Source organism: Streptomyces showdoensis, assembly GCF_039535475.1.
In the GTDB taxonomy this organism is placed as follows: Bacteria; Actinomycetota; Actinomycetes; order Streptomycetales; family Streptomycetaceae; genus Streptomyces; species Streptomyces showdoensis.
This window is the reverse complement of record NZ_BAAAXG010000026.1, coordinates 4,064,056-4,290,812: the sequence shown is the minus strand read 5'-3', so window position 1 is coordinate 4,290,812 and position 226,757 is coordinate 4,064,056. Positions and strand designations below refer to the sequence as shown.

Below are 226,757 nucleotides of genomic sequence, written 5' to 3'. Positions count from 1 at the left end.
GGGGGCCAGGGCTCAGATGCCCGCGGCCTTCTTCAGCGCGTCCACGCGGTCGGTGCGCTCCCAGGTGAAGTCCGGCAGCTCGCGGCCGAAGTGGCCGTAGGCGGCGGTCTGGGAGTAGATCGGGCGGAGCAGGTCGAGGTCGCGGATGATCGCGGCCGGGCGGAGGTCGAAGACCTCGGCGATGGCGTGCTCGATCTTCTCGGTCTCGATCGTGTTGGTGCCGAAGGTCTCGACGAAGAGGCCGACGGGCTCCGCCTTGCCGATCGCGTACGCGACCTGGACCTCGCAGCGGGAGGCGAGGCCCGCGGCGACGACGTTCTTGGCGACCCAGCGCATGGCGTAGGCGGCCGAGCGGTCGACCTTCGACGGGTCCTTGCCGGAGAAGGCGCCGCCACCGTGGCGGGCCATGCCGCCGTAGGTGTCGATGATGATCTTGCGACCGGTGAGGCCGGCGTCGCCCATCGGGCCGCCGATCTCGAAGCGGCCGGTCGGGTTGACCAGGAGGCGGTAGCCCTCGGTGTCCAGCTTGATGCCGTCCTCGACGAGCTGCTTCAGCACGTGCTCGACGACGAACTCGCGGATGTCGGGCGCGAGCAGCGACTCGAGGTCGATGTCGGAGGCGTGCTGCGAGGAGACGACCACGGTGTCGAGGCGGACGGCCTTGTCGCCGTCGTACTCGATGGTGACCTGGGTCTTGCCGTCGGGGCGCAGGTACGGGATGGTCCCGTTCTTGCGGACCTCGGTGAGGCGGCGGGAGAGCCGGTGCGCGACGTGGATCGGGAGCGGCATGAGCTCCGGGGTCTCGTCCGACGCGTAGCCGAACATCAGGCCCTGGTCGCCGGCGCCCTGCTTGTCGAGCTCGTCCTCGTCACCCTCGACGCGCGACTCGTAGGCGGTGTCGACGCCCTGCGCGATGTCGGGGGACTGCGACCCGATGGAGACCGAGACGCCGCAGGAGGCGCCGTCGAAGCCCTTCTTCGAGGAGTCGTACCCGATGTCGAGGATCTTGTTGCGGACGAGGGTGGGGATGTCCGCCCACGCCTTCGTGGTGACCTCGCCGGCCACGTGCACGAGGCCGGTGGTGATCAGGGTCTCGACGGCGACGCGGGAGGTGGGGTCCTCCTTGAGAAGCGCGTCGAGGATGGTGTCACTGATCTGGTCAGCGATCTTGTCGGGGTGACCCTCGGTGACGGACTCCGAGGTGAACAGACGACGGGACACAACGCTCCCTGGGGTTGCAGCGGCTGCTGGCTCAACGAATGCGGACCGGCAGGGGGCTGCGCCCCGCGACGTTCCGAGAACAGTCTATCGGTCACGATCGGGTATCTGGCCAGGACTCCTGGCACGTGATTCCCGGAGGAGAGTGGAAATCGCCCGTCACACGAGGGAAATTGTCCGGTATTGGTCGTTTTGGGTACGCCATCGCGACGAAAACCGGACGGTCAGTTCCCTTGACGGGTACCCCGCCCGGCCGCATCTGCCACCCACGTCACACCCGTGTCACGGCCGTCGCCCTCCCGACGCTGCCAGGAGGGCACCGAAGATGGCGAGAACACGGGAGGTCAGGACGGGTGCACGCGCAGTCGCGGCAGCACCAGGTCCCAGACCGTCTCCGCGAGCGCCTCCTTCGGCCCGTACGGGACCGGGGTCTCGGTGCCGTCGGCGGCGAGGACCACGGCCTCGTTCTCCTCGGAGCCGAAGGTCTTGCGCTCCCCCACCTCGTTGACGACGAGCAGGTCGCAGCCCTTGCGGCGCAGCTTCGTGCGGCCGTTGGCGAGGACGTCGTCGGTCTCGGCGGCGAAGCCGACGACGACCTGGCCGGGCAGGGCGCGCTCGGCGGACAGCTCGGCGAGGATGTCGGGGTTGCGGACCAGCTCGACGGTCGGGGAGCCTCCGTCGTCGGTCTTCTTGATCTTGCCGGTGGCGTAGGCGGCGGGCCGGAAGTCGGCGACCGCGGCCGCCATCACGACGGCGTCGGCGTCGGCGACGGCCTTGAGGACCGCCTCGCGCAGCTGGAGGGCGGTGCCGACGCGCACGACGTCGACGCCGGCCGGGTCGGGCAGGCCGGTGTTGGCCTCCACCAGGGTGACCCGGGCGCCGCGGGCGGCGGCGGCCTTGGCGAGGGCGTAGCCCTGCTTGCCGGAGGAGCGGTTGCCCAGGTAGCGGACCGGGTCGAGCGGCTCGCGGGTGCCGCCGGCGCTGACCACGACGTGGCGGCCGGCCAGGTCGGGGTCGGTGACCCCGCGGGCCAGCACGCTGCGGCAGATCTCGAAGATCTCGCCGGGATCGGGGAGGCGGCCCTTGCCTGTGTCGACGCCGGTCAGCCGGCCGACGGCGGGCTCGATGACGACGGCGCCGCGGCGGCGCAGCGTCGCCACGTTCTCCTGGGTGGCCGGGTGCTCCCACATCTCCGTGTGCATGGCCGGGGCGAAGACGACCGGGCAGCGCGCGGTGAGCAGCGTGTTGGTGAGCAGGTCGTCCGCGAGTCCGTGGGCGGCCTTGGCCAGCATGTCGGCGGTGGCAGGGGCGACGACGACCAGGTCGGCGCCCTGTCCGATGCGGACGTGCGGGACCTCGTGGACGGACTCCCACACCTCGGTGGAGACCGGGTGGCCGGACAGCGCGGACCAGGTGGCCGCGCCGACGAAGTGCAGGGCGGAGTCGGTGGGCACGACGCGGACGTCATGGCCGGACTCGGTCAGCCGCCGCAGCAGCTCGCACGCCTTGTACGCGGCGATTCCGCCGCTCACACCCAGGACGACCTTCGGCTTGGCCACGACTTCCCCTGCTCCCCGCACTCGGACGCGTACGACTCCATGAGACACCACAGGCCCGGCGGATGTTCCGCCGGGCCTGTGGTGACAACCGTTACAAGATCTGGTGCTCTACTGCGCCGGGTCCGCGATCTTCTCGGAGGTCAGCAGGCCCGCGTTGATCTCGCGCAGCGCGATCGAGAGCGGCTTCTCGTGGACGTGGGTGTCGACGAGCGGACCCACGTACTCGAGCAGGCCCTCGCCCAGCTGCGAGTAGTACGCGTTGATCTGGCGCGCACGCTTGGCCGCGTAGATCACGAGGCTGTACTTGGAGTCCGTCGCCTCGAGCAGCTCGTCGATCGGAGGGTTGATGATGCCCTCGGGCGCGGTGATGGAAGAGGACACGCTCTGCCTTCCGAAGATGGAAAAAAGATCAGACAACGTTCATCAACGTTAGCAGCTCGCGGGCGACGTCCTCGACGGAGGTGTTGACGAGCGTGGTGTCGAACTCCGACTCGGCGGCCAGCTCGACCTTCGCGGCCGCCAGCCGGCGCTCGATGACCTCGGGCGACTCGGTGCCGCGGCCGGTGAGCCGGCGGACCAGCTCGTCCCAGCTCGGCGGGGCGAGGAAGACCAGCTGGGAGTCGTCCATGGACTCCTTCACCTGGCGGGCGCCCTGGAGGTCGATCTCCAGGAGGACCGGCTCGCCGGCCTCCAGGCGGTCGAGGACCGCGCCGCGCGGGGTGCCGTAGCGGTTGCCCGCGAACTCGGCCCATTCGAGGAGCTCGCCGTTGGCGATCAGCTTGTCGAACTCGTCGTCCGTCACGAAGAAGTACTGGACGCCGTGCTTCTCGCCGGGGCGGGGCTTTCGTGTCGTGGCCGACACCGAGAGCCAGACCTCGGGGTGGACCTTGCGCATATGAGCGACGACCGTGCTCTTGCCCACCCCTGAGGGGCCGGAGAGCACGGTCAGCCGCGGACGTACCTCTGCTGCCATGCAGCGATTATTCCAGCTTTACCGGTGTGCCCGGGACGCGTGTCCCGGGCACGGGGTGCCGTCAGGCGCCGGTGCTGCCGAACTCGCGCTCCAGGGAGGCGATCTGGTTGGAGCCGAGGCCACGGACCCGGCGGCTCTCGGAGATGCCCAGGCGCTCCATGATCTGCTTGGCGCGGACCTTGCCCACGCCCGGGAGGGACTCGAGCAGGGCGGAGACCTTCATCTTGCCGATGACGTCGTTCTCCTGGCCCGACTTGATGACCTCGTGGAGGGAGGCGCCGGAGTGCTTGAGTCGATTCTTGACCTCGGCCCGCTCCCGGCGAGCCGCGGCGGCCTTCTCGAGCGCGGCTGCGCGCTGTTCAGGGGTAAGGGGCGGAAGAGCCACGCCTACGTCACCTCGGATGTCGAACTGTCGGATACGGACCGGTGGGAGGCTCACGCCCCACACCAGTGGAGCAGCGACCGACGTGGAGTACGTCGAACGCCGACTCTGCCCCGGAGACTAGCGGCCAAGGCCGCTCCAGTCAGCGAGAACAGACGAAAACTCCAGGTCAGCATCCATCGGATCGGTCTTTTAGGGCAAATCACCCCGGATTTCGGTAAGGATTCCGCCAAGGACTCCTCGACCGGCGTCCGGGATGTGTTCGGGAACACTCCCCTCGGGCGTCTGATCGGGCCCGGATCAGCGGTGGGCGTACCCCACCGCGTCCCGGAACGAGGCGAATCCCCGTTCCGCGAGCGCCTGGCGCAGTTCGCGCAGCACGTCGAGCGGCGCCGACGGGTTGGTGAAGATCGCGGTGCCGACCGCGACGCCCGAGGCACCCGCCAGGGCGAACTCCAGGGCGTCCGCGCCCGAGGTGATCCCGCCCATGCCGAGGATCGGCACGGTCCGGAGGCGGCCGTCCCGCATCGCCGCGTACACCTGGTGGACGCAGCGCACCGCGACCGGGCGGACGGCGGGTCCGGAGAGGCCGCCGGTGACGCCGGCGAGGGCGGGCCTGAGGGTGTCGAGGTCCATCGTCGCGCCGAGCAGCGTGTTGATCATCGACAGTCCGTCGGCACCGGCCTCGACGCAGGCCACCGCGACGTCGACGATCGAGGTCACGTCCGGCGTGAGCTTGGCGTAGACCGGCAGGGCCGGGTCGGTGGCCGCCCGTACCGCGGCCACCACCTCGTGGGCGGCCCCCGGGTCGGCGGCGAAGACCAGGCCGCGGTCGGCGACGTTGGGGCAGGAGATGTTGACCTCCACGCCGACCACCCCGGGCCGGCCGGTGAGCCGGGCCGCCGCCTCGGCGAACTCCTCGGGCCGCTCCCCCGCCACCGACACCAGCACGCGCGCCCCGCGCTCGGCGAGCCACGGCAGCTCGCGCGTCACGAGGTGGTCGACGCCCGCGCCCTGGAGGCCGACGGAGTTGAGCATGCCGCTGGGCGTCTCCGCCATGCGCGGGGTGGGGCGGCCCTGACGGGGCCGCACCATGACGGTCTTGGTGGTGAGGACGCCGAGCTCGGCCGGCGGGACGAAGGCGGCGAGTTCCCGGCCGTACCCCGCGCAGCCGGAGGCCGTGCCGACGGGGTTGGGGAGGGTGACGGACTCACCCAGCGGGGCCGACATGTCGACATCGGCGGGTTCGAGCGCGGTCATGAGCGGACTCCTTCCCGGACTTCCCGGACTTCCCAGACTTCCCGGACTTCCCGGACTTCCCGGGGCTCGACGGACGGGGAGGGCTCGGGCGGGCTCGCCTCCGGCCAGCGCACGGTCGTGCCGTCGAAGACCGGGCCCTCGGTGCAGGACCGGACCAGCCGGGTGGCCCCGTCCGCACCGGCCACCGGCAGCACGCAGCTCATGCAGACGCCGAAGCCGCAGGCCATCGCCTCCTCGACGGCGGTGTGGCTGCGGGCGCCCGCGGCGACGGCGACGTCGGTCACGGCGCGCAGCATGGGCATCGGCCCGCAGGAGTGCACGACCGTCGCGCCGACGGCCCGGATCATGGCGGCGAGCGGATCGGTCGCCCGGCCCCGCGCGCCGTACGAGCCGTCGTCGGTGACCACGGCGACGTGCGGGGTCAGGGCCCGGGCGGCCGCCACGCCGAAGAGCCGGTCGGCGGTCGCGGCGCCGAGGACGAAGCCGACCCGGCCGCCGCGGGCGAGGATCGCCTCGGCGAGGGAGAACATCGGCGCGCTGCCGTAGCCGCCGGCGACCAGCACGGCCGTCTCGGGCGCGTCGGCGACCGGGAAGGGGGTGCCGAGCGGCCCCACCAGGTCGACGGTGTCGCCGGGCCGGTGCCGGGCGAGCGCGCGGGTGCCCCTGCCGTGCTCGGCGAAGACCAGCTCGATCGTGTCGGCGACCGGGTCGGCGCGGTGGACGGAGAACGCGCGGCGCAGCGGCGTGGCGGAATCGCGGCCCCCGATGGCCAGCGTGACGAAGTGGCCGGGCAGGACGGCCTCGGCGACGCCCGGGGCTCTCAGCAGCAGCCGGTGGTAGGCCCCGGCCGGTTCGATGCCGAGGACCTCGGCAGGTGTCTGTACGGGCCGCGCCACAACCGCTCCGTTTCCGGTCCGCGCCCCGGGCGGGCGCCTCCGCCCCCCAAACTGCCTCCGCGCGGCCGACCCGGCCAGGGTCGAACGCCCTGTCCACGCAAGGCACTTCGGGCCGAGGGGCAGGGACGGGTGGGATGGCCGGGGCGGCTAGGACGGCCGAGGCGGGCAGGACCACCGGGGCAGGTCGGACGGCCGGGGCGGCCGGGCGGTGCCAGCGGCTTGCCGGCGGCTTGCCAGCGGCTTGCCGGCGGCTGTCGCCGGTCCGGGCGGAGCGGAGCGGCGGGCGCCAGGCGCACCGCCTACCGCCCGCCGCCCACCGCCCGCCGCTCCGGAAGGGAGGATCCGGGGACCCGGTCCTAGCCGCCGATCGCGGTCCGCACCTCGTCGGCGAAGCGGTCCGCCGCGGCGCGCAGCGCGGCCGCGTCCGGGCCCTCCTTCAGGACGCCCCGGCTGACGTTCGGGACCACGTTGCGGACCGCCGCGCCGAAGACGGCGGGCAGGTCCGCCGCGGTCGCGCCCTGCGCGCCGATGCCGGGGGCGAGCAGCGGGCCGTTGATGTCCAGGTCGAAGGCGGACAGGTCGCCGAGCGTGGCGCCGACGACCGCGCCGAAGGAGCCCATCGGGGTCTCCCCCGCGTTCTCCGCCGCCAGGTGGGCCAGCATGGTCGCGCCGACGGTCCGGCCGTCCTCACGCACCGCGCGCTGCACCTCCGCGCCCTCGGGGTTCGAGGTGAGGGCGAGCACGAAGAGGCCGGCGCCGGACTCGCGGGCCAGGTCGACGGCCGGCTTCAGGGAGCCGTAGCCGAGGTACGGGGAGACCGTGAGCGCGTCGGAGAAGAGCGGGGAGTCCTTGCGCAGGAAGGCCTCCGCGTAGGCGCCCATGGTGGAGCCGATGTCGCCGCGCTTGGCGTCCATGACCACCAGGCCGCCCGCCGCCCGCAGATCGGCGACGGCGCGCTCCAGGACGGCGACGCCGCGCGAACCGAAGCGCTCGAAGAAGGCCGCCTGGGGCTTGAAGACGGCCACGGTCTCGGCCAGGGCCTCCACCACGGTGTACGTGAAGCGCTCCAGGCCCGCGATGTCGTCGGCGAGGCCCCAGGAGCTCAGCAGGGCCGCGTGCGGGTCGACGCCGACGCACAGCGGGCCGCGCTCGTCCATGGCGGCGCGCAGGCGGGCGCCGAAGGGAGCCGGGTTCTCCAGGGTCGCTTCGGTCACTTCTCGGCCTTTCGGTGGTCGGCGCCGACGGCCTCGGCGAGGGTGGCGTACGGGGAGGCGGCCAGGCGCGCGGCCAGGCCCTTGTGGATCGCGCGGGCGTAGAAGGGCCCCTCGTAGATGAAGGCGCTGTAGCCCTGGATCAGGGTGGCGCCCGCGAGGATCCGCTGCCAGGCGTCCTCGGCGTTCTCGATGCCGCCGACGCCGATCAGGACGATCCGGTCGCCCACGCGCGTGTAGAGGCGGCTCAGGACCTCCAGGGAGCGCTGCTTGACGGGGGCGCCGGACAGGCCGCCGGTCTCCTTGACGAGCGCGGGGTCGGAGGTCAGGCCCAGGCCCTCGCGGGCGATGGTGGTGTTGGTGGCGATGATGCCGTCCAGGCCGAGCTCCAGGGCCAGGTCGGCGACGGCGTCCACGTCCTCGTCGGCGAGGTCGGGGGCGATCTTCACGAGGAGCGGGACGCGGCGGTCCGTGACGGCGCGGTCGGCGGCCTCGCGGACGGCGGTCAGCAGCGGCCGCAGCGACTCGGTCGCCTGGAGGTTGCGCAGGCCCGGGGTGTTCGGGGAGGAGACGTTGACGACCAGGTAGTCGGCGTGGCGGGCGAGCCGCTCGGTGGACTTCACGTAGTCGGCGGCGGCCTCGTCCTCGGGCACGACCTTGGTCTTGCCGATGTTGACGCCCACGACGGTCCGGAAGACCTCGGCACGGGCGGCCAGGCGGTCGGCGACGGCGGCGGAGCCCTCGTTGTTGAAGCCCATGCGGTTGATCAGCGCGCGGTCCGGGACGAGCCGGAAGAGGCGCTTCTTGGGGTTGCCGGGCTGGGCCTCGCCGGTGACGGTGCCGATCTCGACGTGGTCGAAGCCGAGCATGGCCATGCCGTCGATGGCGACGGCGTTCTTGTCGAAGCCGGCGGCGAGGCCGAAGGGGCCGTGCATGCGCAGGCCCAGGGCCTCGGTGCGCAGCTCCTTGTACCGGGGGGCGAGGACGGCCGCGACGAAGGTGCGCAGGACCGGGGTGCGGGCGGCCAGACGGATCCAGCGGAAGGCCAGGTAGTGGGCCTTCTCGGGGTCCATCCGCTTGAAGATCAGGTTGAAGAACAGCTTGTACATGGTCCGGAATATCCCTCGTGCGCTCATGAAGAGGGGGACACCGCGGGTGTTGCCGGTGTCCCCCTGCTTCGTTCGGGCTGCTAGTCGCGGGCCGCGGTCAGGTGCTCCGCGTGCTCCTGGAGCGAGCGGACGCCCACGTCTCCGTGGTTGAGGGCGTCGATGCCCTGGACCGCCGCCGCCAGCGCCTGGACCGTGGTCAGGCAGGGGACGGAGCGGGCCACCGCCGCCGTACGGATCTCGTAGCCGTCGAGGCGGCCGCCGGTGCCGTACGGGGTGTTGACGATCAGGTCGACCTGGCCGTCGTGGATGAGCTGGACGATGGTCTTCTCGCCGTTCGGCCCCTCGCCCTCGGACTGCTTGCGCACGATGGTGGCGTTGATGCCGTTGCGCTTGAGGACCTCGGCGGTGCCGGAGGTGGCCATCAGCTCGAAGCCGTGGGCGACGAGCTCGCGGGCCGGGAAGATCATCGAGCGCTTGTCGCGGTTGGCGACGGAGATGAACGCGCGGCCCTTGGTGGGCAGCGGGCCGTAGGCACCCGCCTGCGACTTGGCGTACGCCGTGCCGAAGACGTTGTCGATGCCCATGACCTCGCCGGTGGAGCGCATCTCCGGGCCGAGGACGGTGTCCACGCCGCGGCCGTGGATGTCGCGGAAGCGCGACCACGGCATCACGGCCTCCTTGACGGAGATCGGCGCGTCCAGCGGCAGGGTGCCGCCGTCGCCGGTCTTCGGCAGCAGGCCCTCGGCGCGCAGCTCGGCGATGGTGGCGCCCAGCGAGATGCGGGCGGCGGCCTTCGCGAGCGGCACGGCGGTCGCCTTCGAGGTGAAGGGGACCGTGCGGGAGGCGCGCGGGTTGGCCTCCAGGACGTACAGGATGTCGCCGGCCATCGCGAACTGGATGTTGATCAGACCGCGCACGCCGACGCCCTTGGCGATCGCCTCGGTGGAGGCGCGCAGGCGCTTGATGTCGAAGCCGCCGAGGGTGATCGGGGGCAGGGCGCAGGCCGAGTCGCCGGAGTGGATGCCGGCCTCCTCGATGTGCTCCATGACGCCGCCGAGGTAGAGCTCCTCGCCGTCGTAGAGCGCGTCGACGTCGATCTCGATGGCGTCGTCGAGGAAGCGGTCGACGAGGACCGGGCGGGTCGGGGAGATCTCGGTGGACTCGGCGATGTACGCCTCCAGGCGCGCCTCGTCGTAGACGATCTCCATGCCGCGGCCGCCGAGCACGTACGAGGGGCGTACGAGGACGGGGTAGCCGATCTCGTCGGCGATGGCCTTGGCGCCGGCGAAGGTGGTCGCGGTGCCGTGCTTCGGCGCGGGCAGCCCGGCCTCGGCGAGCACCTGGCCGAAGGCGCCGCGGTCCTCGGCGGCGTGGATGGCCTCCGGGGAGGTGCCGACGACCGGCACGCCGTTGTCCTTGAGCGCCTGGGCGAGGCCCAGCGGGGTCTGGCCGCCGAGCTGGACGACGACGCCGGCGATCGGGCCCGCGAGGGACTCGGCGTGGACGATCTCCAGCACGTCCTCGAGCGTCAGCGGCTCGAAGTACAGGCGGTCGGAGGTGTCGTAGTCCGTCGAGACGGTCTCGGGGTTGCAGTTGACCATCACGGTCTCGTAGCCCGCGTCGCTGAGCGCGAAGGAGGCGTGGACGCAGGAGTAGTCGAACTCGATGCCCTGGCCGATGCGGTTCGGGCCGGAGCCCAGGATGATCACCGCGGGCTTCTCGCGCGGCGCGACCTCGGTCTCCTCGTCGTACGAGGAGTAGAAGTACGGGGTCTTGGCGGCGAACTCGGCGGCGCAGGTGTCGACCGTCTTGTAGACCGGGCGGACGCCGAGGGCGTGCCGGACCTCGCGGACGACGTCCTCGCGCAGGCCGCGGATCTCGGCGATCTGGGCGTCGGAGAAGCCGTGGCGCTTGGCCTCGGCGAGGAGCTCGGGCTCCAGCTTCTCGGCGGCGGCCAGGTCGTCGGCGATCTCCTTGATGAGGAAGAGCTGGTCGACGAACCAGGGGTCGATCCTGGTGGCCTCGAAGACCTCCTCGGGGGTGGCGCCCGCGCGGATGGCCTGCATGACGGTGTTGATCCGGCCGTCGGTGGGGCGGACCGCCTCGCGGAGCAGCTCGGCCTTGTCGCCGGTCTCGCCGGTGAAGGCGAACTGCGAGCCCTTCTTCTCCAGCGAGCGCAGGGCCTTCTGGAGCGCCTCGGTGAAGTTGCGGCCGATCGCCATGGCCTCGCCGACCGACTTCATGGTCGTGGTCAGCGTGGAGTCGGCGGCCGGGAACTTCTCGAAGGCGAAGCGCGGGGCCTTGACGACGACGTAGTCGAGGGTCGGCTCGAAGGAGGCCGGCGTCTTCTCGGTGATGTCGTTCGGGATCTCGTCCAGCGTGTAGCCGACGGCCAGACGGGCCGCGATCTTGGCGATCGGGAAGCCGGTGGCCTTGGAGGCGAGCGCGGAGGAGCGGGAGACGCGCGGGTTCATCTCGATGACGATGATCCGGCCGTCGACCGGGTCGATCGCGAACTGGATGTTGCAGCCGCCGGTGTCGACGCCGACCTCGCGGATGATCGCGATGCCGATGTCGCGCAGCCGCTGGTACTCGCGGTCGGTGAGCGTCATCGCCGGGGCGACGGTGATCGAGTCACCGGTGTGGACGCCCATCGGGTCGAAGTTCTCGATGGAGCAGACGACCACGACGTTGTCGTTCTTGTCGCGCATCAGCTCCAGCTCGTACTCCTTCCAGCCGAGGATGGACTCCTCCAGGAGCACCTCGGTGGTCGGGGAGAGCGTCAGGCCCTGGCCGGCGATGCGGCGCAGCTCCTCCTCGTCGTGGGCGAAGCCGGAGCCGGCGCCGCCCATGGTGAAGGAGGGGCGCACGACGACGGGGTAGCCGCCGAGCGTCTCGACGCCCTTGAGGACGTCGTCCATGGAGTGGCAGATGACCGAGCGCGCGGACTCGCCATAGCCGATCTTGGCCTTGACGGCCTCGACGACGCCCTTGAAGAGGTCGCGGTCCTCGCCCTTGTGGATGGCCTCGACGTTGGCGCCGATGAGCTCGACGCCGTACTTCTCGAGGACGCCCTGCTCGTGCATGGAGATCGCGGTGTTGAGCGCGGTCTGGCCGCCGAGGGTGGGCAGGAGGGCGTCGGGGCGCTCCTTGGCGATGATCTTCTCGACGAACTCGGGGGTGATCGGCTCGACGTACGTGGCGTCGGCGATCTCCGGGTCGGTCATGATCGTGGCCGGGTTGGAGTTCACCAGGATGACCCGCAGGCCCTCGGCCTTGAGGATGCGGCACGCCTGGGTGCCGGAGTAGTCGAACTCGGCGGCCTGGCCGATGACGATCGGGCCGGAGCCGATGACCAGGACGGACTGGATATCGGTGCGCTTAGGCACGCTCGGCCTCCATCAGGGATACGAAGCGGTCGAAGAGGTACGCGGCGTCGTGCGGGCCCGCGGCCGCCTCGGGGTGGTACTGGACGGAGAAGGCCGGCTGGTCGAGCAGCTGCAGGCCCTCCACGACGTTGTCGTTCAGGCACACGTGGGAGACCTCGGCGCGCCCGAAGGGGGTCTCGGAGACCTTGTCGAGGGGCGCGTCGACGGCGAAGCCGTGGTTGTGCGCGGTGACCTCGACCTTGCCGGTGGTGCGGTCCTGGACGGGCTGGTTGATGCCCCGGTGGCCGTACTTCAGCTTGTAGGTGCCGAAGCCGAGCGCGCGGCCGAGGATCTGGTTGCCGAAGCAGATGCCGAAGAGCGGCGTCCTGCGCTCCAGGACGGCGCGCATGACGGCGACGGGGCCGTCGGCGGTGGCCGGGTCGCCCGGGCCGTTGGAGAAGAACACGCCGTCGGGGTTGACGGCGTAGACGTCCTCGACGGTGGCGGTGGCGGGCAGCACGTGGACCTCGATGCCGCGCTCGGCCATCCGGTGCGGGGTCATGCCCTTGATGCCGAGGTCGACGGCGGCGACGGTGAACTTCTTCTCGCCGATCGCGGGGACGACGTACGTCTCCTTGGTGGCGACCTCGGCGGAGAGGTCGGCGCCCTTCATCTCGGGCTGCTGGCGGACCTCGGCGAGCATGGTGCCCTCGTCGGGGAGCGCGCTGCCGGAGAAGATGCCGACGCGCATGGCGCCGCTCTCGCGCAGGTGGCGGGTGAGAGCGCGGGTGTCGATGCCCTGGATGCCGACGACGCCCTGCTGCCGCAGCTCCTCGTCGAGCGAACGCTGGGCGCGCCAGTTGGAGGAGACGCGTGCGGGGTCGCGGACGACGTAGCCGGCGACCCAGATGCGGGCCGACTCGGGGTCCTCGTCGTTGACGCCGGTGTTGCCCACGTGCGGGGCGGTCATCACGACGACCTGGCGGTGGTACGACGGGTCGGTGAGGGTCTCCTGGTAGCCGGTCATGCCGGTGGAGAACACGGCCTCGCCGAAGGTCTCCCCCACGGCCCCGTAGGCGCGGCCGCGGAAGATGCGGCCGTCCTCCAGGACGAGTACGGCGGGAACCTTGGCAGCTCCCCTTGTGGAGGTCGTCATCGTGCGGTGCCTTCCGTCGTGCTTGCGTGGTTCGTGGTGCTCATGGAGTTGATGGCCTCGACCCAGGCGGCGTGGTCGGCCGCGCGGTCGGAGCGGAAGCCGGAGTCGAGCAGCGTGTCGCCGTGCGTCCAGGTGACGACCAGCAGGCCGCCCTCGGTGAGGACCTTGCCGGCGATGCCCTTGTCCAGGCGGGCCTCGCGCAGGGCGTCGGCCGGGATGAGGAAGTCGTGCGCGCCGGGGCGGACCACCGCGACGCCCTGGTCCGTCAGGGTGAGCTCGGCGCGGCTGCGGACGCCCAGGCCGTGGGCGACGATCCGGTCGAGCCACTGCCCGGCGGTGGTGGAGCCGTGGTAGCGGCCGGCCAGCGTGAGCTTCGCCTCGCCCTGGGTCTCCGGCAGCTCGTGCAGGGCCGGGAGGCCGGACTGGAGGCTGCCGCGCCACTTCCATCCCTGGCGCATCAGCCAGTAGACGAAGACGACGAACAGCAGGAGTCCCGCGACCCAGCCGATGCGGCCGGCCCAGTCGGTGACCTCGGCCGACTTCTGCTCGGCCAGTTGAATGAGTGGTGTCACGCCAGCTTCCCGTCGACGAGCGTTGCCCGGCCCCGCAGGAACGTGTGGGTGACGCGCCCGGGCAGCTCGCGGCCCTCGTAGGGGGTGTTGCGGCTGCGGGAGGCGAAGTCGGCGGGGTCCACCACACCACGGTAAGCCGGATCGACCAGCGTCAGGTTGGCGGGCTCACCTGCCGAGACGGGGCGGCCGTGCTCAGTGGCCCGCCCGATGGCGGCGGGCTTGACGGACATCCGGTCGGCGACGCCGGCCCAGTCGAGGAGGCCGGTCTCGACCATCGTCTGCTGGACCACCGAGAGGGCGGTCTCCAGGCCGACCATGCCCATGGCGGCGGCGGCCCACTCGCAGTCCTTGTCCTCGTGCGGGTGCGGGGCGTGGTCGGTGGCGACGATGTCGATGGTGCCGTCGGCGAGGGCCTCGCGCAGCGCCATGACGTCCCGCTCGGTGCGCAGCGGCGGGTTCACCTTGTAGACCGGGTTGTACGACCGTACGAGCTCGTCCGTGAGGAGGAGGTGGTGCGGGGTGACCTCGGCGGTGACGTCGATGCCGCGGGACTTGGCCCAGCGGACGATCTCGACGGAGCCGGCCGTGGAGAGGTGGCAGATGTGGACGCGGGAGCCGACGTGCTCGGCGAGCAGGACGTCGCGGGCGATGATCGACTCCTCCGCGACGGCCGGCCAGCCGCCGAGGCCGAGCTCCGCGGAGACGACGCCCTCGTTCATCTGGGCGCCCTCGGTGAGGCGGGGCTCCTGGGCGTGCTGGGCGACGACGCCGCCGAAGGCCTTCACGTACTCCAGGGCGCGGCGCATGATCACGGCGTCGTCGACGCACTTGCCGTCGTCGGAGAAGACGGTGACGCCGGCGGCGGAGTCGTGCATGGCGCCGAGCTCGGCGAGCTTCTTGCCCTCCAGGCCGACGGTGACGGCGCCGATGGGCTGGACGTCGCAGTAGCCGTGCTCGCGGCCGAGGCGGTAGACCTGCTCGACGACACCGGCGGTGTCGGCGACCGGGTGGGTGTTGGCCATGGCGAAGACGGCCGTGTAGCCGCCGGAGGCGGCGGCCCGGGTGCCGGTGAGGACGGTCTCGGAGTCCTCGCGGCCCGGCTCGCGCAGGTGGGTGTGCAGGTCGACGAGACCGGGCAGCAGGATCTGCCCCTCGGCCTCGATCACCTGGGCGCCCTCGGCCGACAGGCCGGTGCCCACCTCGGCGATGGTCTCGCCGTCGATCAGGACGTCCTGGGCCTCGCCGCCGAGCACCTTCGCACCACGGATCAGGATCTTGCTCATGGGGTTCAGTTCTCCTCGGTGCGGGGGGTGGCGGGGGTGGCGGGCTCGTAGCCGCCCAGCAGCAGGTAGAGCACGGCCATCCGGATGGAGACGCCGTTGGCGACCTGCTCGACGACCGTGCAGCGGTCGGAGTCGGCGACCTCGGCGGTGATCTCCATGCCGCGGACCATGGGCCCGGGGTGCATGACGATGGCGTGCTCGGGCATCTTCGCCATCCGCTCGCCGTCCAGCCCGTACCGGCGCGAGTACTCGCGCTCGGTCGGGAAGAAGGCGGCGTTCATCCGCTCGCGCTGCACACGCAGCATCATCACCGCGTCGGACTTCGGCAGCACGCCGTCGAGGTCGTACGAGACCTCGCAGGGCCAGGTCTCGACGCCGACCGGGACCAGGGTGGGCGGGGCCACCAGGGTGACCTCGGCGCCGAGGGTGTGCAGCAGGTCGACGTTGGAGCGGGCGACCCGGCTGTGCAGGACGTCGCCGACGAGCGTGATGCGCTTGCCGGCCAGGTCCTTGCCGAGACCGGTGTCGCGGCCGATCAGGCGGCGGCGCATGGTGAAGGCGTCGAGCAGGGCCTGGGTGGGGTGCTGGTGGGTGCCGTCGCCGGCGTTGATGACCGGGGCGTCGATCCAGCCCGAGGTGGCCAGGCGGTACGGGGCGCCGGAGGCGCTGTGCCGGATGACGACGGCGTCGACGCCCATCGCCTCCAGGGTCTGCGCGGTGTCCTTGAGCGACTCGCCCTTGGAGACGCTGGAGCCCTTGGCCGCGAAGTTGATCACGTCGGCGGAGAGGCGCTTCTCGGCGGCCTCGAAGGAGATCCGGGTCCGGGTGGAGTCCTCGAAGAAGAGGTTGCAGATCGTGCGGCCGCGCAGGGTCGGCAGCTTCTTGATGGGCCGGTCGGCCACCCGGGCCATCTCCTCGGCGGTGTCGAGGATGAGGACGGCGTCGTCGCGGGTGAGGTCGGCGGCCGAGATGAGGTGACGCATCATCGGGTTTCTCTCCGTGGTGGGGAGGGCGAGGGCATGCGGGTGCGCAGGGCTGTGCCCCGGACCCGTCGGGGGCCGGTCCGGCTAGGAGGCGGGCTTGCTGCCGAGCAGCACGGTGTCGCGACCGTCCTCCTCGGCGAGCTGGACCTTGACCGTCTCCCGCAGCGACGTGGGGAGGTTCTTGCCGACGTAGTCGGCGCGGATCGGGAGCTCGCGGTGGCCGCGGTCGACGAGGACGGCGAGCTGGACCGCGCGGGGGCGGCCGATGTCGCCGAGGGCGTCGAGGGCGGCGCGGATGGTGCGGCCGGAGAAGAGCACGTCGTCGACGAGGACGACCAGGCGGCCGTCGATGCCGTCGCCGGGGATCTCGGTGCGGCCGATGGCGCGCGCCGGCTTCATCCGCAGGTCGTCGCGGTACATGGTGATGTCGAGGGAACCGACCGGGACCTTGGCGCCGGTGATCGATTCGAGCTTCTCGGCGAGACGGCGGGCGAGGAAGACACCGCGGGTCGGGATGCCGAGGAGGACCACGTCGTCGGCGCCCTTGGCGCGCTCGACGATCTCGTGGGCGATGCGGGTCAGGACCCGCGCGATGTCCGGGGCCTCGAGAACGGGCCGGGCATCGGTCTGCTGCTGTGCGTGCTGCTGTGCGTCCATATGAAAACGGACCTCCTTCTCCGCCTCACGGGACGGACCTTAAAGGACGTCGGAATTGCGCGGTCCAGCCTACCAGGGGCGGGCAGGTGCCCTGCTCACCACCCTCGCGCCACTCCGGGCGCCGTCCCCCGGGAGGGGGCGGTATGGACCATTCGGCTTGACGGGAGAGTGTCACGCTGCGTAACCTCACAGTGAGTTACCAGCCGCGCGGCACCGCCGCAATCGTCACAGCGTCCGGGAGCGTTATGTCCAGCGAATACGCAAAGCAGCTCGGGGCCAAACTCCGTGCGATCCGCACCCAGCAGGGCCTTTCCCTCCACGGTGTGGAGGAGAAGTCCCAGGGCCGCTGGAAGGCGGTCGTGGTCGGTTCGTACGAGCGCGGCGATCGCGCCGTGACCGTGCAGCGTCTGGCCGAGCTGGCGGACTTCTACGGGGTCCCGGTGCAGGAGCTGCTGCCGGGCACCACGCCGGGCGGGGCCGCCGAGCCGCCGCCGAAGCTGGTCCTGGACCTGGAGCGCCTCGCCCACGTCCCCGCCGAGAAGGCCGGCCCCCTGCAGCGCTACGCGGCGACGATCCAGTCGCAGCGCGGCGACTACAACGGCAAGGTGCTGTCGATCCGCCAGGACGACCTGCGCACCCTCGCCGTCATCTACGACCAGTCCCCCTCGGTCCTCACCGAGCAGCTGATCAGCTGGGGCGTCCTGGACGCCGACGCGCGCCGCGCCGTCGCCCACGAGGACAACTGACCCCCTCCGGGTCGGATGCCTCGTACCAGCGCAGAAACGTGCCGCCGGGCCCCCGGGAGTCTCTCCGACTCCCGGGGGCCCGGCGCTTTCGTGCCCGCCCTCCAGGGGGTCCTCCAGGGGTACGGCGAAGGGGCCCGCAGCACGAGTGCTGCGGGCCCCTTCGCATGCCGTACGAGCGGCGGCCGGACGGACTAGACGTCCGCGTCCCGGCGCAGGCGCGGCTTCAGGTCCTTGAAACGACCCAGCAGACCGTTGACGAAGGTCGGCGACTCGTCCGTGGAGAACTCCTTGGCGAGCTGCACCGCCTCGTCGATCGCCACGGCGTCGGGTGTGCCGTCCTCCCAGATCAGCTCGTACGCGCCGAGGCGCACGATGTTCCGGTCGGCGGCGGGCATCCGGTCGAGGTCCCAGTCCACCGCGTAGGTCGCGATGAGCTCGTCGATGCGCGCCACGTGGGACGCGTACCCCTCGACCAGCTGCATGGTGAACTCGTTGACCGGCGGCTGTCGCTCGTCCGAGCGGGCATGCCGGACCTGGTCCGCGAGGACCTCCTGGACCGAGGTGCCGCGCTGGTCGGCCTCGAACAGGATCTGGAAGGCCCGCCTGCGGGCCTTGCTCCGGGCGGCCACGGTTAGTCGTTCACCCGGCCGAGGTAGTCGCTGGTGCGCGTGTCGACCTTGACCTTCTCACCGGTGGTGACGAAGAGCGGGACCTGGATCTCGTGACCGGTCTCCAGCTTGGCCGGCTTGGTGCCACCGGTGGAGCGGTCGCCCTGGACGCCCGGGTCGGTGTGCTCGATCGTCAGGACGACGGCGGCCGGGAGCTCGACGTAGAGCACCGAGCCCTCGTGCTGCGCGACCGAGGCGGTGAAGCCCTCGATGAGGAAGTTGGCGGCGTCGCCGACGGCCTTGCGGTCGACCATGAGTTGGTCGTACGTGTCCATGTCCATGAAGACGAAGTACTCGCCGTCCATGTACGAGAACTGCATGTCGCGGCGGTCGATGGTGGCCGTCTCGACCTTCACACCGGCGTTGAAGGTCTTGTCGACGACCTTGCCGGAGAGCACGTTCTTGAGCTTGGTGCGCACGAAGGCCGGGCCCTTGCCGGGCTTGACGTGCTGGAACTCGACGACGGACCAGAGCTGGCCCCCGTCGAGCTTGAGCACCATGCCGTTCTTGAGGTCGTTCGTGGAAGCCACGGTTGCGGAATCTCCTGGACTGACGTGGACCGGGGAGGCGTACGCGCTCTACAGCGCGAGCAGCTCCTTGGTCGTGATGGTGAGTAGCTCGGGTCCGCCGTCCGCCTCCTGGCGTACGACGAGCGTGTCATCGATCCGGACCCCGCCCCGGCCCGGGAGGTGGACCCCCGGTTCGACGGTGACCGGCACACAAGCGTCCAGTTTACCCATGGCCGCGGGTGCGAGCTGCGGGTCCTCGTCGATTTCCAGGCCCACACCGTGCCCGGTGAGGGGTGCGCTGACGTCTCCGTGGCCCGCGGCGGCGAGAATCTGCCGGGCCGCGCGGTCGATGTCGCGGTACTCGGCGCCGGGGGCCAGCGCCTCCCGGCCGGCCCGCTGAGCGGCGAAGACGAGGTCGTACAGCTCGATCTGCCAGTCGGCGGGAGTGGTGCCGATCACGAAGGTCCGGCCGATCTCGCAGCGGTACCCGCGGTAGTTCGCGCCGAGGCAGACGGAGAGGAAGTCTCCCTCCTCGACCCGCCGGTCGGTGGGCTTGTGCCCGCCCCGCCCGGAGTGGGGGCCGGTGGCCACCGAGGTGGCGAACGCGGGGCCGTCGGCGCCGTGGTCCACCAGCCGCCGTTCCAGCTCCAGCGCCAGGTGCCGTTCGGTCCGGCCGACCAGGATCGACTCCAGGAGCTCGCCGAGGGCCTGGTCGGCGATCTCGGCCGCGATCCGCAGACAGGCGATCTCGTCCTCGTCCTTGACGATCCGCAGCTGCTCGACGGCGCTGGACAGGTCGGCGAGGCGCAGCCGGGGCGCGACCGAGCCCATGGCCCGGTGCCGGGCGACGGTCAGATGGTGCTCCTCGACGGCGAGGGCGTCCGCCCCGGCCTTCCGGGCGAAGTCGACGGCGGCGACCGCCGGATCACCGCCCCCGGCGGGCAGCAGCAGCTGGCGGAGCAGCTCGTCGACCCGGCCGTCGGCCGGATCGGCGCCCGGGACGGTCGGGCAGAGCAGCACGTCCTCCTCCGGGCCGAGCAGCAGCACGGCCCCGGCGGGTGAACCGCCGGTGAGATAGCGGACATTGGCGGGGCGGGAGACCAGGGCAGCCGGGCTGCCCGCGGCCGCGCAGCGGTCGCGCAGCCGCACCCGGCGGTCCGCATACACCTCTGACATGTTCCGAGCGTACGAGGGGCCGCGCGCCCTGGCCTGTTCAGCGGGTCCGACCGGGCGGGGCGGCAGGTCAGCCGGCCGGCGGGCCCGCGATCGCCCGGGCCAGGACCTCGTCCAGGACCCGGGCGGTGGTCTCCACGTCGTACGTGGAGTTGTCGATGATCGGCAGGCCGGAGCCGTACCAGCCGGCCATCCGGCCGTGGATCGCCGCGACCTCCTCGTCCGACAGGCGCCGGTTGCCGCTGCGCTCGGCGTTGCGCTCCAGGACCACGTCCAGTCCGGGCAGCAGGACGACGGGGAGCAGGCCGGGGCCGACGTGGCGCTTCCAGCCGCCGAGGCCCACGACGGGCCAGTCGGGGAAGACGGCGTCGTCGAGGATGCAGGAGATCCCGTTGGCGAGGTAGTTGCGGGCGGCGAAGCCGCAGGTGCGGCGGGCCAGGCGGTACTGGGCCTCGGAGTGCTCGTTCCAGCCTGCCTGCGGGTCGGCGAAGCCGGAGCAGACCCATTCGCGGACGTCGTCGAGGCTGACGTGGGCGGTGGGGACGGGCCGGCGCCGCGCCCAGTGGCGGGCGACGGTGGTCTTGCCCGCGCCGGCCGGGCCGATCAGCAGCACGGCGAGGGTGGCGGTCCCGGTGCCGGCCACCGCGGGGGGCATCGCCCTGGGGGCCGTGACGGGGGCGCCCGTCCAGCCGGGCGCGGGCTGCGGCGGTCCCTGGGGCGCGGGATAGGGGTGGTGCGGTGGGGCGGGCGGTACGGGAGGGGGCGCGCCCTGGGCGGCTCCGGGCGCGTGGGCCCCGGGGCCGTGCGCCCAGGCCGAGAGGTCGGCGGGTTCCTGTCGTGGCGACGGAGCCCCCATTCCGTGCTGCATCCCGGTGCCCACTCCGTCCCGTACGCCTTTTGCTTCCACTGTTGCCGGAACGTTACCGCCCCCGGCTTCCCGAGGGGAAACGGCCGGGGGCGGCGGGAGGTGCCCGGAGGGTTTCCGGGCTCCGCTCAGGCGGTCAGCTCCTCCGCGAGCGCGCGCAGGGCGAGCCGGTAGGAGCCGATGCCGAAGCCCGCGATGGTGCCGGTGGCCACGGCCGCGACGACCGAGGTGTGCCGGAACTCCTCGCGCGTGTACGGGTTGGAGATGTGCACCTCGATGAGCGGCGCGGTGCGCTGGGCGGCCGCGTCGCGCATCCCGTACGAGTAGTGCGTGAAGGCGCCGGGGTTGAGCACGACCGGGAGCGAGCCGTCCGCGGCCTCGTGCAGCCAGCGGATCATCTCGCCCTCGTCGTTGGTCTCGCGCACCTCGACGTCGAAGCCCAGCTCCTCGCCGAGGGTGCGGCAGGAGTCCACGAGCCCCTTGTAGGAGGTGGCGCCGTAGATGTCGGGCTCGCGGGAGCCGAGCCGGCCGAGGTTCGGGCCGTTGAGCACGAGGACCCGGCGCGGCTCGCTCACGCGGACACCTCGCCGTAGGCCGCGACCAGGACGGCCGGGTCGGGGCCTTCCAGGACCGTCGGCTTGCCGATGCCGTCGAGGACGATGAAGCGCAGCAGGTCGCCGCGGGACTTCTTGTCGACCTTCATGGTCTCCAGCAGCTTGGGCCACTGGTCGCCGCGGTAGGTCAGGGGCAGTCCGACCGACTCCAGGACGGCGCGGTGCCGGTCGGCGGTGGCGTCGTCGAGCCGGCCGGCGAGGCGGCCCAGCTCGGCGGCGAAGACCATGCCGACGGAGACGGCGGCGCCGTGGCGCCACTTGTACCGCTCGTTCTTCTCGATGGCGTGGGCGAGGGTGTGCCCGTAGTTGAGGATCTCGCGGCGGCCGGCCTCCTTGAGGTCGCCGGAGACGACCTCGGCCTTGACCTGGATCGACCGCACGATGAGCTCGGCGGTGTGCGGCCCGGCGGGGGTGCGGGCGGCCTCCGGGTCCCCCTCGATCAGGTCGAGGATGACCGGGTCGGCGATGAAGCCGGCCTTGATGATCTCGGCGAGTCCGCTGACGTAGTCGTTCACCGGCAGCGAGTCCAGCGCCGCGAGGTCGCACAGCACGCCGGCCGGCGGGTGGAAGGCGCCGACGAGGTTCTTGCCCTCGGCGGTGTTGATGCCGGTCTTGCCGCCGACGGCCGCGTCGACCATGGCGAGGACGGTGGTCGGCACGGCGATCCAGCGCACGCCCCGCAGCCAGGTCGCGGCGACGAAGCCGGCCAGGTCGGTGGTGGCACCGCCGCCGACGCCCACGATGATGTCGCTGCGGGTGAAGCCGGTCTGGCCGAGCGCCTTCCAGCAGTAGGCGGCGACCTCGGCGGTCTTGGCCTCCTCGGCGTTGGGCACCTGGATGGCGACCGCCTCGTAGCCCTGGTCCGCGAGGTCGGCGCGCAGCGCCTCGCCGGTCTCGGCGAGCGCCTCGGGGTGGATCACGGCCACCCGCTTGGCACCGGGGGCCGATGAGGGCGGGCAGCTCGCCGAGCAGCTGGCGGCCGACCAGCACCTCGTACGGGTCGGTGCCCGCCGAGCCGCCGACCTGGATCCGGGTCACTTCCTGGTGCGTCATGTCTCCTTCTTCAGGTCCAGAGCGTCGAGGACCGCGTCCGCGACCTCTTCGGGGGTGCGGTCGTCGGTGGCGACGACGACGCGGGCGACTTCGGTGTAGAGGTGGCGGCGGGCCTCCATCAGCTCGCGCCACTGGCGGCGCGGGTTGACGGCGAGCAGCGGCCGGGCGGCGCCGAGCCCGACCCGGCGGACCGCCTCCTCGACGTCCATCGAGAGGTACGCGACGGGCAGCCCGGCCAGCAGCGCGCGGGTGCCGTCGTCGAGCACGGCGCCGCCGCCGAGCGCGAGGACGCCCTCGTGCTCGGCGACGGCGGTGCGCACGGCCTCGCGTTCGAGGGCGCGGAAGCGCTCCTCGCCGTCCTCGACGAAGATGTCGGAGATCTCGCGTCCCTCGGCGGCGACGATGTCGGCGTCGGTGTCGCGGTAGGCGGCACCGAGCCGTCCGGCGAGGAGCGCGCCCACCGTGGACTTGCCGGAGCCCATCGGGCCGACGAGGACGACCAGGGGGCCGCCGGTCACCGGATGTGGAGGTTGTCGAGGTAGGACTGCACGTTGCGGCGGGTCTCGGGGACGCTGTCGCCGCCGAACTTCTCCACCACCGCGTCGGCCAGGACCAGCGCGACCATGGCCTCGGCCACGATGCCGGCGGCCGGGACGGCGCAGACGTCGGAGCGCTGGTGGTGCGCGGCGGCGGCCTCGCCGGTGGCGACGTCGACGGTGGCGAGCGCGCGGGGCACGGTCGCGATGGGCTTCATCGCGGCGCGGACGCGCAGCAGTTCGCCGGTGGTCAGGCCGCCCTCGGTGCCACCGGCGCGGCCGGTGGAGCGGGTGATGCCGTCGGGGCCCTTGACGATCTCGTCGTGGGCCTGGGAGCCGGGCACGCGGGCGAGGTCGAAGCCGTCGCCGACCTCGACGCCCTTGATGGCCTGGATGCCCATGAGCGCGGCCGCGAGCCGGGCGTCCAGGCGCCGGTCCCAGTGCACGTGGGAGCCGAGGCCGACGGGCACGCCGTAGGCCAGGACCTCGACGACGCCGCCGAGGGTGTCGCCGTCCTTGTGGGCCTGGTCGATCTCGGCGACCATCGCCTTCGACGCGTCGGCGTCGAGGCAGCGCACCGGGTCGGCGTCCAGCTTCTCGACGTCGGCGGGGGTCGGGTAGACGCCGTACGGCGCCTTGGCGGCGGCGAGCTCCACGACGTGGGAGACGATCTCGATGCCGGCCGCCTCCTTCAGGAAGGAGCGGGCGACGGCGCCGAGGGCGACGCGGGCCGCGGTCTCCCGGGCGCTGGCGCGCTCCAGGATCGGCCGGGCCTCGTCGAAGCCGTACTTCTGCATGCCGGCCAGGTCGGCGTGGCCGGGGCGGGGCCGGGTCAGGGGCGCGTTGCGGCCCGTCTCCTTGAGCTCCGCGGGGTCGACGGGGTCCGCCGACATGACCTTCTCCCACTTGGGCCACTCGGTGTTGCCGACCATGACGGCGACGGGCGAACCGAGCGAGAGGCCGTGGCGGACGCCGCCGAGGAAGGTGACCTCGTCCTGTTCGAACTTCATCCGGGCTCCGCGCCCGTAGCCGAGGCGCCGCCGCGCGAGGTGGTCGGCCACCAGTTCCGTGGTGACCGGCACGCCTGCGGGAAGTCCTTCGAGGGTTGCAACCAGCGCGGGTCCGTGGGACTCCCCCGCCGTCAGCCAACGCAGCCTGCTCAACGATGCTCCTCATGCTCGCGCCTGGGCTCTGCTCCGGCGCGACCTGGGTGCGCGGCCCTGGTCCGCCTCCCCTGATCCTCCCACGTCCCGACGGCTGATCGATCGCCGGTCCACAGGCCGGGACGCTTATGTCAGGTGTCGGGTGTGGTTTCGGCCATCTCCCGGGAGGCCGTCTCCGCCGGGGCGTTCCGCCGCTCGCGCCACCAGTCCCGGCAGCGGGTCGCGACGCAGTAGAGGACGACCGCACACCCCAGACCGACTACTGGATACCGGATCCAATCCGGCAGGGCACCGAAGGCGACCCGAAACAGCCCCACCGCCAGGCGGACGATGTCCTCGCCCGCCTCCCACCTGGACGCGAGCAGCACGCCTTCCCCCACCGTCTCCCCCGTTTCCCTTCCCGTCCCCGTGACCGCGTGGCTCAGCGCTCGGCGAGCGCCCTCTCCCCCGCCGCCCGCATCGCGGCCAGCGGCCCGGGAGCCCGCCCGGTCATCTGCTCGACCTGCAGCACCGCCTGGTGGACCAGCAGGTCCAGGCCGCCGACCACCTTGCCGCCGCGCGCCGACCAGGCGGACGCGATCCGGGTCGGCCACGGGTCGTACAGCACGTCGAAGAGGGTACCGGGGGCGTCGGGTACGGCCGCCGCCAGCGCGTCCGTCGTCCCGGCCGGGGTGGTGGCGACGACCAGCGGGGCCGCGAAGGCCTCGGCGGCGTCGTCCCAGGCGGCGGTGCGCACGTCGACGCCCAGGCGTTCGCCCCAGCCGCGCATCTCCTCCGCGCGCGCCTCGCTGCGCACGTACGCGGTGACGGGACCCGAACAGATCCGGGCCAGGGCGGCCAGCGCCGAGGAGGCGGTGGCGCCCGCGCCGAGGATCGCGGCCGAGTCGACCTTCTCGACCGCCCGCTCCCGCAGGGCGGCGACGATGCCGGGGATGTCGGTGTTGTCGCCGATCCGCCGGCCGTCCTCGGTGAGGACGACCGTGTTGACCGCCTCGACCGAGGCCGCCACGTCGGTGACCTCGTCGAGCAACGGGATGATCGCCCGCTTGAGCGGCATCGTGAGCGAGAGCCCCGCCCACGAGGAGTCGAGCTCGCCGACGAACCCGGGGAGCGCGGCCTCGTCCACCTCGAAGCGGTCGTACGACCAGTCGTCGAGGCCGAGCTCCCGGTACGCGGCCCGGTGGAGCACCGGGGAGAGCGAGTGGGCGATGGGCGAGCCGAGCACGGCCGCCCGTCGTCGGAAGGTCATCTCAGGTCCCCGCATTGAACTTCTGGACGAGCCTGTCGTGCTCGGCGAGCGTCTTGGCGAATTCGGTCTTGTTCATGCCGTCCGTGGCGACGAAGTACATCCAGCCGTCCTTCGTCGGGTTGAGGGCGGCGGTCACCGCCTCGACGCCCGGGTTGCCGATCGGTCCCGGCGTCAGACCCGCGTGCTTGTACGTGTTGTACGGGTCCGGGTTGGTGAGGACTTCCTTCCGGGTGATCTTGATCTTGCTCTGACCCATCAGGTAGTTGTACGACGAGTCGAACTGGAGCAGCTGGAAGGTCTCCTTGTTGTCCGGCTGGAGACGGTTGTAGATGACCTCGGCCATCTTCGTGAAGTCGTCGTGGGTCTTGCCCTCGGCCTGCACGAGGCTCGCGACCGTCAGCAGCTCCCACGGACCCTTCAGCCCGAGCTGCCGCGACTTCGCGTCGAGGTCCAGCTTCAGGTACTCCGCGTTGGCCCGTCCGACCATCTTCCGCAGCACGTCCTCGGGTTTGTTGCCCTTGGCGACCGGGTAGCTGGCCGGGAAGAGGAAGCCTTCCAGCGGGTCCTTGACGTCGGCGTGGTTCCTCGCCCAGTCGGGCAGGCCGAGCGAGCCGGCCTGCTTGAAGGCGGTCTCCTTGGTGGTGCCCGGTTTGAGCTCCAGGCGCTTGTCGATCTCGGCGTAGACCCAGGAGTTGCGCTTGCCCTCGGGAATGACGAAGTTGGCCTTGCTGAGCGGGCTCAGCATGAGGGTGACGGCGCTCTCGGCCGACATCCCCTTCTTCAGGGTGTAGGCGCCGGCCTGGATGGCGATGCCCTTGGGGTTCTTCTGCTGGGCCGAGACGAAGGCGTCGACGCTCTTGACGACCCCGGCCTTCTTGAGGATGTTGCCGATCTCGTAGCCGCCGGCCTGGTCCGGGATCACGACCTGGACGTCGCCGCTGCCCTCGCCGACGAAGTCGGGCGCCGCGCCGAACTGTCCCTGCCAGAACTGGTAGCCGAAGTAGCCGATGCCGCCGACGCCGCCCACCAGGACCAGCGCCACGACCATGCAGGCCATGCCGTTCTTGGCCTTGCGGCCCTTCTTCGCCTTGCCGCCCCGGCGATTGCCGCGACGCCCGGCGGGCTCGTCGTCGTACTCGTCGTGGTCGTCGCGCTCGTCGTACTCGTCGCGGCCGTCGCGCTCGTCGGCGTACGCGGTCCCGTCACCGTCACCGTCGCCGTCACGCTCACGGGCGTCGTCCACGCGCCCGCGGCGTCCGCGCCGCCCGGCCGGCTCGGGCCGGGCGTTCCGGTCGTCGGGGAGGCCGTCCTCGCCGGTGAAGAACGGGTGGTCCTCCTCCGGCTCCCGCTGCGCCTCCGCCTCCCAATCGGTCACCGGCTGGGGCGGCACCTGGCGCCGGCCCGGAGGCTGCGGCGGCGGGTAGGCCTCGGGGGTGCCGTAGAGGTCGGGCTGCTGGCCGCCGTACGGATCGGCCGGAGGGGCGTTGTACGGCATCGCCGCCTGGCCCGTCTCCCAGGTGCCGTCGTACTGCTGTGCGGGATACCCGGGCGTGTCGTACCCGCCCGGGTTCCCGTACTGCTGTTCTCCGTACCCCTGCGGGTACTGCTGCTGGTAAGGCTGCTGCCCCTGGTTCTGCTGGTGCTGCTGCGGCTGCTGGTGCTGCTGATACGCGCCGCCACCGTAGATCTGCCCGTACGGATCCTGCTGCCCCTGCTGTCCCTGGTACTCCTGCTGCCCCTGGTACTCCTGGTATCCCTGATGACCGGGATGGCCCTGGTGCTGCCCGTACTGCTGCGCCTGCTGCGGGTACTGCTGCTGGCCTTCCCACCCCTGGTCCCCGTACAGCGGGTCCGTGGGGTGCCACGGTTCGGAGCCCGGGCTCCGGCCATACTCAGTCATCGATCCCCAAACAGCCGCGAGGCTTCCGGACGATCCGCCTCTACGTAGTGCGGCAGCTGTTCGAACACCGCCGCATCGCGCGGAACGTTACCGTATCGCGATCAGATGACCACTTCGACGCCCTCGCCGGGCGGATTACCTGATACCCGTTCGGACTCAAGAGCGTTCTGCAGGATGATCACAGCGGCGGCCTGGTCGATGACGGACCGCCCCTTCTTGGACTTCACCCCGGAGGCCCGCAGCCCCTGGGTCGCCGTCACCGTCGTCATCCGCTCGTCGACCAGCCGGACCGGCACCGGGGCGATGCCCTTGGCCATCTCCCGGGCGAAGGCCCGGACCTTGGTCGCGGCCGGGCCCTCCCGCCCGCTGAGCGAGCGGGGCAGGCCCACGACGACCTCGATCGGCTCGTACTCCTCGACGATCTGGCGCAGCCGCCGGTGGGCGGCCGGGACGTCACGTCCCGGCACGGTCTCCACCGGCGTGGCGAGGACCCCGTCGGGGTCGCACGAGGCGACCCCGATCCGGGCGTCCCCGACGTCGACCGCGATACGGCGTCCGCGACGCATCGTCACGCGGTCTCCACCACGAGACGCTCGACGGCCTCGATGGCCTCGCCGACGGCCTGCGGGTTCTGACCGCCACCCTGGGCGACGTCGGGCTTGCCGCCACCGCCGCCGCCGAGGGTCTTGGCCGCGGTGCGGACCAGCTCGCCGGCCTTGAGACCGCGCTCACGGGCGGCCTCGTTGGTGGCGATCACCGTCAGCGGCTTGCCGTTGGCGGTGGTGAACAGGGCCACGACCGCCGGGCGGTCGGCGGGGATGCGGCCGCGGACGTCGAGGACCAGCCTGCGCAGGTCGTCGGCGCCGGTGCCGTCCGGGACCTGGCCGGTGACGAGGGCGACGCCGCGGATGTCCGTGGCGGAGTCGACCAGGCCGGCGGCGGCCTGCAGGACCTTCTCCGCGCGGAACTTCTCGATCTCCTTCTCGGCGTCCTTCAGCTTGCCGAGCATGGTGGAGATCTTCTCCGGCAGCTCCTCCGGGCGGCCCTTGACCAGCTCCTGGAGCTGGGCGACGACCGTGTGCTCACGGGCGAGGAAGTTGTACGCGTCGACGCCGACCAGGGCCTCGATGCGGCGCACGCCGGAGCCGATGGACGACTCGCCGAGCAGCTTCACCAGACCCAGCTGGGCGGTGTTGCCGACGTGCGTGCCGCCGCACAGCTCCTTGGAGAAGTCGCCGATGGTGACGACGCGCACCCGCTCGCCGTACTTCTCGCCGAACTCGGCGATGGCGCCCTGGCGCTTGGCCTCGTCGATCGGCATGACCTCGGCGTGGACCTCCAGCTCGCGCGAGAGGACCTCGTTGATCTTCTGCTCGACGTCGGTGAGGACGGTGCCGGGGACGGCGTTCGGCGAACCGAAGTCGAAGCGGAAGCGGCCGGGCTGGTTCTCGGAACCGGCCTGGGCGGCCGTCGGACCGAGGGCGTCGCGCAGCGCCTGGTGCGTGAGGTGGGTGGCCGAGTGGGCGCGGGCGATGGCCCGGCGGCGCTTCACGTCGATGGTCGCGTAGGCGGTGGCGCCGACGGTCACCTCGCCGACCTGCACGGAGCCCTTGTGCACGGAGACGCCCGGGACCGGCTGCTGGACGTCGCGGACCTCGATGACCGCGCCGCTGTGCAGCTTGATGCGGCCCTGGTCGGCGATCTGGCCGCCGCCCTCCGCGTAGAACGGGGTGCGGTCGAGGACGACCTCGACCTCGTCGCCCTCGGAGGCTGCCGGCGAGGAGACGCCGTTGACCAGGAGGCCGACGACCGTGGTCTCGCCCTCGGTGTTGGTGTAGCCGGTGAACTCGGTGGCGCCGTTGCCGTCGGCGATCTCCCGGTACGCCGTCATGTCGGCGTGGCCGGTCTTCTTGGCCTTGGCGTCGGCCTTGGCGCGGTCCCGCTGCTCCTTCATCAGGCGGCGGAAGCCGTCCTCGTCGACGGAGAGGCCCTGCTCGGCGGCCATCTCCAGGGTGAGGTCGATCGGGAAGCCCCAGGTGTCGTGGAGCAGGAACGCCTTGTCGCCCGACAGGATCGAGCCGCCGGCGGCCTTGGTCTCGGTGACCGCGGTGTCGAGGATGTTCGTGCCGCCCTTGAGGGCCTTGAGGAACGCGGCCTCCTCGGCGAGCGCGACGGTCTCGATGCGCTTGCGGTCGGTGACCAGCTCCGGGTACTGCTCGCCCATCGTCTCGATGACGGTGTCGACGAGGTCCTGCACGACCGGGCCGGTGGCGCCGAGCAGACGCATGTTGCGCACGGCGCGGCGCATGATGCGGCGCAGCACGTAGCCACGGCCCTCGTTGCCGGGGGGTGACGCCGTCGCCGATGAGCATCACGGAGGTGCGCATGTGGTCGGCGACCACGCGCAGCGAGACGTCGCTGTCGTGGGCCTTTCCGTAGGCGACGCCGGTGAGGGCGGTGGCCTTGTCGATGACGACCTGGAGGGTGTCCGTCTCGTACATGTTCTGGACGCCCTGGAGGATCATCGCCAGGCGCTCCAGGCCGAGGCCCGTGTCGATGTTCTTCGACGGCAGCTCGCCGAGGATCGGGAAGTCGTCCTTGCCCGTGCCCTCGCCGCGCTCGTACTGCATGAAGACCAGGTTCCAGATCTCCACGTACCGCTCGTCGTTGACGGCCGGGCCGCCCTCGACGCCGAACTCGGGACCGCGGTCGTAGTTGATCTCGGAGCACGGGCCGCAGGGACCGGGGACGCCCATGGACCAGTAGTTGTCCTTCTTGCCGAGGCGCTGGATGCGCTCGGCCGGGACGCCGACGACGTCGCGCCAGATCTGCTCGGCCTCGTCGTCCTCCTGGTAGACGGTGATCCAGAGCTTCTCCGGCTCCAGCCCGTAACCGCCGTGCTCCACCGGGGTGGTCAGCAGCTCCCAGGCGAGCTTGATGGCGCCTTCCTTGAAGTAGTCGCCGAAGGAGAAGTTGCCGCACATCTGGAAGAACGTGCCGTGCCGGGTGGTCTTGCCGACCTCCTCGATGTCCGGCGTGCGGACGCACTTCTGCACGCTGGAGGCGCGCGTGAAGGGCGGCTTGACCTCACCCAGGAAGTAGGGCTTGAACGGCACCATGCCTGCGGGGACGAGCAGCAGAGTCGGGTCGTCCGCGATGAGCGACGCCGAAGGGACGACGGTGTGACCGCGCTCCTCGAAGAAGCTCAGCCAGCGGCGGCGGATTTCAGCCGACTCCATCAGTGGTCCTCATTCCGGTTGTACGAAAACGAATACGGGGTGGTCGTGCCGGGGTCCGCGAGCGGCCCGAGCGCGGGCCTGCGGCGCGGTGCCGGGAGTTCACGGGGGTCCTGGTCCGCCGGGGCGTCCAGGCCGAGGGCCGAGCCGAGCTCGGCCTCCCGCTGCAGCATGCCCGCCCTCACGTCGAGGGCGAAGTCCTTGAGCCGGTGGCCGGTCTCGATCGCCTTGTCCGCGGCCTGGGCGGCGAGGCTCTCGGGGGTCAGCTGCTTGAGCTTGCGGTTGACCTTGGTGGTGGCCCAGACGCCGGCGGCCGCGCCGGCGGTGAACCAGAACGTACGGCGGAACATCCTGCTCAGCCCTTCTGCTTCCGGCGCCTCGCGGACGGCACGGTACGACCGACGATCACAGTACGCGGGTCCGTCGCGGGCGGCGCGTCCTGCCGGCCGCGGCCCAGCGCCCGGCGCACCCCGTAGCCGAAGGCCGCGACCTTGACCAGGGGGCCGCCGAAGGTGGAGGCGACGGTGGTGGACAGCGCGGAGGCGTTGGAGGTGACCTCCTGGACGTCCGAGGCGATGGCGTCGACCCGGTCGAGCTGGGTCTGCGCGGAGCGCACGGTCGCGGAGGCGTCGGCGAGCAGCGGGACGGCCTGTTCGGTCACGTCCGCCACCAGCTTGGTGGTGGCCTTGAGCGTCTGCGCCAGCCTCACCAGCACCACGGCGAGGAAGGAGACGAGGATCGCCCAGAACACGGCCACCAGGATCCCGGCAACCTCTCCACCGGTCACTCTGCACCGCTCTCTGCTGTCGCTCTTGCCGTCGGGCCTCCGACGGACGTCGGACCCTTGTACATCAGTCCTCCGACCCTATCGCGCCGGAGGTCTCCAGCCGTACCGCATTAGCGCTTGTGGGAGGGGAGTTGCGCCGGTCCGATTGTACGGAGCGCGCGCGGGTGAGTACGCTCCGTGTCCCATGCGACGGAGCAATCTCCCTGCGGAGCTCAACCGGTTCGTGGGCCGGGCCGCGGAGCAGGACGAACTGGCCCGCCTCCTCGAGGAGTTCCGCCTGGTCACGGTCGTCGGTGTGGGCGGGGTCGGCAAGACGCGACTGGCCCTGCGCGCCGCCTCGGCCGTGCAGAAACGCTACGCCGACGGGGTCCGGCTGGCCGAGCTCGCCGCCCTGCGCGACCCGGAGCTGGTGGCCCACGCCCTGGTCGAGGCCCTCGGGCTGACCGACCACACCCTGCGGAGCCCCCGGGAGGTGCTGACCGAGCACCTGGCGGAGCTGCGGCTGCTGCTCGTGGTGGACGGCTTCGAGCACCTGGTCGAGGAGTGCGCGCGGCTGCTGCGCGAGTTGCTGCGCGGCTGCCCCGGGCTCACGGTCCTGGCGGTGGGCCGCCGCCCGCTGCGGGTGGACGGCGAGGCCGTGCTCGCCCTGGCGCCGATGGGCGAGGCCGACGCGGTGGCGCTGCTCACCGAGCGGGCGGCGGAGACGGTGGGGCGGCACGCCCTGGGCAGCCCCGGGCCGGTGCGGGAGCTGTGCCGACGCCTGGACGGGATCCCGCTCGCGCTGGAGCTGGCGGCCGGGCGGCTGCCGCTGCTGTCGGTGGCGCAGGTGCTCCAGCGGCTCGACGACCGGTTCCGGCTGCTGGACGGCGGTCGGCGCGGGGCGCTGCCCCGGCACCGGACGCTGCGGACGGCGATCGGCTGGAGCCACGAGCTGTGCACCCCGGAGGAGCGGCTGCTGTGGGCGCGCCTCTCGGTGTTCGCGGGCCCCTTCGACCTGGAGGCGGTGGAGTACGTATGCTCCGGCCCCGAGCTGCCGGCGGACCGGGTGCTCGACGTGCTCGGGGAGCTGCTGGCGCAGTCGCTGGTGGCGCGGGAGGAGTCGGCGGCGGGGCCGCGCTACCGGATGCTCGACACCGTCGCCGCGTACGGGGCGGAGTGGCTGGCGGCGCTGGGCGACACGGAGCGGATGCGCCGGCGGCACCGCGACTGGTACATGGGGCTGGCCACCTGGTGCGAGCTGGAGTGGTTCAGCCCCCGGCAGGCGGAGGTGGCGGCGGCCACGGACGTGGCGCTGCCGAATCTGCGGGCGGCGCTGGAACTGTGCCTGGAGTCGGCCGAGGACGCCGCGCTCGCCCAGCACCTGGCGGGCACGCTCTGGTTCTACTGGGCGGGGTGCGGGCGCCTGTCGGAGGGGCGGCACTGGCTGGACCGGGCGCTCGGGGCCTTCCCGGTGGCCGCGGAGCACGAGGACGCGCGGCTGAAGGCGCTGTGGGTGCTGGGCTACGTGGCGATCCTGCAGGGGGACCCGACGGCGGCGGTGGCGGCGCTGCACGAGTGCCGGGAGCGGGCCCGGGCGGCGGGCAACGAGGTGGCCGGGGCGTACGCGACGCACCGGATGGGATGTCTGGCGCTGCTGTCGGACGACCTGCCGCGGGCCGAGGAGCTGATCGGGCGGGCCCTGGAGTCGTACCGGGAGCTCGGCGAGCTGAACAGCAACGTGCTGATGGGGCAGGTCGAGCTGGCGATGGTGCGGGCCTTCCGGGGCGACCTGGAGGGCGCGGTCGCGCTGTGCGCCGAGGTCCGGGAGGTCTGCGAGGAGCGGGGCGAGCGGTGGACCCGCGCGTACGCGCTCTACGTGCTGGCGTACGCGGCGCTGACCGAGGGGGAGTACGCGCGGGCGCGGGGACTGCTGGCCGAGTGCATCACCATCGACCACGCCTTCCACGACCTGGTGGGCCTGGTGCTGGCGATCGAGCTGCTGGCGCTGGTGAGGGCGGCCGAGGGGGACGTCCGGGAGGCGGCGGTGCTCCAGGGCGCGGTGACGCCGGTGTGGGACTCGGTGGGGCTGCAGCTGTTCGGCTCGGGTTACTTCAACGGGCCGCGCGCGCTGTGCGAGCGGCAGGCGGCCGAGGCGCTGGGCGAGGAGTGCTACCGGGCCGCGTACCGCGAGGGGCAGGCCCTCTCCCTGGACGCGGCGGTGGACCGGGCGCTCGCCGAGCGCCGGGATCCGGCCATCCACGGGAGCCCGGGCGGGCCGGCGGCGCCGCGGCCGTTCCGTACCGCCCGGACCTGCCGGACACCGGTCCCGGACACGCGGAAGCCCGCCGGCTCCCCCACCGGAAAGGGCGGGGAAGCGGCGGGCTGAACACCGCGGGGGCGGTACTACTGCCGTGCTGGGATCAGCGGGCGTAGTACTCGACGACCAGCTGCTCGTCGCAGATGACCGGGATTTCCTTGCGGTTCGGGTCGCGGTCGAGGCGGAAGGCCAGGGCCTTCAGGTTGACCTGCAGGTAGCGCGGGGTCTCACCGTCGGCGGCGAAGCCACCCTCACGGGCGACCTCGAACAGCGGCTTGGTGCGGCTGCGCTCGCGGACCATCACGACGTCGTCGGGACGGACGCGGAACGACGGCTTGTCGACCTTGGTGCCGTTGACCTGGATGTGGCCGTGGACGACCATCTGACGGGCCTGGTAGATGGTGCGGGCGATGCCCGAACGCAGGACCAGGGCGTCGAGGCGACGCTCGAGCTCGACGACCAGCGCCTCGCCCGTCTTGCCCTCGGCCTTCTTCGCGCGGTCGTAGGCGCGGGCCATCTGGCGCTCGCTGATGTCGTACTGGGCGCGCAGACGCTGCTTCTCGAGCAGACGGACCTTGTAGTCCGAGTTCTGCTTGCGGCCACGGCCGTGCTCGCCCGGCGGGTAGGGGCGGGCCTCGAAGTACTTGACGGCCTTCGGCGTCAGCGCAATGCCGAGCGCACGGGACTTCTTGACCTTGGGACGCGACTGGTTAGGCACGTTCTCCAGACCTCCGTTGTAGGTTAGGTTAGGCTCACCTTACTCAAGGAGATCGCATGTCTCGCCCGGGGAACACCACACGCATCACGGACGGCAGCACAAAGACCGATGCACTTTCATCCACGGAAGCCGTGGAGGGCATCGATGCGACGGAGGTCCGATCAGCTCATGGTCAGCCGCGTCCAAACGGGCTTGATCTCGCACGGATGCCGTCAGCAGCCGAGCGCACACGAACTCTCGTACAGAGTACATGCTCCGCGGTGCTGCTGATTCCGGGGGCCTCCGGGCACCGTCCCGAGCAGCTCTCCCCCGAGGCCCGCGCGGTCGGACCCGACGGCGAGGTCTTCCTGCTCTTCCCGGCGGACGCGCCGCCGGTACGGGCGGCCACCCACGCTCAGGACGACGAGCTGCCGGTCGTGCTGGAGCTCACGGACGTCGCCCCCGTCTCGGTCCCCCACCGTATCCGCGGCCGGGCCTGGATCTCCGGCTGGCTCACCTGCGTGCCCGGGATCGCGGAGCCCGGCCGGATGATGCTGCGCCTGGAGGTCGGCGCGGCCGACGTGGACGACCTGTGGGGCTGCGGCGAGGTCGACCCGGAGGAGTTCGCGGCGGCCGTCCCCGATCCGCTGCGGGTCCACGAGACCGAGCTCCTGCAGCACCTGCACGCGGCCCACGACGACCGGATGCGCGAGCTGACCGCGCTGCTCGGCGCGCACGCCGCCACTCTGGTCCCCACCCGTGACGTCGCCCCGCTCGCCCTGGACCGCTTCGGGCTGCGGGTCCGCTTCAGCGCCGGCCCCGACGCCTGCTTCGACGCGCGCTTCGACTTCCCCCGGCCGGTCCAGGACCTCTCCGGACTGCGCCGAGAGATCCACCGCCTCTTCGAGGCCGCCCGCTCCTGACCCCCGGTCACGGACAGGTGGCCAGCAGCTCCTCCACCGCCTTCTTCTCCGGCGGCGAGACCGTCAGACCGTACTTGGCCTTGATCCCGGTCCACCGCCGGCCGTACTCGCACCAGTACTCCCGGCGCGGCGGCCGCCACTTGTCGGGCGTCTTGGAGCTCTTGTCCAGGTTGGTCGGCTTGTCGGTGGCGAGCAGCACGTCCAGGTCGTTGGCGTACGCGAGCCGGCGCGCATCCGTCCACGCCCAGGCACCGGCCCGCCAGGCGGCAGCGAGGGCCACGACGTGGTCGGTCTGGATCTGGGAGGCCTTGCGGTACGCGTACGGCAGCCGCTTGCCGGTGTACGGGTCGACCAGGACGCCCGAGAGGACCACGCACGGGTCGCGGTCCCCCGTGCGGAGCTCGCCCAGGTCCCGGCGCAGCACGTCGTCGCGGGTGTCGCAGCCGTTGCGGCCGCCGGGGGCGTCGGTGTCGTCGGACCAGCTGCCGCCGAAGCGGACCCGCTCGTAGGTCTGCCAGTGTTCGCCCCAGGCCACCGGGAGCCGCGCCAGCTGCCGGCGGGCCTCCGCGGCGGCGGGCGGGAAGCCGGGCGAGCCGACGACCGGCACCGGCGACGCGCGGCCCGCGTCGGCCGGGGGGCCGCACCCGGTGAGCGCGGCGCCCGCCAGCACGAGCGCACAGACCGTACGGATCATGGTCCGAGCGTAGGAGCGCTCAGCCGCCCTCGCCCTTCAGGCGCTCCCGCACCTTCTCCACCACGTCCGCGTACCGCGCCTCCGCCCCGTAACGGGTCGGCTCGTAGTAGCGCTTGCCGTGGACCGGATCCGGGGCGTACTGCTGGGAGGCGATCGCGCCCGGGACGTCGTGGGGGTACACGTACCCCTGGGCGTGGCCCAGCTTGGCGGCGCCCTTGTAGTGGCCGTCGCGCAGATGCTGCGGGACCGGACCCGCGAGGCCGTTGCGGACGTCGGCCTGGGCGGCGAAGATCGCGTTCGTCGCCGCGTTCGACTTCGGGGCGAGGGCCAGGGCGATGGTGGCGTGGCTGAGGGTCAGCGCCGCCTCAGGGAAGCCGATCATCGCGACGGCCTGGGCGGCCGCCACCGCGAGCGGCAGCGCGTTCGGATCGGCGAGGCCGATGTCCTCGCTCGCCGAGATCATCAGCCGCCGGGCGATGAACCGGGGGTCCTCCCCCGCCTCGATCATCCGGGCCAGGTAGTGCAGCGCCGCGTCCACGTCCGAACCGCGGATCGACTTGATCAGGGCGCTGGCCACGTCGTAGTGCTGGTCGCCGTCCCGGTCGTACTTCACGGCGGCCCGGTCGACGGTCTCCTCGACCGTCTCCAGGGTGATCTCCGCCTCCTGCTTGGCCAGGGCGGCGCCCGCGGCCGCCTCCAGGGCCGTCAGGGCGCGCCGGGCGTCGCCGCCGGCGATCCGGAGCAGATGGGCCTCGGCGTCCTCGGGCAGGGTGACGGCCCCGCCGAGCCCGCGCTCCTCCTCCAGGGCCCGGCGCATGAGCCCGCTCAGGTCCTCGTCGGTGAGCGGCTCCAGGGTGAGCAGCAGCGAGCGGGAGAGCAGCGGGGAGATCACCGAGAAGTACGGGTTCTCCGTGGTGGCGGCGATGAGGGTGACCCAGCGGTTCTCCACGGCAGGCAGGAGGGAGTCCTGCTGGGCCTTGGAGAAGCGGTGGATCTCGTCGAGGAAGAGGACGGTCTCCTTGCCGTAGCCCCCGACGGCGCGCCGGGCGCCGTCGATGACCGCGCGGACCTCCTTGACGCCCGCGGTGATCGCGGAGAGCTCGACGAAGCGCTTGTTCGTCGCCTTCGAGACCACGTACGCGAGGGTGGTCTTCCCGATGCCGGGCGGGCCCCACAGGATCACGGAGGAGGCGCCGGCCGGGCCTCCGTCACCGTCGCCGACGAGTCGGCGCAGCGGCGAGCCCGGCTTGAGCAGGTGCCGCTGGCCCACGACCTCGTCGAGGGTGCGCGGGCGCATCCGGACGGCCAGCGGGCTGCTGGCCGGATCCTTCTCCTGGCGTTCTTCGGCGGCTGCGGTAAAGAGATCGGGCTCCACGGTCATGAAGCCTAGGTCACCGCACCGACAGCGCGGCCGGCGTCAGCTGGTCCAGAAGTCCCACCAGCGGGTCAGGATCAGCATGCCGATGATCCCGATGTGCAGCACCGGCAGCACCCAGGTGAACTCGTCGAAGAAGGTGCGCACGCCGCCCGGGGCGCGGATCACGCCCTGGCGCACGTTGTGCGAGGTGGTGTACCAGAACATGACGATGGTGGCGACCCAGGCCAGGCAGCACCACAGGCAGAGCGAGTTGATCTCGTACAGCGACTGGTACATCAGCCAGGTGCAGAAGCCGACCCCGAAGAGCGTGCCCGCGTTGAGGCCGAGCCAGTACCAGCGGCGGTAGCGGGCGCCGGCCAGCAGGCCCACGCCGATCGCGATCACCATGGCGTACGTGACGAGGCCGAGCATCGGGTTGGGGAAGCCGAAGACCGAGGCCTGCTCGCTCTTCATGATGTTGCCGCAGGAGACGATCGGGTTGAGGCTGCAGCCCGGGGTGAAGTTCGGGTCCTCCAGCAGTTTGATCTTGTCGATCGTGATGACCCACGCGGCGAGCAGGCCGGCCGCTCCGGTGACCACCAGGAGCCAGGCGAAGGCGCGGCTGGCGCCGATGGTGCGGGGTTCGTCCCGCACGGCGGTCTCGTTCGCGGCCGCTGCTTTCGTCATGTCGCTCTGCTCGCTCTTCTCGTGCGCTGGGCTCGTTCGGCTGACCGTGGCACGGTCATTGTGCCGCACAGGGTGTCACGGGCCGCGTTCGCGCCGGGTAAGCGAGCGGGCCCGTGACCGAGCGCGGAGAGGAACACGGAACGGAGACGAGCACACGGACGGAGACGAGCCGGGGCCCGGTCCGCGTGACGCGGACCGGGCCCCGGCTCGGCACGGTGGGCGGTCAGGCCAGCTTGGCCTTCACCGCGTCGACCAGAGCGTCGAGCGCGACCGGACCCTGCTCGCCGGACTCCATGTCCTTGAGCTGGACGACGCCCTCGGCCAGGTCCCGCTCGCCGGCGACGACCGCGAAGCGGGCGCCGGAGCGGTTGGCGTCCTTCATGGCGCCCTTCAGGCCCTTGCCGCCGAAGGCGAAGTCGGCCGCGACGCCGGCCTTGCGCAGCTCGGTGACCTTGCCGAAGAGGACCCGGCGGGCCTCCTCGCCGAGGGCCACCGCGAAGACGCTGGTGGCGGCCGGGAGGTCGAGCTCCACGCCCTCCGCCTCCAGGGCGAGGACGGTGCGGTCGACGCCGAGCGCCCAGCCCACGGAGGGGAGCACCGGGCCGCCGATCATCTCGGAGAGGCCGTCGTAGCGCCCGCCGCCGCCGACCGCCGACTGCGAGCCGAGACCGTCGTGCACGAACTCGAAGGTGGTGCGGGTGTAGTAGTCCAGGCCGCGCACCAGCTTGGTGTCGTCCTCGAAGACCACGCCCGCCGCGGTGATCAGGGCGCGCACCTCCTCGTGGTACGCCTTGCACGCGTCGCACAGGTAGTCGCGCAGCAGCGGGGCGTCGGCCAGCTGCTTCTGCACGGCCTCGCGCTTGTCGTCCAGGACGCGCAGCGGGTTGATCTCGGCCCGGCGCAGGGTCTCCTCGTCCAGGTCGAGGCCGCGCAGGAAGGACTGCAGGGCCTCGCGGTAGACGGGGCGGCACTCCTTGTCGCCGAGCGAGTTCAGCAGGATGCGGAAGTTCCGCAGGCCGAGCGAGCGGTAGGCCTGGTCGGCCAGGATGATCAGCTCGGCGTCGAGCGCCGGGTCCTCGGCGCCGATCGCCTCGGCGCCGACCTGGGAGAAGTGCCGGTAGCGGCCCTTCTGCGGGCGCTCGTAGCGGTAGTACGAGCCGGAGTACCAGAGCTTGACCGGCAGGTTGCCCTGCTTGTGCAGGCTGGCCTCCAGGGCCGCGCGCAGCACGGAGGCGGTGCCCTCGGGGCGCAGGGCGAGCTTGTCGCCGCCCTTGGTCTCGAAGGCGTACATCTCCTTGGTGACGATGTCGGTGGACTCGCCGACGCCGCGGGCGAAGAGGTTGACGTCCTCGAAGCCGGGGGTCTCGACGTAGCCGTAGCCGGCCGTGCGCAGCGGGCCGGAGATGGCCTCGCGGACCGCGAGGTACTTCGCCGAGTACGGCGGGATCAGGTCGTACGTGCCCTTGGGGGCCTTGAAGGTGCTCACGTGGATCTCGTCACATTCCTCGTCGGGGAGCTTCGGCACTCCCGAGGCCGGCCGCCACCTGCCGCAGATAGGGGTTGGTGGCGCGCTCTTGGCCGATGGTCGTCTGGGGACCGTGCCCCGACAGCACCACGGTCGAGTTGTCGAGCGGCAGGCACACGCGGGCCAGCGAACCGAGCATCTCGTCCATGTCACCGCCGGGCAGGTCGGTGCGTCCGATGGAGCCGGCGAACAGCAGGTCCCCGGAGAAGAACACGGAGGGGATCTCCGTGGTCTCGGGGGTCCGGAAGGTCACCGACCCCTTGGTATGACCGGGCGCGTGCGCGACGGAGAGCTCCAGTCCGGCCAGCTTCAGCAGGGCGCCGTCGGTGAGCTCGCGCACGTCGTCCGGCTCGCCCACGGTCAGCTCGCCCATGAGGGGCATCCCGATGGAGCGGCCGAGGGCCTTCTCCGGGTCGCTCATCATGTACCGGTCGTCGGGGTGGATCCACGCGGGCACGTCATGGGCGCCGCAGACCGGGACGACGGAGGCGACGTGGTCGATGTGGCCATGGGTGAGGACCACGGCGACGGGCTTGAGCCGATGCTTCCTGAGCGTCTCCTCGACTCCCTGGGCGGCCTGGTGGCCCGGGTCGATGATGACGCACTCCTCGCCTGCGGCGGGGGCGACCACGTAGCAGTTGGTGCCCCAGGCCCCGGCGGGGAACCCGGCAATCAGCACGATCGTCCTTATTTGTCGTCCGGCAGAAGGCTGCGGCGAAACGGAATGCAGCGGGTCAGAGCCTACCGGCGCTGCGTATTCCACAGCCAACCCGTATACGGTACGGGCACACCCGGCCAGGACAGAACAGACGATCGACAAGGAGCGGACCCGGTGGTCACCAGCGATCAGCGGCGGCGGCAGCTCGCCAGGGACAAGTACCAGCGTCAGCAGCAGCGGCGTGCGGACGCGCGGCGCAGGTCGCGCCGGAACAGCGTCATCGCCGCCTCGCTCGCGGTGGTGATCGCCGCGGGCGGTGCGGTCTACCTCTCGGTGGCGCTGTCCGGCGACGACAAGAAGAGCGACAACGCGGCGACCGAGCCCACCAACACCCCGAGCCCGGAGCAGAGCACGTCCTCGCAGCCCGAGCCGGCCATGTCGGTGGACAAGAAGGCCTCGTACACGATGGCCCTGAAGACCAACCAGGGCGACATCACGATCACGATGGACGCGGCCAAGGCCCCGCACACCGTGAACTCCTTCAAGCACCTCGCGGACAAGAAGTACTTCGACGGCACCAAGTGCCACCGCCTCACCACCTCGGGCATCTTCGTGCTCCAGTGCGGCGACCCGAAGGGCGACGGCACCGGCGGCCCGGGTTACGTGATCCCGGACGAGAACCTGAACGGGCTCGGCAAGGCGGGCGCGGACGGCTCCGTCACGTACCCGAAGGGCACGGTCGCCATGGCCAACGCGGGTGCGAACACCGGCGGCAGCCAGTTCTTCCTCGTCTACAAGGACACGAAGCTGCCGCCGAACTACACCCCGTTCGGCACCTTCGACGCGGCGGGCCTCAAGGTCGTCGAGGACGTGGCGAAGGCCGGCGTCCAGGGCGGCGCGGGCGACGGTGCGCCGCAGAAGGGCGTCACCATCGAGAAGGCCGTCGTCAGCAAGAAGTGACGCGACGGCGGCCCGGCGGCCGCACCCGCGCGTGACCGTTGAATTTCGGTCGTGCTGAGTGCGGACAGCCGGGCCGCCGTTCGCCTAGATTGGCGTTGTGCAGCGCCGGCCGTCGGCCGGGCTGTGGAGGGCGGGCGAGACCCGCCGGGAATCCGTGGACGATGCCAGGGGGCGGAGCCCCCGCGACGGCATCATGGTGAGGAGGCGCTGTGAGCAGCGACCCGTGGGGCCGCGTCGACGAGACGGGCACCGTGTACGTGCGTACGGCCGAGGGCGAGCAGGTCGTCGGATCGTGGCAGGCCGGCACCCCTGAGGAGGCGCTGGCCTACTTCGAGCGCAAGTACGAGGGCCTGGTGGTCGAGATCGGCCTCCTCGAGAAGCGGGTGAGGACCACCGACCTCTCGGCGAAGGACGCCCAGGCGGCGATCGAGCACATCCGCGAGCAGGTCCGGGAGCACCACGCGGTGGGCGACCTGGCCGCGCTGTCGACCCGGCTCGACAAGCTGACCGAGGCGGTCGAGTCCCGCCGCGAGGAGCGGAAGGTCCAGAAGGCGAAGCAGGCCGACGAGGCGCGCTCCGCCAAGGAGACCCTGGTCACCGAGGCCGAGGAGCTGGCGCAGAGCGAGCAGTGGCGCGCCGCGGGCGAGCGGCTCCGCGCGCTCGTGGACACCTGGAAGGGCCTGCCCCGCCTGGACCGCAAGTCGGACGACGAGCTGTGGCACCGCTTCTCGCACGCCCGCTCGGCCTTCTCCAAGCGCCGCAAGGCCCACTTCGCGGCGCTCGACGCGCAGCGCGAGGACGCCCGCAAGGCCAAGGAGAAGCTGGTCGCCGAGGCCGAGGCGCTCTCGAACTCGACCGACTGGGGGACGACGGCCGCCCGTTACCGCGAGCTGATGGCGGACTGGAAGGCGGCGGGCCGCGCCCAGCGCGAGCACGAGGACGAGCTGTGGAACCGCTTCCGCGGCGCCCAGGACGTCTTCTTCGCGGCCCGTGGCGAGGTCTTCGCCGAGCGGGACGCGGAGCAGACCGAGAACCTCAAGCTCAAGGAGGAGCTCGCCGTCGAGGCCGAGAAGCTGGTGCCGGTGTCGGACCTGAAGGCGGCCCGCGCGGCCTTCCGTTCCCTCAACGAGCGCTGGGAGGCCATCGGCCACGTGCCGCGGGACGCCCGCCCGAAGGTCGAGGGCCGGATGCACGCGGTGGAGCGGGCGATCCAGGAGGCCGAGGAGGCCGAGTGGCGCCGCACCAACCCGGAGGCGCGGGCCCGCGCCGCGGGTCTGACCGGCCAGCTCCAGGACGCGGTCGACAAGCTGCAGAAGCAGATCGACACGGCCCGTGCCGCCGGCAACGACGCCAAGGCCGACAAGCTCGCCCGCGAGCTGGAGGGCCGCCAGGCGCTGCTCGACCAGGCCCTGAAGGGTCTGCAGGAGTTCGGCGGCTGACGCCCGTGTGAAGCGGTACGAGGAAGGGCCCCCGGCCGGAGCCGGGGGCCCTTCCTCGTGCGCGTGGTGCCTGTGCGGCGCGTGGCGCCCCGTTCTCAGGGGCGCCGGGCGCTGGTGACACGGTAGACGTCGTAGACGCCCTCGACGCCCCGGACGGCCTTCAGGACGTGCCCCAGGTGCTTCGGGTCGCCCATCTCGAAGGTGAACCGCGAGGTGGCCACCCGGTCGCGGGAGGTCTGCACGGCCGCCGACAGGATGTTGACGTGCTGGTCGGACAGGACGCGGGTGACGTCCGAGAGCAGCCGGGAGCGGTCCAGCGCCTCGACCTGGATGGCGACGAGGAAGACCGAGGACTGGGTGGGGGCCCACTCGACCTCGAGGATCCGCTCGGGCTCCCGGGACAGCGAGTCCACGTTGACGCAGTCGCTGCGGTGCACCGAGACGCCGCTGCCACGGGTGACGAAGCCGATGATCGGGTCGCCGGGCACCGGGGTGCAGCAGCGGGCCAGCTTGACCCAGACGTCCTCGACGCCCTTGACGACGACACCGGGGTCGGCGTTCGAGCGGCGCTTGGAGCGGCCGCGGGCCGGCGGCGCCGCCTCCTCGATGTCCTCGGTGGCGGCCTCCTCGCCGCCGAGCGCCTGGACCAGCTTCTGCACGATGGACTGGGCCGTGACATGGCCCTCGCCGATCGCCGCGTACAGCGAGGAGATGTCGCTGTAGCGCAGCTCGTGGGCGAGGGTGACGAGCGAGTCGCCGGTGAGGATCCGCTGGATCGGCAGGTTCTGCTTGCGCATGGCCCGCGCGATGGCGTCCTTGCCCTGCTCGATGGCCTCGTCGCGGCGCTCCTTGGAGAACCAGGCGCGGATCTTGTTCCGGGCGCGCGGGGACTTGACGAAGCCGAGCCAGTCCCGGGAGGGTCCGGCGCCCGCGGCCTTGGAGGTGAAGACCTCGACGAGGTCGCCGTTGTCGAGGGTGGACTCCAGCGGCACGAGCCGGCCGTTGACCCGGGCCCCTATGGTGCGGTGGCCGACCTCGGTGTGGACGGCGTAGGAGAAGTCGACCGGGGTGGCGCCCGCGGGCAGCGCTATGACGTCGCCCTTGGGGGTGAAGACGAAGACCTCGTTGCGGGAGAGGTCGAAGCGCAGCGACTCCAGGAACTCCGAGGGGTCCTCGGTCTCCTTCTGCCAGTCGAGCAGCTGGCGCAGCCAGGCCATGTCGTTGAGGTGGTCGTCCTTGCCGGCCTTCTTGGGCACGTCGGCGCGGACCTTGGAGGCGCCGGCGACGGCCTCCTGCTTGTACTTCCAGTGCGCGGCGATGCCGTACTCGGCGCGCCGGTGCATGTCGAAGGTGCGGATCTGGAGCTCGACGGGCTTGCCGTTGGGTCCGATGACCGTCGTGTGCAGCGACTGGTACATGTTGAACTTCGGCATCGCGATGTAGTCCTTGAACCGGCCGGGGACCGGGTTCCATCGCGCGTGGACGGTGCCGAGGGCCGCGTAGCAGTCGCGGACGGTGTCCACGAGGACGCGGATGCCCACCAGGTCGTAGATCTCCGCGAAGTCACGGCCGCGGACGATCATCTTCTGGTAGACGCTGTAGTAGTGCTTGGGCCGGCCGGTGACGGTGGCCTTGATGCGGGCGGCGCGCAGGTCGGCCTGGACCTCGTCGGTCACTATGGCCAGGTACTCGTCGCGCTTGGGGGCGCGCTCGGCGACCAGCCGGACGATCTCGTCGTACATCTTGGGGTAGAGGATCGCGAAGGCGAGGTCCTCCAGCTCCCACTTGATGGTGTTCATGCCCAGCCGGTGCGCCAGCGGGGCGTAGATCTCCAGGGTCTCGCGGGCCTTCTTCTCCTGCTTCTCCCGCTTGAGGTAGCGCATGGTGCGCATGTTGTGCAGGCGGTCGGCCAGCTTGATGACCAGGACGCGCGGGTCCTTGGCCATGGCGACGACCATCTTGCGGACGGTCTCGGCCTGCGCGGCCTCGCCGAACTTGACCTTGTCCAGCTTGGTGACGCCGTCGACGAGCAGGGCGACCTGGTCGCCGAAGTCGCGGCGCAGGGTGTCCAGGCCGTACTCGGTGTCCTCGACGGTGTCGTGGAGCAGGCCGGCCATCAGCGTCGCCGGGTCCATGCCCAGCTCGGCGAGGATGGTGGTGACCGCGAGCGGGTGGGTGATGTACGGGTCGCCGCTCTTGCGCTTCTGGCCGCGGTGCCAGCGCTCGGCGACCTGGTAGGCCCGCTCGATCTGGCGCAATGTCGCCGTTTCGATCTTCGGGTCGTTGGAGCGGACGATCCGCAGCAGCGGTTCGAGGACCGGGTTGTACGGGGAGGAGCGCTGGACGCCCAGGCGGGCGAGCCGGGCCCGGACGCGGCTGGAGGAGCCGCCCGAGCGGCTCGGCGAGGCGGGGGTGGGCCGGACAGCAGGGGCAGGGGCCGCCGGCCGGATCTCCGCGGGCTGGTTCTGGGGCGCGGCTGTTCCCGACGCGGCCTGGTCGGCCTGCTGCTCGGGCTGCGCGGCGGAGAGTGGCTGGGCCTCGTCTGGCAAGAGCGCTCCTCTGGCGGTACCCCCGGACGGGTCTGGGGGATTTTCCGGGTCCCCCGGTCAGGCCCGGAAAGGCCATCGTATCGACCTGGCAGCGCCTGTGCGCACGCGCCTGCGGGCTGAGACGTCCGCACCGGCTCACCGGGACCCCGTTCCGGGGCGTGTCCGGAAAACGACGGGGGCGGCCCGGGGAATTCCCCGGGCCGCCCCCGTGTCCGTCGGACCTGGGTGTCAGACGGTGATGAGCGCGGTGAGCGGAGCGCCGGACAGGGCCGGCTCCAGGCGGGCCCGGCCGGGCAGGAAGCCCAGCTCCATCAGGACGGCGACCCCGGCGACCTCGGCCCCGGCACGCCGGATGAGCTCGATGGACGCCTCGGCGGTGCCGCCGGTGGCGAGGACGTCGTCGATGACCATGACCCGGTCGCCCGGGGCCAGGTCCTCGGCGTGCACCTCGATCTCGGCGGTGCCGTACTCCAGCTCGTACGCCTGCCGCAGGGTGGCCCCGGGCAGCTTCCCGGCCTTGCGGACCGGGATGAAGCCGAGACCGGCGCGGACGGCGACCGGGGCGGCCAGGATGAAGCCGCGGGCCTCCAGGCCGACGATCTTCGTGGCGCCCTGGGCCGCGCACAGCCCGGCGAGGGCGTCGGTGAGCGCGGTGAACGCCTCCGGGTCCGCGAGCAGCGGGGTGATGTCCTTGAACAGCACCCCGGGCTTCGGGTAGTCGGGGACGTCACGGATGCGGCTGAGCAGCAGCTCCGTGGTGTTCCCGTACTCCGCGGTCATCCGCGGTTCTCCGAGGAGCGGCCGCGGCGGCCCTGGCCGACGACGGCGGCCTCGCCCGCGAGGGCGCCCTCCGCGAGGTCGGTGCCCTCGTCGAGGGACTCGCCCTTGGCGGCCGCGGCGGCACGCTTGGCCAGGACGCGCTTCTTCAGGGCCTTCATCGCCGGCTCGCGCTCCTTGAGGTCGGCGACGAGCGGGGTGGCGATGAAGATCGAGGAGTACGCACCGGCGGCGAGACCCACGAACAGCGACAGCGAGATGTCGTTCAGCATGCCGGCGCCGAGGACGCCGCCACCGATGAAGAGCAGGCCGGCGACCGGCAGCAGCGCGACGACGGTGGTGTTGATCGAACGGACCAGGGTGCCGTTGATCGAGCGGTTGGCGATCTCGCTGTAGGTCCAGCGGGTCTGCTTGGTGATGCCCTTCGTCTGCTCCTTGAGCGAGTCGAAGACGACGACCGTGTCGTAGAGCGAGTAACCGAGGATGGTCAGCAGACCGATCACCGTGCCGACCGTGACCTCGAAGCCCACCAGCGAGTAGATGCCGACGGTGATGGTGAGGTCGTGGATCAGCGCGATGAGCGCCGCGACGGCCATTCTCCACTCGAAGGCGATGGCGAGGTAGATCACCACGAGGATCATGAAGACGGCGAGGCCGGTCCATGCCTTCGTGGCGATCTGCTCACCCCAGCTGGGGCCGACGAGCTCCGCCGCGATCTTGTTCTCGGGGACGTTCAGGTCCTTGGAGAGCTGCGCGCGGACCTGGTCGGACTTCTCGGTGTCGAGACCGCCGACCTGGATGCGCAGGGAGCCGCTGCCGAGCTCCTGGACGATCGCGTCGTGGCCGGAGGCCTCTTCCGCGTACTCCTGGGCCTGGGTGACCGAGACGTTCGTCTTCGGGGTGGTGAAGACGGCGCCGCCCTGGAACTCGATGCCCATGTTGAGGCCGCGCACCGCGAGGGCCACGATCGCCGTGATGGTGATCAGGATCGAGATGCCGTACCAGATCTTGCGGTTGCCGATGAAGTCATAGCCGACCTCACCGCGGTGGAGCCGGGCGCCGAGATCTCCGAGCTTCGACATCTCACGCCTCCTTCGGGTCGACAGGGCCAGCGGCGGAAACGGACTGACGGCGGGTGCGGCGCAGCGGCGGCTGGGCACCGAGGCGCTTCGGGTCCAGACCGGACCACTTGTGGCCGTTGCCGAAGAACTTGGTGCGCGCGAGGAGCGTCATCACCGGCTTGGTGAAGAGGAACACCACGACGATGTCGAGCAGCGTGGTCAGGCCGAGCGTGAACGCGAAGCCCTGGACCTTGCCGACGGTGACGACGAAGAGCACCGCGGCGGCGAGGAACGACACGAAGTCGGAGACCAGGATGGTGCGCCGGGCGCGCGGCCAGGCACGCTCGACGGCCGGGCGCATCGTGCGGCCTTCGCGGATCTCGTCGCGGATGCGTTCGAAGTACACGATGAACGAGTCCGCCGTGATGCCGATGGCCACGATGGCGCCGCAGACGGCCGGCAGGTTCAGCGCGAAGCCGATGGCCGGGCCGAGCAGGGCCATGATCACGTAGGTGAGCAGGGCCGAGACGCCGAGGCTGAGGATGGCGATCAGCGACAGGCCGCGGTAGTAGACCACCAGGTAGATGATGACCAGGCCGAGACCGATGGCGCCGGCGATCAGACCCGCCTCGAGCTGCTCGCCGCCGAGGGCGGCGGTCACCGTGTCGACGCTCTGCGTGTCGAAGGTGAGCGGCAGGGCGCCGTAGGACAGGATGTTGCCGAGGTCCTGGGCCGACTCCTGGTTGAAGCTGCCGGAGATCTCCGCGTTGGCGCTGAGCGTGGTGCGCACGGACGGGGCCGAGACGACCTCGCCGTCGAGCACGATCGCGAACTGGTTCTGCGGCTCCTGCTGCTGCGACAGCTTGCCGGTGATCTTCTGGAACTTCTTGGCGCCACCGCTCGTGAAGTCCATGGTGACGATCCACATGCCACGCTGCTGGTCGAAGACGCCCTTGGCGTCGTCGACGTCCTTGCCGTCCACCTCGGCCGGGCCGAGGAGGTACTTCTCCCACTGGCCGATGGCGTTCTTGCCACAGGCGACGGTGGTGTCGGTCGGCAGGACGCCCTTGCTCGCGGCCGTGCGCTGCTTCGGGTCGAGGCAGTTCAGGGTGGCGAACTTCTGCTGCAGGGCGGCGGTGGCCGGGTCGGCCGGCGTGTCCGTCTTCGGCGACCCCGTCGACTTCGGCGTGGTCGTCGAGGTCGGCGTCGGGCTCGGGGCCTTCAGCGCCTCGGTGACGGCGCGGCCCTGGGTGGACGCGGTGGCCGTCGGGGTGGCGGACTTGTCGGTCTTGCCCTTGTCCGCGGTGGCGCCGGAAGCCGAGGGCTTCGGCGTCGGCGAGGTGGTGGCGTTCGGCGTCGCCGGCTGCTCGGCGGCGGCGACGGCCAGGACCGGCCGGAAGTACAGCTGGGCGGTGGTGCCGACCTGCTCGCGGGCCTGCTTCTCGTTCGTCCCCTTGGGGATGTTCACGATGATGTTCTCGCGGCCCTGCGTCTGGACCTCGGCCTCCGAGACACCCAGACCGTTGACACGGCGCTCGATGATGCCGACCGCGGTGTTCATGTTGGTCTCGTTGACGGCGGACTCCTGTCCGGGCTCCGCCTTCGCCTTGAGCGTGATCGACGTACCGCCGGCGAGGTCGATGCCCAGGCGCGGGGTGGTGTGCCCCGACCAGAACATGCCGCCGGTGAGTGCGACCATGGCGATCAGAATGAGTGCCAGGGCGCGGCCCGGCCGGCTCTGTCCCCCCGCCGGCCTTCGGCCCTTCTTCGGTGCTGCCACCTGTCGTTTCTCCCTGTCCAAACCGCCCCGCGCCGGTTGGGCGCGAGACGGCCACGAAGTGTGTGGTGGGGACCTGCCCCCGCAGACGTGGAACCGTCGCCGGAGCCGCGCGCGCCGGGTGGGCGGACGCGCGGCTCCGGCCGCGAACTACTTCGCCTCGGTCCCGCCGTCGGCCTTGCCGTCCTTGTCGCCCTCGGCGGCGTCCGTCTTCTTGGTGAGGTCGGCCTTGACGTCCTCGGTCGACTCCTCGGCGGCCTCGGTCAGCGAGGAGGCGTCGTCGGGGACGACCTCGCCGGGCTCGTCGCCGTGGACGATCCGGTTGTACTCGGAGTCCTCCAGGACGGCGCCGATGGAGTTCTTCGCGTAGACCGCGTGGACGCCGGGCGCGACCTCGAGAAGGACGGTCTCGTCGCCGATCTCCTTGACGGTGGCGTACATCCCCCCGATCGTGCGAACGCCGGTACCGGGTGCCATCTGGTTGCGCATCTCCGCCGCCTGCGCCTGCTTCTTCTTGGCAGAGCGGGTCATGAGGAACATGGCCCCGATGAGCACGATGAACGGGAGGAGCATGCCGATGTTATTCACGGGACGGAATTTCCTTCGCAAGGCCGCCGAGAAGTCGCGGCCTGATTCGGGGGTGGGTGCGCCGACCGTAAGGAGCGGCACCGGCGGAGTCTAGGCGAGTCCGCATCGATGGAACAACGCCCAGCATCGCACCCCGGTTCCCATACGGGCGAGTCTCCGCGCCGTCACGCCCCGAAGAGCCCCTGTTGTCCGCTTCCTGCCGCCCCCGGGCCCGCTGCCTGCGGCGGAACCATTCCGAGGTGGCTCCACGCCGCCGGAGTGGCGACCCGGCCACGGGGCGTGCGCGCCAGCAGTCCCTCCCGTACGAGGAAGGGCTCGGCGACCTCCTCGACGGTCTCGCGCTCCTCCCCCACGGCGACCGCGAGGGTGGACAGGCCGACCGGGCCGCCGCCGAAGAGCTTGAGCAGCGCCTGGAGGACGGCGCGGTCGAGGCGGTCGAGACCGCGGCTGTCGACCTCGTACACCCCGAGGGCGGCGGCGGCGATCTCGCGGGTGATCACGCCGTCCGCCCTGACCTGGGCGTAGTCCCGCACCCGGCGCAGCAGCCGGTTGGCGATCCGGGGGGTGCCGCGGGAGCGGCCGGCGATCTCTGCGGCGCCGTCGGTGTCGATCTCGACGTCGAGGAGTCCGGCGGAGCGGCGCACGACCCGCTCCAGCTCGTGCGGCTCGTAGAACTCCATGTGCCCGGTGAACCCGAAGCGGTCGCGCAGCGGCGGCGGCAGCAGGCCGGCCCGGGTGGTGGCGCCGACCAGGGTGAAGGGCGGCAGCTCCAGGGGGATGGCGGTGGCGCCGGGGCCCTTGCCGACGATGACGTCGACGCGGAAGTCCTCCATCGCCATGTAGAGCATCTCCTCGGCGGGCCGGGACATCCGGTGGATCTCGTCGAGGAAGAGGATCTCGCCCTCCTGGAGGGAGGACAGGATGGCCGCGAGGTCGCCGGCGTGCTGGATGGCGGGGCCGCTGGTGATCCTGATCGGCGCGTTCATCTCCGCCGCGATGATCATCGACAGGGTGGTCTTGCCGAGGCCGGGGGCGCCGGAGAGCAGCACGTGGTCGGCGGTGGCGCCGCGCTGGCGGGCGGCCTTGAGGACCAGGTCGAGCTGCTGGCGGACCTTCTCCTGGCCGACGAACTCGCTCAGGTCCTTCGGCCGCAGCGCCGCCTCGACGGCCTGGTCGTCGCCCTCGGCGGAGGCGTCGACGATGCGCTCCTCGGCGGCCGGTGCCGTCTCGTCGTCCCAGTTCACGGTGGTTGGTTGCCTTCTCTTCGTACGGGAGGTCAGCGGGCGCGGTTGAGCGTCTGCAGGGCGGCGCGCAGCAGCTGCGGGACGGGCGCGGAGCCGGTCTCGGCGAGCGCGGCCTCGGCCTGCGGGGTGACGGCGGCGACGGCCTCCTCGGCCTCGCGGCTCGCGTAGCCGAGTCCGACGAGGGCGGCGGCGAGCTGCTCGGTCCAGGGGGCGGGGCCGGCGGCGACGGCGCGCTGGGCGCCGACCAGGCCGCTGCTGCCGAGCGGGCGGCCCAGCTTGTCCTTCAGTTCGAGGAGGAGCTTCTGGGCGCCCTTCTTGCCGATGCCGGGGACGGCGGTCAGCGCCTTCTCGTCGCCGGTGGAGACGGCGAGGCGCAGCGCGTCGGGCGAGTGCACGCCGAGCATCGCCTGGGCGAGCCGGGGGCCGACGCCGCTGGCGGTCTGGAGCAGCTCGAAGACCTGCCGCTCGTCGTCGTCGGCGAAGCCGTACAGGGTCAGCGAGTCCTCGCGGACGACCAGCGAGGTGGCGAGGCGGGCGTGCTCGCCGACGCGCAGTCCGGCGAGGGTGTCGGGCGTGCACTGGACGGCCATGCCGACCCCGCCGACCTCGACGACGGCGGTCGTGGGGGCGAGGGCGGCCACCGGGCCGCTGACGAAGGCGATCATCGGGTTCGGCCTTTCGAGGCGTGCAGGGCGACGGCCTGCTGGAGGCGGTTCTGGGCGGGGGCGCGCCAGATGTGGCAGATGGCGAGCGCGAGGGCGTCGGCGGCGTCGGCCGGCTTGGGCGGGGCGGAGAGCCGGAGCAGCCGGGTGACCATGGCGCCGACCTGTGCCTTGTCGGCGCGGCCGCTGCCGGTGACGGCGGCCTTGACCTCGCTGGGCGTGTGCAGGGCGACGGGCAGGCCGCGGCGGGCGGCGCAGAGCATGGCGACGGCGCTGGCCTGGGCGGTGCCCATCACCGTGCTCACGTTGTGCTGGCTGAACACCCGCTCCACGGCGACGAGTTCGGGCTGGAAGCGCTCGATCCACTCCTCTATGCCGCGCTCGATGCCGACGAGCCGGATGCCGATGTCGGCGTCCGCGGGGGTCCGTACGACACCGACCCCGAGCATGGTCAGCGGCCGCCCGGCGACCCCCTCGACCACCCCGACGCCGCACCGGGTCAGTCCGGGATCCACCCCCAGAACGCGCACCGCGCCCTCCCTGTTCGCTCACCTGTTTGTGCAGGCTATCTGCTGCCACCGACAACGCAGCGGGCCGACGGGGGTGTGTCCCCGTCGGCCCGCTGCGGTGAAGGACGCGCTCAGGCGTCGACCTTCTCCATGACCTCGTCGCTGACGTCGAAGTTGGCGAAGACGTTCTGCACGTCGTCGCTGTCCTCCAGGGCGTCGATCAGCTTGAACATCTTGCGCGCGCCCTCCTCGTCGAGCTCGACCTGCATGGTCGGGACGAAGCTGGACTCGGCCGAGTCGTAGTCGATGCCGGCCTCCTGGAGCGCGGTGCGGACCGCGACCAGGTCGGTGGCCTCGCTGATGACCTCGAAGCTCTCGCCGAGGTCGTTGACCTCCTCGGCGCCCGCGTCGAGCACGACCTCGAGGACGTCGTCCTCGGTCTGGTCACCCTTGGGGAGCACGACGACGCCCTTGCGGTTGAACAGGTACGAGACCGAACCCGGGTCGGCCATCGAGCCGCCGTTGCGGGTCATGGCGACGCGCACGTCGGAGGCGGCGCGGTTGCGGTTGTCGGTGAGGCACTCGATGAGCACCGCGACACCGTTCGGGCCGTAGCCCTCGTACATGATCGTCGCGTAGTCGACGCCGCCGGCCTCGAGGCCGCCGCCGCGCTTGACCGCGGAGTCGATGTTCTTGTTGGGAACGGACGACTTCTTGGCCTTCTGGATGGCGTCGTAGAGCGTCGGGTTGCCCTCGGGGTCGGCGCCGCCGGTGCGGGCCGCGACCTCGATGTTCTTGATCAGCTTCGCGAAGAGCTTGCCGCGCTTGGCGTCGATCACGGCCTTCTTGTGCTTCGTCGTAGCCCATTTAGAGTGGCCGGACATCTGCCTGTCTCCTTCGCGTAACCCATTACTGAACGAACCCCAGAGATCCTACAAGGATCAGGTCACCGCTCGGCGCGCACCATGTCCACGAACAGCTCGTGGATCCGGTGGTCACCGGTCAGCTCGGGGTGGAACGAGGTCGCGAGGGCGCGCCCCTGGCGGACGGCGACGATGTGGCCGTCGTGCTCGGCGAGCACCTCGACCTCGGCACCGACCGACTCCACCCACGGGGCACGGATGAAGACGCCCTCGACGGGGGTGTCGATCCCCGCCACGGTCACGCCCGCCTCGAAGGACTCGTTCTGCCGCCCGAAGGCGTTGCGGCGGACGATCATGTCGATGCCGCCGAAGGTCTCCTGGCCCGAGCGCGGGTCGAGGATCTTGTCGGCGAGCATGATCAGGCCGGCGCAGGTGCCGTACACGGGCATGCCGCCCGCGATCCGCTCCCGGAGCGGCTCCATCAGGCCGAACAGCACGGCCAGCTTGGAGATGGTGGTGGACTCACCGCCGGGGAGGACGAGACCGTCGACCTCGGCGAGCTCCTCGGGGCGCCTGACGGGCCTGGCCACGGCGTCGGCCGCGGCCAGGGCGATCAGGTGCTCCCGTACGTCGCCCTGGAGAGCCAGGACCCCGATGACAGGGCTGACGGGAGTGCTCATGGGTGCTTACCAGCCCCGGTTCGCGTAGCGCTCGGCCTCGGGCAGGGTGTCGCAGTTGATGCCGACCATGGCCTCGCCCAGGTTGCGGGAGGCGTCCGCGATGACCTTCGGGTCGTCGTAGAAGGTGGTGGCCTTCACGATGGCGGCGGCGCGCTTGGCCGGGTCGCCCGACTTGAAGATGCCGGAGCCGACGAAGACGCCCTCGGCACCGAGCTGGCGCATCAGCGCGGCGTCGGCCGGGGTGGCCACACCACCGGCGGAGAACAGCACCACCGGCAGCTTGCCGAGCTCGGCGACCTCCTTGACGAGCTCGTACGGGGCGCGCAGCTCCTTGGCGGCGGCGTACAGCTCGTTGTTGTCGAAGCCGCGCAGCTTGGCGATCTCGTTCTTGATCTGGCGCAGGTGGCGGACGGCCTCGACGACGTTGCCGGTGCCGGCCTCGCCCTTGGAGCGGATCATGGCCGCGCCCTCGGCGATGCGGCGCAGGGCCTCGCCCAGGTTGGTGGCGCCACAGACGAAGGGGGTGGTGAAGGCCCACTTGTCGGAGTGGTTGACCTCGTCGGCCGGGGTGAGGACCTCGGACTCGTCGATGTAGTCGACGCCGAGCGACTGGAGGACCTGGGCCTCGACGAAGTGGCCGATGCGGGACTTGGCCATGACCGGGATGGAGACCGCGCCGATGATCTCCTCGATCATGTTCGGGTCGGACATCCGCGCGACGCCGCCGTCCTTGCGGATGTCGGCCGGAACCCGCTCCAGGGCCATGACGGCCACGGCGCCGGCGTCCTCGGCGATCTTCGCCTGCTCGGCGTTGACCACGTCCATGATCACGCCGCCCTTGAGCTGCTCGGCCATGCCGCGCTTGACGCGGGAGGTGCCGATCGCGTCGGCGGACTGCGGGGTGCTGGACATGGGTACCTCACTCGATGACAACGGGGATTGTTGACGAGACGAGGAAACCGGCCACCAGGGGGCCACAGCAAGGGCCAATGTGTACCCGGTGGATCGTTTTCGCAGCTTACGAAGGCCACAGGCCTCAGGCAGGGCGATCCGCAAGGGCTACGGGCGGCTCGTCATCCATTTCGAAGGCGAGCGGGAACGGAGCGTGGCCGGCGAGGCGGAACCAGCGCACCTTGCGATGGCGTCGCAGCGCCCGCGCGGCCCGCACCGCGTCGTTGTGGAAGCGGCGCGCCATCGGCACCCGGCGCACGGCCGCGGCCAGCTCCCCCGCGGCCTCCTCGCCGCCGGGCGCCTCGCGGACCAGCTCGACCTGCTCGGTCTCCCCGAAGACGGCCCGGAGCGCCTGGCTGAGCTCGCTCTCGGCGACCTCCCGGTGGTCCTCCTCGGCCTGCCGGGCCGCGTGCGCCGCCTCGTAGAGCACGATCGAGGCGGCGGGATCGAGCACGCCCGAGGTGGCGAGCTCCTGGGCGACCGAGGCCCGCCGGAGCAACTGCGCGTCGAGCGCGGCCCGTGCCGCGTCGATGCGGGTGTGCAGCCGGTCGAGCCGGCCGGCGGTCCAGCTGAGGTAGACGCCGATGAGGATGAGCGCGGCGACGGTCCAGATCAGGGTTTCGGTCACGGGCGCACAGGCTACCGGGGCGGCGGCAGCACCCCTTCCCAAACCTCCCGGTCATGGGCGAACAGGACACGCGCCGGCCGCCCTCCGGCGAGCTCCCCGAGCCGCTCCAGCCAGGGCCGGTACGGCCTCCCGAACTCCCCCGCGAAGTCGTACGCCTGCCCCGCGAGCACCGTCACCCGGTCCCCGTGGTCGAGCACGAGCGACTGGTGCCCGTCGGTGTGCCCGGGCGTGGGCACGACCCGGACCCCCTCGGCGAGCTCGCGCTCCCCGTCGATCTCCTCGTACCGCACGCCGTCCAGCAGCGGGTCGATCGTGTACCCGCCGGCCCGCGCCGCGGCGAGCTCCTTCCGCTGCACCAGGACGGGGCGGCCCAGCGCCCGGTTGCCGCCGATGTGGTCGAAGTGCAGGTGGCAGTTGACGACGAGATCGACGTCGACGTCCAGGGCCCGCCGCACGGGCCGGTAGTGGGCGTCGGTCTCGGGCGACCCTTCCCCGAGCCCGCTGTCGAACAGCAGACTGCCACCGGGATACCGCACCACATAGGCCAGCACGGGCTCCTCCCGGTCGTGATCACCGCCCCACTCCTCCGCAGGCCGGACGAAGTATCCGAGGTCGAGCGTCTCCACAGAGATCATCGCCCCACGCTGCCACGACGGCGGGGCGGCCGACAACGGCGGGGAGGCGCCCGGTGCCGGAGCGTGGGGGGTGTCCGGACGTGGCGGCGCCCGTAACGAGCGGAGCGAAGTGAAGGTCGCAGTCCGGACACCCCCCACGCGGAGGTACCGGGCGCCGTCGGGTCCACGCACCGCCGTCGTGGGCACCGCACGAAAGGCAGCGGAGGCACCCGCAGGAGGCGCCGTCCCGTCGCACCCACCCTCCCCCGGCCCCGGCGGGACGAATGCCCACAACGGGACGCAGGGCCCACGACGAGCGGGCGGGGCACCCGCCGCCTCCTACAACCCCAGCCGAGCCCGCAGCCCCCCGCCGCCCGCGGCCCGCTCGTCCGTGGCGACCGAGGCCGCGCCGTCCGTCACCGTCTCGTAGACGGCCAGGATGTCCGCGCCCACCGTCGACCAGTCGAACCGCCGCACGTGCGCGGAGCCGCGCTCACGCAGCTCCTCCCGCCGGGCCTCGTCGCCGAGGAGCCGGATCGCCTGGTCGGCGAGGTCGTCGGCGTCCTCGTTGGCGAAGAGCTGGCCCGCCGCGCCCTGGTCGAGGACCTGCGCGAAGGCGTCGAGGTCCGCGGCGAGGACGGGCGCGCCCGCGGAGAGCGCCTCGACGAGGATGATGCCGAAGCTCTCGCCGCCGGTGTTGGGCGCCACGTAGACGTCCACGCTGCGCAGCAGCCGCGCCTTGTCCTCGTCGCTGACCATGCCCAGGAACTCGACCCGGGACCGCATCTCGCGGGGCAGCGAGGCCACGGCCTCCTCCTCGTCGCCGCGCCCGGCGACGAGGAGCCGCGTGTCGGGCCGCTCGGCGAGGATCTTGGGCAGGGCCCGCATCAGCACGGGGAGTCCCTTGCGGGGCTCGTCGATGCGCCCGATGAAGCCGAGCGTGCCGCCCTGCCACTCCTTCTTGGGCTCGGCGCGGGCGAAGAAGTCGACGTCGACCCCGTTGGGGATGACGACGGCGTCGCCGCCGAGGTGCTCGACGAGCGTGCGCCGGGCGTACTCGCTGACCGCGATGCGCGCGCTGATCTTCTCCAGGGCGGGCTGGAGGATCGGGTACGCGGCGATCATGGCGCGGGAGCGCGGGTTGGAGGTGTGGAAGGTGGCCACGATCGGCCCCTGCGCCGCCCAGCAGGTGAGCAGCCCGAGCGAGGGCGAGGTGGGCTCGTGGATGTGGACGACGTCGAAGGTGCCGTCGTGCAGCCAGCGCCGCACCCGGGCCGCCGAGAGGAAGCCGAAGTTGAGCCGCGCGACGGAGCCGTTGTACGGCACGGGGACCGCGCGGCCGGCGGAGACGACGTACGGCGGCAGCGGGGTCTCGTCGTCGGCGGGTGCGAGGACGGAGACGTGGTGGCCGAGCCGGATGAGGTGCTCGGCGAGGTCGCGGATGTGGAACTGGACGCCGCCCGGCACGTCCCAGGAGTACGGGCAGACGATGCCGATCCTCACGCCGTCCCGTCCTCCCGCCGCTCCTCCAGGTCAGCGAGCCACAGTCGCTGCAGCATGTGCCAGTCCTCCGGGTGGTCCGCGATGCCCCCGGCGAAGACGTCGGCGAGGGCCTGTGTCATGGAGGACGTCTTTTCGGCGCGGGTGCCTGACTCGGGCACCTCGAGGGGCGGGTGGATCTGTCCGCGCATGACGTCGCTGTCGTCGTACCAGAGGGTCACGGGCAGCAGCAGCGCCCCGGTCTGCTGGGCGAGGATCGCGGGCCCCGCGGGCATCCGGGCCGGTTCGCCGAAGAAGGAGACCTCGACGCCGGAGGAGGACAGGTCGCGGTCGGCGACGAGGCAGACGAGCCCGCCGGCCCGCAGCCGCCGCGCCAGGGTCCCGAAGGCGGAGCCGCCGGTGTGCGGCAGCACCTCCATGCCCAGGGACTCGCGGTAGGCGACGAACCGGTCGAAGAGCGATTCGGGCTTGAGCCGCTCGGCGACGGTGGTGAAGGGCACTCCGAGGGCGCGGGTGACCCAGACGCCGGCCAGGTCCCAGTTGCCCATGTGGGGCAGGGCGAGGACGACGCCGTGCTCGGAGGCGAGGGCGTCCTTGAGGTGGTGGACGCCCTTGGGGTCGAAGCTGGCGGCGGCGCGCTCCTTGCTCCAGGTGGGCAGCCGGAAGGACTCCATCCAGTAGCGCATGTACGAGCGCATGCCGGCCTGGGAGAGCTCCCGCAGGCGCTCCGGGGAGGCGTCGGGGACGACGCGCGCCAGGTTGGACTCCAGACGCAGGACGCTCTTGCCGCGCCGCTTCCAGGCGGTGTCGGCGACCTTGCGGCCGAGGGCCTTGGCGACCGGCTCGGGGAGCTTCTTCACGGTGGCCCAGCCGAGCCCGTACAGACCGTCGGTGACGGTGTCCTTGAGACTGTTCCCGCTCACGACGCGGCCTCGCTCCCCCTGGCGGCGGCGTCCGCCTCCGCCGATTCCCTGCGTACCGTCACGACCCGCTGCCCCAGGGTGACCGCCGAGCCGACGGCCACGATCCACAGGGCGATCGGCAGCAGGACCTGGACGCCGGGCACGCCGAAGGCGTGGAGTCCGGCGAGGCCGGCCGCGACCAGCGAGATCACCAGGCGTTCGGCGCGCTCGATCAGGCCGTTGACGGCCACCGGCAGGCCGATCGATTCGCCTCGGGCCTTGGTGTACGAGACGACCTGGCCGCTGGCGAGGCAGAAGATCGCGACCGCGCACAGGACGTTGTCGTCGCCCTTGCCGGCGTAGTAGAGCGCGAAACCGCCGAAGATCGCGCCGTCGGCCACCCGGTCGAGGGTGGAGTCGAGGAAGGCGCCCCAGCGGCTGGAGATGCCGGCCTGGCGGGCCATGTTGCCGTCGACGAGGTCCGAGAAGACGAACAGCGTGATGACGATCGTGCCCCAGAAGAACTCCCCGCGGGGGAAGAAGACCAGCGCGCCGGCCACCACCCCGGCGGTGCCGATGAGCGTGACGGCGTCGGGGCTGACGCCCCGGCGGAGCAGAAACGCGGCGAACGGTGTGAGGACACGCGTAAAAAAGGCACGCGCGTACTTGTTCAGCATGGCCTTCCCGAGGTTCGGTGGGCCGCGCGGCCCCTACGACCACCGGCTCACCCATCGTAGCCACGCGCGCCCCCGCGGGAGCGTCGGCACCCGCCCGCGGCGCCCGTGCCGCCGCATCCGGGTCGCCCGAAGGCCGCGTCCAGACCGCGTCCAGGCCGCGTCCGGCCCCCGTCCGGGCCCCGGCCGGGCCGCGTCCGGCCCGCGGAGCGCCCGCGCGGGTACGACGTATGGACGCACCGTGACGTCGGTGCAAAGCTCGAAGGACGACCGCGGGCACCGCCGGAGCCGTACGCGGCAGCGACACGCCGCACCACTCCCCCGCGCCCGCGCCCCACCTCACCGTACGAGCAGTCGGGAGGAAGACATCATGGGCGACAAGGCGAACGCGCACTCCGGGGCCGCCGGCAGGGCTCCAACGGCCGACCGGCCCTCGGCCGTGCGGAACGTGGTGCTGGTCGGCCACAGCGGATCGGGCAAGACGACCCTCGTCGAGGCCCTGGCCCAGACCGCGGGGGCGGTCAACCGGGCCGGGCGCGTCGAGGACGGCGGGACGATCTCGGACTACGACGAGATCGAGCACCGCCAGCAGCGTTCCGTACAGCTCTCCCTCGTCCCGGTGGAGTGGGGCGGGTACAAGATCAATCTCCTCGACACCCCCGGATACGCCGACTTCGTCGGTGAGCTGAGGGCCGGTCTGCGCGCGGCGGACGCGGCCCTCTTCGTCGTCTCCGCGGCGCAGGAGGCCGACGCCGTCGCCGCCTCGACCCGCGCGGTGTGGGAGGAGTGCGCCGCCGTCGGCATGCCCCGGGCGATCGTGGTGACCCACCTCGACACGGCGCGCACCGACTTCACCCCGCTCACCGAGCTGTGCGCCGGACTGTTCGGCGGCGACGACCCCGACGCCGTACTCCCCCTGTACCTGCCGGTGCGCGGCGCGGAGGGCGCCGACGGGCACGCCCCGGCCACGGGGCTCGTGGGACTGCTCACGGAGCGGATCTTCGACTACTCGACCGGGGTGCGGCGGGAGGACCCGCCCGACGAGGCGCAGCGGCCGCTGATCGCGGAGGCCCGTGCCCGGCTGATCGAGGGGATCATCGCCGAGAGCGAGGACGAGACCCTGATGGACCGCTATCTCGGCGGCGAGGAGATCGACCTCGGGACGCTCGTCGAGGACCTGGAGAAGGCGGTCGCGCGCGGCAGCTTCCACCCGGTGCTGGCCGCCGCCCCGGCGGCGGACGGCGGGAAGCAGGGGCTGGGCACGGTCGAGCTCCTGGAGCTGATCACCGGCGGCTTCCCCACCCCGCTGGAGCGCGCGGCCCCCGCCGTCACCAGCCCGGAGGGCGCGTCGCGCCCGGAGCTGGCCTGCGACCCGGAGGGGCCGCTGGTCGCCGAGGTGGTGAAGACCTCCTCGGACCCGTACGTGGGCCGGATCTCACTGGTGCGGGTCTTCTCGGGGACCCTGCGCCCGGACGAGACCGTGCACGTGTCGGGGCACGGGCTCACCGACCGCGGCCACGAGGACCACGACGTCGACGAGCGGGTCGGGGCGCTGAGCTCCCCGTTCGGCAAGCAGCAGCGGCCCCTGGCGCAGTGCGTGGCGGGCGACCTGGCCTGTGTGGGCAAGCTGGCCCGCGCGGAGACCGGCGACACGCTGTCCGCGAAGGACGCGCCGCTGCTGATGGAGCCGTGGGCGATGCCCCAGCCGCTGCTGCCGCTGGCGATCGAGGCGCACAGCAAGGCCGACGAGGACCGGCTGTCGCAGGGGCTGGCCCGGCTGGTGGCCGAGGACCCGACGATGCGGCTCGAACAGAACCAGGACACCCATCAGGTCGTCCTGTGGTGCCTGGGCGAGGCGCACGCGGACGTGGCCCTGGAGCGGCTGCGCGGCCGGTTCGGCGTGCAGGTCGACACGGTCCCGCACAAGGTGTCGCTGCGCGAGACCTTCGGCGGCGCGTCCGCGGGGCGCGGCCGGCACGTCAAGCAGTCCGGCGGGCACGGCCAGTACGCGATCTGCGAGATCGACGTGGAGCCGCTGCCGGCGGGCAGCGGCATCGAGTTCGTCGACAAGGTGGTCGGCGGCGCCGTGCCGCGCAACTTCATCCCCTCGGTGGAGAAGGGCATCCGGGCGCAGGCGGCCCGCGGGGTCGCGGCCGGCTATCCGCTGGTCGACATCCGGGTGACCCTGCGGGACGGCAAGGCGCACTCGGTGGACTCCTCCGACGCCGCCTTCCAGACGGCGGGCGCGCTGGCGCTGCGGGAGGCGGCGGCCGAGGTGCCGATCCACCTCCTGGAGCCGGTGGCGGAGGTGGCGGTGCTGGTCCCGGACGACTACGTGGGCCCGGTGATGAGCGATCTGTCGGGGCGCCGCGGCCGGGTGGTCGGCACCGAGCAGGCGGGGCCGGGGCGGACGCTGGTGCGGGCGGAGGTGCCCGAGATCGAGATCGGGCGGTACGCGGTCGACCTGCGGTCGGTCTCGCACGGCACGGGCAGCTTCGACCGCACCTACGCGCGGCACGAGGCGATGCCGCCGCAGCTGGCGGACCGGATGCGCGGACAGGAGCGCAGGGCCTCGTGACCGACGGCCCGCCGACGGGTGGTGACGGCCCGTCGGCCGGGTGATGCCGAGGGCCGCCCGCCCAACTCCCCTCCGGCGGGCGGCATTCGGACGCCTTCGTCCGGTCCGGTGACGCATCCGGCGTCCCCCGGTTACGCTGTGGTGCCCAGCTCAGAAGGTGTGCGGGGCGCGGCAGTTGGGAACAGCCCGCACAGGGACCGTGGTGATGGGGGCGGCAGTGACGATCGGCAGTTTCGGCATCGGGGCGCAGATTCCCCTGCAGGGCTCGGACGCGCAGACGGCGGCGACCCACGCCCTCGCCTCCGCCGCGTACCGCGACAGCCCGGTCGGGGCGATCCTGGACGCCAACAGCGAGTGGCACAAGTCGACGGTCAAGGAGGGCAAGTGGCACAAGCTGTTCCGCCCCGACCTCGGTGAGGCCTTCTCCCGCGCGGTGCAGGTGCGGATGCTGGGCGGTGCCCGCAAGCCGCTGATCCAGTCCTTCGGCGCCGACCCCCAGCCCGTGGTGGAGCACTGCCTGGCCGCCACCGGCATCCGCAAGCAGCGCGACGTGAAGCTGACCCTGGTGACGCTGGTCTTCGGGCTGCTGTTCCTGCCGGGCACGCTGCTGTGGCTGGGCGTGATCCAGCTGCGCAGGGTCGCGGCCGGCTCCGACAACCGGCGGACCAGTGCCGTCGGCACCGCCCTGCTGGTCGCCGCCGGCATCGTCGCGTTCCTGGTGCTGCTGAAGCTGCCCTTCGACGGCGTGCTGCCCAACTATCTGCGCGCCATGGCGGTGGCGCCGGTGGCCGGCTGGTACCTGGCCCGCCGGATCTGCGAGAACACCGCGCAGGACCTGCGCGAGCGCTGGACCGCGCTGCTCAGCGGCGGCGGCATCGGCGCCAAGATCCCCGAGGCCGTGCCGCAGGACCCGGGCGAGAAGACCGCCGAGGAGCTGCGGCAGAACCTGGAGAAGCTCGCCGCCGAGCAGCAGTCCAACGTCGTCTTCTACGCGGGCCCCAAGGGGATACTGGGCATGGGCACCCGCTGGGGCAGCTGGACCCTCGCCGAGGAGCTGATCCCCAAGAACGGCAAGGAGATCCACGACTTCCGCGCCTGGGACGTGGTCCGCGAGATCCACACCCAGCTGACGCTGCTGGAGCGCGGTTCGCTGAAGACGGGCTTCCCCAAACCGACGGTCAAGCACTGGGTCGTGTCGCCGGTCGGCGAGGGCGCCGACGAGGTGAGCCGCCCCGAGGGCGAGAACATCGTGGCCTTCCAGGTGAAGCCGCACGAGATACAGCGCATCTGCAACGACCAGCAGTTCGGCAGCGGCAACCGGCACTACCTGGGCGTCCAGTTCACGCTCTGGGACGGCCAGCTCGTGCTCACGATGATGGTGACGGTCACCTCGCTGCACCACACGCTGCGCGTCGAGGTCACCGGCCACGCGCTCGGCCCGGTGCACGGCCTGTTCACCAGCAAGCCGAAGGCGAAGACGAAGGAGGTCTCCAAGACCGTCAGGTTCTGGGAGACCCGGGAGATCAAGCTGCCGCTGACGGACACGGACGAGGTGGTGCGGCAGGCCGTGCGCGCACCGCTGACCTGGTTCCCGCCGGTCCTCGACTTCCTCGGCGGCAAGCTGGTCCTGCCGGAGCCCTTCGGTCTGCGGCACCCCTGGGCGAGCCCGCCGTGGAAGAACCGCTTCATGGCCGACGACGCCATCCGCGCCGCGACCCCCGTCCTGCGGGCGGTCCACGCCGCGACCATCAAGGTGCTCGACGATCACGGCGTGGACACGGAGCGCTTCACCAACCGCTCGCTGGTCCTCAGCGGCGGCGTCCAGGACCCGGGCCCGAAGAAGGCCGACCTCTACGACGCGTAGCGGACGCGCGGGGCGGGCGCCCGGCCGGGAGCGGGCTCAGACGCCGGCCGGCCAGGCGTCGGCCAGCATCTTCCGGGTGTCGGCGAGGAGCTGCGGCAGCACCTTCGTGTGGCCGACCACCGGCATGAAGTTGGTGTCCCCGCCCCAGCGGGGCACGACGTGCTGGTGCAGGTGGGCGGCGATGCCGGCACCGGCGACCGTGCCCTGGTTCATCCCGATGTTGAAGCCGTGGGCACCGGAGGCGGCGCGCAGCGCGACCATCGCCCGCTTGGTGAACTCGGCGAGCTCGGCGGTCTCGGCCGGGTCGAGGTCGGTGTAGTCGGCGACGTGACGGTACGGGACGACCATCAGGTGGCCGCCGTTGTACGGGTAGAGGTTGAGGACCGCGTACACGCTGCCGCCGCGTGCGATCACCAGACCGTCCTCGTCCGACTTCGAGGGGATCGTGCAGAAGGGACAGCCGTCGTCGGCGCCCGGCCCGGTCGGCTTGTTCTCGCCCTGGATGTAGGCCATCCGGTGAGGCGTCCACAGGCGCTGGAACGCGTCCTGCGTCCCCACTCCGATCTGCTGCTCCGGCTCAGTCGTCATGCTGTGCAGCATATTGCTTCGCCCGTTCGGATCGTGTCGCCGGGGCGGAAGATCCGTGCAGGGGCCATGCTGAACCGATGAGAGACAGGCCCTCGGTCCCGACCGCGCAGGAGCGCTGGGACAACGTCATGGAGACGCCGCTGACCGTGATGGCCCTGGTCTTCCTCGCCGGCTACGCGGTCCGGATCCTGGGGCACCACCTGCCGACGGCGCTGCTGGACCTCTGTCTCGCCCTGACGTTCGCCGCCTGGGCGGTCTTCCTCGTGGACTATGTCGTCCGGGTCAGGCTGAGCGGGATCGGCCTGCTGCGCTTCGTGCGCCACCACCTCCTCGACACGGTGGTGGTGGTCCTGCCGCTGCTGCGCCCGCTGCGGGTGGTGAGCGTCTACGACCGGGTGCAGCGCCGCCGCGACAAGCCCCGGCTCTCGCTCTACGCCCGGGTCATGGCGTACGGGGGGATGACGGCGGGGCTGCTCGGCTTCGCCGGGGCGCTGACCGTCTACCACTTCGAGTACACCGCCCCGGGCGCGACGATCCTCACCTTCGGCGACTCGGTGTGGTGGGCGTGCGCGACGCTGGCGACGGTGGGCTACGGGGACGTGACCCCGGTGACCCCGATGGGGCGCCTCACGGCGGTGGGGATGATGGGGGTCGGCCTGGCCCTGCTCGGCGCGGTGACGGGTTCCTTCTCGTCCTGGCTGATCCAGGCCTTCACCCGGGAGGACGAGAAGGGGCCCCCGGGGAACTCCCCGGGGGCCTCCTGACCGTTCCTCAGCGTCCTCAGACCTGGACGCGGTCCTCGACGATCTTGGCGATCTTGGCGATGGCCTCGTCGACGGGGATGCCGTTCTCCTGCGAACCGTCGCGGTAACGGAAGGAGACGGCGCCGTTGGCCATGTCCTCGTCACCCGCGATGATCATGAACGGGACCTTCTGCTTCTGCGCGTTGCGGATCTTCTTCTGCATCCGGTCCGCGGAGGCGTCGACCTCGACCCGCAGGCCCTGCTTCTTCGCCTTGGCGGCGAACTCCTGCAGGTACGGGATGTGCGCGTCGCCGATCGGGATGCCGGTCGCCTGCACCGGGGCCAGCCAGGCCGGGAAGGCGCCCGCGTAGTGCTCCAGGAGCACCGCGAAGAACCGCTCGATCGAACCGAACAGGGCACGGTGGATCATGACCGGGCGCTGCTTGGTGCCGTCCGGGGAGGTGTACTCCAGGTCGAAGCGCTCGGGCAGGTTGAAGTCGAGCTGCACGGTCGACATCTGCCAGGTGCGGCCGATGGCGTCCCGCGCCTGCACCGAAATCTTCGGGCCGTAGAAGGCGGCGCCGCCCGGGTCGGGGGTCAGCGGCAGGCCCTGCTTCTCGGCGACCTGCTGGAGGACCGAGGTGGCCTCCTCCCACACCTCGTCGGAGCCGACGTACTTCTCCGGGTCCTTGGTCGACAGCTCCAGGTAGAAGTCGGTCAGACCGTAGTCGCGGAGCAGGTTGAGGACGAAGGTGAGGGTCTTGTCGAGCTCGTCCGCCATCTGCTCGCGGGTGCAGTAGATGTGCGCGTCGTCCTGGGTGAAGCCGCGGGCCCGGGTCAGGCCGTGCACGACGCCGGACTTCTCGTACCGGTACACGGTGCCGAACTCGAACAGGCGCAGCGGCAGCTCACGGTAGGAGCGCCCGCGCGCGTCGAAGATCAGGTTGTGCATCGGGCAGTTCATGGGCTTGAGGTAGTAGTCCACGCCCTCGTCGAGCTGCATGGGCGGGTACATGCCCTCGGCGTACCAGTCGAGGTGGCCGGACTTCTCGAAGAGCTTGCCCTTGGTGGCGTGCGGCGAGTAGACGAACTCGTAGCCCTCCTCCTCGTGCCGCTTGCGCGAGTAGTCCTCCATGACCCGGCGGATGATGCCGCCCTTGGGGTGGAAGACGGCGAGGCCGGAGCCGATCTCGTCCGGGATGGAGAAGAGGTCCAGCTCGTTGCCCAGCTTGCGGTGGTCGCGCTTCTCGGCCTCGGCGAGGAAGTCCAGGTGGGCCTTCAGCTCGTCCTTCGACGGCCACGCGGTGCCGTAGATGCGCTGGAGCATCGGGTTCTTCTCGCTGCCGCGCCAGTAGGCGGCGGCGTTGCGCATGAGCTTGAACGCCGGGATGTTCCGGGTGGTGGGCAGGTGCGGACCGCGGCAGAGGTCCTTCCAGCACAGCTCGCCGGTCTTGGCGTCCAGGTTGTCGTAGATCGACAGCTCGCCGCCGCCGACCTCGACGTTGGCGCCGTCGTCGGTCGAGGCCGCGCCCTTGATGCCGATGAGCTCCAGCTTGTACGGCTCGGCCGCGAGCTCCTCGCGGGCCTCCTCGTCGGTGACGACGCGGCGGGAGAAGCGCTGGCCCCGCTTCTGGATCTCCTGCATCTTCTTCTCGATGGCCTTGAGATCCTCGGGGGTGAACGGCTTCTCGACGTCGAAGTCGTAGTAGAAGCCGTCCCGGACCGGCGGGCCGATGCCCAGCTTGGCCTCGGGGAAGAGCTCCTGCACGGCCTGGGCCATGACGTGCGCGGTGGAGTGGCGCAGGATGTCGAGACCGTCCGGCGAGGAGATCTCCACCCCCTCGACGACATCGCCCTCGGCGAGCTCGTAGGACAGGTCCCTCAGCTCGCCCGCGACACGGGCGGCGATCACGGTGCGGTCGTCGGCGAACAGGGCGCCGGCCGTGGTGCCCGCGCTCACCGCCCTCTCCTCAGATCCCGAGGCGGACTGGACGGTCACACGGACTTCGGACACGGTTACTCCATACATAAGGGCGCAGGCAGACACGAGGTGCCGGCGCCGGCGGTGCGCGACAGAGACGAGGTGCCGCGCGGACCACGATCTTACCGGGGACCCGTGTCCGGCCGCTCAGTCCTCCCCGCCGCACGCCTCCTCGAAGAAGTCCGCGTTCCCGATCGCCTCCCGGGCCTCCTGGACCGACTTCATCAGCCGGTCCCTGACCGCCTCGTCCACCTGGACGGGCGCGACCCCGCTCGCGTCGGTCAGCCGCCGGAAGCCGCCCCGGCTCTCCAGCCGGCCCGTGACCCGGATCGGCAGCCCGGCCAGATGGGCGTGGCCCGCCGTCCGGTACGCGTCCTCGTCGAGGGCCACCCGGACGTGCCGTACGTCCGCCCCGGCGAGCACCCGCAGCCGTACGGTGCCCTCGCCGCGCGGGCCCGAGCGGCGCATCCGGACGACGCTGCCGGTGATCCGCACCGGTACGGAAGGCTCGTCGGCCAGGTAGCGGGCGGCGGCCTCGCGCAGCGCGGGCAGGTCGCCGGGCGAGAACTCGACGGGTTCGGGGCGGGCGGCGCAGCCCGGCGGGGTGCCGGCCGCCGGGGACCACTCCAGGGCGACGCCCGCGCCCTCGGTGCCCCGCACCAGCGCGACCAGGGCCTCGGTGAGCTCGCGGCTGACCCCGGCCTCGACCGCGGTGTCGAAGGCCTCCATGCCGCCGGTCGCCCGCCGGTAGTCGACGGCCTCCCGGGCCGCGTAGAGCGCGTGGTAGAGGCGTACGGAGACGGCCCGGCCCGGGTCGACGGGCAGGAACGCGGTCAGCCCGCCGCCGGGGGCGCCGTCGACGACGACGCTCTCCAGGGAGGCATGGGCCTGCCTGCGGTGCCGGGCCCCGTGGTACCCGGCCCGGCCGCGCACGGCGAGCGCCCCGGCCAGCAGCATCCCACGGGCGGCGGACCTCAGCTGCTCCTGCACGGGCCAGGCCGTGCCCCCCGCCGGGCCCGGCGGGACGTCGCGCCACCAGCGGATCTCGTCGCTCGGGACGGCGAGCCCGGTCAGCACCTCACGGGCCGAGGGCGTGCCGCTGCGGGCGAGCGCGGTCAGGGCCTCGCCGATCAGGTCCTCGCAGTCCGGGAAGGCCCGGCTGTCCGGCACCAGCAGACTGGTGCCGCGACCGGCCGGCTCGGGTCCCGGCGGGGCCCAGCGGGTGTAGCGGCCCGCGGCGCCGCCGTGCCGCCGCCAGCCGTGCCGGGCGAGCAGCGCGCCGAGCACGCGCGGGTCGACCCCGCCGGGGTCGGGTTCGTCGATCGGCCGCATCAAGGTCTCCCTCCCACGCCGACCCGGGCCATGATCTCGCAGAGCGCCCGGTCGTCGAAGATCCGTGCCGTCGGAATGCGGACGGTGGTCCTGCGCCGTCCCGTGACCGGGTGGCCGGCCAGGTTGATCCAGTAGCAGCAGTGCCGCAGGTCCAGCCGGTCGTGGCCGGCCCGCAGCCAGTCCTCCCGGTCCCGCGGCACCAGCATCACGACCAGGATCTTGTGCACGGCCACCGGCGTGCGCGCGAGCTTCACCAGGTGCTCGTTGTCGAGGGTGAACGAGAACGAGGACGCCGAGGCCCCGGGCGTGCGCGGCGGCAGTTGGTAGGTGCACTTCAGCTGCACCTTGATGGTCACTTCGTCGTCGACCGTGTGCCCGGGGGCACCGTGGCTGACGTGCCAGTCGATGCCGTTGTCCGGGAACGGCTGCGACAGCGAGCAGCCCGCCGCCGCCGCGACCGCGTGGAGGTACCCCACCTGGAGGGTCTCCATGCAGGCGGTGGTGGCGAGCGAGCCGCGCAGCGGTGCCGCCCGCTGGGGCGGCGGCCCTCCCCATTCGGGCTGGGCGATCGCCATGTCAATTCCCTTCCCCGTCAGCTCTGTTGTGACCGGTTTGCGTACGGTGCAAACAGCCCGGGTATCACCGTTTCGGGCAGGGGGTTGGCCATCTGCCGCGGGCGTGCGAGGAGTTCGGGGATGACGACGCACTGGTACGAAGGGCCCCTGGCCGCATTCGACACGGAGACCACGGGAGTCGACGTCGAGGAGGACCGGATCGTGTCCGCCGCCCTCGTCGTCCAGGACGCCTCGGGGATGCGGCCACGGGTGACACGCTGGCTGGTCAACCCCGGCATCCCGGTGCCGGCCGAGGCCACCGCCGTACACGGACTGACGGACGATCACCTCCAGCGGAACGGGCGCTGGCCCTCGCCCGTGGTCGAGGAGCTGGCCCGGGCGATAGCCGAGCAGAGCGCGGCGGGGCGGCCGCTGGTGGTGATGAACGCGCCCTTCGACCTGACGATCCTGGACCGCGAGCTGCGCCGGCACCGCGCCTCCTCGCTGGGCACCTACATGGACGGCGTCCCGCTGTGCGTGCTCGACCCCCGGGTCCTGGACAAGCACCTGGACCGGTACCGCAAGGGCCGCCGGACCCTGACGGACCTGTGCGAGCAGTACGGGGTGGTGCTGGACGGCGCCCACGACGCGGCGGCGGACGCCTCGGCCGCGCTCGAGGTCGTGCGGTCGGTGGGCCGCCGCTTCGCCTCCCGGCTCGAACGCCTCTCGCCGTCGGAGCTGCACACGCTGCAGGCGGTGTGGCACGCGGCGCAGGCGCGCGGGCTGCAGGCCTGGTTCGCCCGGCAGGGCACCCCGGAGGCGGTGGACCCGGCGTGGCCGCTGCGTCCGGAGCTGAGGACGGCGGCCTAGGCGGCGCGAGGGCGCCGGAAAAGGCTGAGGCCGGTCCGTCTGCTGACGGACCGGCCTCTCCCGGTGGGCGATACTGGGATCGAACCAGTGACCCCTTCGGTGTGAACGAAGTGCTCTCCCGCTGAGCTAATCGCCCGGGAACGGGTTGAACCATACAGGGCTTTCGGGGTCTCGTTCAAACCGCGCGCAGCAGGGCCGCCAGCCCGCGTCGTCCGCCGCGCATCATCAGGGCGTGGTTGGCGCGGAACACGGGCCGCCCGGGGACGGCGAGCGCGCGCATCAACCGGGCGCGGACCTCGACCTCCTGCTCGTAGAGGGCGCGGGTGCCGGCCCCGTCCGGGGCGAGGGTCCAGCGGGCCCAGCCGGCCAGGTCCCCGCTCAGTACGACCTCCAGGACCCGCGCGCCGGGGTCGCGGCGCCGGGCCCGGGCGGTGACGACGAGGTCGTACGGGAGGAGCGAGCGGAAGCGGGCGGTGCCGGTGCGCCCGTCGAGCGGGACGACCTCGCGGACCTGGGGCCACCAGCGGGGGTACTCCTCGGCGCGTTCGAGCACGGCGTAGACCGCGTCGGGCGGGGCGGCGAGGCGCCAGACGCTGCGGAAGCGGTAGCGGCACCAGTCCATGCCCCCAGTGTGGGCTACTCAGGCCCGGATCTGAGTAGCCGCACCCATCCCCCGGCCCCCGGTCCGGCCGCACACTCCGGCTATGGACTCCTCCCTGCCTCCCGCGGAAGAGCTGGTGCTCGTCGACCGCGAACTGGCCCGACTCGACGCCCGCCGGGCCCAGTTGCTGGCCCGCCGGGACTGGCTGCTGCGGGTGCTGTACGCGCCGGTGGCCGCTCCCGCGGCGCCGCGGCCCGCCGCCGAGGCGACGCCGCGCAGCGCGCAGAACGTACTGCTCACCCTCGGCGGCGTGCTGCTGACCGTCGCGGCCGTCGCCTTCACCCTGGTGAGCTGGGGTTCGATGGGCATCGGCGGCCGGGCGGCCGTCCTCGGCGTCGTGACCTCGGCGGCGCTGCTGGCGCCGGTGGCGCTGCTGCGCAAGGGGCTGCGTTCCACCGCGGAGTCGGTGGCCGCCCTCGGCCTGGTCCTCACGCTGCTCGACGCCTACGCCCTGCACCGGGTGGCCCTCCCGGAGACGGACGCCCTGGGCTACACGGCGAGCGCCGCCGCGGTGCTGGCCGCCGTCTGGGCCGCGTACGGCGCCGCCCTGACCGGGCTGCGGGTCCCGCTCCCGGCGGCCGTGGCCGCGGCCCAACTGCCGCTGCCCCTCGGGGTGCTGGCCGCCGGCGGCGGGGTGCTGTCCTTCGCGTGGGCGGCGCTGGCCACGGCCGTCCTCGACCTGGCGCTCGCCCGCCGCACCGGGCCGGCCCCGGTCCGGATCAGCGCCTTCGTCACGGCCGGTGCGCTCGGCGGCTGGGCGCTGCTCACCGGCCTCGCCCTGTCGGCCGGGACGCCACTGCGCGCGGCCCCGCTGCTGCTGGCCTGCACGGCGGTCCTGCTGTACGTGGCGGTCCGCACCGCCCCGGCGGCGCTGCCCACGGCCGCGCTGGCCGGTCTGGCCCTGATCGCCGCGGCCGGCGGTCCGCTGCGCACGGCGCTCCCCGAGGTCTGGGCGGTGCCGGGGTACGCCCTGTGCGCGGTGGTCCTGGCCGCGGTGGCCCTGCGGGTCCGGGTCGGGTCCGCCGCCCTGCGCGCCGTGGCGCGCTCCTCGGCCGCGGCCGTGCGACGGGGTCTGGCCGGCGCCGGCGGCGGCGTGCTCGCCCTGGCGCTGGCCTGGGCGCTGCCGCCGGTGGCGACGGGGCTCCTGGCGCCGCTCGCGCGCACGACGGCGCCCTGGTCGGGTGAGCACGCGGATCCGCTCCTGGACGGCTACCCCGCCACGGCCCCGCTGGTCCTGCTGCTCGCGGCGGCCGCCCTGGCGGCGGTCCCCCGCCGCTGGGCCCGCTGTGGCGCGCTCGCCCTGGCCTGGGCGCTGCTCACCGCCCTGCCGGTGTCCCTGGAGCTCCCGTACCCGGCGACGCTCGCGCTCCTGCTCCTGACGGCCGGCGCCGCCCTGGGCACGGCCGTGCGCCCCTCGCTCGCGACCCGCGGGCTGCCCGCGCCGGCGGAGGACGCCGCGCCCGCCGAGGCCGTGGCGTGGCTCGCGTTCGCCGGCGGGCTCGGGTCCGCCCTCGGGGCCGTCGCCCTGGGGCTGGACGTGCGGGCGGCGACGTTCGCGGTGCTCGGAGCGGTCCTCGCGCTGTTCGCCGGGGCCGCGGTGCTCGGGACCGGTGCGCGGCGGATCGTCGCGGCCTGCGGCGCGGTGCTCGCCGCGGCCGGCCTGGTCGGCGCGGGGGCGGTGGCCGCGCACGCGTCCGCCGCGGTGACCGGGCTCGTGCTGCTGACCGTGCCGGCCGCGACCGCCGGGGTCGGGGCGTGGCTGGGCCGCCGGCCGGTGGCGCCGGCGGTGGAGGGCGCGGGGGCCGCCGTGGCGCTGTGCGCGCTCGGGCTGACCGTGGAACGGCCCGCGCTGTCGGCGCTCGCGCTCGCCCTCTGCGGGGTGCTCGCCGCGGCCACGGCGGTCCGGCCCGAGCGGCGCCCGGTCGCCTCGTGGGCCGCCGCGGTGCTGTTCCTGCTCGCCGCCTGGGTGCGGCTCGCGGTCTGGGAGGTGACGACCCCGGAGGCGTACACGCTGCCGGTGACCGTCCCGGCGCTGGCCGTGGGCGTGCTGCGGCGGCGCAGGGACCCGGAGGCCTCGTCCTGGACGGCGTACGGGCCGGGTCTCGCCGTGACGCTGCTGCCGAGCCTCCTGGCGGCCTGGACGGACCCGCAGTGGGCGCGCCCGCTGCTGCTGGGGCTCGGGGCGCTCGCGGTGACGCTGCTCGGCGCCCGGTTCCGGCTGCAGGCGCTGCTGGTGCTCGGCGGCGCGGTGCTGGCCCTGGACGGGTTGCACGAGCTCGCGCCGTACGTGGTGCAGGCGGTGGGCGCGCTGCCCCGCTGGCTGCCGCCGGCCCTCGCGGGTCTGCTGCTCCTCGCGGTGGGGGCGACCTACGAGCAGCGGCTGCGCGACGCCCGTCGGCTGCGGGAGCGGCTGGGGCGGATGCACTGAGCGGCCGCCGGGCCGGTGCGCCGGCCCGGGGGAACGCCGAAGGCCCGGAGACGGTGTCGTCTCCGGGCCTTCGGGCCGGGTGGTGGGCGATACTGGGTTCGAACCAGTGACCCCTTCGGTGTGAACGAAGTGCTCTCCCACTGAGCTAATCGCCCGGGCGCACCGCAAACATTACCCCATGTCAGCGGGGCTCCCGCACCATCCGCGGGTCACTCGTCGATCTTCCACGGCATGACGAAGCCGAACTTCCAGAGGTAGACGGCGCAGAGTGCCGCGACGATCACCAGACCGACCGTGGTGAGGATGATGTTCCGGCGCCGGACCTTGGGGTCGAGGGCCCGCTGGGCCGCCTCGGTGACCTTCCGCTTGGTCCAGCGGAGCACCAGCTGGGCCCAGACGAACTCGGTCGCCCAGATCGCCATGCCGGCGAAGATCACCAGCCAGCCGGGGCCGGGCAGGGGCAGCATCACGATGCCGGCGCCGACGACGGCGAGGCCCACGACGAAGACGCCGACCTGCCAGCTCAGGTGCAGGGTCCGGCGGGCCTTGATGAACTCGGGGGCCCTGGACCCCAGCTCGGCCTCGCCACCGCCGCCTCCGGGCTTCTCCGGACCGCGCTCGCCGTCCACCGCGGACTCCCCCGTGCGCTCGTCACTCTCCGCATTCATGGCCCCAACCTACCGGACGGGCCGACCTTGCCGGAATGGCTGTATTACCCAAAGTTACACGCGTCCATACGAGCTACCTGAACGATCACAAAACAGACAGAGGGGTTTACAACGGCACTGTAGGTGGCATGTCGATTTCGCCGACGTGCGAATCCCCGAGCGCACACTGAGCGAAAGGCCCTGGCGCTTATGAACACCACGGTCAGCTGCGAGCTGCACCTGCGCCTCGTTGTGTCGAGCGAGTCATCACTGCCTGTACCCGCGGGCCTGCGGTATGACACGGCCGATCCGTATGCCGTGCACGCCACCTTCCACACCGGAGCCGAAGAGACGGTCGAATGGGTCTTCGCCCGCGACCTTCTCGCCGAGGGGCTGCACCGGCCCACCGGCACGGGCGACGTCCGGGTCTGGCCGTCCCGTAGCCATGGCCAGGGCGTCGTCTGCATCGCGCTGAGCTCTCCCGAGGGCGAAGCCCTGCTCGAGGCCCCTGCGAGGGCCCTGGAGTCGTTCCTGAAGAGGACCGACGCTGCCGTGCCACCGGGCACCGAGCACCGGCACTTCGACCTCGACACGGAGCTCTCCCACATCCTGGCCGACAGCTGAGCCAGGCCGAGAGCCGCACGGCGCCGTCCGACTCGGGGAGACGGCGCCGCGCGGGCAGTCGCATACGTACGACATCGGCGCCTCCCACCGCGCAGCCGGCGCGGTGCGGGGCGCCGATGCCCGTTTCCGGGTCGCGCTAGAGTCAGCGCAATTCGCGGGCACCCGCCCGCAGCCGGCCAGGGAGCGAAGCGTGCTCATCCCCCACGACACCCGGATCGCCCTCGACACCGTCGTCGATCTGATGAACACCGCCCCCCAGGGCGACCGCGAGGACGAGCTCGACGACATCCCGGCGCTGCGGACCTTCGTGCGCGCCCACAAGATCAGCGACGTGGGCGAGCTGGGGGCCGGGGACCTGCGGGCCGTACGGGACGTGCGCGACCGCTTCACCGCGGTCTTCTCCGCCCCGGACGCCCGGATCGCGGCCACCCTGATCAACCAGCTGGTCGCCTCCGCGGGCACGACCCCGCAGCTCACGGACCACGACGGCTACGACTGGCACGTGCACTACTTCGCGCCGGGCGCCTCGGTCTCCGACCACCTGGCGGCCGACTGCGGCATGGCGCTGGCCTTCATCGTCGTGGCGGGCGAGCAGGAGCGGCTGCGCCGCTGCGAGGCGCCGGACTGCGGCCGGGCCTTCGTCGACCTCTCCCGCAACCGCTCCCGCCGCTACTGCGACAGCCGGACCTGCGGAAACCGCCTCCACGTCGCCGCCTACCGGGCCCGCCGCAAGGAAGCCGCGGGCTGAGCCGGCCCGGAGCCGGCCGCGCCGCCGGTCTCACAGCAGGAACAGATCGTGGAGGGCGGCCATCAGCAGCAGGGCGCCGATGACCGCGAGGAAGATCATCAGCGGCGGCTGGGAGAGCGCGAACAGACAGCCGCGCGGCTCCTCCGGGGCGCTCGCCGCGGGCGTGGGGGCAGGGGCGGAGGCGGGGGCGGGGTCCCGCGAGGTATCCAGCATCTCGGGGGGATGATGGCGCACCGCCGACCCCGAAGATCGCGCAACACACCCCACGGCAGGGCCCGTTCACCCCATCCCGTGGACGCCGGGATCGAGAAGCGCCGAGAACCGCCAGAAGCAGTCAGCTCACCGTCGGATCCCGGTCAAATTCCGTGCTTCTTCAGAATCGCCTCGATGTCGCTGAAGTCCTCGTCGGCCGGCTTCGCCTGCGGCTTGGGGGCCGCCGCGCGCTGCCCCGCGCCGATCGAGGGCGCGGACGCCCGCGGCGCCACGGCCTCCGGGGTATCGCCCCGGCCGGTCACCCCGCGCCCGGCCCGCCGCCGCTCGACCGCGCGCGTGGTCGAAAGCATCAGCCAGGCCGCGCCCAGCACGCCGAAGCCGGCCCAGGCGGTCGGGCTGAACGCCGTGTCCGCGAGCCAGGCCACGGCACCGGTCATCACGAGCCCCAGCGGCACCAGGGAATAGGCGGCCACGCGGGCCGCCGACAGGAACCGCTTGCGGTACGCCGTGACCGCGGCGATGCCGAGGCCCGCCACGGACACCGCGGAGCAGATGGTCTCGGCGAGCATGCGGTCCTCCAGATCCCGGGTGATACGTCCCTTCCATCCTGCACCGCCGCGGCCCCTTCCGGCCATGCCCCAGGGCCCGGATCAGGGAGATCTCCGGGTCGTCCCCCAGGGAGGGGCGGATGGGAGACTCTTCCCATGAGTGAGTCCACCACCCCCGCCTCCCCCGTCGTCCTGGAGGCCTGGTTCGACCTCCAGTGCCCCGACTGCTTCAAGGCGCTCGACGACGTGCGCGCGCTGCGCGAGAAGTACGGCGAGCGCATCGACGTACAGCTGCGCCACTTCCCGCTGGCCAAGCACAAGCACGCGTACGCCGCCGCCCAGGCCGCCGAGGAGGCGACCGAGCAGGGCAAGGGCTGGGAGTACACCGAGGCGCTGCTGGCCAGGACCGAGGAGCTCGGCGAGCGCGGCGAGCCGGTCCTGCTGGAGGTGGCGGGCGAACTGGGCCTGGACGCCGAGGAGTTCGACACCGCCCTGATCGACGGCCGGCACCTGCTGACGGTCGACGCGGACGAGGCCGAGGGCAAGGCGATCAAGGTCACCGGCACCCCGACCTACGTGATCGACGGCGAGCGGCTCGACGGCGGCCAGAGCCAGGACGGCCTGCGCGAGCGCATCGAGGAGATCACCGACCGCCTCCTGAAGGGCTGAGCCCCCGCTCCCCCACGGCCTACCGCAGCGTCTTGGCGCTGTTGACGTGGGTCGTGCGGTAGCCCAGCGACTCGTAGAGCCGGATCGCCGGGGTGTTGCCCGCGAAGACGTGCAGTCCGAGCAGGCTCTCCCCGGCCGCCAGCGACAGGCGCTCGGCCAGCACCATCAGGCCCCGGCCGTACCCCTTGCCGCGCTGCTCCTCGGCGACCTCGACCTCGAAGACGAAGCCCGCGCGGTCCCCCGGCTCCAGCTCGATCCCGCCGGTCCAGAGGTACCCCACGACGTCCCCGTCCCGCACGGCGACGACCACCGAGACGCCCGGGGTCGCGAGACCCTCCGGCAGGAACCTGCGGCGGCTGTCCTCGGCCTTGGCGAAGGCCAGCTCCGCCGGCATCCCCCGGTCGATCCAGCTCTGCGCGAAGGCGGCCATGGACCGCGCCGACCACTCCGCGAACTCCGGCTCGGTGACCGGCCGGAACGCGAAGCCCCGCGGCAGCTCCGGCATCTCGCCGGCCAGCTCCTTGACCATGTTCCGGCTGCGCTCGGTGTAGCCGAGCGCGCCGGCCAGCCGCAGCGCGGGCGCCGCCGCCGTGGGCACCGAGATCCGCACCTCGCCGCAGCCCCAGCCGCGCAGCACCTCCTCCGAGGCGAGCGCCGCCACCGTGCCGCGCCCCCTGCCCCGGTCACGCTCGTCGACCGCGAGGTCCTCGATCACGCCCACGGCGCCGCCGAAGGCCGCGTCGGTGGAGAGCCGGACGGAACCGACCCGGCGGCTGTTCACACAGATGTCGTAGCCGCGCGAACGGCCGCCGTCGGCGGACTGCTGGAGCGGCTCGGACGGCCGCAGGGTGGTGGTCATCACGGGAGTTGTACCCACCGGACGCCCACCCGTCATCCCGTTTTGCGCGCCGGCGCTATCCGAGGCGCGGATCCCGGTCCTGGGCGGCCCGCTCGTCGAAGACCCGCATCGCCTTGGCGGTGACCGGCCCCGGTGCCCCGGCGAGCTCCCGGCCGTCCACCCGGTGGACGGCCTGGACGTCCCGCAGCGTCGAGGTCAGGAAGATCTCCTCGGCGCTCTCCAGCACCTCCAGCGGGAGGTCGGTCTCCACGGCCCCGGTCCACTCCACGGCGAGCGCGCGCGTGATGCCCGCGAGGCAGCCGGAGGAGACCGGCGGGGTGTGGACGCGGCCGTCGAGCACCACGAAGACGTTGGAGCCGGTGCCCTCGCAGAGCTGCCCGACGGTGTTGCCGAAGAGCGCCTCCGAGGCCCCCCGCTCCCGCGCCCTGGCGAGGGCCACGACGTTCTCCGCGTACGAGGTGGTCTTCAGGCCCGTGAGCGCGCCGCGCTCGTTGCGCGTCCACGGGACGGTGATCACCGCGGTGGAGTCGGGGCGCCGGCTCGTCCCGCCGAGGGCCACGACGAGGCTGGGGCCCGCGTCGCCGCGCTCGGAGCCGAGCGGGGAGAGGCCGCCGGTGTACGTGATGCGGAGCCGGCCGAGCTCCATCGGGTTCGCCTCCAGGACGGCGGCGCAGGCCCGGCGGACCTCGTCGAGGTCCGGGTCGGGCAGCCCGAGGCCGCGCGCGGAGCGGGTGAGCCGCTCCAGGTGGAGGGTGAGAGCAAAGGTTTCGCCGCGCTCGGCCTTGACCGTCTCGAAGATGCCGTCGCCCACGGTCAGACCGTGGTCGAGGACGGACACCTGCGCGGTCTCGGCGTCGTGCAGTGCGCCGTTGACCCAGAGTTTCATCGAGATATGGCCCTTCCGCTCGCCTCGTACGCGCCCGACGCTATCGCGACCAGGCGCGAGGCCTTCAGCTCGGTCTCCGCCCACTCGCCCTCGGGGTCCGATCCCCAGGTGATCCCGGCGCCGGTGCCGAAGCGGAGCGCGCCCTCGGCCCGGTCGATCCAGAAGGTGCGTATGCCGACGGCGAGCTCGGCGGTGCCCGCGTCCGCGTCGACCCAGCCGATGCCGCCGCAGTAGGGGCCGCGCGGGACGGTCTCCAGGGCCTCGATGATCCGCAGGGCGCTGGACTTGGGCGCGCCCGTGACGGACCCGGGCGGGAAGGCTGCGGCCAGCAGCCCGGGCCAGCCCGCGTCCTCGCGCAGCAGCCCGCTGACGGTGGAGACCAGGTGGACCAGGCCGGGGTGCTCCTCGACCGCGCACAGGTCGGGCACGGTGACGCTGCCGGTCTCGCAGACCCGGCCGAGGTCGTTGCGGACCAGGTCGACGATCATCACGTTCTCCGCGTAGTCCTTCGGGAGCAGATCGTCGGCCGTGCGCCCGGTGCCCTTGATCGGCCCGGAGGTCACCAGAGCCCCCTCGCGGCGCAGGAAGAGCTCCGGGGACGCGGTGGCGATCTCCACCCCGTGCGCCGGCAGCCGGATCGTCCCCGCGTAAGGGGCCGGGTTGCCGCGGGCGAGGAGGGCGGTGAGCGCGTCCACGTCGGCGAGGGCCGGATCGGGCAGCGGCGCGGACATCACCCGGCAGAGGTTCGCCTGGTACACCTCCCCGCGCGCGATGTGCTCGCGCACGCGGCGCACGCCCGCCGTGTACGCGGCGCGGTCCAGGGAGGACGTCCAGTCGCCGGCCGCGGGCCCCCGCCAGGCGCCGGGGACGGGTGCGGGGACCGGGTCCGGCCGCACGTCGCCGAAGCGGGCGCAGGTCAGACGGCCCTCGAAGTCCGCGCAGACGGCCCAGAAGCCCGAGGAGTCCAGTGCCTCGGGGTCACGGGTGACGTCCCGCAGGTCGGTGGCGAGGAGGCCGCCGAAGCGGGCCATGGGAGCGAGGGGGTGCACGGTTGCGAGTCTAGGCGCGCGGGGCACGGCCCGGCGGGGAGAGGGAGCGGGGCCCCGGGGACGGGCGCCGGGGGGCCGCTGGGCGCCACTCGGGGAACACGGGGAGTGAACGCCGTGCGAACGCTCCCGGACCCCCTGGCGGGGCCGCAGGTCAGCACGCTGCGGAAACGCGTTTTTGTGCTGGCCCAGGAATCCGCTAGAGTTCAACACGTCGCCGGGACGCGCAAGCGAAACGGAAAAGACAAGCGGACGTGGCTCAGTTGGTAGAGCATCACCTTGCCAAGGTGAGGGTCGCGAGTTCGAATCTCGTCGTCCGCTCGATGTGGGGGATCTTCCCGAACCCCCGTATTCACTCCTGGTGGAGTGGCCGAGAGGCGAGGCAACGGCCTGCAAAGCCGTCTACACGGGTTCAAATCCCGTCTCCACCTCCAAGGACGATTAGCTCAGCGGGAGAGCACTTCCCTGACACGGAAGGGGTCACTGGTTCAATCCCAGTATCGTCCACTGGATCTTCGGGTCCTGGATCTTCGGATCCCCCGCGCGATTAGCTCAGCGGGAGAGCGCTTCCCTGACACGGAAGAGGTCACTGGTTCAATCCCAGTATCGCGCACGCAGCACCACCGGTCCGGGCTCGTCCTGTACGATCCTGACCATCCCGCGCGATTAGCTCAGCGGGAGAGCGCTTCCCTGACACGGAAGAGGTCACTGGTTCAATCCCAGTATCGCGCACCAGACAAGAAGCCCCCGGCCGCATCGCGCGGACGGGGGCTTCTTCGTGTTGCCCGAGCTCCGAACTCCGGGCGCCGAGGCTCCGAGACGGGCTCGGAGCCTTGCGTCAGGAGGGCTCAGGAGGAGAAGAGCATCCGGCCGAACCCGCGGTGGTGGCCGCCGTGGTGGCCGTGGTGTCCACCGTGACCGCCGTGCTGCGGAGCGCCCCAGGCCGGAGCCGCGGGCTGCGCCGGGTAGGCCGGCGGGGCGGGCGGGGCCTGCCACTGCGACTCCAGACGGGTCAGGGCCTCCAGCTCGCCGTAGTCCAGGAATATGCCCCGGCAGCCGCTGCACTGCTCGATCTGGACACCGTTGCGGTTGTACGTGTGCATGGGCGCGTGGCACTTGGGACACTGCATGCTCGGCTCAACTCCCTGCCGTTCGGATGGTGCTCTCACTTTATGGGGACGCCGGCGGAACCAACTCGGTTCGGATCGAGGCGATTCGGGCGCAGGTGTCGACCATCACGTGCTCCACCTCGTCCAGCGGGCGCCCCTCCGCCGTCGACTTCGCCAGCGCCAGCGCCGCGGTCTGCACGGTCAGGGCGCGGGCCGGGACGTCCAGCCGGGCCCACGGGTCGCCGCCCGGGGCCCCGGAGCCCGCGCGCCCGGTGGTCGGGCCGCCGGTCGCCGGGCTCCTGGTCGCCGGGCCGCCGGCCCCCTCGTACGCCCCCAGGAACCGCGACCAGACCTCCGGCGGCAGCAGCCCCGCCGCGAACCAGGCCGCGGGGCGGGCCAGGTCCCACGCCGGGTCGCCGACGCCCAGGTCGTCGACGTCGATCAGGCGCCAGTGGGGGGCGCGGACCAGCTGGCCCAGGTGGAAGTCTCCGTGGCAGAGGGCGGAGGAGCCGCCGCTCCGGGACTCCGCCCGGGGCGGGAGGGTGCGCCAGGCGTCCAGGACCGTGGCGGCCGCCGGGTGGTCCGGGGCCGTGCGACGCATCCGCTCCACGGCCAGCGCCGCCTTCAGCGGGGCGCGCATCGGCGGGAGGCCCGGCGGGGGCGGGGTCAGGTGCAGCAGCGCGAGGAGGCGGCCCGCCTCCTCCCACGGGGCCGCTTCCGGGTGCTCCGGGTCCACGGGGGTGCCGTACGGCCACGCCGTCACCAGGCGGCCGTCGAGCGCCGCGCGGGGGCCGGGCAGCGGCGGCAGGAGCACCTCCGCCAGGGCGGGCAGGGCCGCGACGCCGACCCGCGACCGGAGCTCCTCCGTGTCGCCGCCGGGCGCGTGCGACTTCACGACCAGACGCCCGTGGCGCACCACCGTGCCGTCGTCCCGGTCCGCGAGCACCCCGGTCGCGCACGGGCACGCCGAGGACGCCCCCGGGTGCGCCGTGGCGCGGGCGAGGGCGTGCAGCTGTACGAGACCGGTCTCCTCCACGGAGAGGAGCCTAAAGGGCTCACGAGAAAGCGCGAGGGCCGGTCAGCTCCCCAGCTGACCGGCCACACGCTGCCGTCCGCCGCACCCCCGTCCCCACGGGGTTTCCGGCCGGATGTCCCCGACCCGGGCCGCTCACCCGGGTCCGGAGCGCCGCTCAGCGCCCCAGCATCACGCCCACGGACGACGCCTGAGTGACCACCGCTTCCCAGCCGCCGAAGACGACCACGAGCAGGGTCGCGAGAGGGAGGACCATGGCGGTCGCCACCAGCGGGTGACGACGGCTGGAAGGGCGGGGGGTGATCCGCGGGGCCGAGTACGCCATGGTTCCTCTCCTGTCGTGTCTGACGCGGCGGGTGCGGTGACCTCGGGGGACGAGTGCTGCACCCGCCGCTTGACCTCAACACTAGGCAGCGGGGAGGCCCCGGACGTCATGCCCGCGTACCGACTTCCGGGCCTCCGGGAGGATGACGACCGTCCGCCCGGCGTACTCCCCTGGGTGGAGACGCCTCCTCCCTGGCTCGGGGTCTTCCCGGAGGGGTCGCGTGACCTCCCTCACGTCCCCGCACCCGCCCGGGAGGGACCACCGGCCGGAATTCCAACTGTTGTGCTCGGAGCGGGTGTTGGCGGCCGCGATGGCTGACCGTCCCTCAAGTGGTCCCCTCAGCACTGACAATCGATGCGGGTGCGAGGGCGCGGCCTGTGAGCGCGCCGGGGCGGGGGTACGTAAGCTGTGCCACGTCGAACGGACGAGGGGACGGACATGGCGATGATGCGGCTCCGGCGCGAGGACCCGCGGATCGTCGGGTCGTTCCGGCTCCACCGCAGGCTCGGAGCCGGCGGAATGGGAGTCGTGTACCTCGGCTCCGACCGGCGCGGGCAGCGCGTCGCCCTCAAGGTCATCCGGCCCGACCTCGCCGAGGACCAGGAGTTCCGGTCCCGCTTCGCCCGCGAGGTCTCCGCCGCCCGGCGCATCCGCGGCGGCTGCACGGCCCGGCTCGTCGCCGCCGACCTGGAAGCCGAGCGCCCCTGGTTCGCCACCCAGTACGTCCCCGGGCCCTCCCTGCACGACCGGGTCGCCGAAGAGGGCTCCCTGCGGGCCGCCGACGTCGCCGCCATCGGGGCCGCCCTCTCCGAAGGGCTCGTCGCCGTCCACGAGGCCGGGGTCGTCCACCGCGACCTCAAGCCCTCCAACATTCTGCTGTCGCCCAAGGGCCCCCGCATCATCGACTTCGGCATCGCCTGGGCGACCGGGGCCAGCACCCTCACCCACGTCGGGACCGCGGTCGGCTCCCCCGGCTTCCTCGCGCCCGAGCAGGTGCGCGGCGCCGCCGTCACCCCCGCGACCGACGTCTTCTCGCTCGGCGCCACCCTCGCGTACGCCGCCATGGGCGACTCCCCCTTCGGACACGGCAGCTCCGAGGTCATGCTCTACCGGGTCGTGCACGAGGAGCCGCAGCTCCACGGCGTCCCCGACGCGCTGGCCCCGCTCGTCCGCGCCTGCCTCGCGAAGGATCCGGAGGAACGTCCCAGCACCCTCCAGCTGTCCATGCGGCTCAAGGAGATCGCCGCCCGCGAGGCACAGGGGCTGCCCGCGGCCACCCGGCCGCCCGGGCAGCGGGACCGGGAGCGCGAGCGGGGCGACGAGCGCAACACCGTCCGGCCCGGGGCCATGCGACCCACCGAGCGGTACACCGAGCGGACCGCGGAGCGACACGGTGAGCGGTCGAACGCCGAGCGGCAGGTCGACCGGGTCACCGAGCGGTCCACCGGTACGCAGGGGCGGGCCGGGGCCGCGCGGCCGTCCTCCTCGCGCGGCGGAGGTCCGCACTCCCGGCCCGGTACACGGCCCGGGGCCCGGAGCACCTCCACCGGGCGGCGGCCCGCCAACCCCCGGCTGCTGCGTCAGCGTCTCTTCGTCTTCGTCGTGGTGACGTTGATCGTGGCCCTCGGGATCGCCGCGGCGCAGGCGCTCCAGGGCTGAGGCTGAGGGGTCAGGGCTGCGGGCGGCCGCTCGTCACCGCGTAGAAGGCCACCGCCGCCGCCGCGCCCACGTTCAGCGAGTCCACACCGTGCGCCATCGGGATGCGGACCCACTCGTCCGCCGCGCGCAGCGCCTGCGTCGACAGGCCCTCCCCCTCCGCGCCCAGCATCAGCGCCACCCGGTCGAGCCGGTGCGGGGCGGCCTCGTCGATCGACGTGGCCCGGTCCGCGGGCGTCAGCGCGAGCAGCTTGAAGCCCGCCTCCCTGACCGCCTCCAGGCCGCGCGGCCAGGTGTCCAGGCGGGCGTACGGGACCGAGAACACCGCGCCCATCGAGACCTTCACCGAACGGCGGTACAGCGGGTCCGCGCAGTCCGGGGAGAGCAGCACCGCGTCCATGCCGAGCGCGGCGGCGCTGCGGAAGATGGCGCCGATGTTGGTGTGGTCGTTGACCGACTCCATCACCGCGACCCGGCGGGCCGTGCCCAGCAGCTCCGTCGCGTCCGGCAGCGGCTTGCGCTGCATCGACGCCAGCGCGCCGCGGTGCACGTGGTAGCCCGTCACGCGCTCGGCGAGGTCCGGCTGCACCGCGTACACGGGCGCCGGTACCTCGTCGATGACGTCCCGCATGACGTCGACCCACTTCGCGGAGAGCAGCATCGACCGCATCTCGTACCCCGCCTGCTTGGCGCGGCGGATGACCTTCTCGCCCTCGGCGATGAACAGGCCCTCGGCCGGCTCGCGCCTGCGGCGGAGCTCGACGTCGGTCAGTCCGGTGTAATCGCTCAGGCGGGGGTCGTCGGGGTCGTCGATCGTGATGAGTTCGGCCACGGGGTGATACTGCCTTGTCCGGGGTGTGGTGCCAATGTGCGGGGCGGGGTGCGCCGTGCGCCGCACGGGCGGGGGCGGGGGGGGGGAGCGTTCTCTTTCAGCTGTTCCGTTTGTCCGGGGACTCCGCCACCACGTCGCCGATGACGATCACCGCCGGCGGGCGGACCTCCTGGGCCACCACCGTCTCCGCCACCGTCGCCAGTGTGGCGTCCACACGGCGCTGGGTCGCGGTCGTGCCCTCCTGCACCAGGGCCAGCGGCGTGTCCGGGGACTTGCCGTGCGCGATCAGGGCCTCCGCGATCTTGCCGATCTTGTCGACGCCCATGAGGATCACCAGGGTCCCGGTCAGCTTCGCCAGCGACGCCCAGTCCACGAGCGAGCGCGGGTCGTCCGGGGCCACGTGGCCGCTGACCACCGTGAACTCGTGGGCCACGCCCCGGTGCGTGACCGGGATGCCGACGGCGCCGGGAACCGAGATCGAGCTGGAGATGCCCGGGACGACCGTGCACGCGATGCCCTCGGCGGCCAGTGCCTGGGCCTCCTCCATGCCCCGGCCGAAGACGAACGGGTCGCCGCCCTTGAGGCGGACGACCGACTTCCCGGCCTTCGCGTGCTCGATCAGGGCGTTGTTGATGGCCTCCTGGGCCATGAAGCGGCCGTACGGGATCTTCGCCGCGTCGATCACCTCGACGTGCGGCGGCAGCTCGTTGAGGAGGTCGCGCGGGCCGAGGCGGTCCGCGATCACCACGTCGGCCTCGGCCAGCAGACGGCGGCCGCGGACCGTGATCAGGTCCGGGTCGCCCGGGCCGCCGCCGATCAGGGCCACGAAGGGGGTGCGGGCGCGGTGGGTCGGCGCCGCGATCGAACCGTCCCGCAGGCCCTCCACGATCGCGTCGCGCACGGCGGCGGAGCGGCGCGGGTCGTGGCCCGTGAGCACCGCGACCGTCACGCCCTCGCTGCGGCCGGTGGCCGGGGTCCAGGCGGTGGCCGCCTCCGCGTCGTCCGAGCGGACGCACCAGGTCCGGGTGCGCTCCGCCTCCGCCGAGGCGGCGGCGTTGGCGGCCGGGTCGGTGGTGGCGACGAGCACGTACCAGGTGTCGGCGAGGTCGCCGTCCTCGTAGCGGCGCCTGGTCCAGGTGATCTCGCCGGCCTCGGCCATCGCCTCGACGGACGGGGTCGCGGACGGGGAGATCAGCGTGACGTCGGCACCCGCCGCGACCAGCGCCGGGAGCCTGCGCTGGGCGACCTGGCCGCCGCCGAGCACGACGACGCGGCGGCCCGAAAGGCGCAGTCCGACGGGGTAGGCGGGGTGCTCGGCGTGGTCGGCGTGGTCGGCCATGTGCGGGCGGCTCCTCGGAGGGGCGGTGCGTTTGGGCACCAACAGTATCGGTGACCAGGGGTTGTCACGCTGTGACGGATCTCCCGCTGGTGAGCGGCCGACGTGCGGGACGCTCCGGGGACCGCGTTCGGGACCGCATGATGGACGGCGCGGATCCGGCACCGGGACGAGAAACGTTTCTGTTCCGCGCCACACATCATGCTTCACGTCCCGAACGCGGTCCCCTGCGCGTCCCCCACTCCCCTGAGTGGGCACGCCCTCCTGCCCGGAGAACCGACCCGGACAGGAGGGCGTGCGGGAGTGCTCTTCTCTACTTTTCCGTGACGCCGGCGGAGTCGAAGGTCGCCACCTCGTGCATCGCGCGGGCCGCGCTCTGGACCAGCGGCAGGGCCAGGAGCGCTCCCGTGCCCTCGCCGAGGCGCAGGTCGAGGTCGACCAGCGGGCGCAGGCCCAGCTTGTTCAGGGCCGCCACGTGGCCCGGCTCGGCGCTGCGGTGGCCCGCGATGCACGCCGCCAGCGACTCGGGCGCGATGGCCCGGGCCACCAGGGCGGCCGCCCCGGTGGAGACGCCGTCCAGGATCACCGGGGTACGGAGCGAGGCCGCGCCCAGGATCAGGCCGACCAGCGCCGCGTGCTCCAGGCCGCCGACCGCCGCCAGGACGCCGATCGGGTCCGCCGGGTCCGGCTTGTGCAGGTCGAGGGCGCGGCGCACCACGTCCACCTTGCGGGCGTGCATCTCGTCGTTGATGCCCGTGCCACGGCCGGTGACCTCGGTCGGGTCCACGCCGGTGTACACCGAGATGAGGGCGGCGGACGCCGTGGTGTTCGCGATGCCCATCTCACCCGTGAGCAGGGCCTTGTTGCCCGCCGCCACGAGGTCGCGGGCCGTCTCGATGCCCACCTCGATCGCGGCGATGGCCTCCTCGTGGGTCATCGCCTGGCCGATGGTGAAGTCGGCCGTGCCCGGGCGGACCTTGCGGGGCAGCAGGCCCGGGGTCGAGGGGAGCTCGCTCGCGACGCCCACGTCGATCACGCAGACCTCGGCGCCCACCTGGTTCGCGAAGGCGTTGCAGACCGCGCCGCCGCCGAGGAAGTTCGCGACCATCTGGCCGGTCACCTCCTGGGGCCAGGCCGTGACGCCCTGCGCGTGGACCCCGTGGTCGCCGGCGAAGATCGCGACGGCGGCCGGCTCCGGGATCGGCGGCGGGCAGGTGCGGGAGAGGCCCGAGAGCTGCGCCGAGATGATCTCCAGCATGCCCAGGGCCCCGGCGGGCTTGGTCATGCGCTTCTGGCGCTCCCACGCCTCGCCGAGCGCCTTGGCGTCGAGCGGGCGGATGTTCGCGACCGTCTCCTGGAGCAGGTCGTGCGGCTCCTCGCCGGGCAGCGCGCGGCGGCCGTACGTCTCCTCGTGGACGACCCACGACAGCGGGCGGCGCTTGGACCAGCCCGCCTGCATCAGCTCCGGCTCCTCCGGGAACTCGTCGACGTAGCCGACGCAGAGGTACGCGACCACTTCGAGGTGCTCGGGCAGGCCGAGGGCGCGGACCATCTCGCGCTCGTCGAAGAAGCTGACCCAGCCGACGCCGAGGCCCTCGGCACGGGCGGCGAGCCACAGGTTCTCCACGGCGAGGGCCGAGGAGTACGGGGCCATCTGCGGCTGCGTGTAGCGGCCGAGAGTGTGCCGGCCGCCCCGCGTGGGGTCCGCCGTCACCACGATGTTCACCGGAGTGTCGAGGATCGCCTCGATCTTCAGTTCCTTGAACTGCTTCGCCCGGCCCTTGGGGAGGGACTTCGCGTACGCCTCGCGCTGGTGTGCGGCGAGCTCGTGCATCGTGCGGCGCGTCTCGGCGCTGCGGATGACGACGAAGTCCCAGGGCTGCGAGTGGCCGACGCTGGGCGCCGTGTGGGCCGCCTCCAGGACGCGGAGCAGCACCTCGTGCGGGATCGGGTCCGAACGGAAGCCGTTGCGGATGTCGCGGCGCTCGCGCATGACGCGGAGGACCGCCTCGCGCTCCGCCTCGTCGTAGCCGGGGGCGGGAGCGCCCTCCTGGACCGGCGCCTCGGGGGCCTCGGGCACATCGGCCTGAACGATGACCTCGACGGCCTCGGCCGTCTCGGCCGTCTCGGCCGGAGCGACTGCCTCGGTCGGCTCCGGCGCTGCCGTCGGCTGGGTCTCGGGCTCGGCCTCCGTGGGGGCCTGCGGCTGCTCCACGGGTGCCGCCACGGCCGTCTCCGGCTGCGGGGCCGGGGACTCCTCGACCGCCGCCGGGAGCTCCTCGACCGTGGCCGGGGCCTCCTCGGCCACCGCCGGGGTCCCCTCGGCCACGACCGGGATCTCCTCGGCCGTCACCTCGACGGGGGCCGGCTCGGTCGCGGGCGCCGCCGCCGCGGGCTGCTCGACGAGCGCCTCGACCGGGGCCTGCGGGGGCTCGACGGGCTGCGGCTCCGGCTCGCGCGGGGCGGGGACCACGGCCTCCGCCGGAGCTTCCGCCACGGGCTCCTCGATCACCGGCTGCTGAACCGCTACGGGCTCCTCGGCCACCGGCTGCTGGACCGGTACGGGCTCCTCGGCCACCGGCTCCTGTACGGCCACGGGCTGCTCGGCGACCGGCTGCTCGACGGCGGGCTCCGGGGAGAGCGGCTGCTCGGCCGGGGTCTGCTCGGCCACGGGCTGCTCGACCGCGGGGGCCTCGGCCACGGGGGGCGCGGCGGGGGCCTCGACGACCGGCTGCTCCGGGGCGGGCTGCTCCACCGGGGCGGGCTGCTCCGCGGGGGCCTCGGCCGTCGCGGGCTCCTCCGGGGTCGGCTCCTCGGCGGGCGCCAGGGGCTCCGGCTCGGCCTGGGGGGTCGGGGCCAGGTGCGGGGCGGTCGGGACGGAGCCCTCGACCGGGACGAACTGGGCGACCGGAGGGACGACCGTTTCTGCGAGGGGGACCTCGGGCTGCGCGGTCCACGGCACGGCGCCCTGCGGGGCGGTCTGCTGGTCCTGCGCGACGTCCAGGTACTCCAGGCCGGCCGTCGGCGGGCCCGGGGTGCGGACCGGCATCGGCGCGGGCGCCGTCGCGGCGACCGGGGCCGGCACGGGCTGCGGGGCCGGGGCGGCGGGGCCGCGGTCGGCGAGGGAGCGGACCGCGGGGCCGGTGCCCTCGGGGACCGGCGGGCCCATGTGCAGCGGGCGGCGGGACGGCGGCGGGGTCGGGGCGGTGGCCGGCGGCGGCACGCGGACGCCGCCGAGGTCGACGGAGCCGGTGTCGCGGCCCGCGGCCTCGTGGGCGCCGGTGTCGAGGACGCCCGGCTCGTATCCGTACTCGGGCTCCAGCGGGACGCCGTGGGCCGGGGTGTGCGGCGGCAGCGGCACGCCCTGCGGCGGGGTCGAGGTCACCTGGTCCAGCGGGGCCGTCAGCGGGTCGACGAGCGGCTCGGCCTGCGGCATCGGGGCGGGCACGGCGACGGGCGGCGCGGGCTGGACGCCCGGCTGGAGCTCGCTCCAGGCGCCCTGGGCGCCCGGCATCAGAAGCAGGTCGTCGTCCTCGGCTGCGTGCTCGGAGGGGTCCAGGAAGGTGTACGCGCCCGGGGCGGGGATGCCCGGCTGCTCGACCATGCCTGCGTTCTCCGGCAGCCCCTCGCCCGGGATCTGGCCGGTGTCCGTCATGCTGCGTACCCCTCGCCCATCGGTTGTGCTCCTTCAGACCTTCGCCCGTCAAACAAGAACGAGCATGCGCGCCGCGCGGCACGAAGGACGCGCGGTCACCCCTGCATTGTCCCGGCCCTCGGCCATCCTGACAGGCGGATCCGACACGGTTCGCTGTGGACTGCGCCACGTCGCGCGGCCCCCCACGGCTCCGTACCACATCAGGGGCCCAAAGCGGCCCCCGGTTCGGGGCATTGGCGAACAAAACGCCGAACATCCCGGTGCGGTACAACAATCGGCCAGCCTACCTTCCCCGGCAGGCCCCGCGATCACGGGGAGCGGTGGGTCCGGGTGCCGCAGAGGAGGAAGGCGACGGTCCGCTCGCGCTCGGTCCAGTCGGCCGGGTCGAGGCCGACGGTCTGCAGCAGACGGCTCTCCACGGTGTAGCCGCCGTCGGCGAGGGCGGCGCCGATCGCCTCGGCCTCGTCGCGGGTGGAGGCGTGGGCGACGATCCGCTCGGGCCTGCGGTCGGTGCAGGCGGTGACGACGGGGACTCCCCCGCCGCCGATGCGGACGACGTCGGGTTCGGGCAGGCGCTCCAGCACGTGCGGGGCGCGGCCGGGGACGGCCTGGAGCAGGACGCCGGCGCGGCGGGCGGCGGCCTCGGTGCGGGCGCAGGCCTCCGGGTCCGCGTCGACGGCGATGACGGCGGCGCCGAAGCGGGCGGCCTCGACCGCGAAGGCGCCGTCGGCACAGCCGATGTCCCAGACGAGGTCGCCGACGCGCGGGCCGAGGCGGGCGAGGTGCGCGGCGCGCAGGGCGGGGTCCTGGCCGGTGCGGCCGCCGGTCTCCTCGGTGGGCAGCCCCCAGCCCCGTACGGCGGGGGTGTCGTCGCCCATGAGCCAGGCTCCGGCGCGGCCGGGGGCGGGGGTGCCGCCGATGGCGATGACGACGTTGGGGTCGCGCCAGACGTGGTCGGCGGCCTTGTCGGAGGTGAGGACGGTGACCTGTTCGCGCGCGGTGCCGAGCTCCTCGCAGATGACGAAGGTGCGGTGCACGCCGTCGAGCAGCAGGGCGAGTTCGGCGGGGCCCGCGCCGGGCGAGGTGAGGACGGCGACCTTGGGGTGGGCGCGGCAGACGTTGACGGCACGGCGCAGGGTGCGCTGGTGGGCGACGACGATCCTGGCGTCGTCCCAGGGCATGCCGGCCCGGGCGAAGGCGGCGGCGACGGAGGAGACCGCGGGGACGACCTCGACCTCGAGGCCGTGCTCGGGGGCGCGCAGGGTGCGCACGACGCCGAAGAAGCCGGGGTCGCCGTCGGCGAGGACGACGGCGGTGCCGCGGTGGCCGGCGATCCGGCGGGCGGCGAGGTCGACGCTGCCGAGGCGGATGCGTTCGGCGTTCGGCGGCACTTCGGGGAGGGCGAGGTGGTGCGCGGCGCCGGCGACGAGGGTGGCGGCGGCCAGCGCGGAACGGGCCGCCGCGGTGAGGGGCGAACCGTCCCAGCCGATCACCGTGACCCGGTCGGCCATCTGTCTCTGTCTCCCTGGAGGTGGGTGCGGGTCGGGGGCGGAACGAGCCTACCGGGGCGGGTCCCGGTCAGCTCCAGTCCGCGTAGCCGGAGTAGCCGGCCTCGGCGAGCTGGTCGGCGCTGTCCAGGTCCTCGGGGAGGAGGCTCCAGACGATGAGGTCGGTGCGGACGTCGGTCCAGTCGCCGCTCTCGGTCTGGCTGCGCGCTATCCACGCGTTGCGCAGGACGCCCTCGCTGATGCAGCCGATCTTCTGGGCGACCTGCTGGGAGGCGGTGTTGTCGGCGGCGGTGCGCAGTTCCATGCGCTCGAAGGCGCGGTCGCCGAAGAGCCACTGGGCGACGGCGAGGACGGACTCGGTGGCGTATCCCTCGCCTCGGGCCCAGGGGGCGGTCACGTAGGCGACCTCGATGGAGCGGGTGCGCCAGTCGGTGTTGCGGAGGTGGACGGTGCCGACGAGCCGCTGGGTGAGGAACTCGGTGACGGCGAAGACCACGCCGCGGCCTTCGGAGCGTTCCGCAGGAGCGATCCTGCGCACCCAGTCCTCGGCGTCGGCGCGGGTGTAGGGGTGCGGGACGGAGGTCCAGGCGACCACCAGTTCGTCGTTCATCATCTCGACGAAGGCGGGGATGTCGGCCTCTTCGTACGGGCGCAGCACCAACCGGTCCGTGTTGATGGAGAGGGACGGGAAGGTGGTAGTCATCTGCAGCTCCATACGTGAAGACCGTGAACGCACAGCATGCAGCATGGGGCTGCCGCCGCGCATGCGCGGGTGAGCCGAAGGCCCCGCGCGCCGGACGGGGCGTGCGGGGCCTTCTGCTGGACGACCGTACTACGGGGGCCTTCTGACGGGCCCTCGCCTGACGGGTCGTTACTTGGCGGCACCGAAGGCCGGGATGACCGAGCCCTTGTAGGTGTCCTCGATGTACTTCTTCACCTCGGGCGAGTTGAGGAGCTTGGCGAGCTTCTGCACGCGGGCGTCCTTCTCGTTGCCCTCCTTGACGGCGAGGAAGTTGGCGTAGGGGTTGCCCTCCGCCTTCTCCAGGGCGAGGGAGTCCTTGGCGGGCTCCAGCTTGGCCTCGATGGCGTAGTTGCCGTTGATGACGGCGGCGTCGACGTCGTTCAGGGCGCGGGGCACGGTGGCGGCCTCCAGCTCCTTGAACTCCAGGCCCTTCTTGTCGGTGATGTCGGAGAGCTTGGCGTCGGTGCCGACGCCCGCCTTGAGGGTGATGAGCCCGTTGTCGGCGAGCAGGTGGAGGGCGCGGCCCTCGTTGGTGGTGTCGTTGGGGACGGCGATGGTCTGGCCGGCCTTGATGTCCTTCAGCGACTTGACGCTCTTGGAGTAGAGGCCGAGCGGCTCCAGGTGGACGTTGACCACCGGGACGATGTGGGTGTTGTTCTTCTTGTTGAAGTCGTCGAGGTACGGCTTGTGCTGGAAGAAGTTGGCGTCGACCTGGCCGGACTCGGTGGCGGTGTTCGGCAGGACGTAGTCCGTGAACTCCTTCACCTCCAGCTTCAGGCCCTCCTTGGCGGCGAGCTTGTCCTTGACGAAGTTCAGGATGTCGGCGTGCGGCGTCGGGGACGCGGCGACGACGAGCGGCTTGTCCGCGGATCCGGCGGCGTCCTTGGTGGAGGACGACGGGTCGGAGGACGTACCGCAGGCGGTGAGGCCCAGGGCGAGAGCGGCGGTGGCGGCGATGCCCGCGGTGAGCTTGATGTTGGTGCGCACGAAGAGTGCCTCTTTCCGGTGGAGCGGTGGACGCCTGGACAACGAGTCCTGGCTTTTTCTTCGGGGTGACGAAGTCGGGGTGGGCCCGGCCGGGTTACGCGGTGCGGCCGCGGCGGGCGAGGAGGCGGACGACGCCGTCTCCGATGAGCTGGACGACGGTGACGATCGCGACCAGGACGACGACGGTGACCAGCATGAACGTGGTGTCGAAGCGCTGGTACCCGTACGTGACGGCCTTGGAGCCGAGTCCCTCGCCGCCGACCGCGCCGGCCATCGCGGAGTAGCCGATGAGCACGATGACGGTGGTGGTGACGCCGGAGACCAGGGAGGGCAGGGCCTGCGGGAGCAGGACCTTGCGGACGATGGTCGGGATGCCGCCGCCCATGGACTGGACGGCCTCGACGAGTCCGTGGTCGACCTCGCGGATCGCGGTCTCGACGAGCCGGGCGAAGAAGGGGATGGCGCCGATGGCGAGCGGGACGATCATCGCGGTCGGGCCGATGAAGGTGCCCACGACGAAGGTGGTGAAGGGGATCAGGGCGATCAGCAGGATGATGAAGGGCAGCGAGCGGCCCACGTTCACGATCGCACCGACGACCTTGTTCACCGGTCGGTTCTGCAGCAGTCCGCCCTTGTCGGTGAGGACGAGGAGGATGCCGAGCGGGAGGCCGCCGAGGATGGTGACGACGGTGGCCCACAGGACCATGTAGAGGGTGTCGACGGTGCCCTGCTGGAGCAGCGGCTGCATTTCGGACCAGGTCACTTGGCACCTTCCTTCACCAGCGCGGGCGCCTGGGCGGGCACGGGCCGGGCCTGCGGTTCTGCGTCGCCGTCGGCGTGGTCGACGGGTTCGACCTGGAGGCCCTGCTCGCGCAGGAAGCCGACCGGGACGACGTTGTCCTCGTAGCGTCCGGGCAGTTCGATCCGCATCCGGCCGATCTGCCGGCCGCCGACGGTGTCCATCGCCGCGCCGAGGATCGAGATGTCGATGTTGTACGTACGGGAGAGCTGCGAGATGACCGGCTGGGTGGCGGTCTCGCCGTGGAAGGTCACGTCCACGACCGTGCGGTCGGGGGCGGTGGCGGCGCCGCTGACCGGGAACAGCTCGGCGGCCAGCTGGGAGCCGGGGGTCGCGAGCAGTTCGCCGACGGTGCCGGACTCGACGATCCGGCCCTTCTGCATCAGCGCGGCCGAGTCGCAGATCGTCTTGACGACGTCCATCTCGTGCGTGATGAGCAGGACGGTGAGGCCGAGCTGCCGGTTGAGGTCGCGGAGCAGCTGGAGGATGGAGCGGGTGGTCTCCGGGTCGAGGGCGCTGGTGGCCTCGTCGGAGAGCAGGACCTTGGGCTCGCCGGCCAGGGCGCGGGCGATGCCGACGCGCTGCTTCTGGCCGCCGGAGAGCTGGCCCGGGTAGGACTTCGCCTTGTCGGCCAGGCCGACCAGGTCGAGGAGTTCGAGGGCGCGGCGGGAGCGCTCGGCGCCCGAGACGCCCAGGATCTCCAGCGGGAGCTCGATGTTGTCCTTGACGGTGCGGGAGGACAGCAGGTTGAAGTGCTGGAAGACCATGCCGATGCTGCTGCGGGCCCGGCGCAGGTCCTTGCCCGCCCGCCGGCCGCGGCCGGCGAGGGCGGTCAGGTCGACGCCGTCCACGGTCACGGTGCCGGAGGTGGGGCGCTCCAGGAGGTTGACGCAGCGGATGAGGGAGGACTTGCCGGCGCCGCTCTGGCCGATCACGCCGAAGACCTCGCCCTCACGGACGTGGAGGTCGACGCCGTCCAGGGCGGTGACCTGGCGGCCTCTCGACTCGTAGACCTTGGTCAGGCCCGAAGTGGTGATCACAGGGGTTTCCGTCACTGTCGAGTGCGCGGCGCGGGGTCCGCCGTGCACGGGGCATACGTCGTTCGGACAGTCAGGCGCAGGCGGTCGCTGTCGCGGCTGGTGGCCGGGAGGCAGCGCATGTGCGCGGGGCGGCACGGTCCGCGCCGGGAGGCGTACGGAACGGCTGGCCGTCGGGGCTCGCTTCGGGGCGCGAGTCTCGGTCGGGGGCCCTCAGATGGCGCACATTCGACACATACAACGAGCACCGGGCGTCGTGATCGCCTCGGTCGCAAGGGTGCGGCTGCTCGTCGTGGTCATGTCTGCAAGTAAAGCATGCAAACGTGCGAACGAAAGGGGGCCGTCCGCATAGCGGACATCGGTGAGACGCCATGCGGACAGCCCGGCGCCGGTTCAACGCCCGGCGACGATCTCCACCCCGCCCTCCGTGGCCTGCGCCGATACCTCGGACAGATCGGTCACCACGACGTCCGCGGCGAGCTGTTCGCGGGCGTGGGTTGTGGCCAAGGCCACGGTCCGCATGCCCGCGGCACGGCCGGCCTCCAGTCCGGCGGGGGCGTCCTCGAAGACGACGCAGCGGGCCGGGTCGACGCCCAGCTTCGCGGCTGCGAGCAGGAAGGGCTCCGGGTCGGGCTTGCCGCGGGTGATGTCGTCGGCGGCGATCAGCAGGGGCGCCTCGATGCCGGCGGCGCGCAGCCGGGCCTCGCCGAGCCGGCGGGTGGCCGAGGTGACCACGGCCCAGCGGCCGGCGGGCAGGGCGGCGAGCAGCTCCGCGGCGCCGGGCAGCAGGGCGACTCCGCCGTCGCCCCCGGCGCCGTTCTCCACGTCCGCCAGCTCCAGGTCCTCGATCCGGGCGAGGGCCTCGGCGACCCGCTCGGCGGGCAGCAGGTCGGCGACGATCTCGGCGGCCGGGCGGCCGTGCAGCGGGACCCGGGCGAAGTCCTCGGCGGTCAGCCCGTACTCCCCCGCCCACCGGATCCAGCAGCGGGCGACGGACTCCATGGAGGAGACCAGGGTGCCGTCGTTGTCGAACAGGAGGGCTTCGGCGTGCGTCTTCATGAAGATCGACCCTACGGGGGCGGGGGGGCGAGCGCATCGGGCCATTCGGCCCGTAATACCCTCGGGCGCATGCTTGACGCCCTGACGGTCGCGGTCTCGGTGGCCGCGCTCGCCCTCGCCGCCTGGTGCGGCTTCGCCTTCACCCGGAACCAGTCCACCAAGGACTGGCACTTCATCGGCATGGCCGTGGTGACCCTGCTCGCCCTGGTGCAGCTGGTGGTCGGGATCGTGCAGCTGGTCCGCGGCGAGAAGGCCGAGGAGGGCACGACGATCTTCATCGCCTACCTGCTGGGCGCGCTGTGCGCGGTGCCGGCGGCGGGTCTGATGTCGCTGACCGAGCGGAGCAAGTGGGGCTCGGCGACGGTGGCGGCCGGCGCGGTCGTGCTCGCCGTGCTCGAAGTGCGTCTCTACGACATCTGGACGGTGGGCTGATCATGACCGCGACCGAGACCGAGAAGCGGAGGACCGGCCGGCTGGTCACGGGCCCGGGGATGCTGCTGGTCTGGCTGTACGGCGTGATGTCGGTGGGCGCGGTCTCCCGCTCGATCTACCAGATCGCCACCGAGTTCGACCGGGCCCCGCTGGCGTACTCCCTGTCGGCGGTCGCCGCGGTGGTCTACGCGTTCATCACGTACACGCTGGTACGGGGCGGGGAGACGGCCCGCAGGGCGGCGCTGGTGTGCTGCGCCGCCGAGCTCGTGGGCGTGCTGACCGTGGGGACCTGGACGCTGGTCGAGCCGTCGGCCTTCCCGGACGCGACGGTCTGGTCCGACTACGGCTACGGCTACATCTTCATCCCGGTGCTGCTGCCGCTGACCGGCGTCTGGTGGCTGCGGCGGTCCCGGGCGGCCGTCTGACCGCCCGGGGACTCCGCGGACCCGGTGCCGGGACGGCCTCGGGTCCGCGGGACCGGCATGATCCGGAAGGCGGGGACTAGGCCGCCTTCTCCAGGGTGACGAGGGTGAGGCGCGGGCCCACCTCGCGGGTGGACACCTGGGCGTAGCCCTTGCTGCGGTAGAGGCGCAGGTTGCCCTCGCTGCGGTGACCGGTGAAGAGCTGGAAGCGCTTGGCCGCGGGGGCCGGCTCCTCGGCGAAGTGGCTCTCGATCGCGTCCAGGAGCCGGCCGCCCAGGCCGTGGCGCTGGAGGCGCGGGTGGACGATGAGCTTGGCGATCCGCACGGTGCCGTCCTCGTCGAGCCGGCCGCGCACGGAGGCGACGATCTCGTCGCCGAGGCGGGCCACGAAGCCCTGGCCCTCGTCGAGTTCGGCGCGCAGGGCGTCGAGCGACTGGGTCAGCGGCTCGATCGACCAGTCCTGGTAGATCTCGGCCTCACGCTGATAGCAGAGGTACTGCAGCTTGAGGATGTGCTCCGCGTCCTGCGCGTCTGCCGCTGAGATGGTCACGCTCATGCCCATGTGTGCATGCCTCCCGCTCACCTGGTCCGCCGTCGGTCTACGGCACCCTTCCCCGAACGCCGGGGACGGGAACCTCCGCAGCCAGCATTCTGCGCAGGCATCCCAGGCAACGGGAACGCATCGGGCCCAGACTCCCCTGTGAGATACCCAACGCTCCTGCGATTTCGCGGTAGGTGGGGTCCGCGGGGTGGAGCATCGCGGCGAGCAGCCGGGGGCACTGGCCCGGGGTGCGGCGGACCGCGGCGCGCACGGTGCGGCGGCGTTCGGAGACGAGCGCGGAGCTCTCGGGCGAGCCGTGCGCCTCGTGTGCCGGTTCCCCCGGGTAGGGCCGCTCCCGCGCCGAGTCCCGGCGGGCGCGGCGGGCCTCGGCGCGGACCGCCCTGCGCAGCCAGTCGGCGGGCTGCTCGGGGGCGCCGTCCTCCCGGAACCGCTCCAGGAGGCGGAGCCAGACGGCCTGTTCGAGGTCCCCCGCCTCGACCCCGGCGGCCGGGGCCTCCGCACGGGACTCGGCGGCGAGCAGGGGCGTGAGCGTGGCGAGCAGCGCTTCGGGGGAGGTCATGCCCGCCACGATGCGGGGCGGGGCGGGGGCGGTTGCGGGGACGGGCGGAATCCACCCGGTCGGGGGTACGGGGCGGGATGCCGGCTCCCGGGGCCCAGCCCGGCCCGCACCGGCTCCGGGGCGGGCGCGGGATCCCCTGTCCGGCAGCCGACGGCCCCGCCAGCCGGTCGCCGGTCGCCGGTCGCCGGTCGCCTGTCGCCTGTCGCCTGTCGCCTGTCGCCTGTCGCCTGTCGCCGGCGTATCGGACGGGGGACCCCGGCCCCCGCCCCGTCAGCGGCCCGCCGTGAACTCCGCGGCCGCCAGCAGCGCCGTGTCGGCGTTGTCGGAGAAGAGGCCGTCGATCCCCGTCGCGAAGAACCGCTTCAGCGCGCCGAAGGCGTCGCCGTAGGCCGTCGGGTCGGTGCCGCGCCGGTACTCGGCCGGCAGGAAGGAGTTCTCGTTGCGCTGGGTGTACGGGTGGAGGACGAGGCCCTCCGCGTGGGCGTCGCGGACCAGGGTGGTCTCGGTGCCGAGGCGGCCGTTCGCGTCGCGCGGCAGGATCAGGTCGAGGGTCGGCCCGATGCCCTGCGCGTAGGAGGCGATCCAGCGCAGGCCCTCCGGCTTGACCAGGTCGGCGACGGTGCGCGGGTCGCCGGACTGCACGAAGTCCCAGGGGCGGCTGCTCGCCCCGGAGAGCAGGACCACGCGCGGGCAGTCGACGAGCCGGGCGAGCCGCTGGATGCTGCCGGGCTCGAAGGACTGGAGGAAGACGGGCGCGTTCGCGCGGTGGCGGCCGTAGCGGCGGAGCAGCTTGGCGAGGCGCTCCTCCAGGCCGAGGCCGAGCGAACGGAAGTAGGTGGGGTGCTTGGTCTCGACGTGCAGCCACACCTCGCGTCCCCGGCGGCGGCCCTCCTTCTCGGCCCAGCGCAGCACCTCCCCGAAGGTGGGCACGTCCCAGCGGCCGTCGTAGAGGGTGTTCTCCTGCCGGGTGGCGGGGATCCGCTCCTTGGCCCGCAGGGTCTTGAGCTCGGCGAGGGTGAAGTCCTCGGTGAACCAGCCGGTGATCGACGTGCCGTCGACGCTCTTGGTGGTCCTCCGCGAGGCGAACTCGGGGTGGTCGGCGACGTCGGTGGTGCCGGTGATGTCGTTCTCGTGGCGGCACACGAGGTGCCCGTCCTTGGTGGGGACGAGGTCCTGCTCGATGACGTGGGCGCCCATGTCGAGGGCGAGCTGATAGGAGCCGAGGGTGTGCTCGGGGCGGTAGCCGCTGGCCCCGCGGTGGCCGATGACGGTGGGGACGGGCAGGGAGCGGTAGCCGTGGCCGTCGCCGCCGTGCCCCCGGCCTCGGTCGCGGTCGGCCGCGGCGTCCGCGGCGACGGCCGACTGCACGGCCTGGGCGGTGCCGCCGCCGAGGACCGCGGAGCCGCCGAGGACGGCCGCACCGGCCGCGCCGAGGACCGCTCGCCGCGCCGGGGTCCTGCTCTCACCCTGTGTCATGACCACTCCTTCGGTGTGATGTCCCGCACCTGTCAACTGATGTCCTGACGCTAGGCAGTGATGCCCTACGGGCGGCAGACCTCGGCGGAACATGGCGGAAACACACGTCAACACCGCGTATCCACTCCGTGAACCCGATGTGCGACCGGGCGTGACCCGCGAGTATCGTCCACACCTGCACGTGCCGCTCCGCCGAGCCGCACACGCCCGAACCGCCCCGACGCCGGAGGAACCGTTGTCCCGTCTCGCGCTCATGAAGGCAGCTCTTGGGCCGGTCCTGCGCCTCATGTTCCGGCCCCGCGTGGAGGGCGCCGAGAACGTCCCGGGGACGGGTCCGGTCATCCTCGCGGGCAACCACCTGACCTTCATCGACTCGATGATCATGCCGATCTGCCTGGACCGCCAGGTCTTCTTCATCGGCAAGGACGAGTACGTGACGGGCAAGGGCGTCAAGGGCCGTCTGATGGCCTGGTTCTTCACCAGCGTCGGCATGATCCCGGTGGACCGCGACGGCGGCCGCGGCGGTGTGGCCGCGCTCATGACGGGCCGCCGGGTGCTGGAGGAGGGCAAGATCTTCTCCATCTACCCCGAGGGCACCCGCTCCCCCGACGGGCGCCTCTACCGCGGCCGCACCGGCATCGCGCGGCTGACCCTGATGACCGGCGCCCCGGTGGTCCCGTTCGCCATGATCGGCACCGACAAGCTCCAGCCGGGCGGCGCCGGCTTCCCGCGCCCGGGCCGGGTCACGGTCCGCTTCGGCGAGCCGATGGAGTTCTCCCGCTACGACGGGATGGACCGCGACCGGTACGTCCTGCGGGCGGTGACGGACTCGGTGATGGCGGAGGTCATGCGGCTCTCCGGCCAGGAGTACGTGGACATGTACGCCACGAAGGCGAAGGCCGCGTAGGCGACGCCTCCGGACACGGCGAAGGGCGCCCCCGCTCCGGGGGCGCCCTTCGCCGTGTGCCTCACGGGAGGAGCTCGGCGCGTCAGTGCTCGACGCCGTCCTCCAGCTTCTGGCCCTTCAGCAGGAACCAGGCCGCGACCGCGGTCGCGAGGAGGACCGCCGCGCCGGCGCCTGCCGCGATCCGCAGCCCGTCGACGAAGGCCTCCTGAGCGGCCGAGACCAGCGCGCCGGCCTGCTCGGGGGCGAGGCCCGCGGAGGCCTCGACCGCGCCGCCCAGCGAGTCGTGGGCCGCGGCGGCGGTCTCCGCCGGGATGCCGGCCGGGGCGGTGAAGCCCCGGTAGACACCGGTCACGATCGAGCCGAGGACCGCGATGCCGAGCGCCGCGCCCAGCTCGTACGCCGTCTCGGACACCGCGGAGGCGGAACCGGCCTGGTCCTTGGGCACGGTGGACAGGATCACGTCGGCCGTGACGGTGAAGGCGAGACCCGCACCGACGCCGACCACGAGCAGGCTCGCGCCGAGCAGCGGGTAGCCGGTGGACTGGCCGATCGCGGTCAGGGCCGCGAGGGCCAGGCCGATGGCGGCCAGACCGCCGGTGACCACGGTCCGTACGGAGAACCGGCGGGCGGCCCGGCCGGCGAGCAGACCCGCGGTCACCGCACCGACGGCGGCGGGCAGTTCGGCGAGGCCGGCCTCCAGCGGCTGGCGGCCCTGGACCAGCTGGAAGAACTGGGACAGGAAGAACACCAGGCCGGACAGGCCCAGGATGGTCAGCAGGTCGGCGAGGACGGCGCCGGAGAAGCCGCGGTTGCGGAACAGGCGCATGTCCAGGAGCGGGGCCGGCAGGGTGAGCTGACGGCGGACGAACCAGGTGAGGGCGCCGACACCGGCGACGGCGGCGACGGCCACGTCCAGGGTGACGCCGTTGGCGGCGAGCTCCTTGACGGCGTAGACGACGCCGATCATGCCGACGAGGGAGAGGCCGACGCTGGGCAGGTCCCAGGGGCCCGGGTTCGGGTTCTTCGACTCCGGGATCAGCTTGACGCCGACGAGGACCAGGACGGCCATGACGGGCAGGTTGATGAGGAAGACCGAACCCCACCAGAAGTGCTCCAGCAGGAATCCGCCGACGACCGGGCCGACCGCGGCACCGGCCGAGGCCATGGCGCCCCAGATGCCGATGGCGAGGCTGCGCTCGCGCGGGTCGTGGAAGAGGTTGCGGATCAGGGCGAGCGTGGACGGCATCAGGGTGGCACCGGCGACTCCGAGCAGGGCGCGGGCCAGGATCATCATCTCGGGGCTGGTCGCGTAGGCGTTCAGCACGGAGACGGCGCCGAAGGCGACGGCTCCGACGAGCAGCAGCTTCTTGCGGCCGATGCGGTCGCCGAGGCTGCCCATGGAGACCAGCAGACCGGCGATGACGAAGGAGTAGACGTCACCGATCCACAGCAGCTGGGTGCCGGAGGGCTTGAGGTCCTCGGAGAGGAAGGGGGTCGCCAGGCCCAGCACCGTGGCGTCGACCGCCACGAGCAGGACGGCCAGGACGAGCACGGCGAGGGCGAGCCACCGACCGGGGCGGCGGACGCCCTCGATATGGCTCTCGTGCTTGACGGTGTCCGTGATCACTTCTCCACGCTCCTGCGCGCTCCGCCGAGCAGCAGCTCGGCGATCATGTATGGAAAGTCCTTGGCGGCGACCCGCCCGTCGGCGACGGCCCAGGCACCCGAGCCGATCAGCCCGTAGAAGGCCTCGCAGAGCCAGGCGGGGGTCAGGTCGATCCGGAAGACGCCCTGTTCCTGGCCGCGCCGGAAGAGTCCGGCGACCCGGGCGTCGAGGCGTTCCCAGCCCTCGTTCTGCTGGTCGCCCTCGAAGAGCTGGTTCTCGGTGACGAGGAACGAGAGCAGCGGCGCGACGGGCTGCACTTCGCCGATCAGGCGTCGTACGGCCTCGTCGGCGGGCCCCTCGTCGAGCCGGGCCGCTTCGAGGGCGGCCTCCAGCTCCTGGATCCCGAGCTCCTCGAGCGCCCGCACCAGCGCGTCCCGCCCGGCGAAGTGCCGGTGCAGGGTGGCCCGGCCGATCCCGGCGGCCCGCGCGACCTCGTCCATGGTGGCGGTCGCCTTGCGGGAGAGCAGGGCTGCGGCGGAGCGGAGCACCTCGGTGCGGTCGACTGACATGAGACGACCATACACCACATGAGACATAGATGTCTCACTCAAGAGTCCTGCGGCTCATTCGGGTCAATCGGGTCCCGAAAACGACGGCGCCGCCGCCCTCCGGATAACGGAGGACGGCGGCGTGGTGCCGCCTCGCGCACCTGCGGGCGGGCCGGCGTGCGGGGCGTACGGGCTACTTCTTGGCGTCGGCCCAGGCGTGCTGGATGACCAGGTCGGCCTTGACCTCGACGAGCTGGGCGGCGACCGCCGAGGGGGCCGTGCCGCCCCGGCCGTCGCGGGAGGCGAGGGCGCCGGGGACGTTGAGGACCGTCCGCACCTCGGGGGTGAGGTGCTCGGAGATCTTGGCGAACTGCTCGTCGGTCAGCCCGTCGAGCTCCTTGCCCTCCGCCTCGGCGACCTTCACGCACTCGCCGGCGACCTCGTGCGCCACCCGGAACGGGACGCCCTGCTTGACCAGCCACTCGGCGATGTCGGTGGCGAGCGAGAAGCCGGCCGGGGCCAGCTCCTCCATGCGCTCCCGGTTGACGGTGAGCGTGGCCATCATGCCGGTGAAGGCGGGCAGCAGGACCTCCAGCTGGTCGCAGGAGTCGAAGACCGGCTCCTTGTCCTCCTGGAGGTCGCGGTTGTAGGCGAGCGGCAGCGCCTTGAGGGTGGCCATCAGACCGGTCAGGTTGCCGATGAGGCGGCCGGACTTGCCCCGGGCCAGCTCGGCGATGTCCGGGTTCTTCTTCTGCGGCATGATCGACGAGCCGGTGGAGAAGGCGTCGTGCAGGGTCACGAAGGAGAACTCCTTCGTGTTCCAGATGATGATCTCCTCCGCGATCCGGGAGAGGTTCACCCCGATCATCGCCGTGATGAAGGCGAACTCCGCGACGAAGTCCCGCGAGGCCGTGCCGTCGATCGAGTTGCCCGCCGAGCCCCGCTCGAAGCCGAGGTCCTTGGCGACCGCCTCCGGGTCGAGCCCGAGCGAGGAGCCGGCCAGGGCGCCGGAGCCGTACGGGGAGACGGCGGTCCGGGTGTCCCACTGGCGCAGCCGCTCCGCGTCCCGGGAGAGGGACTGGACGTGGGCGAGGACGTGGTGGGCGAAGAGCACCGGCTGCGCGTGCTGGAGGTGGGTCCGGCCCGGCATGGCGACGTCCGCGTGCGCCTCGGCGAGGCCGACCAGGGCGTCCTGGAGCTCGGCGATCAGGCCGCCGATGATCCGGGCGTGGTCCCGCAGGTACATCCGGAAGAGGGTCGCGACCTGGTCGTTCCGGGACCGGCCGGCGCGCAGCTTGCCGCCGAGGTCGGCGCCGAGGCGCTCCAGCAGGCCGCGCTCCAGCGCGGTGTGCACGTCCTCGTCGGCGATGGTGCCGACGAAGGAGCCGTCGGCGACGTCCGCCTCCAGCCGGTCGAGGCCGTCGAGCATGCGGGTCAGCTCGTCCTCGGTCAGCAGCCCGGCCTTGTGGAGCACCCGGGCGTGGGCGCGGGAGCCGGCGATGTCGTACGGCGCGAGACGCCAGTCGAAGTGGACCGACGCGGACAGCTTCGCCAGGGCCTCGGCGGGGCCGTCGGCGAACCGGCCGCCCCAGAGCCGGACGTCACCATTGCTGCTGCTCACTGCTGGTTGCTCCTCTGGAGGGTGGACTCTCCTTGATAGGCATAACTATGCAGAACTCCGTATTGTTTTGTCAATGCGGGCCCGGCGGGGTGGAAAACCCCGGGCCGATCCGAAGGACACGGCCTAGGCTCCCCGCATGCTGTACGAGGAACCGCCGCTGGATCCGGCGATACGCAAGGTCACGCGCGAGCGCCGGATCGCCCGGGTCCTCGACGTCACGAGCGCGACCGCGTGGACCGACCTGGACGAGCAGATCCGCCGGGCCGTCGGGTGGGGCGCCGTCGAGCGCCCGGAGCACCCGTGGCTCGGCCCCGTCGGGACCGGCGGCTCCTCGGGGTGGCGGGCCCTGCTCGGCCGCACCGCCACCGCCACCACCCCCGACGAGACGCGGCTCGCCCTCGCCCTGTGCGACCCGAGCGGCGTGATCCGGGAGGCCGCGCTCGCGCACGCCGCCGGGCGGCCCGCCGTCCTCCCCCTCGTCGCCGTCCGCGCCACCGACTGGGCCGCCCCGGTACGGGACCGGGCCCGGGCCGTCCTGGCCGACGCCCTGCCGTCGGCGGACGCCGCCACGCTCGCGGCGACCGCTCCCGTGCTCCTCCGGATCCGGGGGCGGCTGCGCGGCGCCGAGGGCGCCGCCCTCCTGGAGGAGCGGCTGCGCACGGCCCCCGCCGAGGTCCTCACCCCGCTGTTCCTGCACCGGGACCGCGCCACCCGGCGGCTCGCCCTGAGGGTCGCCATGGAGCGGGCCCTGTTCGAGCCGCGGGAGCTGGCCCGGATCGCCGCCGCCGACCCCGACCAGGCCGTCCGGTCCTCGGCCGCCACCGCCGCGGTCGCCGCGGACGCCCCGGACGAGACGCTCGGCCCGCTGCTCGGCGCCCGCACCGGCCCGGTCCGGGCGGCCGGGGTCACCGCGCTGCGCCGGGCCGGGCGGCACGCCGAGGCGGAGCCGTTCCTCCACGACCGCTCGGGGACCGTCCGGGCCTGCGCCCGCTGGGTGCTGCGCCAGGGCGGCGCCGACCCCGTCGCGCTCTACCGGGCCGCCTGCGCGGACCCGCAGACCATGCCCGACCGGGCACCCCTGGGCCTGGCGGAGTGCGGCGAGAGGGCCGTCGACCTCCCGGTGCTGTGGGCCCTGACCGGGCACCCGCGCCCGCTGGCGCGGAGCTCGGCCGTCGCGGGCCTGCGCGCCCTGGACGTCGCCGACCTCACCCGCCTCCTGCCGCTCCTCGACGACCCCGCCCCGGGAGTCGTACGGGAGACGGCGAAGGCCCTGGCCCCGTGGGCGGACCGGCTGCCGGAGCGCGAACTCCTCGACCGCACCGGGCCCGGCCGGCCGCCGCACGTCCGGATCCGCGCGCTGCGCCTGCTGCGCGACAACGGCTCGTGGACGTACGCGGAGACCGCCCGGCGGCTCGCCGAGGACCCCGACCCCGTGCTCCGGTACCAGGTCCGCCGCTCGCTCGGCCTGCGGACGTGACGGACCGGACTCCCCCGCCCCGCCTGCCCCGAGGCGTCCGGGAGGAGGATGGGCCCCATGGGGAAAACATATGAACGCATCGACGGGCGGCTCCGGGCCTTCATCGAGGACCAGCCCGTCTTCTTCGTGGCCACCGCGCCCCTCTCGGGCGACGGCCATGTCAACCTCTCGCCCAAGGGGCGCAAGGGGACCCTCGTCGTCCTCGACGAACTGACGCTCGCCTACGTGGACTTCGGGGGCAGCAGCGCCGAGGTCGTGGCGCACCTGCGGGAGCCGGGCAACGGGCGGATCACCCTGATGTGGACCGCGTTCTCCGGGCCGCCGACCGTGGTGCGGGTGCACGGCGGCGGCGAGGTGGTGCTCCGCGACGACCCGCGCTGGGGCGAGCTGTTCGCGCGCTTCCCGGCCGAGGCGGTCGAAGGGCAGGGCAGCGCGCGGGCGATCGTCGTCGTGCACGCGCGGCGGGTCAGCGACGCCTGCGGGTTCGCGGTCCCGCTGATGGAGTACCAGGAGGACCGGCAGCTGCACGCGGAGTACTTCAACCGCAAGACGGACTCCGAGTTCAACGCGTACTGCGAGGGCAAGGAGCACATCGCGAAGAGCCTCGACGGGCTGCCCGCGCTGCCGCTCCCGCTGCCGCCGCTCCCCCGGCCGGGCGCCTAGCGTGGCGGGGCGCGGACCCGGCGCCTAGCGTCGCGCCCATGCGTACCCTTCTCGCGCTCGGCGCCGTCCTGACCGGCCTGGCAGGCCCGCACGCCCCTGCGGTGCCGCTTCCCGAGCGGATGGCGGACACCGGGGGCGGCACCCAGCTGATCACCGCCGAGGCGGCCGGCGTCCGCGCCACCACCGGGACGCTGACCTGGTGGGACCGGCGCGGCGGACGCTGGGTGCGGGCCGGGTCCGCGCCCGCGCGGTTCGGCGCGAACGGGCTCGCCGAGGGGACGGTGCGGCGGCAGGGCACGAACACCACGCCCACCGGGCTCTTCCGGCTGCCCTACGCCTTCGGGACCGAGCGGGCCCCGGCCGGGACGGCGTACCCCTACGTCCGGGTCACCGACCGGTCCTGGTGGTGCCAGGACAACGCCTCACGGGCGTACAACCGCTGGGTGGAGGGGCTGCCCCGGGACTGCCGGGCCGGCGAGGCCGAGCGTCTCGTGTCGTACCGGAGGCAGTACGCGTACGCCCTGGTCATCGGCTTCAACTACGACCGCCCGGTGCGCGGGCGCGGCGCCGGGATCTTCCTGCACGTGAACGGGCGCGGGGCGACGGCCGGCTGCGTCTCCGTGCCGGCGGAGGCGATGCGCCGGGTGCTCGCCTGGGCCGACCCGGCCCGCGGGCCGCACATCGCCGTCGGCACGCGGGGCGGGCCGACGGCGATCACGCGGTACTAGGTCAGCGTTCCTTCTGCGCGAGGCGCAGCAGGTGGTCGGCGAGGGCCTGCCCGCCGACCGGGTCGCGGGAGATGAGCAGCAGGGTGTCGTCGCCCGCGATCGTGCCGAGGATCGCGTGGAGCTCGGCCTGGTCGATGGCCGACGCGAGGAACTGGGCGGCGCCCGGCGGGGTGCGGAGCACCACCAGGTTGGCCGAGGCCTCCGCGGAGATCAGCAGCTCCCCGGAGAGGCGGCGCATCCGCTCCTCCTTGGCGGACTCGCCGAGGGGGGCCTGCGGGGTGCGGAAGCCGCCCTCGCTGGGCACGGCGTAGATCAGTTCGCCGCCGGTGTTGCGGATCTTCACGGCGCCGAGCTCGTCGAGGTCTCGGGAGAGCGTCGCCTGGGTGACGCTCAGTCCGTCGTCCGCGAGGAGCTTGGCGAGCTGGCTCTGCGACCGCACCGGCTGCCGGTTGAGGATGTCGACGATCCTGCGGTGGCGTGCGGTACGGGTCTGCGGAACGGACGGCCCGCCGTGCTCGTTCTCCTGCGCGTCGGTCATCGTCGTCTCATTCTCCGGTTCGTCCTTCCCCGTTCACCACGTCCAGGACACCGGGCAGGGCCCTGAGCAGCGCGTCCACCTCGGCGTCGCCGATGACGAGCGACGGCATGAGCCGTACGACATCGGGGGCGGGCGCGTTCACCAGGAGACCGGCGTCCTGAGCCGCCTGCTGCACCTGCGGCGCGACGGGCTCGGTGAGCACGATACCCAGCAGGAGGCCCGCACCACGGACATGGGAGACCAGCGGGTGGCCGAGGGACTCGATTCCGTCCCTCAGCTTCTCGCCGAGGCGCTTGACCTCGTCGAGCGCCGCGTCGGCCGCGAGGGTGTCGATGACGGCGAGGCCGGCGGCGCAGGCGACCGGGTTCCCGCCGAAGGTGGTGCCGTGGTGGCCGGGCGTGAACAGCTCCGCGGCCGGGCCGAAGGCGACGGTCGCGCCGATCGGGAGGCCGCCGCCGAGGCCCTTGGCCAGGGTGACGACATCGGGGTCGACGCCGTCGTGCGCCTGGTGCTCGAACCAGTGGCCGGTGCGGCCGATGCCGGTCTGGACCTCGTCGAGGACGAGCAGGGTGCCGGTGGCGCGGGTGATCTCGCGAGCGGCCCTGAGGTAGCCGGCGGGCGGGACGACGACGCCGTTCTCGCCCTGGATCGGCTCGATGATGACGAAGGCCGTCTCCTCGGTGACGGCCGCGCGCAGCGCCTCGACGTCCCCGTACGGCACGTGGGTGACCTCGCCGGGCAGCGGCAGGAAGGGGGTCTGCTTGCCGGGCTGGCCGGTGAGGGCGAGCGAGCCCATGGTGCGGCCGTGGAAGCCGCCGGAGGTGGCGACCATGTGCGGGCGGCCGGTGAGCCGGCCCAGCTTGAACGCGCCCTCGTTGGCCTCGGCCCCCGAGTTGCAGAAGAAGACCTTGCCGGGGCGGCCGAAGAGCTGGAGCAGCCGCTCGGCGAGGGCGACCGGGGGCTCGGCGACGAAGAGGTTGGAGACGTGGCCGAGGGAGGAGATCTGCCGGGTCACGGCCTCGACGACGGCCGGGTGGCCGTGGCCGAGGGCGTTGACGGCGATGCCTCCGACGAAGTCGAGGTACTCGGTGCCGTCGGCGTCCCAGACCCGGGCGCCCTCGCCGCGGACGAGCGGCAGCCGGGGCGTGCCGTAGTTGTCCATGAGCGCGTGCTGCCAGCGCCGGGTCAGGCCGTCGTTCGTCAGGTCAGCGGTCGTCGTGGCCGCGTTCGTCAGGTCCGCGGTCGTCGTGTCCGCGTGCGTCGTGTCCGTCACGTCGTTTCCCCCGTCGTAGCGTCCGGCACGACCATCGTGCCGATTCCCTCGTCCGTGAAGATCTCCAGCAGGATCGAGTGCTGGACCCGGCCGTCGATCACGCGGGCCGTGGTGACCCCGTTGCGTACGGCGTGCAGACAGCCCTCCATCTTGGGGGCCATCCCGCTGGAGAGCTCGGGCAGCAGCTTCTCCAGCTGGCTCGCGGTGAGCCGGCTGATGACCTCGTCGCTGTGCGGCCAGTCCTCGTAGAGGCCTTCGACGTCGGTCAGGACCATCAGCGTTTCGGCGCCCAGCGCCGCAGCGAGTGCCGCAGCCGCCGTATCAGCATTGACGTTGTAGACATGGTCGTCGTCCTGGGAGCGGGCGATGGAGGAGACGACCGGGATGCGGCCGTCGTTCAGGAGTGCCTGGATGGCGCCGGTGTCGATGGCGGTGATCTCGCCGACCCGGCCGATGTCGATCCGCTCGCCCTCGATGGTGGGCCGGTGCTTGGTGGCGGTGATGGTGCGGGCGTCCTCGCCGGTGAGGCCGACGGCGAGCGGGCCGTGCTGGTTGAGCAGGCCGACGAGCTCGCGCTGGACCTGTCCGGCGAGGACCATCCGGACGACGTCCATCGCCTCGGGGGTGGTGACCCGCAGGCCGGCCTTGAACTCGCTGACGAGTCCGGCCTGGTCGAGGGCGGCGCTGATCTGGGGGCCGCCGCCGTGCACGACGACCGGCTTGAGGCCGGCCTGGCGCAGGAAGACGACGTCCTGGGCGAAGGCGGCCTTGAGCTCGTCGTCGATCATGGCGTTGCCGCCGAACTTGATGACGACGGTCTTGCCGTGGTGGCGGGTGAGCCAGGGCAGCGCCTCGATGAGGGTCTGCGCCTTGGGCAGCGCGGTGTGCCTGCGGGTGGGGGTGTCGGCGGCGTCGGTCATGAGGAGTACGCGCTGTTCTCGTGGACGTAGTCGGCGGTGAGGTCGTTGGCCCAGATGACGGCGGACTCGGACCCGGCGGCGAGGTCGGCGGTGATGACGACCTCCCGGTAGCGCATGTCGACGAGCTCGCGGTCCTCGCCGACGGAGCCGTTGCGGCAGACCCAGACGCCGTTGATGGCGACGTTGAGCTCGTCGGGCTCGAAGGCGGCGGAGGTGGTGCCGATGGCGGAGAGCACCCGGCCCCAGTTGGGGTCCTCGCCGTGGATGGCGCACTTGAGGAGGTTGTTGCGGGCGATGGACCGGCCGACCTCGACGGCGTCGTCCTCGGTGGCCGCGTTGATCACCTCGATCCGGATGTCCTTGCTGGCGCCCTCGGCGTCGCCGATCAGCTGGCGGGCGAGGTCGTCGCAGACCTCCCGTACGGCCTCGGCGAAGGCGTCCTGCGCGGGGGTGACCCCGGCGGCCCCGGAGGCGAGCAGGAGCACGGTGTCGTTGGTGGACATGCAGCCGTCGGAGTCGACCCGGTCGAAGGTGAGCCGGGTGGCCTGGCGCAGGGCCGCGTCCAGGCCCTGGGCGTCGACGTCGGCGTCGGTGGTGAGGACGACGAGCATGGTGGCGAGGCCGGGGGCGAGCATGCCGGCGCCCTTGGCCATGCCGCCGACGGTCCAGCCGTCCCTGGCCGCCACGGCGGTCTTGTGGACGGTGTCGGTGGTCTTGATGGCGATGGCGGCCTTCTCGCCGCCGTGCCCGGAGAGCTCGGCGGCGGCCTTCTCGACGCCCGGGAGCAGCTTGTCCATGGGGAGCAGGACGCCGATGAGGCCGGTGGAGGCGACGGCGACCTCGCCGGCGCCGATGCCGAGGACCTCCGCGGCCTTCTCGGCGGTGGCGTGGGTGTCCTGGAAGCCCTGGGGGCCGGTGCAGGCGTTGGCGCCGCCGGAGTTGAGGACGACGGCGGTCAGCTCGCCGTCGGCGAGGACCTGCTGGGACCAGAGGACGGGGGCGGCCTTGACGCGGTTGGAGGTGAAGACTCCCGCGGCGGCGCGGCGCGGCCCGGTGTTGACCACGAGGGCCAGGTCCGGATTGCCGTTCTGCTTGATCCCGGCCGCGATGCCCGCGGCCGTGAATCCGTTCGCTGCGGTGACGCTCACGGAGCGACTCCAATCGTGGAAAGTCCGGTCTCCTCGGGGAACCCGAGGGCGATGTTCATGCTCTGCACCGCGCCGCCGGCGGTGCCCTTGGTGAGGTTGTCGATGGCGCTGATGGCGATGATCCGGTTCGCGGCCGGGTCGTGGGCGACCTGGATCTGAACGGCGTTCGAACCGTAGACGGACGCGGTGGCCGGCCACTGCCCCTCGGGGAGCAGATGGACGAAGGGCTCGTCCGCGAAGGCCTTCTCGTACGCGGCGCGCAGGGCCTCGGCGGTGACGCCGGGCCGGGCCGTGGCCGAGCAGGTGGCGAGGATGCCGCGGGGCATCGGCGCGAGGGTGGGCGTGAAGGAGACGGTGACCCGCTCCCCCGCCGGTCCGCTGAGGTTCTGGATCATCTCGGGGGTGTGCCGGTGGCCGCCGCCGACGCCGTACGGGGACATGTTGCCCATGACCTCGGAGCCGAGGAGGTGCGGCTTGGCGGCCTTGCCGGCGCCGGAGGTGCCGGAGGCGGCGACGACGACGGCCTCCGGCTCGGCGAGTCCGTCCGCGTACGCGGGGAAGAGCGCGAGCGAGACGGCGGTGGGGTAGCAACCGGGCACCGCGATGCGCTTGGACCCCTCCAGCGCGGCGCGGGCACCCGGCAGTTCGGGAAGGCCGTAGGGCCAGGTGCCGGCGTGCGGGGAGCCGTAGAACGCCTCCCAGTCGGCCGGGTCCCGCAGCCGGAAGTCGGCACCCATGTCGACCACGAGGGTGTCCGGCCCGAGCTGCTCGGCGACGGCGGCGGACTGCCCGTGGGGCAGCGCGAGGAACACGACGTCGTGCCCGGCGAGCACCTCGGCGCTCGTCTCGGCGAGCACCCGGTCGGCCAGCGGCAGCAGATGCGGCTGCAGCCCGCCGAGCCGCTGGCCGGCGTTGGAGTGCCCGGTCAGGGCCCCGATCTCGACCTCGGGGTGCGCGAGGAGAAGCCGCAGGAGCTCCCCGCCCGCGTATCCGCTCGCGCCTGCGACCGCTGCTCGTACCGTCATGGAAACCCTCCTCATGGATGGCATGACTATACGCAGAGCCGCAGTTTTATGCAAAGCCCTCAGGGGGGTGCCCCGCAAGGCGGGCGGCGCCACCCGACTCCGTACGAGCCGAGTGGCGCCGCAGTCCGCCTCAGGCCCCCACGTACGCCGCCAGGTGTTCGCCCGTGACCGTGGAGCGGGTGGCGACCAGGCGGGCGGGGGTGCCCTCGAAGACGATGGTGCCGCCGTCGTGGCCGGCGCCCGGGCCGAGGTCGATGATCCAGTCGGCGTGGGCCATGACCGCCTGGTGGTGCTCGACGACGATCACCGACTTGCCCGAGTCGACCAGGCGGTCGAGCAGGCCGAGGAGCTGCTCGACGTCGGCCAGGTGCAGGCCGGCGGTCGGCTCGTCGAGGACGTACACACCGCCCTTGTCCGCCATGTGCGTCGCCAGCTTGAGGCGCTGCCGCTCGCCGCCGGAGAGCGTGGTCAGCGGCTGGCCCAGGGTGAGGTAGCCGAGGCCGACGTCGGCGAGGCGTTCCAGGATCTTGTGGGCGGCCGGGGGTGCGGGCCTCGCCGGCGCCGAAGAACCGCTCCGCCTCGCTGACCGGCATCGCGAGCACCTCGCTGATGTCCCGGCCGCCGAGGCGGTACTCGAGCACCGAGGCGTCGAACCGCTTGCCCTCACAGTCCTCGCAGGTCGTGGCGACGCCCGCCATCATCCCCAGGTCCGTGTAGATGACCCCGGCGCCGTTGCAGGTCGGACAGGCGCCCTCGGAGTTGGCGCTGAACAGCGCCGGCTTGACGTCGTTGGCCTTCGCGAAGGCCTTGCGGATCGGGTCGAGCAGCCCGGTGTACGTCGCCGGGTTGGAGCGCCGGGAGCCTCGGATCGCACCCTGGTCGACCGAGACGACCCCCTCGGAGGCGGGGATCGAGCCGTGCACGAGCGAGCTCTTCCCGGAACCCGCCACGCCCGTCACGACGGTGAGCACCCCGAGCGGGACGTCGACGTCCACGCCCTTCAGGTTGTGCGTCCGGGCGCCCCGGATCTCCAGCGCCCCGGTGGGCTCGCGCACCGCGTCCTTCAGGGAGGCCCGGTCGCCGAGGTGGCGGCCCGTGACCGTGCCGCTCTTGCGCAGCCCGGCGACCGTGCCCTCGAAGCAGACCGCGCCGCCCGCCGTGCCGGCGCCCGGTCCGAGGTCGACCACGTGGTCGGCGATCTCGATGACCTCCGGCTTGTGCTCGACGACCAGCACCGTGTTGCCCTTGTCGCGCAGCCGCAGCAGCAGGTCGTTCATGCGCTGGATGTCGTGCGGGTGCAGGCCCGTGGTCGGCTCGTCGAAGACGTACGTGACGTCGGTGAGCGAGGAGCCGAGGTGCCGGATCATCTTGACCCGCTGCGCCTCGCCGCCCGACAGCGTGCCCGAGGGCCGGTCCAGCGCGAGATAGCCCAGACCGATCTCGACGAAGGAGTCCAGGGTCTGCTGGAGCGCGGTGAGCAGCGGCGCCACCGACGGCTCCTCGATGCCGCGCACCCACTCGGCCAGGTCGCTGATCTGCATCGCGCAGGCGTCGGCGATGCTGATCCGCCCGATCTTCGACGCCCGGGCCTCCGCGCTGAGCCGGGTGCCCTCGCACTCCGGGCAGGCGGTGAAGGTGACCGCCCGGTCCACGAACTCCCGGATGTGCGGCTGCATGCCCTCCTTGTCCTTGGCGAGCATCGACTTCTGGATCCGCGGGACCAGACCCTCGTAGGTCATGTTGATGCCCGCGATCTTCATCCGGACCGGCTCGTGGTGCAGGAAGTCCTGCAGCTCCTTCTTCGTGAAGCGGCCGATCGGCTTGTCGGAGGGGAAGAAGCCGGACTCGCTGTAGAGGCGGTAGTTCCAGCCGCCCGCCTTGTAGCCGGGGATCGTCAGCGCGCCCTCGTCGAGGGACTTCGCGGCGTCGTAGAGCTGGCCGAGGTCGAGATCGGTGACGCTGCCCCGGCCCTCGCAGCGCGTGCACATGCCGCCGGTGCGCTGGAAGGTCGCCTTCACCGTCTTCTTGTCGCCGCGCTCGACGGTGATCGCGCCGCTCGCCCGGACCGAGGGGACGTTGAAGGCGTACGCGCCGGGCGGGCCGATGTGCGGATCGCCGAGGCGGCTGAAGAGGATGCGCAGCATCGCGTTGGCGTCGGTGGCGGTGCCGACCGTGGAGCGCGGGTCGGCGCCCATCCGCTGCTGGTCGACGGTGATCGCGGTGGTCAGCCCGTCGAGCACGTCGACCTCGGGCCGGGCGAGCGTCGGCATGAAGCCCTGCACGAAGGCGCTGTACGTCTCGTTGATCAGCCGCTGCGACTCCGCGGCGATCGTGTCGAACACCAGCGAGCTCTTGCCCGACCCGGAGACCCCGGTGAAGACGGTGAGGCGGCGCTTGGGGATCTCGATGCTGACGTCCTTGAGGTTGTTCTCGCGGGCTCCGAGCACCCGGATCACCTCGTGGCTGTCGGCGGCGTGCGGCACGCTGGCCTTGCTCATCGTCTCGTCTCTCCTCGGGCTCTGGCGGACGGGCCGGCGCCCGCGGCGGGGGCCGGAACCCCCGCCCGCGGGCGCGCGCCCCGGCGGTCGGGCGGGCGGTCTTCCGCTACTGCTTGCGCGGCTGGTTGAAGCGGAGCATGTTGCCGGCCGGGTCGCGGAAGGCGCAGTCCCGTACACCGTACGGCTGATCGACCGGCTCCTGGAGGACTTCGCCGCCGGCCGCGCGGATCCGCTCGAAGGTGGCGTCGACGTCGTCGGTGGAGAAGATCACGCCCCGCAGCATCCCCTTGGCGAGCAGCTCGGACATGGCCTGGCGGTCGGCCGCCGAGGCGTTCGGGTCGGCGAGCGGCGGTTCGAGGACGATCTCGACGTCCGGCTGGTCGGGCGACCCGACGGTCACCCACCGCATGCCCTCGAACCCGACGTCGTTGCGGACCTCCAGGCCGAGGACGTCACGGTAGAAGGCGAGCGCCTTGTCGTGGTCGTCGACGGCGATGAAGCACTGGGAGAGGTTGATGCTGTTCATGCCTCCGAAGCTACGAGGCCGCGGAGGATTCCGCTTCTCCGATCCTGACCGGTTGCCCGGCGGGGGCTTCGGGGGCGGCGAGCGGGTCGCCGGGGGCGCCGTCCGGCCGCCCGTTCTTCAGCGGCCGCGTCACCACCTTGGCGACGCACGCCGGGATCGGGGCCCCCGCCTCGTGGCTGCGGGCCCGGTAGGCGCTCGGGCTCTCCCCGACGAGCTCGGTGAAGCGGGTGCTGAACGACCCCAGCGACGTACAGCCGACGGCGAAGCAGACCTCCGTCACGCTCAGGTCGCCCCGGCGCAGCAGCGCCTTGGCCCGCTCGACGCGGCGGGTCATGAGGTAGTTGTACGGGGTCTCCCCGTAGGCGGCGCGGAAGCTGCGGGAGAAGTGCCCGGCGGACATGAGCGCGACCCGTGCGAGCGCCGGGACGTCCAGGGGCTGCGCGTAGTCGCGGTCCATGGCGTCCTTGGCCCGGCGCAGGCGGACGAGGTCCTCCAGGTTCATGCCCACCAGGATCCCACGCGGCCCCCGCACGCGGGGCCGACTGTCACATCCTCCCCGGCCGGGGCGTCAACGCACTGACGGACCGGCCCCGACGAGGAGCGATGCCCCATGCACGACGACACGTACCTGACCGCGCAGTTCGACGCCCATCACGAGCGGTTGCGGGCGGTGGCCCGGCGGATGCTCGGCGGCTCCCGCGAGACCGAGGAGGCGCTCGCGCAGGCCCGGGCCGGGCTGGCCGGCGGGGCCGGGATCCGGGAGTGGCTGGTGGCCTCGGTGGGGCGGACGTGCGTACGGCGGCTCCAGGGGCGTGCGACGGGGCAGGAGGCGGCCGCCGCCCCCGCCGGTGGGACCGAGCCGGGCCCGTCGGCGGCTCCCGACGGCGTGGACGCGGTGTGGCTCGCGTTCCTGGTGGTCCTGGACGCGCTGGGCCCCGGCGAGCGGCTCGCGTACGTCCTGCACGACCTGTTCGGGCTGCCCCTCGACGACACCGCGCGGATCACCGGGACCGCGCCCGAGGAGGCCGGCCGGCTCGCGAGGGCGGCGCGGCGGCGGGTGCGGGGCGCCCCGGCGGGCGGGGACCCGGCGCGGCAGCGGGCCGTGGTGGGGCTCTTCCTGGCCGCCGCCCGCGCCCGCGACCCGCGCGCCCTCGCGGCGGTGCTCGACCCGGACGTGGTCGCCTTCTCGGAGCACGGCCCGCTGCACGGCGCTCCCGCCGTGGCCGAGGGCGCGGCCGCGTTCGCCCGCCCGGGCCGGGCGACGAGACCGGCACTGGTCGACGGTGCGACCGGGGTGGTGGCCTTCGCCGGCGGGCGCCCGGTCGCGGCGATGGCGTTCACGCTGCGCGGCGACCGGATCACTGCCCTGGACATCACGGCGGGGGAGGACCGGGTGCGGGGGCTGGAGCTGGTGTTCCCGGACGCGTGAGGCGGGGAGGGGACAGGAGCGGGGCCTCGGCAGGACCGCGGGCAGGAGCGGGTCCCCGGGCTGGACCGCAGTCGGGAGCGAGGCCCTGGACAGGGCAAGGCCACGGGCGGGAGCGAGGCCCTGGACAGGGCAAGGCCACGGGCGGGAGCGAGGCCCTGGACAGGGCAAGGCCACGGGCGGGAGCGAGGCCCTGGACGAAACCAGGCCGCGGGCGGGAGCGAGGCATCACATCGCTGCCACGTGCCAGAGCCGCACACGCCCGGGCCGACCACCCGAAATCCGCGGGTCCCCCGGAAATCCGCGGGTCCCCCGAAATCCTCCGGTCCCTCGAAATCTACGGCTCCCCCGAAATCCGCCGGTCCCCCGAAATCTACGGGTCCCCCGAAATCCGGATGCGGCCCCCACCCCCTCCCCCCTACCCTGGACCCATGTCTACGCCCCGAATTTCCTAGCTCCAGGACCCGCTTCCACGCCACCCGTGTGTCCTTCAGCTTGTTCGGAGCGTTCTCTCATGATCACCCTTCGTGGTGCCGACGTGCGCGTCGGCGCCCGTCTCCTCCTGTCCGGCATCTCCTTCCACATCGCTCCCGGCGACCGGATCGGCCTGGTCGGCCGTAACGGCGCGGGCAAGACCACCCTCCTCGACACCCTCGCCGGGCTGCGCGCCCCGGCCGCCGGAAGCGTCCTGCGGACCGGCGCCGTCGGGTACCTGGCCCAGGACTCGCGGGCCGCCGACCCGGCGGTCTCCGTCACCGACCGGATCCTGTCCGCGCGGGGCATGGACGAGGCGGTCCGCCGGCTCCGCGCCGCCGCGGACCGGCTCGGCGAGCGGGCCGACGAGCGGGCGATGGACGCGTACGCGCGGGCCGAGTCCGCGTTCGAGGCCTGCGGCGGGTACGCGGCCGAGGCCGAGGCGGCACGGGTCGCCGCCGGCGTCGGGCTGACCGCGGACCTGATGGGCCGCCCGGTCGGTACGTTGTCCGGAGGCCAGAAGCGCCGGGTCGAGCTGGCCAGGATCCTCTTCGCCGGGCACGGCCGCGAGGGCACCCTGCTGCTCGACGAGCCGACCAACCACCTCGACGCCGACTCGGTCGGCTGGCTGCGCGGCTTCCTCGCCGCGCACCAGGGCGGCCTGGTCCTCATCAGTCACGACCTCGACCTGATCGCCGCCACCGTGAACCGGGTCTTCCACCTCGACCCGCAGCGGGCGACGGTCGACGTCCACAACACCGGCTGGGCCGCGTACCTCGCGCAGCGGGACGCCGACGAACGGCGCCGGACCCGGGAGCGCGCGAACACCGAGCGGAAGGCGGCCGCGCTGCACGCCCAGGCGGACCGGATGAAGGCCCGCTCGGCGACGGCGGTCACCGCCCGCAGCATGGCGCGCCGCGCCGACCGGATGCTCGACGGCCTGGAGGAGGTCCGGCGTACGGACCAGGTGGCGCGGATCCGGCTGCCCGAGCCCGCGCCCTGCGGCCGCACCCCGCTGGGCGCGGTGGCGCTGGGCAAGGGCTACGGGGGCGGGCGCCCGGTCCTCGCCGGGGTGGACCTGGCGGTGGACCGGGGCTCCCGGCTGGTCGTGCTGGGGCTCAACGGCGCCGGCAAGACGACGCTGCTGCGCCTCCTCGCGGGCGTCGAGACCCCGGACTCGGGGCGGGTCGTGCACGGGCACGGGCTGCGTCTCGGCTACTTCGCGCAGGAGCACGAGACGCTCGATCCGGCCCGTACCGTCCGCGCGAACCTGGCCGCGGCCGCCCCGCACCTCACCGACGGCGAGGTGCGGCGGGTGCTGGGCGCGTTCCTGTTCCGGGGCGACGACGCCGACAAGCCGGCCGGGGTCCTCTCGGGCGGCGAGAAGACGCGGCTCGCGCTGGCCGGTCTCGTCCACTCGGGGGCGAACGTCCTGCTGCTCGACGAGCCGACGAACAACCTGGACCCGGCCTCGCGCGACGAGGTGCTGGCCGCGGTCGGCACGTATCCGGGCGCGATCGTGATGGTCACGCACGACGTGGGCGCGATCGACGCGCTGCGCCCGGAGCGGGTCCTCGTGCTGCCGGACGCGCAGGAGGACCTGTGGAACGAGGGCCACCGGGAGCTGGTGTCCCTGGCGTAGCTACCGCTTCACGGCCCTGAGCACCACGAACTTCGGGTTGCCGGCGACGAGTTCGCTGTTGCCGAAGATCCGGCGCAGGGTGACGTGGTAGCCGAGGTGCCGGTTGCCGACGACCCACAGTTCGCCGCCGGGCCGCAGGGCCCGGCGGGCCTCGGCGAACATGCGGCGGGCGGTGCGGTCCGTCGTCGCCTGGTGGCTGTGGAACGGCGGGTTGTTGAGCACGAGGTCGACCGAGCCGGGCTCGACGTCGGCCAGGCCGTCGCCGACCGCGAACTCGGCGGTGCGGGCGTCCCCGACGTGCGTGCGGAAGTTCTCCTCGGCGGAGGCGACGGCCTGGTACGACTCGTCGGTGAAGACCAGCTCGGCCTCGGGCTCGGCGAGCGCGACGGCGAGCCCGACGACGCCGTTGCCGCAGCCGAGGTCGACCACGCGGGAGCGCCCGAGGCCGCGGGGCAGGTGCTGGAGGAGGAAGCGGGTGCCGATGTCGAGTCGGTCGGCGCAGAAGACGCCGGCCTGGTTGACGACCGTGCGCCCGGCGAGCCCGGCGGGGGCGTCGGCGGGCAGCGCGTAGCGGAGCGGCCAGGGGTTCGCGGGCCGCCCCTCCCCCGCCGCCGGCGTGGTGTGGATGAGCCGCGCCTTCTTCACCGCGAGGGAGGTCCGGGTCGGCCCGAGGATCCGCTCGAAGAGCGTCAGCGTGGACGTGTGCACCTCCTTCACCATGCCGGCGCCGACCACGACGGTCCCCTCGTGCACGGCGGGGGCGAGCCGGTGGAGCTGGTCCTCCAGGAGCGCGAGGCTCTTGGGCACCCGGACGAGCAGCACGTCGATCCGCTCGGGCGGCGGGTCCTGGGTGGTGAGCAGCCGGACCGCGCCGGGGGCGGCGCCCGCCCGGGCGAGGTTGTCGTCGGTGGCCCGGCGGCCGAGGTACGAGTCGGAGATCTGCACGAGGTCACCGGCCCCGGCGGCGGTGAGCGCGGTGACGAGGGCGCCCCAGCGGTCCCCGACGACGGCGACGGTGCCGGAGAGGTCGGTGCCGTTCTCCGCGAGGTGGGCGAGCAGGTACTCGTCGGCGGCGTCCCAGGCGCGCAGGGGGTCGCGCGGGTCCGAAGGGAAGCGGGTGAGGGGGAAGTCGCCCCAGGACGTGATCAAACGGTTCATCGTGCGCCCAGGCTAGCCGGTCGGACGGCGCGGTCCGACGGACGACGGACGGGAGCGGGGGGTGTGGAGGGGGTCGCGTTCAGGACGTGAAGCGTGATGTGTGGCGCGGAACGAGAACGTTCCACTCACCCGCCACCAGATCCGCGCCGTAAATCATGCAGTCCGGAACGCGACCCCCTCCACACCCCCCGCGCCACTCTCTCCCCCTACGCCGCGCCCCCACGCCCCCCACGTCACCCACGTCACCCACGTCACCCACGTCACCCCACGGCGGCAGCCAACTGGAGGTGCCACAGCCCGGGCCGCCCGGTCAGGGTGACGGTGGACAACGGCCGGACGTCGACGTTCCAGTACGTGGCGGGCGGCGCGTTCAACGCGTAGACGAGGGCGGCCCGTACCACCGCGGGCTCCGCCACGGCGACGATGGCCCCGTCGTCGGCGGGCCGGGTGTCGAGCCACCCACCCACGCGGGTGATGAACGAGAGAAGCGTTTCTCCCCCGTGCGGCGCGCTCCGCGGGTCGCGGAGCCAGGCGTCGACGGCGCCCGGTTCGAGCGCGGCCACCTCGGCCAGGGTGAGCCCCCGCCAGCGCCCCATGTCGCAGTCGCGCAGGGCGGGCTGGACCAGCGGGGCGTAGCCGAGGGCGGTGCCGGTGGCACGGCTCCGGGGCGTCGGGGAGCAGTAGCGCAGCTCCGCCGCGCCGAGCGGAATCAGCCGTGGCGCGGCGAGCTGCACCTCGTACCAGCCGGCCTCGTCGAGCGGCCGGTCGTCGTCGAAGCGTTCGGCGAGCAGGGAGGAGCTGCGTGCCGCCGCGACGAGCGTGACCCGAAGACCCATGGCGGCGATCGTGAGGCCGAGGGCCCCGCAGGTCAAGGGGTTGATTCGAGGCCCGGGAAGGGGCCGCGCTCACTGCTGTCCGAGTGCCATCCACTTGTCCGGATTCTGAAGTGGCGTGAAACCGACCTTCTCGTACACGCCGTGGGCGTCGGCCGTGGCGAGCAGGATCCGGCGCAGCCCGTACGGCTCCAGGGCGTCGCGGACGGCGGTCACGAGCGCGGTGCCGAGCCCGGTGCCGCGGGCCGGGCGGTCGACGTAGACGTCGCAGAGCCAGGCGAAGGTGGCGTAGTCGGTGACGACCCGGGCGTAGGCGCCCATCTCGCCCGTCGCGCGGTGGTAGGCGCCGTAGTTGAGCGAGCCGGCGATGGCGAGGTCCTGCTTCTCCCGAGGTCGGCCGAGTGCCCAGTACGCGTCGGTGGAGAGCCAGTGGTGGACGCGGGCCGCGTCGATCCGGGCGGGGTCGGCTGAGATCTCGTACGCCCCGTGCATGAGGATGCCGGACGCGGTCGTGGTGTCGCTCATGGGCGAAGGCTGACAGCCCGGCCGTCCCTTGTCAGGCGAATTTGCCGGGGGCGAGGTCAGGCCCGTGCCCGCGTCCCGCCCCCGCCCGGCGGTCAGCCGAGGAGCCCGTCCACGGCGGTCCGCAGCCGCCGCACGCCCTCGACGATCTCCGTGGGGCCCGCGACACCCGCGAAACTCAGCCGGATGTGGCCGGCGGGCGGCTCGGCGCAGAAGTAGGGCCGTCCGGGCGCGACGGCGACGCCGTGGCGCAGCGCCGCGGAGACGAGGGCGGCTTCGGGAAGGGTGTCGGGCAGGCGGAGCCAGAGCTGGTAGCCGCCGGAGGGGACGTGCGGCAGGACGAGTTCGGGCAGTTGGTGGGCGACGGCGCCGGCCATGGTGTCGCGGCGGCTCTTCAGCTCGGCGGCGAGGGCGCGCACATGGCGGCTCCAAGCCGGGGAGCCGACGAGTTCGAGGGCGGTCTCCTGGAGGGGGCGGGGGACGAAGAAGCTGTCGACGACCTGGATGGCGCGCAGCCGCTCCAGGACCGGGCCGCGGGCGGCCAGGGCGCCCACCCGCAGGCTCGGGGAGGTCGGCTTGGTCAGCGAGCAGACGTGCACGACGACGCCGTCGGGGTCGTCGGCGGCGAGCGGGGCGGGCAGCGGCGCGGAGTCCTCGTGGACGAGCCGTCGGGCGAAGTCGTCCTCGACGACGAAGGCGCCGGCCGCGCGGGCGATCCGGACGACGGCGGCGCTCCGTTCGGCGCCGAGCGAGGCGCCGGTGGGGTTCTGGAAGAGCGGCTGGCAGACGAAGACGCGGGCGCCGGTGGCGCGGAAGGCGGCTTCGAGCAGCTCGGGCCGGACGCCGTCGGCGTCGGTGGGGACGGGGACGGGGCGCAGTCCGGCGGCGCGGGCGATGGCGAGCATGCCCGGGTAGGTGGGCGACTCGACGAGGACGGGGGTGCCGGGCGGGGCGAGGGCGCGCAGGGCGGTGGTGAGGGCGGGCTGGCCGCCGGCGGTGATGAGGACCTCGGCGGCGGTGACGCCGCCGCCGATCGCGCGGGCGAACCATTCGCGGAGTTCGGGCAGGCCGTCGGTGGGCGGCCGGCCCCAGGCGCCGGGTCGGCGGCCGGCCCGGGCGAGGGCGGCGGCGAGGGCCCGCTCGGGCTGGAGGGAGGGGTGGAGGTAGCCGCCGTTGAACTCGATGACGCCGGGCTGGGGCGCGGAGAGGGTGACGAGGACGCCGGAGGCGTCGACGGCCCGGGGGACGAGTTCGGTGGCGGTGTCGGCGCTGAGGGCGAGCTGCTGCCAGGAGGTGTCGCCGACGACGGGGGCGGCGGCGCGCGGCTCGGCCCGGTAGGCGCCGGCGCCGGGCCGGGTGACGACCAGGCCCTCGGCGGCGAGCTGGGCGAGGGCCCGGGTGACGGTGACCGGGGAGACGCGGTAGCGCTCGACGAGGACCCGACTCGACGGCAACTTCTCTCCCACTGAGTAGCGGTTGAGCTCTTCCCTCAGGGATTTCGCCAGTTCGGCGACACTGCTACTCTCATTCATGAGAGCACAGAATAGCGCTACCAAGCCGATGACGATAGCGGTCCCGCAGGCCCCGGCCGGCGGCCGCGCCACGTCCCCCGTCACGGTCACGCCCCCCGACCCCGCCGCGGCCCCCGCCGCCCGTCGCGGGACCCTCCTGGCCGCTCTCGGCGTGGTCGCGTTCTCGCTGACCTTCCCCTCCACCGTCTGGGGCCTGGAGAGCTTCGGCCCCTGGTCGCTGGTGGCCGTGCGTTCGGTGCTGGCCGCGGTGATCGCCGGCGCCTTCCTGCTCGTGGGCCGGGTGCCGCTGCCCGAGCGCCGCCACTGGGCCGGACTCGCGGTGGTCGCGGGCGGCGTGGTCATCGGCTTCCCGCTGCTGACGACGCTGGCGCTCCGGACCTCCACCACCTCGCACGCCGCCGTGGTGGTCGGACTGCTGCCGCTGACCACCGCGACCTTCGCCGCGATCCGTACCGGCCGGCGCCCGTCCCGCACGTTCTGGATCGCGGCCGTCGCCGGCGCCGTGGTGGTGCTGGTGTTCACGCTCCAGCAGAGCGGCGGGGCGCTCTCCCAGGGCGACCTCTACCTCTTCGGCGCCCTGCTCGTCTGCGCCGCCGGATACACCGAGGGCGGCCGCCTGGCGCGCCTGATGCCGGGCTGGCAGGTCATCGGCTGGGCGCTGGTGCTCTGCCTGCCGCTGACGGTGGCGGGTTCGGCCGTGGCGCTGGCCCACGAGCCGGTGCACCTGACCGCCCACGGCGTCGCGGGCCTGCTCTGGGTGGCCGCCGGGTCCACCTTCTTCGGCCTCTACGTCTGGTACCGGGGCATGGCCGCGATCGGCATCCCGCGCGCCAGCCAGCTCCAGCTCGCCCAGCCGCTGCTCACCCTCTTCTGGTCGGTGACGGTGCTCGGCGAGGAGCTGTCGCCGGCCGCCCCGGTCGCCGCGGGCGCGGTGCTGGTCTGCATCGCGGTGACCCAGCGGGCGAGGAGCTGACCCGCGGGCGACGTCCCGCGCGACGCCGGAGGGTGACCGGGGTCACAATGGCAGACGGAGGCAGACGTAGACTCCGAGTAGGACAAGCCCGGCCGCGAGGAGGTCACCCCGATGCGTGCGAGCGTGGGCGACAAGCTGCTGGTGCACGGCCGGACCGTCGGTCAGCACGACCGTACGGCCGAGGTCGTCCAGGTACTGGGGGAGAACGGCACTCCCCCGTACCGCGTCAAGTACGAGGACGACGGTCACGAGTCCCTGATGTCACCGGGCCCCGACACCGTCGTCCGTCACCACCCGGAGATGGGGACCGGCTGAGGAACGCGCCGCGTCACGCCCCGTCCGAACGGCGCGGGGCGTCGTCGGCGAGCACGGCGGTGAGCGCCCCGAGGGGGTCCTCGGCGACCTCCGCCGCCGCGAAGTAGCAGTGCCCGCCGACTCCTGAGTGTTCCCGGGCCAGCCGGACGTGCCGGACGAGCTCCTGCGGGTCCTGCCAGGCGGCCGGCTGCGCGGGGTCGCCGACCTTGTAGAGCGCCTCGCCGAGGTAGAGCCGTACGCCGGTGTCCCGGACCACGGCGTCCCACCAGGGCACCAGCTTCGCGTAGTCGGCGGGGCCGTAGCCGATGTTCCAGTAGAGCTGCGGGACCAGGTAGTCGACCCAGCGTTCCCGGACCCACGTGCGGCTGTCCGCGTGGTGGTCGTCGTAGCTGGCGACGGCACGGGTGTCGGAGCCGAGCGGGTCCACGGAGGCGTTGCGCCAGACGCCGAAGGGGCTGATGCCGAAGGCGACGTGGGGCTTGAGCTGCTTGATCCGGGCGGAGGTCTCGGAGACGAGCAGGTCGACGTTGTTCCGCCGCCAGGCCGCCCGGTCGGTGAACCCGGCCCCGTACCTGCGGAAGCTCTCGTCGTCGGGGAAGGCCTGCCCTCCCGCGGGAGCCGGGTAGAAGTAGTCGTCCCAGTGGAGCGCGTCGACGTCGTAGCGGCGGACGGCGTCGAGCATGGCGTCCTGGACGTGCCGGCGGACGTCGGGCCGGCCCGGGTCGTAGTAGAGCTTGCCGCCGTGGGTCAGCGCCCAGTCGGGGTGGAGCCGCACCGGATGGCTCGGGGCGAGCCGGGTCCGGTCGGCATGGGTGGCGACCCGGTACGGGTTGCACCAGGCGTGCAGCTCCAGGCCGCGGGCGTGCGCCTCCGTCACGGCCGTGCCGAGCGGGTCCCAGCCGGGATCGCCGCCCTGGACCCCGGTGAGCCACTCCGACCACGGCTCGTACGGGGAGGGCCACAGGGCGTCGGCGGTGGGCCGGACCTGGAGCATCACCGCGGTCATCCGGCGCTCCGCCGCGAGGTCGAGCAGGGCGATCAGCTCGGCGCGCTGCGCGGCGGCGGTCAGGCCGGTCCGTGAGGGGAAGTCACGGCCGAAGACCGTGCTGATCCACATGCCCCGGAAGCCGGCGGCCCGGGACCGCCCGCCGCTCCGGCCGCTTCCGGCCGACCGCGCGCCGGGCGCCGCCACGGGCGGGGCCCCGGGCTCCGCGGCCGCCCTGGCCGCCCCTTCCGCACCGGCGGCCCCGGCGGACCCCCCGTCACCTGCCGCGAACGCGCCCAGCGCCGCCCCCGCCACGAACCTTCTTCTGCCGATCAGCGGCATTTGTCACCCCTCGCTATCGGATACGTCACAGCCCATCGGAGCGCATGCCCGGCTCAGAACGATCGATCATCGGCTCCGTCGGGAGTAACGTCGTGGAGTCGAGGCGGACACTCCGGAATCACACGGGCCCGCCGCCAGGAAAGAGCGAAAGGCACGAGGTGACGGACTCCATGGCCGACATTGAGCGCGTCGGAGTGGTGGGCTGCGGCCAGATGGGCGCGGGCATCGCGGAGGTGTGTGCCCGCAGCGGCCTCGAGGTGATGGTCGCCGAGACCACCGGCGAGGCGCTGGAGATCGGCCGCACCCGGCTCTACAACTCGCTGTCGAAGGCCGCCGAACGCGGCAAGATCAGCGAGGAGGAGCGCGACGCCACGCTGGCGCGGCTCAGCTTCACCACCGACCTGGGCGAGTTCGCCGACCGCGACCTCGTGATCGAGGCGGTCGTGGAGAACGAGCAGGTCAAGACCGAGATCTTCAAGGTGCTCGACCAGGTGGTGACCCGGCCGGACGCCATCCTGGCCTCCAACACCTCCTCCATCCCGCTGGTGAAGCTGGCCGTGGCGACCTCCCGCCCGGACCAGGTCGTCGGCATCCACTTCTTCAACCCGGCGCCGGTGCAGAAGCTGGTCGAGCTGATCCCCGCCCTCACCACCTCCGAGGGCACGATCAGCCGCGCGCAGCTGTTCGCCGAGAAGACCCTGGGCAAGCACGCGATCCGTGCGCAGGACCGCTCGGGCTTCGTGGTGAACGCCCTGCTCGTGCCGTACCTGCTCTCGGCGATCCGGATGTTCGAGTCGGGCATCGCGAGCCGCGAGGACATCGACAACGGCATGGAGTTCGGCTGCGCCCACCCGATGGGCCCGCTGAAGCTCTCCGACCTGATCGGCCTGGACACGATCGTCTCGATCGCCGACTCGATGTACACCGAGTACAAGGAGCCGCTGTACGCGGCCCCGCCGCTGCTCCAGCGGATGGTGGACGCGGGCCGCCTCGGCCGCAAGACGGGCTCGGGCTTCTACCCGTACTCCTGACCCCCGCCGCACACCCGCGCGGCCGCTCGGCCCGCGCACCCGGACGGCCCGTACACCGCACAGGTACGGGCCGTCCGGCGTTCGGCGGGCATGCTTCAGCCGAGCCGCAGGTGCCACAGCATGAGCAGCCCGGCGGCCATGTTGGCGGCCGGGACCTCGCCCCTGGCGATCATGTCGGGGACGAGTTTGAGCGGGACCCATTCGACCCGCGAGGACTCGAAGGCGTCCTGCGGCGGCCCGGTCCAGGTGGCCTCGTCCGACCAGTAGAGGTGGTGGCGGGCGTCGGTGAGGCCGTTGGACGGCTCCACGGTGAGGAGCGGGCGCAGCGGTCCCGGGCGCCAGCCGGTCTCCTCCTCCATCTCGCGGGCGGCCGCCGCCTCGGTGGCCTCGCCGTCCTCGACGACGCCGGCGGCCAGCTCCCAGCCCCAGCTGTCGGTGATGAAGCGGTGGCGCCAGAGCAGCAGGACCTCGTCGGCGTCGTTGACGGCGGTCGCGACGGCGACGGGGCGGAGCCGGATCAGATAGTGGTCGAGGTGGCGGCCGTCGGGGAGTTCGACGTCCGCGAGGTTCACCCGGAACCAGCGGTTCTCATAGACGGACTGTTCACTTACTTTCGTCCACTGCACGTTTCTGCCACCTTCCGACTGGTCGGTGATTACTTGGTGGCAATATCGCAGCAGGGGCCGGGTCGCAAGGCCAAGCTCACCGCGGCACGGCAGGGCTCACAGAGGCACGCGCAGCGCACCGTCGATCAGCTCGGCGGCCTCCCGGGCATCCCCTCCCCCACTGGCCAGCAGATGCTCACGCACCGCACGGAGCCGGTCCCGCAGCCGCTGCGACTCCATCCCGCGGGCCCGCTCGGTCATCTCCACCGCCGTGCGCGCCGCCCGCTCCGTCTCGCCCTGCCGCAGCTCGATCTGGCACAGCATCGCGAGCCGGTGCACCCGCCCCCGGTCGTGCGCGGGGGTCTCGACGGCCGCCGCCGCGTGCTCATGGGCCGCCGTCAGGTCCCCCAGGCTGAGCAGGGCCTCCGCGACCTGCACGTTGACGAGCCCCGGCTGGACGTAACCGGTCTCGGCCGGCTCGGCCCCCGGGCTGATCCGCGCCGCCTCCGCCTCGGCCCGCCGGATGCAGGCGAGCGCCGCCGACCCGTCGCCGAGGTGCGCGTACGCCTTCGCCTGCATCGCCGTCAGATCGGCGGCCAGCGCGGGCGTGATCTCCCGCCCGACCGAGCGCAGCGCCGCCTCGGCGAAGGCCACCGCCTGCCGGTACTCCCCCATGAACAGCGACTGGTTGACCAGCAGCGCGATCACATAGGCGCCGAACCCCCGGTCGCCGCTCGCCTTCGCGAGCCGCAGCGCCTGGTGGAAGTAACGCTGGGCGAGCCCCTGCACGTCGGAGTCGTACGCGCAGATCCCGGCCACCGCCACCAGCCCGCCGGCGGCCCGGTGCAGCCGGCGCCCGAGCGAGTCGCTGTAGGCGCCGCGCAGCAGCGGCGCGGTCTCGGCGCTGAGGAAGCCGACGACGCGGGCGCGGGTCGCCATGCCGCCGGCCTTGCGGTACATCTGCTCGTAGTGCGCCCGGGCCGCGCTCAGCATCTGCACGTCGGCGACGGAGACGCGGGTCCGGCCGTCGCGGGAGACGTCCATGTCCTCCGGCGGGTTCTCCCACTCCCAGACCGGCATCACCGCCGGGGTGCCGGTCACCGCCTGGGCACCCAGGACGTGCGGGCGCTGCTGCTCGTCGCAGCGCCACAGGGCGGTGGCCCGCTCGACGAATCCGGAGAGCGGGCAGCCGGCCGCGGGCATTCCGGCGCCCGGCACGCCGAGGCCGATGTCGTCGAGGGTGACGGCCCGGTGCAGCCGGCCCGCGAGCACCTCACAGATCAGGTCGGGCACCTGGCCGCGCGGGCGCTGCCCCTTCAGCCAGCGGGCCACGGCGGTGTGCTCGTAGCGCAGGGCGAGGCCGCGGGCCCGGCCCGCCTGGTTCACCCGCGAGGCGAGACCGGTGTGGGACATCCCCGCCTCGTCGAGCAGGGAGTCGAGCAGGGTGTTGGGCTGGAGGCGGGGCTGGGGATCGGGCTGGGGGTGGGGCTGCATCGGACCGCTCCGGTGGATCGGGGGCGCTTTCACACGGGGTGTGAACGAAGTACTCGTTCTTCCGGTCCGTACGCACTGTCACCGATACGTCCGGACCGCTTGACTGAACTCCCTCGCCGCAGGGCGAGGCCCGGGCCGCCGGCTCCCCCTCGAACAGTGCGGCTGCCCGGACCGCGCCGTCCGCGCTGTTGATCTGCCCGACACTCCGTGGCAGCGCGGGCGGCGTCGGCCCCCAGGCCCTCCCCACTAGTGGGGGGAGGGCTCGGGCCGGGTACGGCGCAGCCCGGGTTCGGCGGGCTGCGCCGGTACCCGCACCCGGTCGTTGCGTACGACGAGCAGGGCGACGTCGTCGGCGAGCCGTCCGCCCGTGTGGCGCAGCAGCGCGGTGTGCACCCGGCGGACGAGCGCGGCCGGCGCCTCGCCCGCCGCACCCGCGAGGGCGGCCTCCAGTGCGAAGAACCGGCCCCGGTGGTCGCGGGCCTCCTCCGCGCCGTCCGTGTGGAGGACCAGGGTCTCGCCGGGGCGCAGCCGGGTCGCGCGGTACGGCACCAGCTCGGCCGGCAGCGGGAAGGCGCCGAGCGGGGGCAGCGGCTCGCCGACGGGGACGGCCTCGACGCGGTGGCCGAGCCGGTACGGGCCGGGGTGGCCGCAGTCGAGCACGTACACCAGGCCGTCGGCGCGGATCTCCAGGAGCAGCAGCGTCACGAACTCCTCGGCCGCGGGATGTTCCGGGGCCCGACCGGACCGGGCCGGGTGCTCCTCCCGGGCCCGCTCGCACAGGTGCCGGCCGAGCGCCCGGTCCAGGCGCCTCAGCACGCCCGCCAGTTCGGGCTCGTCGTGGGCGGCCTCGCGGAAGCTGCCCAGCACGGCGACCACCGCTCCGAGCGCGGCGAGCCCGTGCCCCCGCACGTCGCCGATGACGATGCGCACCCCGTACGGGGTGGCCGCGGCCTCGTACAGGTCGCCGCCGACGACCGCGCCCCGGGACGCGGAGAGCTGGCCGGCGGCGACCGAGAGTCCGTCGAGGCGGGCCGGCGGCGGGCGGAGCAGCACCTGCTGGGTGGCGTCGGCGACGGCCCGCACCCGGGTCAGCTCCCGCTTGAGGCCGCGCCGGGCGCCGAGCACCAGGCCGGTCCCGACGGTGAAGAAGAGGAGGCTGCTCGCGACCCGCATCGGGACCCCGGGCTGCCGCGCCAGCGGACACCCCAGCTTCCAGGCGACGGCGACGAGCCCCCACACGACCGGAGCCGCCAGCGGAGCCATCCGCCGTATCCGGGAGCCTTCGGCAACCAGTGCCCTGTCACGGAACATCCACGGCCCTTCCCGAGGCCCGCCAGCGCCCGAAGACCCTGCGGCACACAGGCCCGCCCCTGTGACCGCGTCGATTCTCGCGGGGATGGGGGACACGCGGGAACATCCGCCGGGGATCTCACCCGAAGGAGTGAGTGCCGCCGTACGGGAGTACGGCGGGGGGGCCACGAGGAAGGGGGCCTCGCCCCGGGCGATCGCCCGGGGCGAGGCCCCCTTCCCGTCACAGCACGGGGCGCGTCACGCGCCGCGCAGCACCGCTCCCGTGTGCTCCGCCGCCAGGGCGACCGCCGCGTCGCGGGCGGCCGTGGCCTCCTCGACCGTCAGGGTGCGGTCGGGGGCGCGGAACTTCAGGGCGTACGCGAGGGACTTCTTGCCCTCGCCGATCTGGTCGCCGGTGTAGACGTCGAACAGGCGGATGGACTCCAGGAGTTCACCCGCGCCGCCGGCCAGGTAGTACTCCACCATCGCCGAGGGGACGTCCTGGTCGACGACCAGGGCGACGTCCTGGGTCGCGACCGGGAAGGAGGAGATGCGCGGGGCCTTGAGGGGCCCCTCGTTCGCCTGCTCCAGGAGGTCGAGGTCCAGCTCCATCGCGCAGGTGCGGGCCGGGAGGCCCAGCGCCTTGACGACCCGCGGGTGCAGCTCGCCGCCGTGGCCGACCAGCGTCTTCACGCCGTCGATCACGACGTGGAAGGCGGCGCAGCGGCCCGGGTGCCAGGGAGCGTGCTGGTCGGCGTCGATCAGCAGGCCGACCCCGGCCTCGGCGGCCACCGTGCGGGCGGCCTGGATCGCGTCCGCCCAGTCGGACGGACGGCCCTTGCCCCACCAGCCGGCCTGCTCGCGCGCACCGGCGAGGACGACGGCGGCGCGACGCGGCTGCGCGGGCAGCGCGGCGTTGACGCGGGCGATCTCCTCGTCGGTGGGACGCCCGTCGACGCCCAGGCGGACGGCGACGCCCGGCTGGCCCTCGGTCGGGCGGAAGACCAGACCGGTCTCGAAGAGCGCCAGGTCGTGGCTGCCGCGCCCGTCGTTGCGGCGCAGCGCGCCGAGCAGGCCCGGCAGCAGCGTCGTACGGAGGGCGGGCTCCTCGTCGGAGAGCGGGTTGACCAGCTTGACGACCCGGCGGCGGGCGTCGTCCGCGTCGAGGCCGAGCTGGTCGAAGACGCCCTCGCCGATGAACGGGTAGTTCAGCGCCTCGACGTAGCCGGCGCCGGCCAGGGCGCGGCCCACCCGGCGGTGGGTGCGCTGGCGCTCGGTGAGGCCGCGGCCGGCGGGCGGCTTGGGCAGCGTGGAGGGCAGGTTCTCGTAGCCCTCCAGGCGGATGACCTCTTCGGCCAGGTCGTTCGGCACGTAGAGGTCGGGGCGCCAGGACGGGACGGTGACGACGAGCTCGTCCTGCCCGTAGACGTCGCAGCCGATCTCCTGGAGGCGGCGGACGACGGTCTCGCGGCCGTAGGCGACGCCCGCGACGCGGTCCGGGTGGTCGGCCGGCATGGCGATGGTGCGGGGCGCCGACGGGGCGACGACCTCGGTGACACCGGCCTCGGCCGTGCCGCCCGCGAGCAGCACGAGCAGGTCGACCGTGCGCTGCGCGGCCGCGGCGGCGGCCTGCGGGTCGACACCGCGCTCGAAGCGCTTGGACGCCTCGGAGGACAGCTTGTGGCGGCGGGCCGTACGGGCGATCGAGATCGCGTCGAAGTGCGCGGCCTCGACGACGACCTCGGTGGTGCCGGTGACGATGCCGGTCTCCGGGTCGGTCACCGGGTCGGCGATCTCCGTGTCGGCGCCGCCCATGACGCCCGCGAGGCCGATGGGCCCGCGGTTGTCGGTGATGACCAGGTCCCCGGAGTCGAGGACCCGCGCGGTGCCGTCGAGGGTGGTGATCTTCTCGCCGGCGGCGGCGCGGCGGACCCCGATGGGACCGTCGACGCGGGTGCGGTCGTAGGCGTGCAGCGGCTGGCCGAGCTCCAGCATCACGTAGTTCGTGATGTCGACGGCCAGCGAGATCGGGCGCATGCCGGCCTTCTGCAGGCGGCGCTGCAGCCAGATCGGGCTGCGGGCCTCGGGGTCGAGGCCGACGACCGTACGGGCGGTGAAGCGGTCGCAGCCGATCGGGTCGGCGATCTGGACCGGGTAGCCGTACGAGTTCGGCGCGGGCACGTCGAGCAGGGCCGGGTCGCGCAGCGGCAGGCCGTACGCGATGGCGAGCTCGCGGGCGACGCCGCGCATCGAGAGGCAGTAGCCGCGGTCCGGGGTGACGGCGATGTCGAGGACCTCGTCGAACAGCTCCAGGAGGACCGTGGCGTCCAGGCCGACCTCGTGCTCCGGCGGCAGCACGATGATGCCGTGCGAGCCGTCGTCGCCCATGCCGAGCTCGCCGCCCGAGCAGATCATGCCGCGGGAGACCCGGCCGTACGTCTTGCGCTCGGCGATGCGGAAGTCTCCGGGCAGCACGGCGCCGGGCAGCGCCACGACGACCTTGTCGCCCTCGGCGAAGTTCCGGGCGCCGCAGATGATCTCCTGGGGCTCGCCGGTGCCGTTGGCCTGACCGACGTCGACGGTGCAGAAGCGGATGGGCTTCTTGAACTCCGTCAGCTCCTCGATGGTGAGGACCTTGCCGACCACCAGCGGGCCGGTGAGGCCGGCGCCGAGCTGCTCGACGGTCTCGACCTCGAGGCCTGCCGAAATGAGCTTGGCCTGCACGTCACGGCCGGTCTCCGTGACCGGCAGGTCGACGTACTCCCGCAGCCAAGAAAGCGGGACCCGCATCAGATCTCCATCCCGAACGGCCGGGTGAACCGGACGTCACCCTCGACCATGTCTCGCATGTCTTCGACGTTGTGGCGGAACATCAGCATCCGCTCGATGCCGAACCCGAAGGCGAATCCGCTGTACTTCTCGGGGTCCACACCGCAGGCGACGAGCACCTTCGGGTTGACCATGCCGCAGCCGCCGAGCTCGATCCAGCCCTCGCTGCCGCAGGTGCGGCAGGGGCGGTCCGGGTTGCCGACGGACTCGCCGCGGCAGACGTAGCAGAGCATGTCCATCTCGGCGGACGGCTCGGTGAAGGGGAAGAAGTTCGGGCGGAGCCGGGTCTTCATGTCGGACCCGAAGAGCGCCTGGACCATGTGGTCGAGGGTGCCCTTGAGGTCGGCCATGGTCAGGCCCTCGTCGACGGCCAGCAGCTCGATCTGGTGGAAGACCGGGGTGTGCGTGGCGTCGAGCTCGTCGGTGCGGTAGACGCGGCCGGGGCACACCACGTAGACCGGGGGCTCCCGGTCGATGAGGGTGCGGGCCTGGACCGGCGAGGTGTGCGTACGGAGCACGACACCGGACTCGTCGCCGGTGGTCCCCTCGGGGCCCTGGACGAAGAAGGTGTCCTGCATCTGCCGCGCCGGGTGGTCCGGGACGAAGTTCAGGGCGTCGAAGTTGAACCACTCGGCCTCGACCTCGGGGCCCTCGGCGACCTCGTAGCCCATCGACACGAAGACGTCGGCGACGCGCTCCATGAGGGTGGTCAGCGGGTGGCGGGCACCGGCCGGGACACGGTCGTACGGCAGGGTGACGTCGACGGCCTCCTCGACGAGGACGCGCGCGTCGCGCTCGGCCTCCAGCTCGGTCTGGCGGGTGGCCAGCGCCTTGGAGACGACGCCGCGGGCCTGGCCCACGAGCTTGCCGGCGGCGGCCTTGGCCTGCGGGGGCAGGGCGCCGATCTCGCGGTTGGCGAGCGCCAGCGGCGAGGTGCCGCCGGTGTGCGCGGTCTTCGCGTGGGCGAGCGCGTCGAGGTCGCCTGCGGCGGCGAAGGCGGCGAGCGCCTCGTCCCGCATGCGCTCGATCTCTTCCGGTTTCAAGGCCTCGACCTCGACCGGGTCGTACGACTTATTGGGTGCCGACATCTCTTCCCGTGCTTCCGTTGGCTGGCTGGGCGGCCCCGCTCGACGTCAAGGGCGCAAACGTGCCAAAGGACGAGTCTAACGGGGCGCGGGGACGCGAATGAGCCCGTGGGCGGCCCGGACGGCTCCTGATTCCGCGCGATCTCGCCTGGTGAGACCGGGCGGCTGCCTCAGAGGAGGTGGGCCGGGGTGCCGACGGGCAGGATAAATCGGAACTCGGCGCCGCCCCGGGGGCCCCGTCCGACGGTGATGGTGCCGCCGTGGGCCTCGACGACGCCCTTGACGATGTAGAGGCCGAGTCCGGTGCCGCCGCGCTTGCTGCCCCGCCAGAAGCGGGTGAAGACGCGGCCCATCGACTCCTCGGGGATGCCGGGGCCTTCGTCGCTCACGGTGACCTCCGTCCCCTTCTCTCCGTCGGTGGTGGCCGTGGTGGGTGCCACCTCGATGGTGACGGTTCCTTCGCCGTGGCGCACCGCGTTTTCCAGCAGGTTGCCGAGGATCTGGTCGATCTTGTCCGGATCGGCCCACAGTTCGGGCAGGTCGCAGCGGACCCGGACGAAGAAGCGGTCCGGGGACTGGCCGCCGGTGGTGTGCACCTGGATGTGCCGGCCGATCGCGGCGGCGATGTCGACGGGCTGGCGGCGCACCTCCAGCCGGCCGGAGTCGATCCGGGAGATGTCGAGGAGCTCGGCGATGAGCCGCTTGATGCGGCCGGCGTCGGCGTCGACGGTCTCCAGCATGAGCCGCTTCTGGTCGTCGGTGAACCGCTCCCACTTGTCGAGCAGGGTGGCGGTGAAGCCCTTGACGGAGGTGAGCGGCGAGCGGAGCTCGTGGGCGACGGTCGCGATGAGCTCGGCGTGGCTGCGCTCGCTGCGCCGCCGGGCCTCGGTGCCGCGCAGCGAGACGACCACCCGGCGGACGGGACCGGTGGGGTGGGCGCGGACGTAGCGGGCGGAGACCAGGACCTCGCGGCCGCCGGGGAGCAGCAGGTTGCGCTCGGGCTGGCCGCGACGGGTGGCGAGCCCGCCGTACGGGTCGGTCAGCGCCCACCAGCGGCGGCCCTTGAGGTCCTCCAGGGGCAGCGCCTGGTCGAGCGGGCGGCCGAGGGCCTCGGCGCCGGGTACGGCGGTGATGCGGCTGGCGGCGGCGTTGAAGCAGACGATCCGGCCGGTCTCGTCGGCGACGACCAGGCCGTCGGGCAGGTCGTCGGGGTCGATCCCGAGTCCGGTGCCGGGCTCGACGCCGGGCTCCACGGGGGTGCCGGGCTCCAGGGAGGTGCCGGGCTCCACGGGGGTGGGCGCGGCGGGTTCGCGCGGGGGCGGCGGTTGCGGGGCGTGCGGCGCACTGCTCCGTGCCTGTGCGGGACTGCCCGTGCCGACCGTCATCCCCGTAATCCCACCCCTCCGTGTCACGCAGTGGGCCCCGAGTGCGTCACCCTACTAGGCGGGACGGCTCCGGTGGACCCCTCAGGCGGTGGTTCGGGGGCGCTGGGCGCGCGCGGAGGCGTACAGGCACACCGCGGCGGCGGTCGCGAGGTTGAGGCTCTCGGCCTTGCCGTGGATCGGGACGCGCACGACGGCGTCGGCGAGCGCCCGGGTCTCCTCGGGCAGCCCCCAGGCCTCGTTGCCGAAGACCCAGGCGGTGGGGCCGCCCATGGTGCCGGCGTCCAGCTCGTCGTCGAGGTCGTCCTGGCCGGCCCCGTCGGCGGCGAGGATGCGCACGCCGACGCCCTTGAGGCCGGCGACGGCCTGCTCGACCGGGACGCCGACGGCGACCGGGAGGTGGAAGAGGGAGCCGACGGAGGCGCGGACGGACTTGGGGTTGTACAGGTCCACGGAGGCGTCGGTGAGGACGACGGCGTCGGCGCCGGCGGCGTCGGCGCAGCGCAGCACGGTGCCGGCGTTCCCGGGGTCGCGGACGTGCGCGAGGACGGCGACCAGCTTGGGCCGGGCGGCGAGGATGTCCTCGAAGGGGGAGTCGAGGAAGCGGCAGACACCGACGATGCCCTGCGGGGTGACGGTCTGGGAGACCTCGGCGAGCACGGCGTCGGAGGCGTGGTGGACGCGGGCTCCGGAGGCGAGGGCGGCGTCGATGATGGACGCGTACCGCTCGGCGGCCTCGACGGTGGTGAAGAGCTCCACGAGGGTGGGCTGTCCGGTGGCGCCGCGGTGCTCGACGGCCTCGCGGACGGCCTGCGGGCCCTCGGCGATGAAGAGGCGGTCCTTGCCCCGGAAGTTGCGCTTGGCGAGCCGTCGGGCGGCGACGACGCGCGGGGAACGCGGGGAGATCAGCTCGGGGGAGGACATGTGCCTGCGGCTCTCTGACTCGTCGGGGTCGGCGGCGGGGGGAAGGCCGGGAGGACCCGGGGGGCCGGGGGAAACGGGGGGCAACGCGCCGGACCCGCAGGCGCGAGGCCTGCGGGTCCGGCGGAAGTACTGCGGCCTGGAAGATCAGGCGGCGGCCTTCGGGGCGTTGACGTCGGCCGGGAGGGCCTTCTGCGCGACCTCGACCAGCGCGGCGAACGCGTTGGAGTCGTTGACGGCCAGCTCGGCGAGGATCTTGCGGTCCACCTCGATGTTGGCGGCCTTCAGACCCTGGATGAGGCGGTTGTACGTCATGCCGTTCTGGCGGGCAGCGGCGTTGATGCGCTGGATCCACAGCTGACGGAAGTCGCCCTTGCGCTTCTTGCGGTCGTTGTAGTTGTAGACCAGCGAGTGGGTGACCTGCTCCTTGGCCTTGCGGTACAGGCGCGAACGCTGACCGCGGTAGCCGGAGGCCGCCTCGAGGATCGCCCGGCGCTTCTTGTGGGCGTTGACTGCCCGCTTGACGCGTGCCACTTCTTAACTCCTTGTAGCGGGGCCGTGGTGGTGCTCACACGGCCCGGAAATCGGATGGGTCCCGGTCTCGACCGGAAGCCCTCGTCGCCGAGGGCGGAAGATCAGATCAGATGCCCAGCATCTTCTTGATCTTGGCGGAGTCACCCGGGGCCATCTCGGCGTTGCCGGTGAGGCGACGCGTCAGCTTGGACGACTTGTGCTCGAGCAGGTGGCGCTTGCCGGCGCGCTCGCGCAGGATCTTGCCGGAGCCGGTGACCTTGAAGCGCTTCTTGGCACCGGAGTGCGTCTTGTTCTTCGGCATAGCGCCGTTATCTCCTCGTCAGTGGCGCTCCCCCGGTGCGGGCACCGGAGAACCGGGAGCGTCAATTCTTCGTTTGAGTGGTTCCGGGCGGAAACCCTGGGGCTGCCGGCGGGGCAGCCCCCCGGGATCACGCCTCGGCGTTCTCGGCCGACGTGTCGGCCGAAACCTGCTCGACCGGGGCCTCCGCGACAGCGTCGGCCGCGTCGGCCTGGGCCGCCTCGGACGAACCGCCCTGGCGCTCGGCCTTGCGCGCGGCCTGGGCCTCGCGGGCCTCGGCCATGGCCTCGGTCTTCTTCTTGTGCGGACCCAGAACCATGATCATGTTCCGGCCGTCCTGCTTCGGGTTGGACTCGATGAAGCCAAGCTCCTGCACGTCCTCGGCAAGGCGCTGCAGCAGTCGGTAGCCCAGCTCGGGGCGGGACTGCTCACGACCACGGAACATGATCGTGATCTTGACCTTGTCGCCCTGCTTGAGGAACCGGACGACGTGACCCTTCTTGGTGTCATAGTCGTGCGGGTCGATCTTCGGCCGGAGCTTCATCTCCTTGATGACCGTGTGCGCCTGGTTCTTGCGCGCCTCACGGGCCTTCATGGCCGACTCGTACTTGAACTTCCCGTAGTCCATGAGCTTGCACACGGGCGGACGGGCGTTCGCCGCAACCTCAACCAGGTCGAGGTCGTACTCCTGCGCAAGCTCCAGGGCCTTGGCAAGCGGCACAATGCCGACCTGCTCGCCACTGGGGCCGACAAGACGCACCTCGGGAACGCGAATCCGCTCGTTGATGCGGGGCTCGGCGCTGATGGATCCTCCTCGGTTAGCACCACGCGACCGCCTGGCGGACGGACACGTTCACGGTAGAACTGTTGAGACCAACCGAGCCGGTACATGAAAAATGCCCCGGACGGGACACAGGCGGGGCTCCATGGAAAACCGGAGCACCGCGCGGTCAACCGCGGGGCGCACATCGGGCGGCTCCATCGTCCGTACGGAACGATGGGCGCCACCTGACCGGTGACCCGCCGCCCGTGAGGACGGTCAGGTGGGAGAACGGAGCCTCCACTTGTGGGCCGGGCACGTAGGTGTCCGGCCGGTCGTTACACAAGGTTAGCAGGACCCGCCGGTCGGCGCGAACCGTACGTCCGCTTATCGTGTGGGCATGAGCGAAACGCCCGACACCGAGTCTCCTGAGACCCCCGACTTCGAAGCCATGACCCGCGACATCGCCGAGGTCCCCGCGGTGGAGGTCATCGTGACCGTCGCCGTCAACCTGATGAGCGCCGCCGCGGTGAAGCTCGGGCTCACCGAGGAGGGCGACGAGCACAAGGACCTCGACGAGGCCCGCAAGCTGATCCACGCCCTCGCCGGTCTGCTGGACGCCGGCGTGACGGAGATCTCCTCCTTCCACGCGGCGCCGCTGCGGGACGGCCTGAAGTCCCTGCAGCTGGCCTTCCGCGAGGCCTCGTTCGTCCCGGACGAGCCGGGCCAGGGGCCGGGCGAGAAGTACACGGGCCCCGTTTACGGCTAGTCCGGTCCGCGGCGCGCAGCCGCCGGACGTCAGTTCCTCACGTAGAAGGGCTCGCCGGGAGGCGTGGCCGAGGCCGGCAGGAGTGCCAGGTCGAGGCCCCGCACCAGGCGGGCCCTCAGCGTTTCGTCGGCGGCCAGCAGCCGGGCGACGCGCTGGGCGGCCTCCCCGGCGGCGGCGTCCTCGGCGAGGACCAGGGCCAGGGTGCCGTCGGCGGCGCCCGGGCCCAGGTGGGCGCGGAGGACGGCCGGCTCCGAGGCGACGGCGGCACGGACCGCGTCCCGTACCGCCGGGTCGTCCAGCGGATCGGCGCTGCTGCGGCCCTCGGCGAGGGCGAGCAGGGCGGGGCCGGTCACCTGGTAGGGCACCGGTCCCGCCAGGTCGAGGACCAGGGTGTCGGCCTTCTCGTGGGCGAGGGCGGCGAGCGCCTGGTGGAGCGGGACGGCGACCGGCCGGGCGGCCGGGTCCCACAGGGCCAGCGAGGCGATCGAGGTGAAGGCGGGAAGGGCGCGCCGGTCCCCCGCGGTCAGCGTGGGCACGGCCATGTCGCTGGTCTTCTCCTGCTTGAGCCCCGTCACGGGGTCGATCTCGACCTCGCCGAGGACCGCGACGACGGGGACGAGCAGCCGGGCGTCCTTGAGCGCGGTCAGGACCGGGCCGTGGGCGGTCCGGTCCTCCGCCCAGGCGGCCAGGGCCGCGCTGAGCCGCGGGTCGGCGGTGCCGTCGTCGTCGGAGAAACCGGGGTCCGGGATGTTCTTGAGCGCCACCCCACGAGCCTAACCGCCGGGCCGTCAGCGGCTGCGGCTGCCCCGCCACAGGGCGACGGAGGCGGCCAGCAGCAGGACGCCGATCCCTCCGGCGATGGGCGCGAGCAGGCCGATCGGGCGGCCCTCCTCGGGTTCGGCCTGGGGGCCGGGGCCGAAGTACTGCCCGCCGTAACCGGCCACGGCGGCCTTGGGGTCGGCGCCCTTGAGCGCGCCCCCGGCCTCGATGGCGGCGGCCGGGTCGACGGTGCCGTACCCCTTCTGGTCGCTGCGGCCGCCCTTGGGGCGGTTGCGGGCGGTGTCGACGAGGAGCCGCTTGACCTGGGCGGGGGTGAGGTCGGGGTGGGCGGCGCGGACCAGGGCGACGGCGCCGGAGACGAACGCGGCGGCGGCGCTGGTGCCCCAGCCCTCGTAGTAGCGGCGGTCCGGGTCGGCGATGACGATGTCGACGCCGGGCGCGCTGACGGTGGCGTACCAGCGGCTGGTGGAGAAGGAGGCGTGGGTGCCGTAGCGGTCGACGGCGGTCACGGCGATGACGCCGGGGTAGGCGGCGGGGAACGAGATGTGGTCGCCCTTCTCGCCGCCGTTGCCGGCGGAGGCGACGACGGAGACGCCCTTGGCGAGGGCGTACTGGACGGCGGAGTCCTCGCCGGCGTCGGGGTGGGCGGACTCGGAGTCGTCGCCGAGGGAGAGGTTGATGACGTCGGCGCCGTGGTCGGCGGCCCAGCGGATGCCCTCGGCGAGGGCGGTGCCGCGGGTCTTGCGGGCCTTGTCGCGGGCCTTGTCGGTGCCTTCGAGGATCACGCGTACGGGCAGGATCCGCACCTTCGGCGCGACGCCGAGGACGCCGTCCTGGGCGTCGCTCCCGTGGCCGTGTCCGGCGATGATGCCGGCCATGGCGGTGCCGTGGCGGGCCCAGGCGCGGTCGCCGCGGGAGGCGCCGAAGCCGACGAGGTCGGTGCCGGGGAGGACGGAGCCCTCCAGGTCGGGGTGGCTCGCGTCGACGCCGGTGTCGAGGACGGCGACGGTGACGCCCTCGCCGCGGGTGGTCTCCCAGGCGCGGGAGGTGTGCAGGGCGTCGAGGCCCCACTGGCGGGCGCGGATGGTGTCGGCGTACGCGGGCGTGGTGGTCGCGGGCAGCACGGCGAAGGCGGCGGCGAGGAGGGCGGCGGCCGCGGTACGGGTGCGGCGGGTCACCGGTCGCCTTCCTTGAGGGTGGCGGCGACGGCCTTGCGCAGGGCGCGTTCGACGCCGTCGCCGACGCCCTTGGCCTCGTGGCCGAGGCCGGCCTGGGCGACGGCGGTGGTGCGCTTGGCGGTCATCGCGCGGGTGGCGGGCTCGGCCTCGGCGACGGCGCGGCCATCGGCGAAGCCGGAGACGGAGGTGACGACGACGGGGAGGTCGGGCAGCACGTGCCGCCACCAGCTGGCCCGCTGGAGGTCGCCGAACCCGGCGGCGACGGTGGCGGGGGCCTTGAGGGCGGGCGGCGCGTCGTCCTCGGCGCGGGAGCCGAGGGTGCGCATGGTGGCGGGGTCGGCCTGGGTGAAGACCAGGGCGACGGTGGTGACGTGGGAGGAGGTGGCGTCGGTGTACGTGGCGCGCAGCACGCGCTCGCAGCCGGGCACCTTCAGGGCGGCGAGCAGGCCCTTGGGGAGGACGGCGGCGGTGCAGGGCGCGTCGGGGGCGACGACGATCCGGGTCCAGGTGCGGGCGGCGCCGCCGGGTCCGGCGGCGGGGCCGGAGAGGGTGCGCGGGAAGAGGGTGTCGACGGGGGCGTCGTGCCAGATGCCCTTGGCCTGGGAGTAGCCCGGCGGCTCGGCGGGCTCGCCCGCCCCGCTCTCGGCGAGGAGCGCTCCGGCGAGGGCGCCGCCGACCAGTCCGAGCCCGAGGACGGCGCAGCCGGCGGCGGCCAGGACGCGGCCGGGACGCCGCTCCTGGACGGGCCGCAGCCGGGTGGTGGTCTCGGCGGGCGTCTCGTCGGGCAGGGCCCAGCGGTCGACGCCGTACGGGTGCGGGGCGACGACCGGGCGGGCGGGGGCCGGGACGGTCCGGGCGTCGCGGACCGGGCGGAGCCGGGTGGTGGTCTCGACGGCGGGCAGCGGCTGGGCGGGGGCGGCCGACGGGCGCGGCGGGGCCTGGGGCGGCGCGGCGGGCGCCGCCGCGGGACGGGGCGGGCGCGCGGGGGTGGCCTCGGGCGCGTTCGCGGGGAGCCGCCCGGGGGTGGCCCGGGGCGCGGGGGTCGCTGCCGGGCGCGGCGGAGTCGGCGGCGCGGTGGCCGCCGGGGCCGGGGGCCGGGGTGCGACGGCGGTCGAGGGCTGCGGTGCGCCGGGGGCGGGGCGCCGGGGTGCGCCGGGGGCCGGGGGCTGCGGGGTGGTGGGGCGCTCCGGCGGGAGGAGGGCGTCGGTGATGCGGGACGCGGGGCGCTGCGGCTCGGTGCTCATCCCCGTCCCCCTGGTACCCCTGGTCGTTCCGTCACAGCGACGGCGGCCACTCTACGGGCTGTGGCCCCCGGGGCGGGAACCCAGGGGCTACCCCCGCGCAAACCCGTCTGGCAAGCTCGGGCCATGACTCCCCGTGCGGCCGACCGCGCCCGCTACGACCGGGCCACCGCCTCGCTCGACGCGCCCGTCGCCCTCGTCGACCTGGAGGCCTTCGACGCCAATGCCGCGGATCTCGTGCGCCGGGCCGGCGGGAAGCCGGTCCGGGTGGCGAGCAAGTCGGTGCGGTGCCGGGCGCTGATCGAGCGGGTGCTGGCGCGGGACGGGTTCGCCGGGGTGATGTCCTTCACGCTCGCCGAGTCGCTGTGGCTGGCCAGGGCCGGGATCGAGGACGTGCTGCTGGCCTATCCGTCGGCGGACCGGGCCGGGTACGGGGAGCTGGCGGGCGATGCGAAGCTGGCCGCCGCGGTGACGGTGATGGTCGACGACGTGGCCCAGCTGGATCTGATCGACGCGGCGCGGGCCGGCGGCACCGAGGAGGTGCGGGTCTGTCTGGAGCTGGACACCTCGCTGCACCTGCTGGGCGGCCGTGTGCGGTTCGGGGCGCGCCGCTCGCCGCTGCGGGAGCCGGCCGAACTGGCGGAGCTGGCCCGTTCGGTGGTGCGCCGCCCGGGGTTCCGCCTGGTGGGTCTGATGGCGTACGAGGGACATGTGGCGGGGGTCGGGGACGCGGTGGCCGGGCGGCCGCTGCGCTCGCGGGCGGTCCGGCTGATGCAGTCGGCGGCGCGCAGGGAGCTGGCGGCCCGCCGGGCGGCGGTGGTCCGGGCGGTGCGGGCGGTGGCCCCGGATCTGGAGTTCGTCAACGGCGGCGGCACGGGCAGTGTGCAGCACACGGCGGCCGAGGACGCGGTGACGGAGATCGCGGCGGGTTCGGGGCTGTTCCAGCCGCGCCTGTTCGACAACTACTCGTCGTTCTCGGGGCGTCCGGCGGCGCTGTTCGCGCTGCCGGTGGTCCGCCGTCCGGGCGTGGGCGCGGTGACGGTGCTCGGCGGCGGCTACCCGGCGTCGGGGGTCGCGGGGGCGGACCGGCTGCCCGTCCCGTACCTGCCGGAGGGGCTGCGCTACGACCCGCAGGAAGGTGCGGGCGAGGTGCAGACGCCGCTGCTGGGCTCGCCGGCCGACGATCTGCGGATCGGCGACAAGGTCTGGTTCCGGCACGCGAAGGCCGGCGAGCTGTGCGAGCGGTTCGACACCCTGCACCTGGTGGAGGGCGACCGGGTCACGGCCGCCGTCCCGACGTACCGGGGCGAGGGCCGGACCTTCCTCTAGCGGCGGCTCAGTACACGGTGTCCTGCTGGTCCGGCACGATGCTGCCGTCGGTGCGGCGGACCGGTGCGGCGGTGCCGTCGGGGGCCGTGTAGCCGGTGGTGGCGCAGGGGTACGCGGCGGTCTTCCGCTTCTTGGGCTCGATGAACATGGGGTTGACGAGCCAGCGGCCGTCGCCGTTGTCGTAGGCCCGGCACATCAGTTCGTTCTTATTGCGGTTGAGGACGAGCCGCAGGCCGGTGGCGTCGCGCAGGAAGGAGATGTCCGTGTCGGAGTCGCCGGCGGCGAAGACCTGGCGGCGGTCGGCGGGCTGGACGCGTTCGGCGGCGGGGCCGCGGACGCCGAAGATCTCCTGGTTGATCCAGCAGCGCTTGCCGTCGATGTAGGTGATCATCCGGTCCTCGCCGTCGCGGACGCCGCCGCAGCCCTTGAGGTGGCTGGTGAGGCGGCCGTGTTCGGTGGTGTTGCGGATGCCGAGGGCGCGGTCGGCCTCGACGCCGACGCCCCGGGCCCACACGTCGACGACGGGCTCGGGCGAGGCCGAGACGATCCACACGTCGAAGCCGGAGGCCTTGAGGGCGCGGATGAGGTCGCGCTGCTGGTCGTAGTAGCGGACCCAGCCGGTGACCTTGGAGCTGCCGACCTGCTGGGTGGCGCCCTGCGGGGCGGCGAGGTTCTCGGCGCGGGCGGCGGCGGCGAAGGAGCGCACCTGGCGGGTGGTCCAGCCGTGCAGGAGCTGGGCGAGCCAGGCGTACTGCGGCTCGATGCGGCGGTGGTCGTAGCCGTCGAACGCCTTCTTCCCGCCGGTGGTGGTGCCGTTGCCGTAGACGGAGAGGAGCTGGTCGGCGCAGTCCGTGTCGGTGGCGGTGGGCAGGGTGCGGACGCCGGCGGGGCAGGCCTCGCCGAGGGCGGTGGCGGCCTCGGGGGGTGAGGTAGCGGCTGGTGGTGCTCCAGTCGCCGTGGCGCGGGGTCCGGATGCGGTCGTTGCGGAGCAGCCAGTAGAAGGTGGCGTCGCCGACGTCGTTCTTGATGACGGTGTTGTCCCAGTCGAAGACGGCGACCGGCTTGTCGCCCTTCGTGCGGCAGTGGTCGGCCATCAGGCGGTCGAGGCGGGCCTTGTTGTCGCCGTACCAGCCCTCGGAGACGGTGAGGCCGGCGCAGTCGCGGGTCTGGCGGTGCTCGCGGGGGGTGGCCTGGGCGGCCGTGGCGGGGAGCAGGCCGGTCGCGGCGAGGGCGAGGGCGGCCGCGACGGCGGGGGTGCGGAGCTTGTTGGTCATGAACACTCTCCATGGATGTACGCACGACAGCCGGGCGCCTTGCGACGCCCGGCTGTCGGGGGGATGGATGCGGGGTGAACGCTTAGAGCGGGGTCACGTACGCGCCGGAGATGCCGCCGTCGACGAGGAAGTCGCTGGCGTTGATGAAGGAGGAGTCGTCGCTGGCGAGGAAGGCGACGGCGGCGGCGATCTCCTCGGCCTCGGCGAAGCGGCCGACGGGGATGTGCACCAGGCGGCGCGCGGCGCGCTCCGGGTCCTTGGCGAACAGCTCCTGGAGCAGCGGGGTGTTGACGGGCCCGGGGCAGAGGGCGTTGACCCGGATGCCCTCGCGGGCGAACTGGACGCCGAGTTCGCGGGACATGGCGAGCACGCCGCCCTTGGAGGCGGTGTACGAGATCTGGCTGGTGGCCGCGCCCATGATGGCGACGAAGGAGGCGGTGTTGATGATGGAGCCCTTGCCCTGGCGCCGCATGTAGGGCAGGGCGGCCTTGCAGCAGAGGTAGACCGAGGTCAGGTTGACGTCCTGGACGCGCTTCCAGGCCTCCAGGCCGGTCTCCAGGATGGAGTCGTCGTCGGGGGGCGAGATGCCGGCGTTGTTGAAGGCGATGTCGACGGAGCCGTAGGTGTCGAAGGCGGTCTTGAACAGCGCCTCGACCTCCTCCGGGTCGGTGACGTCGACCTTGACGAAGATGCCGCCGACCTCCTCGGCGGCGGCCTTGCCGGCCCGCTCGTCGATGTCGCCGCAGACGACGTTGGCGCCCTCGGAGGCGAAGCGGCGGGCGGTGGCGAGGCCGATGCCGCTGCCGGCTCCGGTGATGACGGCGGTACGGCCGACGAGGCGGCGGCAGATGGTCTCTTCGGTGCTCACAGTGCGGGGCCCTCCGTGCTGATGAAGACGTTCTTGGTTTCGGTGAAGGCGGTCAGGGCGTCGGGTCCCAGTTCACGGCCGAGCCCGGACTGGCGGAAGCCGCCGAACGGGGTCCAGTAGCGGACGCTGGAGTGGGAGTTGACGGAGAGGTTGCCGGCCCGGACGGCGCGGGAGGCGCGCAGGGCGCGGCCGACGTCGCGGGTCCAGATCGAGCCGGACAGGCCGTACTCGGTGGCGTTGGCGAGGCGGATCGCGTCGGCCTCGTCCTCGAAGGGGAGGACGACGGCGACGGGGCCGAAGACCTCCTCGACGGCGCAGGGGGCGTCCTCCGGGAGGCCGGTCAGGACGGTGGGCGGGAACCAGAAGCCGGGACCCTCGGGGGCCTTGCCGCGGATGGCCTCGGCGGCGCCGGCGCCTTCCACGTGACCGCGGACCCGGTCGAGCTGGGCGCGGGAGATGAGCGGGCCCATCTGGGTGCGCTCGTCGAGGGGGTCGCCGACGACGATCTCCTCGATCGCGGGGGTGAGGAGCTCCAGGAAGCGGTCGTACGCGCTGCGCTGGACCAGGATGCGGGTGCGGGCGCAGCAGTCCTGGCCGCTGTTGTCGAGGAAGGACATCGGGGTGGCCGCCGCCGCGGCCTCCAGGTCCGCGTCGGCGAAGACGATGTTGGGGCTCTTGCCGCCGAGTTCGAGGGTGAGCCGCTTCACCCGGTCGGCGCAGCTGGCCATGATCGACTTGCCGACCCGGGTGGAGCCGGTGAAGACGATCTTGGCGACGCCGGGGTGCTCGACGAGCGCGTTCCCGGCGACCGGGCCCTCACCGGGGAGGACCTGGAAGAGCCCCTCGGGGACCCCGGCCTCCAGGGCGAGCTCGGCGAGCCGCAGCGCGGTGAGCGGGGTGGTCTCGGCCGGCTTGAGGATCACGGCGTTGCCCGCGGCGAGGGCGGGGGCGGTGGCCCAGGCGGCGATCGGCATGGGGAAGTTCCAGGGCGCGATGACGCCGACGACCCCGAGGGGTTCGAGGATGGTGACGTCGAGGCCGCCGGGGACCGGGATCTGGCGCCCGTTCAGGCGTTCCACTCCCCCGGCCGCGTAGTCGAGCAGGTCGCGGACGTTGCCGGCCTCCCAGCGGGCGTTGCCGAGGGTGTGGCCGGCCTCGCGGACCTCCAGGAGGGCGAGCTCCTCGACGTGGGAGTCGACGACGGAGGCGAAGCGGCGCAGGATCCGGGCCCGCTCGGCGGGGGCGGCGGCGGCCCAGGAGCGCTGGGCGGCGGTGGCGCGGGTGACGGCGGCGTCCACGTCGGCCGGGGTGGCGGCGGGGACGGTGGCGACGACCTCCTCGGTCGCCGGGTTCAGTACCTGGAGCAAGTCTTTCCTCACATGCGTTCGAAGGAGCGGCGCAGTTCCCAGTCGGTGATGGCGGCGTCGTAGGCGTCGAGTTCGACGCGGGCCATGTTGCGGTAGTGGGCGACGACCTCGGGGCCGAAGGCGGCCTTGGCGATCTCGCTGTTCTCCCAGAGTTCGGCGGCCTCGCGCAGGGTGGTGGGGACGTGCTCGTAGCCGCCGGCGTACGCGTTGCCGGTACAGGCGTCCGGGAGCTCCAGGCCCTGCTCGATGCCGTGCAGTCCGGCGGCGACGAGGCCGGCGACGGCGAGGTAGGGGTTGACGTCGCCGCCGGGGAGGCGGTTCTCGAAGCGGGTCGAGCGGCCGTGGCCGACGATCCGCAGCGCGCAGGTGCGGTTGTCGAAGCCCCAGGCGACGGCGGTGGGGGCGAAGGAGCCCGGCTGGAACCGCTTGTAGGAGTTGATGTTGGGGGCGTAGAGGAGGGAGAAGTCGCGCAGGGCGGCCAGCTGTCCGGCGAGGAAGTGGCGCATGACGTCCGACATGCCGTCGGGTCCGTCGCCCGCCATGACGTTGACGCCCTCGGCGTTCTGGAGCGAGAGGTGGATGTGGCAGGAGTTGCCCTCGCGCTCGTTGTACTTGGCCATGAAGGTGAGCGAGCAGCCCTCCTGGGCGGCGATCTCCTTGGCGCCCGTCTTGTAGACGGCGTGCTGGTCGCAGGTGACCAGGGCCTCGTCGTACTTGAAGGCGATCTCGTGCTGGCCGGGGTTGCACTCGCCCTTGGCGGACTCGACGGTGAGCCCGGCGCCGGCCATCTCGTTGCGGATGCGGCGCAGGAGGGGTTCGATGCGTCCGGTCCCCAGGACGGAGTAGTCGATGTTGTACTGGTTGACGGGGGTGAGGCCGCGGTAGTTCGCGTCCCAGGCCTGCTCGTAGGTGTCCTTGAAGACGATGAACTCGAGCTCCGTGCCGACGTGGGCGGTGAAGCCGTGGGCGGCGAGGCGGTCGAGCTGGCGGCGCAGGATCTGCCGGGGGGCGGCGACGACCGGGCTGCGGTCGTTCCAGGCGAGGTCGGCCATGACCATCGCGGTGCCCTCGTTCCAGGGCACGCGGCGCAGGGTGGAGAGGTCGGGGTGCATGGCGAAGTCGCCGTAGCCGCGGTCCCAGGACGACATCTCGTAGCCGTCGACGGTGTTCATCTCGGTGTCGACGGCCAGAAGATAGTTGCAGCCCTCGGTGCCGTGGCCGAGGACCTCGTCCAGGAAGAACGGTGCGGCGAACCGCTTGCCCTGGAGCCGTCCCTGCATGTCGGGGAAGGCCAGGACGACGGTGTCGATCTCGCCGCTCGCGACGAGGGCACGGAGCTCGTCGACGGCGAGCGGGGGTTTGCGGTCTGCCACGGGATTACTCCTCCTTGGGCCTGCCGGGAGCCATAAGGTATTGCTCAGGACCATTGCTTGGGAAGGGGAAACGGCGAGGTGGCCCAGACGAATGAATCGACCGACCGGTTGACGCCGGTGCTGCGGCCGGTGCGCGCGGGGAACGGCTTCGAGGAGGCACTGGAGCAGATCCTGCAGATCGTCCGGCTCGGCCTGGTGCCCGGCGGCGAGCGCCTGCCGGCCGAGCGGGAGCTGGCGGACCGGATGGGGATCAGCCGGGTCACCCTGCGCGAGGTCCTGAAGGTGCTGCAGGAGCAGGGCCTGGTGGAGAGCCGGCGCGGGCGGTACGGCGGCACCTTCGTGCTGCGGCGCCCGCAGACCGCCGACGAGGCGGAGCTGCGGCGCCGGATCGCGGCCGTCGACGTGGAGGACACGCTGCGCTTCCGCGAGGTCCTGGAGGTCGGCGCGGCGGGGCTCTGCGCCGCCCACGGCCTGGACGACGAGGGTGCCGAGCGGCTGCGCACGGCGCTGGCCGCCACCCACGACGCCCCGCTCGGCGACTACCGGCGCCAGGACACCCTGCTCCACCTCACGCTCGCCGAGCTGTCCGGTTCGCCGACGCTGACCGCGCAGTACGCGGCGGTGCGGGCGACCGTCAACGACCTGCTCGACTGCATCCCGCTGCTCGTGCGCAACCTGGAGCACTCGCAGCACCAGCACACCGCGCTGGTGGAGGCGGTGCTCGACGGGGACGCGGACGCGGCGCGCGAGGTGATGCGGGAGCACTGCGGGGGGACGGCGGCCCTGCTGCGGGGCTTCCTGACCTGACGGGTCTCGGCGGCCACGTAACCGGAAAGTAACGCAGGGGACTTGCGCTGCCCACTCGCCCGACGCAAAGGTATGGCACCAATCCATTGGGACCCTTGCGGGGAGCTGACCGCTGCCATGACGCTGGAAGACACCTCAGGCACCAAAGGCACCACAGGAAACACCACCGACGACTATCTGGAGCGGCGCACCCTGCGCCGCGGCAGCGCCGGCTGGCTGCTGCTCACCGGGCTCGGCGTCGCCTACGTCGTCTCCGGCGACTTCTCGGGCTGGAACATCGGCCTCTCCAAGGGCGGCTTCGGCGGCCTGGCCATCGCGACCGTACTGATGGGCGCGATGTACGCGTGCCTCGTCTTCTCGCTCGCCGAACTCTCCGCCATCCTGCCCACCGCCGGCGGCGGCTACGGCTTCGCCCGGCGGGCGCTCGGCACCTGGGGCGGCTTCCTCACCGGCACCGCGATCCTCATCGAGTACGTCCTCGCGCCCGCCGCCATCTCCATCTTCATCGGCGACTACGTCGAGTCCCTCGGCCTCTTCGGCCTGGAGTCGGGGTGGCCGGTCTACCTCGTCTGCTTCGCGCTCTTCATCGGCATCCACCTGTGGGGCGTGGGCGAGGCGCTGCGCTTCAGCCTGATCGTGACCGCGGTCGCGGTGGCGGCGCTGCTGGTCTTCGCGCTCGGCGCGCTCAGTGACTTCCACGTCGACGGCCTGAACGACATCCCGGTCGACGAGGGGGCCGTCGGCGCCAACTCCTGGCTGCCGTTCGGGCTCCTCGGGATCTGGGCCGCGTTCCCCTTCGGCATGTGGTTCTTCCTCGGCGTCGAGGGCGTGCCGCTGGCCGCCGAGGAGGCCAAGGACCCGGTGCGCTCCATGCCGAGGGCGCTCGCCCTGTCGATGGGCATCCTGGTGCTGCTCGCGGTGGTGACCTTCTTCGCGGCCACCGGGGCGCGCGGTTCGGCCGCGATCCAGGAGGCGGGCAACCCGCTGGTGGTGGCGCTCCAGGGCGACGGGGAGCCGACCGCGCTCAGCCGCTTCGTCAACTACGCGGGACTCGCGGGCCTGGTCGCCTCCTTCTTCTCCCTCATCTACGCGGGCTCACGCCAGCTCTTCGCCCTCTCCCGGGCCGGCTACCTGCCCCGCTTCCTCTCGCTCACCAGCCGCCGCAAGTCCCCCTACCTGGGGCTGCTCATCCCGGGCGCCCTCGGCTTCGCCCTCGCCGCGGGCACCGGGAACGGCGCGCGCATGCTGAACATCGCGGTGTTCGGCGCCACCATCTCGTACGCCCTGATGGCGCTCTCGCACATCGTGCTGCGCCGTCGCGAGCCGGGGCTCGCCCGGCCCTACCGCACCCCGGGCGGGGTGGTCACCTCCTCGGTGGCCTTCGTCCTGGCGCTCTCGGCGCTCGTGGCGACCTTCCTGGTCGACAAGGACGCGGCCCTCATCGCCCTCGGGGTCTATGTGATCGCCCTCGCCTACTTCGCGTTCTACAGTCGCCACCACCTGGTGGCGAAGGCGCCGGAGGAGGAGTTCGCCGCGCTGGCGGCGGCCGAGGCGGAACTCGAACGCTGAGGCGCCGGCCGAGGCCGACGCCGACCTGGAATCCGTACCGGAAGAGGAGCCCATGCCCACGCCCCCCAAGCCGCTCATCGGTGTGACGACCTATCTGGACCAGGCCCGTTGGGGGGTGTGGGACCTGCCGGCCGCGCTGCTGCCGGCCGCCTACCCGCGCCTCGTGCAGGCGAGCGGCGGCCTCGCGGTGATGCTGCCGCCGGACGACCCGTCGGCCGCGGCGGAGGCGGTGGCGCGGCTCGACGGCCTGGTGGTCGCGGGCGGCGCCGACGTCGAGCCGGTCCGGTACGGGGCCGAGCCCGACCCCCGTACCGGCCCGCCCGCCCGGGCGCGGGACGGCTGGGAGCTGGCCCTGATCGACGCCGCCCTGGCCGCCGGCACCCCGCTGCTCGGCATCTGCCGGGGCATGCAGCTGCTCAACGTGGCCCTCGGCGGCACGCTCGTCCAGCACCTGGACGGCCACACGGAGGCGGTCGGCGTGATGGGCAGCCACCCGGTCGAGCCGGTGCCCGGCACCCTGTACGCGTCCGTGGTCCCCGAGCGGGCCGAGGTGCCGACCTACCACCACCAGTGCGTCGAGGTCCTCGGCAAGGGGCTGACCGCCTCGGCCCACGCGGCGGACGGCACGGTCGAGGCGATCGAACTGGCCGCCCCCGCCTGGGCGCTCGGCGTGCAGTGGCACCCGGAGATGGGCGAGGACCTGCGGGTGATGCGGGAGCTGGTCGCGGCGGCTAGCCGCGGGCGGGAGTAGCCGGGGCCGCCTGGACCGCGGGCGTCCTGCCCCGCATGAGGACGGCGTAGAGGAGCGCCGCCACCGTCATCCCGGCGGGCAGCGAGAGGTCCACTCCCCCGAGGGCGTGGGCGACGGGGCCGGTGTACGCGGTGTTCACGCAGAGCGCCGCGGCGACGGCCCCGCCGACCACGGCCAGGGCACCGGCCGGGTTGACGCCCGCCGCGTACCAGAAGGCGCTGTCGCGGGTCTCGTCCATGAGCGCGCGGCCGTCGTAGCGGTTGCGGCGCAGCAGGATGTCGACGGCGTAGACGGTCATGGCGGGGCCCAGCAGGATGACGGTGAGCTCCAGGACGTTGCTGACGGTGTCCAGGAAGTTGGAGACGAGCAGCGCGTAGAGGGTGAGGGCGACGGCGACGGTGCCGTCGGCGAGCACGCTGAGGGAGCGCCGGATCCGGAGTCCGACCGCCTGCAGGGCGAGGCCCGCGCTGTAGGCGGTCATCGCGTTGATGGCGATCGTGCCGAGCACCAGCGAGAGCAGGAAGACCGGGGTGAACCAGCCCGGCAGAATGGTCTGCAGGGCCGCCTGCGGGTCGGTCATGTCCACGACGGTCGCGGCGAGGGCGCCGAGCGAGCAGACCAGGACGCTGGGCAGGAAGCCGCCGAGCGCGGTCCACCCGACGACGGCCCGCTTCGAGGTGGTGGCCGGCAGGTAGCGGGAGAAGTCGGCGCTGGTCGTGTACGAGAGCGGGCCCGCGGCGATGAGCGTGACGCCGCCGATCACGGTGGCCCACAGGCCGACGCCTCTCAGCGGGGCGTCCGGCACGTAGCCGAAGTCCGCGTGGCGCAGCACCGCGTAGCCGACGACGCCGAAGGCGGCGGTGAGCGCGATGGTGATCGGCAGGTAGAGCCGGATGATCAGGGCGTGGCCGTAGACGCCGATGGCGAGCGTGGCGGCGGCGATGGCCAGGACCACGACGATCTTGACGCCGGTGTTCGCGTGCAGGCCGGTCTTCTCCACCAGGGCGAAGGCGGCGCCGCCCGCGGCGGCCAGGTTCAGGGCGAAGTAGCAGACCGAGATCATCCAGCCGGTGACGGCGTTGTTCACGCGGTTGCCGCGCACGCCGTACATGGCCCGGGTGATCACCTCGCTGGGCGCGCCGGCGGCGGGCCCGGAGACGGCGAGCACGCCCGTCAGCAGCCAGAACGCGTTGCCCACGACGATCACCACGAGGGCCTGCACGAGGCTGAGCCCCATCAGGACGAGGGCGCCGCCGATGACCAGGCTGAGGTAGTTCACGTTGGCCGCGGCCCAGACCGCGAAGAGCTCGCTCGGGCGCCCGTGACGCTCGCCGTCGGGGATGTGGTCGATGCCGTGGGACTCGATCCTGGTGGGCCGGTCCGTGGCCGACTGCGCGGCGGGGGCGCTGGCGCGCGGTTCGGGGAACGTGGAAGCCATGCGGCCCTCCGATGAACGTGTCGTGCACACCTGGTTGCTTATTGGTCGCACACTCAATAGCATCGCCCGTATGTCGTCAAGCGTCCAGCGCAAACGAGTTCGCAAATCTCCGGAGGCCCGGCGGGCGGAGATCGTGGAGGCCGCGGCCCGGGTGGCCCTGACCGAGGGCCTGGAATGCGTGACCCTGCGGCGCATCGCCGAGGAGCTCGCCGTGCGACCCGGCCTGATCAGCCACTACTTCCCCTCCGCGGAGGAGCTGGTGGCCGAGGCGTTCGCCGTGGCGGCCCTGGGCGAGCTCGACTCCCTGCTGCCGGCCGACCGCCCCGACGGGACGCCCACGCAGTACCTCGCGCGCTACTTCGCCCTCTCGACGGGCGACGCCTACGACGACATCAGCCGCCTGTGGATCAACGCCCGCCACCTCAGCCGCTACCGCCCCGTCCTGCGCGACCGGGTCACCGAGATGGAGCTCGCCTCCGACGACCGGCTGGAGGCCCTCATCCACGAGGGCGTCGAGCGGGGCGAGTTCCGCACGGAGGACGCCCGGGCCACGGCCATCCAGATCCTGGTGGTCCTGGACGGCCTGGGCGCCCACGCCAACTCCGACCGCACCGACCGCCCGGCGGCGGTGAACCGGATGGCCGTCACGACGGCGGAACGCGAACTGGGACTGGCGCACGGGGCACTGTCCCCGCAGACCCCCTGACCCGACCGGGCCCCTCCGTACCCCTCGCCCCCTGCCCCGATCTGGCCCTCCGTACCTCTCGCCCCCTGCCCCGATCTGGCCCTCCGTACCCCTTCCCCCCGACCCGACCGGGCCCCTCCGTACCTCTTCCCCCCTCCCCCTCCCTGGAGCTCCTGTGCGCACCCGTCTCGTCCTGTCCTCGGCCCGGCTGCTCGATCCGGGCACCGGCACGTTCCTGCCGCAGACCGCGCTCGCCGTGGCGGAGGACGGACGGATCTCGGCGCTCGGCGAGGACCGGGAGATCCGCGGGCTCGCGGACTCCGGGACCGAGGTCGTCGACCTGAAGGGGGCCGTGGTCACGGCCGGGCTCGTGGACGGGCACCTGCACCCGGTCAGCGGCGCCGAGCTGACCCACGGGCTCGACCTGTCGCACTGCGCGGACGTGGCCGACGTGCGGGAGGCGCTCGCCGGGGCGGTACGGGAGCTCGGCCGCGGCGACTGGCTGTTCGGGTGGGGCCTGGACCCGAACGTCTTCGGCGACCTGCCGGTCGGCGTCGCCCCGTTCGACGCCGTGCTCGAAGGCGTCCCGGCCTTCCTGCTCCTCTTCGACGCGCACTCGGCGCTCGCGAGCCGCCGGGCGCTGGAGCTCGCCGGGGTCGACGGACCGCGCACCTTCGACCAGGCCTCCGCGGAGGTCGTCTGCGACGAGCACGGGCGCCCCACCGGACTGCTCCAGGAGGACGCCGCCTGCGAGCTGGTCGAGCGGGTCGCGCCCCAGCCGACGCGCGAGGAGCGGCGGGACCGGCTGGCCGCCGCGCTGCGTGCGATGGCGGCGGCCGGACTGACCGGCGGGCACGTGATGGACGCGAACGGCGAGAGCCTCGCGCTGCTCGCGGAGCTCGACGCGGCGGGCGAGCTGCCGCTGCGGCTGCGGGTCGCGCCGTGGTGCCAGCCGGGCACGGACGCGGAGGGCGTGCGGGAACTGATCGCCCAGCAGGGCACGGGCGGGGCGCTGTGGCGGGTGGACGGCGTGAAGCTGTTCATGGACGGCACCATCGACAACGGCACGGCGTGGCTGGAGCGGCCCGACTGCCACGGGGAGTCCACGCACGCGTTCTGGCCCGATCCGGCCGCGTACACGCACGTCATCGGCGAGCTGCACCGGGCCGGGGTGCCGACCGCGACGCACGCGATCGGCGACGCGGCGGTCCGGCACGCGCTGGACGCGGTGGAGAAGGCGGCGGCCGCGGGCGGCCCGGCGGTACGGCACCGGGTCGAGCACATCGAGACGGTGCCGGACGACACCCTGCACCGCTTCGCGGAGCTCGGCGTCCTGGCCTCGATGCAGCCCACGCACTGCTGCGACTTCACGCGGGCCGACCACACCGACAACTGGTCGCGCCGGCTGGGCGAGGAGCGCGCCTCGCGGGCCTGGCGCTGCCGCGACCTGTGGGACTCGGGCGCCACGGTGGTCCTGGGCTCCGACTGGCCGATCGCCCCCTTCCCGCCCCTGGGCGTGATGGCCGGCGCCCGCCACCGCCGCCCGAGCCGCGACCTGACCCTGCCGCCGCACGGCCCGGAGCAGGCGCTGACGGCCCTGGAGGCCCTGCGCGCGATGACCGTGAACGCGGCCTACGCCTCCAACGAGGAACACGAGGCGGGCCGCCTCGCCCTCGGCCACCGCGCCGACCTCACGGTCCTGTCGGCCGACCCCCTGACCACCCCGGCGACGGACCTCCCGGACCTGCCGGTGACCCTGACGACGGTGAACGGCCGCGTGACCTTCCGCGCGGAGACGACGGGCTGAGGAGCGGCGGGTCCCGCGGGACCCGCCCCGGCCGGGGGGGGCTACCGGCTGAGGCCCTGCGGGACCCGCCGGCCGGTGGCCGGGCGGGACCCGCCCCGCCGGAGGCCGGGCGCGCCTCCACCGGCCGCGGCCGGCCACAGGCTCCCGCCTCCCCCTAACCCCCGGGCCGCGCCCGCGTCAGCGACAGCAGGTCCCGCGCCGGGCCCGTCGGCCGGTGTCCCGTGGGCCAGACCGCGCGGAGGTCGCGGCGGAGGAGGACTCCCGCGACGGGGATGGCGGCCAGGCGGCGGGAGGCGAGTTCCTCGGTGATGGCGAGTTCGCTCAGGACCGCGGGACCCGCACCCGAGACCGCCGCCGCCTTCACCGCCGTCGTGGAGGCGAGCTCCAGCAGCGGCTCCGCCAGGCCGCCGTGGCCGGCGAGGGCCGCGTCGAGGACCTGCCGGGTGCCCGAGCCCCGCTCCCGCAGCACCAGCGGGGTCACCGCGAGCTCCGCCGGGTCGATCGGCTCGCGGCGGCGCGCCCACGGGTGGGAGGGCGCCGCGACGACGACCAGCCGGTCGTGCGCGACGACCGCCCCGTCCAGGCCCTCGGGGATCGCCAGGCCCTCCACGAAGCCCAGGTCCGCCTCCCCCGAGAGCAGCCGTTCGGCGACGGCCGCCGAGTTCCCGGCCTGGAGGGAGACGGCCGTGTCGGGCCGGTCGGAGCGCAGCGCGATCAGCCAGCCGGGCAGCAGGTACTCGGCGATCGTCATGGACGCGGCGACCCGCAGCCGCGAGTCCCGGCGGCCCCGCAGCGCCTGGACCCCCGCGTCGAAGGCCTCCGCCGACTCCACGATCCGCCGCGCCCAGTCCGTCACGAGCGCCCCCGCGTCGGTGAGCCGCGACCCGCGCGGCGACCGGTCGACGAGGGCGACGCCGAGCTGGCGCTCCATGGAGCGGATGCGGCTGCTGGCGGCGGGCTGGGTGATGCCGACCTCGCGGGCGGCCCGGCCGAGGCTGCCGTGCCGGGCCACGGCGAGGAGCAGTTCGAGCGCGCCGAGGTCGGGAACCCGGTGGGACAGGGGGTGGGGAATGCCGCTCGGCTCGCTGCTCATAAAGCCAGCTTATGGGCTCATAGTCACGATGTCCCTGGTGGGGGGCCTGTGACGGAGAGAAGGTCGAGGCATGGCAACTCTCGCTCCTTCTCGGTCGGTCCCCGTCGCCGCCACCCCCGGCGCCCGGTGGACCTCGGTCCGTCACCTCGGACCCAACTGGTACGCCTCGGTGATGGGCACCGCCATCGTCGCCACCGCGGGAGCGACCCTCCCGGTGGAGGTCCCGGGCCTGCGGACCGTCTGCACCGTCGTCTGGGCGCTCTCCCTGGTGATGCTCCTGACACTGCTCGGCGCCCGCACGCTGCACTGGATCCACCACCGCGACCAGGCCCGGGCCCACCTCCTCGACCCCGCGACGGCCCCCTTCTACGGCTGTCTGTCGATGGCGCTGCTCGCGGTCGGCGGCGGCACCCTGGTCGTCGGCAAGGACTGGATCGGGCTCTCGGCCGCCGTCGCCGTCGACAGCGTGCTGTTCACCCTCGGCACGGTGATCGGCCTGGCGGCCGCCGCGGGCATCCCGTACCTGATGGTGGCCCGCCACCGCATCGAGGGCGCCTCGCCCGTGTGGCTGCTGCCCGTCGTCGCCCCCATGGTCTCCGCCGCGCTCGGCCCCCTGCTGGTGCCCCACGTGGCGACCGGGCAGGCCCAGGAGACCCTGCTGCTGCTCTGCTACGCGATGTTCGGCATCAGCCTCCTCGCGACCCTGGTCATGCTGCCCCTGGTCTTCGGCCGGCTGGTCACCCACGGTCCGCTGCCCCTGGCGCTGACCCCCACCCTGTTCCTGGTCCTCGGCCCCCTGGGACAGTCGACCACCGCCGCCAACAAGTTCGCCGACGCCGCGCAGGGCGTGCTGCCCGCCTCGTACGCCCACGGCTTCACCGCCTTCGCGGTGCTGTACGGCGTCCCCGTCATGGGCTTCGCCCTGCTGTGGCTGGCCTTCGCCGGCGCCCTGGTGGTGCGGGCGCGGCGCCGGGGCATGGGATTCGCGATGACCTTCTGGGCCTTCACCTTCCCCGTCGGCACCTGCGTGACCGGCGCCGAGGGCCTGGCCCAGCACACCGGGCTCGCCCTGTTCCGCTGGCTCGCGGTCGGGCTGTACGTCCTGCTGGTCACCGCCTGGCTGGTGGCGGCCTCCCACACCGTGCGCGGGCTGGTCAGCGGAGCGCTGCTCGCAGGACCCGGGGCGCCTCGGCCAGTGACGGCCCGTACCAGGTGAGACGGCGCCCGTCGACGAGCGCGGCGACGGCCCCGGGGAACGCCTCGGGGCCGTCCTCGCGCGTGAAGCGGTACGGCTCGTCGGGCAGCACGACCAGGTCGGGCGCCGCCGCGTTGAGCTCGTCGAGCGGGATGCGCGGGTAGCGGTCGGGGTGCCCGGCGTAGAGGTTGCGGACGCCGAGCCGGGCGAGCAGGTCGCCGGCGAAGGTGTCGCGGCCGAGCACCATCCAGGGGCGGCGCCAGATCGGTACGACGGCGGTGCGCGGCGGCCCCTGCGGGGTGACGTCGGCCCAGGCGGCCTCGGCCGCGTCCAGCCAGCCCGGACGGGCCCGTACCCCGCAGGCGTCGAGGACCCGGCCGAGCTCGGCGAAGGCCTGGTCGAGGGTGCGGATCCCGGTGACGAGCACGTCGAGCCCGGCGGCGCGCAGGGCGTCGAGGTCCTGGGCCCGGTTCTCCTCCTCGTTGGCGATCACCAGATCGGGGCGGAGGGCGGCGACGGCGGCCGTGTCCGGGTTCTTGGTGCCGCCGATCCGCACCGCCCCGCCCAGGTCCGCGGGGTGCGTGCACCAGTCGGTGACGCCGACCAGCGTGCCGGGCGGCGCGGAGACCGCGACGGCCTCGGTGAGCGAGGGAACGAGCGAGACGACCCGCGGGCCCGGGCGGCTCATGCCTCCGCGGCCTCGATGTGGTCGGCGACGGAGACGAAGACCAGCCGGGTGCCGGGGAGGGTGGCCCGCCAGCGGTGGCGCACCCCGCCGGAGAGGTAGAGGGTGTCGCCGCGGCCCAGGCGGTAGGCCCGGCCCTCGGCCTCGATCTCGGCGGCGCCGTCGGCCACGTACAGCAACTCGTCGTTGCGGTGCAGGAATTCGCGGCCGGCGTCCTGCTCCCCGGTGAACTCCAGGGCCTGGAGCTGGTGTCGGCCGCGGACCAGCGGCCGGACGCCGGGCGGCATCTCCCACAGCTCCTCGTCGGAGCGGACGACGTCGACCGTGCGGGCGTTCTCGGCGGCGGCGAGCAGTTCGGCGGCGGTGGTCTCCAGGGCCACGGCGACCAGCTGGAGCGAGCGGTCGCTGGGGCGGGCCCGCTCGTTCTCCACCTGGCTGAGGAAAGGTACGGACAGGCCGCTGCGCTGGGCGACGACGGCCAGCGTGAGCTGGAGCGCCCTGCGGCGCCTTTTGACGGCCGCGCCCACGCGCAGCGACTCCTTGTCGTCCATGTCGGCCCCCTCCCTCGTGACTCGTGCCTTACGCGTACCGGTCGGTTAACTGAACCTTACGCAGCTTTGGGCCGGGGTTTCGCGTCGTGGCGAAAAGGGGTGGTCGCCGAACACGTTCGGCGACCACCCCTATCCGGACAGGAGTCGTGTGCGCGGCCTACTGCGGGGCGAGCCGCTCCGCGAGACCCGGGTTCCGGTCGAGCCAGGTGCGGACGGCCTGCTGCTCCTTGCCCTTGCCGGTCTCCTGGATGACGGCCTCCAGGCCGGTCAGCTGCGCCTCGCTGAGCCGGAAGTTCTTCAGCCAGGCGCCGATCTCGGGGTTCTCGGCGGAGAAGCCCTTGCGGGCGAGGGTGTGGATGCCGTCGCCCTTGCCCCATGCGCCCTCGGGGTCCTGGAGCTTCTTGAGGTCGTAGGTGGAGTAGGCCCAGTGCGGCGACCAGAGGGTGACCGCGATCGGCTCCTTCTTGTCGTACGCGCGCTTGAGTTCGGCCAGCATGCCGGGCGTGGAGCCGTCGACGACCTTGTACTCGCCCTCCAGGCCGTACTCCTTCAGCACCTTGTCGTTCAGGATGCCCATCATCCCGGCGCTCGGCTCGATGCCGACGATCCGGCCCTTGAACTGCCCGGCCTTGCCCTTGAGGTCGGCGAGGGAGTTCACGTCCTTCACGTACGAGGGGACGGTGAGTTCCAGGGAGGTGGGGCCGTACCAGGAGCCGAGGTCCTCCAGCCGGTCCCGGTACTTGTCCCAGTACTGGGCGTGGGTGACGGGCAGCCAGGAGTCCGTCTGGAAGTCGATCTGGCCGCCGGCGAGGCCGGTGTAGAGCGCGCCGGCCTCCAGCTGCCTGGTGTCGACCTCGTAGCCGCGCCGCTCCAGCAGCTCCTTCCAGAGGAAGGTGGAGGCGATGCCCTCGTCCCAGGGGATGTAGCCGAGGCTGATCTTCTTGCCGTGGCCGGTGTTCGCGCCGGACGCGGAGGTGGAGGAGGCACCGCCGGAGCCGAGGAAGCCCATGCCGCCGGCGACGAGGCCGAGCACGACGACGCCGACGAGGGCGGTGACGGGCTGCGGGCGGTGGTCCCACAGCTTGGCCCCGGCGCGGGCGGCGCTCGCCGCGCGGGCCTTGGCGAGGGCGCGGCGGCCCAGCGGGGAGACCTGGCGGCCCAGGGCGCCGGTCATCCGGTCGAGGTACATGGCGAGGATGACGATGGAGATGCCGGCCTCGAAGCCGAGGCCGATGTCGACGTTGCCGATGGCCCGGTAGACGGCGCCGCCGAGCCCGCCGCCGCCGACCATGCCGGCGATGACGACCATGGACAGGCCGAGCATGATCACCTGGTTGACGCCGGCCATGATCGTGGGCAGCGCGAGCGGCAGCTGGACCCGCAGCAGGGTGTTGCGCGGGGTGGTGCCGAAGGCCTCGGCGGCCTCGACGAGTTCGCCGTCGACCTGGCGGATGCCGAGCTCGGTCATGCGGACGCCGGGCGGCAGCGCGAAGACGATGGTGGCGATGATGCCGGGGACGACGCCGACGCCGAAGAAGATGATGCCGGGGATGAGGTAGACCATCGCCGGCATGGTCTGCATGAAGTCCAGGACCGGGCGCAGCACGGCGCTGACCGTCTTGGAGCGGGCCGCCCAGATGCCGAGCGGAACGGCGATCACGAGGGTGACGAGGGTGGCGACGAGCACGAGCGAGAGGGTCGACATGGCGTCGTCCCACAGCTCGATGGAGTCGACGAGGGCGAAGCCCGCGAAGGCCAGGACGCCCGCGGTCAGCCCGCGCAGCCACCAGGCGACGATGGCGAGGATGCCCGCGAAGAGCAGGGGCTGGGGCGCCGAGAGGACGGCGTCGATGCCGTCGTAGAGGCCGGTGACGACGGTGGTGACGGCGTCGAAGAGCCAGGACAGCTGGGCCTGGAGCCAGTCGACGGCGCTGTCGACCCACTCGCCGAGGGGAAGCCTAGGCACGGGCGGTCACCTCCTGGCCTGCGAGGCTGCCCATGGCGGCCAGCAGGCGCTCCTGCGGTACGACCCCGAGGACGGTGCCGTCGGCGTCCTCGACGGCCACCGGGTGCGGGGCCAGCGCGGAGACGGCGCACAGGTCGGCGAGGAGCGTGTCGGGGGCCACGGCGCGGCAGGAGCAGTCGGCCGGGCAGTCGCCGGGGGCGACGGCGCCGTCGGTCATGACGGCGGCGGCGGTGAGCACCCGGGTGCGGTCGACGTCCTGGATGAAGGAGGCGACGTAGTCGTCGGCGGGCCGGACCAGGATGTCCTCGGCGCTGCCGAGCTGGACGATCCGGCCGTCGCGCATGACGGCGATGCGGTCGCCGAGGCGCATGGCCTCGTTGAGGTCGTGGGTGATGAAGACGATGGTCTTCTTCAGCTTCTGCTGGAGCACCAGCAGCTGGTCCTGCATGTCGCGGCGGATCAGCGGGTCGAGCGCGCTGAACGACTCGTCCATGAGCAGCAGGTCGGCGTCGGTGGCGAGCGCGCGGGCCAGGCCGACGCGCTGCTGCATGCCGCCGGAGAGCTCGTCGGGCCAGGAGCTCTCCCAGCCTCCGAGCCCGCACAGCTCGAGGGCCTCGGCGGCGCGCTTCTCGCGCTCGGCGCGCGGGACGCCCTGGACCTCCAGGCCGTAGGCGGCGTTCTCGAGGACGCTGCGGTGCGGGAAGAGCGCGAAGTGCTGGAAGACCATGCTGATCTTCTTCGACCGCACGGCGCGCAGCTCCCGTGGGGACAGCGCGGTGAGGTCGGCACCGTCGTACAGGACGCGGCCGGCGGTGGGTTCGAGCAGGCCGTTGAGCATGCGGAGGAGGGTGGACTTGCCCGATCCCGACAGACCCATGACGACGAAGATCTGGCCGGGTTCGACGACGAAGGAGGCGTCGACGACGGCCGCGGTGGTGCCCTCGGCACGCAGGGTTTCGCGGTCGGCGGCGCCCTCCGCGGCCGCGAGCTTGCGGACGGCTTCGTCGGGTCGTCTGCCGAACACCTTGTACAGATGGTCGGCCTGGAGCCTGGACACATACACCTCACGGGTAGCAACGAAAAACGGCCCGCCACCCCCGCAGCAGCCGGGCCGTGGAGCGGGGCGGGTTCTGTCCGCTCGGCCCGTCGCGCACGCCGTCCGTTGCCGGACGGCGCACCGGGTCCGCTCCGGGCTCGCGCCTGCCCGGGTCTCCAGGAGGCAAACGCGAAGGTGACGGGGGTCACGCGGGCGCCGGGGAACCGCGGTGGGCGGTGGCGCCGGGGCGCTGTCGGTGGGGTGCGGCATGATCGGGGTGTGACGCGACGCCTGATGCTCCTCGACACTGCCAGCCTCTACTTCCGCGCGTACTTCGGCGTGCCGGACTCGGTCCGCGCGCCCGACGGGACGCCGGTCAACGCCGTGCGCGGGCTCCTCGACTTCATCACCCGGCTCGTCCAGGACCACCGTCCGGACGACCTGGTGGCCTGCTGGGACGAGGACTGGCGCCCGCAGTGGCGGGTGGACCTCATCCCCTCGTACAAGGCGCACCGGGTGGCCGAGGTGACGGAGTCGGGTCCGGACGCGGAGGAGATCCCGGACACGCTGTCGCCGCAGGTGCCGGTGATCGAGGAGGTGCTGGCGGCGCTGGGCATCGCCCGGGTGGGCGCCGAGGGGTTCGAGGCCGACGACGTGATCGGCACGCTGACCGCGCGGGCCGCCGGGCCGGTGGACATCGTCACGGGCGACCGGGACCTGTTCCAGCTGGTCGACGACGGGCGCGGGGTGCGGGTGCTGTACCCGCGGAAGGGCGTCGGCGACTGCGACCTGGTCGACGACGAGCTGATCCTGACGAAGTACGGGGTGCGGGCCGGGCAGTACGCGGACTTCGCGGCGCTGCGCGGGGACGCGAGCGACGGGCTGCCCGGGGTGAAGGGCATCGGCGAGAAGACGGCGGCGCAGCTGATCACGGAGTACGGGGACCTGGCGGGCGTCCGCGCGGCGGCGGCCGACCGGACCTCGAAGCTGACCCCGGCGAAGCGACGGGGCATCGTGGAGGCGGCGGAGTACCTGGACGTCGCGCCGACGGTGGTCCGGGTGGCGCAGGACGTCCCGCTGCCGGAGTTCTCCCCCGCGCTTCCCTCCGCGCCCCGGGACCCGGCGGCGCTGGGCGCGCTGGTGGAGCGGTGGGGGCTGGGCGGGGCGGTGGGCCGTCTGCTGCCGGTGCTGGCGGCGAACGGCTGAGGAAGCCCCTGGAGCCGGCCCCGCCGGGGTGCTAACTTAGGCAAACCTAAGTTTTTGGATCGTTCACGGGGAGACCGTCGTGGCAGAACAGCCCGCACGCAAGGCACCGAAGGCTCACGAGGCCCAGGTGGTGCGCACCGAGCGGATCACCCCGCACATGGTGCGCCTGGTCCTCGGAGGCCCGGGGCTCGGCGCCTTCGAGGTCGGCGAGTACACCGACCACTACGTGAAGCTGCTCTTCGCGCCGGAGGGCGTGAGCTATCCGGAGCCGTTCGACATGGAGCGGATCCGTGCCGAGTTCCCGCGCGAGCAGTGGCCGACGACGCGGACCTACACGGTGCGGGCCTGGGACCCGGTCCACCACGAGCTGACCATCGACTTCGTGGTCCACGGCGACGAAGGCCTGGCGGGCCCGTGGGCGGCGCGCGCCCAGCCCGGCGACACCGTGCGCTTCCTCGGTCCGGGCGGCGGCTACGCCCCGGACGCGGCCGCCGACTGGCACCTGCTCGTCGGCGACGAGAGCGCCCTGCCGGCGGTGGCGGTGGCCCTGGAGCGGCTGCCCGAGGGTGCGACCGTGCACGCCTTCCTGGAGGTCTCGGACGCCTCGGAGCAGCAGAAGTTCGCGACGGCCGCGGGCGTCGAGGTCACCTGGCTCCACCGCGGCGACCGCCCCACGGGCGAGGCCCTCCTGGCGGCCGTCCGCACCCTCGACTTCCCCGCCGGCGACGTCCACGCCTTCGTCCACGGCGAGGCCGGCTTCGTGAAGGACCTCCGCCGCCACCTCCGCATGGACCGCGCCATCCCGCGCGACCGCCTCTCGATCTCCGGCTACTGGCGCCACGGCAAGACGGACGAGGCCTGGCGCGCGATCAAGCGCGAGTGGAACGACCAGGTGGAACGCGAGCAGGAGAGCTGACCCGCACCGGATGACCCACACAGGGGGCGGAAGCCGAGGGCTTCCGCCCCTTCGGCGTGGGTGGGGGCGGGGGAACTGACGCCGGGCACGGGGCGCGGCCCCGGACCCTGGGCCAGGCCTGGCCCCGACGGGAGCCCGCCCGGGTCCGGAGCAGGGCCCCACCCCGGGAGCCGGGCGCGCCCCTGACCAGCAACCGGGGCGCAGCCCCATGCGGGGGCCCGGGGCGCAGCCCGGGTTTCGGGAAGGGGCGGGGTGGGGGAAGAGGCCCGCCGCAGGCGCCCCGCCCGCTCGGCTCAATCCCCCTCCCCCGCCCCGGCTCACGTCCCCGCGCCGAAGACCCGGTCCGACGCGTCCACGTGGGCCAGCCGCCGCAGGGCGGCGAACATGGCGTCCCCCAGCACCGTGCCGACGACCACGCTCTCGACGAGCTCCTCGCGGACCACGTTGCGCGCGACGTAGTCGACGTCGACGCGGGCCACCTGCTCCGCCGCGTCGGCGTACGCGTCGAGGAGCTCCGCGAAGGCCCCGTGCCCGACGCTCTCCAGCGCGGCGAGCGCGACCGCGAGTGCCTCGGCGGCGGGGGCCCGGTCGTCCGTGCGCCAGCCGCGGCGGGCGAGCAGGTCCGCCACCGCCGCGCGGGCGGCGAGCAGGTCGTCGCCGCGTTCGCCCTCGTACTGCGGCACCACCCGGTCCGCCGCCGCTCCGAGCACCTTGTGCACCGGCCGCTCGGGGTCGTCGATCGCCTCGATGACCTCCCGGATGCCCGCGACCGAGAGCCCTCCCACATCCAGCAGCGCGCGGATCAGGCGGAGGCGCCGCACATGCGTCTCCTCGTACGAGGCCTGGTTCGGGCTCGTGAGCCGCCCGGCGGGCAGCAGCCCTTCCCGCACGTAGTACTTGATCGTCGGCACGGACACCCCAGCCCTGCGACTCAACTCTCCAATGCGCACCGCGCGTTCACCTTCCAGTTCGCACTCCGGCCTTGCCACCGGCCCCACCATCATAGATAGTGGCGCTATCGGATAGCGGTAAGCGCCGCTATCTATTTTATCCCAACGGGGGGATCCGCATGTCATCAGCACCGCAGCTCCGCACGCTCCACCGGCCCCTGGTCTGGTTCACCGTGTCGATGGGCCTCCTCGCCCTCATATCCGCCGGCGGGCTCCTCTTCGACGACCGCGTGCTCGTCGGCGCCCCGATCTGGGCCAAGCCGTTCAAGTTCTCGGTCTCGTTCATCGCGTACGGGCTGACGCTCGCCTGGATGCTGTCCCTCCTGCCGGGCGCCCGCGCCCGCCGGGTCGGGTGGTGGGCGGGGACCGTCCTCACCCTCGCGAGCGTCATCGAGATGGTGCTCATCACCACGCAGGTCGTCCGCGGAAAGCAGAGCCACTTCAACAACGCGACGCCCTTCGACGCCGCCCTCTTCTCGGCGATGGGCACGACGGTCGTCGTCCTCTGGCTCGCCGCCCTCGTCATCGCCGTCCTGCTGCTGCGCGCCCGGATCCTGGACCGCGCCACCGCCTGGGCCGTCCGGATCTCCTCGTTCGTCGCGCTCGCCGGCGCAGCCATCGGCTTCGTGATGGTCGCCCCGACCCCCGAGCAGCTCGCCCAGGAGAACCCGCCGGTCCAGGGCGCGCACAGCGTCGGCGTACCGGACGGCGGCCCCGGCATGCCGCTGACCGGCTGGTCCACCACCGGCGGCGACCTGCGCATCGCGCACTTCTTCGGCATGCACGCGCTGCAGCTGATCCCGCTCGTCCTGCTGGTGCTGTCCGCGCTCGCGCCGCGCTTCGCCCGGCTCGCCGACGACCGGATCCGACTGCGCGTGGTGCTGGTCGCCTCCGCCGCGTACACCGCGACCTTCGTCCTGGTGGCCTGGCAGGCGCTCCGCGGCCAGCCGCTCCTCTCCCCCGACGCCCTGACGCTCGCCGCGGCCGGAGCGATCGCCGCCTTCACCCTGGCGGGCACCGCGCTGGCCCTGCGCACCGCCGCCCCCGCCGCCCCCGCCGCCCCTCGCCAGGAACTCGCGGCATGACCGGCTTCCTCTTCCAGCTGACCTTCCTGCTCGCCGCACCGGTCTGGCTGCTGATGATCCTCGCGCCGGGCCGGAAGGTCACCGACCGAGTGGCGGCCTCGCCCCTGACGGTGCTGCCGGTGCTGGCGGTCTACCTGGTCCTCGTGGCCCCGGTCCTGCCCGAACTGTGGGCCGCCGTCAGCTCCCCCGACCTCGCCGTCTTCCGCGACCTGACGGCGTCGGCGAACGGCGCGGGCGCGGTATGGGCCCAGATCATCGCCTGGGACCTGCTCCTCGGCCAGTGGATGTACCGCGAGGGCCGCCGCCTGGGCCTGTCCCCCTTCCTGATGAGCCCCCTCCTCCTCTTCACGATCCTGCTGTCCCCGTTCGCCCTGCTGGTCTTCCTGCCGATCAGGGCACTATGGCTCCGCAGACACTCCCCCGAACGACGGGTACACGACACATGCTGAGCAGCGAGGACCGGGCGATCGGCGCCGTCCTGGGGTCCGCGGTCGGGGACGCCCTCGGCGCGCCCTTCGAGTTCGGGCCGCCCGGGGTGCTCCGCGAGCGATTCCCGGACGGGGTGGACGAGTTGAGCGGGGGCGGCGGGTGGGACCCGGGCGAGGCCACCGACGACACGCAGATGGCCGTGCTCGTCGGCGAGTCGCTGCTCGAACGCGGCGGGCTCGACCTGCCGGACGTCTTCGCCCGGTTCCGCCGCTGGGCCGCCGCCGACCCGAAGGACATCGGCCTGCAGACCGAGGCCGTGCTGCTCGGCGGCGACCCCTGGGACACCGCCGCCGCCTTGCACTTCCAGGTGAACGGCCGTGCCGCGGGCAACGGTTCGCTCATGCGGGCCGCCACCCCCGCCGTGTACTTCGCCTCGGCCGGCCGCGCGGCCACCATGGCCGCGGCCCGGCGGATCGCCGCGCTCACGCACGGGGACGCCGCCGCCTGGGAGGGCACGGCGGTGCTCCACGAGCTGGTCCGCGTCGCCCTCCTCGGCGAGGACCCTCAGGCCGCCGTGCCCCGCTCACTGGCCGAGGTGGAACCGGCCCACCGGGAGCGCTGGGCGACCGTCCTCGATCCCCGCTGGCAGCCGGCGGACGCCACCGAGTTCAACGGCGCCGTCTGGCCCTGTCTGGGCTCCGCCCTCTGGGCGCTGCGCACCACGAGCTCCTACGAGGAGGCCGTCTGCGCGGCCGTCGACCTGGGCGGCGACACCGACACCGTCGCCGCCGTCACGGGCATCCTCGCGGGCGCGGTCCACGGCCCCGCCGCCATCCCCGCCCGCTGGACGGCCGCCCTGCACGTCCCGCTGCCCGGCTTCGGCGACCGCGTCCTGCGGGCCGACGACCTCCGCGCCCTGGCGACCGCTCTGGCAACGGCCCCGGCCGCGGCCTGACAGCCCGGTCGTCCCCCGGCCGGCTCCCCCGCGGCCCGATCGTCCCCCGGCCGGCCCCACCACGGACCCGGTCACGCCCGGCCTGCCTGCCTGCCCCGGCCGCACCACAGGCCCGACCCAAGCACGGCCGGCCGGGACCGGGCCCGCCAAGGCCTGCCCAGGCCCAACCCGGGCCCACTCCAGGCCCAACCCGGGCCCACTCCAAGCCCAACCCGGGCCCACTCCAAGCCCAACCCGAGGCCCCACCCAGGCCTACCCCAGACCCACCCGGGCCCCGCCTACCGCGCCCGCACCGTCGCCAGCACGTCCCGGTCCGGCTGCAGGGTCAGGCCCGGCAGGGGGCGTATCTCGCCGGGGTCGAGGTCGAGGCGGAAGCGGCGGGCCAGGACGGCGAGGACGAGGACGGCCTCGACCATCGCGAAGCGCGTGCCGAGGCACACCCGGGGACCGCCGCCGAAGGGGTACCAGGCGTACTCGGGTATCTCCTCCGCCGCCTCGCCCTCGGCGGGCGGCAGCCAGCGCTCGGGGCGGAACTCCAGCGGGTCCCCGTACCAGCGGGCGTCCCGGTGGGTGGCCCACTGGCTGCTCCAGATGCGGGTGCCGGCGGGCACCGGGGCGCCGCCGAGGACGGCGCCCTCCTTGGCGATGCCGGTGAGCAGCCAGATGGTGGGGAAGAGGCGCAGGGTCTCCTTCACCACGGCCTGGGCGTAGGCGAGTTCGGCGTAGTCGTCGAAGCCGGGGTCCCGGTCGCCGAGGACCCGGTCCAGCTCGGCGGCGAGCGCCTCGGCGACGCGGGGGTTGCGGGAGAGCAGGTACCAGGCCCAGACGAGGGTGGAGCTGGTGGTCTCGTGGCCGCCGATGTAGAGCGTGACGGTCTCGTCCCGGATCTCCTTGTCGGAGAGGTGGGCGCCGGTCTCGTCCCGGGCGGCGAGGAGACGGCTGAGCAGGTCGGGCCGGTCGGTGTCGCCGTCGCGGTGGCGGGCGACGACCCGGGAGACCTCGGCGTCGATGACGGCCGTGGCCCGCTTGATCCTGGCCCGGCCCGGGGTCGGCACCCAGTCGGGGAGCATCGCTCCGATGCCGCTGAACTCGGCGCCGATCTCCTGCTGGGCGATGTCCATGGCGCGGCCGATGGCCTCGGCGTCGGCCGCCGTGTCGACGCCGAAGATGGTGCGGACGGCGATGAGCTGGGTGAGGGCGGCCATCTCCTTCTTGACGTCCACCCGCTGCCCGTCGCTCCACCGCCCGGCGAGGTCGACGGCGCACTCGGCCATGGTGGCCGCGTAGGACTTGACCTGCCGGGGCCGGACGGAGGGCTGGACGAGGGAGCGCTTGCGCCGCCAGTCGGCCCCCTTGGCGACCACCACGCCGTCGCCGAGCAGGGTGCGGAAGGCGATGCCGAGGTCGGGCTGGTCGAAGGTCCGCTCGACCTCGGTGAGGAGTTCGCCGATGGTCTCCGGATGGGCGATGAACAGGGCGGGGGTGTTCCCGAAGCGCCAGCGGACGAAGTCCCCGCGCTCACGCAGCCGTTCGAAGAAGGCGAGCGGGTCCTTGCCGAACTCCGGCAGGTTCCCGAGCAGGGGCACGCCACGCGGTCCCTGCACGGTCTTCCGTCCGTCCGCCGTCGTGGTGCCGACGGCGGACGGACCGGCTTGCGTGGTCACGTGCGTGTCCTTCCGCAGGAGTTGCGTGGTGGTGTGCCCCATGTACTCGTTCTTCCGTACGAGTTCATGGAAGCGGAAGGAAGCACCCCTTCGCCACCCCTGTGGAAAACCCTTGTCAGTTCACCGTCAGGCGACGGTGGACCGGACCCGGGCCGCCTCAGCCGACCGAGCTGTAGGCCACGACTCCCCTCAGCAGCGAGTCGACCGCCTTGCGGGCGTTCTTGGCGACCGTGCTGTTCTCCCTCGGCGCGGCCGCCGCGATCTGGCCCAGGACGTCGATGACCTGCTTGCACCAGCGGACGAAGTCGCCCGCCGGCATCTCGGCCTCGCGCAGCACCTCGTCCAGGCCCTTGTCGGAGGCCCACTGATAGGCCGCCCAGGCGAAGCCGAGGTCCGGCTCGCGCTGGCCGACGCCCTCGGCCTGGTGGAGCTTGAACTCCTCCTCCAGCGCGTCCAGCCGGCCCCAGATCCGCACCATCTCGCCGAGCGCCGCCTTGGCCTTGCCTGCCGGCAGCTTCGGCGGGACGGCGTCGTCGGCCTGCCGGGCCTCGAAGACGAGGGCGGAGACGCAGGCGGCGAGCTCGGCCGGGCTCAGCCCCTCCCACACGCCCTCGCGCAGGCACTCGCTGGCGAGCAGGTCGAGCTCGCCGTACAGCCGGGCGAGCCGCTTGCCGTTGTCGGTGACGTCGTCGCCGCGCAGGTAGTCGAGCTCGGTGAGGAGCGCGACGATCCGGTCGAAGGTCCGGGCGATGGTGTTGGTGCGGCCCTCGATGCGCCGCTCCAGCTGCTTGGTGTCGCGCTGCAGCCGGTGGTAGCGCTCGGCCCAGCGGGCGTGGTCCTCGCGCTCGTCGCAGCCGTGGCAGGGGTGCGCCCTGATCTCGGTGCGCAGCCGGGCGATCTCGCGGTCGTCGGCGGCGGCCGAGCGCTGCTTGTGGCGCCGCTCGGGGTTGATGTGCCCCGCCTTGGTGCGCAGCGCGGAGGCCAGGTCGCGGCGGGACTGCGGGGAGCGCGGGTTGAAGGAGCGCGGGATCCGCATCCGGTCCAGCGCCTCGACGGGGACCGGGAAGTCGATCGAGGCGAGCCGCTTGACCTGCCGCTCGGCGGTGAGCACCAGCGGGCGCGGCCCGTCGTGGTGCTCGAAGCCGCGGTGGCCGTTGGTCCGCCCGGCCGGGATGCCCGGGTCGAGGACGAGCGCGAGTCCGGCGAACTTGCCGGTCGGCACGTGGATGACGTCGCCGGGCTTGAGCTTCTCCAGGGAGGCGGCGGCCTCGGCGCGGCGCTGGGCGACGCCCTGCCGGGCCAGGTCCGTCTCGCGGTCCTTGAGCTCGCGGCGCAGCCGCGCGTACTCCTCGAAGTCGCCGAGGTGGCAGGTCATGCCCTCGCGGTAGCCCTCCAGGCCCTCCTCGTTCTTCTGGACCTGCCGGGAGATCCCGACGACCGAGCGGTCGGCCTGGAACTGGGCGAAGGAGGTCTCCAGGAGTTCGCGGGAGCGGTGCCGCCCGAACTGGTCGACCAGGTTGACCGCCATGTTGTACGACGGCTTGAAGCTGGAGCGCAGCGGATAGGTCCGGGTGCCGGCGAGGCCGGCGAGGTGGCCCGGGTCCAGGCCGCGCTGCCACAGGACGACGGCGTGGCCCTCGACGTCGATGCCCCGACGGCCGGCACGGCCGGTGAGCTGGGTGTACTCGCCGGGGGTGATGTCGGCGTGCTGCTCGCCGTTCCACTTGACCAGCTTCTCCAGGACCACGGAGCGGGCCGGCATGTTGATGCCGAGGGCCAGGGTCTCGGTGGCGAAGACGGCCTTGACGAGGCCGCGGACGAAGAGCTCCTCGACGACCTCCTTGAAGGTGGGGAGCATGCCCGCGTGGTGCGCGGCGATGCCCCGCTCCAGGGCTTCCAGCCACTCGAAGTAGCCGAGGACGTGCAGGTCCTCGTCGGGGATGGCGGCGGTGCGCTCCTCGACGATCTCGCGGACGCGGCGGCGCCCGTCCTCGTCGTTGAGCCGCAGGCCCGCGTAGAGGCACTGCTGGACGGCGGCCTCGCAGCCGGCCCGGCTGAAGATGAAGGTGATGGCGGGCAGCAGGCCCTCGGCGTCCAGCCGCTCGATGACCTCGGGGCGGCCCGGGGTCCAGATCCGGGAGCGCTGGCGCCGCTCGCGCTCGCGGTCGGCCTCGCGGACCATCTTGCCGCGGCGCCGGTCGCGCGGGTTGTACGTGCGCGAGTTCTCGGTGCGGGCGAGGCGGAGCAGGTCGGGGTTGACCTCGCGACGGGAGGCGCCGCGGCCGCCGTGGTCGGTCTCCTCCTCGAAGAGGTCGTACATCCGCCGGCCGGCCAGGACGTGCTGCCAGAGCGGCACGGGGCGGCTCTCGGAGACGATCACCTCGGTGTCGCCGCGGACGGTGTCGAGCCAGTCGCCGAACTCCTCGGCGTTGGAGACGGTCGCGGAGAGCGAGACCAGGGTCACCGACTCGGGGAGGTGGATGATCACTTCCTCCCAGACGGCGCCGCGGAAGCGGTCGGAGAGGTAGTGCACCTCGTCCATGACCACGTAGCCGAGGCCGGAGAGCGCCTGGGACCCCGCGTAGAGCATGTTGCGGAGGACCTCGGTGGTCATGACGACGATCGGGGCGTCGCCGTTGACGCTGTTGTCGCCGGTGAGCAGGCCGACCTTGTCGTGGCCGTAGCGCTTGACGAGATCGGCGTACTTCTGGTTGGAGAGCGCCTTGATCGGCGTCGTGTAGAAGCACTTGCGCCCCTGGAGGAGGGCGAGGTGGACGGCGAACTCGCCGACGATGGTCTTGCCGGAGCCCGTGGGAGCGGCGACGAGCACGCCCTTGCCCGCTTCGAGGGCCTTGCACGCCTCGATCTGGAAGGGGTCCAGACCGAACTCGTACATCTCGCGGAAGGGGGCCAGCGCGGTGGCCTGCTCGGCGTTGCGGGCGCGGGCAGCTGCGTACGCTTCGGCTGGTGTGAAGTCCTCTGTCATCTTGTCGTCGAGCCTACCCGCCACCTCTGACAGTGACGCGATCTTTATCGACGGGCTTCGGATCGGGCGGGGAAGCCGGCGTCCCGGAACGCACGAGCGGCCGGCTGCGCGGCGTGCGCGCCCCGGCCGCGTCCCGCGGTGGGATGGACGAAGAGGGTGGTCCCGCCGGTCGTGACGGGTCCCCCGGACGGAGTCCGGGAGACCCTGCGAGATCAGGTGATGTCGTCGTAACCGTTGACCCGGTGCGACCCGGCCCCGTCCGACTCGCCGGTGGCCTGCTCGGGCAGGGCCCGGGCGGCGCTGACGGTCTCGGGCCCGCGGACGGGCTCGGGGGTCAGGTCGAGCTCGGAGGCCTCGTCGTCGTCGAGCTCGGCGTCGGGGTTGTTGCGCGCCCGGCGCTTGTCGTTGAGCAGCGAGAAGCCGACGGCCGCCAGGTACAGGATCGTGATCGGTCCGGCGAGGGCCAGCATGCCGACGGGGTCGGTGGTCGGGGTGATGACGGCGCCGAAGACGAAGACGCCCATGATCACGCCGCGCCACCAGCCGGCCATCCGGCGGCCGGTGAGGACGCCGGTGAGGTTGAGCATCACCAGGACCAGCGGGAGCTCGAAGGCGAGGCCGAAGACCAGCACCATGCGCAGGGTGAAGTCGAGGACGTCGTTCAGCCCGAGGATGTTGGCGGAGCCCTCCGGCGTGAGGCTGATCAGCACCTTCACGCTGACGGGAAGGATGAGGTACGCGAGGTAGGCGCCGGCCGCGAAGAGCGGGACCGCGGCGCCGACGAAGGCGTACGTGTACTTCTTCTCGTTCTTGTGCAGTCCCGGCGCGATGAAGGCCCAGAGCTGGTAGAGCCACACGGGGCTCGCGACGACGAGGCCCGCCGTGAGGGAGAGCTGGATCGTCGTGCTGAACGGCGCCATCAACGTGTTGAAGGAGACGATCGCGCAGTTTCCGCCGCTGCTGGTGACGCCTGCGGCGCAGGTGGGCACCGACTTCGTCAGGAACTGCATCAGCTCCTCGCTGTACACGAGGGCCACGACGGTGACCGCGGCGATGGCCAGCAGGCCCTTCGCGAGGCGGTTGCGGAGTTCACGCAGGTGCTCCACGAGGGGCATCCGGCCCTCGGGATCCTTCTCCTGCTTGCGGGCAGACTTGAGCAACCCACGTCCTCATCTCGTGCGGCAGCCGTCGCCCTGGTGCGACGGCCGCGGCGGACCGGGTCAGCGCTTGGTGGTGTCCGTGGGCTCGGTGACGGGACGCGAGCTGGTCACGTCGCCGGGCGCGGCCTGAATGGTGCGCGGCGCGGCCTGCTGGTCCTGGGCGCCGGCGGGCTGCTCGGCGGGGGCGCTCTGCTGGTCGTCGGACTTCATGGCCTTGGCCTCGCTCTTGAGGATGCGGGCCGACTTGCCCAGCGAACGGGCCATGTCCGGCAGCTTCTTGGCGCCGAACAGCAGGATGATCACGACGAGGATGAGAATGATCTCGGTGGGGCCGAGCCTACCCATAGCTGTTTACCTTCTTCACCGAGGCGACATTGGAGTGCGTGCCCGGCGGGTCGGACATGCGTCCGGCCACCGCGCTGCAAGCGATCGTAACCCGCAGGAGTAAACGGGCGGCAATGCCTGTGCATACTCACGATTTCGTCCCGCGGACCCGGCCCGCGGAAGCTCTTCGCAGCGTACGGCACGGATTCAGCGCAGCGTCTCGCCGGTCCGGGCCAGATCGACGGCGGCCCGCTCCAGGTCCTCGGCGGCCTGGTTGATGCGCTGTGTGGTGTGGGCCACTTGACGGCCCAGGCGCTGGGCCTCCAGGAAGACCTTGATGCCGAGGACACCGAGGACGGCGATGCCGAGGAAGCCGAGGGCGATGGCGAGCATGGGCCAGAACATGTGCCGAGCCTAGACGCCCCGCCGCCGCGGGAGCTCAGCCGGTGGTGTGCAGCCGCAGGGTGTTCACTCCGCCACCGGTGAGGAGCTCGATGATCCGCTCGCCCGCCGGCTTGCGGACGGAGCTGCCGCACTCGGGGCAGGTGAAGGAGTAGAAGGTGGTGCGGCGGCTGGCGCCGATGGCGAGCCGCAGGGCGCCCGCCGAGAGTTCGAAGCGGGAGCGGCACTCGGGGCAGGCGGCCTTGAAGTGGACCGGGGCGACCGACGCCGCAAGACCGGACATCGAAGAAATCGCGGACATTTCCCTCAACTCTCCCCACTGCGGTACGTGCGTGCGTCTCACCGGGAGCGGCCTCCGGTCCCCGGAACGCCGCTCCCCCCTGCTCGGCCCTCGGCCCGGGCCGCGGGCCCCGCCCCTCTGTCCCTCTGTTCTCAGCCCTCGTACGCGGCCAGTGCGGCGGCCGCCGCCTCCCGCGCGCTGTCCGCGAGCTCCTGCGGGGCGACGATCCTCCCGTCGCTGCCGAGCCGCAGCGCCAGCCGGCGCAGCGAGGCCGGGGCCGGCGTCCGCAGGGTGATCCGCAGCCCGCCGTCGGGCAGCTCGTCCGCCCGGTCGTGCGGGTAGTACTCGGCGACCCAGCGGCCCCCGGGACCCACCTCGACCACGACCTCGGGATCCTCGGCGGAGGGCTGCACGAGCCCCTCCGACAGGTCCCGCAGCTCGATCTCCGGCGGCGCCGCGTGCTCGTCGAGGATCCGGATCTCGGCGACCCGGTCGAGCCGGAAGGTGCGCCGCGCCTCGGACAGCCGGCACCACGCCTCCATGTACGTGTGACCGACGGCGAAGAGCCGGATCGGGTCCACCTCGCGCTCGGTCAGCTCGTCGCGGGCCGGCGAGTAGTAGCGCAGCCACAGCCGGCGGCGCTCGGAGATCGCCCGGTCCACCTCGGCGAAGACCCCGCCCTCGGACTCGAAGGTCACCGAGAGCCGGGAGCTGGCGCCGGCCGCCTCCCCGGCCGCGGCCTCCAGCTTGGCGGTGGCGCGCAGCAGCGCCTCCCGGTCGCCCTCGCGCAGACCCGGCAGCGTGGCCACCGCGCGCGCCGCGACCAGCAGGGCGGTCGCCTCGTCGGCGGCGAGCCGCAGCGGCGCCGCGACGTCGTCGGGGTTGTGCCACCAGATCCGGTCGCCGTCGGTGTCGATGTCCAGCAGGTCGCCGCCGCGGAAGCTGGTCCCGCACATCGGCAGCACGTCGAGGTCGGAGATCAGCTCGTCCTCGGTGATCCCGAAGGCCCGCGCCACGTCCGCGACGTGCGCGCCGGGACGCTCGCGGAGATAGGTGACGAGGGAGAGCATCCGCCTCGTCTGGTCGATCGCGTTCGCCGCCATGGTTCCTTCCCCCTCAGCCCTTGGCCACGGCGCGCAGCCGCTCCACCACGTCGGCCCGCAGATCGGCGGGCTCCAGCACGACCACGTCCGGGCCGAACTCCACGAGCCAGGCGTCGAGGCCGTGCCCGTACGGGATCTCCAGCTCGTCCCAGCCGTCCGGGCCCTCCTGCACGGACTGGGCGCGGGAACGCAGCGGATAGCCCGCGCCGGCCCGCAGCCGGATCCGGGCGGAGCGGGTGGCGGTCTCGCCCGCCCAGCTCTCGACGGTCTCCCGGACGGTCACGACGTCGGGCACCGGCGCGGTGAAGGCACCGGCCCGGGAGCGGACCTTGCCGGTGATGCGGGAGAGGCGGAAGACCCGCTCGGCGCCGCGGTCGCGGTCCCAGCCCGCCAGGTACCAGTGGCCGCGCCAGCACTCCAGCGTCCACGGCTCGACGTGCCGGGTCCCGGGACGGGCGGCGTTGGCCTTGCGGTAGTCGAAGACGACCGGCCGCCGGTCGCGGCAGGCCAGCATCAGCGGTTCGAAGGCGGCCTCGTGCACCGGGATGCGCGGCTCCAGGGCGCTGGCCTGGGAGTCGTACGCGTCCTCCGCCTCCGGCATGCCCGCGGCGCGCAGCTTCTGCAGGGCGCCGCTGGCGGCCCCGGCCAGCCGGGCCTGCTGCCAGACCTTGGCGGCCAGACCGAGGGCGGCGGCCTCCTCCGCGTCGAGGGTGATCGCCGGCAGCCGGTTGGAGTCGCGGCGCGCCAGGTAGCCGGTGTCGCCGTCCAGGTTCTCGACCGTCTCGATGACCAGGCCGAGCTCGCGCAGATCGTCCTTGTCCCGCTCGAACATCCGGTTGAAGGCGTCCTCGCCGGTGGCCTCCATATAGGCCTCGATCGATCCCCGGAGCTCCCGCTTGCTCAGCGGGCGGCGGGTTCCGAGCAGGCACAGCGCAAGATTCATCAACCGCTCGGCCTTGGCAATCGCCATCGACGCCCCGCACCCTCTTCTTCGCCGGATCTCGCCGGATCCACTTCCCGGACCCCCGACCGTACCGCCCCGGGGTGTCCGGACAAAAGCGAGGGCCCCCGCCGTGAAGGCGGGGGCCCTGCGCCTGACCCGGGACCGGGTCAGGGCTTCTTGACGCCCACGAGGTCGCAGACGAAGATCAGCGTCTCGCCGGGGCCGATCTTGCCGCCGGCACCGCGGTCGCCGTAGGCGAGGTGCGCGGGGATGACCAGCTGGCGGCGACCGCCGACCTTCATGCCCTGGACGCCCTTGTCCCAGCCCTGGATGACCATGCCGACACCGAGCTGGAACTCCAGCGGCGTGCCGCGGTTCCAGGAGGCGTCGAACTCCTCGCCGGAGTCGAAGGACACGCCCACGTAGTGGACGTTGACGAGGTCGCCGGCCTCGGCGACCGCGCCGTCACCCTCCCAGAGGTCCTTGATCTCCAGGTCGGCCGGCGGCTCGCCGCCCGGGAAGTCGACCTCGGGCTTCTCGATGCTCACTGCAGTGCGCTCCTCATAAACCGTGAACCGCGCGGACGACGGTCCGCGCGAACAGGACAGTCTTACACCTTCGCCAGGATGTCGACGACGAACACCAGGGTGGAGTTCTTCGGGATGCCCTGCTGCTCCTGGTCGCCGAAGGCCTCCGACGGCGGGGCCACGATGAGGACCCGGCTGCCGACCTTCTTGCCGGTCAGACCGTTCTTCAGGCCCTTCAGGGTCAGCTTCGCCAGCGGGAAGTTCGTGGGCTTGCCCGCCGTGTACGTCGAGTCGAAGACCTTGCCGTCCTTCCACAGGGCGGCGACGTAGTTCACGACGACCGTGTCGGTGCCGGCGACGGTCGCGCCCTTGGACTCCAGGATGTAGTTGGAGACCAGCTTGGTCGGCGGGGCGACCTTGGGAACGGTCAGCGAGGGCTGCTTGCCGTCGGTGTTGGTGCCGACCTGCGGCAGGTCCTTGTCGTCCTGGGCGACCGGAGTCCCCTCGGCCGACTTCGGGATCGTGACGGCCTTCAGGATGTCGACCACGAAGACCAGGGTGGCGTTGGGCTTGATGTCGCCCTGGCCCTGCGCACCGTAACCGAGCTCCGGCGGGATGCCGATCTCGAGGCGGCTGCCGACCTTCTGGCCCTCCAGGGCCTGCTCCCAGCCCTTGATGACCTGACCGGCGCCCAGCGTCAGGTCGAAGGGCTGCTTCCGGTCGAAGCTGTTGTCGAAGGGGGTGGTCGAGTCCCAGGCCTGGCCCAGGTAGTTCACCTGGAGCGCGTCGCCGTTCTTCGTGACCGCGCCCTCGCCCTCGCTGATGACGTTCACCTTCAGGGCCTTCGGCGGGTCGCCCACGCCCTTGGCGAGCGTCGGCTTCTCGCCGAACTTCTCCCCCGCGGTGATGGCGGGCAGCCCGTTCTTCATCGAACCGGAATCGGAGCCCTGGTCGTCACTGCCGCAGGCCGCTGTGGAGAGCAGCAGCAGCGGGACGACGAGCAGGCCGGCAAGTCGGCGCACTAGTTCCTCAGATCTCAGACGGCACAGTAGTTGTCCCGACACTCTAGGGGACCACTCTGCGATGCCGTCGGCCCCGCACGTGAAACGTGCGGGGCCGACGGGCACGTCAGGACCGGTCCTACATACCGGCGATCAGCTTTTCCACCCGGTCGTCGACCGAGCGGAACGGGTCCTTGCACAACACCGTGCGCTGCGCCTGGTCGTTGAGCTTGAGGTGCACCCAGTCGACCGTGAAGTCCCGGCGCTGCTCCTGGGCGCGACGGATGAAGTCGCCCCGCAGCCGGGCCCTGGTGGTCTGCGGGGGCACCGACTTGCCCTCGAAGATCTTGACGTCGTTGCAGATCCGGGCCGCCTGGCCGTTCTTCTGGAGCAGGTAGTACAGCCCCCGGCGGCGGTGGATGTCGTGGTACGCGAGGTCTATCTGGGCGACCCTCGGGTGCGACATGGTCATGTTGTGCTTGGCCCGGTAGCGCTCGATGAGCCGGTACTTCATGACCCAGTCGATCTCGGTCTCGATGCGGTCGAGCTGCTCCTCCTCGATCGCGTCGAGCGTACGGCCCCAGAGCTCCAGGACCTGGGCGACGACGCCGTTGCGGATGCCCCGCCGGTCGACGAAGTCGGCCGCCTTCTCGTAGTACTCCCGCTGGACCTCCAGGGCGGAGGCCTCCCGGCCGCTGGCGAGGCGCACCTTGCGCTGGCCGGTGATGTCGTGGCTGACCTCGCGGATGGCCCGGATCGGGTTCTCCAGGGTCAGGTCGCGCATCACGGTGCCCGCCTCGATCATGCGCAGCACGAGGTCGGTGGCGCCGACCTTGAGCAGCATGGTCGTCTCGGACATGTTGGAGTCGCCGACGATGACGTGGAGCCTGCGGTAGCGCTCGGCGTCCGCGTGCGGTTCGTCGCGGGTGTTGATGATCGGGCGCGAGCGGGTGGTGGCGGAGCTGACGCCCTCCCAGATGTGCTCGGCCCGCTGGGACACGCAGTAGACCGCGCCGCGCGGGGTCTGCAGCACCTTTCCGGCGCCGCAGATCAGCTGGCGGGTCACGAGGAACGGAATGAGGATGTCCGCGAGCCGGGAGAACTCTCCGTGCCGGGCGACCAGATAGTTCTCGTGGCAGCCGTAGGAGTTTCCCGCAGAGTCGGTGTTGTTCTTGAAGAGATAGACGTCGCCCGCGATTCCCTCCTCGTGCAGGCGGCGTTCCGCGTCGACGAGGAGTCCTTCGAGAATGCGCTCGCCTGCCTTGTCGTGCGTGACCAGTTCGACCACGTTGTCGCATTCGGGAGTTGCGTATTCCGGATGCGAACCCACGTCCAGGTACAGGCGGGCGCCGTTCCGCAGGAAGACATTGCTGCTGCGGCCCCATGACACGACACGGCGGAAGAGGTAGCGCGCCACTTCGTCAGGAGACAGTCGGCGCTGTCCCCTGAACGTGCACGTGACGCCGTACTCGTTCTCCAGCCCGAAAATGCGGCGGTCCATGTCTGAACATTACGCCTGATGGCCTGAGCTGAAACCGGGTTCGACGGCCCCGTTTCGATCATTTTCCGATGAGCGCGCGCTGTTTTCGGCCCGTCCGGCGTCGGGACCGCTGTTCACGGCGCCCCCGCTGACGGCGTGTCGCACCCGCGGGGCGGGCGGGGCGCCCCCGAGGACCCGGCCGGTGGCCACGAGCACCAGGAAGGCGACGAAGCCGCCCGCACCGGCCACGGCGAATCCGGCGGGGGTCCCCGCGAGTTCGACGGCGGGTCCGGAGACCGCCGAACCGAGGGCCGCGCCGACGCCGAAGGTGGTGACGAGCCAGGAGAAGGCCTCGGTCACCGTGCCGGCCGGGGCGTGCCGGTCCACCACGAGGAAGGCACAGGCGATGGCGGGCGCCAGGAAGACACCGGCGAGGGCGGCCAGCGCCGTCATGGCGACCGGGCCGGGCACCAGCAGCAGCGGCAGGTAGCCCAGGGCCAGCAGCAGCACCAGGATCCGCAGCCGCCGCTCGGGCGCCCCGGCCCACTGGCGGGCGCCGTAGAAGACCCCGCCGATCAGCGCGCCGAGGCCGAGGGCCGCCATCAGCCAGCCGTAGACGGCCTCGTCGCCCCGGTCGTCCGCGTAGGCGACGCCGGCGACGGTGATGGAGCCGAGGGCGAGACCGACGAAGAAGAACGAGGCGAGCAGCGCGAGCAGCCCGCGCGAGCGCAGCGCGCCCAGCCAGTGCGCCTCGCGGGGCGCCGAGCGCCAGGTGCGGGACGGCTCGGAGAGGACAACGGAGAGGGCCCCGAGGACGCCCAGGAGGTTGATGACGACCAGCGCCGCGGCGGGCGACCAGAGCGAGACCAGGAGGGTCAGCAGCAGCGGCCCGACGGTGAACATGACCTCCTGGGCCACCGCGTCCAGGGCGTACGCCCGGTGGACCCGGTCCTCGCGGCCGAGGACGCTCGGCCACAGCGCCCGCAGGCCGCCCTCCAGGGGCGGCGTGAAGAGTCCGGCGACCAGGACGGCGGCGTAGGCCAGGAAGAGGTTGGCGATGCCGGTGACGGCCAGCGCCGCCATGCCCAGGGCGGATATCAGGGCGGCCGGGAGCTGGACCCGCGGCTGGCCCTTGAGGTCGACGGCCCGGCCGAGCAGCGGCTGGCCGACCGCGGTGGCCAGGCCGTACGCGGCGATCAGCCCGCCCGCCAGGCTGTAGCTGCCCCCCTCCGCGCGGGTGAAGACGGTGATGGCGATGGGGCCGGTGCCGTTGGGCAGCCGGCCCACCAGCGTGCCGGCCAGCAGTCGGGCCGCGTGCGGCGCCCGCAGGATGTCGCGGTAGCCGCCGTTCGCCCCGGCCTCGGTGGCCATGTCGTCTCCCCTCCTCGGGTGTCAGCCCCAGGTTCTCAAGTTTTACGTATAACGTGTCGGGTCATACGTACCATGACGGCAGCACGCCGGTCCACCCCGCGTGCCGGACCACCAGCCGTCGCGGAGGCACGCGTGCACAGCCCGGAACCCTTCCACGGGAGCCGCCCCACCAGCCGGGACGTCGCCAGGGCGGCCGGCGTCTCCCAGGCCACCGTCTCCCTCGTCCTCGGCGACAAATGGCGCGGCCGCGTCTCCGAACGCACCGCCGGCTCCGTCCGCGAGGCCGCCGCCGAACTCGGCTACCGGCCCAACCTCGCCGCCCGCAACCTCCGCCTCGGCAGCACCAGGACCGCACTCCTGGTCGTCCCCGCCCTCACCAACGAGTTCTTCGCCCACGTCTACACCGGCGCCGCCGTCGAGGCCGCCCGCCACGGCTTCGGCGTCGTGCTCTACCCCTCCCCCGACGGCATCGGACCCGCCAAGGACCCCTTCGCCTCCGCCCAGGCCGCCCTGGACGGCGTCCTCGCCTCCTCCATGGCCACCGACGCCCTCAAGGCCTTCCAGGGCACCGACCTGCCCCTCGTCATGCTCGACAGCGACCCCGCCGACCCCGGAGCCGCCGCCCACGTCAACCTCGACGTCGCCGACGGCATGCGCCGGGTCACCGGCCACCTCCTGGACCTCGGCCACCGCAGCTACCTCCACCTGGCGTCCGCCGTCCCCTCCTGGACCTTCGACGCCCGGGCCGCCGTCCTCGCCGACGCACTGCGCGGAAGCGAGCTGCGCACCGCGCGGGCCCAGCTGAACGTCGCCGCCGCCTGGGAGGCCGCCCACCAGGCCCTCACCGCCCCCGGCCCCCGCCCCACGGCCGTCATCTGCGACGACGACATCCTCGCGGCCGGCGTCTACAAGGCCGCCCGCCGGCTCGGCCTGCGCATCCCCGAGGACCTCTCGGTCACCGGCTTCGACGACATGGCCCTCGCCACCGCCCTCGAACCGGAGCTGACCACCGTACGGCTGCCCGCCGAGGAGTTCGGCGGACGGGGCATGGCGGCCCTCCTCGCGGCCCTGTCGGGCGAACGGCCCGAGCCGGCCGTCCTCCCCGTCGAACTGGCCGTCCGCGGCTCCTCCGGCCCGGCCCCGGCCGCCTGACGGCCACCACCCCCGGCACGCGCGAGGGCCCCGGGACCGAACGGTCCCGGGGCCCTCGCGCACACCTCGCGCGGCCTACTCCTCGGCCGCCTCGTCGGACGGATCGTCCGTCTTGGCCACGGCCGCGTCGTCCGCACCCAGCAGGCGCACCAGCTGCCGGCCGACGATCCGCTTGAACTTGCGCTGCTGCGGGCGCGTACGGTCCAGGACCGCCACCTCCAGGCGCTCCGCGGGAATCTCCCGCTCGGTGCCGTTGGTGTCCCGCGAGAGCGCCTGCACGGCCAGCTTCAGCGCCTCGGCGAGGGACATCCCGTCGCGGTGCCGCTGGTCCAGGAAGGAGCTGATCTGCTCCGCGTTGCCGCCGACCGCGACCGAGCCGTGCTCGTCCACGATCGAGCCGTCGTGCGGCAGCCGGTAGATCTGGTCGCCCTCCGGCTCCGCGCCGACCTCGGCGACCACCAGCTCCACCTCGTAGGGCTTCTCGCCCGCGCTGGAGAAGATGGTGCCCAGCGTCTGGGCGTAGACGTTGGCCAGACCGCGGGCCGTCACGTCGTCGCGGTCGTAGGTGTAGCCGCGCAGGTCCGCGTAGCGCACACCGCCGATCCGCAGGTTCTCGTACTCGTTGTACTTGCCGGCGGCGGCGAAGCCGATCCGGTCGTAGATCTCGCTGAACTTGTGCAGCGCGCGGGACGGGTTCTCGCCGACGAAGACGATGCCGTCGGCGTACTGGAGGACGACCAGGCTGCGTCCCCGGGCGATGCCCTTGCGGGCGTACTCCGCCCGGTCGGCCATGGCCTGCTGGGGTGAGACATAGAACGGCGTGGACACCGGCTATCCGTCCCTTTCTTCTGGGCTTCTACAGGGAGGCGACGAGTGGTCAGAGCAGGGCGGCGCGCGGCCCGTCGGGCTGCTCGAGGCGCCGCTCCGTGATCGACCGGGCCAGCTCGGAGGACTCCTCCTCGGTGAGCCTGCGGAAGCCCTCGTCGGTGATGACGGTGACGATCGGGAAGATCCTGCGGGCCAGGTCCGGCCCACCGGTCGCCGAGTCGTCGTCCGCCGCGTCGTACAGCGCCTGGACGACGAGCGTGGTGGCCTGCTGCTCGGTCAGGTCGCCCCGGTAGAGCTTCTTCATCGACCCGCGCGCGAAGATCGAGCCCGAGCCGGTGGCGGCGTATCCGTGCTCCTCGGAGCGGCCGCCGGTGACGTCGTAGGAGAAGATCCGGCCCTTCTCCTTGCCCTCGTCCCAGCCGGCGAAGAGCGGGACGACGGCGAGGCCCTGCATGGCCATGCCGAGGTTGCTGCGGATCATCGTGGACAGGCGGTTCGCCTTGCCCTCCAGGGAGAGGGTCGCGCCCTCCACCTTCTCGAAGTGCTCCAGCTCCAGCTGGAACAGCTTCACCATCTCCACCGCGAGGCCGGCGGTGCCGGCGATGCCGACCGCGGAGTACTCGTCGGCCGGGAACACCTTCTCGATGTCCCGCTGCGCGATCATGTTCCCCATCGTCGCCCGCCGGTCACCGGCGAGCACCACGCCGCCGGGGAAGGTCGCGGCGACGATGGTCGTGCCGTGGGGCGCCTCGACGATCCCCTCGGGGAGCCTCCGGTTGCCCGGGAGCAGCTCCGGCGAGTGGTCGGCGAGGAAGTCGATGAACGAGGACGAGCCCGGCGTCAGGAAGGCCGCCGGCAGTCGCCCTGTGCTACGAGTGTTGGCTTCCACGCGTGTCCCTCCAGGTATGCGATGGCCCGACGAAGGACGTCGGGATCGTCTCCCAACTTGCCGATGGCCGAATTGCAGTTGAAGCACAGTACGCCACGGACCCTACCCGTCTTGTGGCAATGATCCACATGCGCGGCGGGAGCCGCGAGACAGATCGCGCAGAGGCCTCCTTGCGAGTTGATCATCTCGTCGCGCTCGGCCTCGGTGAGGCCGTACTGACGCTTGAGATGACCGGCTCGCCCCTGGGCCTTCTTGCAGGCCTTGCAGCGAGTGGCGAGGCCGTCCGACGCGGTGGTGTTGCGATGCCACTCACCATGCGGCTTGATCTCACCGCACTGCCGGCAGAGCTTGTGCCCTGCCGGCACATCCGCCTTGCTTCGGACGACCTTGCCCTTGGCCGCCTGTCTGATCCGGTAGCGCTCAGCCCCGTAGGCCGCGACGCATTCCCGACACCGTGGTTGCAGGCCGTCCCCGCGATTACAGTCCTGAGCGAATCCGTTCAGCGGAACATCTCGCCCACAACCGCGGCAGTGTTTGACGGCCTCCGACATCTCCCCACCCCTACGCCCTCACCTTCGATTCGAAGGCTACTGGCCGCCTTTTTGTACGAAGCTTCGAACGAAATCCTCTGCGTTCTCTTCGAGTACATCATCGATTTCGTCCAGGACGGAGTCCACGTCGTCGCTCAGCTTCTCCTGGCGTTCCTTGAGGTCGGAGCTCGCCTCCGTGGTGGTCTCCTCGACCTCCTCCGTGGAACGCGTCGCCTTCTGCTGTCCGCCGCCGGTGTCCTTGGTCGCCATAAACCTCACCCCGCTCGAATCGGCCCGCTCGTTCGGATCCCTACAAGATCAGACCCTACAAGCCGGGACTGACATCGGCCCCGCAGTTTCTACAACGTCCGGGCACTGTTCCCATGATTCCCAGTCCCCGGGCATTTCAGCCGCGCCCGGGAATCCGGGAATTCCCGGGCGGTCTCAGCCGCCGGAGAGGACCCGCACCAGTTCCTCCGCCGTGCGGCAGCGGTCCAGGAGGTCCTTCACGTGTTCCTTGGTGCCCCGGAGGGGCTCCAGGGTCGGGACCCGCTGGAGCGAGTCGCGACCGGGCAGGTCGAAGATGACCGAGTCCCAGGAGGCGGCGGCCACGTCGTCCGCGTACTGGTCCAGGCAGCGGCCGCGGAAGTAGGCCCTGGTGTCCTCGGGAGGGCTCGTCTCGGCCCGTTCCACCGTGGGCTCGTCCAGCAGGCGCTTCATGCGCCCGCGGGCCACCAGGCGGTTGTACAGGCCCTTCTCGGGGCGCACGTCCGCGTACTGGAGGTCGACCAGGTGCAGCCGGGCGGCGTCCCAGTCCAGGCCGTCGCGGCGGCGGTAGCCCTCCATGAGCTCCCGCTTGGCGATCCAGTCCAGCTCGCCGGCCAGGCTCATCGGGTCGTTCTCCAGCCGGTTGAGCGTGTCCTCCCAGCGGACGAGGACGTCCTTGGTCTGCTCGTCGGCGTCGGCCCCGTACCGCTCCTCCACGTACTTGCGCGCGAGCTCGAAGTACTCCATCTGCAGCTGCACCGCGGTGAGTGTCCGGCCGCTGCGGAGCGTGACGAGGTACTGGAGCGTCGGGTCGTGCGAGACGTGGTGGAGGGTGCGGACGGGCTGGTCGACGGCGAGGTCGACGGTGATGAAGGAGTCCTCGATCATGGAGAGGACCAGCGCCGTGGTGCCCAGCTTCAGGTAGGTGGAGATCTCGGAGAGGTTGGCGTCGCCGATGATCACGTGGAGGCGGCGGTACCGCTCCGCGTCCGCGTGGGGCTCGTCGCGGGTGTTGATGATGGGGCGCTTGAGGGTGGTCTCCAGGCCGACCTCGACCTCGAAGTAGTCCGCCCGCTGGCTGATCTGGAAGCCGTGCTCCCGGCCGTCCTGGCCGATGCCGACCCGGCCGGCGCCGGTGACGACCTGGCGGGAGACGAAGAAGGGGGTCAGGTGGCGCACGATGTCCGAGAAGGGGGTCTCCCGCTTCATCAGGTAGTTCTCGTGCGTGCCGTAGGACGCGCCCTTGTTGTCGGTGTTGTTCTTGTAGAGGTGGATGGGCTGGGCGCCTGGGAGCTGGGCGGCCCGCTCGGCGGCCTCGGCCATGATCCGCTCGCCGGCCTTGTCCCAGAGGACGGCGTCGCGGGGGTTGGTGACCTCGGGCGAGCTGTACTCGGGGTGGGCGTGGTCCACGTAGAGCCGCGCGCCGTTGGTCAGGATGACGTTGGCGAGGCCGATGTCCTCGTCGGTGAGCTGGCTGGAGTCGGCGGCCTCGCGGGCGAGGTCGAAGCCGCGGGCGTCCCGCAGCGGGTTCTCCTCCTCGAAGTCCCAGCGGGCGCGGCGCGCCCGGTGCATCGCCGCCGCGTAGGCGTTGACGATCTGGGACGAGGTGAGCATGGCATTGGCGTTGGGGTGCCCGGGGACGGAGATCCCGTACTCCGTCTCGATGCCCATTACGCGCCGTACGGTCATGCGGCCCTCCTTGCCCGGCGCCGCTCTCCGCACAGTGCGTGTCGCGGCGGTACCCACGAGCCTAGAGCGGCCACGCGTGTACGGGGAGATCAGAAGCGGTTCGGTGAGTGGAAAGCGACGGCTGCGGACGTCCGGTTCCGGACATCCGCAGCCGGTGCGTTCCTACAGGTACTGGCCGGTGTTCGCCACCGTGTCGATGGAGCGGCCGGTGTCCGCGCCCTGCTTTCCGGTGACGAGGGTGCGGATGAAGACGATCCGCTCGCCCTTCTTTCCGGAGATGCGGGCCCAGTCGTCGGGGTTGGTGGTGTTGGGCAGGTCCTCGTTCTCCTTGAACTCGTCCACGCAGGCCTGGAGGAGGTGGGAGACGCGGATGCCCTTCTGGTCGTGGTCGAGGAATGCCTTGATGGCCATCTTCTTGGCCCGGTCGACGATGTTCTGGATCATCGCGCCGGAATTGAAGTCCTTGAAGTAGAGGACTTCCTTGTCGCCGTTGGCGTACGTGACCTCGAGGAAGCGGTTCTCCTCGCTTTCCGCGTACATCTGCTCGACCACGGACTGGATCATCGCGTGGGCGGCCGCCTCCTTCGAGCCGCTGTGCTCGGAGAGGTCGTCCGCGTGGAGCGGGAGGGTGGCGGTGAGGTACTTGGCGAAGATGTCCTTGGCCGCTTCCGCGTCCGGACGCTCGATCTTGATCTTCACGTCGAGCCGGCCGGGGCGCAGGATGGCGGGGTCGATCATGTCCTCGCGGTTGGAGGCGCCGATGACGATGACGTTCTCCAGGCCTTCCACGCCGTCGATCTCGGCGAGCAGCTGGGGGACGATGGTGTTCTCCACGTCCGAGCTGACTCCGGATCCGCGGGTGCGGAAGAGGGATTCCATCTCGTCGAAGAAGACGATGACGGGGGTGCCCTCGCTCGCCTTCTCCCGGGCACGCTGGAAGACGAGGCGGATGTGCCGCTCGGTCTCGCCGACGTACTTGTTGAGGAGCTCGGGGCCCTTGATGTTGAGGAAGTAGGACTTCCCGGCGGGCTGGCCGGTCACCTCGGCGACCTTCTTGGCAAGGGAGTTGGCGACGGCCTTGGCGATGAGCGTCTTGCCGCAGCCGGGCGGGCCGTAGAGCAGGATGCCCTTCGGGGGCCGCAGTTCGTGCTCCTTGAAGAGGTCCGGGTAGAGGTAGGGGAGCTCGACGGCGTCGCGGATCAGCTCGATCTGGTTGCCCAGGCCGCCGATCTTGTCGTAGTCGACGTCCGGGACCTCTTCGAGGACGAGTTCCTCGACCTCGCTCTTGGGGACCACTTCGTAGACGTAGCCCGACCTGGGTTCCAGGAGCAGGGCGTCGCCGGGGCGGATGGTGATGTCGAGGAGCGGTTCGGCGAGCCGGACCACGCGCTCCTCGTCGGTGTGTCCGATGACCAGGGCGCGCTCGCCGTCCTCGAGGATCTCCTTGAGGGTGACGATGTCGCCGGCGCGCTCGAATTCCATGGCCTCGACCACGTTGAGCGCCTCGTTGAGCATGACTTCCTGGCCCCGCTTGAGCTCGTCGAGCTCGACGCCGGGGCTGACGTTCACCCGGAGCTTGCGGCCCCCGGTGAAGATGTCGCACGTGCCGTCCTCGTTGGCCTGCAGGAAGACACCGAAGCCGGCCGGCGGCTGTGCGAGCCGGTCGACCTCCTCCTTGAGGGCCACGATCTGGTCGCGGGCCTCACGGAGCGTATTGGCGAGCCGCTCGTTCTGCGCGGACACGCCGGCCAGGTTCGTCTGCAGCTCGACGATCCGCTCCTCGAGAATCCTCGTGTGTCGCGGAGAGTCGGCGAGCTTGCGGCGCAGGACGGCGATTTCCTGCTCGAGATAGGCAACCTGGCCGGCGGGGTCCTCAGACCCCCGCCCCGGCCGGATGCCGCGGTTGATGTCGTCGTCGTGGGCTGCCACGGTCCTCACCTCCTCCAAGGGGAGCTGGACGCTTCCTGACCCTACCTGGGTGGGTGATGATTGAAACCCCTAGATCAAAAAGACTCCGGGGTGTGTCCGATCTTCACCCTTGCGCTTCCCCTCACGCCAGGGGAATACCCACCGCCGGACAATGCAAAAGCGTGCGGTTGTATCGTCGTGGGTGGTCAACACCCGTCAGGCTTGGCCGGACTTACTTGCGGCTCGCCCGCGCGACGCAGAAACGGCAGGAGATATGACCGTGCAGCACGAGGCCCCGGCCACGGCCGCCGACGAGGCGCTGGAGGTCTGGATCGATCAGGACCTGTGCACCGGGGACGGGATCTGCGTGCAGTACGCGCCCGAGGTCTTCGAGCTGGACATCGACGGGCTCGCTTATGTGAAGAGCGCGGACGACGAGCTGCTCCAGGCTCCGGGGGCGACGACGCCCGTGCCGCTGCCGCTGCTGACCGATGTGGTGGATTCCGCGAAGGAGTGCCCGGGCGACTGCATCCATGTGCGCCGGGTCGCGGACGGCGTCGAGGTGTACGGGCCGGACGCCGAGTGACGGCTTCCTGAGCCGTGGCCTCCGGTCCGTCGGGGCCGGGGGGTCAGACCGCGCGGGCCTCGTTCTTGGCGGTGCGGAGGAAGACTCCGCCCTTCCAGCGCCAGGTGACCTGCTCGTGTTCGTCGGGGCAGCAGCTGGGGACGTCCGGCGAGGAGTAGCCGAGCAGGGTGGCGTGCACGGCTCCGTCGCGTACGGCGAAGGCGGTCACGTTCTTGAGCTCGGAGGGTTCCACGAGGGTGGCGACGACGCGGGCGGCGGGGGTGCCTGCGGCTGTGCCGTGGGTGAGGACGTAGATGCCGCTGGGCGGCGTTCCGGAGCCGGCTTCGCAGTGTACGACTGCGACGGTCTCGGGGTTTCCGTCGCCGTCGAGGTCCCCGGTGGCCCGTTGGGCGATCGTGCTGGGGGCTCCCCTGCATTCCAGGGGGAAGCGGGCGGTGGCGGCGTCGGGGGCGGGTCGTGGGGCGGGGGCCGCGGTGGCTCCGGCGGGGCCGGGCTGGAGCAGTCCGGCGAGGGCGACGACTCCGGCCATCGCGGTGGCGGTGGCCAGCCAGTGCACCGGACGGGCGTGGGTGTGCGCGAGGTCCGGGACGGCGGGGGGCTGCACGCGAGGAGTCTCCTGTGAGGGCGGTGCGGAAGGAGTTGCGGGCATCGTGCCACACGTCACAGGAGGGCGGAACAGGCGGGGTCGGCTGTGTCCGGGAGCTTGACGGGGGTGGGGCGGGGGTTTGGCGGGGGCCGTGAACATGGAGGTGCCGCCGTCGACTTCCGCGCCCGGGGGCGGGAAGTCGGCGGCGGCACGCCTGCGTTGTCGGGGGTCAGCCCTTGTTGGGGCCCTCGTAGTCGTCGCCGTAGGCGCCCTTGGAGGGGCGGCGGCGGCGCATCGGGGGCTCGACGCCGTCGGCCAGGCGGCGGGCGGTGACGAGGAAGCCGGTGTGGCCGATCATGCGGTGATCGGGGCGCACGGCCAGGCCCTCGACGTGCCAGTTGCGGATCATGGATTCCCAGGGCTGCGGCTCGGCGTAGCAGCCGAACTCGCGGATGGACTCCACGGTGCGGGCGAGCTGCGTGGTGGTGGCCACGTAGCAGCAGAGGATGCCGCCGGGGACGAGCGCCTTGGAGACGGCCTCCAGGCACTCCCAGGGAGCGAGCATGTCGAGGATGACGCGGTCGACCTCGGTGTCGGACAGGTTGTCCTGGAGGTCGCCGACGGTCAGCTGCCAGGCGGGGTGCGGGCCGCCGAAGTAGCGCTCGACGTTGCCCTTGGCGATCTCGGCGAAGTCCTCGCGGCGCTCGTAGGAGTGCAGCATGCCGCTGTCGCCGATGGCGCGCAGCAGGAAGGAGCTGAGCGAGCCGGAGCCCACGCCCGCCTCGACGACGCGGGCGCCGGGGAAGATGTCGGCGAAGGCCAGGATCTGCCCCGCGTCCTTGGGGTAGACCACGGCGGCGCCGCGGGGCATGGACAGGACGTAGTCGGGGAGCAGGGGGCGCAGCGCGAGGTAGGCGACGTTTCCGGTGGTACGGACAACGCTGCCCTCGGGGGCGCCGATCAGTTCGTCGTGCGGGAAGGAACCCTTGTGGGTGTGGAAGTTCTTTCCCTCTTCGAGCGTGAACGTGTAGTGACGGCCCTTGGGGTCGGTCAGCTGAACCTGGTCCCCGACCTTGAAGGGCCCGCGTCGGCGGGCGGCACCGGTCGGTTCGGACATGCGAACAGAGTACCGGGATTACGAGGAGGGTCGTGCCATGGCCTTGACGAAGGCCTTCTCCACGTCGGTGGTGGAGAGCACGCCGTAGATCTCGCCGGTCTCCTCGACGACGAGGTACTCGGTGGCGGGGCTGGCGCGGAGGTGGTCGAGGAGGGGCTGGCCGGCGAGTTCGGCGGGGACCTTCATGCCCTCGGTGAGGTCCTGGGCGAGGGCGCTGACGGCGACCCAGGGGCGGCGGTGCTGGGGGACGCTCGCGATGGCGGTCTCGCGGACGATGCCGGTGGGGCCGCCGTGGCCGTCGACGACGACGAGGGCGCGGGCGCCGGCCTCGTTGGCGCGGCGGAGGGCTTCGGAGAGCGGGGTGGCGGATTCGACGGGGACGGCGCGGCGGGTGAGGGTGCGGGCGCGGAGCTCGGGGAGGTGTTCGCGGAGCCGGGCCATGCGGAGGCTGTTGCCGGCGCCGGTCCAGATGATCGCGGCGAGGATGGCGGCGAGCAGGGCGTCGGTGACGGTGTTGAAGCCGGAGATGTCCTCGGTGGAGTTGCCGAGCAGTCCGGTGCGGGTGAGCAGGGGCAGTCCGATGAGGACGGTGACGGCGAGGGCGCGGCCGATCCAGGCGGCGGCGACGGTGCCGGTCATGGCGTTGCCGGTGATCTTCCACACGACGGCGCGGAGCATGCGGCCGCCGTCGAGGGGCAGGCCGGGCAGCAGGTTGAAGACGGCGACGATGAGGTTGGAGATCATCAGGCCGCCGAGGAGGACGCCGGGGACGGTGCCGGGTTCGACGGCGTAGAGGCTGAGGTAGAAGGCCCCGGCGAGGACGAGGGAGAGCAGCGGGCCGACGAAGGCGAGGAGGAATTCGCGGCCGGGGGTCTCGGTCTCCTTCTCGATCTCGGAGACGCCGCCGAAGAACTGGAGCTGGATGCGGCGCACCGGGAGCTTGAAGCGGAGGGCGGCGAGGGTGTGGGCGAGTTCGTGGACGAGCACGGAGGCGTAGAAGGCGATCGCGAAGAACAGCGAGACCAGGTAGCGGGCCGCGCCGAGCTCGGGCAGGACGCGTTCGATCTGGTCGCCGAAGACCCAGGTGATGAGGGCGGCGACCAGGAACCAGCTGGGCGCGACGTAGACCGGCACGCCGAAGGGCCGGCCCATGAGGATGCCGCCGCCCGGCTCCTCGGTCCGCTGCGGCTTGGACTCGTCCTGGTTCACGGGTTCCTTTCGTCGCCGAGCTGCATGGCCCGCGTCACTCGGTCACGGTTCGATCATGCAGTGCGACGGGGTCCTGAGTCGATGGTATTCCGCTCGCTGTCGGTGGCGGGTCGTAGGGTCTGAGTCATGAGTACGAGCGAGCAGCCGCCGGCGGAGGCCCGGACGCCCACGTCGTTGTCGCCGTCGCGGGCGAGCGATTTCATGCAGTGCCCCCTGCTGTACCGGTTCCGGGTGATCGACCGGCTGCCGGAGAAGCCGAGTGCCGCGGCGACGCGGGGGACGCTGGTGCACGCGGTGCTGGAGCGTCTCTTCGACGCGCCGGCGGTGGAGCGGACGGCGCCGCGGGCGAAGGCGCTGATCCCGGGCCAGTGGGACCGGCTGCTCGGTGCGCGGCCGGAGCTGGGCGAGCTGTTCGCGGAGGATCCGGACGGCGAGCGGCTGGGCCGGTGGCTGACGGAGGCGGAGGCGCTGGTCGAGCGGTGGTTCACGCTGGAGGATCCGACGCGTCTGGAGCCGGCCGAGCGCGAGATGTTCGTGGAGACGGAGCTGGAGTCGGGGCTGCGGCTGCGCGGGGTGATCGACCGGGTCGACGTGGCGCCGACGGGCGAGGTGCGGATCGTCGACTACAAGACGGGCAAGGCGCCGCGTCCGGAGTACAGCGAGGGCGCGCTGTTCCAGATGAAGTTCTACGCGCTGGTGATCTGGCGGTTGAAGGGCGTGGTGCCGCGCCGGCTGCAGCTGGTCTACCTGGGCAGCGGGGACGTGCTGACGTACGACCCGGTGGAGGCGGATCTGCTGCGGGTGGAGCGCAAGCTGCTCGCCCTGTGGGAGGCGATCCGGCTGGCGACGGAGTCGGGTGACTGGCGGCCGCGGCCGACGAAGCTGTGCGGCTGGTGCGACCACCAGGCGGTGTGTCCGGAGTTCGGCGGCACTCCCCCGGTGTATCCGCTGCCGGTGGTGCCCGCGCGCCCGGCGGAATCGGAGCTTCCTGATCGAAGCGGTCAGGGCGGTCGGGACGGATAGGCCGGTCAGGGCAGAATGGGACGGGTCCAGCCCGCCCGTGAAGGAGTCTCCCGTGGCCATCCGCGTCCTCCTGGTCGACGACCAGCCCCTGCTGCGTACCGGTTTCCGGATGATCCTGGAGGCGGAGCAGGACGTCGCGGTGGTGGGCGAGGCCGGTGACGGTCTGCAGGCGCTGGAGCAGGTGCGGGCGCTGCAGCCCGACGTGGTGCTGATGGACATCCGGATGCCGCGGATGGACGGGGTGGAGGCGACCCGGCAGATCACCGGCCCGGGCCGGGACGGGCCGGCGAAGGTGCTGGTGCTGACCACCTTCGACCTCGACGAGTACGTGGTGGAGGCGCTGCGGGCGGGGGCCAGTGGTTTCCTGCTGAAGGACGCGCCGGCGACGGAGCTGGTGCAGGCGATCCGGGTGGTCGCGGCGGGCGAGGCGATGCTGGCCCCGTCGATCACGCGCCGGCTGCTCGACAAGTACTCGGCGCACCTGCCCTCGGGCGAGGAGCAGGTCCCGGACACGTTGAACACGCTGACCGACCGCGAGGTCGAGGTGCTGAAGCTGGTGGCGCGCGGTCTGTCGAACGCGGAGATCGCGGCGGACCTGTTCGTCAGCGAGACGACCGTCAAGACCCATGTGGGCCATGTGCTGACGAAGCTGGGCCTGCGGGACCGGGTGCAGGCCGCGGTGTACGCGTACGAGAGCGGTCTGGTGCGCCCGGGGGCGCAGTAGTCCGTCGCGGGACGGTGGAGGGCCCGGCACGCGTCGCGCGTGCCGGGCCCTTCGTGTCGCCGTGGCGGATGTCGCCGTGGCGGCGGGGTCAGCTCTTCTTGATCTCCCAGAAGCGGAAGACGGTGGACGCGTCCAGGGTCCACTCCAGGCCGGTGATGTTGTCGCGGGCGACGGCGTACTGCTTGCCCTGCCAGAGCGGGAGCAGCGGCAGCTCCTCGGCGACGATGTCCTGGATCTTGCCGAAGTCCTGGCCGGTGGCGGAGCGGTCCGCGACGGCGGAGGTCTTCGGGATGAGGCTGCCGGTGACGGTGGCGTTCTCGTAGTGGTTGCCGAGGACGTTGCCCTTGCCGAAGAACGGCGCGGTGAAGTTGTCGGCGTCCGGGTAGTCGGGGACCCAGCCCTTGACGTAGACGCCGTACTTGCCGGCGGCGATGTCCTTCTCGTACTGCTCGTACTCGACGGACTTGACGTCGGCGTCGAAGAGGCCGCTGGCGTTGAGCTGCCCGGCTATCGCCTTGAGCTCCTGGTCGGTGGCCGGGCCGAAGCGGCTGCGGGTGGACCAGAGGGTGAGCTTGACCTTGTCGGTGATGCCGGCCGAGCGCAGGGCCTTCTTGGCCTTCGCCGGGTCGGGGCTGCCGTAGGTGTCGAAGAAGGCGGTGTTGTGGCCCGCGATGCCCGCCGGGACGATCGAGTAGAGCGGGGTGGCGGTCGACTTGTAGACGTTCTGGACGAGCTCGTCGCGGTCGACGAGGTGGGCGATGGCCTGGCGGACGCCCAGCTTGCCGATGACCGGGTCCTTGACGTTGAAGACCAGGTGCTGGACCTCGGCGCTGCTGCCGCGGACGACCTCGATGCCCTTGTCGTCCGTGGTCTCGGAGGTTTCGAGGGCGGCGATGTCGTCGGCGGAGAGGCCTCGGTAGGCGACGTCGATCTCGTTGGCGGAGAGGGCCTTGGAGAGGGCCTCGCGGTCGCCGCGGTAGAGCTTGAGGGTGACGCCCTCGTTCTTGGTCTTGGCGTTGCCGTGGTAGCCGGGGTTGACCGAGAAGACGGCCTCGGTCTCGGTGAGGGAGTCCAGCTTGTACGGGCCGGAGCCGATCGCCTTGTTGTCGGTCCGCAGCGAGCCGTCGGCGTACTCGCGGTGGTCGACGATGGAGCCGGCGCCGGAGGCGATCTTGCTCGGGAAGGTGGCGTCGGGGACCTTGAGCTTGAAGACCACGGTCCGCGCGTCGGGGGTCTCGATCGAGTCGATGGTCGAGAGCAGCGGCGCGGGGCCGGAGGGGTCGTCGATCTTCAGGGCGCGCTCGAAGGAGAACTTGACGTCCTCGGAGGTGAGCGGGTTGCCGTTGGAGAACTTCAGGCCCTCGCGGAGGGTGCAGGTGTAGACCTTGCTGCCGGCCGCGAAGCCGCACTTGTCGGCGGCCTCGGGCTCGGGCTCGGAGCCGCCCTTCGGGAAGCTGAGCAGGGACTGGAAGACGTTGTTGAACAGCAGCCAGGAGCCGGGGTCGTAGCCGGCGGCGGGGTCGGTGGCCAGGACCTCGTCCGACATGCCGACGCGGACGGTGTTGCCGGATCCTCCGGAGCCGCCGCCCTGCTCGGTGCCGCAGCCGCTGAGCATCGCGGCGGCCAGGCCCGCGGCGAGCGGGGCCGTCAGCCACTTGTTGTGTGCCTTCACAGAACTTGCCTCTTGATCTCTTGCCAGGCCGGCCGCGCAACGGCTGCGCGGCCGGTACAACGAAGGGGTCAGGCGGTGCCGCGGCCGAGCTCCCACAGGAGGAGGTCGGAGGAGGTGTTCAGCGCCCACTCGACGCCGGTGACGTCGTCGCGCGCGGCGACGTACTGCTTGCCCTGCCAGAGCGGCAGGACGGGGACGTCCTTGGCGACGATCTTCTGGATCTGCTCGAAGACGGGAGCCGCGGCGGTGCGGTCGGCCTGTCGGCGCGACTGCGGGATCAGCCGGTCACGGACGGACTGGTTGACGTAGGGGGTGTTGAGGAAGTTGTCGCTGTCGAGGAACGGAGCGATGTAGTTGTCCGGGTCCGGGTAGTCGGGGAACCAGCCGAGGCCGTAGACGGCGTAGTCGCCGCGCTTCTGGGCCGGACGGAACTTGGACCACTCGGTGCCCTGGATCTGGGTGTCGAAGAGCCGGGTGCCGTTGAGCTGGCCGCGCAGGGCCTCGAACTCCTTGGCCGTCTCGGCGCCGTAGTGGTCGGTGGTGTAGTGCAGGGTGACCTTGACCGGCGTCTTGACGCCCGCGTCGCGCAGGATCTTGGCCGCCTTGGCGGTGTCCGGCTCGCCGTAGGTGTCGATGAACGAGGTGGCGTGGCCGGTGACGCTGGAGGGGATCAGCGAGTAGAGCGGCTGCGCGGTGGGGCCGTAGACCTCGCTGACGAGGGCGCCGCGGTCGATGACGGAGGCCATGGCCTGTCGTACGGCCTTGTCCTCGACCGAGGGGGCCTTGGTGTTGAAGGCGAGGTAGCGGATCTCCAGGCCGGGGACCTCGGTCAGCTCGATGCCGTCCTTGGGCTTCTCGGTGAGGTCCTTGATCTGCGACTGCGACATGGTGCGGGCCATCATGTCGATGTCGTCCTTCTCCAGCGCCTCGTCCATGACGGCGGCGTCGGTGAAGGGGCGCAGCTCGACCCGGTCGTTGCGCAGGGTGATGTCGCCCTTGTACTTGGCGTTCTTGGTGAAGACGAACTTCGTCACCTTGTCGCCGTCGCGCTCGGTCTTCATCGTGTACGGGCCGGAGCCGTCGACGTCGAAGCCGGCGCGCAGCTGCTTGCCGTCGTACTTGTCCTTGCTGAGGATGCCGGCGACGGGGGTGGAGAGCTTGTACGGGAAGGTCGCGTCGGGCGTCTTCAGGTGGAAGACCACCTCGCGGTCGCCCTTGGTCTCGACGGTGTCGATGTTGGCCAGGAGCGCGGCGGTGCCGTTGTCGGACTTGATGGCGAGGACCCGCTCGATGGAGAACTTGACGTCCTCGGCGGTGATCGCGGTGCCGTCGGCGAAGGTGAGGCCCTCGCGCAGCTTGCAGCGGAAGCTCTCGCTCTGCTTGTCGGAGAAGCCGCAGCTCTCGGCGGCCTCGGGGACCGGCTGGCCGCTGCCGCGGGGGACGTGCATGAGGGTCTGCACGGTCTGGCGCAGGACGTTCCAGGCGCCGGTGTCGTAGGCGAACGCCGGGTCGAGCGGGGCGGGGGCGTCCTCGGTCGCGACGAACTGGTCCGTGGTGCCCACGACGATCGCTCTGCTCTTGTCCCCTCCACCACAGGCGGCGAGCAGGGGGGTGAGCAGTGCGGCCACGACCGGCAGCACCAGGGTCTTGCGGTTCATCAGGGACGTTCTCCTCATCCGGCCCCGGGTGACGGCCGGCACTGGGTACAGCGGCATCGTTCACTCCGCCGGTCCGCCCGGTCGGGGCGGGGGCGATCGGGCCTGGATGGGGGTGCGATCGGTCCTGCGTGCGCGGCGACTTGGGTGGGCGCCGGGGCACGCGGAAGGGTGCGGCGGAGTACTCGCGAAAGATTAGTGGGCCGCGCCGCTGCCGAAGGACGTGCGGGGGCCGTCCGGTCACCGCACAGTGATCATGAATGCGTCAGCATCGATAATCATGCGTGGGCATGATTCGTGCGTCATCGATCGAAACGGGACACATGGGCAGGGCGGAACCGACATGTTCCGGACATGGCCTGCCCGAGAACCGCCTGCCGGTCGGCACTCTGCGTGACCAAGGTCACGCAGAGCCCTTTTCGGACATTGAACCTCAAACAAAGCTCAGATCCGGCCCGCGAACAAGGCCTCGGAGGAGCCTCAGGAAGCCGTCGGAGCGGCGATGAGCGTCCGCAGGAACGGCACGTCGACCTCTTCGAGAGAGCGCACCACGACCCGGCCCGCGGAGGGCGCGATGGGGGCCACCGAGGGCACCGCGACGACCCGGCAGCCCGCCGCCTCGGCCGAGGCCACACCGGTCGCCGTGTCCTCGATGACGGCGCACAGCGCCGGTTCGGCGCCCACGCCCGCGGCGGCGGTCAGATACGGCTCCGGGTGCGGCTTCGTCCGGCCGACCTCGTCGCCGGCCACCGTCAGCGCGAAGCGGTCGCGGCCCAGGGAGAACAGCACCTTGTCGATGATCCGGCGGTGCGAGGCGGAGACCAGGGCGGCCGGAATGTTGTGCCGGGCCAGCTCGGCGAGCAGCCGCTCGGCGCCCGGCATCAGCGGCACGCCCTGGCCGATGCGCTGCTCGAACTTCTCGTTCAGCAGCACCGTGAGCTCGTCCAGGGTGATGTCGGCGCCGGTCGCCTCGATGAGATAACCGGCGCTGCGCGTCATCGGGCCGCCGACGACGATCTCCTTCCAGGCGACGTCGAGCCGGTGCCCGAGGTCCGCGAAGACCTCCACCTCCGCGTCCCACCAGAAGCCCTCGGTGTCGACGAGGGTGCCGTCCATGTCGAGGAAGACCGCCTGCAGGGCGGAGCTGCCGTGGGCACGGAGCAAGGACGCGGGGACCGTACTGGTCATCCGGACACCTCCATCGGGAGACGAGAAGGCCGGCCGCCCACCCCGGTACGGGGGTAGGGCGACCGGCCTCTGCACTGGACCGACCAGTGTACGTCCCGCTCACACGCGGCGCAGGGATTTACCCCCGTACCGGCTACCGAGCGTTGAAGTACTTCGCCTCGGGGTGATGGAGGACGATCGCGTCCGTGGACTGCTCCGGGTGGAGCTGGAACTCCTCGGAGAGGTGCACGCCGATCCGCTCGGGCTCCAGGAGCTCGGCGATCTTCGCCCGGTCCTCCAGGTCGGGGCAGGCGCCGTAGCCCAGCGAGAAGCGCGCACCGCGGTACTTGAGGGCGAACATGTCCTCGACGTCCGCCGGGTCCTCCCCGCCGAAGCCGAGCTCGGCGCGGACCCGGGCGTGCCAGTACTCGGCCAGCGCCTCGGCCAGCTGCACGGAGAGGCCGTGCAGCTCCAGGTAGTCGCGGTAGGAGTCGGACGCGAAGAGCTTGGCCGTGGCCTCGCCGATCTTCGAGCCGACGGTGACGACCTGGAGGCCGACGACATCGGTCTCGCCGGACTCCTCCGGGCGGAAGAAGTCCGCCAGGCACAGGCGGCGGCCGCGGCGCTGGCGCGGGAAGGTGAAGCGGGTGCGCTCGTTGCCGTCGTCGTCGAGGATGATCAGGTCGTCGCCCTTGGAGACGCAGGGGAAGTAGCCGTGGACGACGGCCGCCTCCAGCAGGTTCTCCGTGTGCAGGCGCTCCAGCCAGCCGCGCAGGCGCGGACGGCCCTCGCTCTCCACCAGCTCCTCGTACGTCGGGCCGTCACCGGTGCGGTTCTGCTTCAGGCCCCACTGGCCCTTGAAGAGCGCGCCCTCGTCGAGCCAGCTCGCGTACTCCTTGAGCTGGATGCCCTTGACGACCCGGGTGCCCCAGAACGGCGGGGTCGGCACCGGGTTGTCGACGGAGACGTCCGAGCGGCCGCCCGGCTCCGGCTCGTCGACCTGGAGGGTGGCGGCGCCCTTGGCGACCCGGCGCTGCTTGAGCTCGGGCAGGGTGGCGCCCGGCACACCGCGCTTCACCGCGATCAGGGCGTCCATCAGGCGCAGGCCCTCGAAGGCGTCGCGGGCGTAGCGGACCTCGCCCTGGTAGACCTCGTGCAGGTCCTGTTCGACGTACGCCCGGGTGAGGGCGGCTCCGCCGAGGATCACCGGGTACTTGGCCGCCAGCTCGCGCTGGTTCAGCTCCTCCAGGTTCTCCTTCATGATCACCGTGGACTTGACCAGGAGGCCCGACATGCCGATGACGTCGGCGCGGTGCTCCTCGGCGGCCTCCAGGATCGCGGAGACGGGCTGCTTGATGCCGATGTTGACGACGTTGTAGCCGTTGTTGGAGAGGATGATGTCGACGAGGTTCTTGCCGATGTCGTGGACGTCCCCGCGGACCGTGGCGAGGACGATGGTGCCCTTGCCCTCGGCGTCCGACTTCTCCATGTGCGGCTCCAGGTAGGCCACCGCGTTCTTCATGACCTCGGCGGACTGGAGCACGAACGGCAGCTGCATCTGGCCTGAGCCGAAGAGCTCGCCGACCGTCTTCATGCCGTCCAGGAGGATGTCGTTGACGATCTCCAGGGCCGGGCGGTCCACGAGCGCCGCGTCCAGGTCGGCCTCCAGGCCGTTCTTCTCGCCGTCGATGATCCGCCGCTTCAGCCGCTCCTCCAGCGGCAGCGCCAGCAGCTCCTCGGCCTTGCCGGCCTTGAGGGACTTGGTGGTGGCGCCCTCGAAGAGCGCCATCAGCTTCTGCAGCGGGTCGTAGCCCTCGGCGCGCCGGTCGTAGATCAGGTCGAGGGCGGTGGTGACCTGCTCCTCGTTGAAGCGGGCGATCGGGAGGATCTTCGACGCGTGGACGATGGCCGAGTCCAGGCCGGCCTTGACGCACTCGTCGAGGAAGACCGAGTTCAGCAGGATGCGGGCGGCCGGGTTGAGGCCGAAGGAGATGTTGGACAGGCCCAGGGTCGTCTGGACGTCCGGATGCCGCCGCTTCAGCTCGCGGATCGCCTCGATGGTGGCGATGCCGTCCTTGCGGGACTCCTCCTGACCCGTGCAGATGGTGAAGGTCAGGGTGTCGATGAGGATGTCGGACTCGAGGATGCCCCAGTTGCCGGTGAGGTCGTCGATCAGCCGCTCGGCGATGGCGACCTTGTTCTCGACGGTGCGGGCCTGGCCCTCCTCGTCGATGGTGAGCGCGATCAGCGCGGCGCCGTGCTCCTGGGCCAGTCGGGTGACCTTGGCGAAGCGGGACTCGGGCCCGTCGCCGTCCTCGTAGTTGACCGAGTTGATGACGGCGCGGCCGCCCAGCTTCTCCAGGCCGGCCCGGATGACCTCGACCTCGGTGGAGTCCAGGACGATCGGCAGCGTGGAGGCCGTGGCGAAGCGGCCGGCCAGCTCCTCCATGTCGGCGACGCCGTCGCGGCCCACGTAGTCGACGCAGAGGTCGAGCATGTGCGCGCCCTCGCGGATCTGGTCGCGGGCCATCTCGACGCAGTCGTCCCAGCGGCCGTCCAGCATGGCCTCGCGGAACTTCTTGGAGCCGTTGGCGTTGGTGCGCTCGCCGATCGCCATGTACGAGGTGTCCTGGCGGAACGGGACGGTCTGGTAGAGCGAGGCGGCGCCCGGCTCGGGGCGCGGCTCGCGGACCGGCGGGGTGAGGCCGCGGACCCGCTCGACGACCTGGCGCAGGTGCTCGGGGGTGGTGCCGCAGCAGCCGCCGACCAGGTTGAGGCCGTACTCGCCGACGAAGGTCTCGTGGGCGTCGGCCAGCTCGGCGGGCGACAGCGGGTAGTAGGCGCCGTCCTTGGTCAGGACGGGGAGACCGGCGTTGGGCATGCAGGAGAGCGCGATGCCGGAGTGCCGGGCGAGGTAGCGCAGGTGCTCGCTCATCTCGGCGGGGCCGGTGGCGCAGTTCATGCCGATCATGTCGATGCCGAGCGGCTCCAGCGCGGTGAGCGCGGCGCCGATCTCGGAGCCGAGCAGCATGGTGCCGGTGGTCTCGACGGTGACCGAGGTGATCAGCGGGACCCGGTAGCCGGCGGTCTCCATGGCGCGGTGGGCGGCGATGATCGCGGCCTTGGTCTGCAGGAGGTCCTGGGTGGTCTCGACGAGCAGGGCGTCGGCGCCGCCGGCGAGGAGGCCCTCGGCGTTCTGCTGGTAGGCGTCGCGGATGGTGGCGTAGTCGACGTGGCCCAGGGTGGGCAGCTTGGTGCCGGGGCCCATGGAGCCGAGCACCCAGCGCTGCTGTCCCGTCGTACGGGTGAACTCGTCGGCGGCCTCGCGGGCGATCCGGGCGCCGGCCTCGGAGAGCTCCAGGATCCGGTGGGCGATGTCGTACTCGCCGAGCGCGGAGAAGTTGCAGTTGAAGGTGTTGGTGCCGACGCAGTCGGTGCCGACGGCCAGATAGGCGTCGTGGACCGAGCGGACGATGTCCGGGCGGGAGATGTTGAGGATCTCGTTACAGCCCTCGAGCTGCTGGAAGTCCTCGAGGGAGGGGTCCTGGGCCTGGAGCATGGTGCCCATCGCGCCGTCGGAGACGACGACCCGGGAGGCGAAGGCCTCACGGAGGGCGTCGGCCCGCTGGGCGGCGGTCGCGGGGGCGGCGGAGGAGGTCGGCGACGAGGCCATGGATGAAGCTCCCTGGGATGCGACGGCTGTCGGCTTTGCGCTCCCGGTGGAGAGCGCACGGGGTCAGACTAACCGCGCGGGTGCCGGGGTGGACATCGGGTTCCACAAGGTGGACTGCATCCTTTGTGCGGGGACTCCCCGTCCGGCCGGTCGTGCACGACACTGTCTTATGTGACACGAGGTCGGCATCGACCGATAGTGTTCAGCATTGTCGAACAGCATGTGAGGAGAAGGGCCGGGCGATGGCGAAGAACATCCAGTCGCTTGAACGGGCGGCGGCGATGCTGCGACTGCTCGCGGGCGGCGAGCGCCGGCTCGGCCTGTCCGACATCGCCTCCTCCCTCGGGCTGGCCAAGGGGACGGCGCACGGCATCCTGCGCACCCTCCAGGCCGAGGGCTTCGTGGAGCAGGACCCGGCCTCGGGCCGCTACCAGCTGGGCGCGGAGCTGCTGCGCCTCGGCAACAGCTACCTGGACGTGCACGAGCTGCGCGCGCGGGCCCTCGTCTGGACGGACGACCTGGCCCGGTCCAGTGGCGAGAGCGTCCACCTGGGCGTGCTGCACCAGCAGGGCGTGCTCATCGTCCACCACGTCTTCCGGCCCGACGACAGCCGCCAGGTGCTGGAGGTCGGGGCCATGCAGCCGCTGCACTCCACGGCCCTGGGCAAGGTGCTGTCGGCGTACGACCCGGTGGCGCACAGCGAGGCGGTCGAGGTCGCCCGGGAGCCCTTCACGCCCCGGACGGTCACCGGTCTGGAGGACTTCGAGTCGCTGCTGGACCTGACCCGGGCGCGCGGCTGGGCGGCGGACGTGGAGGAGACCTGGGAGGGCGTGGCCTCGGTGGCGGCGCCGATCCACGACCGGCGGCGGATGCCGGTGGGCGCGGTGGCCATCACGGGCGCCGTGGAGCGGGTGTGCGCCGAGGGCGAGCTGCGCTCCGAGCTGGTCGCCGCGGTGCGGGACTGCGCGCGGGCGGTCTCCCGGGACCTCGGGGCGGGCCGCTTCTGACCCCACGGCAACGGGCGGCCGCCTGCGTCCGAACACGACTGAACCCGTCGGTAACGATCGCGTTATCGGCGGGTTTTTCGCGCCCGCAACCCTTGACGCGCTGTTAACCGTGGCGCAAAACTTCCGTTCATCGGTCGGCATTGTCGAACAGCTACCGGCAATACGCGCTAAGGTGTGACAGTGCCAAGGGCCGGCAACGCCCTCACCACGAGGGCGCGGACCACCGGAGGGACCCGGGGTTCGCCTTCCCCTGGACGAAGGACAAAGGAGTCGCGGGTGTCCAGCTCCGACATCTTCATCGGCGAGACCATCGGTACCGCCGTACTCATTCTGCTCGGCGGCGGTGTCTGCGCCGCCGTCACGCTCAAGAGCTCCAAGGCCCGCGGCGCGGGCTGGCTCGCGATCACCTTCGGGTGGGGCTTCGCCGTCATGACGGCCGTGTACATGACCGCTTCCCTCTCCGGGGCGCATCTGAACCCCGCGGTGACGGTCGGTATCGCGATCAAGGACGGGGACTGGAGCAACGTGCCGGTCTACATCGCCGGCCAGCTGCTGGGCGCGATGATCGGTGCGGCGCTGGTCTGGGTGGCCTACTACGGCCAGTTCCGCGCGCACCTGACCGACCCGGAGCTCATCTCCACGCCCCACGAGGAGGCGATGGTCGACCAGAAGGCCGCCCCGGACGCCGGCCCGGTGCTCGGCATCTTCTCGACCGGCCCGGAGATCCGTAACACCTGGCAGAACCTGGCCACCGAGATCATCGGCACCGTCGTGCTGGTCCTCGCCGTGCTCACCCAGGGCCTCAACGACAGCGGCAAGGGCCTCGGCGTCATCGGCGCCCTGATCACCGCCTTCGTCGTCGTCTCCATCGGCCTCTCGCTCGGCGGCCCGACCGGCTACGCGATCAACCCGGCCCGTGACCTCGGCCCGCGCATCGTGCACGCCCTGCTCCCGCTCCCGAACAAGGGCGGCTCCGACTGGAGCTACGCCTGGATCCCCGTCGCCGGTCCGCTGATCGGTGGAGCCATCGCCGCGGGTATCTACAACATCGCGTTCGCCTGAGCCGTCCTTCTTCCAGACCTCCCTTGGAGTACACCGTGACCGACGCACACACCTCCGGCACCTCCTCCCACGGGCACGGCCCGTTCATCGCCGCGATCGACCAGGGCACCACCTCCTCGCGCTGCATCGTCTTCGACAAGGACGGCCGGATCGTCTCCGTCGACCAGAAGGAGCACGAGCAGATCTTCCCGAAGCCGGGCTGGGTCGAGCACGACGCCACCGAGATCTGGGCCAACGTCCAGGAGGTCGTCGCCGGCGCCATCGCCAAGGCGGGCATCACCTCCGCCGACGTCAAGGCGATCGGCATCACCAACCAGCGCGAGACCACGCTGATGTGGGACAAGAACACCGGTGAGCCCGTGCACAACGCGCTCGTCTGGCAGGACACCCGCACCGACGCCCTGTGCAAGGAGCTCGGCCGCAACGTCGGCCAGGACCGCTTCCGCCGCGAGACCGGCCTGCCGCTCGCCTCGTACTTCTCCGGCCCCAAGGTCCGCTGGCTGCTCGACAACGTCGAGGGCCTGCGCGAGCGCGCCGAGCGCGGCGAGATCCTCTTCGGCACCATGGACTCCTGGGTCATCTGGAACCTGACCGGCGGTGTCGAGGGCGGCGTGCACGTCACCGACGTCACCAACGCCTCGCGCACCCTCCTGATGAACCTCCACGAGATGGCCTGGGACGAGCGCATCCTCGCCTCGATCGACATCCCCGCCACCGTGCTCCCGGAGATCCGCTCCTCCGCCGAGGTGTACGGCACGGTCAAGGGCGGCGTCCTCGACGGCGTCCCGGTCGCCTCCGCGCTCGGCGACCAGCAGGCCGCCCTGTTCGGCCAGACCTGTTTCGCCGAGGGCGAGGCCAAGTCCACGTACGGCACCGGCACGTTCATGCTGATGAACACCGGCGACAAGATCATCAACTCCTACAGCGGCCTGCTGACCACGGTCGGCTACCAGATCGGCGACCAGAAGCCGGTCTACGCGCTGGAGGGCTCGATCGCCGTCACCGGCTCCCTGGTGCAGTGGATGCGCGACCAGATGGGCCTCATCAAGTCCGCCGCGGAGATCGAGACCCTGGCCTCCTCCGTCGAGGACAACGGCGGCGCCTACTTCGTCCCGGCCTTCTCCGGCCTGTTCGCCCCGTACTGGCGCTCCGACGCCCGCGGTGTGATCGCCGGCCTCACCCGGTACGTCACCAAGGCGCACATCGCCCGCGCCGTCCTGGAGGCCACCGCCTGGCAGACCCGCGAGATCACCGACGCCATGACCAAGGACTCCGGCGTCGAGCTGGCCGCCCTCAAGGTCGACGGCGGCATGACCTCCAACAACCTGCTGATGCAGACCCTCTCCGACTTCCTGGACGCCCCCGTCGTGCGCCCGATGGTCGCCGAGACCACCTGCCTCGGCGCGGCCTACGCCGCCGGTCTGGCCGTCGGCTTCTGGCCGGACACCGACGCGCTGCGCGCCAACTGGCGCCGGGCCGCCGAGTGGACCCCTCGCATGGACGCCGACAAGCGCGACAGCGAGTACAAGAACTGGCTCAAGGCCGTCGAGCGCTCCATGGGCTGGCTCGAAGCAGAAGAGAACTGACGAGGAGTAATTCGCGATGACCACCCTGCAGAGCCTCCCCTCCCTGGGGATGCACCCGGCCGCCGGTTCCCTTCCGACCCGCGCCGAGACCAGAGAGCAGCTGTCCAAGGCGACGTACGACCTCCTGGTGATCGGCGGCGGCATCCTGGGCATCTCCACCGCCTGGCACGCCGCGCAGTCCGGGCTGCGGGTGGCCCTGGTGGACGCCGGCGACTTCGCCGGCGCCACCTCCTCCGCCTCCTCCAAGCTGCTCCACGGCGGTCTGCGCTACCTGCAGACCGGCGCGGTGAAGCTGGTCGCGGAGAACCACTTCGAGCGGCGGGCGGTCTCCCGCCAGGTGGCCCCCCACCTGTCCAACCCGCTCACCTTCTACCTGCCCGTCTACAAGGGCGGCCCGCACGGCGCGGCCAAGCTCGGCGCCGGCGTCTTCGCCTACAGCGCCCTGTCCGCCTTCGGCGACGGCGTCGGCCACCTGCTGAGCCCCGCCAAGGCCGCCCAGGACGTGCCGGAGCTGCGCACGGACAACCTCAAGGCCGTCGCCGTCTACGGCGACGACCAGATGAACGACTCCCGCATGGCCCTGATGACGGTCCGCGCCGCGGTCGACGCCGGCGCGGTCGTCCTCAACCACGCCGAGGTCACCGGGCTGCGCTTCACCAAGGGCCGGGTCACCGGCGCCGAGCTGAAGGACCGGCTCGACGGCGAGGAGTTCGGCGTCAGCGCCCGTCTGGTGCTCAACGCCACCGGCCCGTGGGTGGACCACCTGCGCAAGATGGAGGACCCGAACGCGGCCCCCTCCATCCGCCTCTCCAAGGGTGCGCACCTGGTCCTCAAGCGCACCGCCCCGTGGAAGGCCGCGCTGGCCACCCCGATCGACAAGTACCGCATCACCTTCGCCCTCCCCTGGGAGGACATGCTCCTGCTCGGCACCACCGACGAGGAGTACGAGGGCGACCCGGGCGAGGTCGCGGTCAACGAGAAGGACACCGCCCAGATCCTGGACGAGGCCGCCTTCTCCATCCGCGACCAGCAGCTCGACCGCTCGCTGATCACCTACGCCTTCGCCGGTCTGCGGGTGCTGCCCGGCGGTCCCGGCGACACCTCCAAGGCCAAGCGCGAGACCGTCGTCACCGAGGGCCGCGGCGGCATGCTGTCGGTGGCCGGCGGCAAGTGGACCACCTTCCGCCACATCGGCCGCACCATCATGAAGAAGCTGGAGGCCCTCCCGGGCCACCCGCTCGGCGACGACTACGAGCCGGTGTCGACGCTGCCGAAGCGGCTCCCGCTGCCCGGCATAGCCAACCCGAACGCGGTCGCCCACCGGCTGCTCGTGGACGGCCCGGCGCCCGGCCCGCGGATGTCCGCGGACACCGCCAAGCACCTGGCGACGCACTACGGCTCGCTCGCCTTCGACATCGCCCGCATGGCGAACGAGAACCCCGAGCTCGCCGAGCGCGTCCACCCCGACGCACCGGAGATCTGGGCCCAGGTCGCCTACGCCCGCGACCACGAGTGGGCCGAGACCGCGGACGACGTGCTGCGCCGCCGCACCACGCTGACCATCCGCGGCCTCGCCACGGACGAGGTCCGCGGCAAGGTCGAGGACATGCTGCGCAAGTAGTCCTCGGCGAACGGATGTCGTAGCGAGCGGTAAGGGGCGGTCTCCCGGGAGACCGCCCCTTACGCGTGCCCCCGCACGCGCCCCGGGGCCCGCCATGCGGCCGCCACACCGCCGCAACACTGGGCGCGCAGAGTTGAACCATGAAGTTTCAGGTGCTCTCCCTCATCGGCCATGCCCCGCACCCCCTCACCGGCGAACTCGACCACGCCGCGGACCGGCTGGAGCAGGTCCTGGCGGTCGGCGAGGCCGCCGAAAGGCTCGGCTTCGACGCGTACGCGGTCGGCGAACGGCACGCCGGCCCCTTCCTGTCCTCCAGCCCCTCCGTGGTGCTGGGCGCGCTGGCGGCGCGCACCTCCCGCATCCGGCTCCTGACCGGCGTCACCGTCGTCGCGATCCTCGACCCGGTGCGGGTCGCCGAGGACTACGCCACGCTCGACCTGCTCTCCCGGGGCCGGATCGAGCTGGTCGTCGGCAAGGGCGCGGAGGCCGGCCACTTCGACCTCTTCGGGCTGGACGAGGAGCGGCAGTGGGACCTGCAGAAGGAGAGGTACGAGCTGCTGCGCCGGCTCTGGACGGAGGAGGGCGTGGACTGGGAGGGCGAGTTCCGTCCCCCGCTGAAGAACGTGACCACCGTCCCCCGCCCGTACGCCGGGCCGCCGCGGATCTGGCACGGCTCGGCCACCAGCCTCAACTCCCCCGAGCTCGCGGCGAAGCACGGCGACCCGCTGTTCACCGCCAACGCCATCCAGCCGCGCGAGGCGTACGCGAAGCTGATCGCCCACTACCGCGAGAGGTTCGAGGAGTACGGGCACGACCCGAAGGACGCGCGGGTGGCGGCGGGCTCCGGCGGGCTGCTGATCGCCGACAGCCACGAGCAGGCCGTCAGCCGCTACAAGGAGCTGTACGAGGCGCGGACGCGGCAGAACTTCCGGCCCCACCTGGAGGGGAAGACGGGCTACAACACCCCCTTCCGCACGATCGAGGACGCCATCGCGGGGGGCCCGCAGCTGATCGGCTCGCCGCAGCAGATCATCGACAAGCTCCTCGGCTACCACGAGGTGTACCGGCACGACCTGCAGTCGGTCACCGTGGACGCCTTCGGGCAGTCCACGGCCGAGCAGATCGAGACCCTGGAGCGGTTCGCGGAGGAGATCGCGCCGGTGGTGCGGAAGGAGGCGCCGAGCACGCTCTGGGAGGAGTGAGCCGGCACGCGTGCCGACGGGAGTTCCTGGGTAGTCGATCAAGGCCGGGACGGCTTTCGGGCGGGTCCGAGGGCTGCGGGCGGGCCGCCGGAAAGCCGTAAGGTTGGTCCGTACGACAGGAACTTCGACGAAGGAGGCGCTGGGTGATCGAGCTCGAGGGGGTTCCCGAGCTGATCGACCCGGTCATGGTGGCCGCGTTCGAGGGGTGGAACGACGCCGGTGACGCCGCCTCCGCGGCGGTCGCCCATCTGGACCGGGAGTGGAAGGGCGAGGTGTTCGCGGCGCTGGACGCCGAGGACTACTACGACTTCCAGGTCAACCGGCCCACGGTGTGGCTGGACGGCGGCGTCCGGAAGATCACCTGGCCCACGACCCGGCTCTCCGTGGTGCGGATCGGCGGCGACAAGCCCCGGGACCTGGTCCTGGTGCGCGGCATCGAGCCGTCGATGCGCTGGCGTTCGTTCTGCAACGAGATCCTGGGCTTCGCCCACGAGCTGGGCGTGGAGATGGTGGTGATCCTGGGCGCGCTGCTCGGCGACACCCCGCACACCCGTCCGGTGCCGGTCAGCGGAGTGACCTCCGACCCGGATCTGGCGCGCACGATGGACCTGGAGGAGACCCGCTACGAGGGCCCGACGGGCATCGTGGGCATCCTCCAGGAGGCGTGCACGCACGCCGGGGTCCCGGCGGTGAGCCTGTGGGCGGCGGTGCCGCACTACGTGTCGCAGCCGCCGAACCCGAAGGCGACGCTGGCGCTGCTGAACCGGCTGGAGGACCTGATCGACCTGCGCATCCCGCTGGGCGAGCTGCCCGAGGACGCGCGGGCCTGGCAGGTGGGCGTGGACCAGCTGGCCGCCGAGGACAGCGAGGTCGCGGAGTACGTCCAGACCCTGGAGGAGGCGCGGGACACGGCCGAGCTGCCGGAGGCCTCCGGCGAGGCCATCGCCCGCGAGTTCGAGCGCTACCTGCGCCGCCGCGAGCCGGGTTCCGGACCGGGCCAGGGCCCGGGGGTCGCGACGGAGGGCGGCGACACCTCGTACCTGAGGGAGGGCTCCAGCGACCGGACCCGCCCGCCGAAGCCGCAGCAGCCGGGGCCGGAGGCGGTGCCGGGCGCCGAGCCGCCCGCGGCGGGGGACGACGGAAGCGACCCCGACGGCGCAGGCGGCACCGGCGACGGCGGAGCCCCGGGGGACTCCGAGGCTCCGGGAGACTCGGGAGAGCCGGGAGAGCCCGGGAACTGAGCGGTGTGACGGGAGGGGCGGCGCGTCCGCCCCTCCCGTCGGCTTCTGCGGGTGCCGTCAGGCGCAGTCGAACCGAGCGCCCGCCCAGTCGCCGTGGTCGCCGCTCTTGGACCCGTTGGTGTCCGTGACCTTCAGGTGCACGTGGCGCGCACCGGTCAGGTCGACGGAGACCGGCACGGTCGCCGAGGCGCCCGTCACCTTGGGCGAGGTCCACAGCACCTTGCCGTCGGCCTCGACGGAGAAGGCGACCTCCCCGTAGCCGTTGATCTCGTCGTCGATGCCGACCTCGGCGGTGAACGCGGTGCAGCGCCCGCCGAGGTAGAGCTCGATGTCGGAGTCGGCGTGGGCCCCGATGCCCTTCGCGTAGGTCTTGCCGGCCAGCGTGAGCACCTTGCCGTCGGCGGCGCCGGACTCGCCGTTGGAGCGGTCCCGCTCCGGCGGGCCCCAGCCGTTGCCGGACTTCAGCCAGACCAGGTCGCTCGCCCAGGCGGGGGCGGTCGGCGGCGGTGGCATGACCCCGACGGCGAAGCGCTGTTGCGCGGTGCGGTCCGCCCCGGCGGCCCGGTGGCGGACGGTCGCGGTGAGCGTGGCCTCGCCCGGTACGGCGTCCTGGGCGGGGGTCACCGAGAGCTCGACGCGCCGGGTGGTGCCGGCCGGGACGCGGGCGATCCGCTCGGTCGGGGCCACCTGCCAGCCGGCCGGGACGGTGAGGCCGACGGAGACGTCGGTGGCGTCCCTGGTCCCGGCGGTGACGTCGACGGCGACGGTGCCGGGCACGCCCGCGCCCAGCTCCTGCGCCGCCGGGGCGGCGAGGGCGGCGGCGGCGCCGGGGACGGCTCCGCCGACGGCGCTGGTGCCGCGCAGGACGAGGGTGAAGCCGCGGTCGGTACGCTGGGCGGCGGTCTTGATCCGCACCACGCCGCCGCGGTCGTCCCGGTCGTACCACCAGCCCTGGCCGGCGGCCTCGAAGGCGGCCTTGGAGGTGAAGCCCTTCAGCGGCTTGCCGCCCAGGGCGACGCCGGTGGGCGCGTCGCCGGTGTGGACGGTGAAGGCGTACGGGCGGGCGGCGGCCTTGCCCGTGTAGGCGCCCTTGCTCGCGCCGATGCGCACGGTCACGTCGCCGGCGCCGCGGCGGGGTGCCTGGACGTCGGCGCGCTGGGTGGCGTAGCGGCCGCCGCGGTGCTCGCGGGTCACGCCGTCGTCCTCGTACAGGGTGAAGGACGACCTGCCCTGCGGGTAGACGTCCCAGGCGAGCGCCGAGCCGGGGGTGCGCTGGGTGTACGAGCGGATGCCGCCCGGCCACATCGGGACGGTCGCCCCGGCGCGGACGAACAGCGGCAGGGTGTCGAGCGGGGCGCTGTAGTCGTCGAGGGTCAGGGGGCCTTCGTAGACGCGCCCGTTCCAGTAGTCGATCCAGGTGCCCTTGGGGAGGTAGATGCCGTCGCGCTCGACGGCGTCCTTGTACACCGGGGCGACCAGGAAGTCCTGGCCGCTGAGGAACTCGTACTTCGCGGCGTCGGTGGCGGCCACCGGGTCGTCGGGGTACTCGAGGGCCAGCGGCCGGGCGAGGCCGACGCCGGTCCGGGTGGCCTGGTGGGCGTGCGAGTAGATGTAGGGCAGCAGGGCCTCGTGCAGCTTGAGGGAGGCCCGGTTGATCGAGGTGTAGGGCTCGCCGTACCGGAAGGGCTGCTTGTCCTGGGCGGCCCAGCCGTCCATGGTCATGGTGACCGGAAGGAACATCTTCCACTGCAGGTCACGGGTGTACGTCTTGGCGCTGCCGCCGAAGATGCCGTCGACGTCGCCGGTGGTGTAGGCGAGGCCGGACATGGAGGCGCCGGCGTAGGTGGGGATCTGCCAGCGGATGTACTCCCAGCTGCCGGACTGGTCGCCGGACCACTGGACGCCGCAGCGCTGGGCGCCGGACCAGCTCTCGGGGGCCCAGGTGAAGCCGCGGGCGTCGCTGTTGGCCTCGATGCCGGCGTAGGCGCCCTTGCAGCCGTCGAGGGCGAACTTGTAGCCCTCGCCGACCCAGGCCACGTCCAGCTTGGCGACCCGCTGTCCGGCCTTGACCTGCTCGCCCAGCTTGTCGATGCCGTCCTCGGTCCACAGGCCGAGCTGCATGCCGCGCTTCTGGAGGCCCTGGGCGGCCTCGGCGAGGTTCTCGTAGCCGCAGCCGTAGCCGTCGTTGACGAGCATCCAGCCGTTCGGCATGTCGTTCTCGACGTAGCCGTCGGCGACCCCGAGGGCGTCGAGGGTGCGCCGTTCGCCGCGGTTGGCGTTGTGGAGGTAGCAGTCGGCGTCGCCGATCTCCAGGCCGTACACCGGCGGCATGAACGGCTTCCCGGTCAGCCGGGTGTACTGCCCGATGACGTCCTTGAGGGCGTCCCGGCCGCTGCCGGCGAAGTAGTAGGCGTCGAAGCGCTGTTCCCGGGCGGTGGTGGTGACGGGCTCCCCGAAGACGTACGTGTTGGGGGCGTAGGTGTTGCGGTAGACGCCGTATCCGGCGGAGGAGAGGTAGAAGGGGACGGAGTTGGGGTGGCCGCCGTCGTTCCAGTTGTAGTCGACGCCGACCTCGACGGTCTTGCCGCGGTGCGAGGTGTTGCCGCGGCCGTTCTGCATGCCGGCGCCGTAGAACTGCTCGTCGGCGCCGCGGGCGAGGGACTGGGTGGTGCGGTCCTGGTTCCAGGAGAGGCCCCGGGTCTCGGACCACAGGGGGGTGCCGTCGGCCCGGACGGCGGCGAAGCGGAGCGGTGACTTGTAGGCGCGCAGGGTCACCCGCGCGGTGCTGAGCTCGTAGCGGTCCCCGCGGTCGGACCAGCGGGTGGCGGGCGGCGGGCCCTGCGGCAGGACGATGTCCCGGCCGGTGGGGTCGGCGAACGTGCCGTCGGGCGCCAGCTCGATGCGGAAGGTCTCGTCGGAGACGAAGCTGACCCGGGCCTGCGCGGCGCCGGCGGTCAGCCGGTAGACGGGTCCGTCGGCGGTGAATCCGGTGAGATTCCCGACGGTGGTCTCGGGGGAATCGGTGGGGCCGGTGCTGCCTGTGGGCACGGCTGCCGCACTCCCGCCGGGTCCGGCGAAGACGGCGAGCAGGCCGAGCAGTGCACCGGCGACTGCAGCTCTCATGCGCATTGATGATTGCATGGGGCCTGTTTAGCGCAGATTCGAGCATCGCGACAGGGCAAAACGGAACCGCCCCCGGACTTGTCGTGAAGTCCAAGGGCGGTCGCGTGAAAAGGAGTTACGCCGGGGAGCTCGCTACAGGGCGACGCCCAGGAGCGCGTCGACGGCGCGGGAGACGAGTCCGGGGGCGGACTCGTCGGTGCCGCCCTCGGACTCCTGGAGCGCGGCCCAGCGGTCCACCGCGGCGAGGGCGGCCGGGGCGTCCAGGTCGTCGGAGAGCGCCTCGCGGAGCTCCTCGACGAGCGCGTCGGCGGACGGGCCGTCGGGGCGCGAGACGGCCGCGCGCCAGCGGCCGAGGCGGTCGACGGCGTCCTGGAGGACCTGGTCGGTCCACTCCCAGTCCGCCCGGTAGTGGTGCGAGAGGAGCGCGAGACGGATGGCGGCCGGGTCGACGCCCTCCTTGCGCAGGGTGGAGACGAAGACCAGGTTGCCCTTGGACTTCGACATCTTCTCGCCGTCCAGGCCGACCATGCCGGCGTGCACGTACGCCTTGGCCATGGGGAACTCGCCCGTGAGGGACTGGGCGTGCGAGGCGCCCATCTCGTGGTGCGGGAAGATCAGGTCCGAGCCGCCGCCCTGCACGTCGAAGCCCATGCCGAGGTGGTCCAGGGCGATGGCGACGCACTCGATGTGCCAGCCGGGGCGGCCGGCGCCGAGGCTGCCGCCGTCCCAGCTCGGCTCGCCGTCGCGGGCGGCCATCCACAGCATCGGGTCGAGGGGGTTCTTCTTGCCCGGGCGGTCCGGGTCGCCGCCGCGCTCGGCGGACAGGTGGCGCATCAGCTCGGAGTCGTAGTTCGAGACCTGGCCGAAGTGCGGGTCGGCCTCGACGGAGAAGTAGATGTCGCCGTCGAGCTCGTAGGCGGCGCCGGAGTCCCGCAGGCGCTCGACCAGCGGGACGATGCCGGGTATGGCCTCGACCGCGCCGATGTAGTCCCGCGGGGGCAGCATGCGCAGCGCGGTCATGTCCTCGCGGAACAGGGCGGTCTCGCGCTCGGCGAGCCCGACCCAGTCGATGCCGTCGCGGATCGCGCGCTCCAGGAGCGGGTCGTCCACGTCGGTCACGTTCTGGACGTAATGAACCTGCCGCTTGGTGTCGAGCCACACGCGCTGAACGAGGTCGAACGCGTTGTAGGTCGCCGCGTGACCCATGTGGGTCGCGTCGTACGGCGTGATGCCGCAGACGTAGATGCGGGCGACGGGGCCGGGAGCGAGGGTGACTCGTCCGCCGGTCGCGGTGTCGTGAATCCGGAGGTCGCGGCCCTTGCCGGGCAGGGCGGGGACCTCAGAAGCGGGCCAGGCATGCATGTCCTGAGCGTAACCGGACAGGTGTTCCGGATACGAACCGCATCCGGGATCTTGACCGATTAGGCGGTCTTGCGGGACAAACGGGTTCGTGCATACCCCCCGGGGGTCTTACCCCTCCGTACCCCTTGGCCGAAAAGCATCGCTCACCCTGGCGATCCCCCGTGCGGTCGGCCGGACGGCCCTCACACCGGCGGCCAGGGGATCGCCGGCCACTGCCCGGACGGCACCGGGTGCCGACCCGTCCTGCGCAGCCCGGCCACCCGCTCCCGCAGGGCGTCCACCTCGGCCCCGGTGAGCAGACCGGCGAGCCGTTCGGCCAATGGGGTGCCGGGCGCGAGCTCCCCGTCGAGCCGGTCGAGGACGGCGGTGGCCTCCTCGGTCAGGTCCTCCCCCGCCCAGCCCCACAGCAGGGTGCGCAGCTTGTCGTCCACGTGGAAGGAGACGCCGTGGTCGATCCCGTAGAGCCGTCCGTCCGGCGCGGGCAGCAGGTGGCCGCCCTTGCGGTCGCCGTTGTTGATGACGGCGTCCAGGACGGCCATCCGGCGCAGCTGCGGGGTGTCGGCGTGGACGAGCAGCGCGGTGCGGTCCTCGGCCACCTGGGCCGGGCCCACGGCCTTCCAGCCCTCGCCCGCCTCCTCGTCCTCCACGAGCGCGAGCAGGGCGGCGGAGGGGTCGGCCTCGATCCAGAGCTGGACCATGCCCTCGCCGTACGGCCCCTCGCGCAGCACGGTCGGCGGCACCAGGCCCCAGCCGGTGGCCTCGGAGAGCTCGTAGGCGGCGACCTCGCGGCGGGCCAGGTTGCCGTCGGGGAAGTCCCACAGCGGGCGCTCGCCCATGACCGGCTTGTAGACGCAGGCCGCCTCCTCGCCCTCGTAGGCGACGGAGCAGAACAGGACGGCGTTGGAGGCCTCGCGGACCTGGCCGCGGACGGTCAGCTCCCCCCGGCTGAGCAGGTCCACGACGGCGGGGGTCCGGTCACCGCTCATGCGCCGCGCCGGTATCCGTTCTGGCGCGGGCAGACGTGGCCCTCGGGGTCCAGCGGGAGGCTGCACAGCGGGCACGGCGGGCGGCCCGCGTTGACGACGTCGAGGGCCCGCTTGGCGAACGCCCTGGCCTGGGCGCCGGAGAGCCGGACGCGCAGCATCGGCGGCCCGTTCTCCTCGTCCTGGAGCAGCCGCTCCTCGGCCGCGGCGAGGTCCTCCTCGGAGTCCGCGTCCAGTTCGACGAGCGCCTGCGCCTCGACGATCATCCGCTGCTCCTCGCCGTCCCAGGCGAGGGCCATGGTGCCGACCCGGAACTCCTCCTCGACGGGGGTGTCCAGCGGGGCGGTGTCGGCGATCTCGGCCGGGGCGACCGCGGGGACGGGCGCGTTGCCCCCGGTGCGGCGGACTACCTCGTCCAGGAGTTCGTCGATGCGCTCGGCGAGGGCCGCGACCTGGGTCTTCTCCAGGGCGACGCTGGTGACCCGGCCGGCCGCGGACGCCTGGAGGAAGAAGGTACGGCGGCCAGGCAGCCCGACCGTGCCGGCCACGAAACGCTCCGGTGGGTCGTAGAGGAACACCTGACGGGACACGTTCCTGACTCCCTTGGGTCTCGACTGTGCTGCTGTCGTGGGCTGCTGTGCCTCCGCGGCGCTGCTACGGCGGCGCGTCCACCCTACTGCGCGGAAGGATCACGGTGCGCCCGCACCGCCCCCCACCTCCGCCGCCCCGCTGTCGCCGGGCGTCTCGCGCGGGGTGAGCGCGGCGAGGTCGCCGGTGTCGCCGAGCCGGACGAGGAAGGGGCGCAGCCGCGTGTAGCGGATGACCGTGAGGGAGCAGGGGTCGACGTGGATCCGCTGGAAGAGGTCGAGGTGCAGTCCGAGGGCGTCGGCCACGATCGACTTGATGATGTCGCCGTGCGAGCACATCGCGTACACGGCGTCCTCGCCGTGCTCGGCCTCGATCCGGGTGTTCCAGTCGCGTACGGCGTCCACGGCGCGGGCCTGCATGGCGCGCATGGACTCGCCGCCGGGGAAGGCGGCGGCCGAGGCGTGCGCCTGGACGACCTCCATCAGCGGCTCGTCGGCGAGTTCGGCCAGTTTCCGGCCGGACCAGTCGCCGTAGTCGCACTCGCTGATCCGCTCCTCGGTGTGCAGCGCGAGGCCGGGGCGGGCGTCGAGGAGCGGGCGCACGGTCTCGCGGCAGCGCTGCAGCGGGCTGGAGACGACGGCGGCGAGCGGCACCCCGGCGAGGCGCCCGGGCAGTGCGGCGGCCTGCTCCGCGCCGCGTTCGTCGAGCGCGACCCCGGGCATCCGCCCGGCGAGCACCCCGGAGGTGTTGGCGGTGGAACGTCCGTGCCGGACGAGGATCAACGTGGCCATGTCGGCCAGCGTACGGGGCCCGGGTGGGGCGACGGGTGCGGGACGGCGGACCTCGGGGGAGAATACGGCCCGTGATCGTGGACTCAGCCATCTACCGGAACGGGCGCAGGACGGACGGCCCCGCCGACCTGTCCGACGCGCTGGACGAGGCGCGGGCGAGCGGGGACGCGTTCCTGTGGGTGGGTCTCCACGAGCCGACGGAGGCGGAGTTCGCCCACGTGTCCAGCGAGTTCGCGCTGCACCCGCTGGCCGTGGAAGACGCCCTGAAGGCGCATCAGCGGCCCAAGCTGGAGGTCTACGACGACTCGCTGTTCGCGGTGCTCAAGCCGGTGGTGTACGAGCCGGAGAGCGACCGGGTCAGCTCGGACGAGCTGATGGTCTTCATCGGCGACTCCTTCGTGGTCACCGTGCGGCACGGCGAGGGCGCCCCGCTGGCGGCGGTCCGCAAGCGGCTGGAGGCCGAGCCGGAGGTGCTGCGGCACGGGCCGACCGCGGTGTTCTACGCGGTGAGCGACGCGGTCGTGGACCACTACCTGGACGTCGCCGCGGAGCTCCAGGTCGACCTGGAGGAGCTGGAGGCCGACGTCTTCGCGCCGGCCGGCGGCAGCCCCGCTCGGACGGCGGAGCGGATCTACAACGCGAAGCGGCAGGTGCTGGAGTTCCGCCGGGCCTCCGTCCCGCTGGCGGGCCCGATGGCCCGGCTGACGACGGGCGCGGTGCCCTTCGTGCACGAGGCCGCGGTGCCGTTCTTCCGGGACGTCAACGACCACCTGCTGCGCGCCAACGAGCTGGTGGAGGGCCTCGACCGGCTGCTCTCGGACGTGCTCTCGGCACATCTGGCGCAGATGGGCGTGCGGCAGAACGACGACATGCGGAAGATCTCCGCCTGGGCGGCGATGGCCGCGGTGCCCACGATGGTCGCGGGCATCTACGGGATGAACTTCGACCACATGCCGGAGCTGCACTGGGTGGGCGGCTATCCGGCGGTGATCGTGCTGATGGCGGGGATCGTGGTCGTGCTGTACCGCCTCTTCAAGCGGCGCGGCTGGATGTGAGTCCCCGGCTCAGAAGGCGGGGACCGGGGTCGCGGGTCCGCCGAGGGCGTCGCGGCGCTCCGGCATCCTGAGGTCGACCATCCGGTGCCAGCCGGCGGCCCGCTCGTACGCGTACACGCCGTGGATGCCGGCGGCGAGGGCGGCGGCCTTGGCCTGGGGCCAGCGCAGGATGCGCCCCATGTGCCGCATCACGGCGAGGCTGACGTCCCGGTAGACCTGGATCTCGGCGAGCGCGGACTCGCGCAGGACGCCCTGGATGAGCCGGCCGTGCCCCTCGTAGTTGAGGCGGAGCAGCTCCTCGTGGCAGTAGGCGAGGTGGTTGTCCTCGTCGTTGCAGATCATCCGCAGGGCCTTGCCGAGCTCGGGGTGGTCCCCGAAGTGCTTCACGAGCAGCTGCATCTGGGCGGCCGCGCGTTCCTCCGTGACCCGGCTGTGCGCCAGGTAGACGACGATGTCCCGCTCGGTGAGGGGCTCCTCGCGGCGCAGCTTGTCGTGGGCGAGGCCGATGCCGCGGTGTTCGAGCAGCATCGTGTAGTCGGTGTCGGGCGGTACGGGGACGGGGTCGAGGCCGCGCTTCCTCATCAACGCGTTGAAGATGCGGCCGTGCTTGTCCTCGTCGGCGCCGTGCCGGGTGATCTTGGGGGCCAGGTCCCGCATCCCGGGGGCGACGAGGGCCGCGATCCGCGCGTTCTCCCAGCCTCCCTGGGCCTCGCCGCTGGCGGCGATCGAGCAGAAGAGCTGGAAGGACTCGTCGTCGTCGATGATTTCCTGGAACAGGCTCTTGGCCGTGAGCATGGCTGCCACCTCCCGTGGAGTACGAGTCAAGTGGGCCGCGCGCGGACGGGCAACAGGAGGGCCGCGGGCACTGGGCCGAAAGGCGTACAGGCGAGGTGCCGCCGGGCGCGTAACCCCCGGCGCGCCCGCGCGTTGTGCTGCGTGACGGCCGTGGCGGGGAAGACCCCCGAGCCCCCACCACGGCCGCAGACTTCCTCGGACCTTCCTCCGGGGCTACGCGAGCTCCGCCCGCTCCAGCGCCTCCACGCCCGCCCTGAGGGCCGCCAACCGCTCGTCCAGCGTGAAGCCGGCCGGGGCGAGGGTCAGGGTGGTGACGCCGGCGGCGGCGTAGGCCTTCATCCGGTCGGCGATCCGGTCGACGGAGCCGAGCAGCGTGGTCTGGTCGATCAGCTGGCGCGGGACTGCCGCGGCGGCGCCGGCCTTGTCGCCGGCCAGGTACTTGTCCTGGATCTCGGCGGCGGCCTTCTCGTAGCCCATGCGCTGGGCGAGCTGGTTGTAGAAGTTCTGCTTGCGGCTGCCCATGCCGCCGACGTACAGCGCGGTGTACGGGCGGAAGATGTCGGCGAGGGCGTCGATGTCGTCGCCCAGGGCCAGCGGCAGGGTGGGGTGGACGTCGAAGCCGTCCATGGTGAGCCCGGCCTTCTCGCGGCCCGCGCGCAGGTGGCGCAGGGCCGTCTCCTCCAGGTGCTCGGCGGCCGGGAAGATCAGCAGGGCGCCGTCGGCGATCTCGCCGGTCTGTTCCAGGTTCTTCGGGCCGATGGCCGCGATGTAGAGCGGGATGTGCGGGCGGGTCGGGTGGACCGTGAGCTTGATCGGCTTGCCCGGGCCGTCGGGCAGCGGAAGGGTCCAGTGCTCGCCCTCGTAGGTGAGGCGCTCGCGGGACATGGCCCTGCGGACGATCTCCACGTACTCGCGGGTGCGGGCGAGCGGCTTGTCGAACTTGACGCCGTACCACCCCTCGGAGACCTGCGGTCCGGAGACGCCGAGGCCGAGCCGGAAGCGGCCGCCGGAGAGCGAGTCCAGGGTGGCGGCGGTCATCGCCGTCATCGCGGGCTGGCGGGCCGGGATCTGCATGATCGCGGAGCCGACGTCGATGCGCTCGGTCTTGGCGGCGACCCAGGACAGCACGGTGGGCGCGTCGGAGCCGTACGCCTCCGCCGCCCAGCAGACGTCGTAGCCGAGGCGGTCCGCCTCCTGGGCCACGGCGAGGTTGTCGCCGTCCATGCCCGCGCCCCAGTAGCCGAGGTTGATGCCGAGCCGCATGCCACGTACCCCTTACCCATCGGTAACGTCCCTGTGCCGGGGACTCTAGCGCGCGCTCCCCGGATTCGTCAGGAGGCGATCGGGCAACGGCGGAGGAGCGGCCCGGGCCCGGCTGTGGACGGGTTGTCCACAGGCTCTCTCCCTGTGGTGCCCTGGCCAGTACTCTCGCGGCCATGGAGCAGAGGCATCTCGGACGTACCGGCCTGCGCGTGTCCCGGCTCGGGCTCGGCACCCTCACCTGGGGCCGGGACACCGACGAGCACGACGCCGCCGAGCAGTTGAAGGCGTTCTGGGACGCGGGCGGCACCCTCGTCGACACCGCGGACGTGTACGGGGGCGGCGAGGCGGAGTACCTGCTCGGGCAGCTCATGGAGAACCTGGTGCCGCGCCGGGACCTGATCGTGTCGACCAAGGCCGGCAGCGTCCCCGACCCCGACCGGCGCACGGACGGCTCGCGCGGGCATCTGCTCGCGGCCCTCGACGCCTCCCTCGCCCGGCTCGGCACGGACTACGTGGACCTGTGGCAGCTGCACGCCTTCGACCCCCACACCCCGCTGGAGGAGTCGCTGCACGCCCTCGACATCGCCGTCCGCAGCGGCCGGGCCCGTTACGTCGGCGTGTCCGACTTCTGCGGCTGGCAGCTGGCGAAGGCCGGGACCTGGCAGCTGAGCGGGGACCGGACCCGGCTCGCCGGGACGCAGATGGAGTACTCGCTGCTCCAGCGCGGCGTGGAGCGGGAGGTGCTGCCGGCCGCCCTCGACCTCGGGATCGGGCTGCTGCCCTCCTCCCCGCTGGGCCGCGGGGTGCTCACCGGCAAGTACCGGCACGGCACCCCGGCGGACTCGCGCGGCGGCTCGGAGGCACTGGCGCCGTTCGTCGAGCCCTATCTGGACGAGGCGGCGAGCCGGATCGTGGACGCGGTCGCGACGGCGGCCGACGGCCTCGCGGCCACCCCGCTCCAGGTGGCCCTCGCCTGGGTCCGCGACCGTCCCGGAGTGACCGCCCCGATCATCGGCGCGCGCAACGCGCAGCAGCTCGCGGCCGCGTTGTCAGTGGAGAGCCTTAGTCTTCCTGACGAGATCTTCCGGGCCCTCGACGATGTGTCGGCGCCCGTGCACCACTATCCGGATCACGACTGGAGCACCTTGTGACCGAGCCTTCCGGGGAGACCCCGCCCGAGGCAGCCGCGCCCGCCGCCGACGCGGAGGGAGCGACCTCCGCGTCACCGGGCACCCCGGACAGCCCGGACAGCCCGGACAGCCCGGACACCCCCGATGGCGCGGTCGACGAGGGGACGGCCGGCGAAGGCGCCGACGAGGCTGCCGACGGCGGCGAGACCGCCGGGGCCGCTGACGGGGACGGGGACGGCAAGAAGACCGAGCTCTCCGAGGCGCAGGCCGAGCTCGCCGCGCAGCGGGAGCTGCGGGCGCGGATCGAGCAGCGCAAGGCCGAGCGGGCCACCCCGGTCGACGCGGGCGGCAAGCTCAGCGGGACGGCCGCCGACCTCCTCGCGGCCGTACGGGCCGTGGAGAGCGGCGCCAAGCCCGTCACGACCCTGCGGCCCGAGGTGCCCGCGCCCGCGCGGCCCGCTCCGGCCGCCGCGCCGGAGACGACGGTGCGCCCGCCGGCGCCCGCCGCCCCGGCGGTGACCGAGGAGACCACCTCCGCGGTGCGGCAGGTGCTCGCGCGCGGTGGGGCGCCCGAGGCGCTGGCCGGGCAGGTCGCCGCCGTGCTCGGTGAGGGCGCCGCCCGGGCGCTCGACGACGACCCCTGGCAGCTGCTGGCGGTGCCGGGGGTGCGCCCCGAGCAGGCCGACGGCTTCGCGCGGGCGCTGCTCGGCGCCGCGTGCGGTCCCGGCGACGAGCGGCGGGCCGTGGCGCTGACCGCCTGGCTCCTGGAGCAGGCCGCGCTCAAGGGGCACACGGCCCTGGAGATCGGCACCGTGCGGGACGGGCTGGCCCGGCTGTCGGTGCCCGAGCCCGGCAAGGCGGTGGAGTCCGCGATCTCCGAGGCGGCGGTCCTGGTCTTCCAGGAGGAGGACGAGGACGAGGGCGACGCCGACGAGGACGCAGAGGGTGCCGAGGGCACCGAGACCGCCGACGCTGCCGGTGCGCCCGAGGAGCGGCCGGAGCGGCCCGTGCTGCTCGGCCTGGAGCGGTACGCGCTGGCGGAGGAGAGCCTGGCCGACGGGCTGGCCCGGCTGATCCGCACGGTCGAGGCGGCCGACTGGGAGGGCTCCGAGCTGGCCCGCGCGGCCGGCGGGCACGGCCTGGTGCTGCACACCGGCGGCGAGGCGGCCCGCGGCGAGCCCGCCGCCCTCGCCGGGGCGGCCCGCGAGCGGGGCCTGCGGGTGGCCCTCGCGGCCCACACGGCGCGGGACGGCGCGGTGCCGGTTGCCGCGCTGCTCTCGGGCGCGGCGGGTCCCGGCCGCGACGAGGAGGGCGCCCTGGCCCTGGACCTGCTGGTCGTCCTGGACGCGCCGCAGCTGGACGTGGAGACGGCCGCCCTGCTCGTGGAGGCGCTGCCGGACGGCTGCCGGCTCGTCCTGGGCGGCGACCCCCATGTCCTCGGCGCCGCCGGTCCCGGCCGGGTCTTCGCCGATCTGCTCGCCGCCCGCGTCGCCCCGGTGATCGCGTCCAGGACGCCCGATCCGGGTCCGGTCGGCGAGCTGGTCTCGGGCATCGGCATCGGGGAGCTCAATCAGGTGGACGCCCCCGGCAAGGAGGTCGTGATCGTCCCGGTCCGGGACGCCGGCGAGGCGGTGCACCGCACGGTGCAGCTCGTCGCGGACTCGATCCCGCGCGCCCTCGGCCTGGCGGCCGACCGCACGCAGGTGATCACGGTCGGCCACGGCGGCGCCGCGGGCACCCGCGCGCTGAACGCGGCCCTCAAGCAGCGGCTCAACCCGGGCCCCGGCCGCTTCGGGGGATACGACCCGGGCGACCGGGTCGCCCACTCCCCCGCGCCGGGTCGGACCGTGCCGGGCACGGTCGTCTCGGCCGACGCCGAGGGGCTGCACCTGGACTGCGGGGGCGAGCGGGTCACCGTACCGAAGGAGCGGGTCGAGACCGCGCTGCGGCACGGGTGGGCGCTGACCGCGCACCAGGCCGCCGGGGCGCGCTGGCCGGCCGCGGTCGTCGTGCTGCCCGGGGACGCGGCGGCGGGCCTCAGCCGGGCCTGGGTGTACACCGCGTTCGGACGGGCCGAGCGGCATCTGTCGGTCGTCCACGGTGTGGACCAGGCGCTGCCGCGCGCGGTCGCCGAGGGCCTCGACCCGGAGCGCACGACCCGGCTCCGCCCGCTGATCGAGGCGCTGCTCCACGAGGAAGAGGCGTAGCACCGGACACACGGACGGCCGGCGTCCTCCCGCGTACCGCGGGGAGGACGCCGGCCGTCCGCTGTCGGTGGGCCGGGCGGTCCCTCAGACCCCGTGGGCCTGCTCCTCCGGCTCCTCCTCGGTCTCGTCGTCGAACACGGCGCTGATGTCGAAACGGCAGACGATCCGCTCCGGGTCGGCGTGGTCGAAGGGGGCGTTCAGCCACTCCCCCGGATCGGGCAGTTCGTCGGCCGCCTCGACCCAGAGGGTGGAGTCGCCCTCCTCCAGACCGAATTCCTTGTGACGGGACGCGATTTCGTCAGGTTCGTACTCGCCGAAGAGGGTTCCGAGGGCGGCATAGGTCGTGCCGGCGCCGTTCCCCTCCCGGTCGACTTCCACGATGCGCCGGGCCTGGGCGACGAGGCGCTTCGGTTCCACCACCGCGTAGTCGCGGCGGATCAGCACGCTGACGGCGTGCGGTTCCTCGGGCCCCGCGTAGGGCGGCAGGGCGTCGTCGGCGCCGGGGATCTCGAAGGGCGTGACCTCGTCGTACCGGTCGTAGAGGACCTCGTCGTACGCCTCCGCCGCCGCGGCGAGCGCGTTGAAGGCCTCGTAGACGGCCGGGTCGTCGTCCCCGGTGCGGCTCTCGACCGCCGCGAGGTGACGGTCCAGTGCGGTTTTGACCGCCTCGGCGGCGGCTCGTACCTCGGCAGCGGTGGGCTGCGCAGCATCAGACATAGGACAGACGCTATCCGTACCGGGCCCTTGGCCGCACAATAGATGCGATGCCGGAATACGAATTTGTCGACGTGTACGTGCCGCGCGGCGTCTCCCGCAAGGAGGCGACGAGGCTGCTGACCGACCATGCCGAGTACGGGCACTGGGAGTTGGACCGACTGAGCCTGCATCGGGACGGCAGCCGCAGAGTGCGGCTGCGCCGGCGCATCATCCGTCAGATCCGCGCCACCTGGTGAGACGCAGAAGGGGCCCCGCGATGCGGGGCCCCTGCCGTTTCCGTGCCGGTCAGGCGGTGCGGCGGGACCGCCGGTAGATCACGGAGCCGGCGAGCAGCAGGGCCGCGCCGGCCGGGACGGCCATGCCGACCGCACCGGCACCGGTGTGCGCGAGCTCCTCGCCGGGCGGCGTCTGGACGCCGGTGTGCGTACCGGGGGTGTTCGGCCCGTGCGGGTACCCGGGGGTACCGGGGTGCTCGCCGCCCTCGTTGCCGGGGGTGCCGGGAGTCCCGGGGGTGCCCGGCGTACCGGGCGTACCGGGCGTGCCCGGGTTCCCCGGGGTGCCGGGCGTACCCGGGTTGCCGGGGTTCCCGGGGTTGCCCGGATTACCGGGGTTCCCAGGATTCCCGGGGTTACCGGGATTGCCCGGGTTACCGGGATTGCCCGGGTTCCCCGGCTCCCCCGGGTGGCCGGGGTGTCCCGGGTGGCCCGGGGTCGTCGGCCCGGTGCCGTTGCCGCAGCCGTTGTTCGTGGCCGCGTTGCCGGCGCCGACGCCGTTGACGCTGTTGCCGCAGATGTTGATCGGGGCGTCCACCGGCACCTGGACGACGTTGCCGGACCCGACGCCCGGCGAGTGCGAGGCGCTGCCGTGGGCGGAGGAGCCGGAGCCGCCCTCGTCCCCGTAGCCGCCGGGGCGGCTCGTGTTGGCGCACTTGTTGCCCGACGCCGGGTTCATCAGACCGACGGCGTTGACGGTGTTGCCGCAGACGTTCACCGGCGCGTGCACCGGGACCTGGACGGCGTTGCCGGACCCGACGCCCGGCGAGTGGGAGGCCGTGCCGGTCGCGCCGGCGTCGGCGTGGGCGTAACCGCCGGTGAGGGCGATCATGCCGCCCGCCGCGGCGACGGTGAAGATGCTCTTCCGGGTGATGCGTGTGACCTGTCGCATTGCTGTGTTCCCGCTTCCCTGCATGCTCGGCTCGTGCGAAATGCCCACCGGCCCCGGAGTGCATGGCGCGCACTCCGGGGCCGGCCTTGGCTCAAACCCTCAGGGGGTGATGCTCAACGTCAGGCGTTGATGCAGGTGTTGCCGAAGGCGGGGTTCAGCAGACCGATCACGGAGACCGTGTTGCCGCACACGTTCACGGGGATGTGGATCGGCACCTGGACGACGTTGCCCGAGAGCACGCCGGGGGAACCGATGGCGGCACCCTGGGCACCCGAGTCGGCAACGGCCATGCCCGCACCCGCGAGAACGAGACCGCCGGTGGCAGCCGCAGCAGCGACGACCTTCTTGATCATTATTCCTCCTTGTTGGCAATGCGGTCCCAGCCGCGGACCGCACCACCTGTAACGAGGGGGAATCCAGGGGGCTACGAGACCCTGGAGGCATTCACTCTTTCCGGTCATCCACGCACGCGCGGTCGATTTCAGCAGGCGCCCGTCAGGGGGCGTCCTTCAGCAGGCGCCCGTCAGGGGGCGTCCTTCAGGAGGCGCCCTTCAGGAGGCGTCGATGAAGCGGTCCAGGACCCGGACACCGAACTTCAGGCCGTCCACCGGCACCCGCTCGTCGACGCCGTGGAACATGCCGGCGAAGTCGAGCTCCGGCGGCAGCTGCAGCGGGGCGAAGCCGAAGCAGCGGATGCCCAGGTCGTCGAAGGACTTGGCGTCGGTGCCGCCGGAGAGCATGTACGGCACGGCGCGCGCGATCGGGTCCTCGGCGCGCAGGGCCAGCTGCATGGCGTCGACCAGGGCGCCGTCGAAGCTGGTCTCCAGCGCCTTGTCCCCGTGCACGTCCTCGCGCTTGACCCGGGGCCCGAGGATCCGGTCGAGGTCGGCCAGGAACTCCTCCTCGTAGCCGGGCAGGAAGCGCCCGTCGACGTGGGCGGTGGCCTGGCCGGGGATGACGTTCACCTTGTAGCCGGCGCCGAGCATCGTCGGGGCGGCGGAGTTGCGCAGGGTGGCGCCGACCATCTTGGCGATGCCGCCGAGCTTGGCGAGGGTCGCGTCCATGTCCTCGGGGTCGAGCGGGGTGCCGAGCGCGTCCGAGAGCTCGTCGAGGAAGGAGCGCACGGTCTTGGTGACCCTGACCGGCCACTGGTGGCGGCCGAGCCGGCCCACGGCCTCGCACAGCTCGGTGATGGCGTTGTCGTTGTTGGTCATCGAGCCGTGACCCGCGGTGCCCTCGACGGTCAGCCGCATCCAGTGCATGCCCTTCTGGGCGGTCTCGACCAGGTAGAGCCGGAGGTTCTCGTTGACGGTGAAGGAGAAGCCGCCGACCTCGCCGATCGCCTCGGTCACCCCGTCGAAGAGGCCCCGGTGCTTGTCGACCAGGTGACGGGCGCCGTAGGTGCCGCCCGCCTCCTCGTCGGCGAGGAAGGCGAGGACGATGTCGCGCGGGGGCTTGCGGCCGCTGCGCATGCGGTCGCGGACGACCGCCAGGGTCATCGCGTCCATGTCCTTCATGTCGACGGCGCCGCGGCCCCAGACGCAGCCGTCGGCGACCTCGCCCGAGAAGGGGTGGTGGGTCCAGTCCTCGGCGTTGGCCGGGACGACGTCGGTGTGGCCGTGGATGAGCAGGGCCGGGCGGGACGGGTCCTCGCCCTCGATGCGGGCGACGGTGGAGGCCCGCCCCTTGTGCGACTCGATGATCTTGGGCTCGAGTCCGACCTCGGCGAGCTTCTCCGCGACGTACTCCGCCGCCGCCCGCTCGCCCGGGCCGGAGTGGTCGCCGTAATTGCTGGTGTCGATGCGGATGAGGTCACGACAGAGGTCGACGACCTCGTCCTCGCCCGTGACGGTCCGGCCGGTGTTCGACTCGCTCACGCTGCTTCCTCCCACTACGTGCCCCATGTGCTGGCTGTGATCCACCCATCCTCCCGCGTGCCCCCCTCCAGGCCCAAGGGCGGCCGTCGGCCGACATGTGCCCGACACACGAGGGGCCGGAGGTCACGCGGGGAGGGGGCGTACGGGGGTGGTGATCGGCCACCCCAGATGTTTGCTATGGTTTTCCTCGTCGGAAGGGGCCAGCGGCCACGAAGACGAGATCACCTGTCCGGGTGGCGGAATGGCAGACGCGCTAGCTTGAGGTGCTAGTGCCCTTTATCGGGCGTGGGGGTTCAAGTCCCCCCTCGGACACCAGCGAAAGACCCCACGTCACGTGGGGTCTTTCTCGTTAGGGCGGTAGGACCGGTGCGACGCAGAGGCAAGGCTCCCGCCTCCCCCCTCCCCCAGCGGGACGGCATCGATCCCGTGCGGGTCCGGCTGCCCGAGGATCCGGAGCGGCGGTGGGCCACCGTGCGCGCGCACCTGCTGGACCGGTACGCGGCGGTCGTCGGGGCCGCACGGGTCGAGGCGATGCTGCGCGAGGGCCGGTTCGTCGGGGCGGACGGGACCGCGGCCGACGGGGACGAACCCTACGTGCCGGGGCGCCACCTCTGGTTCCACCGGGACTTCCCCGCCGAGGAGCGGGTGCCCTTCGAGGTCGAGGTCGTCCACCGGGACGAGCGGATCGTGGTGGCGGACAAGCCGCACTTCCTGGCGACGATGCCGCGGGGCCGCCACGTCACGGAGACGGCGCTGGCCCGGCTGCGGCGGGAGCTGGGGCTGCCGGCGCTGCAGCCCGCGCACCGGCTGGACCGGCTGACGGCGGGGCTGGTGCTCTTCGTCGTACGGCCGGAGGACCGGGGGGCGTACCAGACGCTGTTCCGGGACCGGGCCGTGCGCAAGGCGTACGAGGCGGTGGCGCCGTACGACCCGGCGCTGGAGCTGCCGGTGACCGTGCGGAGCCGGATCGAGAAGGAGCGCGGGGTGCTGGCCGCCCGGGAGGTGCCGGGCGAGCCGAACGCCGAGAGCCGGATCGAGCTCCTGGCGCACGCGCACGGGCTCGCCCGGTACCGGCTGGTGCCGGTGACCGGGCGGACCCATCAGCTGCGGGTGCACATGAACGCGCTCGGGCTGCCGATCCTGCACGACCCGCTGTACCCGGTGGTCCGTGCGGACGGGCCGGAGGACCACGCGCGGCCGCTGCAGCTGCTGGCGCGGTCGCTGGGGTTCACCGACCCGTTCACGGGTGAGCCGAGGCGCTTCGTGAGCCGGCGCCCGCTCAGTGCCCTCGGCCACGCGGCGGAGCCGCAGATCTAGGGATGCCACTCCTCCAGGTGCGGAGCCTCCGCGCCGATGGTGGTGCTGTCGCCGTGGCCGGTGCGGACCACCGTCTCGGGCGGCAGGGTGAGGAGCTTCTCCCGGATCGACCCGACGATGGTCGGGAAGTCCGAGTAGGACCGCCCGGTCGCGCCGGGGCCGCCCTGGAAGAGGGTGTCGCCGGTGAAGACGGTGCCCAGATCGGGGGCGTACAGGCAGACCGCGCCGGGGGCGTGGCCGGGCGTGTGGAGGACGTGCAGGTCGGTCCCGGCGATGGTGAGGACCTGGCCGTCGGCGAGGTCTCCGTCGGGGGTGTGGTCGGGGTGGGTGAGCTTCCACAGCGGCTGGTCGGCCGGGTGGAGCAGGATCCGGGCGCCGGTGGCGGCGGCGAGGGCCGGGGCCGCGTCGATGTGGTCGTCGTGGGCGTGGGTGCAGACGATGGCGCGCAGGGCGCGGCCGTCGAGGGCGGCGAGGACGGCGTCGGCGTCGTGGGCGGCGTCGATGACGACGGCCTCGGTGTCGTCGCCGACGATCCAGACGTTGTTGTCCACCTCCCAGGTGCCGCCGTCGAGGCTGAAGGTGCCGGAGGTGACCAGGTGGTCGATGCGGGTGCCCATCAGAGGACCACCACCGAGCGCAGGACGTCGCCCTCGTGCATGCGGGCGAAGGCCTTCTCGACCTCGCCGAGTCCGATGGTCTCGGTGACGAAGGCGCCGAGGTCGATGCGGCCCTGCTGGTGCAGGTCGATCAGCATCGGGAAGTCGCGGGAGGGCAGGCAGTCCCCGTACCAGGAGGACTTGAGGGCGCCGCCGCGGCCGAAGACGTCGAGGAGGGGCAGTTCGAGCTTCATCTCCGGGGTGGGGACGCCGACGAGGACGACGGTGCCGGCGAGGTCGCGGGCGTAGAAGGCCTGGCGGTAGGTCTCGGGGCGGCCGACGGCCTCGATGACGACGTCGGCGCCGAAGCCGCCGGTGAGCTCGCGGACCGCCTCGACGGGGTCGCCGGCGCGGGAGTCCACGGTGTGGGTGGCGCCCATCTCGCGGGCCTTGGCGAGCTTCCGCTCGTCGATGTCGACGGCGATGATCCGGGCGGCTCCGGCGAGCCGGGAGCCGACGATCGCCGCGTCGCCGACGCCTCCGCAGCCGATGACGGCGACGGTGTCGCCGCGGCCGACGTTCCCGGTGTTGAGGGCGGCGCCGATGCCGGCCATCACACCGCAGCCGAGGAGTCCGGCGACCTCGGGGGCGACGGCCGGGTCGACCTTGGTGCACTGCCCGGCGGCGACCAGGGTCTTCTCGGCGAAGGCGCCGATGCCGAGCGCCGGGGAGAGCTCGGTGCCGTCGAGCAGGGTCATCTTCTGCCGGGCGTTGTGGGTGTCGAAGCAGTACCAGGGGCGGCCGCGCAGGCAGGCCCGGCACTGGCCGCAGACGGCACGCCAGTTGAGGATCACGAAGTCGCCGGGGGCGACGTCGGTGACGCCCTCGCCGACCGACTCGACGACGCCCGCCGCCTCGTGGCCGAGGAGGAAGGGGAACTCGTCGTTGATGGCGCCCTGTTTGTAGTGGAGGTCGGTGTGACAGACACCGCAGGCCTGGATCTTCACGACGGCCTCACCGGGGCCGGGGTCGGGGATCACGATCGTCTCGACCCGGACCGGCTCGTTCCTGCCGGGGGCGACGACCCCCTGGACCTGCTGCGCCATCGTGGACTTCCCTTCCACCGAAACGGTGACCCGCGTTACGGATGTGACGATATCGGCCAGGTTACGCGGCCCCCGCAACCTTCGTCCCGTCGCTCGCCGTCTCCTGCCCCAGCAGGCATGACACAGC

General features: G+C 72.6%; 205 protein-coding genes, 8 tRNA genes and 4 pseudogenes. 59 read left to right on the top strand and 158 right to left on the bottom strand.

All coding sequences use genetic code 11. The annotated features are described in order from the left end of the window. Positions 1–12: 12 nt before the first annotated feature. The 15 genes from metK to pyrR form a co-directional block, all read right to left on the bottom strand. A complete protein-coding gene (gene metK / locus ABD981_RS32725) occupies positions 13–1,221 on the bottom strand; it encodes a methionine adenosyltransferase (protein ID WP_046907458.1) in 1,209 nt (402 codons plus the stop codon). Between the two features lie 341 nt (positions 1,222–1,562). Beyond that, a complete protein-coding gene (gene coaBC / locus ABD981_RS32720) occupies positions 1,563–2,777 on the bottom strand; it encodes a bifunctional phosphopantothenoylcysteine decarboxylase/phosphopantothenate--cysteine ligase CoaBC (RefSeq protein WP_046907459.1) in 1,215 nt (404 codons plus the stop codon). Positions 2,778–2,885: 108 nt separating this feature from the next. Then, positions 2,886–3,158 carry a DNA-directed RNA polymerase subunit omega gene (rpoZ, locus tag ABD981_RS32715; RefSeq protein ID WP_046907460.1) on the bottom strand — a complete coding sequence of 91 codons (273 nt, stop codon included), beginning with the start codon at positions 3,156–3,158 and terminating at the stop codon, positions 2,886–2,888. A gap of 28 nt (positions 3,159–3,186) precedes the next feature. Then, on the bottom strand, positions 3,187–3,750 hold the full coding sequence (gene gmk / locus ABD981_RS32710) for a guanylate kinase (RefSeq protein ID WP_046907461.1): 564 nt from the start codon (positions 3,748–3,750) through the stop codon (positions 3,187–3,189). A 61-nt stretch (positions 3,751–3,811) separates the two neighbouring features. Next, the gene (locus tag ABD981_RS32705; protein WP_030693098.1) at positions 3,812–4,135 is read right to left on the bottom strand and encodes an integration host factor; all 324 of its coding nucleotides are present in this window, start codon (positions 4,133–4,135) and stop codon (positions 3,812–3,814) included. Between the two features lie 297 nt (positions 4,136–4,432). Then, positions 4,433–5,392, bottom strand: a complete 960-nt coding sequence (locus ABD981_RS32700) for a dihydroorotate dehydrogenase (RefSeq protein ID WP_046907462.1) — start codon at positions 5,390–5,392, stop codon at positions 4,433–4,435. Continuing rightward, entirely contained in the window at positions 5,389–6,288 is a 900-nt protein-coding gene (locus ABD981_RS32695; protein ID WP_046907463.1) for a dihydroorotate dehydrogenase electron transfer subunit, read from the bottom strand. The genes ABD981_RS32700 and ABD981_RS32695 overlap by 4 nt, the downstream gene beginning before the upstream one ends. Positions 6,289–6,644: 356 nt before the next feature. Continuing rightward, complete coding sequence (gene pyrF / locus ABD981_RS32690) at positions 6,645–7,502, bottom strand: orotidine-5'-phosphate decarboxylase (protein WP_165590925.1); 858 nt, start codon at positions 7,500–7,502, stop codon at positions 6,645–6,647. After that, entirely contained in the window at positions 7,499–8,608 is a 1,110-nt protein-coding gene (locus ABD981_RS32685; protein WP_046907464.1) for a quinone-dependent dihydroorotate dehydrogenase, read from the bottom strand. Before ABD981_RS32685 ends, pyrF begins: the two co-directional genes overlap by 4 nt. An 80-nt stretch (positions 8,609–8,688) precedes the next feature. Next, positions 8,689–11,997 carry a carbamoyl-phosphate synthase large subunit gene (gene carB, locus ABD981_RS32680; RefSeq protein ID WP_046907465.1) on the bottom strand — a complete coding sequence of 1,103 codons (3,309 nt, stop codon included), beginning with the start codon at positions 11,995–11,997 and terminating at the stop codon, positions 8,689–8,691. Further along, the gene (gene carA / locus ABD981_RS32675) at positions 11,990–13,132 is read right to left on the bottom strand and encodes a glutamine-hydrolyzing carbamoyl-phosphate synthase small subunit (protein WP_046907466.1); all 1,143 of its coding nucleotides are present in this window, start codon (positions 13,130–13,132) and stop codon (positions 11,990–11,992) included. The genes carB and carA overlap by 8 nt, the downstream gene beginning before the upstream one ends. Continuing rightward, on the bottom strand, positions 13,129–13,704 hold the full coding sequence (locus tag ABD981_RS32670; RefSeq protein ID WP_046907467.1) for a PH-like domain-containing protein: 576 nt from the start codon (positions 13,702–13,704) through the stop codon (positions 13,129–13,131). The genes carA and ABD981_RS32670 overlap by 4 nt, the downstream gene beginning before the upstream one ends. Continuing rightward, positions 13,701–14,987 (bottom strand): dihydroorotase, encoded by a 1,287-nt coding sequence (locus ABD981_RS32665; protein ID WP_046907468.1) that lies wholly within the window; start codon positions 14,985–14,987, stop codon positions 13,701–13,703. The genes ABD981_RS32670 and ABD981_RS32665 overlap by 4 nt, the downstream gene beginning before the upstream one ends. A 5-nt stretch (positions 14,988–14,992) precedes the next feature. Then, positions 14,993–15,973 carry an aspartate carbamoyltransferase catalytic subunit gene (locus ABD981_RS32660; RefSeq protein WP_046907469.1) on the bottom strand — a complete coding sequence of 327 codons (981 nt, stop codon included), beginning with the start codon at positions 15,971–15,973 and terminating at the stop codon, positions 14,993–14,995. 81 nt (positions 15,974–16,054) lie between these two features. Beyond that, positions 16,055–16,627, bottom strand: coding sequence for a bifunctional pyr operon transcriptional regulator/uracil phosphoribosyltransferase PyrR (pyrR, locus tag ABD981_RS32655; protein WP_046907470.1), 573 nt, complete (start codon positions 16,625–16,627; stop codon positions 16,055–16,057). Between the two features lie 245 nt (positions 16,628–16,872). Here pyrR and bldD point away from each other — a divergent pair, with 245 nt between their 5' ends. After that, positions 16,873–17,373, top strand: a complete 501-nt coding sequence (gene bldD, locus ABD981_RS32650; protein WP_046907471.1) for a transcriptional regulator BldD — start codon at positions 16,873–16,875, stop codon at positions 17,371–17,373. Positions 17,374–17,564: 191 nt separating this feature from the next. On the opposite strand, the gene nusB is transcribed toward bldD, so the two are convergent. The 14 genes and pseudogenes from nusB to ABD981_RS32580 all read right to left on the bottom strand — a co-directional run bounded on the left by nusB (position 17,565) and on the right by ABD981_RS32580 (position 31,126). Beyond that, a complete protein-coding gene (nusB, locus tag ABD981_RS32645; protein ID WP_046907472.1) occupies positions 17,565–18,002 on the bottom strand; it encodes a transcription antitermination factor NusB in 438 nt (145 codons plus the stop codon). A 2-nt stretch (positions 18,003–18,004) separates the two neighbouring features. Further along, positions 18,005–18,571 (bottom strand): elongation factor P, encoded by a 567-nt coding sequence (gene efp / locus ABD981_RS32640; RefSeq protein ID WP_046907473.1) that lies wholly within the window; start codon positions 18,569–18,571, stop codon positions 18,005–18,007. 48 nt (positions 18,572–18,619) lie between these two features. Beyond that, on the bottom strand, positions 18,620–19,726 hold the full coding sequence (locus ABD981_RS32635) for an aminopeptidase P family protein (RefSeq protein WP_046907474.1): 1,107 nt from the start codon (positions 19,724–19,726) through the stop codon (positions 18,620–18,622). A gap of 67 nt (positions 19,727–19,793) precedes the next feature. Continuing rightward, a complete protein-coding gene (locus ABD981_RS32630) occupies positions 19,794–20,591 on the bottom strand; it encodes an AAA family ATPase (RefSeq protein WP_123954412.1) in 798 nt (265 codons plus the stop codon). A 125-nt stretch (positions 20,592–20,716) separates the two neighbouring features. Beyond that, positions 20,717–21,163, bottom strand: coding sequence for a type II 3-dehydroquinate dehydratase (gene aroQ, locus ABD981_RS32625; protein ID WP_046907476.1), 447 nt, complete (start codon positions 21,161–21,163; stop codon positions 20,717–20,719). After that, positions 21,160–22,255, bottom strand: a pseudogene (gene aroB / locus ABD981_RS32620) (3-dehydroquinate synthase). The gene aroQ and the pseudogene aroB overlap by 4 nt, the downstream one beginning before the upstream one ends. Beyond that, a complete protein-coding gene (locus tag ABD981_RS32615; RefSeq protein WP_046907478.1) occupies positions 22,252–22,773 on the bottom strand; it encodes a shikimate kinase in 522 nt (173 codons plus the stop codon). Before ABD981_RS32615 ends, aroB begins: the two are co-directional and overlap by 4 nt. Continuing rightward, positions 22,770–23,954: a chorismate synthase gene (aroC, locus tag ABD981_RS32610; RefSeq protein WP_046907479.1), complete on the bottom strand. Its 1,185-nt coding sequence runs from the start codon at positions 23,952–23,954 to the stop codon at positions 22,770–22,772. The genes ABD981_RS32615 and aroC overlap by 4 nt, the downstream gene beginning before the upstream one ends. Positions 23,955–24,375: 421 nt before the next feature. Further along, positions 24,376–25,203 (bottom strand): shikimate dehydrogenase, encoded by an 828-nt coding sequence (locus tag ABD981_RS32605; protein WP_046907481.1) that lies wholly within the window; start codon positions 25,201–25,203, stop codon positions 24,376–24,378. A gap of 1 nt (position 25,204) precedes the next feature. Continuing rightward, positions 25,205–27,103 (bottom strand): endolytic transglycosylase MltG, encoded by a 1,899-nt coding sequence (mltG, locus tag ABD981_RS32600; protein WP_046907482.1) that lies wholly within the window; start codon positions 27,101–27,103, stop codon positions 25,205–25,207. Between the two features lie 101 nt (positions 27,104–27,204). Continuing rightward, positions 27,205–27,669 carry a Holliday junction resolvase RuvX gene (gene ruvX / locus ABD981_RS32595; RefSeq protein ID WP_123954413.1) on the bottom strand — a complete coding sequence of 155 codons (465 nt, stop codon included), beginning with the start codon at positions 27,667–27,669 and terminating at the stop codon, positions 27,205–27,207. Between the two features lie 2 nt (positions 27,670–27,671). Then, a pseudogene (alaS, locus tag ABD981_RS32590) lies at positions 27,672–30,342 on the bottom strand (alanine--tRNA ligase). After that, positions 30,342–30,689 (bottom strand): hypothetical protein, encoded by a 348-nt coding sequence (locus ABD981_RS32585; RefSeq protein ID WP_046907485.1) that lies wholly within the window; start codon positions 30,687–30,689, stop codon positions 30,342–30,344. The pseudogene alaS and the gene ABD981_RS32585 overlap by 1 nt, the downstream one beginning before the upstream one ends. Positions 30,690–30,694: 5 nt before the next feature. Then, on the bottom strand, positions 30,695–31,126 hold the full coding sequence (locus ABD981_RS32580; RefSeq protein ID WP_046907486.1) for a DUF948 domain-containing protein: 432 nt from the start codon (positions 31,124–31,126) through the stop codon (positions 30,695–30,697). A gap of 184 nt (positions 31,127–31,310) precedes the next feature. Here ABD981_RS32580 and ABD981_RS32575 point away from each other — a divergent pair, with 184 nt between their 5' ends. Then, complete coding sequence (locus tag ABD981_RS32575) at positions 31,311–33,491, top strand: ATP-binding protein (protein WP_046907487.1); 2,181 nt, start codon at positions 31,311–31,313, stop codon at positions 33,489–33,491. A gap of 34 nt (positions 33,492–33,525) precedes the next feature. On the opposite strand, the gene rpsD is transcribed toward ABD981_RS32575, so the two are convergent. Further along, positions 33,526–34,140, bottom strand: coding sequence for a 30S ribosomal protein S4 (gene rpsD, locus ABD981_RS32570; protein WP_046907488.1), 615 nt, complete (start codon positions 34,138–34,140; stop codon positions 33,526–33,528). 206 nt (positions 34,141–34,346) lie between these two features. Here rpsD and ABD981_RS32565 point away from each other — a divergent pair, with 206 nt between their 5' ends. Further along, positions 34,347–35,042: a DUF2470 domain-containing protein gene (locus ABD981_RS32565; RefSeq protein ID WP_046907489.1), complete on the top strand. Its 696-nt coding sequence runs from the start codon at positions 34,347–34,349 to the stop codon at positions 35,040–35,042. Between the two features lie 7 nt (positions 35,043–35,049). Here the strand turns inward: ABD981_RS32565 and ABD981_RS32560 are convergent, their stop codons facing one another. From ABD981_RS32560 to ABD981_RS32540, 5 genes are all read right to left on the bottom strand, one after another. Then, complete coding sequence (locus ABD981_RS32560; RefSeq protein WP_046907490.1) at positions 35,050–35,736, bottom strand: HNH endonuclease family protein; 687 nt, start codon at positions 35,734–35,736, stop codon at positions 35,050–35,052. Between the two features lie 19 nt (positions 35,737–35,755). Further along, on the bottom strand, positions 35,756–37,111 hold the full coding sequence (locus ABD981_RS32555; protein ID WP_046907527.1) for a replication-associated recombination protein A: 1,356 nt from the start codon (positions 37,109–37,111) through the stop codon (positions 35,756–35,758). 42 nt (positions 37,112–37,153) lie between these two features. Then, a complete protein-coding gene (locus tag ABD981_RS32550; protein ID WP_046907491.1) occupies positions 37,154–37,780 on the bottom strand; it encodes a vitamin K epoxide reductase family protein in 627 nt (208 codons plus the stop codon). A 223-nt stretch (positions 37,781–38,003) separates the two neighbouring features. Beyond that, positions 38,004–39,266: a histidine--tRNA ligase gene (hisS, locus tag ABD981_RS32545; RefSeq protein WP_046907528.1), complete on the bottom strand. Its 1,263-nt coding sequence runs from the start codon at positions 39,264–39,266 to the stop codon at positions 38,004–38,006. Between the two features lie 10 nt (positions 39,267–39,276). Next, positions 39,277–39,984 (bottom strand): MBL fold metallo-hydrolase, encoded by a 708-nt coding sequence (locus tag ABD981_RS32540; protein WP_046907492.1) that lies wholly within the window; start codon positions 39,982–39,984, stop codon positions 39,277–39,279. Positions 39,985–40,137: 153 nt separating this feature from the next. Here ABD981_RS32540 and ABD981_RS32535 point away from each other — a divergent pair, with 153 nt between their 5' ends. Together ABD981_RS32535 and ABD981_RS32530 are read left to right on the top strand one after the other, a co-directional pair. Beyond that, entirely contained in the window at positions 40,138–40,923 is a 786-nt protein-coding gene (locus tag ABD981_RS32535; protein WP_046907493.1) for a peptidylprolyl isomerase, read from the top strand. 209 nt (positions 40,924–41,132) lie between these two features. Further along, complete coding sequence (locus ABD981_RS32530) at positions 41,133–42,362, top strand: DUF349 domain-containing protein (RefSeq protein ID WP_046907494.1); 1,230 nt, start codon at positions 41,133–41,135, stop codon at positions 42,360–42,362. 95 nt (positions 42,363–42,457) lie between these two features. Here the strand turns inward: ABD981_RS32530 and ABD981_RS32525 are convergent, their stop codons facing one another. The 16 genes from ABD981_RS32525 to pgsA form a co-directional block, all read right to left on the bottom strand. Then, positions 42,458–44,911: a RelA/SpoT family protein gene (locus ABD981_RS32525; RefSeq protein ID WP_046907495.1), complete on the bottom strand. Its 2,454-nt coding sequence runs from the start codon at positions 44,909–44,911 to the stop codon at positions 42,458–42,460. Positions 44,912–45,139: 228 nt separating this feature from the next. After that, a complete protein-coding gene (locus tag ABD981_RS32520; protein ID WP_046907496.1) occupies positions 45,140–45,691 on the bottom strand; it encodes an adenine phosphoribosyltransferase in 552 nt (183 codons plus the stop codon). Further along, complete coding sequence (gene secF, locus ABD981_RS32515) at positions 45,688–46,770, bottom strand: protein translocase subunit SecF (protein ID WP_046907497.1); 1,083 nt, start codon at positions 46,768–46,770, stop codon at positions 45,688–45,690. Before secF ends, ABD981_RS32520 begins: the two co-directional genes overlap by 4 nt. Position 46,771: 1 nt before the next feature. Beyond that, positions 46,772–48,529, bottom strand: a complete 1,758-nt coding sequence (gene secD, locus ABD981_RS32510; RefSeq protein WP_123954414.1) for a protein translocase subunit SecD — start codon at positions 48,527–48,529, stop codon at positions 46,772–46,774. Between the two features lie 147 nt (positions 48,530–48,676). Further along, positions 48,677–49,099 carry a preprotein translocase subunit YajC gene (yajC, locus tag ABD981_RS32505; protein ID WP_046907498.1) on the bottom strand — a complete coding sequence of 141 codons (423 nt, stop codon included), beginning with the start codon at positions 49,097–49,099 and terminating at the stop codon, positions 48,677–48,679. 179 nt (positions 49,100–49,278) lie between these two features. Beyond that, the gene (gene ruvB, locus ABD981_RS32500) at positions 49,279–50,358 is read right to left on the bottom strand and encodes a Holliday junction branch migration DNA helicase RuvB (protein ID WP_046907499.1); all 1,080 of its coding nucleotides are present in this window, start codon (positions 50,356–50,358) and stop codon (positions 49,279–49,281) included. 32 nt (positions 50,359–50,390) lie between these two features. Further along, the gene (ruvA, locus tag ABD981_RS32495) at positions 50,391–51,023 is read right to left on the bottom strand and encodes a Holliday junction branch migration protein RuvA (RefSeq protein WP_046907500.1); all 633 of its coding nucleotides are present in this window, start codon (positions 51,021–51,023) and stop codon (positions 50,391–50,393) included. After that, complete coding sequence (ruvC, locus tag ABD981_RS32490; protein ID WP_046907501.1) at positions 51,020–51,550, bottom strand: crossover junction endodeoxyribonuclease RuvC; 531 nt, start codon at positions 51,548–51,550, stop codon at positions 51,020–51,022. The genes ruvA and ruvC overlap by 4 nt, the downstream gene beginning before the upstream one ends. 110 nt (positions 51,551–51,660) lie before the next feature. After that, positions 51,661–52,413 carry a YebC/PmpR family DNA-binding transcriptional regulator gene (locus tag ABD981_RS32485; RefSeq protein WP_046907502.1) on the bottom strand — a complete coding sequence of 251 codons (753 nt, stop codon included), beginning with the start codon at positions 52,411–52,413 and terminating at the stop codon, positions 51,661–51,663. A 62-nt stretch (positions 52,414–52,475) separates the two neighbouring features. Then, positions 52,476–53,072: a pyridoxal 5'-phosphate synthase glutaminase subunit PdxT gene (gene pdxT / locus ABD981_RS32480; RefSeq protein WP_046907503.1), complete on the bottom strand. Its 597-nt coding sequence runs from the start codon at positions 53,070–53,072 to the stop codon at positions 52,476–52,478. A 6-nt stretch (positions 53,073–53,078) separates the two neighbouring features. After that, positions 53,079–53,984 (bottom strand): pyridoxal 5'-phosphate synthase lyase subunit PdxS, encoded by a 906-nt coding sequence (pdxS, locus tag ABD981_RS32475; RefSeq protein WP_046907504.1) that lies wholly within the window; start codon positions 53,982–53,984, stop codon positions 53,079–53,081. A 124-nt stretch (positions 53,985–54,108) separates the two neighbouring features. Then, positions 54,109–54,651 carry a hypothetical protein gene (locus ABD981_RS32470; RefSeq protein ID WP_046907505.1) on the bottom strand — a complete coding sequence of 181 codons (543 nt, stop codon included), beginning with the start codon at positions 54,649–54,651 and terminating at the stop codon, positions 54,109–54,111. An 11-nt stretch (positions 54,652–54,662) separates the two neighbouring features. Beyond that, positions 54,663–55,286: an MBL fold metallo-hydrolase gene (locus ABD981_RS32465; RefSeq protein WP_046907506.1), complete on the bottom strand. Its 624-nt coding sequence runs from the start codon at positions 55,284–55,286 to the stop codon at positions 54,663–54,665. A gap of 318 nt (positions 55,287–55,604) precedes the next feature. Beyond that, complete coding sequence (locus ABD981_RS32460) at positions 55,605–56,768, bottom strand: glycosyltransferase family 4 protein (RefSeq protein ID WP_046907507.1); 1,164 nt, start codon at positions 56,766–56,768, stop codon at positions 55,605–55,607. Next, positions 56,765–57,688, bottom strand: coding sequence for a phosphatidylinositol mannoside acyltransferase (locus ABD981_RS32455; RefSeq protein ID WP_046907508.1), 924 nt, complete (start codon positions 57,686–57,688; stop codon positions 56,765–56,767). Before ABD981_RS32455 ends, ABD981_RS32460 begins: the two co-directional genes overlap by 4 nt. Next, the gene (gene pgsA, locus ABD981_RS32450; protein WP_046907509.1) at positions 57,685–58,344 is read right to left on the bottom strand and encodes a phosphatidylinositol phosphate synthase; all 660 of its coding nucleotides are present in this window, start codon (positions 58,342–58,344) and stop codon (positions 57,685–57,687) included. The genes ABD981_RS32455 and pgsA overlap by 4 nt, the downstream gene beginning before the upstream one ends. A gap of 367 nt (positions 58,345–58,711) precedes the next feature. On the opposite strand from pgsA, the gene ABD981_RS32445 reads away from it, so the two are divergent. Together ABD981_RS32445 and ABD981_RS32440 are read left to right on the top strand one after the other, a co-directional pair. Continuing rightward, positions 58,712–60,919 carry an elongation factor G-like protein EF-G2 gene (locus tag ABD981_RS32445; protein WP_046907510.1) on the top strand — a complete coding sequence of 736 codons (2,208 nt, stop codon included), beginning with the start codon at positions 58,712–58,714 and terminating at the stop codon, positions 60,917–60,919. A gap of 205 nt (positions 60,920–61,124) precedes the next feature. Then, complete coding sequence (locus ABD981_RS32440) at positions 61,125–62,783, top strand: hypothetical protein (protein ID WP_046907511.1); 1,659 nt, start codon at positions 61,125–61,127, stop codon at positions 62,781–62,783. Positions 62,784–62,819: 36 nt separating this feature from the next. Here the strand turns inward: ABD981_RS32440 and ABD981_RS32435 are convergent, their stop codons facing one another. Then, complete coding sequence (locus ABD981_RS32435) at positions 62,820–63,383, bottom strand: HIT family protein (protein WP_046907512.1); 564 nt, start codon at positions 63,381–63,383, stop codon at positions 62,820–62,822. A gap of 65 nt (positions 63,384–63,448) precedes the next feature. Here ABD981_RS32435 and ABD981_RS32430 point away from each other — a divergent pair, with 65 nt between their 5' ends. Beyond that, on the top strand, positions 63,449–64,135 hold the full coding sequence (locus ABD981_RS32430) for a potassium channel family protein (protein ID WP_123954415.1): 687 nt from the start codon (positions 63,449–63,451) through the stop codon (positions 64,133–64,135). Between the two features lie 16 nt (positions 64,136–64,151). Here ABD981_RS32430 and thrS read toward each other — a convergent pair whose 3' ends face one another. The 3 genes from thrS to ABD981_RS32415 all read right to left on the bottom strand — a co-directional run bounded on the left by thrS (position 64,152) and on the right by ABD981_RS32415 (position 68,002). Continuing rightward, a complete protein-coding gene (gene thrS, locus ABD981_RS32425; protein ID WP_046907514.1) occupies positions 64,152–66,128 on the bottom strand; it encodes a threonine--tRNA ligase in 1,977 nt (658 codons plus the stop codon). A gap of 114 nt (positions 66,129–66,242) precedes the next feature. Next, positions 66,243–67,427 carry a hypothetical protein gene (locus ABD981_RS32420; protein ID WP_046907515.1) on the bottom strand — a complete coding sequence of 395 codons (1,185 nt, stop codon included), beginning with the start codon at positions 67,425–67,427 and terminating at the stop codon, positions 66,243–66,245. Next, the gene (locus tag ABD981_RS32415; RefSeq protein WP_046907516.1) at positions 67,427–68,002 is read right to left on the bottom strand and encodes a DUF4365 domain-containing protein; all 576 of its coding nucleotides are present in this window, start codon (positions 68,000–68,002) and stop codon (positions 67,427–67,429) included. The genes ABD981_RS32420 and ABD981_RS32415 overlap by 1 nt, the downstream gene beginning before the upstream one ends. Positions 68,003–68,122: 120 nt before the next feature. On the opposite strand from ABD981_RS32415, the gene ABD981_RS32410 reads away from it, so the two are divergent. Then, positions 68,123–68,851, top strand: a complete 729-nt coding sequence (locus ABD981_RS32410) for a 3'-5' exonuclease (protein ID WP_046907517.1) — start codon at positions 68,123–68,125, stop codon at positions 68,849–68,851. 64 nt (positions 68,852–68,915) lie between these two features. Here the strand turns inward: ABD981_RS32410 and ABD981_RS32405 are convergent. Continuing rightward, positions 68,916–68,987: transfer RNA gene (locus ABD981_RS32405), tRNA-Val, on the bottom strand. 39 nt (positions 68,988–69,026) lie between these two features. Then, on the bottom strand, positions 69,027–69,473 hold the full coding sequence (locus ABD981_RS32400; protein WP_046907518.1) for an SRPBCC family protein: 447 nt from the start codon (positions 69,471–69,473) through the stop codon (positions 69,027–69,029). An 82-nt stretch (positions 69,474–69,555) separates the two neighbouring features. Between ABD981_RS32400 and ABD981_RS32395 the strand changes: the two genes are divergently transcribed. After that, positions 69,556–71,940, top strand: a complete 2,385-nt coding sequence (locus ABD981_RS32395) for an SCO7613 C-terminal domain-containing membrane protein (RefSeq protein WP_345530454.1) — start codon at positions 69,556–69,558, stop codon at positions 71,938–71,940. A gap of 80 nt (positions 71,941–72,020) precedes the next feature. Here the strand turns inward: ABD981_RS32395 and ABD981_RS32390 are convergent. Both ABD981_RS32390 and ABD981_RS32385 read right to left on the bottom strand, forming a co-directional pair. Beyond that, positions 72,021–72,095: transfer RNA gene (locus ABD981_RS32390), tRNA-Val, on the bottom strand. A gap of 54 nt (positions 72,096–72,149) precedes the next feature. Beyond that, positions 72,150–72,608 (bottom strand): TIGR02611 family protein, encoded by a 459-nt coding sequence (locus ABD981_RS32385; RefSeq protein ID WP_046912275.1) that lies wholly within the window; start codon positions 72,606–72,608, stop codon positions 72,150–72,152. A gap of 189 nt (positions 72,609–72,797) precedes the next feature. On the opposite strand from ABD981_RS32385, the gene ABD981_RS32380 reads away from it, so the two are divergent. After that, entirely contained in the window at positions 72,798–73,211 is a 414-nt protein-coding gene (locus tag ABD981_RS32380; RefSeq protein WP_015032345.1) for an SsgA family sporulation/cell division regulator, read from the top strand. A gap of 190 nt (positions 73,212–73,401) precedes the next feature. Continuing rightward, positions 73,402–73,959, top strand: a complete 558-nt coding sequence (locus ABD981_RS32375; protein WP_046912276.1) for a CGNR zinc finger domain-containing protein — start codon at positions 73,402–73,404, stop codon at positions 73,957–73,959. A gap of 30 nt (positions 73,960–73,989) precedes the next feature. Here the strand turns inward: ABD981_RS32375 and ABD981_RS32370 are convergent, their stop codons facing one another. Together ABD981_RS32370 and ABD981_RS32365 are read right to left on the bottom strand one after the other, a co-directional pair. After that, entirely contained in the window at positions 73,990–74,172 is a 183-nt protein-coding gene (locus ABD981_RS32370; RefSeq protein ID WP_046912277.1) for a hypothetical protein, read from the bottom strand. 143 nt (positions 74,173–74,315) lie between these two features. After that, complete coding sequence (locus tag ABD981_RS32365) at positions 74,316–74,741, bottom strand: hypothetical protein (protein ID WP_046912278.1); 426 nt, start codon at positions 74,739–74,741, stop codon at positions 74,316–74,318. Positions 74,742–74,876: 135 nt separating this feature from the next. Between ABD981_RS32365 and ABD981_RS32360 the strand changes: the two genes are divergently transcribed. After that, positions 74,877–75,389, top strand: coding sequence for a DsbA family protein (locus ABD981_RS32360; protein WP_046912279.1), 513 nt, complete (start codon positions 74,877–74,879; stop codon positions 75,387–75,389). A 19-nt stretch (positions 75,390–75,408) separates the two neighbouring features. Here the strand turns inward: ABD981_RS32360 and ABD981_RS32355 are convergent, their stop codons facing one another. The 3 genes from ABD981_RS32355 to ABD981_RS32345 are packed head-to-tail and all read right to left on the bottom strand — an operon-like array spanning position 75,409 to position 78,183. Further along, the gene (locus ABD981_RS32355) at positions 75,409–76,248 is read right to left on the bottom strand and encodes a GNAT family N-acetyltransferase (RefSeq protein ID WP_046912280.1); all 840 of its coding nucleotides are present in this window, start codon (positions 76,246–76,248) and stop codon (positions 75,409–75,411) included. A 55-nt stretch (positions 76,249–76,303) separates the two neighbouring features. Beyond that, entirely contained in the window at positions 76,304–77,134 is an 831-nt protein-coding gene (locus tag ABD981_RS32350; protein WP_046912281.1) for an aminotransferase class IV, read from the bottom strand. Beyond that, entirely contained in the window at positions 77,131–78,183 is a 1,053-nt protein-coding gene (locus ABD981_RS32345) for a chorismate-binding protein (RefSeq protein WP_046912282.1), read from the bottom strand. Before ABD981_RS32345 ends, ABD981_RS32350 begins: the two co-directional genes overlap by 4 nt. A 245-nt stretch (positions 78,184–78,428) precedes the next feature. Here ABD981_RS32345 and ABD981_RS32340 point away from each other — a divergent pair. The 5 genes from ABD981_RS32340 to ABD981_RS32320 all read left to right on the top strand — a co-directional run bounded on the left by ABD981_RS32340 (position 78,429) and on the right by ABD981_RS32320 (position 78,915). After that, positions 78,429–78,501 (top strand) — tRNA-Gly (locus ABD981_RS32340). A 39-nt stretch (positions 78,502–78,540) separates the two neighbouring features. Continuing rightward, positions 78,541–78,614: transfer RNA gene (locus ABD981_RS32335), tRNA-Cys, on the top strand. A gap of 1 nt (position 78,615) precedes the next feature. Then, positions 78,616–78,687 (top strand) — tRNA-Val (locus ABD981_RS32330). A gap of 34 nt (positions 78,688–78,721) precedes the next feature. After that, positions 78,722–78,793: transfer RNA gene (locus ABD981_RS32325), tRNA-Val, on the top strand. A gap of 47 nt (positions 78,794–78,840) precedes the next feature. Beyond that, a tRNA-Val gene (locus tag ABD981_RS32320) sits at positions 78,841–78,915 on the top strand. Positions 78,916–79,028: 113 nt separating this feature from the next. Here the strand turns inward: ABD981_RS32320 and ABD981_RS32315 are convergent. The 3 genes from ABD981_RS32315 to ABD981_RS32305 all read right to left on the bottom strand — a co-directional run bounded on the left by ABD981_RS32315 (position 79,029) and on the right by ABD981_RS32305 (position 80,647). After that, positions 79,029–79,310 (bottom strand): TFIIB-type zinc ribbon-containing protein, encoded by a 282-nt coding sequence (locus tag ABD981_RS32315; protein WP_123955253.1) that lies wholly within the window; start codon positions 79,308–79,310, stop codon positions 79,029–79,031. Positions 79,311–79,350: 40 nt separating this feature from the next. Next, on the bottom strand, positions 79,351–80,325 hold the full coding sequence (locus ABD981_RS32310) for an aminoglycoside phosphotransferase family protein (protein ID WP_046912284.1): 975 nt from the start codon (positions 80,323–80,325) through the stop codon (positions 79,351–79,353). Positions 80,326–80,479: 154 nt separating this feature from the next. Next, positions 80,480–80,647, bottom strand: a complete 168-nt coding sequence (locus ABD981_RS32305) for a hypothetical protein (RefSeq protein WP_046912285.1) — start codon at positions 80,645–80,647, stop codon at positions 80,480–80,482. Between the two features lie 438 nt (positions 80,648–81,085). On the opposite strand from ABD981_RS32305, the gene ABD981_RS32300 reads away from it, so the two are divergent. Then, positions 81,086–82,306, top strand: coding sequence for a serine/threonine-protein kinase (locus ABD981_RS32300; protein WP_046912286.1), 1,221 nt, complete (start codon positions 81,086–81,088; stop codon positions 82,304–82,306). A 10-nt stretch (positions 82,307–82,316) separates the two neighbouring features. Here the strand turns inward: ABD981_RS32300 and ABD981_RS32295 are convergent, their stop codons facing one another. The 9 genes from ABD981_RS32295 to ABD981_RS32255 form a co-directional block, all read right to left on the bottom strand. Then, complete coding sequence (locus tag ABD981_RS32295) at positions 82,317–83,135, bottom strand: TrmH family RNA methyltransferase (protein ID WP_046912287.1); 819 nt, start codon at positions 83,133–83,135, stop codon at positions 82,317–82,319. 97 nt (positions 83,136–83,232) lie between these two features. After that, on the bottom strand, positions 83,233–84,474 hold the full coding sequence (cobA, locus tag ABD981_RS32290) for a uroporphyrinogen-III C-methyltransferase (protein ID WP_046912288.1): 1,242 nt from the start codon (positions 84,472–84,474) through the stop codon (positions 83,233–83,235). Between the two features lie 310 nt (positions 84,475–84,784). Next, complete coding sequence (cobT, locus tag ABD981_RS32285) at positions 84,785–88,126, bottom strand: nicotinate-nucleotide--dimethylbenzimidazole phosphoribosyltransferase (protein ID WP_345530453.1); 3,342 nt, start codon at positions 88,124–88,126, stop codon at positions 84,785–84,787. A gap of 308 nt (positions 88,127–88,434) precedes the next feature. Then, positions 88,435–89,637, bottom strand: a complete 1,203-nt coding sequence (gene cbiE, locus ABD981_RS32280; protein WP_046911251.1) for a precorrin-6y C5,15-methyltransferase (decarboxylating) subunit CbiE — start codon at positions 89,635–89,637, stop codon at positions 88,435–88,437. Between the two features lie 67 nt (positions 89,638–89,704). Further along, on the bottom strand, positions 89,705–90,349 hold the full coding sequence (locus ABD981_RS32275; RefSeq protein WP_046911250.1) for a GNAT family N-acetyltransferase: 645 nt from the start codon (positions 90,347–90,349) through the stop codon (positions 89,705–89,707). 156 nt (positions 90,350–90,505) lie between these two features. Beyond that, complete coding sequence (locus tag ABD981_RS32270) at positions 90,506–91,363, bottom strand: MetQ/NlpA family ABC transporter substrate-binding protein (RefSeq protein WP_046911249.1); 858 nt, start codon at positions 91,361–91,363, stop codon at positions 90,506–90,508. Between the two features lie 94 nt (positions 91,364–91,457). Further along, the gene (locus ABD981_RS32265) at positions 91,458–92,126 is read right to left on the bottom strand and encodes a methionine ABC transporter permease (RefSeq protein ID WP_046911248.1); all 669 of its coding nucleotides are present in this window, start codon (positions 92,124–92,126) and stop codon (positions 91,458–91,460) included. After that, a complete protein-coding gene (locus tag ABD981_RS32260; protein ID WP_046911247.1) occupies positions 92,123–93,202 on the bottom strand; it encodes a methionine ABC transporter ATP-binding protein in 1,080 nt (359 codons plus the stop codon). The genes ABD981_RS32265 and ABD981_RS32260 overlap by 4 nt, the downstream gene beginning before the upstream one ends. A 390-nt stretch (positions 93,203–93,592) precedes the next feature. Next, on the bottom strand, positions 93,593–94,258 hold the full coding sequence (locus ABD981_RS32255) for an HAD-IA family hydrolase (RefSeq protein WP_046911256.1): 666 nt from the start codon (positions 94,256–94,258) through the stop codon (positions 93,593–93,595). 69 nt (positions 94,259–94,327) lie between these two features. Between ABD981_RS32255 and ABD981_RS32250 the strand changes: the two genes are divergently transcribed. After that, positions 94,328–94,690 carry a hypothetical protein gene (locus ABD981_RS32250; protein ID WP_046911246.1) on the top strand — a complete coding sequence of 121 codons (363 nt, stop codon included), beginning with the start codon at positions 94,328–94,330 and terminating at the stop codon, positions 94,688–94,690. A 2-nt stretch (positions 94,691–94,692) separates the two neighbouring features. Further along, positions 94,693–95,115 carry a hypothetical protein gene (locus tag ABD981_RS32245; protein ID WP_046911245.1) on the top strand — a complete coding sequence of 141 codons (423 nt, stop codon included), beginning with the start codon at positions 94,693–94,695 and terminating at the stop codon, positions 95,113–95,115. A 76-nt stretch (positions 95,116–95,191) separates the two neighbouring features. Here the strand turns inward: ABD981_RS32245 and ABD981_RS32240 are convergent, their stop codons facing one another. From ABD981_RS32240 to ABD981_RS32230, 3 genes are all read right to left on the bottom strand, one after another. Next, complete coding sequence (locus ABD981_RS32240) at positions 95,192–95,674, bottom strand: GNAT family N-acetyltransferase (protein WP_046911244.1); 483 nt, start codon at positions 95,672–95,674, stop codon at positions 95,192–95,194. 37 nt (positions 95,675–95,711) lie between these two features. After that, positions 95,712–96,233, bottom strand: a complete 522-nt coding sequence (locus ABD981_RS32235) for a hypothetical protein (RefSeq protein WP_046911243.1) — start codon at positions 96,231–96,233, stop codon at positions 95,712–95,714. 270 nt (positions 96,234–96,503) lie between these two features. Next, entirely contained in the window at positions 96,504–97,709 is a 1,206-nt protein-coding gene (locus ABD981_RS32230) for a glycerophosphodiester phosphodiesterase (protein WP_046911242.1), read from the bottom strand. Positions 97,710–97,944: 235 nt separating this feature from the next. Between ABD981_RS32230 and ABD981_RS32225 the strand changes: the two genes are divergently transcribed. Continuing rightward, on the top strand, positions 97,945–98,616 hold the full coding sequence (locus tag ABD981_RS32225; protein ID WP_046911241.1) for a lysophospholipid acyltransferase family protein: 672 nt from the start codon (positions 97,945–97,947) through the stop codon (positions 98,614–98,616). 82 nt (positions 98,617–98,698) lie between these two features. Here ABD981_RS32225 and ABD981_RS32220 read toward each other — a convergent pair whose 3' ends face one another. The 3 genes from ABD981_RS32220 to argH all read right to left on the bottom strand — a co-directional run bounded on the left by ABD981_RS32220 (position 98,699) and on the right by argH (position 102,391). Further along, positions 98,699–100,240, bottom strand: coding sequence for an MFS transporter (locus tag ABD981_RS32220; protein ID WP_123955091.1), 1,542 nt, complete (start codon positions 100,238–100,240; stop codon positions 98,699–98,701). Then, complete coding sequence (locus tag ABD981_RS32215; protein WP_046911239.1) at positions 100,240–100,791, bottom strand: TetR/AcrR family transcriptional regulator; 552 nt, start codon at positions 100,789–100,791, stop codon at positions 100,240–100,242. Before ABD981_RS32215 ends, ABD981_RS32220 begins: the two co-directional genes overlap by 1 nt. 172 nt (positions 100,792–100,963) lie before the next feature. Further along, a complete protein-coding gene (argH, locus tag ABD981_RS32210) occupies positions 100,964–102,391 on the bottom strand; it encodes an argininosuccinate lyase (RefSeq protein ID WP_046911238.1) in 1,428 nt (475 codons plus the stop codon). Between the two features lie 136 nt (positions 102,392–102,527). On the opposite strand from argH, the gene ABD981_RS32205 reads away from it, so the two are divergent. From ABD981_RS32205 to ABD981_RS32195, 3 genes are read left to right on the top strand one after another with little or no spacing between them, the layout of a single operon-like run. Further along, entirely contained in the window at positions 102,528–103,868 is a 1,341-nt protein-coding gene (locus ABD981_RS32205; protein WP_123955088.1) for a hypothetical protein, read from the top strand. Positions 103,869–103,925: 57 nt separating this feature from the next. Next, entirely contained in the window at positions 103,926–104,531 is a 606-nt protein-coding gene (locus ABD981_RS32200; RefSeq protein ID WP_046911237.1) for a pyridoxamine 5'-phosphate oxidase family protein, read from the top strand. Positions 104,532–104,569: 38 nt separating this feature from the next. Continuing rightward, positions 104,570–105,259 (top strand): L,D-transpeptidase family protein, encoded by a 690-nt coding sequence (locus ABD981_RS32195; RefSeq protein WP_046911236.1) that lies wholly within the window; start codon positions 104,570–104,572, stop codon positions 105,257–105,259. 1 nt (position 105,260) lies between these two features. Here ABD981_RS32195 and ABD981_RS32190 read toward each other — a convergent pair whose 3' ends face one another. From ABD981_RS32190 to ABD981_RS32155, 8 genes and pseudogenes are all read right to left on the bottom strand, one after another. Continuing rightward, positions 105,261–105,797 carry an arginine repressor gene (locus tag ABD981_RS32190; protein ID WP_046911235.1) on the bottom strand — a complete coding sequence of 179 codons (537 nt, stop codon included), beginning with the start codon at positions 105,795–105,797 and terminating at the stop codon, positions 105,261–105,263. A gap of 7 nt (positions 105,798–105,804) precedes the next feature. Next, complete coding sequence (locus ABD981_RS32185) at positions 105,805–107,001, bottom strand: acetylornithine transaminase (RefSeq protein ID WP_046911254.1); 1,197 nt, start codon at positions 106,999–107,001, stop codon at positions 105,805–105,807. A 65-nt stretch (positions 107,002–107,066) separates the two neighbouring features. Beyond that, on the bottom strand, positions 107,067–107,990 hold the full coding sequence (argB, locus tag ABD981_RS32180; RefSeq protein ID WP_046911234.1) for an acetylglutamate kinase: 924 nt from the start codon (positions 107,988–107,990) through the stop codon (positions 107,067–107,069). Further along, on the bottom strand, positions 107,987–109,138 hold the full coding sequence (gene argJ / locus ABD981_RS32175; protein ID WP_046911233.1) for a bifunctional glutamate N-acetyltransferase/amino-acid acetyltransferase ArgJ: 1,152 nt from the start codon (positions 109,136–109,138) through the stop codon (positions 107,987–107,989). Before argJ ends, argB begins: the two co-directional genes overlap by 4 nt. Continuing rightward, positions 109,135–110,163 (bottom strand): N-acetyl-gamma-glutamyl-phosphate reductase, encoded by a 1,029-nt coding sequence (gene argC, locus ABD981_RS32170; RefSeq protein WP_046911232.1) that lies wholly within the window; start codon positions 110,161–110,163, stop codon positions 109,135–109,137. The genes argJ and argC overlap by 4 nt, the downstream gene beginning before the upstream one ends. Positions 110,164–110,293: 130 nt before the next feature. After that, positions 110,294–112,661, bottom strand: a pseudogene (locus ABD981_RS32165) (ATP-binding cassette domain-containing protein). Between the two features lie 106 nt (positions 112,662–112,767). Continuing rightward, on the bottom strand, positions 112,768–113,187 hold the full coding sequence (locus ABD981_RS32160; RefSeq protein ID WP_046911230.1) for a VOC family protein: 420 nt from the start codon (positions 113,185–113,187) through the stop codon (positions 112,768–112,770). Between the two features lie 10 nt (positions 113,188–113,197). Then, a complete protein-coding gene (locus ABD981_RS32155) occupies positions 113,198–113,689 on the bottom strand; it encodes a helix-turn-helix transcriptional regulator (protein WP_046911229.1) in 492 nt (163 codons plus the stop codon). 108 nt (positions 113,690–113,797) lie between these two features. Here ABD981_RS32155 and ABD981_RS32150 point away from each other — a divergent pair, with 108 nt between their 5' ends. Together ABD981_RS32150 and ABD981_RS32145 are read left to right on the top strand one after the other, a co-directional pair. Further along, positions 113,798–114,616 carry a sigma-70 family RNA polymerase sigma factor family protein gene (locus tag ABD981_RS32150; protein ID WP_046911228.1) on the top strand — a complete coding sequence of 273 codons (819 nt, stop codon included), beginning with the start codon at positions 113,798–113,800 and terminating at the stop codon, positions 114,614–114,616. A gap of 511 nt (positions 114,617–115,127) precedes the next feature. Further along, positions 115,128–116,729 (top strand): ABC-F family ATP-binding cassette domain-containing protein, encoded by a 1,602-nt coding sequence (locus ABD981_RS32145; protein WP_046911227.1) that lies wholly within the window; start codon positions 115,128–115,130, stop codon positions 116,727–116,729. Here ABD981_RS32145 and ABD981_RS32140 read toward each other — a convergent pair whose 3' ends face one another. The 4 genes from ABD981_RS32140 to ABD981_RS32125 form a co-directional block, all read right to left on the bottom strand. Continuing rightward, positions 116,730–117,887: a methyltransferase gene (locus ABD981_RS32140; protein ID WP_205628294.1), complete on the bottom strand. Its 1,158-nt coding sequence runs from the start codon at positions 117,885–117,887 to the stop codon at positions 116,730–116,732. A gap of 260 nt (positions 117,888–118,147) precedes the next feature. Then, positions 118,148–118,723 carry a histidine phosphatase family protein gene (locus tag ABD981_RS32135; RefSeq protein WP_046911253.1) on the bottom strand — a complete coding sequence of 192 codons (576 nt, stop codon included), beginning with the start codon at positions 118,721–118,723 and terminating at the stop codon, positions 118,148–118,150. A gap of 69 nt (positions 118,724–118,792) precedes the next feature. Next, positions 118,793–119,245, bottom strand: a complete 453-nt coding sequence (locus ABD981_RS32130) for a GNAT family N-acetyltransferase (RefSeq protein WP_046911225.1) — start codon at positions 119,243–119,245, stop codon at positions 118,793–118,795. Positions 119,246–119,337: 92 nt separating this feature from the next. After that, on the bottom strand, positions 119,338–120,774 hold the full coding sequence (locus ABD981_RS32125) for an aminotransferase-like domain-containing protein (protein ID WP_046911224.1): 1,437 nt from the start codon (positions 120,772–120,774) through the stop codon (positions 119,338–119,340). Here ABD981_RS32125 and ABD981_RS32120 point away from each other — a divergent pair. Together ABD981_RS32120 and ABD981_RS32115 are read left to right on the top strand one after the other, a co-directional pair. After that, positions 120,773–121,747 (top strand): DMT family transporter, encoded by a 975-nt coding sequence (locus ABD981_RS32120; protein ID WP_046911223.1) that lies wholly within the window; start codon positions 120,773–120,775, stop codon positions 121,745–121,747. The two genes, ABD981_RS32125 and ABD981_RS32120, sit on opposite strands and share 2 nt — an antisense overlap. A 111-nt stretch (positions 121,748–121,858) precedes the next feature. Then, a complete protein-coding gene (locus ABD981_RS32115; protein ID WP_046911222.1) occupies positions 121,859–122,062 on the top strand; it encodes a DUF1918 domain-containing protein in 204 nt (67 codons plus the stop codon). A 13-nt stretch (positions 122,063–122,075) separates the two neighbouring features. Here ABD981_RS32115 and ABD981_RS32110 read toward each other — a convergent pair whose 3' ends face one another. Beyond that, entirely contained in the window at positions 122,076–123,389 is a 1,314-nt protein-coding gene (locus ABD981_RS32110) for a glycoside hydrolase family 10-like protein (protein ID WP_046911221.1), read from the bottom strand. 170 nt (positions 123,390–123,559) lie between these two features. Between ABD981_RS32110 and ABD981_RS32105 the strand changes: the two genes are divergently transcribed. After that, the gene (locus ABD981_RS32105) at positions 123,560–124,420 is read left to right on the top strand and encodes a 3-hydroxybutyryl-CoA dehydrogenase (protein WP_046911220.1); all 861 of its coding nucleotides are present in this window, start codon (positions 123,560–123,562) and stop codon (positions 124,418–124,420) included. A gap of 95 nt (positions 124,421–124,515) precedes the next feature. Here ABD981_RS32105 and ABD981_RS32100 read toward each other — a convergent pair whose 3' ends face one another. The 10 genes from ABD981_RS32100 to infC form a co-directional block, all read right to left on the bottom strand. Next, a complete protein-coding gene (locus ABD981_RS32100) occupies positions 124,516–125,046 on the bottom strand; it encodes an NUDIX domain-containing protein (RefSeq protein ID WP_046911219.1) in 531 nt (176 codons plus the stop codon). Between the two features lie 96 nt (positions 125,047–125,142). Beyond that, entirely contained in the window at positions 125,143–126,519 is a 1,377-nt protein-coding gene (locus ABD981_RS32095) for an NsdA family TPR-like regulatory protein (protein WP_046911218.1), read from the bottom strand. Positions 126,520–126,765: 246 nt separating this feature from the next. Continuing rightward, the gene (locus ABD981_RS32090) at positions 126,766–127,782 is read right to left on the bottom strand and encodes a PP2C family protein-serine/threonine phosphatase (RefSeq protein ID WP_240495441.1); all 1,017 of its coding nucleotides are present in this window, start codon (positions 127,780–127,782) and stop codon (positions 126,766–126,768) included. A gap of 285 nt (positions 127,783–128,067) precedes the next feature. Continuing rightward, positions 128,068–130,599: a phenylalanine--tRNA ligase subunit beta gene (gene pheT, locus ABD981_RS32085; protein WP_046912386.1), complete on the bottom strand. Its 2,532-nt coding sequence runs from the start codon at positions 130,597–130,599 to the stop codon at positions 128,068–128,070. Continuing rightward, positions 130,599–131,726 carry a phenylalanine--tRNA ligase subunit alpha gene (pheS, locus tag ABD981_RS32080; RefSeq protein ID WP_046912387.1) on the bottom strand — a complete coding sequence of 376 codons (1,128 nt, stop codon included), beginning with the start codon at positions 131,724–131,726 and terminating at the stop codon, positions 130,599–130,601. Before pheS ends, pheT begins: the two co-directional genes overlap by 1 nt. 167 nt (positions 131,727–131,893) lie before the next feature. Next, positions 131,894–133,108 (bottom strand): sensor histidine kinase, encoded by a 1,215-nt coding sequence (locus tag ABD981_RS32075; protein WP_046912388.1) that lies wholly within the window; start codon positions 133,106–133,108, stop codon positions 131,894–131,896. Positions 133,109–133,189: 81 nt separating this feature from the next. After that, positions 133,190–134,029 carry a TrmH family RNA methyltransferase gene (locus tag ABD981_RS32070; RefSeq protein WP_046912389.1) on the bottom strand — a complete coding sequence of 280 codons (840 nt, stop codon included), beginning with the start codon at positions 134,027–134,029 and terminating at the stop codon, positions 133,190–133,192. A 144-nt stretch (positions 134,030–134,173) separates the two neighbouring features. Next, positions 134,174–134,560, bottom strand: coding sequence for a 50S ribosomal protein L20 (gene rplT, locus ABD981_RS32065; RefSeq protein ID WP_043227974.1), 387 nt, complete (start codon positions 134,558–134,560; stop codon positions 134,174–134,176). Positions 134,561–134,666: 106 nt separating this feature from the next. Beyond that, positions 134,667–134,861, bottom strand: coding sequence for a 50S ribosomal protein L35 (rpmI, locus tag ABD981_RS32060; RefSeq protein WP_041128339.1), 195 nt, complete (start codon positions 134,859–134,861; stop codon positions 134,667–134,669). A gap of 127 nt (positions 134,862–134,988) precedes the next feature. Further along, complete coding sequence (gene infC / locus ABD981_RS32055) at positions 134,989–135,618, bottom strand: translation initiation factor IF-3 (protein ID WP_240495497.1); 630 nt, start codon at positions 135,616–135,618, stop codon at positions 134,989–134,991. A 400-nt stretch (positions 135,619–136,018) separates the two neighbouring features. Between infC and ABD981_RS32050 the strand changes: the two genes are divergently transcribed. After that, the gene (locus ABD981_RS32050; RefSeq protein ID WP_123955278.1) at positions 136,019–136,387 is read left to right on the top strand and encodes a DUF1844 domain-containing protein; all 369 of its coding nucleotides are present in this window, start codon (positions 136,019–136,021) and stop codon (positions 136,385–136,387) included. Positions 136,388–136,416: 29 nt separating this feature from the next. On the opposite strand, the gene ABD981_RS32045 is transcribed toward ABD981_RS32050, so the two are convergent. From ABD981_RS32045 to ABD981_RS32035, 3 genes are read right to left on the bottom strand one after another with little or no spacing between them, the layout of a single operon-like run. After that, positions 136,417–137,151: an SseB family protein gene (locus tag ABD981_RS32045; protein WP_046912392.1), complete on the bottom strand. Its 735-nt coding sequence runs from the start codon at positions 137,149–137,151 to the stop codon at positions 136,417–136,419. Positions 137,152–137,175: 24 nt separating this feature from the next. Continuing rightward, positions 137,176–138,345 (bottom strand): type VII secretion-associated serine protease mycosin, encoded by a 1,170-nt coding sequence (gene mycP / locus ABD981_RS32040; protein ID WP_046912393.1) that lies wholly within the window; start codon positions 138,343–138,345, stop codon positions 137,176–137,178. Next, positions 138,342–139,589, bottom strand: coding sequence for a hypothetical protein (locus tag ABD981_RS32035; protein WP_345530447.1), 1,248 nt, complete (start codon positions 139,587–139,589; stop codon positions 138,342–138,344). Before ABD981_RS32035 ends, mycP begins: the two co-directional genes overlap by 4 nt. 123 nt (positions 139,590–139,712) lie before the next feature. On the opposite strand from ABD981_RS32035, the gene ABD981_RS32030 reads away from it, so the two are divergent. Continuing rightward, complete coding sequence (locus ABD981_RS32030; protein WP_046910687.1) at positions 139,713–140,915, top strand: amino acid deaminase/aldolase; 1,203 nt, start codon at positions 139,713–139,715, stop codon at positions 140,913–140,915. A gap of 7 nt (positions 140,916–140,922) precedes the next feature. On the opposite strand, the gene ABD981_RS32025 is transcribed toward ABD981_RS32030, so the two are convergent. From ABD981_RS32025 to ABD981_RS32010, 4 genes are all read right to left on the bottom strand, one after another. After that, positions 140,923–141,621 (bottom strand): haloacid dehalogenase-like hydrolase, encoded by a 699-nt coding sequence (locus tag ABD981_RS32025; protein WP_345530446.1) that lies wholly within the window; start codon positions 141,619–141,621, stop codon positions 140,923–140,925. A gap of 650 nt (positions 141,622–142,271) precedes the next feature. Continuing rightward, the gene (locus ABD981_RS32020; protein WP_046910685.1) at positions 142,272–143,057 is read right to left on the bottom strand and encodes a 3-oxoacyl-ACP reductase; all 786 of its coding nucleotides are present in this window, start codon (positions 143,055–143,057) and stop codon (positions 142,272–142,274) included. Next, complete coding sequence (locus ABD981_RS32015) at positions 143,054–144,424, bottom strand: aldehyde dehydrogenase family protein (protein WP_205628268.1); 1,371 nt, start codon at positions 144,422–144,424, stop codon at positions 143,054–143,056. Before ABD981_RS32015 ends, ABD981_RS32020 begins: the two co-directional genes overlap by 4 nt. An 8-nt stretch (positions 144,425–144,432) precedes the next feature. After that, positions 144,433–145,797: a glutamine synthetase family protein gene (locus ABD981_RS32010; RefSeq protein WP_046910683.1), complete on the bottom strand. Its 1,365-nt coding sequence runs from the start codon at positions 145,795–145,797 to the stop codon at positions 144,433–144,435. Between the two features lie 78 nt (positions 145,798–145,875). Here ABD981_RS32010 and ABD981_RS32005 point away from each other — a divergent pair, with 78 nt between their 5' ends. The 3 genes from ABD981_RS32005 (at position 145,876) to ABD981_RS31995 (ending at position 148,924) form a co-directional block, all read left to right on the top strand. Beyond that, positions 145,876–146,604 carry a FadR/GntR family transcriptional regulator gene (locus ABD981_RS32005; RefSeq protein WP_046910682.1) on the top strand — a complete coding sequence of 243 codons (729 nt, stop codon included), beginning with the start codon at positions 145,876–145,878 and terminating at the stop codon, positions 146,602–146,604. A gap of 117 nt (positions 146,605–146,721) precedes the next feature. Next, complete coding sequence (gene eat / locus ABD981_RS32000; RefSeq protein ID WP_046910681.1) at positions 146,722–148,173, top strand: ethanolamine permease; 1,452 nt, start codon at positions 146,722–146,724, stop codon at positions 148,171–148,173. 52 nt (positions 148,174–148,225) lie between these two features. Further along, positions 148,226–148,924, top strand: coding sequence for a gamma-glutamyl-gamma-aminobutyrate hydrolase family protein (locus ABD981_RS31995; protein WP_046910680.1), 699 nt, complete (start codon positions 148,226–148,228; stop codon positions 148,922–148,924). Here the strand turns inward: ABD981_RS31995 and ABD981_RS31990 are convergent. Further along, positions 148,905–150,362, bottom strand: coding sequence for a purine-cytosine permease family protein (locus ABD981_RS31990; protein WP_046910679.1), 1,458 nt, complete (start codon positions 150,360–150,362; stop codon positions 148,905–148,907). The genes ABD981_RS31995 and ABD981_RS31990 overlap by 20 nt on opposite strands. 70 nt (positions 150,363–150,432) lie before the next feature. On the opposite strand from ABD981_RS31990, the gene ABD981_RS31985 reads away from it, so the two are divergent. Continuing rightward, positions 150,433–151,068, top strand: a complete 636-nt coding sequence (locus ABD981_RS31985) for a TetR/AcrR family transcriptional regulator (RefSeq protein ID WP_046910678.1) — start codon at positions 150,433–150,435, stop codon at positions 151,066–151,068. A gap of 154 nt (positions 151,069–151,222) precedes the next feature. Beyond that, on the top strand, positions 151,223–152,854 hold the full coding sequence (locus ABD981_RS31980; RefSeq protein ID WP_046910677.1) for an amidohydrolase: 1,632 nt from the start codon (positions 151,223–151,225) through the stop codon (positions 152,852–152,854). Positions 152,855–153,008: 154 nt separating this feature from the next. Here ABD981_RS31980 and ABD981_RS31975 read toward each other — a convergent pair whose 3' ends face one another. Continuing rightward, entirely contained in the window at positions 153,009–153,947 is a 939-nt protein-coding gene (locus ABD981_RS31975) for a LysR family transcriptional regulator (RefSeq protein WP_046910676.1), read from the bottom strand. A 70-nt stretch (positions 153,948–154,017) separates the two neighbouring features. Between ABD981_RS31975 and ABD981_RS31970 the strand changes: the two genes are divergently transcribed. After that, on the top strand, positions 154,018–155,163 hold the full coding sequence (locus tag ABD981_RS31970) for a TDT family transporter (protein WP_046910675.1): 1,146 nt from the start codon (positions 154,018–154,020) through the stop codon (positions 155,161–155,163). On the opposite strand, the gene ABD981_RS31965 is transcribed toward ABD981_RS31970, so the two are convergent. From ABD981_RS31965 to ABD981_RS31950, 4 genes are all read right to left on the bottom strand, one after another. After that, entirely contained in the window at positions 155,102–155,830 is a 729-nt protein-coding gene (locus ABD981_RS31965) for a helical backbone metal receptor (protein ID WP_046910674.1), read from the bottom strand. The two genes, ABD981_RS31970 and ABD981_RS31965, sit on opposite strands and share 62 nt — an antisense overlap. Next, positions 155,827–156,378 carry a helix-turn-helix domain-containing protein gene (locus ABD981_RS31960; protein ID WP_046910673.1) on the bottom strand — a complete coding sequence of 184 codons (552 nt, stop codon included), beginning with the start codon at positions 156,376–156,378 and terminating at the stop codon, positions 155,827–155,829. Before ABD981_RS31960 ends, ABD981_RS31965 begins: the two co-directional genes overlap by 4 nt. Positions 156,379–156,535: 157 nt before the next feature. Beyond that, positions 156,536–158,344 (bottom strand): ABC transporter permease/substrate binding protein, encoded by a 1,809-nt coding sequence (locus ABD981_RS31955; RefSeq protein WP_046910672.1) that lies wholly within the window; start codon positions 158,342–158,344, stop codon positions 156,536–156,538. Next, positions 158,337–159,401, bottom strand: a complete 1,065-nt coding sequence (locus ABD981_RS31950; RefSeq protein WP_046910671.1) for a quaternary amine ABC transporter ATP-binding protein — start codon at positions 159,399–159,401, stop codon at positions 158,337–158,339. The genes ABD981_RS31955 and ABD981_RS31950 overlap by 8 nt, the downstream gene beginning before the upstream one ends. 273 nt (positions 159,402–159,674) lie before the next feature. Between ABD981_RS31950 and ABD981_RS31945 the strand changes: the two genes are divergently transcribed. Continuing rightward, complete coding sequence (locus ABD981_RS31945; protein ID WP_046910670.1) at positions 159,675–160,586, top strand: 5'-3' exonuclease; 912 nt, start codon at positions 159,675–159,677, stop codon at positions 160,584–160,586. 79 nt (positions 160,587–160,665) lie between these two features. Beyond that, the gene (locus tag ABD981_RS31940) at positions 160,666–161,502 is read left to right on the top strand and encodes a siderophore-interacting protein (RefSeq protein ID WP_123954989.1); all 837 of its coding nucleotides are present in this window, start codon (positions 160,666–160,668) and stop codon (positions 161,500–161,502) included. Positions 161,503–161,819: 317 nt separating this feature from the next. Here the strand turns inward: ABD981_RS31940 and ABD981_RS31935 are convergent, their stop codons facing one another. Beyond that, on the bottom strand, positions 161,820–162,413 hold the full coding sequence (locus tag ABD981_RS31935; RefSeq protein WP_382748726.1) for a MerR family transcriptional regulator: 594 nt from the start codon (positions 162,411–162,413) through the stop codon (positions 161,820–161,822). Positions 162,414–162,631: 218 nt separating this feature from the next. Between ABD981_RS31935 and ABD981_RS31930 the strand changes: the two genes are divergently transcribed. From ABD981_RS31930 to ABD981_RS31920, 3 genes are read left to right on the top strand one after another with little or no spacing between them, the layout of a single operon-like run. Further along, a complete protein-coding gene (locus ABD981_RS31930; protein WP_382748744.1) occupies positions 162,632–163,537 on the top strand; it encodes a hypothetical protein in 906 nt (301 codons plus the stop codon). Next, positions 163,534–163,986, top strand: a complete 453-nt coding sequence (locus tag ABD981_RS31925) for an ABA4-like family protein (RefSeq protein WP_046910666.1) — start codon at positions 163,534–163,536, stop codon at positions 163,984–163,986. The genes ABD981_RS31930 and ABD981_RS31925 overlap by 4 nt, the downstream gene beginning before the upstream one ends. After that, complete coding sequence (locus ABD981_RS31920; protein ID WP_046910665.1) at positions 163,980–164,921, top strand: ADP-ribosylglycohydrolase family protein; 942 nt, start codon at positions 163,980–163,982, stop codon at positions 164,919–164,921. The genes ABD981_RS31925 and ABD981_RS31920 overlap by 7 nt, the downstream gene beginning before the upstream one ends. Before the next feature lie 278 nt (positions 164,922–165,199). Here ABD981_RS31920 and ABD981_RS31915 read toward each other — a convergent pair whose 3' ends face one another. From ABD981_RS31915 to ABD981_RS31855, 13 genes and pseudogenes are all read right to left on the bottom strand, one after another. Then, on the bottom strand, positions 165,200–166,585 hold the full coding sequence (locus ABD981_RS31915) for a cytochrome P450 (RefSeq protein WP_046910693.1): 1,386 nt from the start codon (positions 166,583–166,585) through the stop codon (positions 165,200–165,202). Between the two features lie 157 nt (positions 166,586–166,742). Continuing rightward, the gene (locus ABD981_RS31910; protein ID WP_046910692.1) at positions 166,743–169,571 is read right to left on the bottom strand and encodes a DEAD/DEAH box helicase; all 2,829 of its coding nucleotides are present in this window, start codon (positions 169,569–169,571) and stop codon (positions 166,743–166,745) included. A 59-nt stretch (positions 169,572–169,630) separates the two neighbouring features. Further along, positions 169,631–169,741, bottom strand: a pseudogene (locus tag ABD981_RS31905) (sphingosine kinase); the annotation flags it as partial. Positions 169,742–169,783: 42 nt separating this feature from the next. Beyond that, positions 169,784–170,731, bottom strand: coding sequence for a twin-arginine translocase subunit TatC (gene tatC, locus ABD981_RS31900; RefSeq protein WP_123954987.1), 948 nt, complete (start codon positions 170,729–170,731; stop codon positions 169,784–169,786). A gap of 60 nt (positions 170,732–170,791) precedes the next feature. After that, the gene (tatA, locus tag ABD981_RS31895; protein ID WP_046910664.1) at positions 170,792–171,076 is read right to left on the bottom strand and encodes a Sec-independent protein translocase subunit TatA; all 285 of its coding nucleotides are present in this window, start codon (positions 171,074–171,076) and stop codon (positions 170,792–170,794) included. Positions 171,077–171,262: 186 nt separating this feature from the next. Continuing rightward, positions 171,263–171,460 (bottom strand): hypothetical protein, encoded by a 198-nt coding sequence (locus ABD981_RS31890; protein ID WP_046910663.1) that lies wholly within the window; start codon positions 171,458–171,460, stop codon positions 171,263–171,265. Positions 171,461–171,494: 34 nt separating this feature from the next. Then, entirely contained in the window at positions 171,495–171,758 is a 264-nt protein-coding gene (locus ABD981_RS31885; protein WP_165591005.1) for a CpXC domain-containing protein, read from the bottom strand. A gap of 131 nt (positions 171,759–171,889) precedes the next feature. After that, the gene (locus tag ABD981_RS31880) at positions 171,890–172,840 is read right to left on the bottom strand and encodes a helix-turn-helix transcriptional regulator (RefSeq protein ID WP_046910661.1); all 951 of its coding nucleotides are present in this window, start codon (positions 172,838–172,840) and stop codon (positions 171,890–171,892) included. A gap of 13 nt (positions 172,841–172,853) precedes the next feature. Next, on the bottom strand, positions 172,854–173,810 hold the full coding sequence (locus tag ABD981_RS31875) for a helix-turn-helix transcriptional regulator (protein ID WP_046910660.1): 957 nt from the start codon (positions 173,808–173,810) through the stop codon (positions 172,854–172,856). Between the two features lie 140 nt (positions 173,811–173,950). Further along, a complete protein-coding gene (locus ABD981_RS31870; RefSeq protein ID WP_046910659.1) occupies positions 173,951–174,331 on the bottom strand; it encodes an FKBP-type peptidyl-prolyl cis-trans isomerase in 381 nt (126 codons plus the stop codon). Between the two features lie 62 nt (positions 174,332–174,393). Further along, entirely contained in the window at positions 174,394–175,332 is a 939-nt protein-coding gene (locus ABD981_RS31865) for an FKBP-type peptidyl-prolyl cis-trans isomerase (protein ID WP_046910658.1), read from the bottom strand. A gap of 118 nt (positions 175,333–175,450) precedes the next feature. After that, a complete protein-coding gene (gene pafA / locus ABD981_RS31860) occupies positions 175,451–176,812 on the bottom strand; it encodes a Pup--protein ligase (protein WP_046910657.1) in 1,362 nt (453 codons plus the stop codon). 9 nt (positions 176,813–176,821) lie between these two features. Further along, positions 176,822–178,162: an MFS transporter gene (locus ABD981_RS31855; protein WP_046910656.1), complete on the bottom strand. Its 1,341-nt coding sequence runs from the start codon at positions 178,160–178,162 to the stop codon at positions 176,822–176,824. Positions 178,163–178,294: 132 nt separating this feature from the next. Between ABD981_RS31855 and ABD981_RS31850 the strand changes: the two genes are divergently transcribed. Then, on the top strand, positions 178,295–179,314 hold the full coding sequence (locus ABD981_RS31850) for a LacI family DNA-binding transcriptional regulator (protein WP_046910655.1): 1,020 nt from the start codon (positions 178,295–178,297) through the stop codon (positions 179,312–179,314). A 75-nt stretch (positions 179,315–179,389) separates the two neighbouring features. Here the strand turns inward: ABD981_RS31850 and prcA are convergent, their stop codons facing one another. From prcA to arc, 6 genes are all read right to left on the bottom strand, one after another. Then, positions 179,390–180,142, bottom strand: a complete 753-nt coding sequence (gene prcA, locus ABD981_RS31845) for a proteasome subunit alpha (protein ID WP_123954985.1) — start codon at positions 180,140–180,142, stop codon at positions 179,390–179,392. 49 nt (positions 180,143–180,191) lie between these two features. Continuing rightward, the gene (gene prcB / locus ABD981_RS31840; RefSeq protein ID WP_046910653.1) at positions 180,192–181,031 is read right to left on the bottom strand and encodes a proteasome subunit beta; all 840 of its coding nucleotides are present in this window, start codon (positions 181,029–181,031) and stop codon (positions 180,192–180,194) included. Next, a complete protein-coding gene (locus ABD981_RS31835; protein ID WP_046910690.1) occupies positions 180,983–181,582 on the bottom strand; it encodes an endonuclease VII domain-containing protein in 600 nt (199 codons plus the stop codon). The genes prcB and ABD981_RS31835 overlap by 49 nt, the downstream gene beginning before the upstream one ends. A 36-nt stretch (positions 181,583–181,618) precedes the next feature. After that, positions 181,619–181,831, bottom strand: coding sequence for a ubiquitin-like protein Pup (locus ABD981_RS31830; RefSeq protein WP_030494396.1), 213 nt, complete (start codon positions 181,829–181,831; stop codon positions 181,619–181,621). Positions 181,832–182,005: 174 nt separating this feature from the next. After that, entirely contained in the window at positions 182,006–183,517 is a 1,512-nt protein-coding gene (dop, locus tag ABD981_RS31825) for a depupylase/deamidase Dop (RefSeq protein WP_046910651.1), read from the bottom strand. Positions 183,518–183,679: 162 nt separating this feature from the next. Next, entirely contained in the window at positions 183,680–185,446 is a 1,767-nt protein-coding gene (gene arc, locus ABD981_RS31820; RefSeq protein ID WP_046910689.1) for a proteasome ATPase, read from the bottom strand. 253 nt (positions 185,447–185,699) lie between these two features. On the opposite strand from arc, the gene ABD981_RS31815 reads away from it, so the two are divergent. Further along, entirely contained in the window at positions 185,700–186,011 is a 312-nt protein-coding gene (locus tag ABD981_RS31815) for a ferredoxin (RefSeq protein ID WP_046910650.1), read from the top strand. 43 nt (positions 186,012–186,054) lie between these two features. Here the strand turns inward: ABD981_RS31815 and ABD981_RS31810 are convergent, their stop codons facing one another. The 3 genes from ABD981_RS31810 to ABD981_RS31800 all read right to left on the bottom strand — a co-directional run bounded on the left by ABD981_RS31810 (position 186,055) and on the right by ABD981_RS31800 (position 188,866). After that, positions 186,055–186,615: a hypothetical protein gene (locus tag ABD981_RS31810; RefSeq protein WP_046910649.1), complete on the bottom strand. Its 561-nt coding sequence runs from the start codon at positions 186,613–186,615 to the stop codon at positions 186,055–186,057. 211 nt (positions 186,616–186,826) lie between these two features. Continuing rightward, on the bottom strand, positions 186,827–187,714 hold the full coding sequence (locus ABD981_RS31805) for a tRNA (adenine-N1)-methyltransferase (protein ID WP_046910648.1): 888 nt from the start codon (positions 187,712–187,714) through the stop codon (positions 186,827–186,829). Positions 187,715–187,732: 18 nt separating this feature from the next. After that, a complete protein-coding gene (locus ABD981_RS31800) occupies positions 187,733–188,866 on the bottom strand; it encodes a site-2 protease family protein (RefSeq protein ID WP_240495407.1) in 1,134 nt (377 codons plus the stop codon). A 183-nt stretch (positions 188,867–189,049) separates the two neighbouring features. Here ABD981_RS31800 and ABD981_RS31795 point away from each other — a divergent pair, with 183 nt between their 5' ends. Both ABD981_RS31795 and ABD981_RS31790 read left to right on the top strand, forming a co-directional pair. Further along, complete coding sequence (locus ABD981_RS31795; protein WP_123954984.1) at positions 189,050–189,946, top strand: RecB family exonuclease; 897 nt, start codon at positions 189,050–189,052, stop codon at positions 189,944–189,946. Between the two features lie 52 nt (positions 189,947–189,998). Further along, on the top strand, positions 189,999–190,670 hold the full coding sequence (locus tag ABD981_RS31790; RefSeq protein ID WP_046910645.1) for a response regulator: 672 nt from the start codon (positions 189,999–190,001) through the stop codon (positions 190,668–190,670). Positions 190,671–190,758: 88 nt separating this feature from the next. Here ABD981_RS31790 and ABD981_RS31785 read toward each other — a convergent pair whose 3' ends face one another. The 4 genes from ABD981_RS31785 to metH form a co-directional block, all read right to left on the bottom strand. After that, positions 190,759–192,342: an ABC transporter substrate-binding protein gene (locus ABD981_RS31785; RefSeq protein ID WP_205628267.1), complete on the bottom strand. Its 1,584-nt coding sequence runs from the start codon at positions 192,340–192,342 to the stop codon at positions 190,759–190,761. A gap of 68 nt (positions 192,343–192,410) precedes the next feature. Further along, entirely contained in the window at positions 192,411–194,000 is a 1,590-nt protein-coding gene (locus ABD981_RS31780) for an ABC transporter substrate-binding protein (protein ID WP_046910644.1), read from the bottom strand. A gap of 477 nt (positions 194,001–194,477) precedes the next feature. Next, complete coding sequence (locus ABD981_RS31775) at positions 194,478–195,185, bottom strand: HAD family hydrolase (RefSeq protein ID WP_046910643.1); 708 nt, start codon at positions 195,183–195,185, stop codon at positions 194,478–194,480. 133 nt (positions 195,186–195,318) lie between these two features. Continuing rightward, positions 195,319–198,837, bottom strand: a complete 3,519-nt coding sequence (gene metH, locus ABD981_RS31770; protein ID WP_345530444.1) for a methionine synthase — start codon at positions 198,835–198,837, stop codon at positions 195,319–195,321. A gap of 242 nt (positions 198,838–199,079) precedes the next feature. Here metH and ABD981_RS31765 point away from each other — a divergent pair, with 242 nt between their 5' ends. From ABD981_RS31765 to ABD981_RS31740, 6 genes are all read left to right on the top strand, one after another. Continuing rightward, a complete protein-coding gene (locus ABD981_RS31765) occupies positions 199,080–199,844 on the top strand; it encodes an IclR family transcriptional regulator (RefSeq protein WP_046912125.1) in 765 nt (254 codons plus the stop codon). 276 nt (positions 199,845–200,120) lie between these two features. Beyond that, the gene (locus ABD981_RS31760; protein WP_046912126.1) at positions 200,121–200,906 is read left to right on the top strand and encodes an MIP/aquaporin family protein; all 786 of its coding nucleotides are present in this window, start codon (positions 200,121–200,123) and stop codon (positions 200,904–200,906) included. A 35-nt stretch (positions 200,907–200,941) separates the two neighbouring features. Further along, positions 200,942–202,492, top strand: coding sequence for a glycerol kinase GlpK (glpK, locus tag ABD981_RS31755; RefSeq protein WP_046912138.1), 1,551 nt, complete (start codon positions 200,942–200,944; stop codon positions 202,490–202,492). Between the two features lie 16 nt (positions 202,493–202,508). Beyond that, on the top strand, positions 202,509–204,113 hold the full coding sequence (locus tag ABD981_RS31750; protein ID WP_046912127.1) for a glycerol-3-phosphate dehydrogenase/oxidase: 1,605 nt from the start codon (positions 202,509–202,511) through the stop codon (positions 204,111–204,113). A gap of 140 nt (positions 204,114–204,253) precedes the next feature. Further along, positions 204,254–205,315, top strand: coding sequence for an LLM class flavin-dependent oxidoreductase (locus ABD981_RS31745; protein WP_046912128.1), 1,062 nt, complete (start codon positions 204,254–204,256; stop codon positions 205,313–205,315). A 143-nt stretch (positions 205,316–205,458) separates the two neighbouring features. Continuing rightward, positions 205,459–206,556 carry a PAC2 family protein gene (locus ABD981_RS31740; RefSeq protein WP_123955224.1) on the top strand — a complete coding sequence of 366 codons (1,098 nt, stop codon included), beginning with the start codon at positions 205,459–205,461 and terminating at the stop codon, positions 206,554–206,556. A 57-nt stretch (positions 206,557–206,613) separates the two neighbouring features. On the opposite strand, the gene ABD981_RS31735 is transcribed toward ABD981_RS31740, so the two are convergent. From ABD981_RS31735 to ABD981_RS31715, 5 genes are all read right to left on the bottom strand, one after another. After that, the gene (locus ABD981_RS31735; protein WP_046912129.1) at positions 206,614–209,697 is read right to left on the bottom strand and encodes an NPCBM/NEW2 domain-containing protein; all 3,084 of its coding nucleotides are present in this window, start codon (positions 209,695–209,697) and stop codon (positions 206,614–206,616) included. Positions 209,698–209,811: 114 nt separating this feature from the next. Then, complete coding sequence (gene mshC, locus ABD981_RS31730; protein ID WP_046912130.1) at positions 209,812–211,041, bottom strand: cysteine--1-D-myo-inosityl 2-amino-2-deoxy-alpha-D-glucopyranoside ligase; 1,230 nt, start codon at positions 211,039–211,041, stop codon at positions 209,812–209,814. Positions 211,042–211,223: 182 nt separating this feature from the next. Beyond that, a complete protein-coding gene (locus ABD981_RS31725; RefSeq protein ID WP_046912131.1) occupies positions 211,224–212,027 on the bottom strand; it encodes an SCO1664 family protein in 804 nt (267 codons plus the stop codon). Continuing rightward, entirely contained in the window at positions 212,024–212,614 is a 591-nt protein-coding gene (locus ABD981_RS31720; protein ID WP_123955225.1) for a DUF3090 domain-containing protein, read from the bottom strand. Before ABD981_RS31720 ends, ABD981_RS31725 begins: the two co-directional genes overlap by 4 nt. A 99-nt stretch (positions 212,615–212,713) precedes the next feature. Further along, entirely contained in the window at positions 212,714–213,403 is a 690-nt protein-coding gene (locus ABD981_RS31715) for a histidine phosphatase family protein (protein ID WP_046912133.1), read from the bottom strand. Positions 213,404–213,465: 62 nt separating this feature from the next. Here ABD981_RS31715 and corA point away from each other — a divergent pair, with 62 nt between their 5' ends. Beyond that, a complete protein-coding gene (gene corA / locus ABD981_RS31710) occupies positions 213,466–214,458 on the top strand; it encodes a magnesium/cobalt transporter CorA (protein ID WP_046912140.1) in 993 nt (330 codons plus the stop codon). Positions 214,459–214,467: 9 nt separating this feature from the next. Here corA and ABD981_RS31705 read toward each other — a convergent pair whose 3' ends face one another. Both ABD981_RS31705 and ABD981_RS31700 read right to left on the bottom strand, forming a co-directional pair. After that, positions 214,468–215,253: a ferritin-like domain-containing protein gene (locus tag ABD981_RS31705; protein WP_046912134.1), complete on the bottom strand. Its 786-nt coding sequence runs from the start codon at positions 215,251–215,253 to the stop codon at positions 214,468–214,470. A 213-nt stretch (positions 215,254–215,466) separates the two neighbouring features. Next, on the bottom strand, positions 215,467–216,516 hold the full coding sequence (locus ABD981_RS31700; RefSeq protein ID WP_046912135.1) for an LLM class F420-dependent oxidoreductase: 1,050 nt from the start codon (positions 216,514–216,516) through the stop codon (positions 215,467–215,469). Between the two features lie 173 nt (positions 216,517–216,689). On the opposite strand from ABD981_RS31700, the gene ABD981_RS31695 reads away from it, so the two are divergent. Beyond that, positions 216,690–217,667, top strand: coding sequence for an aldo/keto reductase (locus ABD981_RS31695; protein ID WP_046912136.1), 978 nt, complete (start codon positions 216,690–216,692; stop codon positions 217,665–217,667). Beyond that, positions 217,664–219,853 carry a helix-hairpin-helix domain-containing protein gene (locus ABD981_RS31690; RefSeq protein ID WP_345530442.1) on the top strand — a complete coding sequence of 730 codons (2,190 nt, stop codon included), beginning with the start codon at positions 217,664–217,666 and terminating at the stop codon, positions 219,851–219,853. Before ABD981_RS31695 ends, ABD981_RS31690 begins: the two co-directional genes overlap by 4 nt. An 84-nt stretch (positions 219,854–219,937) precedes the next feature. Here the strand turns inward: ABD981_RS31690 and ABD981_RS31685 are convergent, their stop codons facing one another. Beyond that, positions 219,938–220,570 (bottom strand): hypothetical protein, encoded by a 633-nt coding sequence (locus tag ABD981_RS31685; RefSeq protein WP_345530440.1) that lies wholly within the window; start codon positions 220,568–220,570, stop codon positions 219,938–219,940. A 47-nt stretch (positions 220,571–220,617) separates the two neighbouring features. On the opposite strand from ABD981_RS31685, the gene ABD981_RS31680 reads away from it, so the two are divergent. Further along, the gene (locus ABD981_RS31680; RefSeq protein WP_125749393.1) at positions 220,618–220,806 is read left to right on the top strand and encodes a DUF5703 family protein; all 189 of its coding nucleotides are present in this window, start codon (positions 220,618–220,620) and stop codon (positions 220,804–220,806) included. 49 nt (positions 220,807–220,855) lie between these two features. Here ABD981_RS31680 and ABD981_RS31675 read toward each other — a convergent pair whose 3' ends face one another. The 3 genes from ABD981_RS31675 to ABD981_RS31665 form a co-directional block, all read right to left on the bottom strand. Then, positions 220,856–221,734 carry a chaplin gene (locus ABD981_RS31675; RefSeq protein ID WP_345530438.1) on the bottom strand — a complete coding sequence of 293 codons (879 nt, stop codon included), beginning with the start codon at positions 221,732–221,734 and terminating at the stop codon, positions 220,856–220,858. A gap of 119 nt (positions 221,735–221,853) precedes the next feature. Then, a complete protein-coding gene (chpH, locus tag ABD981_RS31670; protein ID WP_345530437.1) occupies positions 221,854–222,087 on the bottom strand; it encodes a chaplin ChpH in 234 nt (77 codons plus the stop codon). A 198-nt stretch (positions 222,088–222,285) separates the two neighbouring features. Beyond that, positions 222,286–223,611 (bottom strand): M20/M25/M40 family metallo-hydrolase, encoded by a 1,326-nt coding sequence (locus ABD981_RS31665; protein WP_345530436.1) that lies wholly within the window; start codon positions 223,609–223,611, stop codon positions 222,286–222,288. A 227-nt stretch (positions 223,612–223,838) separates the two neighbouring features. Between ABD981_RS31665 and ABD981_RS31660 the strand changes: the two genes are divergently transcribed. Together ABD981_RS31660 and ABD981_RS31655 are read left to right on the top strand one after the other, a co-directional pair. Next, positions 223,839–223,926 (top strand) — tRNA-Leu (locus ABD981_RS31660). 51 nt (positions 223,927–223,977) lie between these two features. Next, positions 223,978–224,928, top strand: a complete 951-nt coding sequence (locus ABD981_RS31655) for an RluA family pseudouridine synthase (RefSeq protein WP_046911431.1) — start codon at positions 223,978–223,980, stop codon at positions 224,926–224,928. Here the strand turns inward: ABD981_RS31655 and ABD981_RS31650 are convergent. Together ABD981_RS31650 and ABD981_RS31645 are read right to left on the bottom strand one after the other, a co-directional pair. Continuing rightward, positions 224,925–225,545 carry an MBL fold metallo-hydrolase gene (locus ABD981_RS31650; protein ID WP_046911430.1) on the bottom strand — a complete coding sequence of 207 codons (621 nt, stop codon included), beginning with the start codon at positions 225,543–225,545 and terminating at the stop codon, positions 224,925–224,927. The two genes, ABD981_RS31655 and ABD981_RS31650, sit on opposite strands and share 4 nt — an antisense overlap. Then, positions 225,545–226,630 (bottom strand): S-(hydroxymethyl)mycothiol dehydrogenase, encoded by a 1,086-nt coding sequence (locus ABD981_RS31645; RefSeq protein WP_046911429.1) that lies wholly within the window; start codon positions 226,628–226,630, stop codon positions 225,545–225,547. Before ABD981_RS31645 ends, ABD981_RS31650 begins: the two co-directional genes overlap by 1 nt. Between the last annotated feature and the right edge of the window lie 127 nt (positions 226,631–226,757).

Bases quoted from the DNA above. Each gene is read 5' to 3' on its own strand.
- gmk (WP_046907461.1), bottom strand. From the start codon at position 3,750: ATGGCAGCAGAGGTACGTCCGCGGCTGACCGTGCTCTCCGGCCCCTCA.
- ABD981_RS32700 (WP_046907462.1), bottom strand. From the start codon at position 5,392: ATGACCGCGCTCGAACCCGCCGATGTCGACATGTCGGCCCCGCTGGGT.
- ABD981_RS32685 (WP_046907464.1), bottom strand. From the start codon at position 8,608: ATGTACAAGCTGTTCTTCAACCTGATCTTCAAGCGGATGGACCCCGAG.
- carA (WP_046907466.1), bottom strand. From the start codon at position 13,132: ATGACGACCTCCACAAGGGGAGCTGCCAAGGTTCCCGCCGTACTCGTC.
- ABD981_RS32665 (WP_046907468.1), bottom strand. From the start codon at position 14,987: ATGAGCAAGATCCTGATCCGTGGTGCGAAGGTGCTCGGCGGCGAGGCC.
- ABD981_RS32660 (WP_046907469.1), bottom strand. From the start codon at position 15,973: ATGATGCGTCACCTCATCTCGGCCGCCGACCTCACCCGCGACGACGCC.
- pyrR (WP_046907470.1), bottom strand. From the start codon at position 16,627: ATGGACGCACAGCAGCACGCACAGCAGCAGACCGATGCCCGGCCCGTT.
- bldD (WP_046907471.1), top strand. From the start codon at position 16,873: ATGTCCAGCGAATACGCAAAGCAGCTCGGGGCCAAACTCCGTGCGATC.
- ABD981_RS32635 (WP_046907474.1), bottom strand. From the start codon at position 19,726: ATGTCAGAGGTGTATGCGGACCGCCGGGTGCGGCTGCGCGACCGCTGC.
- ABD981_RS32630 (WP_123954412.1), bottom strand. From the start codon at position 20,591: ATGCAGCACGGAATGGGGGCTCCGTCGCCACGACAGGAACCCGCCGAC.
- ABD981_RS32605 (WP_046907481.1), bottom strand. From the start codon at position 25,203: ATGACCTTCCGACGACGGGCGGCCGTGCTCGGCTCGCCCATCGCCCAC.
- mltG (WP_046907482.1), bottom strand. From the start codon at position 27,103: ATGACTGAGTATGGCCGGAGCCCGGGCTCCGAACCGTGGCACCCCACG.
- ruvX (WP_123954413.1), bottom strand. From the start codon at position 27,669: ATGCGTCGCGGACGCCGTATCGCGGTCGACGTCGGGGACGCCCGGATC.
- ABD981_RS32585 (WP_046907485.1), bottom strand. From the start codon at position 30,689: ATGTTCCGCCGTACGTTCTGGTTCACCGCCGGCGCGGCCGCCGGCGTC.
- ABD981_RS32575 (WP_046907487.1), top strand. From the start codon at position 31,311: ATGCGACGGAGCAATCTCCCTGCGGAGCTCAACCGGTTCGTGGGCCGG.
- ABD981_RS32565 (WP_046907489.1), top strand. From the start codon at position 34,347: ATGCCGTCAGCAGCCGAGCGCACACGAACTCTCGTACAGAGTACATGC.
- ABD981_RS32560 (WP_046907490.1), bottom strand. From the start codon at position 35,736: ATGATCCGTACGGTCTGTGCGCTCGTGCTGGCGGGCGCCGCGCTCACC.
- ABD981_RS32550 (WP_046907491.1), bottom strand. From the start codon at position 37,780: ATGACGAAAGCAGCGGCCGCGAACGAGACCGCCGTGCGGGACGAACCC.
- ABD981_RS32520 (WP_046907496.1), bottom strand. From the start codon at position 45,691: ATGACCGCGGAGTACGGGAACACCACGGAGCTGCTGCTCAGCCGCATC.
- secF (WP_046907497.1), bottom strand. From the start codon at position 46,770: ATGTCGAAGCTCGGAGATCTCGGCGCCCGGCTCCACCGCGGTGAGGTC.
- yajC (WP_046907498.1), bottom strand. From the start codon at position 49,099: ATGCTCCTCCCGTTCATCGTGCTCATCGGGGCCATGTTCCTCATGACC.
- ruvA (WP_046907500.1), bottom strand. From the start codon at position 51,023: ATGATCGCCTTCGTCAGCGGCCCGGTGGCCGCCCTCGCCCCCACGACC.
- ABD981_RS32485 (WP_046907502.1), bottom strand. From the start codon at position 52,413: ATGTCCGGCCACTCTAAATGGGCTACGACGAAGCACAAGAAGGCCGTG.
- pdxT (WP_046907503.1), bottom strand. From the start codon at position 53,072: ATGAGCACTCCCGTCAGCCCTGTCATCGGGGTCCTGGCTCTCCAGGGC.
- pdxS (WP_046907504.1), bottom strand. From the start codon at position 53,984: ATGTCCAGCACCCCGCAGTCCGCCGACGCGATCGGCACCTCCCGCGTC.
- ABD981_RS32465 (WP_046907506.1), bottom strand. From the start codon at position 55,286: ATGATCTCTGTGGAGACGCTCGACCTCGGATACTTCGTCCGGCCTGCG.
- pgsA (WP_046907509.1), bottom strand. From the start codon at position 58,344: ATGCTGAACAAGTACGCGCGTGCCTTTTTTACGCGTGTCCTCACACCG.
- ABD981_RS32445 (WP_046907510.1), top strand. From the start codon at position 58,712: ATGGGCGACAAGGCGAACGCGCACTCCGGGGCCGCCGGCAGGGCTCCA.
- ABD981_RS32440 (WP_046907511.1), top strand. From the start codon at position 61,125: ATGGGGGCGGCAGTGACGATCGGCAGTTTCGGCATCGGGGCGCAGATT.
- ABD981_RS32435 (WP_046907512.1), bottom strand. From the start codon at position 63,383: ATGCTGCACAGCATGACGACTGAGCCGGAGCAGCAGATCGGAGTGGGG.
- ABD981_RS32430 (WP_123954415.1), top strand. From the start codon at position 63,449: ATGAGAGACAGGCCCTCGGTCCCGACCGCGCAGGAGCGCTGGGACAAC.
- ABD981_RS32420 (WP_046907515.1), bottom strand. From the start codon at position 67,427: ATGCGGCCGATCGACGAACCCGACCCCGGCGGGGTCGACCCGCGCGTG.
- ABD981_RS32415 (WP_046907516.1), bottom strand. From the start codon at position 68,002: ATGGCGATCGCCCAGCCCGAATGGGGAGGGCCGCCGCCCCAGCGGGCG.
- ABD981_RS32410 (WP_046907517.1), top strand. From the start codon at position 68,123: ATGACGACGCACTGGTACGAAGGGCCCCTGGCCGCATTCGACACGGAG.
- ABD981_RS32400 (WP_046907518.1), bottom strand. From the start codon at position 69,473: ATGGACTGGTGCCGCTACCGCTTCCGCAGCGTCTGGCGCCTCGCCGCC.
- ABD981_RS32395 (WP_345530454.1), top strand. From the start codon at position 69,556: ATGGACTCCTCCCTGCCTCCCGCGGAAGAGCTGGTGCTCGTCGACCGC.
- ABD981_RS32385 (WP_046912275.1), bottom strand. From the start codon at position 72,608: ATGAATGCGGAGAGTGACGAGCGCACGGGGGAGTCCGCGGTGGACGGC.
- ABD981_RS32380 (WP_015032345.1), top strand. From the start codon at position 72,798: ATGAACACCACGGTCAGCTGCGAGCTGCACCTGCGCCTCGTTGTGTCG.
- ABD981_RS32370 (WP_046912277.1), bottom strand. From the start codon at position 74,172: ATGCTGGATACCTCGCGGGACCCCGCCCCCGCCTCCGCCCCTGCCCCC.
- ABD981_RS32365 (WP_046912278.1), bottom strand. From the start codon at position 74,741: ATGCTCGCCGAGACCATCTGCTCCGCGGTGTCCGTGGCGGGCCTCGGC.
- ABD981_RS32360 (WP_046912279.1), top strand. From the start codon at position 74,877: ATGAGTGAGTCCACCACCCCCGCCTCCCCCGTCGTCCTGGAGGCCTGG.
- ABD981_RS32355 (WP_046912280.1), bottom strand. From the start codon at position 76,248: ATGACCACCACCCTGCGGCCGTCCGAGCCGCTCCAGCAGTCCGCCGAC.
- ABD981_RS32350 (WP_046912281.1), bottom strand. From the start codon at position 77,134: ATGAAACTCTGGGTCAACGGCGCACTGCACGACGCCGAGACCGCGCAG.
- ABD981_RS32315 (WP_123955253.1), bottom strand. From the start codon at position 79,310: ATGCAGTGTCCCAAGTGCCACGCGCCCATGCACACGTACAACCGCAAC.
- ABD981_RS32305 (WP_046912285.1), bottom strand. From the start codon at position 80,647: ATGGCGTACTCGGCCCCGCGGATCACCCCCCGCCCTTCCAGCCGTCGT.
- ABD981_RS32300 (WP_046912286.1), top strand. From the start codon at position 81,086: ATGGCGATGATGCGGCTCCGGCGCGAGGACCCGCGGATCGTCGGGTCG.
- cobA (WP_046912288.1), bottom strand. From the start codon at position 84,474: ATGGCCGACCACGCCGACCACGCCGAGCACCCCGCCTACCCCGTCGGA.
- cobT (WP_345530453.1), bottom strand. From the start codon at position 88,126: ATGACGGACACCGGCCAGATCCCGGGCGAGGGGCTGCCGGAGAACGCA.
- cbiE (WP_046911251.1), bottom strand. From the start codon at position 89,637: ATGGCCGACCGGGTCACGGTGATCGGCTGGGACGGTTCGCCCCTCACC.
- ABD981_RS32275 (WP_046911250.1), bottom strand. From the start codon at position 90,349: ATGGAGCTGCAGATGACTACCACCTTCCCGTCCCTCTCCATCAACACG.
- ABD981_RS32255 (WP_046911256.1), bottom strand. From the start codon at position 94,258: ATGAAGACGCACGCCGAAGCCCTCCTGTTCGACAACGACGGCACCCTG.
- ABD981_RS32250 (WP_046911246.1), top strand. From the start codon at position 94,328: ATGCTTGACGCCCTGACGGTCGCGGTCTCGGTGGCCGCGCTCGCCCTC.
- ABD981_RS32245 (WP_046911245.1), top strand. From the start codon at position 94,693: ATGACCGCGACCGAGACCGAGAAGCGGAGGACCGGCCGGCTGGTCACG.
- ABD981_RS32240 (WP_046911244.1), bottom strand. From the start codon at position 95,674: ATGGGCATGAGCGTGACCATCTCAGCGGCAGACGCGCAGGACGCGGAG.
- ABD981_RS32235 (WP_046911243.1), bottom strand. From the start codon at position 96,233: ATGACCTCCCCCGAAGCGCTGCTCGCCACGCTCACGCCCCTGCTCGCC.
- ABD981_RS32230 (WP_046911242.1), bottom strand. From the start codon at position 97,709: ATGACACAGGGTGAGAGCAGGACCCCGGCGCGGCGAGCGGTCCTCGGC.
- ABD981_RS32215 (WP_046911239.1), bottom strand. From the start codon at position 100,791: ATGTCAGTCGACCGCACCGAGGTGCTCCGCTCCGCCGCAGCCCTGCTC.
- ABD981_RS32205 (WP_123955088.1), top strand. From the start codon at position 102,528: ATGCTGTACGAGGAACCGCCGCTGGATCCGGCGATACGCAAGGTCACG.
- ABD981_RS32200 (WP_046911237.1), top strand. From the start codon at position 103,926: ATGGGGAAAACATATGAACGCATCGACGGGCGGCTCCGGGCCTTCATC.
- ABD981_RS32195 (WP_046911236.1), top strand. From the start codon at position 104,570: ATGCGTACCCTTCTCGCGCTCGGCGCCGTCCTGACCGGCCTGGCAGGC.
- ABD981_RS32190 (WP_046911235.1), bottom strand. From the start codon at position 105,797: ATGACCGACGCGCAGGAGAACGAGCACGGCGGGCCGTCCGTTCCGCAG.
- argB (WP_046911234.1), bottom strand. From the start codon at position 107,990: ATGACCGACGCCGCCGACACCCCCACCCGCAGGCACACCGCGCTGCCC.
- argC (WP_046911232.1), bottom strand. From the start codon at position 110,163: ATGACGGTACGAGCAGCGGTCGCAGGCGCGAGCGGATACGCGGGCGGG.
- ABD981_RS32160 (WP_046911230.1), bottom strand. From the start codon at position 113,187: ATGAACAGCATCAACCTCTCCCAGTGCTTCATCGCCGTCGACGACCAC.
- ABD981_RS32155 (WP_046911229.1), bottom strand. From the start codon at position 113,689: ATGAACCTGGAGGACCTCGTCCGCCTGCGCCGGGCCAAGGACGCCATG.
- ABD981_RS32150 (WP_046911228.1), top strand. From the start codon at position 113,798: ATGCACGACGACACGTACCTGACCGCGCAGTTCGACGCCCATCACGAG.
- ABD981_RS32145 (WP_046911227.1), top strand. From the start codon at position 115,128: ATGATCACCCTTCGTGGTGCCGACGTGCGCGTCGGCGCCCGTCTCCTC.
- ABD981_RS32140 (WP_205628294.1), bottom strand. From the start codon at position 117,887: ATGAACCGTTTGATCACGTCCTGGGGCGACTTCCCCCTCACCCGCTTC.
- ABD981_RS32135 (WP_046911253.1), bottom strand. From the start codon at position 118,723: ATGGGTCTTCGGGTCACGCTCGTCGCGGCGGCACGCAGCTCCTCCCTG.
- ABD981_RS32130 (WP_046911225.1), bottom strand. From the start codon at position 119,245: ATGAGCGACACCACGACCGCGTCCGGCATCCTCATGCACGGGGCGTAC.
- ABD981_RS32120 (WP_046911223.1), top strand. From the start codon at position 120,773: ATGAGAGCACAGAATAGCGCTACCAAGCCGATGACGATAGCGGTCCCG.
- ABD981_RS32125 (WP_046911224.1), bottom strand. From the start codon at position 120,774: ATGAATGAGAGTAGCAGTGTCGCCGAACTGGCGAAATCCCTGAGGGAA.
- ABD981_RS32115 (WP_046911222.1), top strand. From the start codon at position 121,859: ATGCGTGCGAGCGTGGGCGACAAGCTGCTGGTGCACGGCCGGACCGTC.
- ABD981_RS32110 (WP_046911221.1), bottom strand. From the start codon at position 123,389: ATGCCGCTGATCGGCAGAAGAAGGTTCGTGGCGGGGGCGGCGCTGGGC.
- ABD981_RS32105 (WP_046911220.1), top strand. From the start codon at position 123,560: ATGGCCGACATTGAGCGCGTCGGAGTGGTGGGCTGCGGCCAGATGGGC.
- ABD981_RS32095 (WP_046911218.1), bottom strand. From the start codon at position 126,519: ATGCAGCCCCACCCCCAGCCCGATCCCCAGCCCCGCCTCCAGCCCAAC.
- ABD981_RS32090 (WP_240495441.1), bottom strand. From the start codon at position 127,782: ATGGCTCCGCTGGCGGCTCCGGTCGTGTGGGGGCTCGTCGCCGTCGCC.
- pheT (WP_046912386.1), bottom strand. From the start codon at position 130,599: ATGCGGGTCCCGCTTTCTTGGCTGCGGGAGTACGTCGACCTGCCGGTC.
- pheS (WP_046912387.1), bottom strand. From the start codon at position 131,726: ATGTCGGCACCCAATAAGTCGTACGACCCGGTCGAGGTCGAGGCCTTG.
- ABD981_RS32075 (WP_046912388.1), bottom strand. From the start codon at position 133,108: ATGACGGTCGGCACGGGCAGTCCCGCACAGGCACGGAGCAGTGCGCCG.
- ABD981_RS32070 (WP_046912389.1), bottom strand. From the start codon at position 134,029: ATGTCCTCCCCCGAGCTGATCTCCCCGCGTTCCCCGCGCGTCGTCGCC.
- rpmI (WP_041128339.1), bottom strand. From the start codon at position 134,861: ATGCCGAAGAACAAGACGCACTCCGGTGCCAAGAAGCGCTTCAAGGTC.
- ABD981_RS32050 (WP_123955278.1), top strand. From the start codon at position 136,019: ATGAGCGAAACGCCCGACACCGAGTCTCCTGAGACCCCCGACTTCGAA.
- ABD981_RS32035 (WP_345530447.1), bottom strand. From the start codon at position 139,589: ATGAGCACCGAGCCGCAGCGCCCCGCGTCCCGCATCACCGACGCCCTC.
- ABD981_RS32030 (WP_046910687.1), top strand. From the start codon at position 139,713: ATGACTCCCCGTGCGGCCGACCGCGCCCGCTACGACCGGGCCACCGCC.
- eat (WP_046910681.1), top strand. From the start codon at position 146,722: ATGACGCTGGAAGACACCTCAGGCACCAAAGGCACCACAGGAAACACC.
- ABD981_RS31995 (WP_046910680.1), top strand. From the start codon at position 148,226: ATGCCCACGCCCCCCAAGCCGCTCATCGGTGTGACGACCTATCTGGAC.
- ABD981_RS31990 (WP_046910679.1), bottom strand. From the start codon at position 150,362: ATGGCTTCCACGTTCCCCGAACCGCGCGCCAGCGCCCCCGCCGCGCAG.
- ABD981_RS31985 (WP_046910678.1), top strand. From the start codon at position 150,433: ATGTCGTCAAGCGTCCAGCGCAAACGAGTTCGCAAATCTCCGGAGGCC.
- ABD981_RS31975 (WP_046910676.1), bottom strand. From the start codon at position 153,947: ATGAGCAGCGAGCCGAGCGGCATTCCCCACCCCCTGTCCCACCGGGTT.
- ABD981_RS31970 (WP_046910675.1), top strand. From the start codon at position 154,018: ATGGCAACTCTCGCTCCTTCTCGGTCGGTCCCCGTCGCCGCCACCCCC.
- ABD981_RS31965 (WP_046910674.1), bottom strand. From the start codon at position 155,830: ATGAGCCGCCCGGGCCCGCGGGTCGTCTCGCTCGTTCCCTCGCTCACC.
- ABD981_RS31960 (WP_046910673.1), bottom strand. From the start codon at position 156,378: ATGGACGACAAGGAGTCGCTGCGCGTGGGCGCGGCCGTCAAAAGGCGC.
- ABD981_RS31945 (WP_046910670.1), top strand. From the start codon at position 159,675: ATGCTCCTCGACACTGCCAGCCTCTACTTCCGCGCGTACTTCGGCGTG.
- ABD981_RS31930 (WP_382748744.1), top strand. From the start codon at position 162,632: ATGGGCCTCCTCGCCCTCATATCCGCCGGCGGGCTCCTCTTCGACGAC.
- ABD981_RS31925 (WP_046910666.1), top strand. From the start codon at position 163,534: ATGACCGGCTTCCTCTTCCAGCTGACCTTCCTGCTCGCCGCACCGGTC.
- ABD981_RS31920 (WP_046910665.1), top strand. From the start codon at position 163,980: ATGCTGAGCAGCGAGGACCGGGCGATCGGCGCCGTCCTGGGGTCCGCG.
- ABD981_RS31910 (WP_046910692.1), bottom strand. From the start codon at position 169,571: ATGACAGAGGACTTCACACCAGCCGAAGCGTACGCAGCTGCCCGCGCC.
- tatA (WP_046910664.1), bottom strand. From the start codon at position 171,076: ATGGGTAGGCTCGGCCCCACCGAGATCATTCTCATCCTCGTCGTGATC.
- ABD981_RS31890 (WP_046910663.1), bottom strand. From the start codon at position 171,460: ATGTTCTGGCCCATGCTCGCCATCGCCCTCGGCTTCCTCGGCATCGCC.
- ABD981_RS31885 (WP_165591005.1), bottom strand. From the start codon at position 171,758: ATGTCCGCGATTTCTTCGATGTCCGGTCTTGCGGCGTCGGTCGCCCCG.
- ABD981_RS31880 (WP_046910661.1), bottom strand. From the start codon at position 172,840: ATGGCGGCGAACGCGATCGACCAGACGAGGCGGATGCTCTCCCTCGTC.
- ABD981_RS31875 (WP_046910660.1), bottom strand. From the start codon at position 173,810: ATGGCGATTGCCAAGGCCGAGCGGTTGATGAATCTTGCGCTGTGCCTG.
- pafA (WP_046910657.1), bottom strand. From the start codon at position 176,812: ATGGACCGCCGCATTTTCGGGCTGGAGAACGAGTACGGCGTCACGTGC.
- ABD981_RS31855 (WP_046910656.1), bottom strand. From the start codon at position 178,162: ATGGCCACCGAGGCCGGGGCGAACGGCGGCTACCGCGACATCCTGCGG.
- ABD981_RS31835 (WP_046910690.1), bottom strand. From the start codon at position 181,582: ATGTCGGAGGCCGTCAAACACTGCCGCGGTTGTGGGCGAGATGTTCCG.
- ABD981_RS31830 (WP_030494396.1), bottom strand. From the start codon at position 181,831: ATGGCGACCAAGGACACCGGCGGCGGACAGCAGAAGGCGACGCGTTCC.
- dop (WP_046910651.1), bottom strand. From the start codon at position 183,517: ATGACCGTACGGCGCGTAATGGGCATCGAGACGGAGTACGGGATCTCC.
- ABD981_RS31815 (WP_046910650.1), top strand. From the start codon at position 185,700: ATGACCGTGCAGCACGAGGCCCCGGCCACGGCCGCCGACGAGGCGCTG.
- ABD981_RS31805 (WP_046910648.1), bottom strand. From the start codon at position 187,714: ATGTCCGAACCGACCGGTGCCGCCCGCCGACGCGGGCCCTTCAAGGTC.
- ABD981_RS31800 (WP_240495407.1), bottom strand. From the start codon at position 188,866: ATGGGCCGGCCCTTCGGCGTGCCGGTCTACGTCGCGCCCAGCTGGTTC.
- ABD981_RS31795 (WP_123954984.1), top strand. From the start codon at position 189,050: ATGAGTACGAGCGAGCAGCCGCCGGCGGAGGCCCGGACGCCCACGTCG.
- ABD981_RS31780 (WP_046910644.1), bottom strand. From the start codon at position 194,000: ATGAACCGCAAGACCCTGGTGCTGCCGGTCGTGGCCGCACTGCTCACC.
- ABD981_RS31775 (WP_046910643.1), bottom strand. From the start codon at position 195,185: ATGACCAGTACGGTCCCCGCGTCCTTGCTCCGTGCCCACGGCAGCTCC.
- metH (WP_345530444.1), bottom strand. From the start codon at position 198,837: ATGGCCTCGTCGCCGACCTCCTCCGCCGCCCCCGCGACCGCCGCCCAG.
- ABD981_RS31765 (WP_046912125.1), top strand. From the start codon at position 199,080: ATGGCGAAGAACATCCAGTCGCTTGAACGGGCGGCGGCGATGCTGCGA.
- ABD981_RS31750 (WP_046912127.1), top strand. From the start codon at position 202,509: ATGACCACCCTGCAGAGCCTCCCCTCCCTGGGGATGCACCCGGCCGCC.
- ABD981_RS31745 (WP_046912128.1), top strand. From the start codon at position 204,254: ATGAAGTTTCAGGTGCTCTCCCTCATCGGCCATGCCCCGCACCCCCTC.
- ABD981_RS31735 (WP_046912129.1), bottom strand. From the start codon at position 209,697: ATGCAATCATCAATGCGCATGAGAGCTGCAGTCGCCGGTGCACTGCTC.
- mshC (WP_046912130.1), bottom strand. From the start codon at position 211,041: ATGCATGCCTGGCCCGCTTCTGAGGTCCCCGCCCTGCCCGGCAAGGGC.
- ABD981_RS31725 (WP_046912131.1), bottom strand. From the start codon at position 212,027: ATGAGCGGTGACCGGACCCCCGCCGTCGTGGACCTGCTCAGCCGGGGG.
- ABD981_RS31715 (WP_046912133.1), bottom strand. From the start codon at position 213,403: ATGGCCACGTTGATCCTCGTCCGGCACGGACGTTCCACCGCCAACACC.
- ABD981_RS31705 (WP_046912134.1), bottom strand. From the start codon at position 215,253: ATGCTCACGGCCAAGAGCCTGTTCCAGGAAATCATCGACGACGACGAG.
- ABD981_RS31700 (WP_046912135.1), bottom strand. From the start codon at position 216,516: ATGCGGCTCGGCATCAACCTCGGCTACTGGGGCGCGGGCATGGACGGC.
- ABD981_RS31695 (WP_046912136.1), top strand. From the start codon at position 216,690: ATGGAGCAGAGGCATCTCGGACGTACCGGCCTGCGCGTGTCCCGGCTC.
- ABD981_RS31685 (WP_345530440.1), bottom strand. From the start codon at position 220,570: ATGTCTGATGCTGCGCAGCCCACCGCTGCCGAGGTACGAGCCGCCGCC.
- ABD981_RS31680 (WP_125749393.1), top strand. From the start codon at position 220,618: ATGCCGGAATACGAATTTGTCGACGTGTACGTGCCGCGCGGCGTCTCC.
- ABD981_RS31675 (WP_345530438.1), bottom strand. From the start codon at position 221,734: ATGCGACAGGTCACACGCATCACCCGGAAGAGCATCTTCACCGTCGCC.
- chpH (WP_345530437.1), bottom strand. From the start codon at position 222,087: ATGATCAAGAAGGTCGTCGCTGCTGCGGCTGCCACCGGCGGTCTCGTT.
- ABD981_RS31650 (WP_046911430.1), bottom strand. From the start codon at position 225,545: ATGGGCACCCGCATCGACCACCTGGTCACCTCCGGCACCTTCAGCCTC.
- ABD981_RS31645 (WP_046911429.1), bottom strand. From the start codon at position 226,630: ATGGCGCAGCAGGTCCAGGGGGTCGTCGCCCCCGGCAGGAACGAGCCG.